Here is a 176,758-nt window from a genome sequence, read left to right as displayed (position 1 = left end):
GATGCGTTCGGCTTCGATGCGTTCGGCTTCGGCGCGCTCGATTTCGCTCCGTTCGGCCTCGAGGTCCACGTCGTCTGCAGCGGTGTCCGCATCGAGATCATCGACACCGGAGACGTACGCGGTGAGGTCGACCACCGACAGGCCCGCGGTGGGAGCGCTCGGCAGCGGCACTTCGATCTCGTCCGCCGGCAGCTGCACGCGCGCGGCAGGCAGGCTGTCACGCAACGCGGCGAGCCGTTCGGAGACGCCTGAAAACTCCGGGATCCGCGGGCGGCTGGATTGCAATGCGGCCAGGGTTCCGGCCACCGCCGTGCACACTTCGGCAATGCCGGCGACACCTTCCGTGCTGGCCGGCGTACCGGCCGCGAGCAGCCGCCTGACATACGCCTCGGCCGGGGTGGTGATCTCGGTGATCACCGGCACTTCGGTCATCGCGAAAGCGCCATTGAGCGTGTGGATTGCGCGCTGCAACTGGTCATCGGCCGGCTGCGGCTCATCCTGGCTGGCGGCGAGCCAGGCCCGGATCGTCGCCAGATGCCCGGTGACTTCGGATCCCAGGATCTCCAGCAGCACCGGGTCGACCGATGCCGGAACTCCGCCCTCTGCCAATGCCGCCTCGAGGGTGGCTTCCTCAACAGAAGCGGTCTCCGCGACGGGCTCCGGGTCGGCAACGACGGCCGTTTCAACTACGTTGTCGGCGGCATCGGCCTCGACCACGTCGGCCTCGAGCACGGGCGCCACGTAGAACGCTTCCTGTCCCTCGGCTACCCGGTCCGCGACCACGGCGATTCCTGCGAGGTCGGCGCTGATCGCCTGCGTGCCTTGCAACGCCGCGTGCAGCTGCGGCAACACGGCATGGGCGTGATCGACAACCGCCACCACCGCGGGACTGGCCAGTCGCGAGCCATCCAGCACGCGGTTGAGCATGTTCTCGATCTTCCAGCTGAACTCGCCCAGGGTCTTGGCGCCCACCAGACGGCCGCTGCCCTTCAGGGTGTGGAACACCCGGCGGATCGAGCGCAACTGCTCCATGTTTTCCGGTGCCTGGCGCCAGTTGCCCAGCATGCTGCCGAGATTGGCGATCTCCTCTTCCAGTTCTTCCAGGAACACCTCGCGGATCTCGTCATCGATATCCGCGCTTTGCTCGAACCCGTCGACACCCTGGTCGACCAGGGTGCTGGTGGCCTTGGCCGGCGCATCCTGGCTGACGGGAAGCGGTTCGGCTGCGGGCTCCACTTCCGCGGTTTTCTCCGCGAGCTCCGCGCCCACTGCCGGTTCCACCAGGTCGGCGGCGCGTGGCGGCGCATCCATCTCGCGCGCAGTGACGGCCCACTGGTCGAGCGCGGCGGCGGCGTTGTCCTCGTCCTCGTAGGACAGCGGCGAAGGAACGTGCTGCTGCTCCGGCTCGGCGTCGCTCGGCAGCGGCCAGTAGCCAAGCGCCTCCAGGCTGTGGCGGGCGATTTCCAGGATCCGGTCGCGATTGGGCCGCTGCTCGCGCAGCGCTTCCAGGTAGTACTCCACGCTGGCCAGCGCATCGGCCATGGTGTCCAGCTGCTTGCCGTTGGGCACGCGCTTGCGCTCGATCAGCTCGACTTCGGTGTAGCGCTTGACCCCCAGCAGGTAGTCGGCCGGCAGGTGCAGGTCGAGGATGCGCAGGGCACCGCCGACTTCCTCCAGCAGGCGGGGGATCTCCACCAGTTCGGCGTGATCCCAGTTGGTTTCCACGAACGCGACGAACGACTGCCGCGCATCGCCGAAGTTCGCGATCGCTTCGCGCACCACCACCTCGAGCACCTTGCGCGATTCGCTCGCCAGCATGTCCTCGTCGGCGCGGTCATCCGACAGGCCCAGCCGTGAGACCTGCTCGTCCAGCGAAGCCTCGACATACAGCAGCGCACCGGCGACATCGAGAAGCGCCGACTCGTCGGCGGCACGGTTGCCGGCGACGATTTCGTGCATCGCGTCGCGTTGCTGCATCACCACGCCCCGCGCGATGCCCAGGCCCATCATGCCGAGTGTGTCGCTGACCCGGCCCAAGGCCTCGACCTGCGGGCGCAGGTCCTCGACGCCGGTCTGGCCGGTCCGCAGGTGCAGGTCCAGCGCGTCCTTCACCCGCAGCAGGTCTTCCTTGATCGCGGCGGAGACGGTATCCAGCAAGGCCCGGTTGCGCCCGCTGAGGCTGCCGCGGGCGTGGTCGAGTTCCGACTCGCTGGGCAGCTCGGCATCCAGCTCGAACGTCCTGCGCAGGCTGTCCAGCGCCGGGTGGCCGCCTTCGCTGTGGGCCACGTGATACAGCAGTTGCCGGGTCGGCTCCGCGTTGGGCTCGATACCCGGCGCGTTGTAGCCGTTGTCATACAGGATCTGTCGCGCCTCGCGCTCGACCCCGCCGAATGCCAGGCGCAGTGCGCGGGTCGGCGGCAATGCGCCATCGCGCAACGCACCGGCCACCGACGACGCCACCCACAACATGCGTCGCAAGGGCTCGACCGCCACTTCAGCGAGCAGGCCGTCCACAACGGTCGCCAGATGCGCGGCATCCGCGGGCACCCCGCCTTCGGGCCACTGCGCCAGCGCGTCGCGCAGGGCGGTCAGGTTGCTGCTGACCGGCCGTACGCCGGTGCGGATCGACGTGCTGGCGACCTCGGGCGCCGGCAGGTCGCCGGGCAACGGGCGGTCCAGGTTGGGCGCAAACAGCACGCTTTCATTCAGGCCGGCCTCACCACGGGTCGCGCGCAACTCGTTGAGCAACGGCAGCAACACGATCGGGATGTCGCGATGCCCGCCCTGCAGCCGCTCCAGGTAATCGGGCAGCTGGACCGCACCGCGCATCAGCATCGCGCAGGCGTCATCCCGGTCGGTGATCTCGCCATGCAGCAATCCCAGCGCGAGACGCTCCATTTCCTCCGCCACCATCGCCGGTGCGTACAGCTCGACCATGCGCAGGGTGCCGTGCACCTGGTGCAGATGGCCGGCGCACACGCGCATGGCGCTGCCATCGCCCGGGGATTCGGCGTAGGCCTCGATTTCCTGGCGCGCCTGGCGCAGGGTCTCGTCCAGCTCCGGCTTGATCCAGCCCAGCGTGGTGGTGTCGATCGCGTCGCGCATCACCGTCATGGCGCGACACTCCGCTGTTCAGGGCAGTGGCGCAGCGGGTGCGGGCGGCCGGGGGTCAGGCTGTTCATCCTTCGATCCAATTCTTGCCTCAGGCCGGGAGCTTGAAGTCGGCGACCGAGCGGCGCAGGTCGGCGGCCAATTGCGCCAGATTTCCAATCGATTGCGCGGTCTGGTTGGCGCCTTCGGTGGTCTGCGAGGTGATCTGCTGGATCGTGTTCATCGTCAGGGTGATGTTGGCCGCCGCACCGGACTGCTGTTGCGCTGCGGTGGAGATGCCCTGGATCAGCCCGGACAGATCCGACGACACCTTCTCGATCTCGCCCAGCGCGGTACCCGCGTCCTCGGCCAGGCGCGCACCCGCGACCACCTCGGTGGTGGTCTGCTCCATCGAGCTGACCGCCTCGTTGGTATCGGCCTGAATCGTCTGCACCAGCGACTCGATGCGCTTGGTCGCGTTGGAGGAGCGTTCCGCGAGGCGCTGCACTTCGTCGGCCACCACCGCGAACCCGCGGCCGGCCTCACCGGCCGAGGCCGCCTGGATCGCCGCGTTCAGCGCCAGGATGTTGGTCTGCTCGGAGATGTCGTTGATCAGTTCAACGATCGAGCCGATCTCCTGCGAACTCTCGCCCAGGCGCTTGATGCGTTTGGAGGTTTCCTGGATCTGGTCGCGGATGCTGTCCATGCCCTGGATGGTCTGGCGCACCACGCCGGCACCGGCCGTCGCGATCTGCACCGAGCGCTGCGCCACGTCGGCGGACTCGGCGGAGTTCTTCGACACCTGGTCGATGCTGGCCGCGATTTCGCTGATGCGGCTGGAGGCCGAAGTGATCTCCTGCGCCTGGTGCTCGGCCGCCTCGGCCAGATGCATCGCGGTGGCCTGGGTTTCCTGCGCGCTGGAGGCGACCTGCACCGAGGTATCGGTAATGGTCTGCACCAGGCTGCGCAGCTGCTCGACGGCGAAGTTGATGGAGTCGGCAATCGCGCCGGTCATGTCCTCGGTCACGGTCGCCTTTACGGTCAGGTCGCCTTCCGCCAGCGAGCCCATCTCGTCCAGCAGGCGCATGATCGCCTCCTGGTTGCGGTCGTTGAGTTCCTTGGTGGTGTTGTAGCGGACCTGCTGCGCCTTGTTCAGCGAGATCAGCAAGCCGGCGATCGCCAGCAGGGCGATGAAGCCGGAAATGATCGAGACCCACAGGTTGCCCAGGATGCTGGTGTCCTTCAGCGAGCCGAACGCGTTGAACGCGCTGAACAGCGACTCACTGTCGGCCAGCAGCTTGTCCGAACCGGTGGTGATCGCGTCCGCCGCGGCCTGGGCGCGGAACAGGTCCTGCGAGCTGTTCAGGATCGCGTCCAGATCGGTCTTCATCGTCTCCCACAGCGCTTCGGCCTGGCCGAGCGCATTCACCGCGCCGGCGTTGCTCAACGCGGTGATGCCGGTCGTCTCGTCGCCCTTGCGCAGCCCGGCCAGCACGTTGCCGAATACCGCGGCGTCCCGCGCCAGGCCTTCGCCCGCCGCCTCGGCGGTACGGCCACCCGCGCGGATTTCGGTCACCCGGCGCGCCATGGTGCCCGACAGCACCACCTGGCGAAGTGCGTAGTAGACCTGCGAGGAAGGCGAACCGCTGCTCGACATCGCGCGCACCAGTTCGTCCAGCCGCGCCTGCAGGTCGGGAACCTGCTTGTCGAAGTTGTTGGCGTTCTTGGCCAGTCCCAGCACCGCCTTCTCACTGGCGATCACCTGCTCGGCGCTCTTGCCCAGCGGCGCCCAGGTCTTGCTGGTGGTGGCGATCGGGCCGGACACCCCCGGGGTGTCGCCGAAGTTGCTGTTGAGATCGCCGATGTCGGCCTCGATTTTCGCCTTGGTCGCCTTGAACGCGCCGAACGCGGCGCTGTCACCGCCGACCGCTTCGCGACCCTGCACCGCCAGGCGCTGCGAGAGCACCTGCAGACTGGATGCGGAGGAACTCGCGCCACCCAGGCGTGCGGTTTTCCAGGTGGCATATGCGGTATTCAGGCCGAAGATCAGCACCGACACGCCCAGCACGACCAACCAGGTATTGACCCCGATGTTGCGGGCCTTGCCGGCGACGGAATTCATCTCAGTGCTCATGTTCGACCTCAATTGCGTTGCTGGCGTGGTTTTCAGTGGCGCGGGTTTCGAGCCTGGGCGGCTCGAACGCGGCTTGTCGGAACTCGGGGGTGCGCGCCAGCCGGTCCAGGCTGAAGATTCCCCAGGTGTGGTCGTCCGGGCGATAGGCCCGGTCGATGAAATGCGAGTAGCGGCCATCGGCCAGGCCAGGCGTCTGGAGGCCATCGGATACGAGCTGGGATTCGTTGAAGCTGCGCTGGCCGAACAGCTCGTCGATCAGCACCGCGACATCGCCGCCGGGCTGACGGACCAGCAGCATGCGCTGGCCTTCGTGCAGGACCGTGCGCTCGCCTTCCAGGAACTGTTTCAGATCGACCACCGGCAACAGGTTGCCGCGTACGTTGGCCAGACCGAGCAGCCAGGCGCGCGCGCCCGGGACCGGCGTGACCTGCGGCAGCGGCAGGATCTCCAGCACCTCGTCGAAGCCCGAGGCCAGACGGCGGTTGCCGATCCGGTAACCCACCCCGCGCCACAGGCCCGGGGCATCCAGCTGCTCCGGCAGGCCGGCAACGTGGGCCAGGCTGCGACGTTCGTAGTCGACCAGGATCGCGAACGGGTCAAGCCCCGCGACTGGCGGATTCACGACTCCAGCAGCTCGTTGATGCGCGCGATCAGCTCGTCTTCGCGCGGTGGCTTGACGATGTAATCCCGGGCCCCCTGACGCAGCCCCCAGGCCTTGTCGGTCTCCATGCCCTTGGTGCTCACGATCAACACCGGGATGGCTTTGGTCTGCTCGTCGCGCGACAGCGCGCGGGTCGCTTGGAAACCGTTCATGCCCGGCAGGATCACGTCCATCAGGACCAGGTCCGGTTGCTCCCGACGGCAGATATCGATGCCGTCCTCGGCGTTGCCGGAAGCCAGTACGTCGTGCCCGTTGCGTTCCAGCAACTGGGTCAGGACCGCCGTATCGGTCGGCGAATCCTCGATCAGAAGAATACGTGCCATGTGGTGCCCTACCCCCCCGGTCAGGCGTTGTTGACGTGCGTTCGTATGGCGTCGAGGAGTTCCCCGCGCGTGAATGGTTTGGTGAGGTACTGCTCGGAACCCACGATACGGCCACGCGCCTTGTCGAACAGGCCGTCCTTGGAGGACAGCATGATGACCGGCGTGTTCTTGAAAACCTGGTTGTTCTTGATCAACGCGCAGGTCTGATAGCCATCCAGTCGCGGCATCATGATGTCCACGAAAATGATCTGCGGTTGTTGGTCGGCAATCTTTGCCAACGCTTCGAAGCCGTCGGTGGCGGTGACCACCTCGCAACCTTCGCGCTTGAGCAACGTTTCAGCGGTGCGGCGGATGGTCTTTGAGTCGTCGATCACCATGACTCGCAAACCATCGAGGCTGCCGTTGCGGACCTCGTCTTGCATTTTCCAGTATCCCCAGTGTTGCGAAGCGCTGACGCGAAACCCCGAGTCCGCGTCGCGTAGGCTCCCTTTATTCCAAGCCGGATGCAAGCTGTCAAGCACGCCATCCATGCACAGCGATGATGAATGCGCGCTGCCGGGCCAGGACGGCGGACCTGCCTGCTACCATCCGTCGCGCCCCCTATGACCTCCCACCACCATGCCACTTGACATCGTCGTCGTGATGGATCCGATCGAGTCCATCAAGATCGCCAAGGACTCCACCTTCGCGATGCTGCTCGAAGCACAGCGCCGCTCGCACCGGCTGTGGTACGTGGTCCCGGGAGGCCTGGGCCTGCGCGACGGCAACGCGGTCGCCACGATGGCGCGGCTGGCGGTCCGTGACGACCCCGACGGGTGGTTCGAGCTTCAATCGCCGTCGCAGTACGAGCTGGGTGCCGGCCATGTGCTGCTGATGCGCAGGGACCCGCCGGTCGACAGCGAATACGTCTACGACACCCAGATCCTCAGCCTGGCCCAGCAGGCCGGCGCGCTGGTGGTAAACGACCCGCAGGGCCTGCGCGACTACAACGAGAAGCTCGCCGCGCTGCTGTTCCCGCAGTGCTGTCCGCCCACCGTCGTCAGCCGCGACACGGTGGCGCTGAAGGCGTTCATCGCCGACCAGGGCGAGGCGGTGCTGAAGCCGCTTGACGGCATGGGCGGACGTTCGATCTTCCGCGTCGCCCACGGCGACCCGAACACCAACGTGATCCTGGAGACCCTGGTCGGCGATGGCCCCAACCTGGCGATGGCGCAGCGTTACCTGCCGGAAATCGCGACTGGCGACAAGCGCATCCTGCTGGTCGATGGCGTGCCGGTCGACTATTGCCTGGCGCGGATTCCGCAGGGCGACGAGTTCCGCGGCAACCTCGCCGCCGGCGGCCGCGGCGAGGGCCGTCCATTGAGCGAACGCGACCGCTGGATCGCCGCCCAGGTCGGTCCGGAAATGAAACGACGCGGGATGTTGTTCGTCGGCCTGGACGTGATCGGCGACTACCTGACCGAAGTCAACGTCACCAGCCCGACCTGCATCCGTGAACTCGACGCGCAGTTCGGCCTCAACATCTCCGCCGGCCTGTTCGACGCGATCGAGGCACGGGCCGCCAAGGCATGGGCCACCGCCGCGACATGAGCGCGGTAGCGGCACCCCCGGTCATCGACGAGCGGCAGCGCCTGGGCGCGACGATGGTGTTGTCGCTGCTGGTCCACGGCGTGCTGCTGCTCGGGGTCGGTTTCGCGCTGGAGAGCGCGGCACCGGTGATCCCGACCCTGGACGTGATCCTGACCCAGACCACCAGTGCGCTGACGCCGAAACAGGCCGACTTCCTCGCCCAGGCCAACAACGAGGGCGGCGGCGAGCACGACAAGAGCACGCGCCCGCGCGAAAACCAGTCCGGCCCGCTGCCGCAGGCCAACGATGGCGTCGCCCCGCGCGAATTGCGGGCGCAATCGCCGGCGCCGCAGCCACCGCCGCGGGCGCGGATCATCGCCAGCACGCGCGGCGATACTGCCGTCGCCACCGCGCAGGCTACCCCGGAGCCCGAAGAGCGCCCGTTGCCTCCGGGTCAGGAAAAGATCGATCGCGACATGGCGATGGCGCGGCTGGCGGCGGAAATCCACCTGCGCTCGGAACGCTACGCCAAGCGCCCCAAGCGCAAGTTCGTCTCCGCCAGCACGACCGAATACGCCTGGGCCGGCTACCTGCGTGACTGGGTCGACCGGGTCGAGCGGGTGGGTAACCTCAACTATCCCGACGAGGCGCGCCGTCGGCGGATGGCCGGGCAGGTGGTGATCAGCGTCGCGATCCGCCGCGACGGCAGCGTTGAGCGTTCCGAAATCGTGCTGACCAGCGGCATCCCGCTGCTCGACGCCTCCGCTCTGCGCATCGCCAAGCTGGCCGAGCCCTACCCGCCGCTGCCACAAACCGACGAGAACCCCGACGTGTTGCACGTGACCCGGACGTGGGCGTTCCTGCCGGGCGGGGAGTTGGTGGATCGCTGAGGGATCGGCCCTGCCGCGACTGCAGGGGGCAATCGATCGCGGAATACCCGCGTCGCAATGGCCCGGTCGATGGCGCCGCCGATGCGCTACTGGTCGCGCGAAGCACGCAGTGCTTTCTGCTCGGCAATCGTCAACGCGACGTTGTTGCGCAGGTAGGCCGGCTCGACCTGTTCCGGCGCGAGCGCCTCGCCACGGGCGAATGCGGTCGCCGCCAGGTGCGCCACGGCCGCCGCGTGCGGCAACGCGGCCGGATCGATCGACGCGAAGCGCGACTGCCAACGCGACGACAGCGCGCCGTCACACGCGGCGAAGCCGGTACCGATGCCGTGCCAGTCGTTGCGATCGTCCGGCAGTTCCGCCTGTTCGGGGGCGAGCACGGCTTCGGCGCTGACCGCGAAGACATCGTCGCCGTGCAACTCGAAGGCGCCGGTGTAGATCTCGCTCATGCGCGCGTCGATCGAGGCCAGCACCCGCCGGACGGGCGCATCCGGTCCGGACATCCGTGGATATTCGACCGCACACCCGACCAGCGGCCCGGCCGCGAGTGCGGCCAGCGTGGAGACCGGCACGATCGGCCGATCCAGCGCGAGGGCGACGCCCTGCCCGATCGCGATCGCCAGCCGCACGCCGGTGAACGCTCCGGGACCGCGACCGAGCGCGATCGCGTCGAGCTGGGATTTCTTCAGCCCGGCTTCGGCCAACAGCTGCCCGGCCCAGGGCAGAACCAGCTCGGCGTGCCGGCGCGGGGCGATCTCGAAGCGCTCGCGTACATCGCCGTCGATCCACAGCGCCACCGAACAGGCCTCGGTGGCGAGCTCCAAGGCGAGCAACTTCATGGCGCCACTCCATCGAACGCTTCCGGCGCGGGGGCCGGCTTGTCTGCCGGTTGCAGGTGCAACTGCGGTTGCGACGCCGTCAGTCCCGGCTCGGCTGCTGACCCGGCGATCGAAGCCGGGGCGAAGAACGCGACGGCATCCTCGATCCGGCGGGTTTTCGGCAACGGTGGCAGCGAATCCAGGAACACCTTTCCGTAGCTCTTGCCCACCAGCCGCGGATCGCACAGCACCAGCACGCCGCGATCGGTCTCGCTGCGGATCAGGCGGCCGGCGCCCTGCTTGAGCGCGATCACCGCCTGCGGCAACTGCTCGTCGCGGAACGGGTTGCCGCCGCCGCGCCGGATCGCCTCCAGCCGGGCTTCGAACACCGGATCATCCGGCGCGCCGAACGGTAGTTTGTCGATGATCACCACGCTGAGCGCGTCACCCGCCACGTCCACGCCTTCGCGGAAGCTCGCCGAGCCCAGCAGCACGCCGTTGCCGGATTCGCGGAAACGCTGCAGCAGCAACGAGCGCGGCGCCTCGCCCTGGACGAACAACGGCCACGGGCCGTCGCGCAGCAGGGTCGCCGCCTCGCGCAACGCGCGGTGCGAGGCGAACAGCACGAACGCACGCCCACCGGAGGCTTCCAGCACCGGCCTGATCGCGGCCACGACCGACTCGGTGTAATGGCGGGCGGACGGCTCGGGCAGGCCCGGCGGCAGGTAGCACAGCGCCTGCTGCGGCCAGTCGAACGGGCTGGGGGCGAGCAAAGTGGTCGGCTCCTTCAGGCCCAGCTTGATCGCGTAGTGCTCGAAGCGGCCGCCGATGGCGAGCGTCGCCGAGGTGAACACCCACGCTGCATGCGAGCGGGCGCGGTGCTGGGCCAGCGGGCCGGCCACATCGAGCGGGGTGCGGCTGAGGCGGAAGCCGCGCGCCGTGAGTTCATACCACAGCACGCTGGGCTCGCTGCCGGTCGTCAGCGGGCCGCGGTCGTCGGGGTCGGCAGGCGGCGTCTGGTCGAAATCCGGATCGTTGCCGGCATCGATGAAATCACCCGACTCGTCCGCTTCCTCGTTGTCTGCATCCTCACCGTCGCCATCACGCCAGCGGCGCAGGCGGTTCTCGAACTCCTTGGCGCGCGCGGTGCAACTGTCGAAACCCGGCGCCGCTTCGCGCAGTGGCAACAGCGCCGCGTGCAGGTCGCGTAGCCCCAGCAGCAAGGCATCCAGGCCGGCTTCGGCATTGGCGTCCTCCGCAGCGCGGCGACGGGTGCCGCGCACCGGCAATTCGTCCATCGCCGCGCGCAGGCCGCGCACGGCCTGCTCGAGGGCGCGGGCCGGTTCCTGCAGCACCGCCAGCGCACTGGGCACCTGCCTGCATTCGGCCAACGCATCGCGGGCCAGTTCGACCAGCGGCCGCGCACTCAGCGCCTCGCCGAAGAACTGCGCGGCCAGCTCGGGCAACTGGTGCGCCTCGTCGACCACGAACGCCTGTGCGCCCGGCAGGATCTCACCGAAGCCTTCCTGCTTCAGGGCCAGGTCGGCCAGCAGCAGGTGATGGTTGACCACCACCAGGTCGGCGGCCTGCGCGCGCTGGCGCGCCTGCACGACGAAGCATTCGGAGAAGAACGGGCACTCGCTGCCGAGGCAGTTGTCGGTGGTGGAGGTCACCATCGGCAGCAGCGGCGAGTCGTCCGGCAACGCTTCCAGTTCGGCCAGGTCGCCCATCCGGGTGCGCCCGGCCCAGGCGACGATGCGCTGGAACTGGGCGGCCATCTCGCGGCTGTGGAAGCGCGGCTCGCCCTTGGCCTGCTGCAGGCGGTAATGGCACAGGTAGTTCGCGCGGCCTTTCAGCAGCGCGGTCTTCAGGCCGATGCCGAGCGCATCGCGCACGCGCGGCAGGTCGCGGTGATAGAGCTGGTCCTGCAGCGCGCGGGTGCCGGTGGACACGATGGTCTTCAGGCCCGACAGGATCGCCGGCACCAGGTAGGCGAAGGTCTTGCCAGTGCCGGTGCCCGCTTCGGCCAGCAGCACGCCGCGGGAATCGAAGGCGTCGGCGACCGCGGCGGCGAGGTCCTGCTGGGCGGCGCGCGGCGCGAACGCGGCGATGTTGCGGGCCAGGTCCCCGCCTTCGCTCAAGGCGGCGCGACTGGCGTTGCCCAGGCGGCTTCCGGTTGCGTCCATGTCAGAACTTGTCGTCCATCTCAGTAGCGCGGCGGCGCGGTGACGGTGCAGGCATCGCGCTGGGCCCGGGCGGCGGCAAGCGCATCCGCAGCCTCGGTGTGGCCGGTTTCGGCTGCCGCCGGTGCGACCTCGACAGACGCGCGGACGGCCAGCACCTGGACGACGGTTTCCCAGTGCCGGCGGCATTGCGGGCCGACCTCGGTGCCGGCGGCGATCGCCTGGCGCGCCAGCCGCTCCGCCGCGTCGAGGTCGTGCAGCAGCAACGCGATCTCCGCACGCGCCTGCAGCAGGCCCGGATCGCCCGGCTGGATCGCCAGCGCCTGGTCGATCAGGCCGGCGGCCTCGTCGTACCGGCCCTGCGCTTCTTGCCGGGCGGCATCTTCCTGCAGATCGCCGACCTGCGGATCGCCCAGCGACCGGACCACCAGCTCGCGCTGGTCGGCGGCGCCCGCGGCGCGGATGGCGAGCACCATGGCGCTCGCGTCGAAGACCGGTTGCGGCGGTGGCGCCGGCGGCGCGGTGGTGCAGGCGACCAGCGCCGATGCCAATACGGCGGCGAAGGGAAGATGACGCCAGTTCATTGCATGTCCTGCGGCTGTGGTGCCGGTGCGGGGGCCGTCCCGGCGGCGGGCGCGGGCTCGGTGCGGGTGCGGCCGATGCCGAACCATTCGCGCCAGCCGCTGCGGCTTTCGCCCTCCGGATCAAGGGTCGGATCGAATGCCGGTTCCGGCGGCTGGCAGGGTTCGTACGCCGGTGCAAAGCCGGCCACAAAGGCGAACCGCGCCGCGCCGGGACAGCTCGCGTCGGTGGTGTTCGATCCGGTCACCCACTGCCAGTCCAGGCCTTCGTCGCCGACCTTCAGCGGCGCGCTGGGCAGGCGCTTGAACAGGTGCGACCACACCCGCATGCCGCCGGTGGAGCCGTACAGCCCGGTCGGCTGGTTCTGGTCGTTGCCGACCCACACCACCGCGAGGTGGTCGCCGGTGTAACCCGCAAACCAGCTGTCGCGGCTGTCGTTGCTGGTACCGGTCTTGCCGGCGGCGTTGAGGCGACCCAGGCCATCGGACACCAGTTGCCGTCCGGTGCCGCTGGAGACCGCATGTTGCAGCGCGATGGTCACCAGCCGCGCGGCCACCGCATCGCCGTCCTGCGCGGGCGCGGGCCGGGTGTCGTAGCGGTTGAGTGCCTGGCCGTTGGGGTCGAGCACGCCGCGGACCGCGTGCAGCGGCTGGATCTCGCCGCCCGACGCGAGGAACTGGTACAGCTGCGCCATCGCATACGGGCTCTGGTCGAGCGAACCCAGGATCAGCGCCGGGTTCGGTTCGGCCTTGATGCCGGCCAACGCCTGGGTCAGGTCGGCGATCCGGCGCGGATCGACCTGCATGCCGATCCGCACGGTGGCCTGGTTGTAGGAGCGCGCCAGCGCGTCGATCACCCGCACGCTGCCGTGGCTGCGGCCATCGGCGTTGCCGGGCGTCCAGCGCTTGCCGTTGCTGAGCGCGACGGTGACCGGGGAATCATCGACCCAGCTGGCCAGCGACCATTGCCCCGGCGTGGCGAGCGCGAGCAGGTACACGAACGGCTTGAGCAGCGAACCCACCGGACGGCGCGCCTCCACGGCACGGTTGAAGCCCGGCTGCGAGGGCGTGCCGCTGCCGACCACCGCCAGCACCTCGCCGTGGTGCACATCGGTCAGCACCAGCCCGGCTTCCAATGCGGGCCGGTTCTTGCCGGCCAGGCCCTTCAGCGTCGTGGTCACCGCGCTTTCGGCGTAGGCCTGCGCGGACGGCGCCATCCCGGTCATCACGCTCAGGCCCGCACCGGCCAGGGCGTCGGACGAGTAATCGCTTGCCAGTTGGCGACGGACCAGGTCGACATACGCCGGAAAGCGGTTGGCCGAGGTGCTGCCCGGATCCTGGGTGATGCCCAGCGGAGCCTTGCGCGCGCGCCGGTATTCGGCATCGTCGATCAGGCCGGTTTCAAGCATCTGCTCGAGCACGAAGTTGCGGCGCTCGGTCGCCCGTTCCGGATTCCGGCGCGGGTCGTAGTACGACGGACCGCGCACGATGCCGATCAGCAGCGCGATCTGCTCGGTGCCCAGATCGGACAGGTCGCGGCCGAACCAGAATTCCGACGCCGCCGCGACCCCGTGGATCGCCTGCGCGCCGCGCTGGCCCAGATAGACCTGGTTGAAGTAGGCCTCGAGGATGACCTTCTTGTCGTAACGCGCCTCGATCAGGAGCGCGTAGATGATCTCGTTGAACTTGCGGGTGAAGGTCTGCTCGCGCCCGATCCCGAGCAGGCCACTGCGCGCCAGTTGCTGGGTCAGCGTGCTGGCGCCCTGGCGCGCCTCGCCGGAACGCAGGTTGACCCAGGCCGCCCGCACGATGCCCGACAGGTCGATGCCGTGGTGGTGGGCGAAGTCGCGGTCCTCGACCGCCTGCAGACCGGTGACCAGCAGCTCGGGCACCTCGTCGAGCTGCACCAGCCGGCGCTCTTCCTGCTTCTGGCCGTACAGGGTGGCAATCCGCGCCGGATCCAGCCGGATCTCCCTGGAGGAGCCCTTGGCTCCGGTGGCGCGCAACGTGCCGACCCGGCCACCCGACAGGCTCAACTGCACCATCCGGGGGGCCACCGGACCATCGACATCGTCGAAGCCGCGACTGGAAATCTTCCAGTTCCCGCCCTCGTGTGCATAGGTGCCGGGGCGCTCGCCGTCACCGGGGTGGTAACCGGCAGCCTGCAGCTCGGTCTTCAAGGTGTTGGCGTCCATCGCCAGACCCGGGGCGAGCGCCAGCGGCCGGCCGTAGACCCGGGTCGGCAACTGCCAGCGCAGCTGGTCGAAACGCTGGCCGACCTCGTGGTTGAGGTAGAGCGAATACGGAATCAGGAAGCCCAGGCCCAGACCCACCGCCGCCAGGGCCCACGTGGCCAGGCGGCGTCGCCATCGCGGCGAGCGGGTGTCATCGGGGTTCACATCGTCTTCGTCGTAATCGATTCGGGCCACGGCATGGGACAATGACAGGGCTGTGCCCTCGCAGACCCGAGTTTAACGCAGCCGGCACGGGCTTCCCTGCGGGTGTGCCAGGCCCGGTTCGATACCAGTTCAGGCCCTTGCCGGAGCATGCTTGCCGAAGCGTGGCCGCGGGCCTTATCACCGTTGGAGTTGTAAAGCATGCCGATGTCGCGGGCCGACCTGCGGTTCCTGTTCGACCGCAGCACCGGGCTGATCCAGCGCGGCCTGACCAGCCTGCGTACGCGGGGGGTGCAGGCCTCGTGGCGGCGACTGATCAAGCACTTCCGGCGGGTCCCCGGGTCGCAGCGCGCGAGCTTGTACCTGCCCGAAGCGGAACCGTTCGCACCGTTCGCGGTACCGGCCAGCGGGGCACCGCGCGCCAGCATCGTGATCCCGGTCTACAACCAGTTCACGCACACCCTGGGCTGCCTGCGCGCGCTGGCCGCGCACCCGCCACACGCGGCGATCGAGATCATCGTCGTCGATGACGGCAGCAGCGACGAGACCGAAGCCGCGCTGTCGCAGGTGACCGGCCTGCGTTACCACCGTCGTGCCGGCAACGGCGGCTTCATCGCCGCCTGCAACGACGGCGCGGCACTGGCGCGTGGCGAGTTCGTGGTGTTCCTCAACAACGACACGCTGCCGCAACCGGGCTGGCTGGACGCGTTGTTGGCGACCTTCGAGCAGCATCCGGACACCGGGCTGGTGGGCGCGCAGCTGCTGTACCCCGATGGGCGGCTGCAGGAAGCCGGCGGGTTGGTGTTCGCCGATGGCAGCGGCTGGAACTACGGCCGGTTCGAATCGCCCGACGCCCCGCCCCATGCCTTCGTGCGCGACGCGGACTACTGCTCCGGCGCGGCCATCGCCATTCCGCGGGCACTGTTCATGCAATTGGGCGGCTTCGACACGCGGTATGCACCGGCGTACTACGAGGACACCGACCTCGCGTTCTCGGTCCGCGCTGCCGGGCTGACAGTGCGTTACCAGCCCGAATCCCGCGTGGTCCATCTGGAAGGCGCGACCTCGGGCACCGACATCACCCAGGGGCCGAAGGCTTACCAGGCACGCAACCAGTCGATTTTTGCCGACAAGTGGCGCGACGCGCTGGCCGGCCGGCCCAGTGTGGGCAGTTGCGCCGATACCGCGGCATTGAGCCGCTACCCGCGCAAGGTGCTGCTGATCGACGCACTCACGCCCAGGCCGGACCGGGACTCAGGCTCGCTGCGGCTGGTCAACCTGATGCGCATGCTGCGCGAGGAAGGCGCGCACGTGGTGTTCCTGCCGGCCGACCGCCGGCACGGCGGCGCCGATACCCGCGCGTTGCAGCAACTCGGGGTCGAGGTCTGGTACGCGCCGTTCGCGGCGCGACTGCCGGTGTGGTTGCGTGAGCATGGGTCACGCTTCGACACGGTGCTGGTATGCCGCCATTACGTCATGCGCGAGATGCTGCCGCTGCTGCGCCGGCATGCGCCGCAGGCCCGGATCGTGTTCGACACGGTCGACCTGCATTACCTGCGCGAGCGCCGGGGCGCCGAACTGGCCGACGACCCCGCGCTGACCCGTGCGGCCGGGCGCACCCGCGCCCTGGAACTCGACGTGATTGCCCGCAGCGATGCGACGCTGGTGGTCAGCGAGATCGAACTGGAACTGCTGTCGCAGGATGCACCGCAGGCACGCGTGGACGTGCTGTCCAACCTGCACCGCCTGGGTGGCGAGGGACTGCCGTTCGAGCAGCGCCGCGACCTGATGTTCGTCGGCGGCTTCCGCCATCCGCCCAACGTGGACGCTGTGTGCTGGTTCGTCGAAGCGGTCTGGCCTTTGCTGCGCGCGCGCGAACCCTCACTCCAGTTCCACTGCATCGGCGGCGACGTGACCGCGGAGGTCGGCGCCCTGGCCGCGCAGCCCGGCGTGATCGTGCACGGCCATGTGCCGGATCTCACACCCTGGCTGGCGGGGGTGCGGCTGTCGGTTGCGCCGCTGCGCTACGGCGCGGGCGTCAAGGGCAAGGTGAACCAACCGATGGCCCACGGCCAGCCGGTGGTGGCCACCACCTGCGCCATCGAGGGCATGCACCTGCGCCCCGGCCTGGATGTGCTGGTCGCCGACGATGCCGCGGGCTTCGCCGAGGCGGTATTGCGCGGCTACCACGACGCCGCGCTGTGGCAGCAGCTGGCCGACAACGGGCGGGCCAATGTCGAGCGCCACTTCTCGCTCGACGCCGGCCGCGCGGTGGTGCGTCGGGTACTGCTCGGGCGGGACTGAGCGCGCCAGCCCGGCGGATCCCTAATCCGCCGGTGCCGACAACGACGCCGCGCGTACCCGGTCGGCGAACGCCTGCAGGCCGTCGGCAGCGGGATCCAGCGCGCGTGCCGTGTCCAGCGCATGTCGGGCCGACTGCAGCTCACCCGCCCCGAGGCGCTCGTCGCCGACTGCGATCCATCGCAACGCCAGTTGCCGCCGGGCGTTGCGGATGATGGCGTCCTCGCCCTCCAGCAAGGCATAGGCGTCCAGGCAGCCCCCCGCGGTGGTCAGGCGGTTGCCGCGCAACGCGCGTTCGAAGCAGTCATGGGCCGCCGGCCGCAGCCGGGCCGCCATCGCGATCACCTCCGGGTCGTTCGGTGCGATCGCCCGTGCGGTGCGCAGCTTGTCGTAGGCGCTGTCACCCGGCGGCAGCAGAAAGTCGCCACGGGCCTCCGCCGAACTGGCGGCCTGCAGCAATTCGCGCACGCGCTGTTTCCGCTGGGCCGACGGCAGGTCCCTGTGCAACCGTTCCTGCGACAGGCGCGCCTCTGCCAGATGCCGGCGCGCGGCCAGTACCGCCGGCGCATCGGGTGCAATCGCCTGCGCTTCCAGCAATTCGCTCTGGGCCTGGCGGATCCGCAGGTCGGCCGCGTGGCGACGGCTCAGCGCCGCGTGCGCATTGGCCACCCGCACCTGCCCGCGCGCGGCTTCCGCATTGTCGGGATAGATGCCGCCCACCTGGCGGTACCCATCCAGTGCCCGGGCGAGACGGCCACGCCGCAGGTCGTCGTCGGCCTTGCGCAGGCGTTGCTCGATCCGCGCGCCCAACATCGCCAGCGTCTGCGGCAGATCCATGTGCCCGGGGTCGGCCACCTGCACCCGCTCCACCAGCGTGGCCGCACGCGCCAGATCACCGTCCTCCATCGCCCGGCGGGCTTGCTGCAGCAGATCCGCCAGGGTGTCCTCCCGGCCTTCCAGCGCGATCACGTTGTTGGGCTGCAATACCAGAACCCGTTCGAACAACGGCAGCGCGCTGTCGGCACCGCCGTCCAACTGCCCCGCCGCCCGTGCTGCGGCGGCGGCCGCCAGCAGCCGGTCCACTCCGGTCGCATCGCGTTCCAGCTCGCGCAGGCGCAGGTCCAGCGCATCGACGCGGGCCCGCGGCATGGTCAATTCCCGCGCCAGGTGCAGCGACTTGCGCGCATCGTCAAGCCGGTGTTGCTCAAGCGCCACCTGCGCCTGCACCAGCGCCGCATCGCCGACCCGGACCAGCCCGTCGCGTGCGCCGTCGCGATCGGGATCCAGTGCCAGCGCGGCTTCGTACAGTTCGCGGGCGCCAAGGCCGTCGGCACGGGTCAGCTCACCGGCCTGCAGCGCCTGCGCCGCGTCGGTCCGCAGTTGCTGGATCCGGGTATCGGGCCACAGCCACTCGGAGATCGGCCGCCGCAGCACCAGCAATCCCGTCAGGACTCCTACCACAAGGGCGGCGGCCAGCCAGCGCCGCCAGGCCGCAACGGGGACTGGTGACGAAGGCGGCGGCCGGCAAGGAACACCGCCAGCACCGCGCGCGGACGGGTCCAGCCACGGCTCCACCCGCGGGCGCGATGGCGCGCGGTCGTTGTGGCGTGTCATGGGAGAAGGCTGCCGCTGCGCATGCTTCAAGCATAGTCCGGGCGGTGAGCGACCTCGAGGCGGGCCACCCGTCGCAGCCACGCCACATCAGCTGCGCCGCGCGTGCTCCACGCCGGGCAGGGCGGCGAGCTTTCCGAGCAGCGACGACAACTGGTCGAAGTCGGCCACCTTCAGCCGCATCCGGATGCGCATCACGTTGCGCCGCGAGTCGCTGCGGATGCTGCCCATGTGCACGTTGGCCTGGGCGATCAGGTTGGTCACTTCCTTCAGCAGCCATTTGCGATCCACCGCCATGACTTCGACATCCACCTCGTAGCCGCCGCCCGCGCCCCACTCCACCGGCAACACGCGCTGGGGCTCTTTTTCGGCCAGGCGTTGGAAGGTCGCGCAGTCGGCGCGATGCACCGTGACGCCGCGTCCGCGCGTCAGGTAGCCGGCGATGGGTTCGCCCGGCAATGGCTGGCAGCAACGCCCCAGCTGCGCCAGCAGATTGTCGATGCCCTGCACGGTGAAATCGCGGGTCTTGTTGGCCGCCGGTCTGGGCAGCGGTGCCGATGGCAGCACCACCGGCGGCGGCGCGGTCAGTGCGCGCTGATGGTCCTGAAGCAGCCGGGCGACCTGGTGCGGGCCGACGTCGCCGAGCGCCACGAGAACCTGCAACTCGCCATCGCTGGCGAGGCTGAAACGCTCGCGCGCCGGCGTGAGGTCGGCGCCGAGCAGGCCCAGCTTGCGCAGCTCCTTGTCCAGCAGTTCCTTGCCGGCGGCCTCGTTGCGCTCGCGGTCCAGCCTGTGGAACCAGTTGCGCACCTTCTCGCGCGAACGGCTGCTGGCGAGGAAGCCGTTGGCCTCGATCAGCCAGTCGCGCCGCGGCTCGCCGGTCTTGGCGGTCATGATCTCGACCCGGTCGCCGCTGTGCAGGCGGTAGTCCAGCGGCACGATGCGGCCGTCGACCTTCGCGCCGCGGCAGCGGTGGCCGACCTCGGTGTGCACGCGGTAGGCGAAATCCAGCGGCGTGGAACCCGCCGGCAGGTCGATCACCTCGCCCTTCGGGGTCAGGACGTAGACGCGGTCCTCGACCAGCTCGGTATCCAGCTCGCGCGCCAGCGCGGCATCGTCGGCCACGCTGTCGTCGGCAGGCTCCAGCAGCTTGCGCATCCAGGCGATCTTGCGGTCGAACGCGGCATCGCCGCCGCCTTCCTTGTAGCGCCAGTGCGCGGCCACGCCGAGCTCCGCCTGCCGGTGCATCTCGAACGTACGGATCTGCACTTCCAGGGTCTTGCCTTCCGGACCGATCACCGCGGTGTGCAGCGATCGGTAGTCGTTGCGCTTGGGACGGGCAATGTAGTCGTCGAACTCGCTGGGAATCGGCGTCCAGGTGGCGTGCACCACGCCCAGCGCGGCGTAGCAGGCGGCCAGGTCGTCGACCAGGATGCGCACCGCGCGCAGGTCGTACAGCTCGCTGATCGGGGCCTGCTTGCGCTGCATCTTCTTCCAGATGCTGAAGATGTGCTTCGGCCGGCCGGCGATGTCGGCTTGCAGGCCTTGCGCGGCCAACGCCTGGCGCAGGGTCTGCTGGACCTCGTCGATGTAACGCTCGCGATCGATGCGCTTCTCGTCCAGCAGCTGGGCGATCTGGCGATAGGTGTCGGGCTGCAGGTAGCGGAACGCGAGGTCTTCCAGCTCCCATTTCAATTGCCAGATGCCGAGCCGGTTGGCCAGTGGTGCATGGATGTCGCGGGTCAGGGTCGCCAGGGCGACGCGGCGATCCTCGGGCAGCGTGGCGGCCTGCTGCATGCGCGCCAGTTGCCGGGCCAGCAGGATCGGCACCACGCGCATGTCGCGCACGATCGCCAGCAACAACCGGCGCAGGCCCTCGCTGCCGCTGCGCCCTTCCTGCTCGGCATGCAGCGCCCACACCTGGGCGGCGGCGCGCTGGCCATCCAGCAACGCGACCAGTGCGGGATGCTCACGCTCGAATTTCGGTCCCAGCGCCGCCTGCAGGCCCGGATAGGTGTGCAGGATCGCCGCGGCGAGGCTGTCGCTGTCGGCATCCAGCCGCTGCAGCGCGGCGAGCATCGCCTGCACGGCGGCGGGCGGATCGCGCGGGTCGTTGCCGACCCCGGCGTTGCCCGTCGCCGCTTGCACCATCTGCTCCAGCAAGGGCGCGGCGATCGTGTTCGCCGGCGCCTGCCGCAACATCGCCAGCAATGCCTCGGGCGATGCCGCGACCCCAGTGCCGCCGGCCGGCGCACCGTCGGATGCCGTAGCGGGGGAAGCAGTCGGGCTCATCGCAGCGGGCAATTCATTTCGACGCAGGGGAATGTCTACACTAGCGACCAACCGTCCGCAGGAACAGCCCATGCCTTCGACCAGCCACGCGCCCGCCAAGACCCCGCGCCGCTTTCGCCCGCTCATCCTCGTCAGCGCACTGTTGCTGGCGCCGTTCGCGCTGGCGCAGGACGCGAACCGGATCGAACAGCAGATGACCGCCGAGCAGTTCCGCAACGCCGGCCTGGACCAGCTCACACCCGGGCAACTGGCCAACCTCAACGCCTGGCTCAACCGCACCCTCGACACCGAGACGGCCAAGGCGGCGCGGATGGCCGAGGACAAGGTTCAGCATGAGAATCGCGGCTTCTTCGGTGCCGGTTCCAAGGAGCCGGTGACCGGGCGCCTGCAGGGGACGTTCGCGGGTTTTGCCAAAGGTCGCAGCTACACCCTCGACAACGGCCAGATCTGGCAGCAGACCGACAATGCCACGTTGTCCGGCGCGCAGATGGACAGCCCGCAGGTGCGTATCGCGCCGGGCCTGCTGGGCACCTGGTACCTGCAGATCGAGGGCTACAACACCCGCGCCAAGGTGCAGCGGGTCAAGTAGCGCAGGCATCGATTGCGCCGGCGGCTACCGGCGCAACTGCGACAAACGCGCGGCGAGTTTCTTCGGCGACACGCCGCGCGAGCCCAGTTCCTGGGCAAACAGCGACACCCGCAACTCCTCCAGCTCCCAGCGCAGCGCCTGCCACCCGGGCTCGGCGCTGGCGCCGCTGGCCTCGGCCTGGGCGAGCGCGGCGATGAAGGGTGTCAACTCCAGCATCCGGGCCTGGTCACGGACGGGATCGCGCAGGGCGCGCTCGCCACGCAGGGCCAGCGCCTTCAGGTAGCGCGGATAGTCGCGCAAGGCCGTGGCCGGCACGTCGCGCAGGAAGCCCGGCGGGGTCAGCGCCGCCAGTTGCGCACGCATGTCGTCCAGGTTGGCGCTGGCCCAGCCCATCAAGGGCGATTCCAGACTCGCGCGCGCCTGCGACACGGCGGCGAGGATGACCTCGGCCTGCTGCAGGCGCTCCATGGATTCGGCGAACAACCGTTTGGCCACGTCCTCACGGCGCGCGTCGAACGCGGCGGCATCGCGGATCCCGTCCAGCCCGTCGGCCACCAGCGCGGCGAACGCGCCGTCGACCAGATCGGCGCGCAAGCGATCGCCATCGCGGCTGCCCTGCGCGCGTGGCGCGGCCGACTCGATCGCCGCGTACAGCAGGCCGGTCTTCGGCGAGATCGGCAGTTGCCTGCGCGCCTGCTTGCGCGCATCAGACAGCGCCAGCCACAGCAGCCGCCGCACACCGCGCGGATGGTGGCGCCGGGCCGTCTCTTGTTCGGCATGCACCTGCAACGACACGCTGTCGCCATCGTCATGCAAGGCCGGATACGCCGGCATGCCGGCTGCGCCGGGCAGGCTGGCCGGAATGGGTTCCTCGGGGAAGGCCAGCAGTCCGCGCTGGCCCAGGCCATCGGCGGCGTGGGCCGCGAATGCCCGTGCCGCGCGCTCACCGAAGCGGGTCCGCAACTCGGCCAGGTCGCGCGATTCGGCCAGCACGTTGCGCTTGCCGTCACGGCCCGGGGCATCCAGCAGACGCAGGTTGGCGCGCAGGTGCGGCTCCAGTGCGGATTCGTCGAACTCGTCCGCCGCCACCGCGGCACCGGTGACCTGCTGCAGGAAGCGCGCCAGTACCTCGGCGAACGGCGCTTCCTCGGGGCCGGGATGCGCCTCGTGGAACGCACGCGCAAAGTCCGGTGCGGGAACGAAATTGCGGCGCTGCGCCTTCGGCAGGCTGCGGATCAGGGCCATCGCCTTGTCCTGCGCGAAGCCCGGCGCCAGCCAATCCAGCCGCACCGGGTCCAGCGCGTTGAGCAGGTGCAGCGGCACCGATACGGTCATGCCGTCATCGGGTGCGCCGGGCTCGAAGCGGTAGCTGACCGCCAGTCGCGCATCGCCCAACGCGATCTCGGGCGGGAAGCGGGCGGCGTCGGTCTCGTCGCCGACCAGCAGATCGTCCAGCGACCACTCCAGCGCGGCCTTCCGCGGCGCCGGCAACTTGCCGTACCAGGCGTCCAGCGCCTGCGCGTTGTGGACATCCGGTGGCAGCCGCTCCAGATACCAGGCGGCCATCCAGTCCTCGTCGACGACCAGGCCGGCGCGGCGCTGCTTGGCTTCCTCCTCGCGCGCCTTGTCGAGCATCGCCAGGTTGCGCTGCAGGAACCCGCTGCGGGTGTTGATCTCCCCGGTCACCAGCGCATCGCGGGCGAAGATCGCCCGGCTTTCTTCCGGATACAGGCCGCCGTAATGCACCGGCCGCTTCGGTGCCAGCACCAGCCCGAACAGGCTGATCTGCTCGCTGCCGACCACGCGGCCCTGCGAACGCGACCAGCGCGGGTCGTAGTGGCGCCGCGCCAGCAGTTGGCCGAGCTCGTCGATCGCCCATTGCGGCTCGATCGCGGCATTGGTCATCGCCCACACCTTTTCGGTGTCGAGCAGGGTCGCCGACAGCACCCACGGCGGCGGCTTGCGGATCAGCCAGGAGCCGGGAAACAGCTGGAAGCGGCGTCCGCGTGGGCCTTCGTAGCCGCCGCCGGTCTTCCTGTCTCCGGCCTTGCGCTCGCCCGCCTTCCTGTCGGCAGGCGGCTTGCTGTCGGCCGGCTGCACGCGGTGGCCGATCTGGGTCGGCAAACCGGTGAGCAGCGCGCGGTGGAGGTTGGCGTAGGCGGTCGCGTCAAGGCGCAGACCCGCGTCTTCGCCCACGCCCGCAACAGCCGCAGACTCCGCCCTGCGCCCGCGTGGGGGACGAGCAGTCACAGACCCGCGTTTGCGCGGGGAGGTTGCTGTCGCGGGCGATGATTCTCCGGTAGATGATTCCGCAGCCGTCATGGCCCAGCCCAGGTCGGCCGCCATCAGCTTGAGCTGGCGATGCAGCTCGCGCCATTCGCGCATGCGCAGGAAGCCGAGGAAGTGCTTCTCGCACCAGCGCCGCAGCTGCGACTGGGTCATCTCCTCGTGCGCGGTCTGGTAGGCGTCCCACAACTTCAGGATGCCGACGAACTCGGAGCGGTAGTCGACGAACTGCGCATGCGCGTTGTCGGCCGCGGCGCGCTGATCGGCGGGACGCTCGCGCGGGTCCTGGATGCCCAGGAACGAGGCGATCGCGAGCATCTCGCGCACGCAGCCGCGCGCGTTGGCCGCCACCAGCATCCGCGCCAGCTTGACGTCCACCGGCATCCGCGCCATCAGGCGGCCGGTCGCCGTGAGTTTGCGCTGACCCTGCTCGGCAGCTTCGACCGCGCCCAGCTCGGCCAGTTGCGCCCAGCCATCAGCAATCGCGCGCGGGTCGGGCGGTTCCAGGAACGGGAAACTTTCGATATCGCCCAGACCCAGCGACAGCATCCGCAGGATCACGCCGGCCAGCGCGGCGCGGCGGATTTCCGGATCGGTATACGCCGGCCGCGAGTCGAAATCAGCCTCGCTGTACAGCCGGTAGCAGGTGCCCTCCGACACCCGCCCGCAGCGGCCCTTGCGCTGGTTCGCGCTGGCCTGGCTGACCGGCTCGATGTGCAGCCGGTCCAGCTTGCTGCGCGGGCTGTAACGCTTGATCCGCGCCAGACCGGGATCGACGACGTAGCGGATGCGCGGCACCGTCAGCGAGGTTTCCGCGACGTTGGTCGCCAGCACGATGCGGCGCTGCGGGCCGGGGTTGAACACCCGGTCCTGGTCGCGCACCGACAGCCGCGCATACAGCGGCAGCACTTCGGTGTGGCGGTACTTGCGTCGCTCCAGCGCCTGGTGCGCATCACGGATCTCGCGCTCGCCGGGCAGGAAGATCAGCACGTCGCCCTGCGGGTCCTCGCGCGCGATCTCGTCGCAGGCGGCGACGATCGCATCATTGACCGTACGCTCGCCGTCGCGGCCTGCCGTGCCATCGCCGTCGTCGTCCTCGCCGCCACCTTCGAGCGGCCGGTAGCGCACCGACACCGGATGCCCGCGGCCCTCCACGTCCACCACCGGGGCGTTGTCGAAATGCCCGGAAAAGCGTGCGGTATCGATCGTCGCCGAGGTCACTATGACCTTCAGGTCGGGACGTTTCTTCAGCAGCTGTTTGAGGTAGCCGAGCAGGAAATCGATGTTGAGGCTGCGCTCGTGCGCCTCGTCGATCAGGATCGTGTCGTAGCGCGACAGCCAGCGGTCGGACTGGATCTCCGCCAGCAGGATGCCGTCGGTCATGAACTTGATCGCGGTCGAATCGCCGACGTTCTCGTTGAACCGGACCTGGTAGCCGACCAATCCGCCCAAGGGGGTGTTCAGCTCCTCCGCGACCCGTTTGGCGACCGCACGCGCGGCGATCCGGCGCGGCTGGGTGCAGCCGATCATGCCGGCGGCGCCGCGACCGGCGGCCAGGCACAGTTTCGGCAATTGCGTGGTCTTGCCCGAACCGGTCTCGCCGGCGATCACCACCACCGGATGCTGGCGGATCAGTTCGACGATGCGCTCGGCCTCGCTGGCGATCGGCAGCGACGGATCCGCCGGCACCTGCGGCAGGCTCGCGGCACGCGCCTCGCGCCGGGTCACCGACGTTGTCAGGGCCTGCTCGAATGCCGACCGGGCATCCGCATCGCCCGGCCGGCCGCGCCAACGCGACCACAAGCCGTGCAGGCGGCCGCGATCCCGGCTTAATCCGCCGTCGATCGCCCGACGCGCCTGCTCCAGGTCAATGCGCGAGGCGTCAACGGGTCGTAACGTGGCTTTGGCAACGGGGTTGGTAGGCTTCATCGACTCATTCAAGACAAACAACGCGTTTCACGCGGTAACCCACGGCGACCTATTGTCGCTGCAACATTCCAGAACAGGAGAGCACCATGGCCAAGCCAGCGCCTGCAAAGGCAAGCAAGACCAAGAGCAGCACCTCCGGCAAGAACACGTCCAGCAAGAGCATGAAGCCGGTTTCCACCGGTGCCGGCGCCCCCGCCATCGATATCGGGATGGGCGCCGGCGATCGCAAGAAGATCGCCGACGGCCTGTCGCGTTTTCTCGCCGACGCCTTCACGCTGTACCTGAAGACCCACAACTTCCACTGGAACGTCACCGGGCCGATGTTCAACAGCCTGCACCTGATGTTCGAAACCCAGTACACCGAGCAATGGGCAGCGCTGGATGAGATCGCCGAGCGCATCCGCGCGCTGGGCTTCAACGCCCCCGGCTCATACGCGGAGTTCACCAAGCTGTCGTCCATCCCCGAGGAGGCCGGCCGCACCGATGTCCCCGACTGGCACGAGATGGTGCGACAGCTGACCATCGGCAACGAAGCCGTCTGCCGCACCGCGCGCAACGTGCTGGAGACCGCCGACGACGCCAGCGACGACCCGACCGTCGACCTGCTGACCCAGCGCCTGCATACCCACGAGAAATACGCCTGGATGCTGCGCTCGTTGTTGCAGTAACCGGAGCTCTTTGGCTGACGAGGCGCCAGTGGATGCCCGGTGGCCAATGAGAAAAGCCGGCCATGGATGGCTGGCTGAGTTCGACTCTTTCTGGATCCGAAACAAAGACCGCTGTTTGCTGTTGCGCAGGCAGCGCCTGCCGGGCATCCCGATCAGTCGCTCCACGATATTCGCTTGGTGATCGGGACACCCGGCAGGCGCCACCAAACCTTCCCAGCGGCCGAAGGAAAATCAAAAACGGGTTGAGCCCGTGAAACGCCCCGACCGCGAAATGCGCCCAGTTTCGCGAGCAGCGCCCGCCCGTTACCCGATCAGGTACATCCGGATTACTCATGTAGCCGAAGGAAAGCCCCGCAACGCCATGTCGGTAAATGACCGATGTGGCGTCCTGGACGGGTGTTGCGTAGAGCGGGCATGGATGCCCGCGGCGGCGAGTCGGCCATGGATGGCCGACCGAGCCGAGGAGCAATCCCGCCCAGGGCGCTGCTCAATCCGAAGCCGGCGTCCCGCTGTTGCTACTACTTGACTTGCGCTGCCACTACGCACCCCGGTGAACAAAACCGCATCGTCCGCCCGGTCGCCGAGATCGCCGCTTGTTACCCTAGCGCGATGGAAAACGCCGCACTCGATCTGCTTCGCACCACCTTTGGACACCCCGAATTCCGCGGCGAACAAGCCGCCATCATCGACTGCGTGGTCAACGGCGGCGATGCCCTCGTACTGATGCCCACCGGCGGCGGCAAGTCGCTGTGCTATCAGCTGCCGGCCATGCTGCGTAAAGGCTGCGGCATTGTCGTCTCGCCGCTGATCGCCCTGATGCAGGACCAGGTCGAAGCCCTGCACCAGCTTGGCGTGCGCGCCGCCTTCCTCAATTCGACCCTGGATGCCGCCACCGCCGGCGACATCGAGCAACGGTTGCTGGCCGGCGAACTCGACCTGCTCTATGTCGCCCCCGAACGCCTGCTCAGCCCGCGCTGCCTGAATCTGATCGACCGCGCCCACGCGGGGCCGGGCATCGCCCTGTTCGCCATCGACGAAGCCCACTGCGTCTCCCAGTGGGGCCACGACTTCCGCCGCGAATACCGCGAACTGACCGTCCTGCACGAGCGCTGGCCCGACATCCCGCGGATCGCGTTGACCGCCACCGCCGACGAGCCGACCCGCCGCGAGATCGCCGAACGGCTGGCGCTGGAAGACGCACGCCAGTTCGTCAGTTCGTTCGACCGCCCCAACATCCGTTACCGGGTCGCCCAGAAGGACGGCAGCGGCCAGCGCGCGCTGCTCGACTTCCTTGCCGGCCATCGCGGCGACAGCGGCATCGTGTACGCGTTTTCCCGCAAACGGGTCGAGAAGACCGCCGAGCAGCTGCAGGCCGCCGGCATCAACGCCCTGCCCTACCACGCCGGCATGCCGGCGGAAGTGCGGGCCGCCAACCAGCGCCGCTTCCTGCAGGAGGACGGCGTGGTGATGGTCGCCACGATCGCTTTCGGCATGGGCATCGACAAGCCCGACGTGCGCTTCGTCGCCCACGTCGACCTGCCCAAGTCGATCGAGGGCTACTACCAGGAGACCGGTCGCGCCGGCCGCGATGGCGAGCCGGCCGAGGCCTGGCTCAACTACGGCCTGGGCGACGTGGTCAACCTGCGCATGCTGATCAACCAGGGCGAGGCCAGCGACGAGCGCAAACGGCTGGAACTGCGCAAGCTCGACGCCCTGCTGGGCTATTGTGAGTCCACCCGGTGCCGCCGACAGGCGCTGCTGGGATGGTTCGCCGAAAGCCATCCCGGCAACTGCGGCAACTGCGACAACTGCCTGAACCCGCCGGAAAGCTGGGACGGCACCGAGGTCGCCCGCAAGGCGCTGTCCTGCGTCTATCGCACCGGGCAGCGCTTCGGTGCCGGCCACGTCATCGACGTATTGCGCGGCACGCCCACCGACCGGGTGGTCCAGTTCGGCCACGACAAGCTCAGCACCTGGGCGATCGGCGACAACCTCGATGCGCGCCAGTGGAGCAGCGTGTTCCGGCAGCTGGTGGCCGCCGGCCTGCTGGAAGCCGACCACGAGCGCCATGGCGCCTTCCGCCTGACCAGCGACGCCGGTCCGGTGTTGCGAGGCGAGCGCCAGTTGCACTTCCGTCGCGATGCACCCAAACCGGCCAACACCCGCAAACGCAACGGTTCCGCCCCGCCGCCGATCGACCTGGCCCCGGAGGAAGCCGCCCGCTTCCGCGCCCTGCGCGGCTGGCGCGCGGAAACGGCCCGCGAACAGAACGTCCCCGCCTACGTGATCTTCCACGACGCGACCCTGCGCGCGATCGCCGAATCCGACCCGGGCGACCTCGACGAACTCGGCCAGATTCCCGGCATCGGCGCCAGCAAGCTGGAGCGCTACGGCGAAGCGGTGCTGCAGCAGTTGCTGGATTGCGACGTGGCGTGAGCGCGCGGCCACGACAAGACGGCGTGAGACTTCAGCCCCCATCGAGCACCTGCGGACGCAAATCGAGGCAGCACAGTTTCAATCAGGCGAACAAGCCGTGGGTGCAGCCGTGCGATCAAGGCAGTTCCGACAGCGAGCGCGAATGCAAGCCGGAGATGGTGGGCCGTGATGGATTCGAACCATCGACCAGCGGATTAAAAGTCCGATGCTCTACCGACTGAGCTAACGGCCCACACGCACCCGGCCTTGCGCCGGGGGCGTGAATTCTAACGCAAGTCCCCCGCCCCGTGCGAAACAGTGACGGACGATGCGTCATGCGTACCGTGTCGGGTCCGGGATGCCCGCGCCGGCAAAGCCTTCGGCTCGCAGGCGGCACGCGTCGCAGTGCCCGCAGGCGCGGCCTTCGTCATCGGCTTTGTAGCAGGACACGGTGTCGGCGAAGTCCACCCCCAGGCGCAGGCCTTCGCGCACGATGTCCGCCTTGCTCATGAATTGCAGCGGCGCGTGCACGCGGATGCCAGCGCCCTCCACGCCGGCCTTGGTGGCGAGGTTCGCCAGCTTCTCGAAGGCCGCGATGAATTCGGGGCGGCAATCGGGATAGCCGGAGTAATCCACCGCGTTGACGCCGCAGAACAGGTCGGCCGCACCCAGCACTTCGGCCCAGCCCAGCGCGACGGACAGCATGATCGTGTTGCGTGCCGGCACGTAGGTCACCGGGATCGCGTCGGCACCGGAGGCCTCGTCGAGCGGGACGTCGATCTCGTCGGTCAACGCGGAGCCTCCGATGCTGCGCAGGTCCACGCTGACGGTCTTGTGCGCGACCACACCGAGGGCCTTGGCGACCCGGTCGGCGGCCGCAAGCTCGGAGGTATGGCGCTGGCCGTAGTCCAGGCTCAGCGCATGGACGGCGAAGCCCTGCTCGCGCGCCATCGCGATGACGACGGCGGAATCCATGCCTCCGGAAACGAGAACGACGGCGTTTTTCATGAGCGGGTCAACTTTTTTGAGGAGTGCGGACGGGCCGCGGGCTCGGCATCAAGGGCCGCGATCCGACGCAGGCCGGAGGGACGGGCCGTGTAGCGCCCCGCGATGCCGTTCTGGGGAGTAACCCGCCACGTCTAGTTGTGGGCGGAACAGGCCTGACTTCGCCGAGGTCAGCGGCCGGGCTCGTCATCCCACAGGATCTTGTGCAGCTGCAACTGGAAGCGCACCGGCAGGTGGTCAGCGATGATCCAGTCGGCCAGTTCCCGCGGACGGATCTGGCTGAAGCTGGGGGAAAACATCACGTCGCAACGATCGGTCAGGCGGTGCTCCTCGACGATTCCACGCGCCCAGTCGTAGTCCTCGCGCGAGCAGATCACGAACTTGACCTGGTCGTGCGGGGTCAGCAACGCGATATTGCTCCACAGATTGCGCGCGACCTCGGCGGAGCCCGGCGTCTTGATATCCAGCACCCGCGATACCCGCGGATCGACCTCGCCGATGTCGAGCGCGCCGGAAGTCTCCAGCGACACCTCGTAACCCGCGTCGCACAGGCGTTCGAGCAGGCCGATGCAGCGCTTCTGCGCGAGCGGCTCGCCGCCGGTGACACAGACATGGCGGGCACCGTGGCGGGCGACCTCGGCCAGGATGCCGTCGACATCCCACCACTGGCCTCCGTGGAAGGCGTAGGCGGTATCGCAGTACTGGCAGCGCAGCGGACAGCCGGTCAGGCGGACGAAGACCGTCGGCCAGCCGATGCTGCGCGACTCGCCCTGCAACGACAGGAAGATCTCGGTCAGACGCAGGCGATCGGGCGACAACGGGGCCGCCTCGGGGAGTGCAACGTTCATCACGATATTTTAGCCGACCCGGTGGCCGGCGGGCGCTGCCGCTACTGCAGGCGACCCAGCTGGATCGCACCGAGGCGGTCGGTCGCGATGCGCGCCGCATCGGTTCCCGGATAGCGCGTGGTGACTTCGGTCAGGGTGCGTTCGGCCGCATTTTCCTGCTTCAACCCCTGCTGCGACAGGCCGACCTTGAGCAATGCGCCCGGGGCCTTGTCGTGGGTCGGGTAACGCTGCAGCAAGGCCTGGAACTGGTCCAGGGCAAGCTGGTAATTCTGGGTGACGTAATAACTCTCGCCCAGCCAGTACAAGGCGTTGGGCGCATAGACGCCGCCCGGGTAATGGCCGAGGAAGGAGTGGAAAAGACGTGCGGACTCCGCGTAGTCGCCACGCTTGAGTGCATCGAACGCGACATCGTAGGCGCTGCGTTCATCGGCGCTTTGCGCCAGCTTGCCCGCATCGCCGTACACACTGGGGGCCCGGTCTGCAGGGGCATTGACCGCGGTCGGCGGAGCTGCCGGGCGTTCCGGAGTCAGCCCATCCGGCGTGCCATCGCCCTCGATCCGGTTGATCCGACCGTCCAGATCCAGGTACTGGGCGCGCGTGGTGCCCTTGAGCTGCTCCTGCTCATGGCCGAGTTCCTCGATCTGGGCCCGCAGCGAAGTCACTTCCTCCTTGAGCAGGTTCACCTGCCGCAGGAGGTCGACGGTCGCCTGGTTGTTGCCCGCCTGCTGCTCCAGCAGACCGACCCGTTCGGCCAGGCTCATTCGCTGGGCGAAGGCCGGTGCGGCGGCCACGAGGGCCGCCGCTGCAACCAGCGATGTCGCAACTGCAATCGACAATTTGCGCATCATGGATTGCCTTTCTTACTTTTCGGTGTAGATGATCTCGACGCGACGGTTCTTGGCCCAGCAGTCCTCGTTGGACGCCGTGCACACCGGGCGCTCTTCACCGTAGCTGACCACGGTCTGCTGGCTGCCCGAGCCGCCGTTGGCCTGGATCGCCGAGGACACCGAGTTGCCGCGGCGCTCGCCGAGACCCAGGTTGTACTCGCGGCTGCCGCGCTCGTCGGCGTGGCCTTCCAGGGTCATGCGCGAGGTCGGACGGTCGCGCAGGTACTTGGCGTGGCAGCCGACCAGGGCCTGGAATTCCGGACGCAGGGCGTCACGGTCCAGGTCGAAGTAGACCACCCGCTGGCGCAGGCAGGCATCGCTGTCCAGATCGCCGGGGCCGTACACGCCCGAGGTGGCTGGAGCCGGCTGGGTGACCGGAGCGCTGGCACCGCTGTCGACCGGCGGCGCTTCCTTCACCTTCTTGGAGCAACCAATGGCCGCGGCACACAGCAGTGCGGCAATCAGGACACGTGTGGTGGTGTTCATAGTCATTTCCTCGTCTTGGCGGTGCAGATAAAACGGTGGGTGGGAAACGTTGATGGTACGAAAATACCCGGGTTTGAAGCCGCCGGGCTTGAGGCTGCCAGATTCTAGGCTGGCCGGTCTGGAACTACCGGGTTGAAGCTGGCTGTTTGCACAAAACGGGTCGAACGGCCGGTTCAGGCAAACAACCCGGGGAAATCATCCGGAACGAAACCCGGAAAACCCAATCCGGAAACCCGAAAACGGGCAGCACATCGCGGGAGAATGTCGGCTGATCAGGACGACTTTCACTGCGGTGTGCGGAATGGCCCCCAAGCCGGTTCACGGACATCGCCATCGGCCAGGACCAGACGCTGGCGTACCCGGCCGTCGGACGACACGGCATACAACACGCCACGCGTACCTTCCCTGGCAGCATAGATGATCATCGCGCCATTGGGTGCAAAGCTCGGGGACTCATCCAACGAACCCGGCGACAGCGTGCTCCACCGCGGCGACCCGAGGCTCGAATCCATAATCGCGATGCGATAGGTATTGCCCGCGCCCTGCGCCGTGGCGATCTTCTTGCCATCCTTCGACACCGAGGCGCTGGCGTTGTAACTGCCCTGGAACGTCGCCCGGCTGGCGCTGCCACCGGCGGCGGAAACCCGGTAGATCTGCGGTCCACCGCCGCGGTCGGAAGTGAAATAGATCGAACTCCCATCCGCACTCCATTCCGGCTCGGTATCGATGCCGAAATGGTTGGTGAGCTGGGTCAATGCCCGGCTGCCCAGATCCATCACGTAGATTTCCGGGTTGCCGCTGCGCGACAGGGTCAGGGCCAGCTTGCTGCCATCGGGCGAGAACGCCGGTGCGCCGTTGATACCGCGGAATTTGGATACCACCTCGCGGCTGCCGGTGCTGATGTTCTGGATGTAGATCGCCGAATTGCCGCTTTCAAAACTGACGTACGCCAGCTTGTTCCCGTCCGGACTCCAGGCCGGTGACAACAGCGGTTCGGGCGAGCTGACCACGGTCTGCGGGTTGTAACCGTCCGAGTCGGCCACCATCAGCGCGTAGCTGGCACTGGAGCCGACGCCCTTGGCGGTGATGTAGGCGATGCGGGTATAGAACGCGCCCGGCACGCCGAGGATCTTCTCGTAGATCGCGTCGGCGATCTGGTGGGCGACATCGCGCATGGCGTTGCTGCGCGCGGTCATCGCAAAGCCCAGCAGGCGCTGCTGGGTGGCAACGTCGAACAGTTCGTACTCGACCCGGTAACTGCCGCTGCCGCCGTCGGTCACCCGACCCACCACCAGGTAATCCTGGTTGAGCGCACGCCAGGTCGGGTAGTTGACCTCGCTGCCACGGGTGGGACGCTCGATCAGGTCGGATTCGCGCAGGCTGCGGAACTGCCCGGAGCGGTTGAGGTCGGCGGTGATGACCGAGGCGATGTCGGTCTGCGGCGCGGCACCATTGCCCTGGTACGGCATGGGCACCACCGCGATCGGCAGGGCCGATGCGTTGCCGCCCACGATGTCCAGCTCCAGCCCGCGTTGCTGGGCAAGCGCGGAGAGCGGGACGATCATCAGGAAGGCCAGCACCGCGAACAACGCGGCCAGTCTCGGGGTCAATCGGTTCATTGGTAGATCCTGGCGGAGAGGCTGAAGGTGTAACAGCATCCGTGTGAACGCTTTCTCAAAGCTGAACACGCGGATTGTAGAGACTCGGGACCGGTCAGCGGTCGCGCGCCTCGAAATTCAGGGTCAGGGTGCGCACGAACACCTTTTCAAAGCCGGCGTACGGCAGCGGTTGCGCCTTGAGCACGGCGGCCTCGATCGAGCGTCGACCCTGTTCATCGTAGGCGCAAGGGGAGGAAACTTCCGCGCTCATCACCTCGCCGCCCGGCAATTGCTTGATCACCAGCCGGCACCGCGCGCCCACCGGCACCGTTTCGGGACGGGTCCATTTCGACAGGATCGCTTCCTGCAGGGCGGCGGCGTAACGCGCTTCCAGCCCGGTATCGGTGCCGTTGTTTCCCGGCGGCGGGCTGGCGCTGGACGCCCCAGCCGCAGTCGACGCGGGGCCGGCCTGGGCAAGGGCACGCGCATCGGCGATCTGCTTGAGCCGCTGCTCCGCCAGTTCGATTTCACGCGCGGCGGCGGCGCGCTTGCGCTGGATTTCGGCCAGCTTGCGCTCACGTTCCGCGGTTTCCTGCGCCTCCTGGGCGAGCCGGCGCTTGCGCTCCGCTTCCTCCTGACGCTTCTGCTCGGTCAGGTCGACCTGGGCCTGGCGGCGTTTTTCCTCCTGCAGCTTCTGCTCGTCCGATGGCGTCGGCGTCGGGGTAGCCACGACTGCGGCCTGCTCGGTGGTGTCGGGTTTGGGGATGAAATCCTGCGGTTTCGACTGCGGCGGCGTCGGCGCGTCCTCGGGCACCGGTGCCGGCAACGGCTGCGGGGGTGGCGCCACCGGCTCCTCGACCGGCTCCGGCTCGGGTTGCGGCTCCGGCAACGGCGCCGCCGGCTCGGGGCGATCGCTGAGCACCTTGCGCATCGAGGCCGACAGCGCATTGGCGTCGACCAGTTCGGCCTCCACCGGCGCGCCGGCGGCCGACACGGTCACCGCCGTCCGGGTCCACCACAGGCCGGCGAACATCAGTGCAAACAGCACCACATGCAGGGCAATCGCCAGCAGGATGGCCTGCTGGGTATCGGCGCGGGTTTCCCTCACTTGCGCACGGTCTCCGCGGGCTTGGTCAGCAGCGACACGCGCGGCACCTTGGCGGCCTGCAGCAGCTCCATCGCATTCAGCACGACCTCGTAGTTGGCGGTGCGGTCACCGGCCACATACACCGGCACATCCGGATTGTTGTGCACGAACGCGGCGACCTTGGCCGACAGCTGCCCGGCATCCAGCGCCTCCTGCGGCGCGCCCTGCAAGGTCAGGAAGTAGTTGCCCTGGGCATCCACGGAGACGATCACCGGCTCCTGCTTCTGGGAAATGCTCTTGGCGTTGGAGCGGGGCAGCTCGACGTCGACGCCCAGGTTCATCAGCGGTGCGGTGACCATGAAGATGATCAGCAGCACCAGCATGACGTCGATGTAGGGGACGACGTTGATCTCGGCCTGGAGCTTGCGCTTGCGGCGACGACCGTTGGAGGCGGACATGGCGTGTTTCCGGATTGAAGGTTGCGGGATCGATTCGGGCCGGTTCGGCGACGGGGCCGATGGATCGCACGGCACTCAAGCGGCCGCGCGGCGCCGGATCATTCCTGCGGAACCTGGCGCTCGAGGATCGAGGAGAACTCCTCGGAGAAGGCGTCATAGCGCACCGCGATGCGCTCGACCTTGGTCGCGAACCGGTTGTACGCCCACACCGCCGGGATCGCCGCGAACAGGCCCATCGCGGTGGCGATCAGCGCCTCGGAGATGCCCGGCGCGACGCTGGCGATGGTCGCCTCGGTGACATTCGCCAGGCCCTGGAAGGAAATCATGATTCCCCACACGGTGCCGAACAGGCCGACATACGGCGCGATCGAGCCGACGTTGGCGAGGAATTCCAGGTTGCGCTCCAGGCCGTCCAGCTCGCGCGCAGTGGCGACCCGCATGCCGCGCTGGGCGGTTTCCAGCTGCATGCGCACGTCGGCGACGCGGCGCTGGCGCGAATACTCGCGGAAGCCGGCCTCGAAGATCGACTCCATGCCGCCGGTATCGCGGTTGCGGCTGGTCGCGCCGGTGTACAGCTTGGTCAGTTCGGTGCCGGACCAGAAGCGCTCCTCGAAGGTCTCCGCCTCGCGTTCGGCGCGATTGAGCACCTTGGTCTTGCGGAAGATGATCACCCACGAGGCGATCGACGCGAACAGCAGCAGCACCATCACCAGCTGCACCGGCAGCGAGGCATGCAGGACCAGTTGCAGCAGGTCCAGACCGCCATCGCCCGCCACCGCGGCGGGCAGACCCTGGACGGCGTTGGCAGCAACGTCCTCGGGCAGGGGTTCAACAACGGTGGCGGCCTGCATCAGGCTCAGCAATGGGGTCATGCCAGGGTCTCCGGTGCCCGTGGTGCGGGGCGAATGGTTCGTGGAAGTCGGTTGAAAGTCGGGAATGTGTCGGGGAGGTCAGCTGGTGGTCGCCTGCAGCGCGACGAGTTCATCGAGCAACGGTTGCGGGATCGCACGCGGCCGGAAATTTTCCGCATCCAACGCCGCCACGCGCACCGTCGCGGTCAACAGCAGCACGTCGCCGCAACGGACTTCCTGCACGAACACCGCGCTGGCGCGGCGGCACTCGTGCAGGACGACACCCACCTCCAGCGCATCGTCCAGTCGCGCGGGCCTGAGGAAATCGACCTGCATCGCCCGCACGGCGAATACCAGACCGTGCTCACGCCGCAACAGTTCCTGCCCGTAGCCCTGCTCGCGCATCCACTCACTGCGTGCGCGCTCCAGGAAGGCGACGTACTGTGCGTGGTAGACGACCCCGCCAGCGTCGGTATCTTCCCAGTAAATGCGGATCGGAAGGCTGAACGAAGACATAGCAGGAAGCTCCTGAGACAAGGATGGGCGAGCGGCGCGGGTCAGTCTTCGCCGGCCGGTCCCGTCGCGGCATCGAGCAGTTCGGCCGTCGTGCCGCGCGGCGTCAGGCCGATGTGCCGGTAGGCTTTCGGCGACGCCATCCGGCCGCGGGCGGTGCGGATCAGGTAGCCCTGCTGGATCAGGTAGGGCTCGATCACGTCCTCCAGGGTGCCGCGTTCCTCGCTCAGTGCGGCCGCCAGCGACTCGACCCCGACCGGGCCGCCATCGAAGGACTGGATGATGGTGCGCAGCAGACGGCGGTCGAGCTCGTCGAAACCCTCCGGATCGACCTTCAGCATCTCCATCGCCGCGTTGGCGGTAGCCAGGTCGATGACCCCGCCGGCGCGGACCTGGGCGAAGTCGCGCACCCGTCGCAGCAGGCGATTGGCGATACGCGGGGTGCCGCGCGAGCGCCGGGCGATCTCGGCCGCGCCTTCCGGTGCGCAGGCGATGCCGAGGATGCTGGCCGAGCGGCGCACGATCCGGGTCAGCTCCTCGGCGCTGTAGAACTCCAGCCGCTGGACGATGCCGAACCGGTCGCGCAGCGGCGCGGTCAGCAACCCCGCGCGGGTGGTCGCACCAATCAGGGTGAACGGCGGCAGGTCGAGCTTGATCGAGCGCGCGGCCGGACCCTCGCCGATCATGATGTCGAGCTGGTAATCCTCCATCGCCGGATACAGCACTTCCTCGATCGCCGGCGACAGGCGGTGGATCTCGTCGACGAACAGCACATCAAACGGCTGCAGGTTGGTCAGCAGCGCGGCCAGGTCGCCGGCCTTCTCGATCACCGGCCCGGAGGTCTGGCGCAGGCCGACCCCAAGCTCGTTGGCGATGACGTGGCTCAGGGTGGTCTTGCCCAGCCCGGGCGGGCCGAAGATCAGCACATGATCGAGCGCCTCGCCACGGCCCTTGGCGGCCTCGATGTAGATCTTCATCTGCTCGCGCACCGGTACCTGGCCGAGGTATTCGTCCAGCCGCCTGGGCCGGATCGACGCTTCCACCGCGTCGTCTTCAAAGGTCGCGTCAGCCGCGATGATGCGCTCGTTCATCGCGCTATGGTCGCATGGGCCACCGCACGCCGGCAGCCCGGACATGGCGGATGGGCGTGATCCGACGCGGCGTGAACCGGGCCGACCTAGATCTCCACCTGCGCGCCCAGTTCCACCAGCCGGTTGCCGGGGATCCGGAAAAAGCTGGTCGCCGGTGCGGCATTGCGGTGCATGAAGGCGAACAGCTTGTCCCGCCACACCGGCATCCCACGGCGGGCGCTGGCCACCACGGTTTCGTGGCTGGCGAAGTAGGTGGTTTCCATCGGATCGAAATAGATGCCGCCCTGGTCGCAGCTGCGCATCAGCGCCACCGGTACGTCCGGGGTCTCCATGAAGCCGAACCGGATCGATACCTGGTAGAAGTCATCGCCGATCGCATCGATCTTCAGACGCTGGTCCGCCGGCGCATGCGGCACCTCCAGCGTCTTCACGGTCAGGAACACATTGCGCTCGTGCAGCACCTTGTTGTGCTTGAGGTTGTGCAGCAGCGCGTGCGGCACCAGGCCAAGCTGCGCGGTCAGGAACACCGCCGTGCCCGGCACCCGCACCGGCGGCGCCAGCATCAGGCCGGGCAGGAAGCTGTCGAGCTGGATGCCCTCCTTGCGGATCTCGGCATTCAGCAGCTCACGGCCGCGGCGCCAGGTGCGCAGCATGGTGAATACGGCCAGGCCGAGCACGATCGGGAACCAGGCGCCATCGAAGAACTTGACCCCGTTGGCAACCAGGAAGCCGATGTCGATCACCAGGAACACCACGCACAGCGGCAACACCCACTTGCGCGCCTTCAGCCAGGTCGCCCGGGCCACCAGCGCCAGCAGCAGGGTGTCGATCAGCATCGTGCCCGACACCGACACGCCGTAGGCCGACGCCAGCGCGGTGGAGCTGCCGAAGGCCAGCACCAGCGAGATCACCGCGATCATCAGGGCCCAGTTGACCCATGGGATGTAGATCTGGCCGATGGTGTCGCGCGAGGTGTGCTTGATCGCCATGCGCGGGATGTAGCCCAGCTGGATGGCCTGGCGGGCCACCGAGAACGCCCCGGTGATGACCGCCTGCGAGGCGATCACCGCCGCCGCGGTGGCCAGCCCGATCATCGGCATGCGCCCCCATTCGGGCACCGCCAGGTAGAACGGGTTGCGCACCGCGCTGGGATCGCCGAGCACCAGTGCGCCCTGCCCCAGGTAATTGAGCATCAGCGCCGGCAGCACGAAGTAGTACCAGCCGTGGCGGATGGGCTTGGCGCCGAAATGGCCCATGTCGGCATACAGCGCCTCGCCGCCGGTCACCGCCAGCACCACCGCGCCGAGGATGAAGATGCCGCCCCAGCCGTGGTCGATGAAGAAACGCATGCCGTACCAGGGGCTCAGTGCCTTCAGCACTTCCGGGCCCTGGACGATGTTGGACAGGCCGATCGCCGCCAGGGCGACGAACCACACCACCATCACCGGGCCGAACAGCCGCCCCACCTTGTGGGTGCCGAAACGCTGGCTGGCAAACAGCACCACCAGCACCACGATGGTCAGCGGCACCACCCACGCATGCAGCTGCGGCGCGCCGACCTCCAGGCCCTCGATCGCCGACAGCACGGTCATGGCCGGGGTGATCACGCTGTCGCCAAAGAACAGCGACGCCCCGAACACCCCCAGGATGCCGACCGCATAGACCGACCGGCCGCCCTTGGGCAGCGTGCGCTGGGCCAGCGCCATCAAGGCCATGATGCCGCCCTCGCCGTCGTTGTCGGCGCGGATGATGATCGACACGTACTTCACCGTGACCACCATCATCAGCGCCCAGAACACCAGCGACAGGATGCCGAGCACGGTGTCGTGGTTGGCCACCAGGCCGTAGTGCGGACTGAAGGCCTCCTTCAGCGTATACAGCGGGCTGGTGCCGATGTCGCCGAACACGACGCCGACCGCGCCCACCACCAGCGCGGCCAAGCCGGGTTTGCCGTGGCCGTCGCGCGCGGAGGAGTGGGTCGGGGATTCGGGCACGGATGAAGGCATTGAAAAACTCGGATCGGAACCGGGAATGCCCGGCCGTACGTCAGCGAAGGGCGGACTGTAGCGCCTTGCGGATGATGGAGGCAGCATCGTCGTCGGCCGCCGGCGCGGCATCGCGGACCATGCGGGCCGCCTCGGCCGGCTTGTAGCCCAGTTGCTGCAACGCGATCACCGCCTCGCTCTGCGGGTCGCGCGGCACGCCCTCGGGGGCGAACAGCGCCACGCCGTCGCCGACCATGTCGCCGGCGCGGTCGCGCAGTTCCACCACCATCCGTTCGGCGGTCTTCTTGCCGATGCCGGGAATGCGGGTCAAGGCGGCCACGTCGCTGGCCTGGACGGTGCGCGCGAACTCGTCGACGCTGACGCCCGACAGCACGGCCAAGGCAATCTTCGCGCCGATCCCCTTGACCTTCTGCACCTCGCGGAACAGCCGCCGCTCGGAATCGCGCAGGAAACCGTACAGCGAGACGCTGTCCTCCTTCTGCGCGTAATGGGTGAACAACGACACCTCGCGGCCGAGTTCGGGCAGGTCGTAGAAGGTGCTCATCGGCGCCTCCAGCTCGTAACCCACGCCGTTGACGTCCACCACCAGCCACGGCGGCTGCTTGTGGATGACGATGCCCTTGAGCCTGCCAATCATGGCTGTCTGCCGATCATGTACCGCGTCTCCGTAAATCCGTCACCGCCAATCCGGTGCGGATCGCGGTGGCGCTCATGTGCGCGTGGGTCAGGGCGACCGCCAGTGCATCGGCGGCGTCGGCCTGCAGTTTCATCTCCGCCAGGTTCAGCAACAACCGCACCATGTGCTGCACCTGCAACTTGTCGGCCGCACCGCGCCCGACCAGCGACTGCTTGATGACGCGCGGAGCGTACTCGCTGATCACCAGCTTGCGCCGCACCACCGTCGCCAGCGCCGCGCCGCGCGCGTGGCCGAGCTTCAGCGCCGACATCGCCGACTTGTCCATGAACACGGTCTCGATCGCGACCTGGTGCGGCTGCCAGGCGTCCAGCACCCGCTCCAGACCCTCGCACAGCAAACCCAGCCGCGAAGGGAAGTCGGGCGCGTCGAGCAGCTTCAACGCCTCGCAATGGACGAACCGGCAGCGCCCGTCGGCGGCCACATCGATCACGCCGATGCCGGTGCGTTGTGAACCGGGGTCGATTCCAAGGATCCGGACCACCTTGCCCGGGATCGCCTTGCCGGGAGCCATCTTGTCCGGAATCGCCTCGTTGGGAACCACCTTGCCGGTCTGCTTACGCCGTCAGGCGTAGGCACCCTCGCCGAGCTCGGCGTTGGAGTAGACGTTCTGCACGTCGTCCAGGTCCTCCAGCCAGTCCAGCAGCTTGACCACCTGCTGCGCCACCTCGCCTTCGACGGCAATGTCGTTGTCGGCGCGGTAGGTGACCTCGGCGTGGCCCGGCGCGTGGCCGGCCGCGACCATCGCGTCCTTGACCGCCTCGAACGTCTCCTGGCTGGTGAAGACCTCGATCGCGCCATCCTCCGGATACACGACGACATCGTCCGCGCCCGCCTCGATGGCGGCCTCGGTGATGCCGTCCTCGTCGGCATTGGCCGCGTAGGTCAGCACGCCGACCTTGTTGAACATGAACGCGACCGAGCCGTCGGTGCCCAGGTTGCCGCCGAACTTGCCGAACGCATGGCGCACATCGGCGACGGTGCGGACCTTGTTGTCGGTCAGGCAGTCGACGATCACCGCCACGCCGCCGGGGGCATAGCCCTCGTAGCGGATCTCCTCGTAGTTGACGCCTTCCAGCTCGCCGGTGGCCTTCTTGACCGCGCGCTCGACCACGTCCTTGGTCATGTTGGCGCTGTAGGCCTTCTCGATCGCGGAGCGCAGGCGCGGGTTGCTCGTGGGGTCGCCACCGCCGGCCCGGGCCGCGACGGAGATCTCGCGGATGAGCTTGGTGAAGATCTTGCCGCGCTTGGCGTCCGAGGCGTTCTTGCGACCCTCGATCGACGGTCCCCTACCCATGAGAGTGTCCAATAAGTGAGCTGTGACAGCCGGCTACTTTACTCGAACCGGCGGTGTCCGGCGGAAACGCCGCCACCCGCCAGCCCGCGCCGATGCCCGCTGCAGGGCCCGCCCGGCAAGGATTCAGCGCCGGTGCGCAAAGTGGCCGTGGGCGAGGAAATGGATCGCCTGGGCGGACACGTCCGGCGACAGCAGCATGCCGCTGTGGCTGGTCGGCAACACGATGTGGTCGGACTCGCCCGGCAGCCGGGTTTCATCGACCGCAACGGTGCCGTCGTTGCCGCCCTGGAAATGGCCGAACACCCGCCCCAGCCCGAGGCCGAGATTGCCGGCCACCACGCCCAGTTGCGCCGGGCCGCGCCACGGCTCACACCCTTCGCGCAGCAGGCTGGCGGCGCGCCCCAGCGAGATGCTGCCCAGGCCGAACCGGGCCATCCCGCGGGCGGCCGCGCTGCCGCACAGCGGCGAGCCGAGGCAGACCACCCGCTGGACCGGCAATCCGGGGTCCTGCTCCAGCGTCCGCACCGCGATCAATCCGCCCAGGCTGTGGGCGAGGATGTCGGCCGGCTCGCGCAGCAGGGCCCGCAGCCCCGACATCGCCGCCTCGGGCCCTCCGGCGACGCCCGCGTAACCGAACACGACGGGGTGGAAGCCGGCCCGGCGCAACTGCCGGGCGTGCCAGCGCATCGACACCCGCGGCATCCACAGTCCGTGCAGGACCACCACCCGTCGGCCGGCGCCCGTCGTCGAGGCAGGCTGCGTGGTCGCGGGGCCCTCCGGCGCGGCATCCGCAGCGGGCCTCACGGCGTCTTGAACTCCCGGCGCAGCCAGTCATCGAGCAGCTGCTTCTCGTACCGCAGCGGATCGTCGCTGCGGGTCAGGGTCGAGCGCGACAGGTAGTCGCTGCCGACCAGGTGCCGCTCGCCCCCGGCCAGCACCTGCCCGCCCGCATCCAGGCGGCGGAACTCCAGCCGGATCCGCGGCGGGTAGATGTCGCGCATGATCCGCACATCGTCGTACCGCGGGCCGAGCCAGGGTTCGTACTCGCCGGCCCGGTCGATGTCGATGAACGTGACCTGCAACCGTTCGCCAGGCGGCAACCGGCGCTCGGCCTGGCTGCGCAGGTACTGCGCCAGTTGTCGCACCCAGCCCCCACGCAGGGTCTCGACCCGGTCCTGCCCGTAGGTGATTTCACGGAACCCGGCCGGATCCCGCCAGGCCACCTGCACCGTTCCCTCGTCCGCCAGTTGCCCCGGACCGCTGCCGACAAGCGGTGTGGTGGCGCAGCCGGCCAGGGCCAGCGACAGCGCAAAAGCCCAGGTCATGGCGATCGGGGATTTCATGGCGGATTCCTCGCAACGGCAGAGCCCGCATTCTGCCCTGATCCCGGTATCCGCGATGTCCGGCTCATCGCGCTGGCAGGCCACCCGTCAGGCCGAACCTGCATGCCGATCCGGCGTTGCCGGCTTCAGCCGGTCCAGTCCGCGCGTCGGCGCAGGATGAACTCGTGGTCGCGCACGCGGCCGACCGGAAACCCGTAATCGCCGACGTGCTCGAAACCGTGCCGCGCGTAGAAACGTTGCGCGCCGAAGTTCCGCGACCACACGCCGATCCACAGCGTGCGCGGGCCATCGCGCTGCAACCAGTCCAGCGCGGTCTGGAACAGCTTCCCGCCCCAGCCGCCGTTCTGCGCGTGCTGCAGCAGGTACAGGCGTTTGAGCTCTCCGTCCGTGCTGCCCACCTGCGGATGCGGCAGACCGCACGGGCCGGCCGCGGCGTGGCCGATCGCCACGCCGTCGCGCTCGAGCAGCCAGACCGCGTAATCGGGATGGGCCAGGATCGTCCGCTGGCGTTCGACCGCGTAGCTCTCGGCCAGAAACGCCTGCAGGTCCGCGTCCGGGTACAGGTGCCCGAAGGTTTCGACGAAGGTTCGCCTGGCCAGTTGCGACAGCACCCCGGCATCGGCCGGCGTGGCGCGGCGGATGACGGGGTCCGGCGCCACTTATTCCGCCGCGGGCTCGTCGACCTTGGCCGGCTTCGGCCGGACCGACACGTGCACCTCGGCCAACTGCGCGTCGGGAATCGGCGACGGCGCGCCGGTCATCGGGCACTGCGCGCCGGTGGTCTTCGGGAACGCGATCACGTCGCGGATCGACTCGGTGCCGGCCATCAGTGCGGCGATGCGGTCGATGCCGAACGCGATGCCGCCGTGCGGCGGTGCGCCGTATCTGAGCGCGTCGAGCAGGAAGCCGAACTTGGCCTGCGCCTCCCCGGCATCGATGCCCAGCAGTTCGAACACCGCCGACTGCATCGCCGGGCGGTGGATGCGGATCGAACCGCCGCCGATCTCGTTGCCGTTGAGCACCATGTCGTAGCCGCGCGAGACCGCGGTCTTCGCATTCGCCTGCAGTTCGGCGACGTCATCCACCGCCGGCGCGGTGAACGGGTGATGCAGGGCCACGTAGCGCTGCGCTTCGTCGTCCCACTCGAACATCGGGAAGTCCGTCACCCACAACGGTGCCCAGCCCTCGCGCACCAGTCCCAGATCCTTGCCCAGCTTGAGCCGCACCGCGCCCATGAATTCCGAGGCGGTGTTGTAGGCGGCCGCGCCGAACAGGACCAGATCGCCTCCCTGCGCGCCGGTCGCCTGCAGGATCGCGGCGAGGGTCGCGTCATCGAGGAACTTCGCGATCGGCGAGTTGACGCCCTCGCGGCCCTGCGCGGGGTCCTCGATCTTCATCCACGCCAGACCCTTCGCGCCGTACTTGGCGGCGTGCGCGCCGATGTCGTCGATCTGCTTGCGCGACAGGCTCGCCGCTCCGGGTGCGCGCAGCGCGATCACGCGGCCGTCCTCGGCGTTGGCCCAGTCGGTGAACACCTTGAATTCGCAGCCCTTGACCAGCTCGGCGATGTCGGTGAACTCCATCTCGATGCGCAGGTCCGGCTTGTCGGAACCGAAGCGGCGCATCGCCTCCGCCCAGGTGATGCGCGGGAACGGCTGGGCCAGTTCGACCTGCATCACGTCGCGGAATGCGTCGCGGATCATCGCCTCGGCGGTGTCCTGCACGTCGGACTCCTCGACCCAGGCGAACTCCATGTCGAGCTGGGTGAATTCGAGCTGGCGGTCGGCGCGCAGCGCCTCGTCACGGAAGCAGCGGGCGATCTGGTAGTAGCGGTCGAAGCCGGCCACCATCAGGATCTGCTTGAACAGCTGCGGACTCTGCGGCAACGCGTAGAACTCGCCCGGGTGCATCCGCGCCGGCACCAGGAAGTCGCGCGCACCCTCCGGCGTGGCCTTGGTCAGGATCGGGGTCTCGATGTCCTGGAACCCGCGCGCGTCCAGCCAGCGCCGCAGCGCCTGTACCAACTTCGTCCGGGTGCGCATCTTGCGCTGCATCTCCGGCGTGCGCAGGTCCAGATAGCGGTACTTCAGACGGATGTCCTCGCCCGGGTTCTCGTGGGCGTGGAACGGCAGCGGCTCGGCCTTGTTCAGCACCTCGATGTGCGTGGCCACCACTTCGACCTGGCCGGTCGGGACCCTGTTGTTGACCGCCTGGCGCTTGCGCACCGTGCCGGTGATCCGCAGGCAGTCCTCGTAGCCGACCTGGGCGGCGGTGGCGATGACCGCGGCATTGCCTTCGGCGGCGCTGTCGGGCTCGGCGACCACCTGGACGATGCCCTCGTGGTCACGCAGGTCGATGAAGCACAGGCCGCCGAGGTCGCGGGCGACGTCGGCCCAGCCGCACAGGGTGACGCTCTGGCCGATCATCGATTCGTCGATCAGGCCGCAGAAGTGGGTACGCATGAGGGCTCCGGGGTGCGATGACAGCCGGTCCAGGCCGGCTAGCCGGGTAGTTTAGCGGGGCTGCGGGTGTGCGCTTGTTTGAATGCAAGGGGAGCTTGTGGTCTTCGGATGGGCGCCGCCCGGTGTGGGGGTTGCTCCCCGGTTCGGTCAGGGCGTCCTGCCCTGACTCAACGCCGCAGGCCATCCATGGCCTGCTGTCCGCAACCCCCACATCAGACGCCGCGTCGGCGTGTGAGTGGCTTCGTCTTCGGTATTCACTTGAAAGCGCCCTGCAAGACCAATCGTGGCGGAACGTTGTTGCTGTTGCTTTAAGCGTCGGCAGCCGGAGAGAGGGCGTGGGCGGAGGGGCAGTGCCACTTCCTGACGCCGCTCAGGCAGCCGGTTTCGGCTCTGATTTGGCTTCGGCCGGCTTCGATGCGGCCGCCGCGTCACTCTTGGACTCCGACGGCTTCCCCGCACCATCACCGCCGACCAGGTTGCGCTTCTTCTCGCCGTCCTTCTTGAAATCGGTCTCGTACCAGCCCGTGCCGGCAAGGCGGAACTGCGGGGCGGTCAACTGGCGCTTCAACTGCGGCTGGGCGCAGGCCGGGCAATCGGTCGGATCGGCATCGGAGAGCTTCTGCAGACGGTCGAACTCGTGCCCGCAGGCGGCGCATTCAAAGGCATAGATCGGCATGGAGACGAAAATCCTGGTTGATCGAAGAGGCGACCAGATGCGCATCTGATCGACCCGGTTCGAGAGTGTGTCGGTGGCGGTGTCGCGGCCAGCGCGAAGGGTGGGGACGACCCGGGCCAAATCAAGGCCCCGGGGCCGCGTGGGGCTCGTCGATCCATGCCGCTCCCGCACTTTGCCGGTACGCTGGTGAGCCCGTCCCACCGGATCACCGCGATGCCCCTGCATACCGTCCGACCCGTCATCCTGATTGTCGCCGCCGCGCTGCTCGCGATCGGCGTTGCCGGTGCCGGCTGGTTCGCCGCCCAGGGCATGGCCCGGCTCAAGACCGCCGACCGCTACGTCACCGTCAAGGGCTCGGCGGAGAAGATCGTCGATGCCGACCTGGTGGTCTGGCCCTTGCCGCACAGCGTCGGCGGCAACGACCTGGCCGATGTGCAGCGCCGGCTCGATGCCAATACCGCGATCATCCGCGAGTTCTTCACCGAGGCCGGCTTCCAGCCCGGGGACATCGTGGTCGCCCCGCCCGGACTGGAAGACCGCTGGGCCTGGGCGTATGGCGACAACCGGCCGCCCGAGCGCTACCGCTACTCGACCACCGTGAGCCTGCGCACGGGCAACGTGCCGGCGGCGCTGGAGGCTCTGCGTCGCACCGGCGAGCTGGTCAGCCGCGGGGTGATGATCGGGGAAGGCAGCTCGCCCGAGTTCGACTACACCACGCTGAATGACATCAAGCCCGGCCTGATCGCCGAAGCCACGGCCGCCGCACGCGACTCCGCGGTCCAGTTCGCCAAGGATTCCGACTCCCGCCTGGGCGGCATCCGCAGCGCCAACCAGGGTGTGGTCAGCATCAGCAACCGCGACCAGAGCAGCCCGCAGATCAAGCGCGTGCGCGTGGTGACCACGGTGGAGTATTTTCTGCGTGATTGATGGCGATCGCCGCCGCGCGGCGCACGAACGCGTGGTACGAGCCAGCGGCGCGCGGCACGACCCCGAGGCAACCACCCAGTGGTAGGAGCGACGTCAGTCGCGACCCGGCAGGAACACGGCAGTCGACGCGGGCGGGGCGGCCAGTCCACCCACAAACCGATCTGTCCTCCGGCATGGATGGACGCGGATCGGTCAGCCGGGTGCACGATTTCCTGCGCGTTCGCGACTGACGTCGCTCCTGCCGGGGGGCGTGGCTACGTGTCGTGCGGGAACTTCCCTCGGCTGCAGGAGCGGCTTCAGCCGCGAACCTACGTATGTTGGCGATGGACAGGTCGCGGCTGAAGCCGCTCCTGCAATCGCTTTGGCCGAGGCAGGACAACGGAGTGCGAACGGCAGACACGCCCCTCTGGACTCAGGCGGCGTCGGCTTCGTACAGGGCCAGCAGTTCGGCCTCGGCCTGATCCAGCTCGGCACGCAATTCGGCTTGCTGGCGAGCCAGCTCCACGCCGCGGGCGCCGCCATCGGCGTAGGTCGCCGGGTCGGCGAGTTCAGCGTCCAGTGCGAGCAGTTGTGCTTCCAGCGCCGTCACGCGCTCTTCGGCCCTGGCTAGCTTGTACGGGTTGGCCTTGCCCTTGCGCGGCTTCGCGGGCGGTTCGGCGACCGCTGCGGGCTTGACGCTGCCCTTGCCGTCATTGGAACTGTCGCGTGAGCGCAACCAGCTCGCGTACTCGTCCAGGTCACCGTCAAACGGCTGCGCGACGCCATCGGCGACCCGCCAGAAGGTGTCGCAGACCAGGCCGATCAGATGCCGGTCGTGCGAGACCAGCACGATCGCGCCTTCGAACCCGTCCAGCGCCTCGGCCAATGCCTCGCGCATGTCCAGGTCCAGGTGGTTGGTGGGTTCATCGAGCAGCAGCACGTTCGGCTGCCGCCACGCGATCAGCGCCAGCGCCAGGCGCGCGCGTTCGCCGCCGGAGAACACATCGACCGACTCGAACGCGCGGTCGCCGGGGAAATTCCACTTGCCGAGGAAATCGCGCAGCTGCTGGGTCGCCACGCCGGGCGCGATGTCGGCCAGGTGGTCGATCGCGCTGGTGCCGGCACGCAGGGACTCCACGGTGTGCTGGGCGAAATAGCCGATCCGCAGGTCGGGATGGCCGCTGCGCTCACCGGCCAGCAGGGGCAGATCGCCGACCAGGCTCTTCACGAGGGTCGACTTGCCCGCACCGTTCGGGCCCAGCAACGCCACGCGGTCGCCGGCCTCGAGGATGAAACCGACGTCGTGGAGGATGAGGGCGTGCTGCTCGCGAGCCACCGGCTCGCGCACGCCCGAATGCCCTGCGCGCTGCGCAGGGCCGGTCGAGGCTCCCATTTTCGCAGGAGCGGCTTCAGCGGGCACCGGATCCGACGCCGGCGGATGATTCTGGTTCGCAGCTGATGCCGCTCCTCCGCCGCGCAGCAAGTCCCCTTGGGGGACAGCATCAGCAACGACATAGCCACAATCCGCATGCGCCAGCCGCAGCAGGGCATGCGGCAACTTGGCCGGGGCGGGGAACTCGATCCGCAACGCGCGCTCGATGCGCACCGCCTCGGTGCCGGCCATCTTCGCCAGCCGCTTGACCCGCGACTGCGCCTGTTTGGCCTTCGCCGCGCTGGCGCTGAAACGGTCGATGAAGCTCTGCAGGTGGGCACGCTCGGCCTGCGCCTTCTCGTGGGTGATCTGCTGCAGCCGCAGGTGCTCGGCGCGCTGGCGCTCGAAGGCCGTGTAGTTGCCGCTGTAAAGCTTGGCCTTGCCATCGTTCAGATGCAGCGTGTGGGTGGTGACCTCGTCGAGGAACTCGCGGTCGTGGCTGATCAGCAACAGGGTGCCGGGGTACTTCAGCAGCCATTGCTCCAGCCACAGCACGGCATCCAGATCCAGGTGGTTGGTCGGCTCGTCGAGCAGCAGCAGGTCGGACGGGGTCATCAGGGCGCGGGCGAGGTTGAGGCGTACGCGCCAGCCACCGGAAAACGTGCTGACCGCGCGCCCGTGGGTGTCGGCGGAAAACCCGAGCCCGTGAAGCAACTTGCCTGCGCGCGCACTGGCGTCGTAACCGTTGAGCTCCTCCAGCCGGTGATGGGCCGCGGCGACGCCTTCCCAGTCCTCGTTCGCAAACGCATTGGCCTCGGCCTGGATCGCCGCGTGCACGGCGGCATCGCCTGACAGCACGAAGTCCAGCGCAGGGTCCGGCAGCGACGGGGTTTCCTGGGCGACGGCGGCGATGCGCACCCGGCTGGGGATGCCCAAGTCGCCCTGGTCGGCTTCCAGCTGGCCCTGCATGGCGGCGAACAGCGAGGATTTGCCGGTGCCGTTGCGGCCGATCACGCCCACTCGCCAACCGGCCTGAAGGACCAGGTCGACTTTGGACAGCAGCAGGCGTTCGCCGCGACGAAGGGCGAAATCTTTGAAGGCGATCATGCCGTCATTGTACGGGTGCGGCCGGAAGCACCGGCTTTTTTGCTTGTACCGGCCGGCGCCGACCCACATGATTGGGCGGCTAAGCCGACCGGATCCCCGATGCCCCACGAAACCGACCTGATCAGCATCATCGCCGTGGGGCTGCTGCTGGCCTTCCTGTTCGGCGCGCTGGCCAATCGGTTGCGGCTCTCGCCGCTGGTGGGTTACCTGGTGGCGGGCATCGTCGCCGGCCCGTACACGCCCGGCTTCGTCGGCGACCAGGACCTGGCCAGCCAACTGGCCGAGATCGGCGTGATGCTGCTGATGTTCGGCGTCGGCCTGCATTTCTCGATCAAGGATCTGATGGCGGTCAAGTGGATCGCGATTCCCGGCGCGATGGTGCAGATCACCGTCGCCACCCTGCTGGGCTGGGGGCTGGCCTCGCTGATGGGCTGGTCGACCCTGCACGGCCTGGTGTTCGGGTTTTCGCTGGCCACCGCCAGCACCGTGGTGCTGCTGCGGGCAATGGAGGATCGCCGGCTGCTCGACACCAAGCGCGGCAAGATCGCGGTCGGCTGGCTGATCGTCGAGGACCTGGCCTGCGTGGTCGCGCTGGTGCTGATGCCGGTGCTGGGCTCGATCATGCATCCGGTCGCCGGCGGCGAGGTGCATACATTCGGGTCGATCGTGGTCGCCATCGCGCTGACGATGGTGCAGGTGGCGGCCTTCGTCGCGGTGATGCTGGTGGTCGGTCGGCGGGTGATCCCGTGGGTGCTGGAGCGCACCGCCGGCAGCGGCTCGCGCGAGCTGTTCACCCTGGCGGTGCTGTCGATCGCGCTGGGCGTGGCCTACGGCTCGGCCGAACTGTTCGGGGTGTCGTTCGCACTGGGCGCGTTCTTCGCCGGCCTGCTGCTCAACGAGTCCGAACTCAGCCACAAGGCCGCCAGCGACTCGCTGCCGTTGCGCGATGCGTTCGCGGTGCTGTTCTTCGTCTCGGTCGGCATGTTGTTCGACCCGCGGATCCTGGTCGAGCACCCCCTGCACGTGCTGGCGACCGTGCTGATCATCCTGTTCGGCAAGTCCGCGGCCGCGTATGTAATCGTGCGCGCGTTCGGCTACCCGAACATCACCGCCATCACCATTTCCGCCAGCCTGGCGCAGATCGGCGAGTTCGCGTTCATCATCGCCGGCCTCGGCGTGACGCTGCAGATCATGAACAAGGAGGCGCAGGACCTGGTCCTGGCCGGCGCGCTGATCACGATCATGCTCAACCCGCTGATCTTCGTGCTGGTCGACAAGTGGCAGGCGCGGCACGCACGGCTGGCCGAGGAGCAGGCCGACCTGGGTCCGCTGCCGGGGCCGTCGCTGGACGTGAGCAACCACGCCATCGTGATCGGCTACGGCCGCGTCGGCGCCGAACTGGTCAACCTGCTGCGCAGCCACGACGTGCCGGTGGTGGTCATCGACGACAGCGGCCATCACGTCGACCGCGCGCACGCCGCGGGCATCCCCGCGATCCGCGGCAGTGCCGCCGCCGACCGGGTACTGGTCGAGGCGCACCCGGAAAAAGCCACCATTGCGATCCTGGCGATCCCGCAGCCACTGGAAGCCGGCGAGGCGCTGGCCAAGCTGCGCGCGATCAACCCGTCGCTGACCCTGCTGGCCCGCGCGCACACCGATGCCGAGGTCCAGCACCTGCTGGAGCACGGCGCCGACGGGGTGGTGATGGCCGAGCGCGAACTCGCCCACAGCCTGGCCGAGATGGTGATCGCCACGCCGTCTTACCGCGGCGACCACCATTTGCCACGGCTCAGCCCCGGCTGACGCCAGGGGGCTGTCTTTCGGCTTTCCCTGCCAGCCACTGCCGCATCCGGAAGCGCCTGCCGGGTGTCCCGGACACCAAGCGAATTTCGTGGAGCGACTGGCCGGGATACCCGGCAGGCGCACTCGTGTCGCAGGCGAGAAGCGTCCTGAAAAATTGCCGGCCGACCGTCTCTGCCCGACTGCAAACACGCTCGTCGTCGACTACGCGACAGCATGCGATCGCCGCACTTCATTCCAGCTATGTCGTCCGACCATTCCACCAAGGTCTATTTGACGACCGCGCTATTTTTGCGTTAATCGGATGTCACGCCGTATACGCGGCCACTCCGGGGAACCACAATGACGCCAAGCCGCCTGCACCTGGCCATAGCTCTCGCACTCGCTGCACCGGTCGCCTTCGCACAGACCGCGCCGACGCCAAAAAGTGATGCCACCACGCTGGACCAGGTCATCGTCACCGGCACCAGGGTCAGCGACCGCACGGTCGCCGAGTCGACCTCACCGATCGACATCATCACGCCCGAGGTCCTGCAGTCGACCGGCACCACCGAGCTGGCCACCGCGCTGTCGCGTGCCCTGCCCTCGCTGAACTTCCCACGCCCCGCACTGACCGACGGCACCAGCGCGATCCGTCCAGCGCAGCTGCGCGGCCTCGCTCCCGACCAGGTGCTGGTGCTGGTCAACGGCAAGCGCCGCCACACCACCGCGCTGTTGAACGTCAACGGCAGCCAGGGCCGCGGCTCCTCGCCGGTCGACCTCAATGCGATTCCGGTTTCGGCGATCGAACGCGTCGAAGTGCTGCGTGACGGCGCCTCCGCGCAGTACGGTTCGGACGCGATCGCCGGCGTGGTCAACATCGTGCTCAAAGGTGCCGGCAGCGGCGGCAGCATCGATGCCACCTACGGCCAGTACTCCGCCGGCGACGGCAAGCAGTGGCAGCTCGCGGGCGATACCGGCATCGCGCTCGGCGATACCGGCGGCTTCCTGCATATCGCCGCGCAGGTCGGCGACCAGGATTCGACCAACCGCGCCCGCCCGTTTGCCGGCACGCCGAGTCCGACCCAGCCCGCGCTGGGCCAGAAGGCCTTCGTCTACGGCGATCCCGAGGTCGAAAGCTGGGCGCTGTCGCTGAATACCGTGGTGCCGCTGTCGGACACGATGGAGCTGTACGCATTCGGTATGGCGAGCGAGCGCGACATCACCTCGTTCGCGTTCTTCCGCGCGCCGCGCAACCCCAACCAGAACATTCCGTCGATCTACCCGGACGGCTTCCTGCCGCGCATCAACAACATCGCCGATGACCGCTCGCTGGTGGCCGGCCTGCGCGGCGACGCCGGCGACTGGAAGTGGGACCTGAGCTACAACTACGGCTACAACCACCTGGACTTCCATACCCGCAACACGCTCAACGCGAGCCTCGGGCCGAGCTCGCCGACCTCGTTCTACGACGGCGCGCTGGAGGTCACCCAGAACATCGTCAACTTCGATCTCAGCCGGCAGTTCGACTGGGGGCTGGCGTACCCGGTCAACCTCGCATTCGGTGGCGAATACCGCGAGGAAAAGTGGAACCAGTCGCCGGGTGAGCCCGACTCCTGGCGCCAGGGCCCGTTGCCGCCCCCGATCGCGTCGGGCGCGCAGGGCTTCCCGGGTTTCCGCGCCAGCGATGCCGGCCATTACTCGCGTGACAGCTACGCGCTGTACGCCGACCTGGAGGCCAGCTTCACCGAGCGCTTCTCCGGCGGCGCCGCCATCCGATTCGAGGACTACAGCGATTTCGGCAACCAGACCTCGGGCAAGCTGTCCGGCCGCTACGAGTTCACCGATGCGGTAGCCCTGCGTGGCACGATCTCCACCGGCTTCCGCGCACCGTCGCTGTCGCAGCAGAACTTCCAGACCACCAGCACCACCTTCATTGCCGGCATCACCGACCCGTTCGAGATCCGCACCTTCCCGGCCGCCGGCGAGATCGCGCGCGCCCTCGGCGCGGAACCGCTGCAGCCGGAGGAGGCGACTTCCTACAGCCTCGGCCTGGTGCTGCAGCCGGTCGACCGCCTGTACATCACCGCCGACGCCTACCAGGTCGACGTGGATGACCGCATCGTGCTGTCGTCCAACCTCACCGGTGATGCGGTGCGCCGGTTCCTGGAGGCGCGCGGCATCTTCGGCGTCACCGGCGGCCGCTACTTCACCAACGCGATCGACACCCGCACGCGCGGCATCGACATCGTCGGCAGCTACCGCTGGGATCTGGCCAACGGCAGCTTCAACCTGACCGGCGGCTACAACTATTCCAAGACCGAGATCACCCGGGTCGCGGCGAACCCGCCCGAGCTGGAGACCGGCGGCCTGAACCTGGAGCGCCTCGACCGCGCCGAGCGGGGCCGGATCGAGAAGGGCTTCCCGCGCGACAAGTTCGTCCTCAGCGGTACCTGGAAGGTGCAGGACTGGACGTTCCTTGCCGGCACCACCCGCTACGGCAGCTTCCAGACCACGCCCAACGCTTCGGCCAACGACCAGACCTACGGCGCCAAGTGGCTGGTCGACCTGGCTGCGACCTACCACCTCGACCGCTGGAGCTTCACCCTGGGTGGCGACAACGTGCTCAACGAGTACCCGGACGAGAACATCTTCGGCAACTCGACCAACGGCCAGTTCCCGTACAACTCGGCCTCGCCGTTCGGTTTCAACGGTGCGTACATGTACGCGAAGATCGGCTACCGCTGGTAAGCGCCGCCGCGGTGCCTGTGTGACACAAAGCCTCCCCGCCTTATTGGTGGGGAGGCTTTTTCATGCGTTCTCGAAAGTGCGCAGTTGGGGGCCAAGGGCTTCGGCAGCAGCGACGCCCTGCCGGGGGATTGCTCCTCGGCTCGATCGGGCATCCATGCCCGACTCGCCGCCGCGGACATCCATGTCCGCTCTACGCAACACCCCGGCAGGACGCCGCATCGGCAAGTAATTGACAACGTTCTGTAGAAGAAGAACGCAAGAAGCGAAGCCCACCAATCACATTTACCGTTGCAACCACCCTCACACCCCAAGGGTGCTTCCTTCGGGGCGTCCGCCCTTCGGCACCTTCTCAGCTCCGCATACCCTTCGGGCGCCACCGCGGGAGAAGGGGTGCCTGATCGAATCTCCCAACTCGGCACACGCCGGAAAAATCTCCGAAGTCCTGCTCGCCGAAGCCAGCTCAACTGTCCGCGGGTGTCGGGGTGCGGGGGTATTGCGTAAATCAAACCATGGATGGTTTGCGGCCCCGAGTCAGGGCAGGACGCCCTGACCGAGGGGTGAGCAATCGCCCCCGCGGCCCGGCACCCGCAGCGTGCAAATCATCGAAGCTGCTGTTTTGCTGTGTCGCCATTCAACTGCCCGATGCTTCACGGTTCGACAGGGCCCGCTTTTAACTCCGGCCCAGCCGACACCGCGCACCGGGCGTTCGCCCAGCCGCGCGGCAAAGCCGCGCAAGCCGCCTGATTCAGTCCGGCCCGGCCCGACGCAGCACGCCGGGCGTTCGCCCAAGCGCGCGGCAGTGCCGCGCAAGCCGCTTGATCCAGTCCAACCCGGCCCGGCGCGCTGCACCGGGCGTTCGCCCAAGCGCGCGGCACTGCCGCGCAAGCCGCCTGCGCTCACCCCTTCCGGAAGACCAGTGCGCCGCCTTCGGCATCGACATGGATCGTTTCGCCGCTGGCGAATTCGCCTGACAGGATCTTCGTCGCCAGCGGATTCTCCAGCTGCTGCTGGATTGCCCGCTTCAGCGGCCGCGCGCCATACACCGGGTCGAAGCCGACATCGGCCAACAGCGACAACGCACCGTCGGACAATTCCAGCGTCAAACCACGCTCGGCCAGGCGCTTGTCCAGACCGTGCAGCTGGATCCGGGCGATCTCGCGGATCTGCTGCTTGTCCAGCGAGTGGAACACCACGATGTCGTCGAGCCGGTTGATGAATTCCGGACGGAAGTGGCTCTGCACCACGCCCATCACCGCCGCCTTCATCTGGGTGTAGCCCTCCGGGCTGTCGTCAGCGTCCATCTCCTGGATCATCTGGCTGCCCAGGTTGCTGGTCATCACAATCACGGTGTTGCGGAAGTCGACCGTGCGGCCCTGGCCGTCGGTCAGGCGACCGTCGTCGAGCACCTGCAGCAGGATGTTGAACACGTCCGGGTGCGCCTTCTCGACCTCGTCGAGCAGGATCACGCTGTACGGCCGGCGGCGCACCGCCTCGGTGAGGTAACCGCCTTCCTCGTAGCCGACATAGCCCGGCGGCGCACCGACCAGCCGGCTGACCGCGTGCTTCTCCATGAACTCGCTCATGTCGATGCGGATCATCGCGTCGTCCGAATCGAACAGGAAATTCGCCAGCGCCTTGCACAGCTCGGTCTTGCCCACGCCGGTGGGGCCGAGGAACAGGAACGAGCCGGACGGCCGGTTCGGATCGGACAGCCCGGCGCGCGAACGCCGCACCGAGTCGGACACGACCTGGATCGCCTCCTGCTGGCCGATCACGCGCGCGTGCAGGTGCTGCTCCATCTGCAGCAGCTTCTCGCGCTCGCCTTCGAGCATTTTCGCCACCGGGATGCCGGTCCAGCGACTGACGACCTCGGCGATTTCCTCGTCGGTCACCTTGTCCTGCAGCAGGGTGAAACCGCGGGTCTCGGCCTCGTGCGCGGCCTGGGCCTGCTTCTCCAGCTCAGGCAGGCGGCCGTACTGGATCTCGCTCATCTTCGCGAAGTCCTGCTTGCGCTGGGCGGCCTCCAGTTCCAGCTTGGCGGCCTCGATCTGCTCCTTGATCCTCGTCGCGCCCTGCAACATCGCCTTCTCGGCCTTCCAGACCTCTTCCAGGTCGTTGAACTCGCGCTCCAGGGTGTCGATTTCCGCCTGCAGGTCGGCCAGGCGCTGCTTGCTCGCGTCGTCCTTTTCCTTCTTCAACGCCTCGCGCTGGATCTTCAGCTGGATCAGCCGGCGCTCCTTGCGGTCCAGTTCCTCGGGCTTGGAATCGATCTCCATGCGGATGCGGCTGGCGGCCTCGTCCATCAGGTCGATCGCCTTGTCGGGCAGCTGGCGGTCGGCGATGTAGCGGTGCGACAGCGTGGCGGCGGCGACGATCGCCGGGTCGGTGATCTCCACGCCGTGGTGCACCGCGTACTTCTCCTTCAGCCCGCGCAGGATCGCGATGGTGTCCTCCACGCTCGGCTCGCCGACCAGCACCTTCTGGAACCGGCGCTCCAGCGCGGCGTCCTTCTCGATGTACTGGCGGTACTCGTCGAGCGTGGTGGCGCCGATGCAATGCAGCTCACCACGCGCCAGCGCCGGCTTGAGCATGTTGCCGGCGTCCATCGAGCCTTCCGCCTTGCCGGCGCCGACCACCGTGTGCAGCTCGTCGATGAACAGGATCACCTGGCCTTCGTTCTTGGCCAGGTCGTTGAGCACGCCCTTCAGTCGCTCCTCGAACTCGCCGCGGAACTTCGCCCCGGCGATCAGTGCGCCCATGTCCAAACTGAGCACGCGCTTGCCGCGCAGGCCCTCGGGCACCTCGTTGTTGATGATGCGCTGGGCCAGCCCTTCGACGATCGCGGTCTTGCCCACGCCGGGCTCACCGATCAGCACCGGGTTGTTCTTGGTCCGGCGCTGCAGCACCTGGATGGTGCGGCGGATTTCCTCGTCGCGGCCGATCACCGGGTCGAGCTTGCCGGACTCCGAACGCGCGGTCAGGTCGATCGTGTATTTCTCCAGCGCCTGACGCTGGTCTTCGGCATTTTCGGATTGCACGGTCTCGCCTCCACGGACTTTCTCGATCGCCGCTTCGATGCGGGACTTGTCGCCACCGGCGGCCTTCAGGGCGCGGCCCGCCTCGCCGCCGTCCTCCAGCGCCGCGAGCACGAACAGCTCGGTGGCGATGAACGCATCGCCGCGCTGCTGGGCGTACTTGTCGGTCAGGTTGAGCAGCCGCGACAGGTCGTTGCCGACGCTGACACTGCCGGCCTGGCCGGACACGGTCGGCAGCCGGTCGAGCGCCTCGCCCAGCCGCTCGCGCAGCACCGGCACATTGACGCCGGCCTGCGACAGCAGCGGGCGGGTACTGCCGCCGGACTGGTCGAGCAGGGCGACCAGCAGGTGCGCCGGTTCGATGACGTTGTGGTCGCGCCCGACCGCCAGCGACTGTGCGTCGGCCAGCGCCTGCTGGAAGCGCGATGTGAGCTTGTCCATCCGCATGACGGGATTCCTCGTGAGGGCGGCCCCCGGGGCCGCGATACACCCCAGATGCGGTCCTTCGGCGCGGGTTCAAGCCAGACCGGGTCGCCCGCATCCGGGTGCCGTCGAGGCTGTCATGCGAAGGGGCAGGACGGCGTGTATGGACGGCGTGTACGGAAGACACTGCAAAATCAGCGCACGGAAGCCTGCATCCAGACCAGCGACGCCATGCGCCCGGCGCGTTGGTCGCGACGGTGCGAGTAGAACCGCTGCGGGTCGGCGATCGTGCACAGGCCGCCGCCATGGATGCGGTCGGGCGCGATGCCGGCCGCCGCCAGTCGCTGCCGCGCCAGCGCGTACAGATCGACCCGCCAATGGCCCGGCCGGGTGGCGGTGAAAGCACGGGCCGCGGCGGCGTCCTGCGATACGAAGGCCTCGTACACCTCGGTGCCGATCTCGTAGTGCTCCGGTCCGGCGGCCGGGCCCAGCCACGCCATCACCTGCGAAGGCGGCGTCCGCATCGCGCCGACGGTGGCTTCCAGCACGCCACCGGCCAGCCCGCGCCAGCCCGCGTGGGCGGCGGCGACCTCACGGCCGTCGTCGGCGCAGAACAGCACCGGCAGGCAGTCGGCGGTCAGGATTGCGAGCACGGCGCCGGGCGTGGACGTGACCGCGGCATCGGCTTCGGCCTCGGACGCATGGCCCCCGCCCGCCGCGTCTCCCGCCGCGTCGACGCGGAAGACACCCGCCCCGTGCACCTGCCGCAACCAGTGCGGGGCGGCGGGCAGGCCGGCCAGCGCGACCAGCTCGGCGCGGTTGTGCTCCACCCGCGCCGGGTCGTCGCCATCGGCGGCATAGCGGTTGCCCATGTTGAAGGTGTCGAACGGTGCGGGCGAGATCCCGGCGCCGTGACGCAAGGTCGTGAACGCATGGATGCCGCGCGGCGCGGGCCAGTCGGCTGGCAGCAGGGCACGGCTCATCGCTCAGCGCTCCCGCCCGGCCGCTTTGCGGGTGTCGTCCTGCAGCGCCTTCACCAGCGCCTGCATGTCGGCCGGCATCGGCGCACTGCAGCGCACCGGCTCGCCGCTGACCGGGTGCACGAACTCCAGCGTCTCCGCATGCAGCGCCTGGCGCTTGAATCCCTTCAACGCCGCGACCAGCGCGTCGTTGGCCCCGCGCGGCAGTTTCAGCGAGCCGCCATACAGCGAGTCGCCGATGATCGGATGCTTCAGGTGCGCCATGTGGACCCGGATCTGGTGGGTGCGGCCGGTCTCCAGCCGGCACTCCAGCAGGGTGTGGGCGCGGAAGCGCTCGCGCAGCCGGTAATGGGTGATCGCATCGCGGCCGTCCTCGCGCACCGCCATCCGGACGCGGTCGCGCGGGTGGCGGTCGATCGGCGCGATCGCGGTGCCGCCTGACACCAGCGCGCCCGACACCACGGCCAGGTACTGCCGGTGCACCTCGCGCGAGGACAGCTGGTCCACCAGCGCGGTGTGGGCGACCAGACTGCGCGCGACCACCATGACCCCGGAGGTGTCCTTGTCGAGCCGGTGGACGATGCCGGCGCGCGGCAGGGCGTTCAGGTCCGGGTGCCGGTGCAGCAGGGCGTTGACCAGCGTGCCGTCCGGATTGCCCGCGCCCGGATGCACCACCAGTCCGGCCGGCTTGTCGATCACGATCACGTGCTCGTCCTCGAACAGCACGTCCAGCGGGATGTCCTCCGGCTCCGAGTGCGTCTGCACGTCGGGGGTCGCGTGCAGGGCGACCGTCTCGCCACCGCGCACCGGATCGCGCGGACGCACCACGTTGCCGTCCAGCAGCACCTCGCCGGACTTGATCCAGCTTGCCAGGCGCGAGCGCGAATACGACGGAAACAACTCGGCCAGCACCGCGTCGAAACGACGTCCGGCGGCAGCGTCGGGCACGACGGCCTGGAGGGTGATGGCGGGCTGATTCATTGAAAGGACACGGTTAAGGGCACACGGCGCGGGACTGCTATTATCGGCGCTTCGTGCCTCCGGCGCCCGTGATCCCGACCATGACCGATCGTTCCGCCCCGCTGCGCTTGTTGTCGCTGATGCTGATTGTGCTGTTCGTCGGCTCCGGCTGCGCCATGTTCAAGAAAAAGGAAGCCCCGGAGACCGCGCCGGTGGAGCAGCTGTACGAGAAGGGCCACGCCTCGATGAAGCGCGGCAACTGGTCCGCCGGTGCGACCACCTTCAAGAACCTGGTCGCCCAGTACCCGTACGGCCCCTACACCGAGCAGGCGTTCATCGAGACCGCCTACGCGCAGTACAAGGCCGGCACCCACGAGGAGGCGATCAGCACCATCGACCGCTTCATCCGCACCTACCCGACCCATCGCAACATCGCCTACCTGTACTACCTGCGCGGGCTGGTGAACTCCAGCCGCGACACGGTGTTCCTGCAGAAGGTATGGAAGCTGGATTCCAGCCGTCGCGACCTGGCCACCCCGACCCAGGCCTACAACGACTTCTCGATCGTCGCCGACCGCTACCCCAACAGCCGCTACGCCGCCGACGCGCGCCTGCGCATGGCCGAGCTGCGCGACACGTTCGCCCGCCACGAGCTGGAAGTCGCCTTGTACAACCTGCGCCGCACCGCGTATGTCGCCGCCGCCGAACGGGCGACCTACCTGCTGGAAACCTACCCGCAGAGCGTCTACCAGAACGATGCCGTGGCCACCCTCGCCGCCGCCTACGTCGGCCTGGGCAACGACACCCTGGCGGCCGATGCCCGCCGCGTGCTGGAAAAGAACGACCCGAACCACCCGTACCTCAGCGGCAACTGGCCCCGGTTCCCGAGCGACTGGCGCAAGCTGAACCCGTTTGCCCGCGAGAAGTCCGCGCTCGACAATTGAGCCCGGCTGCGGGTGCCGGGAACGGCCAACGAATCCGCGCCACGCAATAACGACAACGCCGCCCGACCAGGCGGCGTTGTCGTTCGTGCCCTTCGGTGACACCGGCGCAGTACTTGCTGGCCCGCACGGTCCGCGATCAAAAGCCCGGCGCGGTGCGCTCGGTCGTGGCTTCAGCCGCGGGTGGCGGTCGCCACGTCATCGTCCGCGGCCACCTCACCAGCACCTTCCAGCGACTCCGGCAGCACCGTGCGGTAACCCAGCGCGTCCAGCCGTTGCAGCAATCGCTGCAAGGTGTCCACGTTGCGGCCGTGACGCGCGCCTTCGTGCATCAGCACGATCGTGCCGGGGGCCAGGGCGCGCTCGATCCGCGCGACCACGGTCGCCGGATCGGCTGCCACCGCGTCGTATCCGCGCGCGCTCCAGGCCACCCGCGCCAGACCGTGCCCGCGCAGCGCGGCGGCCAGGAACGGGTTCGCCATCCCGACCACCGCGCGGAACCAGCGCGGGACGACGCCACTGATATCGATCAGCTCCGCCTGCGCCGACCCGACCTCATCACGCATCCGCGCCGGACCCAGCGCCCAGAACACCGATTGCGGATGGCCGTGGCTGTGGTTGCCGATGCCATGCCCGCGCCGGACGATCTCGCGCACCAGTTGCGGCCGCGCGCGGGCGCGCTCGCCAACCAGAAAGAACGTCGCCTTCGCGGCATGCGCATCGAGCAGGTCGAGCATCGCCGCAGTATCGTCCGACGGGCCGTCGTCGATCGTCAGCCACACCACCGGTTCGGTGGTCGGCAGCCGCGTCAGCACCGGGCTGAACAGCCGCGACCCCGGCCTCAGCGTTCCCCACAGGAACGGCACATGGCTGGCCAGCATCAGCGGCAGGCCGAGTCGCCAACCCCACTGCCACCAGACCGCCGCGACCAGCGCCTGCGACAGTCCCAGCGCGATCCACCAGGCATGCGGATGGCGCGGAACGCGGTGCGGGCCAGGGGATGGACCCGGGTGCGGGGCGGGAGACGGCATGACCTGGATCATGCCAGCGTCAGCCGGCGCTCGGTACACTTGGGCCCTTCATCGGGCCCCGCTCGGGACACCAGCCCGTATTCCACCCGCCTTACGGAAACCTTGCCATGTCGCTCGACCCTGCCCTGCGTTCGCGCATCGAACACCTGCTCACCACCCACCGCGTCGTCCTGTTCATGAAGGGCGAACCGGGCGCGCCGCAATGCGGCTTCTCGGCCAAGGCGGTCGGCGTGCTGGGTTCCACCGGCGTGGCCTACCAGCACGTCGACGTGCTGTCGGATCCGGAGATCCGCGAGGGCATCAAGGTGTACGGCCAGTGGCCGACGATCCCGCAGCTGTACATCGGCGGCGAGCTGATCGGCGGCAGCGACATCATCGAGCAGATCGCCAATTCCGGCGAGCTGTACACCGCGCTCGGCGTGCCGGCCCCGGACCGCACCCCGCCGCCGATCACCATCACCCCGGCCGCGGCGAAGATGCTCGGCGACGCGGTCGCCAATGCCGGCGCCGGCTACGCGCTGCAGGTCGAGATCGACCCGCGCTTCAACGCCAAGCTGCAGCTGGCGCCGGTGGACGCCGGCGCGATCGCCAGCGAGGCGGAAGGCCTGCGGGTGCAGTTCGACCTGGCCAGCGCCCAGCGCGCACGCGGGCTGACGATCGACTGGGCCGATGATGCCCGCGGTCGCGGCCTGGTGATCGACAACCCGAACGCGCCGCCGAAGGTCGGCTCGCTCGACGTGACCGAAACCGCCGCCCGGGTCGCCGACGGCAGCCTGATGCTGGTGGACGTGCGGCCGGCGGCCGAGCGCGCGCAGGCATCGGTGAAGGTGCCCTTCAAGACCCTGGAGGACGGCGGCAGCGCCGCGCTGGAGGCCCTGCCCAAGGACACCGCGCTGGCATTCCTGTGCCACACCGGCGGGCGCAGCGCACAGGTCGCCGAGCACTTCCGCAGCCTGGGCTTCACCCGCCTGTTCAACGTGGCCGGCGGCATCGCCGACTGGAGCGCGACGGTCGATCCAAGCGTGCCGACCTACTGATCGGAGCGGTTGGTTGGAGCAGAAACTGATCGCAGCCTGGGTCTGGGGCCGGTAGTTCCGGAGCGGTCGATCCTGGAGCGGTCGATCCCGACCGTTCCGGGGCTGCCTCACCGCATCGCGCGGTCAGGCGTGCCCGCCCCGCCCGACCTGCTCAGCCGCTGAAACCGCCTTCGTCCAGCCACGCCTGTTCGCCGGGCGTGGTGGCGCGGCCGAGTACGCGGTTGCGATGCGGAAACCGGCCGAAGCGCTCGATGATCGCCTGATGGTGCAACGCCCACTTGTCGGGCTCCTCGCCCGGCATCGTGCGGTGCAGTTCCACCGAGCGCTGCTGCTCCATCGGGTTCTCGCTGTGGGTGAACGGCAGGTAGAAGAACCGGCGCAAGGCCGGATCGACCTGGGTGTCGAACCCGTGGCCGACCGCGCGCGTGGCGACCGCGCAGGCCAGCGGATCGGTCGCATAGGCATGCGCGCTGCCGCGGAACACGTTGCGCGGCACCTGATCGAGCAGCAGCACCAGCGCCATCGCACTGTCCGCCCACTCGCCCCAATGCTCCAGCTCGCCGCGCGAGGCCGCCATGTGCGCATCGAGCAGGCGCTCGCGGCATAGCGCATCGAAATCCGGCCCACCACGGAACCAGCGCTCCGGCCCGGCCTCCAGCCAGAAATCGAAGACATCGCGCGCAACAGCATCCATCACGTCACCTCATGACCGGTCGGGATGCCGACGGTAGCAGGAAGCCGGTGCAGGGCCGATGCATCGAGGCATGGGCCCGGGAATCTACGCGACTGCATCGCCGCTGCGAATCCAGTGCGTTCGCGACTGACGTCGCTCCTACGATGGCGTCTCCACGACTATCGCGGCCCAGGCATCTGTCCCACGGGGACTTCCTTCGGTCGTAGGAGCGGCTTCAGCCGCGACCTCTACATCGATGCCCAGGCCACTGAGCGGCCACTCGCAGTGAACGGCGGGTAACAAAAGGTGCGTCTCGGAGACTTCCAGGCCCACGGGAACGCGTCGTCGTTGCGGATTCCGTGCGTTCGCGACTGACGTCGCTCCTACCCTCACAGCGTGCCTTTGGGCGTTACGCCTCCTCCTCGTCATCGTCGCCATCGCCCAGCTGGGTCTCCAGTTCGGTGATCCACGCCGCGGTGATGCTTTCCAGGGTGACGGCGTGGATCAGCGGCTGGATCGCGCCGCCGGAATAGGCTTCGGCAATGAAGCGGGCGTAGCGTTCGCGGTAGCCGAGCCAGCCCAGATGCACGGCGTCGAACGCGGCCAGGCTGGTGCCGTCCAATGCCGCGCGCAGGCGCGTCACCAACCGGTCCAGGTGGTCATCGACCTGCTGGAACGAGGCGATCGCGCGCCGGTTCATCGCGGCCTCGTCCAGCACCGGCTCATCGCTTTCGCGTGCGACCTGCTCGGCCTGGCTGACATAGCGGTCGGCGATCCGTACCGCCGCCTCGGCCTTGCCGATCAGCCGGCGTTCGAACCGGCGCAACTCGTCCAGGCTGGTGCCAGCGCCTTCCAGCCCCTGCTTGAGCGTCAGCAGCTTCTGGTTGCGCTCGATCGTGTCGACCGTGTCGCGGCGCTCGATCCGGCGCTGGACGAAATAGAACGCCCAGGTCAGCGCGGCGCCCAACAGCAGGTACAGGGCTTGTTCCATCGTGGCTTTCCTCCGGTCGGATGCAGTGTGCCGATGCAGGATCGCAGGGGGTGCGACCGGGCCCCGTGTTTCCGTGCCGGCGGTCGCTCCGGCATGACCATCGTCAGGGTTGGCAGCGTCGCGGGACACGGCTACGGTCTGGACAGACTGCCACGCGACCGGCCACCTGCCGTCGCGTCCAACCGGGGAATCCCAATGCTTCGTCCACACACCGCCGCGCTTGCGGCTGCGCTCGGGCTGGTGCTCGCCGGCGCGGCCCACGCCCAGGGCGACCGACCCTCGTCGTTCGCCCACGACCCCTACCCCAGCACCTATGAGCGGATCGCCTCGCCGGCGGTGCTGATCCACGGCGCGACCGTGCTCACCGGCACCGGCGAGCGGCTGGAGGGCGCCGACGTGCTGATGGCCGATGGCCGCATCGTCCAGGTCGGCCGGGGCTTGAGCCTGCCGGCCGGCGCGACGCGCATCGACGGCAGCGGCAAGTGGGTCACGCCCGGCATCATCGACATCCACTCGCACCTGGGCGTGTACCCCAGTCCGGGCACGCGCTCGCACAGCGACGGCAACGAGATGACCGCACCGGTCACCGCCGCGGTCTGGGCCGAGCATTCGGTGTGGCCGCAGGACCCCGGCTTCGACGCCGCGCGCGCCGGCGGGGTGACCTCGCTGCAGATCCTGCCCGGCTCGGCCAACCTGATCGGCGGCCGCGGCGTGACGCTGAAGAACGTGCCGGCGGTCAGCTACCAGGGCATGAAATTCCCCGACGCGCCGTGGGGCCTGAAGATGGCCTGCGGCGAGAACCCCAAACGCGTGTATGGCGAGAAGGGCGGCCCGGCGACGCGGATGGGCAACGTCGCCGGCTACCGCGCGGCCTTCATCGACGCGGCCGAGTACCTGAAGAAGAACGGCCAGGGCGACGGTGACAAGACCGGCGCGTCGAGGAAGCGCGGCTGGTGGCAGTCCGCCGACAGTGCCGGCAACGGCGGCAAGGACAAGAACGGCAACGGCAAGCGCGACCTGAAACTGGACACCCTGGCCGGCGCGATCAACGGCGACATCCTCGTCCACATCCACTGCTACCGCGCCGACGAGATGACCACGATGCTCGACCTGGCCGACGAGTTCGGCTTCAAGGTCGCCGCGTTCCACCACGGCGTGGAGGCCTACAAGATCGCCGACCGGCTCGCCGCCTCGGGCACCTGCGCGGCGCTGTGGGCCGACTGGTGGGGCTTCAAGATGGAGGCCTTCGACGGCATCCAGGAAAACATCGCCATCGTCGACCGCCCCGCCAACAGCTGCGCGATCGTGCACAGCGATTCGGACGAGGGCATCCAGCGGCTCAACCAGGAGGCGGCCAAGGTCATGGCCCACGCCCGGCTGGCCGGCATCGAGATTGCCCCCGAGCGCGCGATCGGCTGGCTGACCGCCAACCCCGCCAGGGCCATGGGCATCGCCGCCCGCACCGGCACCCTGGAGGCCGGCAAGATGGCCGACGTGGTGCTGTGGAACGGCAACCCGTTCAGCGTCTATGCCAAGGCCGAGCAGGTCTATGTCGATGGCGCGCGGGTGTTCGATATCAACGATCCGTCGCGACAGGCCACGTCCGACTTCATGCTCGGCCAGTCGGCTCCGGGCCGCGCCGCTACCGGAGGTGTGTTGTGAACCGTCTTGCCATGAAATCGTTGGCGGTCGCCGCGCTGGCGCTGCTCGCCGTATCGGCCAACGCCCAGGACCCCGGATCCAGTCCGGGGCAGGCCCTGCTGATCCGCAACGCCACCGTGCACACCGGCGGCAGCCAGGGCACCTTGACCAATACCGACGTGCTGGTCAGCGGCGGGACCATCCGTGCGATCGGCGCCGCCCTGGCCGCACCGGCGGGCGCCGAGATCGTCGACGCGCAGGAGCGGCGCCTGACGCCGACGCTGTTCGGCGGCATCACCGGCATCGGCATCGAGGAGGTGTCCGGCGAGCGCTCCACGGTCGACAGCAGCCTGGCGCTGGGCGCGAAGGACGGCCCGATGATGGTGCGTCCGGAGTTCGACGTGAGCCTGGCCTACAACCCCGAGTCGCTGCTGGTGCCGGTGGCCCGCATCGAGGGCATCGGCTGGACCCTGCTGGGGGCCGGGAGCAGCGAGGGCGGCTCGATCATCGGCGGTCAGGGCGGCGTGATGCGGCTCGACGGCAGTGCCGATCCGGTCGGCCCGAAGGCGTTGTTTGTCGACCTGGGTTCGGACGCCGCCGGCCTCAGCGGTCGCTCGCGTGCCGGCCAATGGATGATCCTCGACCAGCTGGTCGATGAAGCGCGCGGCAGGATCGCGGCCGACGCCAGGGTCGCCCTGCTGACCCCGGCCGGACGCACCACGCTGGCGAAGTACCTCGACAACGGCGGCCGCGTGGTGGTAGGCGTCGACCGCGCCGCCGACATCCGCCAGCTGCTGCGCTGGTCGGCCCGGCACAAGGTCAGGATCGCGATCGCCGGCGGTGCGGAGGCCTGGAAGCTGGCCCCGCAACTGGCGGCGGCGAACGTGCCGGTGTTCGTCAATCCGCTGGACAACCTGCCGGCGGGCTTCGACCAGATCGGCGCGACGCTGGAAAACGCAGGGCGGCTGGCGGCCGCCGGCGTGGCGGTGGGTTTCAGCCAGGGCGGCGACGCCTCCCACAACGCGCGCAAGGTCCGCCAGCTGGCCGGCAATGCCGTCGCCAACGGCCTGTCGTGGGAGGCGGGGCTGGCCGCACTGACCTCGGTGCCGGCGCAGGCGTTCGGCGTGGCCGACACGCTGGGCAGCATCGCGGTCGGCAAACGCGCCGACCTGGTGCTGTGGAGCGGCGACCCGCTGGAAGTGAACGCGGTGGCGACCCAGGTCTGGTTCGACGGCAGGCCGATCGAGATGCGCAGCCGCCAGACCGAGCTGCGCGACCGCTACCTGCAGGCGCCGGTTCCACGCGCCAATGGCGGCCTGCCTGCGGCGTATCCGGCGGTCAGCCGCTAGGGAAGCTCCGAGCAACTGCGGCAGCAAAGGCTCTGGGTTCCCGCCCTCGCGGGAATGACGGGCAAAAGCCGGGTTGCTCAGGCCCTTCCCAGGCAACGAGCCACAATCGCTCGCACGCCCCTTCGATCCGGTTCGCAGAGGGCGCTTTTCCACGACGGCGGTGCCGTCGCGTTGCCGGGTAAGTTCGCCCAGCCCACCCCCTCACCCAACAACCAGGACACCGACCATGCCCGCCTTGCCGCAACTCGACCTCAACTGGTTTGCCGTACTCGCCGCCGCGCTGTCCGCGTTCGCCCTGGGCGGACTCTGGTACGGGCCGCTGTTCAAGAAAGCCTGGTGCCGCGAGGCCGGTGTCGACCCGGACGCGGCTCCCGCACATCCCGCCAGGATCTTCGCGACCGCCTTCGTCTGCAGCCTGCTCGCCGCGCTGGTGTTCGCCAGCATGCTGCCACCGGCGGCGAGCGTCGCCGACGGGTTCGGCATCGGCTTCGTGGTCGGCCTGTTCTTCGTGTCGATGAGCTTCGGCATCAACTACGCCTTCGCCGGCCGCAGCCTGAAGTTGTGGATGATCGACAGCGGCTACCACATCGTCCAGTTCATCGCCTACGGGGTGATCCTCGCGGCGTGGCGCTGACCGCGTAATCAAATGGGCCCGGAGGATATCCGGGCCCGTCGGGTCGATCGGATCACACGGCCGTCAACCGGCCTTTTTCCCGCTCGCGATCCACTGGTCGATGCGCCGCTCCAGCAGGGTCAGCGGCATCGCGCCGCCACCGAGCACGGCGTCGTGGAAGCCGCGGATGTCGAAGCCCTCACCGAGTTCGGCTTCGGCCTTCGCGCGCAGCTCCTGGATCTTCAGCATGCCGATCTTGTAGCCGGTCGCCTGGCCCGGCCAGGTGATGTAGCGGCGCACTTCGGCCTGGATCGCCGGCAGCGGGATCGAGCTGTTTTCGGAGAAGTACGCGACAGCCTGGTCCTCGGTCCAGCCCTTGGCGTGCAGGCCGGTATCGACCACCAGCCGGATCGCGCGCCACATCTCCGAGGTCAGGCGGCCGTACTCGGAATACGGGTCGGTGTAGGTGCCCGGCATCTCGCGTGCCAGCCACTCCGAGTACAGACCCCAGCCCTCGGCATAGGCGTTGAAGCCGGCCTGCTTGCGGAACTCCGGCACGCCCTCCAGCTCCTGCGCGATCGCGATCTGCATGTGGTGGCCGGGCAGACCCTCGTGGTAGGCGATGACCTCCAGCGTGGTTTTCGGCATCGCGCTCATGTCCGACAGGTGCGCGTAGTACACGCCCGGGCGCGAACCGTCCGGCGTGCTCGGGTAGTAGTGCTGCGCGGCGCCGTCCACCTCGCGGAACGCCTCGACCCGCTTGACCACCAGGTCGGCCTTCGGCAGCAGGCCGAAGTAGTCGGGCAACTGCTGCTTGATCGTGGCGATCGCCGCGGTGGCGTCGTCGATGTAGGCCTGCCGGCCGGCGTCGGTCTCCGGGTACTTGAACCGGGGGTCGGTATCGACGAAGCGGAAAAACGCCTTCAGGTCGCCGTCGAAACCGACCTTGTCCTTCAACGCCTCCATCTCGCCACGGATGCGCGCGACCTCGTCCAGACCGATCTGGTGGATCTGCCCGGCGCTCAGGTCGGTCGTGGTCGAGGCGCGCAGGCGCTCGGCGTAGTACGCGGCGCCGTCGGGATGCGTGCTGCCGACACCGCTGGGATTGACCGCGGCGTTGGGCAGGTCGGCGGTGTACCAGGCGATGACCCCGGCGAAGGCCGGCTGCACCGCCTCCACCAGCGCCGCGCGGGCGTCGTCCTTCAGTGCCTGGGCGCGCGCCGCATCGATCTTGCCTGCGGCCACGAGCGCATCCGCCTTGGCCTGCGCGTCGGCCCACAGCGCGCTGTCGGGGCCGTCGGTGAACGGCGCGCCGGTGACGACCTTGCCGGCCTGCTCGATCACACCCTCATGGGCGAAACGCGGCGGCCGGATGCCGAGCCCGGCGGACCGCTTGACCTGCTCCATCAGCTGCCCGAACGCCCGCGGCACCTCGCGCAGGCGCGCGACGTAGGCGGTGTAGTCGGCTTCGTCCTCGACCTTGTGGAAGTTGATCAGGAACGTCGGCAGGAACGACTGCGCGCCGCCCATCTGCTCGAACGGATAGCCGTGATCACTGAAACGGTCGGCGGCCTTGGCTGCTTCGGCCTGGTAGGCGAACAGGTCCCATGACAGCCTGGCGTCGGCGCCCAACGCGTCGTAGTCGAAGCTCGCCTTCATCTCCTCGACCGCCGCGACCCGCCACGCCAACTGCTTCGCCGCGCCCTCGCGCGACATGTCGTCGAGTTCGGAATAGCGGTCCTTGCGGCCCAGGAACGTCATGCTGACCGGACTGAACTGCAACTGCTCCTCGTACTTGCGCTCGAACCACGCATTGAGGCGCGCGTCCTCGGCGGCGGCTTGCGCAGAGGTGGCCGCGGGAGCCGTGGCGGTGGTCGGCGCGCCCGGCGAGCAGGCCACGCACAGGGCCAGGGACAACGCGGAGACGGCAAGGATGCGGCGCATGGGCACTCCGAAGGTGGATGGGAGCGTGGCTCCCGGGGAATTGATGATGCCGCAAGGATGGCGGGCGGCACACCGTGTCGAAAGACCCGACAGCCACGGCGTTGTCAGGCATCGGCGGCCGGTCGCCGGGCACACGCGCCATGCCACGCCAGCGGAGACCGCCTGCGAAGACCGGTACTGCAGATCCGCCCCACCAACGCTATGCTGCAGGCGTTTTGTGACGCCGTCTTCATTTCCTTTCCGGGGGGATTCATGCGCATTGGACTGGTTGTCGATTCGGCATGCGACTTGCCGCTGGAATACCTGCAGCGCCACGAGGTGACGATCCTGCCGATCACGGTGCGGATCGGCGAGGCGGTGCTGGCCGATCACCGCGACGAGCAGGCAACGCTGGAGTTCCTGCACGCGCACGTGGCCGAGCGCGGGGCGGAGGCGGAAACCATGCCGTACACGGTGCAGCAGATCCAGGAGCTGTTCATCAACCGGCTGGTGATCGATTACGACTACGTGTTCTGCATGACGATCACCAAATCGCGCAGTCCGATCTTCGACCATGCGCAGCAGGCCAGCTTCGCGATCCTCAACGAGTACAAGGCCGCGCGCTCCGCAGCCGGCAACCCGACCCCGTTCGCGCTGCGGGTGATCGACACCCAGAACCTGTTCGCCGCCCAGGGCATCGCCGCGGTGGAGGCGGTGCGCCTGCGCGATGCCGGCGAAGGCGCGCCGAAGATCCGCGCACGGCTGGAAAACCTCGCCCTGCACACGCATGGCTACATGATCCCGCGCGACCTGTACTACCTGCGCGCCCGCGCCCGCAGCAAGGGCGACCGCAGCGTCGGCCTGCTCAGCGCGGCACTGGGCAGCGCGCTGGACATCAAGCCGGTGCTGCATTGCAACCGCGGCGAGACCGGTGCGGTGGCGAAGATCAAGGGGTTCGAGCCGGCGGTGGAGAAGCTGTTCGCGTTCACCATCAAGCGCATCCACGCGGGCCTGATGACCCCGACCGTGTGCCTGAGCTACGGCGGCGAGCTGGACGAGATGCGCGCCCTGCCCGGCTACCCGGAGCTGCGTGCGGCCTGTGCGGCGAACAACATCGAGCTGTTCGAGAGCGTGATGAGCCTGACCGGCATGGTCAACGTCGGCAAAGGCGCGCTGGTGGTGGCGTTCGCGGCCGAAGGCCAGGCCAGGTTCGAGGAGTGATCCGGACCGGATGACGGCGCCGCCGCGGCGCCGGATCCGGTGCGTGGTCAATTGCGCGTCAGCGCCGACACCCGCTCGACGGGCGCGATACGAAGCGCCGCGAACACCGCAACCCAGACCAGCCTCACGGCCCGCCCAAGGCCAGCTTCAGCACCCATGCCGTCAGCGGATTGGCCGGATCCGACAGCAGCTTCGCGGTCAGCGCCAGCGCGATCACCACCAGCAGCGGGCGGATCATTTTCCCGCCGACCCGCAGCGTCAGATGGGCGCCGACCTGCCCGCCGGCCACGCTCGATATCGCCATCAACAATCCGATCGTCCACAGCACGTGGCCGCCGATCATCAGGGTGATCAGGGCGGCGATGTTGCTCGACAGGTTCAGCAGCTTGGTATGGGCGGTGGCCGACACCAGCCCCATGCCGAAAAACGCGACCAGGATCGTGGTCAGGAACGTGCCGACACCGGGGCCGAAGAAGCCGTCGTAGAAACCGGTGGCGATCACGATGCCGACCAGCACGCCGGGGCCGAAGCGGCTGTGGCGGTCTTCCTCGGAGGCCTTCGGCCCGAAGGTGAAGTAGATCACCATCAGGACCAGCAGCACCGGCACCAGCCCGGCGAGGAAGGCCGGGTCGACGCGCTGCAATGTCCAGGCCCCCAGCACCGAACCGACGAACGCGCCCATCGCCGGCCTGGCGAAACGGCGGAAGTCGATGCGTCCCTTGCGGGCGAAGGCGACGACCGCACTGGCGGTGCCGAAACTGCTCTGCAACTTGTTGGTGGCCAGCGCCTGGACTGGCGATACGCCGACCGCCATCAACGCGGGAATGGTCAGCAGCCCGCCGCCGCCGGCGATCGCGTCGATGATGCCTGCAACAAAAGCCACGCCCATGAGCAGGGCGATGGCCTCGATACCGAATTCCATGATGGGACGTGCCCCGCTGGGTGACGCGTGCAAAAAGCGGCCGAAGCCGCCGAAGTCCGCCATGGTAGGCGGGGCTGTCCGGCACTGACCAGAAATGCCGTCCAGCCAGCCGGCCAGCCAAGCCGGCCAACAATGACGGCAAGGAGCGCCAGCCACAGGCGGGCGCAGGACTTTGTGCCCACGACCGCGGGGCCGGCGGGACGATACCCTGCGCGACCCACTCCCGCGTGTGCCTTTCGATGACCCGTCGCCTGCTTGTCCTCGCGCTGTCCAGCGCCCTGTCCGCCTCCTTCGTGCTGCCGGCCTTCGCCCAGGACCCCGCGCCACCCGCGCCGCCGACGCCACAGCCGGCCCCGCCGGTGGATCGCGACGCCAGCGAAGACCCTGTCCAGCTCGAACAGGACGCGCTCGACCCGGTCGCCAACGATCCGGCCCAGGCCGCAGCCGAGGTCGCCAAGGGCATCTCGCGCCCATCGGCGGACGCCAGGGACGCGGAGAAGAAATGGGACGTCAACGCGCCCCACGGGCCGACCAAAACGGTCAGCTTCAGCACCGATGAAGGCACCTGGATGGACGTCGATGTCTCGCCCGACGGCCGCCAGCTGGTGTTCTCGCTGCTGGGCGACCTCTACCGCCTGCCGATCGCCGGCGGCACCGCGCAGCGCATCACCTCCGGCCCGGCCTGGGACGTGCAGCCGCGCTGGTCGCCCGATGGCCGCCAGATCGCCTTCACCTCCGACCGCCGCGGCGGCAACAACCTGTGGCGCGTCGACACCAGCGGCGGCAATCCGGTGCAGGTCACCAATGAGGATTTTCGCCTGCTCAACAACCCCGCGTGGACGCCGGACGGGCAGTTCATCATCGGTCGCAAGCACTTCACCTCCGGGCGTTCGCTGGGCGCCGGCGAGCTGTGGATGTACCACGCCAGCGGCGGCACGCAGGGCCTGCAGCTGACCGAGAAGAAGAACGAGCAGCAGGACCTCGGCGAGCCGGCGGTGTCGCCCGATGGCCACTACGTGTACTACTCCGAGGATGTCAGCAGCGGCGGCGCGTTCGACTACAACCGCGACCCGCACGGGGTGATCTACGCGATCAAGCGGCTGGATCGGCAGACCGGCAAGACCGACACCATCGTCGCCTCGCCTGGCGGCGCGGTGCGGCCGCAGCCGTCCCCGGACGGCAGGTCGCTGGCGTTCGTGAAGCGCGTGCGCGAGAAGTCGGTGCTGCACCGGCTCGATCTGGCCAGCGGCGAGGTGCGCCCGGTCTGGGACGGTCTCAGCCACGACCAGCAGGAAGCCTGGGCGATCTTCGGCCCGTACACCGGCTTCGACTGGACACCGGACTCGAAGGCGGTGGTGATCTGGGCCCAGGGCAAGCTGTGGCGGGTCGACATGGCCAGCGGCCAGCCGGCGGAAATCCCGTTCACCGCGCAGATCGAGCAGACCGTGGCCGAGCCGCTGCGGTTCAAGCAGCAGATCGACGAGGGCCGGTTCGCGCCGAAGATGATCCGCGACGTGGCGACCTCGGCCAACGGCGACGCGCTGGTGTTCCATGCGGTCGGCAAGCTATGGCGCAAGCGCCTGCCCGGCGGCGAGCCGCAGCGCCTGACCGCCAACGAAGGCCTGTACGAGTACGAGCCCAGCTTCAGCCCCGACGGCAGCAAGCTGCTGTACACGACCTGGTCGGACGAGGCGCTCGGCGCGATCTACGTGCGCGGCGCCAGTGGCGGCGGCAGCGGCACGCGGCTGACCCGCGACAAGGGCTTCTACTACCACCCGCGGTTCTCGCCCGACGGCAAGCGCATCGTCTACAGCAAGTCCGGCGGCAGCAGCCTGACCGGCAGCCTGTGGTCGGGCGACCGCGGCATCTACGTGATGCCGGCCGGCGGCGGAGCGGCGGTGCGCGTGGCCGAGCACGGCAGCGCCCCGCAGTTCAGCGCCGACGGCACGCGCGTCTACTACCTCACCGGCGGCGGGCTGGAGAAGAAGCTGATGTCGGTCGGCCTCAACGGCGAGGACCCGCGCGAGGTGTTCAACCTGAAGTACGTCGACTCGGTGCAGATCAGCCCGGACGGCCAGTGGGTCGCGTTCACCGAACTGTTCAACGCCTACGTCGCGCCGATGACCGCCACCGGCAAGCCGGTCGAGCTGGGCAAGGACAGCAAGGCGATCCCGGTCGGCCAGGTCAGCGCCGATGTCGGCAACTACCTGCACTGGGCGGCGGACTCCAAGTCGCTGCACTGGATGGTCGGCGACAGGTACCACTCGCGCGCGCTCGACCAGAGCCTGGCGTTCCTGCCCGGCGCCCCGGAGGAGATCGCCAAGCCGGTCGCCGGCGGCGGCATCGCGGTCGGCCTGAGCATCCCGGTGGACAAGCCGACCGCACTGGTCGCCTTCACCCACGCCCGCATCATCACCATGCGCGATGCGGAGAACAGCCAGGAAGTGATCGAGGACGGCACGATCGTGCTGCGCGGCGATCAGATCATCGCGGTTGGCCCCAGCGACTCGACCACGGTGCCGGCCGGCGCGAACGTGATCGATGCGACCGGCAAGACCATCCTGCCGGGCTACATCGACGTCCACGCGCACGCCTCGCACTTCGGCCAAGGGGTGATCCCGCAGCAGAACTGGGCGTACTACACCAACCTCGCGTTCGGCGTCACCACCCTGCACGACCCCTCGGCAACCACCGAGTTCGTGTTCTCCGAGTCGGAGCTGCAGAAGGCCGGCAAGATGGTCGGCCCGCGGGTGTTCTCCACCGGCTCGATCCTGTACGGCGCCGACGGCGACTTCAAGGTGGTGGTCAATTCGCTCGACGATGCCCGCAGCCACCTGCGCCGGCTGAAGGCGAACGGCGCGTTCAGCGTCAAGAGCTACAACCAGCCGCGCCGCGAGCAGCGCCAGCAGATCAACACCGCCGCGCGCGAGCTGGGCATGCTGGTGGTCGAGGAAGGCGGCAGCACCTTCCACCACAACATGACGATGATCCTCGACGGCGTCACCGGCATCGAGCACAACATCCCGGTCGCGCCGCTGTACAAGGACGTGGTCGGGCTGTGGTCGCAGACCGACGTGCGCAACACGCCGACGCTGGTGGTCAGCTACGGCGGCCTGTCCGGCGAGTACTGGTGGTACGCGCGCGACAACGTGTGGGAAGACCCGAAGCTCAACCGCTTCTTCCCGCGCGAGACGCTGGACGCACGCAGCATCCGTCGCGAGACCGCACCGGACTGGGACTACTGGCACATCGAGGTGTCGAAGGCCGCCAAGACCCTGCGCGACGCCGGGGTCAGGATCCAGGTCGGCGGCCACGGCCAGCTGCAGGGCCTGAGTCCGAACTGGGAAATCTGGATGCTGGCCCAGGGCGGTTTCAGCCACTTCGAGGCGCTGCGTGCGGCGACCATCGACGGGGCCGATTATCTCGGCCTGTCCGACCACATCGGCTCGCTGGAAGTCGGCAAGCAGGCCGACCTGGTGGTGCTCGACAGCAACCCGCTGGAGAACATCCGCGCCACCATCGACACCCGCTACGTGATGGTCGACGGCCGCCTGTTCGACGTCGCTGCCGACATGGCCGAGATCGGCAACCGCAGGGAAGCGGCGCCGAACTTCTACTGGCAGCGCCACCGCGAAGGCCAGACCTTCGGCAGCCAGTTCGGCCCGACCGCGGTCTGCCATTGCCCGAAAGGCGACGGCGCGCACGTGCATCTGGACTGAGCGCCGGAACGACGCACGCGGCCGCTGTGGGGCGGTCGCGCTCTGCCGGGGAATGTTCTACCGGGACCTCGGGGTCTTCCCGTAGGAGCGACGTGAGTCGCGACCTGTGCTTCCTGGCTGGGTTCGAAGGCTCGCGACTCACGTCGCTCCTACAAAACCCGGGCCACCCCGTTCACGAAACCCCCATGGAGCGCTGCCTACGCTGCAGCCATCTTCAGGAGAATTTTCAATGGCCACCCGCTACTACATCACCCTGCCCGACGGCGCGCTGGCCCGCGGCGCCGATCCGGACCTGTCCTTCACCGCCCTCAGCGGCGAAGGCTTCGCCAGCGAGCTGCAGGCCGCGCTGCGCGGCGACCGCCTGTTCGACAAGTGGCGCCGCAAGCAGCCCGAGCCCGACGAGGTCGACCTTTCCCTGGCCGCGACCGACCCCGACGCCACCGTCGAAGGCGCGCAGGACGACCTCCACATCGACCTGATCGTCACCACCAGCATTCCCGGCACGGTCCTGAAACAGCGCCTGCGCCTGCTCGCCGGCAGCGCCTGGGAGCTGCGCGACGTCAAGACGGCCTGAAGCGGCCCCTGCAACTGGACAGCGCGCCCCCCTGACCTCGTGCAGGAGCGACGCAAGTCGCGACCTGTACATCAATCCAACATTTGCAGGTTCACGACTCACTCAGCGGGCATGCCGCCGCCACTCCTGCGGTCGTAGGCGGGACAAGCGCGCAGCGCGCAGATCGTCCGAAAGGACGACCCGCAGGGCGAGCGCAGCGGGTCGTCCAAGGACATTGCCAATCAACGGCTCGAAGTCCATGGATCTCGCGATCCCCGGCCCGCGCGCATAGCGCTTGGGCGTTCGTTCGGACGCGAGCCAGTGGCTCGCAAACCTCCGACCTCACCCCCGCCTTCGCGGGGATGACGATAATTGTTCAGACCTTCCTTGACGAGACCCCAGATGACCAAAAACATCCTGCTCGCCTGGAGCGGCGGCAAGGACGCGGCCTGGACGCTGCACCGCCTGCGCCAGCGCGACGATGTCCACGTCGTCGGCCTGCTGACCACGCTCAACAGCGACTTCGACCGCGTCGCCATGCACGGCATCCGCCGCGACGTGCTGCTCGCGCAGGCGGCCGCGACAGGGCTGCCGCTGCTGGAGTCGGTGATCCCGCACGGCAGCGACAACGACACCTACGAAACCGCGTTCGCCGGCAGTCTGGCCACCGCGCGTGAACGCTGGCCCGGCATCGACACCATCGCCTTCGGCGACCTGCTGCTGGCCGATGTGCGCCAGTGGCGCGAGGCACTGTGCTCCCGCCACGGCTGGAAGATCCTGACGCCGCTGTTCGGCGCCGACACCGCGGCACTGGCGCGCGAGATGATCGCCGGCGGCCTGCGCACCCGACTGTGTTGCATCGATACCGGGCAGTTGGACGCAAGCTTCGCGGGAAGGCTGTTCGATGCCGACTTGTTGGCCGAGCTTCCGCAGAACTGCGACCCCTGCGGCGAGAACGGCGAGTTCCACACCCTGGTCGAAGCCGGTCCGATGTTCGCCGCGCCACTGCACCTGGAACAAGGGGACACCGTGCTGCGCGACGGCCGGTTCGCCTTCACCGATTTCCGCCTGGCCGGGTCGCCGCACGGCGTGGGCGACGCTCGCGCGTAACCCACCCGTACCTGTCGCGGAACGCCGCCGCTACGCAGCCACCTTCCCGCGCTCCCAGTCCGCAATCGGCCCGGGCACCGTCTCGAAACACGGATGGCAACGCGGGCCGGCGTGCGCCTGCTGGGCGTCATGCCAGTCCGGACTGCGACGGGACAACTTGCCCATCAGGTGCTGCCACTCGAAGTCGAGCTGCCCCTGGCTGACCTCGATCCGCGGCCGTTCATTCCCGGGCCCGGGCACTGGCCCGAGTTTGCTCCGGTCGTACCGGTAACCCCGCGCGTCGGCTTCGTCGACCACGGCCGCGAGGTAGGCGTCGAGTGCCGCGACCGGATCGGGCCGGGCCCGGAAGCGCTCCAGCTGCGGGTGGTGGACATAGCCGCGCGTGCGGCCGAGCAGGACCGCACGCGCGAGCAGGCCTTCGCGCCAGAGCGCGGTGAGTCCCTGCCGGTCCAGATGCTGCGGATGCAGCGACCACAGCCTCATGGTTCAGCCCTGCATCGCCTTCGCATGGTGGGCGATGTGCTCGCCGATGAAGCTGGCGATGAAGTAGTAGCTGTGGTCGTAGCCGCGCTGCATGCGCAGGGTCAGCGGGTGGCCGGCCGTTTCGCAGGCATCGCGCAGCAGGTGCGGCTTGAGCTGGGTTTCGAGGAAGTTGTCGGCATCGCCCTGGTCGACCAGCAACGGCAGCCGCTCGGTGGCCTTGGCGACCAGCGCGGTCGCGTCCCATTCCAGCCACGCCTCGCGGTCGTCGCCCAGGTAGGCGCTGAACGCCTTCTCGCCCCACGGCACCTGGCTGGGCGCGACGATCGGCGAGAACGCCGACACGCTGCGGAACATGCCCGGATTGCGCAGCGCGATCACCAGCGCGCCGTGGCCGCCCATCGAATGGCCGCTGATGCCGCGCGCGGTGGTGGTCGGGAAGTGCGCATCCACCAGTGCCGGCAGCTCCTGCACGATGTAGTCGTACATGCGGTAATGCGCCGCCCACGGCTCGCGCGTGGCATTGAGGTAGAAGCCCGCGCCCTGGCCGAGGTCGTAGGCCTCGTCGTTGGCGACACCCTCACCGCGCGGGCTGGTGTCGGGCGCGACCACGATGATGCCGTGCTGCGCCGCGTAGGCCTGGGCACCGGCCTTGGTGATGAAGTTCTGCTCGTTGCAGGTCAGCCCCGACAGCCAGTACAGCACCGGGCACGGGCCCTGCTTCGCCTGCGGCGGCAGGTAGACCGCGAAGTCCATGTCGCAGCCCAAGGTGCTGGACGCGTGTTGCCAGACTTCCTGACTGCCGCCGAAGCAGGCGTGTTGTTCGATCTGTTTCATGTGATCTCCTTTTCAGCCACGAGGACCGGCCTCAATACGTGATGACGGCCCGGATGGACTTGCCTTCGTGCATCAGGTCGAAGGCCTCGTTGATGCGCTCCAGCGGCAGGGTGTGGGTGACGAACGGGGCCAGGTCGATCTCGCCGGCCATCGCCTGCTCGACCATGCCCGGCAACTGGCTGCGGCCCTTGACTCCACCAAACGCGGTGCCCAGCCACTTGCGGCCGGTGACCAGCTGGAACGGCCGGGTGCTGATTTCCTGCCCCGCGCCGGCCACGCCGATGATCACGCTCTGGCCCCAGCCGCGGTGCGCGCATTCCAGCGCGGCGCGCATCACGTTGACGTTGCCGATGCACTCGAACGAGTGATCCACGCCCCAGCCGGTCATCTCGACGATCACCTGCTGGATCGGCGCCTCGAAGTCCTTCGGGTTGACGCAATCTGTCGCGCCCATCTGCCTGGCCAGCGCGAACTTGTCCGGGTTGGTGTCGATGGCGATGATGCGCCCGGCCTTCGCCTGCACCGCGCCCTGGATCACCGCCAGACCGATCGCGCCCAGACCGAACACAGCCACGCTGTCGCCTTCGGCCACCTTGGCGGTGTTGTGCACGGCGCCGATGCCGGTGGTCACGCCGCAGCCGAGCAGGCAGACCTGCTCCGGGTTGGCGTCGGGGTTGATCTTCGCCAGCGAGACCTCGGCCACCACGGTGTATTCGCTGAAGGTCGAGCAGCCCATGTAGTGGTAGATCGGCTCGCCGTTGTACGAGAACCGGGTGCTGCCGTCGGGCATCACGCCCTTGCCCTGGGTGGCGCGCACCGCGACGCACAGGTTGGTCTTGCCGGACTTGCAGAACAGGCACTCGCCGCACTCGGCGGTGTACAGCGGAATCACGTGGTCACCCGGCTTGACGCTGGTGACACCCTCGCCCACTTCCACCACGATGCCCGCGCCCTCGTGCCCGAGTACGGCCGGGAACACGCCTTCCGGATCGTCGCCCGACAGGGTGAACGCATCGGTGTGGCACAGCGCGGTGTGGGTGATCTTGACCAGCACCTCGCCCTTGCGCGGCGGCTCGACGTCGATCTCGACGATCTGCAGGGGCTTGCCGGCTTCAAAGGCAACAGCGGCGCGTGATTTCATGGCGTTCTCCAGGTCATTTCAGGTAGGCGCGCACCAGGGCCACGGCATCGTCGATGCCCGCCTGGCGGCGGGTGGGGTCGTCAACAGGGCTTCCCAGCTCTTCCCGCAGATGGCTTTCCAGCACCTGCGACATCAGCCCGTTGACCGCGCCGCGGACCGCGGCGATCTGCTGCAGTACCGGGCCACAATCGGCACCGGCCTCCAACGCGCGCTCGAGCGCTTCCAGCTGCCCCCGCACGCGGCGGACCCTGCCCAGGACGCGTTTTTTTTCCTCGGGGGAATGCGGCATGGCTCGGCGCCTCAGATACTGGGGGACAGTATACACCCAGGCATCGGACCGGCGCTGCGCTGCTGCTATTCGCGAAAGCCGTTGCTGATCGGATAGCGCCGCTCGCGGCCGAACGCGCGGCGCGACACCTTCGGCCCCGGCGCGGCCTGCTGGCGCTTCCATTCGCTGATGCGCACCAGATGCAGCATCCGGTCCACCATCGCCGCATCGAAACCGGCGGCAACGATTTCATCGCGCGATTGCTCCTGGTCGATATGGCGGGCCAGCACGGTGTCTAGCACGTCGTACGGCGGCAGCGAGTCCTGGTCCTTCTGGTCGGCCCGCAGCTCGGCCGACGGCGGGCGCTCGATCACACCGACCGGGATCACCGGGTCGCCCACCGTGTTGCGCCAGCGCGCCAGCTCGAACACCTCGGTCTTGTACAGATCCTTGATCGGTGCGTAGCCGCCGGCCATGTCGCCGTAGATGGTCGAATAGCCGACCGCGTATTCGCTCTTGTTGCCGGTGGCCAGCAGCAGGCCGCCGAACTTGTTGCTCAGCGCCATCAGGATCGCCCCGCGCGTGCGCGACTGCAGGTTCTCCTCGGTGGTATCGACCTGGTGGCCCTCGAACAACTCCGCCAGCGCATCCAGATAGCCCTGGAACGGCTTCTCGATCGGCACCTCCAGCAACCGCACGCCCTGCTCCGCGCATTGCTCGGCCGCCAGATCGTTGGACAGGCTGACGGTGTAGCGCGACGGCATCCGCACCGCGGTGACGTTGTCGGCGCCCAGCGCATCCACCGCGATCGCCAGCACCACCGCCGAGTCGAGTCCGCCCGACAATCCCACCCACGCCTTGCCAAAACCGTTCTTGCGGCAGTAGTCGCGCGTGCCGGTCACCACCGCGCGCCAGGCCAGCGCGTCGCGGCTCTCGTCGCCATCGCCCTGCCAGACCACCGGATGGAAGCGACGCGCGGCCGGATCGAAATCCACCACCAGCCACTGCTCGGTGAACGCCGCCGCGGCCGGATGCACGCAGCCGTCGCCATCGGCCACCAGCGACGCGCCATCGAACACCACCGCGTCCTGCCCGCCCACGCCGTTGACGTAGGCAACCGCCACCCCGCTGCCGCGGGTCGCATCCTCCAGCAACTGGTCCCGGCGGCCATGCTTGTCGCGCTCGAACGGCGAGGCGTTGATCGACAGCACCAGCTGCGCACCGGCGGCGACGGTCGACGCGAACGGCTCGTGGAACCACAGGTCTTCGCAGATCATCAGGCCCAGTTTGACCCCTTTGAGCTCGAACACGCAGTCGCCGCCATCGGGATCGACGACGAAATACCGGCGCTCGTCGAACACCCCGTAATTGGGCAGTTTACGTTTGCGATAGGTCTGCTCGATCCGGCCCTCACGCAGGATGCTGGCCGCGTTGTAGACCACCGAACCGGCCGTTTCCGGCCAGCCGACCACCGCCGTGATCCCGCTCGTCGCCTGCGCGATCCGCGCCATCGCCGCGTCGCAGGCATGCAGGAACTTCGGCCGCAGCAACAGATCCTCGGGCGGATAACCGGACAGCGCCAACTCGGGGAACAGCACCAGATCCGCGCCGTACTCATCGCGCGCCTGGGCGATGAGCTCGACGATGCGGCGCGCGTTGTCCTCGACCGCCCCGACCGGGAAGTCGAACTGGGCGAGCGCGATGCGGATGGGTGGGGTCATGTCAGTCTTCTGTCTGGGAAGTGGGAACCAGTGCGTGGCAGATACGGGCCAGCACGGATCCGATGTCGGCCAGGACGTCATTGTTCCAGAACCGCAGGACGGAAAATCCCTGCGCTCGAAGGAAACGGTCGCGCGCCGCGTCGGGGGAGGGAGTCATTGTGCTGGCCGCCATCGATCTCGACGATCAAGCGCGCATCGAGGCAGATGAAATCCACGACATATCGACCGATCGGGAGAAGTCGGGAAGACGGGCCGGGACGTGACCTGCAGGCCTTCGCGGCGAAAGTCCCCCGGCCCCCGCCTGCAGCGGGTGCCTCCTCCTTTACTTCGCCCCGAAGGCCTGCAGGTCACGTCGCTGCTGTCGAATCTCGGACCACCCGACAGCCGGGCCTGCGCATCCGGAACCACCGCACCCTGGAACGACGGGTGCGAATGCCCTTGGGTGTGAAATAAAGGAGGAGGCACCGGCTCCATCGGTGCCGGGGGACATTCGCACACAAGGGCATTCGCTCCCGGCGCCCTGCCCCCTCTGGAACCCCCGCCACGCTGCAACGAGGGGTGCGAATGCCTTGGGTGTGAAATAGAGGAGGAGGCACCGGCTCCATCGGTGCCGGGGGACATTCACACACAAGGGCATTCGCTCCCGGCACCCCGGCCCCCCGCAGATGTCGCGCTTTCCCCCTGGATGGGAGCGACACAAGAAAGGCCACCCGAAGGTGGCCTTTCTTGTGTCGCTCCCATCAATCACGTCAGCCAGCCTTGCCGCCGACGCAACCGACCGGGACGGTTTACTTCGCCAACCGCTTCGCGATCGCCGCGCCCAGGTCGCCCGGAGACTTGACCGTGGTGACGCCGGCCTTCTCCATCGCGGCGAACTTGCCTTCGGCCGTGCCCTGGCCACCAGAGGCAATCGCACCGGCGTGGCCCATGCGCTTGCCCGCCGGGGCACTGGCGCCGGCGATGAAACCCACCACCGGCTTGGTCACGTACTGGGCGATGAACTCGGCCGCCTCTTCCTCGGCGCTGCCGCCGATCTCGCCGACCATGATGATGCCTTCGGTCTGCTCATCGTCCTGGAACAGCTTCAGGCAATCGATGAAGTCCAGGCCGTGGATCGGGTCGCCGCCAATACCGATCACGGTCGACTGGCCCAGACCCACGTCGGTGGTCTGCTTGACCGCCTCGTAGGTCAGCGTGCCGGAGCGGCTGACGATGCCGATCTTGCCGACGGTGTGGATGTGGCCGGGCATGATGCCGATCTTGCACTCGCCGGGGGTGATCACGCCGGGGCAGTTCGGGCCGATCAGGACCACGTCGTCGTAGCCCTCCAGCACGTTCTTGACCCGCAGCATGTCCAGCACCGGAATGCCTTCGGTGATGCACACGATCACGGTGATGCCGGCATCGGCCGCTTCGAGGATCGCGTCGGCGGCGAATGCCGGCGGCACGTAGATGACCGAGGCGTTGGCGCCGGTCTGGTCGACGGCGTCGGCAACGGTGTTGAAGACCGGCAGGTTCAGGTGCGTGGTGCCGCCCTTGCCCGGGGTCACGCCACCGACGACCTGGGTGCCGTACTCGAGCATCTGCTCGGCGTGGAAGGTGCCCTGCGAGCCGGTGAAGCCCTGCACGATCACCTTGGTGTTCTTGTTGATCAAAACGCTCATGTGTATCGGATCCTGGTTTTCCGTAGGAGCGACGTGAGTCGCGACCTGTACGTCCTGGCTGGGTTCGGCGGGTCGCGACTCACGTCGCTCCTACAACGAAACCGTCAGGTAGCTGATTAAGGGATCAGGCGACGGCGGCGACAGCCTTGCGGGCGCCATCGTTGATGTCATCGGCGGAAGTGATCGCCAGGCCGGAGTTCTTCAGCAGCGCCTTGCCGGCTTCGACGTTGGTGCCTTCCAGGCGCACGATCACCGGCACCTTGACGTCGACTTCCTTGACCGCCTCGATGATGCCTTCGGCGATCATGTCGCAGCGCACGATGCCGCCGAAGATGTTGACGAAGATCGCCTTCACCTTGTCGCTCGACAGGATCAGCTTGAACGCCTCGGTCACGCGCTCCTTGGTGGCGCCGCCGCCCACGTCCAGGAAGTTCGCCGGCTCGCCGCCTTCCAGCTTGATCACGTCCATCGTCGCCATCGCCAGGCCCGCGCCGTTGACCATGCAGCCGATGTTGCCGTCCATGGTCACGTAGTTCAGGTCGTGCTGGCTTGCCTTGACCTCGGTCTCGTCCTCCTGGCGGATGTCGCGCATCGCGGCCAGGTCGGGGTGGCGGTAGGTCGCGTTGTCGTCGGAATCGACCTTGCCGTCGAGCACCGCCAGATCGCCGTTGGTCAGGATCGCCAGCGGGTTCAGTTCAACCAGCGCCAGGTCCTTCTCGTGGAACAGCTTGAACAGACCCATCATGATCTTGGTCAGCTGATTGGTCTGCTTCGCGGTCAGCCCCATCTCGAAGCCGAGTGCGCGGCACTGGTACGGCTGCAGGCCTTCCACGTAGTTGACGTGGACGGTCTTGATCGCCTCGGGCTTCTCGGCCGCGACCTGCTCGATGTCCATGCCGCCTTCGGCGGAGGCGATGAAGGTCACGCTGCGCGTGCTGCGGTCGACCAGCACCGACAGGTACAGCTCCTTGTCGATGTCGGTGCCTTCGCAGATCAGCACCGAGTCGATCGGCAGCTCGACGCCGGCGGTCTGGTAGGTCGCCATCGAGGTGCCCAGCATTGCCTGGGTGTACTGCTTGACCTCGTCGTACGACCGGGCGAGCTTCACGCCGCCGGCCTTGCCGCGGCCGCCCGCGTGGATCTGCGCCTTGACCACCCACAGATCGCCGGGGATGGACTTGGCGGCTTCGACCGCTTCTTCAGGAGTGCGCGCGAGGCGCCCGGCCGGCACCGCGATGCCGTAGTCGGCAAACAGCTGCTTTGCCTGATATTCGTGAAAATTCATGCGTCACCGAGGGGAGTGGAAGACATCCCATGCGGAGGCGACCGACAAGCGGCGCGGGCGCGATGGGGCCGGGCATTGTCGCCGATCGGGAGCGGTCCGGCAAAACCCGGGGTCGCCAGCCGTCCGGCAGGTGTCCCGGGGCCGTGCAATTTCGCCCGCGGCGACCCCGCCCCCCCTGTAGGAGCGACGTAAGTCGCGATCGCACGGCGAAATCGGGTTGCGTCGTGATCGCGACTTACGTCGCTCCTGCGTGTGCCTATACTCCGGCAGGGATCCATGGGGATACATGCTTTTGCCGCCAGCCAACGCCGCCAATATCGCCCCCGACGACGCCGACAGCGCCCTGCGACGCGAACTCTACTTCTACACGCTGTACCGCCTGCTTGAAGCATCGATGCTGATCCTGGTGCTGTTCGGCCCGGTCGCGGACATGATCGAGGGGCCGCGGCACGAGCTGGTCGCCCGCGCGGTCGCCATTTCCTACCTGTTCCTGGCCGCGCTGCTGTTCCTGTTCGGCCGCCGCGGCGAGCTCCGCGGGCAGGCGCTGGCCGGCATCGCGGGCGACCTGTTCTTCGGCATCCTGGCCATCCACACGATTCCCGCCGCCGGCACCGGCATCGCGCTGATGCTGATGTTCAACGTCGGCGCGGCGGCGCTGCTGCTGCCGACACGGCTGGGACTGGGTGTGGCGCTGGTGGCGGTGGCCGGCATCGTCGGCGAGCACCTGTGGAGCGTCGCGCTGGAGGGCAGCGACCGCACGATCGCCGAACCGCTGATGTTCGCCGTCGGCTACCTCGCCACCGCGACCATCACCAGCATCCTCGGCCGGCAGATGCGCGACAGCTACGACCTGGCCGAAACCCGCGGGGTCCAGACCGCGCACCTGACCGAGGTCAACGAGCTGATCATCCGCCGCCTGCGCACCGGCGTGCTGCTGGTCGACGGCCACAACCGGGTGCAGCTGGCCAACGAGGCCTCGACCCTGCTGCTGGGCGATGCCGGCGACGGCCACCGCGACCTGGGCGTGGCGCTGCCCGAGCTCGCCCGCCGCCTGACCGCCTGGCGCGAGCATGGCCAGGTCGACGAGACGCCGCTGCAGGTGGCCAGCGACCAGAACGACGTGGTGCCGCGCTTCACCCGCCTGCTCGCCGGCAGCGACCACACCCTGATCTTCCTCGACGACACCTCGCTGCTGTCGCGCCGCGCGGAGTCGATGACGCTGGCCACCCTGGGCCGGTTTTCCGCCAGCCTCGCCCACGAGATCCGCAACCCGCTGGCCGCGATCAACTACGCGGTCCAGTTGCTGGAAGAGTCCGACGACATCGCCACCGCCGACCGCCGCCTGCTGCAGATCATCCGCCAGCAGGGCCAGCGCATGAACGGCATCGTCGAAAACGTGCTCGGCCTGGCCCGGCGCGAACCGGCCAAGCCCGACTACGTCGACCTGGTCGCACTGACCCGGCATTTCGTCGACGACTACCGCGCCGGCCATCCGCTGGAGGAAGACAGCCTGCTGGCCAGCGCCACGCTCCCGCGCGTGCCCGCACTGGTCGACTCGCGCCAGCTGCACCAGATCCTCACCGTGCTCGTCCACAACGCACTCACCTACGGCCGCATCCCCGGCCAGCCCGCGCGGGTGACCCTGCACGTGCACCTGGATCACTACCAGCAGCCCAACATCGACGTGATCGACCACGGCCCCGGCATTCCCGAGCGCGTCGCCCAGCAGTTGTTCCGCCCGTTCTTCACCACCTCCGGCCACGGCACCGGACTGGGCCTGTACATCGCCCGCGAGCTGGCCCGCGCCAACCAGGCCTCGCTCGATTACGTCTCCCTGCCGGCCGGCGGCAGCTGTTTCCGCATCCGCCTGTCCTCCACCTCCGCCCGCAAGAGCGTGCCCATGCCGCGCGAAGCCCCTCTGCCTTGACCGGACCCGATCGCTTAAGCTAGCGCGATGAGTGGAGGATCGGATGGCTGAGACACGTAGTGCATTGGTGGTCGACGACGAGCGGGACATCCGCGAATTGCTGGTCATGACCCTTGGCCGCATGGGCCTGCGGTGCGATACCGCATCCAGCCTGTCCGACGCCCGGGCCCAGCTGGCACGCAACAGGTACGACCTGTGCCTGACCGACATGCGCCTGCCGGACGGCTCGGGCATCGACCTGATCGCCGAAATCAGCCAGCAGCACCCCCAGACCCCGGTCGCGATGATCACCGCGTTCGGCAACGTCGACGCCGCGGTGGAAGCCCTCAAGGCCGGCGCGTTCGACTTCGTCGCCAAGCCGGTCGAGCTGTCCGTGCTGCGCGACCTGGTCCGCCATGCGCTGGAGCTGAAGGAAAAGCCCGCCGTCGTCCACAGCCCGGACACGGTCGCCACCCGCCTGTACGGCGAGTCGCCCGCGATGGAGCAGCTGCGCCAGACCATCGCCAAGGTCGCCCGCAGCCAGGCCCCGGTCTATATCGCCGGCGAATCCGGCGTGGGCAAGGAACTGGTCGCCCGCACGATCCACTCCGAAGGCGGCCGCGCCACCGGCCCGTTCGTGCCGGTCAACTGCGGCGCGATTCCATCGGAGCTGATGGAAAGCGAGTTCTTCGGCCACAAGAAGGGCAGCTTCACCGGCGCCCATGCCGACAAGCCCGGCCTGTTCCAGAGCGCCGACGGCGGCACCCTGTTCCTGGACGAGGTCGCCGAACTGCCGCTGGCAATGCAGGTCAAGCTGCTGCGCGCGATCCAGGAAAAGTCGATCAAGCCGGTCGGCGCCAATGCCGAGATCGTGGTCGACGTGCGCATCCTGTCGGCCACCCACAAGAACCTCGCCGCGATGGTGGCCGATGGCCGCTTCCGGCAGGACCTCTACTACCGCATCAACGTCATCGAACTGCGCGTGCCGCCGCTGCGCGAGCGTCTGGAAGACCTGCCCGGCCTGTGCGCGAAGATCCTCCAGCGGCTGGCCGCCGACCTCGACCGCCCCGCTCCGAGCCTGTCCGGCGATGCGGTCGAGGCGCTCCGCCATTACGCCTTCCCGGGCAACGTGCGCGAGCTGGAAAACATCCTCGAGCGCGCCCTGGCCCTGGCCGACGGCGACCACCTCGACGCCCACGACCTGCGCCTGCCGAACCACCCGGCAATTGCCTCGTCGCATGGCACGCCGCCGCTGAGCACCGGCCCGTTCGCCACCACCACACACCACCCCGTACCCGGCAACAGCCCACAGCCGCCGCACACCCCCCAGGCCGCTGCCGCCGCGGCCGGCATCGACCCGCGCACGATCGACCCGCGCGACACCGCCACCAGCGCCCTGCCCTCCTACATCGAGGAGATCGAGCGCGCCGCCATCCAGCACGCCCTGCAGGAAAACCGCTACAACAAGACCCGCACCGCCGCCGCGCTGGGCATCACCTTCCGCGCGCTGCGCTACAAGCTGAAGAAGCTCGGAATCGACTGATCCCGCCCCGCGGCCGGGCATCTCGGCCGCCGTAGCAAGGTGCTAACCTGTCGCGGCCGTTGCCGGACCGCACCGGCAAAACCGGCCCGCCGGAGTCGCGGGCACGTGCCAACCAATGGAATGGGATGGACCCCATGGATACGGATATCCAGTCGCTCGCCTCGTCTACCCGGCACCTGCTGGCGGGGCTGCAACACCAACGCCTGATCCAGATCAGCACGCCTGGAATCGACACCGCACTGCCCGACGCGCTGGTGGTCGAGCGCTTCCGCGGTCGCGAAGCGGTCTGCGAGGATTTCCACTTCGAGATCGACTGCCTCTCGACCTCGGCCTTCCTCGACACGAAACCACTGCTCGGCCGGCCGCTCTCGCTGCGGCTGCAGCAGCCTGCCGATGCCAACGGGTTGCCGAGCACATCCGGCTCCCGCCGCCACTGGCACGGCCACTGCACCCGGGTCGCGGCCTTGGGCAGCGACGGCGGGCTGGCCCGCTACCGGCTGACGATGGAGCCGTGGACGGCATTCCTGAGACTGCGCCGCAATGCCCTGGTGTTCCAGGACCTGGATGCGCTGGGCGTGATCGAGCGGGTTCTCACCGACTACCCGCAAGCGGTCTGGCGGGTGGATGCAGCCCGGTCGCTGCCGAGCTTTCCGATCACCACCCAGTACCGCGAGAGCGACCACGCTTTCGTGTTCCGCCTGCTCGCCGATGCTGGCCTGGCCTGGCGTTTCGAGCACACCCTCAACAACGTGACAGAAGGGGCATCGGCGGGCGTGCACGCGCACACGCTGGTGATCTTCGACCGCGACGCCGAAGCTCCCGCATCCAGCCCGGATCGCGTGCGTTTCCACCGCATCGATGCCACCGAGTCGCGCGATGCGATCAGTCATTTCACCGAGCAGCGCCAGACGACCGCGAACGCCTTCACCACCGCCAGCTGGCAACCCGGACACGTCCAGGCGACCGCGGCGACCCTGACCGCCGACCCGGCCGGCCCGCACCTGCCCACACGCGAGGTCTACACCGTCCCGCGCGCCAGCCGCTTCGCCCGGCGCGAGCACGCCGAACGCACGACCGGACCGCAGCTCGACGCCCTGCGCCTGCCGCAACGCCTGCATGCCGGCGCGGGCAGCGCCCGCGGTCTCGCGCCGAGCCTGGCCTTCACCCTGACCCAGCACCCCGATCTGGACGGCCAGCGATTCATCCCCGTGGCGGTCGAACACGTGGCCGCCAACAACCTGGACAACGGCATCACCGCACTGCTCGACCCGGCCGGCTCCGTCGAGCGCGGCAGCTACCGCAACCGTTTCCTCGCCGTCGCCGCCGACACGCCCATCGTGCCGACCTCGCGTTTCAAACCCACCGCGCCGGGCCTGCAAACCGCCCGCGTCGTCGGCTTGCCGGACGCGGCCATCACGTCCACCCGCGACCACCAGGTCCGCATCCAGTTCCCGTGGCAACGCGGCGTACGGCCCAACCGCGGCGGCCTGCTCGACACCGGCTCCAGCGCCCACCCCGATGGCCACGCCCCCGGCGACCATACCTCCGGCACCTGGGTCCGCGTCGCCGAATGGCAGGCCGGCCCCAACTGGGGCAGCCATGCCCTGCCGCGGGTCGGCAGCGAAGTGCTGGTGGAGTTTTTGCATGGCGACATCGACCAGCCCGTGATCGTCGGGCAGCTCTACAACGGCGAAGTCTCACCGCCGTTCGCTCTCGCCGACGCCAGCAACCACCCCGGCACCGTCAGCGGCCTGCACAGCCAGAGCCTGGACGGCAGCGGCACCCAGCACTGGCTGCTCGACGATGCCCCCGGCCAGCTGCGCCAGCGCCTGCACACCAGCCTCGCCGACAGCCGGCTGGAGCTGGGCTACCTGATCGATCACGACAACCAGCGGCGCGGCGGCCTGCGCGGCCAGGGCTTCGACCTCGCGACCCTGGGCTGGGCCAATCTGCGTGCCGGACAGGGCGTGCTGCTATCCGCGACTGCGCGTAGCGGCGCCGCTTCGACTCAGTTCGACATCGCTGAGGCCGTCGCCCAACTCAAGGGCGCCGAACACACCGCCCAGGCTCTGAGCGACGCCGCCGACGCCAGCGAGGTCGCCGCGCTGTCCGCCAATGCAGCCCAGACCGATCTGATCAAGGCAATCGACCCCGGACAGGACGGCCGCCACGAGGGCCGGGGCAACGGCCAGCCAGCCACCACACCGCATGGCGACCAACGTCACGGCGGAGCGCCGGTCGAACGCTTCGCCAAACCACTGCTGCTGATGGAAAGCCCCGATGCCATCGCCCTGACCACCCCCAACAGCGCCCTCGCCTACGCCAGCGGCAACACCCACCTCACCAGCCAGCACGACGCCCACCTCGCCGCCGGCCACACCTTCGCCGGCGTCAGCGGCGGCCACCTCGCCCTGTTCGCCCGGAAAGGCCCGCTCAAAGCCATCGCCGCCAATGGCCCGCTGAGCCTGCAGGCCCACACCGGCCCGCTGGAGCTGCTCGCCGACCGGAGCGTGACCCTCACCGCCACCGACAACCGCATCGACGTGTTGGCAAAAGAGAAGATCGTCCTCCAGGCCGGCCAGACCCGGATCACCCTGGAAGGCGGCGACATCAGGTTCGCGTGCCCGGGGGAGTTCACGGTGAAGGCCGGCGAAATGCCGTTCAAGGGCGGGGAGAGCACCGCGGCGGAAATCGACCTGCTTCCCCACGGCACGACACGCGTCAAAAGGAAAGTCTCCTTCTCAAGGTAGAGAGCCCATGATCATCAGCCCACCTTTCCTTCCCGCTCGTGGCGCCACCGCGGACGATGCGGCGTATTTGAACGATGCGATGCGAGTCGGAGCGCATGGCCGCTACCCGGTCGGCGACAAGCTCGGATGGCATGGCGGTGTGCACTTGATCGCGCCTGCGGGCGCGAACAATACGCGTTTGCCGGTGCGCGCCATCGCCGACGGCACGGTGGTGTACGTCCGTCCACCCACGACGATGCCCGCCAACACCGACAGTCATGTGCTTGGCTACAACGGCTGGACCGACGATGGCTGCGTGGTGATCCGGCATGACACCGCGATCGGCGCTGCCGACATCACCGAAACCCAGGTGCGGTTCTTTTCCATCTATATGCACCTGAACCGCGTACTGCCTTCCGTTCGCCAGGGTCAGCCTATCCAGCGCAAGGCGGAAATCGGTCGCGCCGGCATGTTCGAAGGCGAAGCGGGCATGATCCATTTCGAAATCATCTGCGACGACGACAATCTCGAGCGCCTGCTCGGCCGCCGCAGCGGCGACCTCGACACCGGACACGATGGCCGTACCGATGCGGTCTTTGGTGATATGCACTTCAAGCTGTCCGCACAGACGCCGGTCTATCCTCAACGCCCGGCTTTGAACCACACCACCGGCACCGGAGGCAGCCCATCGGGTGAGGAGCTGTTTGTCGGCATCCGCTATCAACGCGGCAGTGCGTCCGTCACCACCTGTCGGTCCGACGCCACAACGCTGGGCACTCCGCTCATCGAAGCGGAGGCCGAATACCAGCTGTACCGAGATGCCGGACGGATCGTCGCAGCCTATCGAACCGCAGGAGCCGACCAGGTTCCTGCTCATAGCGCCGTCTACGAGCTACTGCGCTTCGGCCGAGTGCTGGGTCCGGATGCATTGAACCCCAGCGACGTGCCGCACTGGCGACAAATCCGGACCCCGACGGGGCTGGGCTGGGTCAACCTCAACGCCGATGGCGTGACCCGATTCAGCGATGCGGATGCCCCGCACTGGGCTGGCTGGTTCCTGTTGCAGGACTTTCAGGACGGCGACAGCCGTTGCAGCCTGAATGTCATCCGCAACCTGCTGGATACCAACAACGATCACGTCACCACCGAAGCTGAAGCGCGGTCGCGGATGGAACAAGACGCGGTTCAGCGATTCATGCGAGGCGTGGTAGCCAAGTTTCCGACCGAATGGCATCGGGGCAGCGTGGCACGGCGCTGGAACTGGCTGACCCGCGAGGGACCCGGTGGGACCGCGCAATCCAGCACCTATCTGACCCGGAACGATTTCCCGGACTTCCAGCGTTATGCCGAAGCACTGTGCTTCTGGGAAGACGCCAACACCGGCCTGCCCGAAGCCCATTGGCACTTCCATCCCGTTCGCTTCATAGAACACTTCAGGAAGTGCGGGTGGCTGAGTCGAGACGAACTCGCCAAGATATACCCGGATGCCAACTACCCGGTCACGGCTCTGGCAACCGAAGGTAGAGGGAGAACCCCGGATTCGATCCGGGAAACTTACAGGGTCGTCACGAACCGGGTTGCAAGGAAATATCTGATTGACACTCCAATCAGGATGACCCACTTCTATGGCCAAGGCGCAGTCGAATCGATGATGTTTGCCTTGATGGTGGAAGGCTCCGCAAACTTCAATCGAAATGCCAGGCACGCAAGCTTTCAGCCTGAAACCGACGGTTACTACGTTCCGGCGAATCAAAACGATTACTTGTACTATCTGGAAAACAGGCTGGGCAACATCGAAATCGGAGATGGCCCGAAATTCAGGGGCCGCGGCATGAAACAGCTGACCGGCCGCGAAAATTATTCGAAATACTGGTTGTATCGGGCCTGGCTAGATCCAGGCACATTCACATCGCCGTGGTGGAGCCCTCCACGCCCCGGTCGAGCACCGAGGATAGACACTCCTCAAGATCTCAGCACAAATGAATACAACTGCATCGATGCGGGCGGTTGGTATTGGGAAGCTGGAGCGGCAGGCAACAGGTTCCGCTCAATAAACTCCGCAATCATGACAAGCACTATTGACCGAGCCTCTGTTTTTGCGGTGTCTCGGGTCATAAACGGCATAAACAGGGCAACTGGCGAGCCAAATGGCCTGGCTCAAAGAATCACAGCTTCCCAGCGCGCCGGAAGCATACTCTTGGACACCCTATGAAAAACGGAATACTGACATTCGTACTCCTTCTGCCTGCTTGCGCCTTTTCGTGCGAAGTGGACAAGGCGAACGCAATCATTGCAGACAAGTCAGGACTTCACGGAATTACATTCCGTGAAGATGCAACCTTCCAAAGCAGGCGCCCAGCGACGAGATGCCTGAGCGTCATTGCACAAAACAATAAGAAAGCAGGCCTGATTTGCAGATCGCGAAGCAGCGACTTCCTCATAGAAAACGGAATTGACACACAAAATTCGCCTGACTCCGTCCAGTCGATCAAGTTTGTCACGATAAGTACGTCAATCTCGCTGTACCGGATGAAAAAGAGGATCGTAGGTGGGAAGACTCTCTACACCGCCGACATAGATTGCGATGAGGAAAATGGAACCATTTACAGACCAACCTCGACTTGCAGTGCCGCATATTGGCCATTAAGCGACGGGGGATTTATCTACACGAACATGACCATCGAGAATCACATTTCAAACCAACAAGTTCTTTCCAAGGAAGATATAGATCTAATCATCAGCAAGATTGGAGAGTAGATCGACAAGCCAGCTGATCAACCATCATATCTGTCGATCTGCAGATACGAACATTACCCGCACGATCAATGACCGCTCCAACCCCTTGAAGCAGAGAGCCTTTCACACACAACATGTCCGGCCGTTCCGAGCGCCTGCTTCTAAAGGCCGATTTGCGTCACGCGCCCCGCAATTAAAGGCCTGACAGCCCGCCCAAGCCAGCGCGCAACGGGATGGGGCGGCTTGATCGACGACACCCGAAGGGCAGTGGGGGGGCAAGGAGCAGGCCGCACGCCAATAACGGAGGCCAGGCCACGGACTCACGCCTTCCTGGCCGCGATCAACCCCGGCAGGGCGGCGCGAAATGTTCTCTGACCCTATTGCCCAGCTTCATGCTCTTGATCAACGCGCCCTGCGGGCGAATCGAGATCAGCTGCGGGCCAAATACGTCTGATATCCGGCTACGCCGCCTGCAGCCGCTGCACGGCCGGCTGCCCTCGCTGCTCGGCTCGCGACAGCTCGTAGTTGGTCTGCAGCGCCATCCAGAACCGGGCCGTGCTCACTCCAGCCCGCTCCAGCCGGATCGCCAGATCCGGGCTGATGCCGGCATGACCGTTGATGACACGCGACAACGCAGTGCGGGACATGCCAAGCCGCTGCGCGGCGTCGGTGACTTCGATTCCGAGCGGCAACAGCACGTCTTCGCGCAGCAGCTCGCCGGGGTGGGGGTGGCTCTTCATCATCATGATTGCGACCTCATTTCAGTGGTAGTCCTGATAATCCACCAACTCCACGTCGGCACCGACAAACCGGAACGTGACCCGCCAGTTGCCATTCACCCAGACCGACCAGTGGCCCTTCAGCCCTCCCTTGAGGGGATGGAGCTTGTAGCCGGGCTGGCTCAACTCCGCTGGAGATGCCGCCGCATCAAGCGCGGCCAGGATGCGTACCAGCTTGGCGACATGCGCCGCTTGCACCCCCCGGACAGACCCTGTGCGATACAGGGTTTCAAGCCCTTTGTGGCGGAAGCCGATTATCATGCCGCAAGTGTAGCGCGTAACGGTACGCGACGCGACGGGCCTGCCAACCCACTCACCACCCCGCCATCCCCGCCCTTCCCCCGTCATGCCCGCGAAGGCGGGCACCCAGGGACGTCGCTTTCCGACCATGAGCAGCCATGCGCGCCCGCCCTCGCGAACCCTGCCTCGATGCGGCGCGAGGGTGACCGCCTCGAAAAGTGACGCAATACGTCACTTAACCCGAAGAAAGCGACCATTACCGTCACCTTAACCGGTCACACGCACCGGCCAAACGTGATCCTCGCTTCAGTTTCGCAGAAAACTCCCCGCAAACCGCCCATTGGCACGCTAAATGCTTAGTCTTACAGGCACGTGCCAACCAGGCGCGGCAGCCCGAGGACCGGAAAGCCCGGCCCGGACGGCACGTGAACCACCATCACTCCTAGGGGAAACACCATGCAGAACCAGAAAGGCTTCACCCTGATCGAACTGATGATTGTTGTTGCGATCATCGCCATCCTGGCCGCGATTGCGCTGCCGGCTTATTCCGACTACACCAAGCGCGCAAAAATGACTGAGGTCATTGGCTTCGCTGCGGCCGCGAAAACATCAGTTGCCGAGTACCACCAATCCAAGGGCGCATTGCCGGCAACCAACACCGAAGCGGGAATTGACACGACTGCGACAAACATCAAGTCAACCTACGTAGAGAGTGTAACGGTGACAAACGGTGTGATTGCTGTCGCGGTTCAAGGTACTAATGATACGGCCCTGGACGGCGCATCGGCTACTTTCACCCCTTATGAGGACGACGGCGCGACGCCAGTTGCCGCAACCTATACCGGCGCGCTCGTGTGGAAGTGCACCGTTACCGCAGGTGTAGAGAAGTACTTCCCCGCTGAGTGCCGCGGCTAAGGCAGGAAAGGGGTCAGAGAACATTTCCACTTGAATCGGCAACCCTGAAGTAAAAGGCACCCGATTCACTCGACCTCGCCTTCCTGGCAACACAAAAACCCCGGCACCCGCCGGGGTTTTTTGTTGGCCGCACTCCCGCTTGCGTTCGGGATACCCTCGGTGCGGCCCACTCGCCCAGGAGAATCGACATGCCACCGCCCTATCCGGTCTTTGAACCCGGCATCACGCCGCATACCAAGGCAGCCGCCACCGCACAGTCCTGGCCAGGGGTGAAGAACGCGACGGTAATCTCGGGAAAGGTCGTGGACGATATCCGCGCATGAAAACCTCCGCCGTGATTTCCGCTTGCGGGCAATACCGCTATCAGCTGCGTCGCGTCTGGGACAATGCGCGCCGCTGGTACTGTTCATCGGCCTCAACCCATCGACGGCGGACGCTTCAAACGACGACAACACCTCGCGTGTGTGCATCAACTACGCAAAACGCTGGGGCTATGGCGGGCTATTTCTGGGCGACCTGTTCGCCTACCGCTCGAAGGATCCCGCCGCCCTCTACACGGCGCAGGACCCCGTCGGCCCCGACAACGACGTCCACCTCAGGATGCTCCAGTCGCAGGCCGAACTGGTCGTGTGCGCCTGGATCGATACCGGCGCGTACCTGGGCCGTGAGCTCGCGGTACTGCCATTCCTTGCAGCCCCGCATTGTTTGGTCAAGCTGAAAAGCGGCCGGCCCGGACACCCGCTGTACAAGCGCGCGGACCTGCGGCCCGTCCCGTTGTGAAGGCAATAAGTCGGTGGCAGGGAATGTCTCAGGCCATCGCGCTGTTCAGGCTGCGTGCTCGTAGGGCTCGATATGGGCCAGCACATCGGCCAGTTCATCCCTGGCCTGCGCAGCGTCGTGACCGACCTGCAGGTTCATCCAGAAGCTATCGGACATGCTGAAGAACCTGGCCAGGCGCAGGGCCGTATCCGCCGTGATGCTGCGACGGCCGGCGATGATCGCGCTGATGCGCGTCTGCGGCACATCAATGGCCTTGGCGAGCTTGTATTGGCTGATTCCAAGAGGAACCAGGAACTCTTCAAGCAGAATTTCGCCCGGATGGGGATAGGGAACAGAACGCATGACGTTGCCTCAGTGGTAGTCGCAGATTTCGACGTTGGTAGGGCCGGCATCGGCCCAGATGAAACACACACGAAACTGGTCATTGACCCGGATGCTGTGCTGGCCCTCCCGGTCACCCCGGAGAGGCTCCAGCCGATTGGCTGGCGGAACTCGCAGATCATTCAACGCCTTGGCGGCGTCGAGCATGGCGAGTTTTCGCATTGCAACCTTTTTAAAACCCTCAAATTTTTTGACCGTTCTTCCGTTGAAAAAACTTTCGGTCTCGGCGCACTGGAAGGACTGAATGGACATTGGCTTTCCTTGGCATTGCGAAAAACAATACCGCCCCCCATTACTGACGTCAAGCGTCACTAACGCAAATCGTCAGTAACGGAGCCGGGTGGAACAGGCTGCGCCCTTGAGGGGTGCTGCGTCGTCCTCGTCAGGGCCCCATCCGGGGTCGGCCAAAGACAAGGCATCTTTTTCTTGCGGCCACGACTACGCAAGGAACCTTGCAGGCAACCCTCTCGCCCGCCGGCCGTGCGCGTGTTTGCAGTAAAGTTGTCCGCACGGAACCACAGGGGATCACCATGAACGCTGTCGCCACTCCCAACCTGATGGGCATCACCGGTATCGCCCGCCGTCTGGTGCAGGACGGGGCGCTGACCGAGGCCTCTGCGCGCGAGGCGATGGCCGGGGCGACGGACGCGCGCAAGCCGTTGGCGACCTACCTCACCGAGAAGCGGTTGGTCGCGCCGGCGCATCTTGCCGCCGCCAATTCGATCGAGTTCGGGGTGCCGTTGTTCGATGCGGCGGCGATGGACCCGGAGCAGTCGGCGGTCAAGCTGGTCAACGAGGAGCTGCTGCGCAAGCACCGCGTGCTGCCGTTGTTCCGGCGCGGTAACCGGTTGTTTGTGGGCATTGCCGAGCCAACCAACACCCACGCGTTGTCGGAGATCAAGTTCCAGACCAACTTCACGGTCGAGGCGATCCTGGTCGACGAGGAGAGCATCAAGCGCCACCTGGACCGCTGGCTGGAAAACGCGGATGCTCTCGGCGATGCGATGGGCGGGGACGACGAGGGGCTGGAGAACCTCGATGTCGGCGGCGACGACGACCTGTCCTCCGACGATGGTGTCGAAGCCAAGACCGACGACACGCCGGTGGTCAAGTTCATCAACAAGGTGCTGGTCGACGCGATTCGCCGCGGTGCGTCGGACATCCACTTCGAGCCTTACGAGACCGAATACCGGGTGCGGCTGCGCATCGACGGTCTGCTGAAGCAGGCGGCACGGGTGCCGGTGAAGTTGCAGGCCCGTATTTCCGCGCGCTTGAAGGTGATGGCGCAGTTGGACATCGCCGAGAAACGGGTGCCGCAGGACGGCCGCATCAAGCTCAACCTGAGCAAGACCAAGCAGATCGACTTCCGCGTGAGCACCCTGCCGACGCTGTTCGGCGAGAAGATCGTGCTGCGTATCCTGGACGGCAGCGCGGCCAGGCTGGGCATCGAGAAGCTCGGTTACGAGGACGACCAGCGCGACCTGTTCCTGGCGGCGGTGAAGCGGCCCTACGGCATGGTGCTGGTGACCGGCCCGACCGGCTCGGGCAAGACGGTGTCGTTGTACACCGCGCTGAACATCCTCAACGACGAGACCCGCAACATCTCCACGGTCGAGGACCCGGTGGAAATCCGCGTGCCGGGCATCAACCAGGTGCAGATGAACCCCAAACGCGGCATGACGTTTGCCGCGGCGCTGCGCAGCTTCCTGCGCCAGGATCCGGACGTGATCATGGTCGGCGAGATCCGCGACCTGGAAACCGCCGAGATCGGCATCAAGGCCGCGCAGACCGGCCACATGGTGCTGTCGACCCTGCACACCAACGACGCGCCGCAGACCATCGCGCGCCTGATGAACATGGGCGTGGCGCCGTTCAACATCACCTCGTCGGTGTCACTGGTGATCGCCCAGCGCCTGGCGCGACGGCTGCACGACTGCAAGCGGCCGGTGGAGCTGCCGGAGCATGCGCTGCTGGCCGAAGGCTTCACCGCCGAGGAGATCGCGGCGCCGGAGTTCCGGATCTACGAAGCCGTGGGCTGCGCGGACTGCACCGAAGGCTACAAGGGCCGTACCGGCGTGTACCAGGTGATGCCGATGAGCGACGAGATCCAGGCCATCGTGCTGGCCGGCGGCAACGCGATGCAGATTGCCGAGGCCGCACAAGCCGCCGGCGTGCGCGACCTGCGCCAGTCCGCACTGATGAAGGTGCGCAACGGGGTGACCAGCCTGGCGGAGATCAACCGGGTGACGAAGGATTGATCGGGCTTCGGCGCAGGGCTCTGGGCCGGGACTCCATGTGACACCCGCGCGTTCGCGGCTTACGCCGCTCCTGCAGGGAGCATGGGCAACGCAGGAACGGTTTCAGCCGCGACCCGACCCGCGGCGCAGTTGTGACCGGCGTTGCTATCGCGACATGGAAGGTCAGGATATGCTGGCCAGCGGCATGTTCCGATGGTGAGCTGCGGAACGTGCCGGGCATCCGGTGCCGGGGAAGGCCACGGATGCCCGGGGATGGCGGGCCGGTGACGGCGCGCCGCATTGCTCGAACTTTCAAGTGTCACTGGGGACCCACGCTATGTCCGTTACCCGTTCTGCTGCCAAGAAGCCCGACGTCGCGGTGCGCCGCGCGGAAGCGACACCCTTGTTCGTCTGGGAAGGCACCGACAAGCGCGGCGTCACCATGAAGGGCGAGCAGACCGCGAAGAACGCGAACTTCGTGCGCGCCGATCTGCGCCGCCAGGGCATCACGCCCAAGGTGGTGAAGGTCAAGCCGAAGCCGTTGTTCGGCAGCGCCGGCAAGCGGGTCACGCCGCTGGACATCGCGATCTTCGCGCGCCAGATCGCCACGATGATGAAGGCCGGTGTGCCGATCGTCGGTGCGCTGGAGATCATCTCCAGCGGCAACAAGAATCCGAAGATGCAGAAGCTGGTCAATGCGATCCGCGCCGACGTGGAGAGCGGTTCGTCGCTGAGCGAGGCGCTGGGCAAGCATCCGGTGGAGTTCGACGAGCTGTTCCGCAACCTGGTCAGGGCGGGTGAGTCCGCCGGTGTGCTGGAGACGGTGCTCGACACCGTGGCGACCTACAAGGAAAACACCGAGGCGCTGAAGGGCAAGATCAAGAAGGCGATGTTCTACCCGGCCGCCGTGGTCGCGGTGGCGCTGATCGTCAGTGCGATCCTGCTGGTGTTCGTTGTGCCGATGTTCGAGGACGTGTTCGCCAGCTTCGGCGCCGAGCTGCCGGCGTTCACCATGCTCATCATCAAGCTGAGCCGGTTCATGGTGGCGTGGTGGTGGTTGCTGCTGCTCGCCAGCGTGGGCGCGGTGGTGGCCTTCATCATGGTCAGGAACCGCTCGATCGCGTTCCAGTACTTCCTCGACCGCCTGATCCTGAAGGTGCCGGTGGTCGGCCAGATCATCCACAACTCGGCGATCTCGCGTTTTGCCCGCACGCTGGCGGTGACCTTCAAGGCCGGCGTGCCGCTGGTCGAAGGCCTGACCACCGTGGCCGGCGCGACCGGCAACATCGTCTACGAGAAGGCCGTCAACCGCGTGCGCGACGACGTCGCCGTCGGCTATTCGGTCAACATGGCGATGAAGCAGACCAACCAGTTCCCGCACATGGTGGTGCAGATGGTCGGCATTGGCGAGGAGGCCGGCGCGCTGGACACGATGCTGTTCAAGGTCGCCGAGTTCTACGAGCAGGAGGTCAACAACGCGGTGGATGCGCTGTCGAGCCTGCTGGAGCCGATGATCATGGTGTTCCTGGGCGTGGTCGTCGGCGGCATGGTGATCGCGATGTACCTGCCGATCTTCAAGCTCGGCGCGGTGGTGGGTTGAGGGACTTTTCGCAGATGGCACGTTTCCCGACGACCCGCTTCCAGATGGCACGCTCCTAGATGGCATTCCTCGACCAGAACCCCGAAATCGGCTACCCGCTGGTGGCCGGTTTCGGCCTGCTGCTGGGCAGCTTCCTGAACGTGGTGATCCTGCGCCTGCCCAAGCGGATGGAGTGGCAGTGGCAGCGCGACAGCCGCGAAGTGCTGGGCCAGCCGGACGATTACGATCCGCCGCCGCCGGGCATCGTGGTGGAGCGATCGCACTGTCCGCACTGCAAGCACCAGTTGTCGTGGTACGAGAACATCCCGGTGTTCAGCTGGCTGGCCCTGCGCGGGCGCTGCCGCAACTGCAAGGCGCGGATCTCCGTGCAGTACCCGCTGGTGGAGCTGCTGACCGCGGTGCTGATGGTTGCCTGCGTGGCGCGCTTCGGCTTCGGCTGGCAGGGCTTCGGGGCGATGGTGTTCACCGGCTTCCTGATCTCGCTGTCGGGCATCGACCTGCGCACCCAGTTGCTGCCCGACCAGCTCACCCTGCCGTTGATGTGGCTGGGCCTGATCGCCGCGGTCGACAACCTGTACATGCCGGCCAAACCGGCGCTGATCGGCGCGGTGGTCGGCTACCTGAGCCTGTGGGTGGTGTGGTGGCTGTTCAAGCAGATCACCGGCAAGGAAGGCATGGGCCACGGCGACTTCAAGCTGCTGGCCGCAATCGGCGCCTGGACCGGGCTGTCGGGCATCCTGCCGACGGTGCTGCTGTCGTCGCTGGTCGGGGCGATCATCGGCTCGATCTGGCTGGCCGCGAAGGGCCGCGACAAGGCCACGCCGATCCCGTTCGGCCCCTACCTCGCCGTCGCTGGCTGGATCGTGTTCTTCTGGGGCGAGCAGATGGTGGACGGGTATCTGCGGCTTGCCGGACTGGGCTAAAGCCGTCGTCCCCGCGAAGGCGGATTGTCCAGCGCCGCCCGGGAAGGACCGCCCTTCCATCGTCAGGGATGCGATCTCCGGGCACGCTTTGCCGGACGCCTCTCTGCAACGCTTCTCCGGCATGGCATCCTGCGCGGCATGAGTGAATACATCGTTGCCGTCACCGGCGGAGTCGCATCCGGAAAGTCCGAGGTCACGCGCCGGTTCGAGACGCTGGGGGTCGTGGTCGCCGATGCCGACGTCGCCGCGCGCGAGGTGGTCGCGATCGGATCGGAAGGCCTGTCCGAAGTGGTCGCGGCATTCGGAGCCGGGGTGCTGGCCGCCGACGGCAGCCTGGACCGCGCGGCCATGCGGGCGCGGGTGTTCGCCGACGCCGGGGAACGCCGCCGCCTGGAGGCCATCGTGCACCCGCGCGTCCGCGCCCGGGTGGGGACCTTGTGCCGGCAGGCCGGCGGCGACTACGCGATGGCCGCGATCCCGCTGTTGGCCGAGGGCGGCGGGCGGGAAGTCTACCCGTGGCTGTCGCGGATCCTGGTCGTGGATGTTCCTGTCCAGGTGCAGCACGCGCGTTTGGTACGCCGCGACGGCGTCGATGCCACGCTGGCGGAAGCGATGATCGCCAGCCAGGCCACCCGCGCCGAACGGCTGGCCATCGCCGATGACGTGATCGTCAACGATGGACCGTTGGAGGGTTTGAGCAAGCAGGTGGCGGCGCTGGACCGGCAGTACCGTGCACTGGCGGCGGGCGGTGTCGCCGCCGGGTCCGATTCGCGATAGCGCGGGGAAGCAACTGGGCAACGGGCAACCTCCGCGCGTTCGCGACTCACGTCGCTCCTACAGAGCGGGCCGACCCGCCAAGGCGTCCTGCCGCGGCCGTAGGAGCGACGTGAGTCGCGACCTGTAGATCTTTTCCACCGTCCGGAACGCAACGACGAGCGCCGTATTTTTGATGCGCGGCGACGTACACGCAGGCAAGGGTGGGATGCGTCGATGTCACGACTCCGCGCGTTCGCAACTCACGTCGCTCCTACAAAACATCGCGATTTCTGGGCACGTGAGTCGCGACCTGTACTACCGCGGTCGTAGGAGCGACGTGAGTCGCGACCCGTACGTCACCTCCTGTCTCCATCTGCTCCCCGATTCACGGCGTCCGGCTTCGGATCTGGAACGGGGCAACGGCAATGCCTGCGCATTCGCGGCTGAAGCCGCTCCTACAGGAAACAACGGCGGCAGGCAGCTCAGTCCGTCGCGACCGGCCATAGCGCGCGGATGGCGGCGATTCCCTGCGCGCCGTGCTGCCGGGCCTGGGGGAGGTCGCCGGCGCCGAGGCCTCCGATCGCGTACAGCGGCAGGCTGATGTGTTCACGCAGGCGGGCGAAGTGGTCCCAGCCGATACCGGCGGCGCCAGGGTGGCTCGCGGTGGGCCGGATGCTGCCGACGACGGCGAAATCGCAGCCGAGGGATTCGGCGGCGCGCAACTCCTCGACGGTGTGGCAGGAAGCGGCCAGCGGCACGTCATCGGCCACCGGGCGGCGGTCATGGGATGCGAGTTGATCCGCGCGCAGGTGCAGGCCGACCCCCAGCGAACGCGCCAGCGTGGCATCGCCATTGACCAGCACCTCCACGTTCGCGGCGCTGCAACGGGCAGCCGCGGCGGCGGTCAGTAGCGGCCAGCGCGTGGGATCGGCCGTTGGAGCGCGCAGCTGCACCCGACGGATGCCTTGCGCCAGCGCGCGGTCGAGGGCATCCAGCCATCGGCGTTCGGCTGGGCTGAAACCATCGCCACCTGCGGGCATCTGCGGGGCTTCCGCCGAAGACGGCGCAGTCGCCTCCCCGGCAACCAGTCCGTTGACGTCCGGCGTCACCAGATAGAGCGCCGGCTGCTGCAGGGCCGCGACCACGGGACGGTCGGCCGGTGGCATCGGGTAGCGGGCGAGTTTATGCGGAGGAACCCACGCCAGCGCCTGGCCTTCGCGGCCCGTGGCGGTCCCGGCCCATTGGCCGATATGACGGACGTCCAGGGTCAGGCGCTTGTCGGGGTAGAGCTGCGGCACGGTGATCAACGGCACGCCGATGTCGGCCCGGATGCCGAGCTCCTCGTGCAGTTCACGCGCAAGTGCGGCCTCGGGCGACTCGCCCGGATCGATCTTGCCGCCGGGAAACTCCCACAGGCCGGCCAGATCCCGGCCCTCGGTGCGTCGGCTCAGCAGGATGCGGCCGCGCACGTCACGGATGACGCCGGCGACGACCTGGACGATGCGGGCGGGCGGGTGCTCAGTCATTTGGTGACAGCGGTGCCGGTGCGCATCCCAGAGGTCGAACAGCTTCCCTTCCTGCGGGCAGGAGTAGGTGCCCGCAGAGCCTGCCCCGGACTTGATCCGGGGGCGGGCGGGACGACGGATGCGTCGCAAGTTCCGTTTGGCGCGCCCTCACCCCGATCCTCTCCCGCAAGCGGGAGGGGGAGACGAGCTGCGGCAACACCACACCCCTTCCTTCTCCCGCGGGCGGGAGAAGGTGCCCGCAGAGCCTGCCCCGGGCTTGATCCGGGGGCGGATGAGGGTGCGCGCAAGCGCCTGGGTCAGGCCAGCTGTCCATGGCAGTGCTTGTACTTCTTGCCGCTGCCGCACGGGCACGGGTCGTTGCGGCCGACCTTCGGGAAGCCCTGTGCGCCGGCCTGGGTGGCCTGCGCCTGCGCGGCTTCCTCGTCGGCGCTGTAGCCGCCGGCGCTGGCGTGCTGGAACTGCATCTGCTGGGCCTTGGCGGCGGCCTGGGCGCGCTCCTGGGCTTCCAGCGCGGCGACTTCCTCTTCGCTGCGGATGCGCACGCGGGCAAGCAGCGAGATGACCTCGTGCTTCACCTTCTCCAGCATGGCCGAGAACAGGATGAACGCTTCCTGCTTGTACTCCTGCTTGGGCTGCTTCTGCGCGTAACCGCGCAGGTGGATGCCCTGGCGCAGGTAGTCCATCTGCGCGAGGTGCTCCTTCCAGTTCTGGTCGAGCACGTTGAGCATGAAGTGCTTTTCCAGCATGCGGGTCGTTTCCGGCCCGAGCTGCGCCTCGCGCTCGGCCACCTGCCTGGCAATCCCGTCGATGGCGAAGTCGGTGACGGCTTCGTAGTCGATCTCCTCGCGGCCGTTCACGAAGCCCTGCACGTCGAGCTGCAGGTTGAAGTCCTCGGCCAGCGCGGCCTCCAGCCCCGGCAGGTCCCACTGCTCGTGCATCGAGTTGAGCGGGACGAAGCGGGCCACCAGCTCGGCGACCACGTCCTCGCGGATGCCGTCGATGTTGTCCTTGACGTCCTCGGCCTCCAGCAACTCGTTGCGCTGGCCGTAGATGACCTTGCGCTGGTCGTTGTTGACGTCGTCGAAGTCGAGCAGGTTCTTGCGGATGTCGAAGTTGTGCGCCTCGACCTTGCGCTGCGCGTTGGCGATCTGCTTGCTCACCAGCGGGCTTTCGATGATGTCGTCTTCCTTCAGCCCCATGCGCTCCATCACCCGCTGCACCCAGTCGGCGGCGAAGATGCGCATCAGGTTGTCTTCCAGCGACAGGTAGAAGCGCGAGGAGCCCGGATCGCCCTGGCGACCGGCGCGGCCGCGCAGCTGGTTGTCGATGCGGCGCGACTCGTGGCGTTCGGTACCGACGATGTGCAGGCCGCCGGCGGCCTTGACGGCGTCGTGGCGGACCTGCCATTCGGCCTTCAGACGCGCCCTGGTGGCCTCGTCGACGGGCTCTCCGGTCTCCGCTTCCAGCACCGCGATCTCGTTCTCCACCGAGCCGCCGAGCACGATGTCGGTACCGCGGCCGGCCATGTTGGTGGCGATGGTGATCGCGCCCGGACGGCCGGCCTGGGCGACGATGGTCGCCTCGCGCTCGTGCTGCTTGGCGTTGAGCACCTCGTGGTGGATGCCGGCTTCGCGCAGCTGGTCGCTGAGCATTTCCGACACCTCGATCGAGGTGGTGCCGACCAGCACCGGCTGGCCCTTGGCGTGGGCGGCTTTGATCTCGGCCGCGACCGCGCGGTACTTGCCGGCGCGGTTGAGGAACACCGCGTCCGGGCTGTCGATGCGTTGCACCGGGCGATTGGGCGGGATCACCACCACTTCCAGTCCGTAGATGCTCTGGAACTCGAACGCCTCGGTGTCCGCCGTACCGGTCATGCCGGCCAGCTTCTTGTACATGCGGAACAGGTTCTGGAAGGTGATCGAGGCCAGCGTCTGGTTCTCGCGCTGGACCGGCACGCCCTCCTTCGCCTCCACCGCCTGGTGCAGGCCGTCGGACCAGCGGCGCCCGGCCAGGGTGCGGCCGGTGAACTCGTCGACGATCACCACCTCGCCATCACGGATGATGTAATCGACATCGCGCTGGTAGATCGCATGCGCGCGCAGGGCGGCGTTGAGGTGATGGACGACGGCGAGGTTCTGCGGCGAGTACAGGCCGTCCTCCTCGTCCGGGCCGAGGATGCCGGCGCCGCGCAGCAACTGCTCGGCGTGCTCCTGGCCTTCTTCGGACAGGTGGACCTGCTTGCCCTTCTCGTCGACCCAGTAGTCGCCCTCGCCGTCTTCTTCCTTCTGCCGGGTCAGCGACGGCACGATGCGGTTGACCTTGATGTACAGGTCGGGCGAGTCGTCGGCCGGACCGGAGATGATCAGCGGAGTGCGCGCCTCGTCGATCAGGATCGAGTCAACCTCGTCGATGATCGCGAAATTCAGGCCGCGCTGGTGGCGGTCCTCCTTCGACAGCGCCATGTTGTCGCGCAGGTAGTCGAAGCCGAACTCGTTGTTGGTGCCGTAGGTGATGTCGGCCGCATACGCCTCGGCCTTGTCGCCGTGCGGCATGCCGGGGTAGACCACGCCGACCGACAGCCCGAGCCAGTTGTACAGCTTGCCCATCCAGGCCGAGTCGCGCCGGGCCAGGTAGTCGTTGACGGTGACCAGGTGCACGCCGTCGCCGGTCAGGGCGTTGAGGTAGACCGGCAAGGTGCCGACCAGGGTCTTGCCCTCACCGGTGCGCATCTCGGCGATCTTGCCCAGGTGCAGCACCATGCCGCCGACCAGCTGGACGTCGTAGTGGCGCATCCCCAGCACGCGGCGCGAGGCTTCGCGGCAGACCGCAAAGGCCTCCGGGAGGATCTGGTCGAGGGTCGCGCCATCTCCCAGGCGCTGCTTGAACTCGGGAGTCTTGGCCTGCAGCTCGGCGTCGCTGAGCTTCTCCATCTCGGGCTCGAGCTCGTTGATCTTGACGACGGTGCGTTGCAGCTGGCGCAGCAGGCGTTCGTTGCGGCTGCCGAAGACACGGGTAAGCAGGTTGGTGAGCATTGATGGGTCCAGGACGGGTCAGGCGGTCAAGCCGGAGCAGGGTAAGAGGCAAAAACTGGCCACACACCTGCCAGGTTGCACGACCGACAGAAACGGGAACGACGGGCGCAAAGACAGGAGCGAAAACAACAACAGGACGCCGTGCGCCCTGTCTTGGCAAACACCCATTCTAGCGTGGGGGCGGACGAGCGCCTATCAAGGGCGGGCGCACGCCAGCATCGGATGTGGAAGATGGGCGGCATTGCCGGGCCGCGCCGATTTCAGGCGGGTCTCGCGCGCAACCGGCGGTTTCGCCGTGGGAACGACGCCAGCCGTGAGCCCGCGAATGCAGGATGCGCCGTAGGGGTCGCGACTGACGTCGCTCCTACGCGAAGCCAGGGCTGCGCTGTCCATCGCTGACTGCCCTTCGCGACATGCTTCGGTCGCAGGAGTGGCGGAGGCATGTCTCCGCCGGTGAGTCGCGAACGCGCAGGACCCACAGCATCGTTGTGCTCCCCTGTCTCCCGCGGCCCTGGCCACGCGGGCCGGCCCTCCGCCGCACGTCACGGGCGATCGTCCGGCCTCGGGCAACGATGCACAGGTCGCGACTGGGGTCGCTGCCGGAAACCGGTCCTCGCGAGGGAACCCGGTCGCCATGGTCCGCAGCCTCGCAGGCTCCTCGTGCCGGGCACCGCAGCGCCCCGATCAGCCGCGCAGGGGCGAGCGCTGGCTGAGGAACTTGTTCGGGTTGACCACGTTGCCGTTCTGCCACACCTCGAAGTGCACGTGGGCACCGGTGGAGCGGCCGCTGGAACCGGCCTTGGCGACTTCCTGCCCGGCCCGCACCAGACCGCCGACCTTGCGGGTCAGCCTGGAGTTGTGGGCGTAGCGGGTGACGTAACCGTTGCCGTGGTCGATCTCGATCGTGTTGCCGTAACCGGAGCGCACGCCGGAGAAACTGACCACGCCATCGGCCACCGCCATCACCGGATCGCCGACATTGGCCTTGAAGTCGATGCCCTTGTGGAACGCGCGACCGCCGCGGAAGGGATCGGCCCGGCCGCCGAAGTTCGACGTGATGTAGCTCTGGATCGGCTCGCGTGAAGGCACCGCGTTCATGTCGAGCTGGCGGTTGAACAGCAGCGATTCCAGCACCGACAGCTGCTCGCCGGAAGCACGGAACTGCGCGCCCAGCTCGGAAAGCCCTTCGTCCAGCTCGCTGCGCGGCATGTCCTCCACCGGGCCGACACCACCGACGCCGACCGGCTCGTTGAAGTCGAACTCGCCATCCTGCAGCTGGCCGATGCGGGTCAGGCGGTCCCCCAGTGCGTTGAGCCGGTTGGCCTCGGCCTGCAGTTCGCCCAGACGGGCTGCCAGCGCATTGATCTCGCGTTGCGCATCCGCCTGGGCGGATTCGATCAGGACCTGCTGGTCGGCCACCTGGTGGCGCAGACTGGCGTTGGCGGCAAACCCGCCACCCAGGCCCATGGCCAGGCCACCGCCGAGCAGCAACGCCGCGGCCAATACGGGCCGCTGCCCGCCGGCCTGCAGGACGCGGTGGCCCAGGGAAGCCCAGGTACCGCGCGATTTGTTTACGATGTCTTGATAGGTCATATGTCCGATGTCTGAATTCCGATCCCACCCGCCGCGTCGCCCTTCGACCCCCACCGCTGCGCTCGATGCGCTGCTGGCGGAGCCCGCTGGCGACCCGATTCGTCGCGCCCTCTGGCTCGACGAGCTGGACCGTCGGTTACGCCCACTCCTGCCGTTCCCGCTGGCCGCGCATGCGCGACTGGCGAATCACGAGCGCGGCAGGCTCGTATATCTGGTTGACTCCCCGGTGTGGCGGGCGAAATTGCGCCTGCTCGCTCCGGAACTGCTGGTTGGCGCCCGTTCCATGGGACTGGACGCGGCCGAGTTCGTCATCAAGACGAGCCTCGCTCCCGGCGCACCGCCCCAACCGGCACCCCGGAAACCCGTGACCATGTCTGCGGCTGCGAAAGAAGCATTGCAGTCCGCACTGGCGTCCCTGAAACCCGCCGACCCCCATGGGCCGGATGACGCCGGATGACTCGGTGGCCGGCTATTCACGCTTTTTACGTGAAGGCCGGGTGAGCATCGACGGGGAATCCTAAAGCCCCAAAACCCTCGATTTGTTAAAAATCCGGAAGGGTTCCGCATATCGGATGTCATATTCAGGTGAAACATCCATATCCGTGACGGGCCGCACGCTCGGGCGGAATGGCGATGACGGAGGCGCAAAAAGCACGGTGCTGGACGGCTGCAGGGCCGTCACGCCGGGGTATCAGGCCGTCGCAGGGCTGCCGAAAGCGGTATCGATGGCGACCGGGTGCTCGTCGTCGGTGTAGCTGACGATGTCCCAGGCGGACTGGTCGGCCAGCAGCGCGCGCACCAGCTTGTTGTTCAGTGCGTGGCCGGACTTGAAGCCCTCGTAGGCACCGATGACCGCATGGCCCGCCAGATAGAGGTCACCGATCGCATCGAGGATCTTGTGGCGGACGAACTCGTCGGCATAGCGCAGGCCGTCCTCGTTGAGCACGCGGAACTCGTCGAGCACGATCGCGTTGTCCATCGAGCCGCCCAGGCCGAGGTTGCGCTCGCGCATGTATTCCAGGTCGCGCATGAAACCGAAGGTGCGCGCGCGGCTGACTTCCTTGATGTAGTTGACGGTCGAGAACTCGACCTCGGCGCGCGACTGCGAATCGGGAATGGCCGGGTGCTTGAACACCACCGTGAAGCCGATCCGGAAGCCGTCGTAGGGTTCGAAACGGGCGACCTTGTCGCCGTCGGTCACTTCCACCGGATGCTTGATCCGGATGAAACGCTTGGGCGCGTCCTGCTCGGCGATGCCGGCGGACTGCAGCAGGAACACGAACGGTCCCGCCGAGCCGTCCATGATCGGCACTTCCGGCGCGGACAGGTCGATGATGGCGTTGTCGATGCCCAGCCCCGCCAGGGCGGACATCAGGTGTTCGACGGTCTGCACGTTGGCCGGGCCGAGGCTCAGGCCGGTACACAGGGTGGTCTCGGTGACCAGCTCGGCCTTCGCGGGGATCTCCACCACCGGGTCGAGGTCGATGCGACGGAACACGATGCCGGCGTTGACCGGGGCCGGACGCATGGTGAGAAAGACCTTTTCGCCGCTGTGCAGCCCCACGCCGGTGGCGCGGATCACGTTCTTGAGGGTGCGCTGACGCAGCATGGGTATGGAAAGACCTTGGAATTCGGAAAAAAGCGGGCCACGTTAACATGGGCGCGGTTCGGCCCGGATCAATCCGACCTGAACCGGCCTGGCCGGAAAATGACCGGCCACCCGCCGATCAGGCAGGCGACCGGTCCAAACGCCCCGCGCCACAAGGACGCGGGACCAAGACGAACCGGACGTTGGCGTTACTTCACTGGCGGCGGATCAATCCGCCTGCCGGCGCAGGAACGCCGGGATATCGAGGTAGCTGTTGTCGCTGCCGAAATCGGCGGCGGCGGGCGCCGACGACGGCATCTCGGACTGGCTCGCGCTGCCCCGCAGGCTGCCGCCGAAGCTCGGCTGCGACGGTGAGTACGCCTCGTCCAGCGGGAACTCGGGCTGGCCGGTGGTGGCGTTGCGGACCAGCTGGATCGGCGCGCGGTGGCTTTCCCCCGACTTGCCCTGGCGGGCGGGCGCCCGGTTCAGGCCGGTGGCGACCACGGTCACGCGGACCTCGTCCTGCATGTCCGGGTCCAGCACGGTGCCGATGACGATGGTGGCGTCCTCGGACGCGAACGCCTCGACGGTGCGGCCGACCTCGTCGAACTCGGCCATGGTGAAATCCGGACCGGCAGTGATGTTGACCAGGATGCCGTTGGCGCCCTGCAGGTTGACGTCGTCCAGCAGCGGGTTGAGCACCGCCGCCTCGGCCGCGGCTTGGGCCCGGTCGTCGCCGCGCGCCGCGCCGCTGCCCATCATCGCCAGACCCATCTCGGACATCACGGTACGCACGTCGGCGAAGTCGACGTTGATCAGGCCCGGACGCACGATCAGGTCGGCGATGCCCTGCACTGCGCCCAGCAGCACATCATTGGCGGCGCGGAACGCCTGCACCATCGTGGCGTTGCGGCCCAGCACGGTGATGAGTTTCTCGTTCGGGATGGTGATCAGCGAGTCGCAGTGGTGGCTCAGCTCCTCGATGCCCTTGAGCGCGACCTGCATGCGGCGACGGCCTTCGAACGGGAACGGCTTGGTGACCACGGCGACGGTCAGGATGCCCATCTCCTTGGCCAGCTGGGCCACGACCGGCGCCGCGCCGGTGCCGGTGCCGCCGCCCATGCCGGCGGTGATGAACACCATGTCCGCGCCTTCCAGCGCATCCATCAGGCGTTCGCGGTCTTCCAGTGCGGCCTGGCGACCGACTTCCGGGTTCGCGCCGGCGCCCAGGCCCTTGGTGACGTTGGTGCCCAGCTGCAGCTGCAGTTTCGCGCCGCAGTTCTTGATCGCCTGCGAGTCGGTGTTGGCGGTGATGAATTCCACCCCATCGACGTTGTTGCTGACCATGTGGGCGACGGCGTTGCCGCCACCGCCGCCGACCCCGATCACCTTGATGATCGCGTTGGGTGCCATGTTTTCTACCAGTTCAAAGTGCGCCATGTCCGTGTCCTCGTTGGTCTAGTTATGTGTTGCCGGGTGTCGCTGGTGCCGCGGGTTGTCGCTGTCTTGCGGGGGAACTCAGAAGTGGCTCCGGAACCAGCCACTGAGCTTGTTGAACATCGATCCGGCCCGTCCGGTGTTGATCACCGGACGGTGCGGGCTTTCCAGCTGGCTGCCCATCAGGAGCAGGCCGACGCCGGTGGCGTGGACCGGGTTGCCGACCACTTCGCCCAGGCCGGTGACGTGCTGCGGAATGCCCACGCGCACCGGCATCTGCAGCATTTCCTCGGCCAGTTCGACCACGCCTTCCATCTTTGCCGCGCCGCCGGTCAGGACCATGCCGGCGCGGACGTGCTGCTCGAAGCCGCTGCGCCGCAGCTCGGCCTGGACCATCTCGAAGATTTCCTCGTAGCGCGCCTGCACCGCCTGCGCGAGCGAGGCGCGCGGCATCCGGCGGGGCGGGCGGTCGCCGACCGACGGCACCTGGATGGACTCCTCGGCGGTGGCCATCTGCGCCAGCGCGCAGGCGTAGCGGACCTTGATCTGCTCGGCTTCCGGGGTCGGCGTGCGCAGCATGTGGGCGATGTCCTCGGTGACCTTGTCGCCGGCGATGCCGAGGCTGGCCGAATGGGCGATCGCGCCCTGCACGAACACCGCGATGTCGGTGGTGCCCGCGCCGATGTCGACCAGCACCACGCCCAGCTCGCGCTCATCGGAAGTCAGCACCGCGTTGCTGGAGGCCAACACGCCCAGGATCAGGCTGTCGACCTGCAGGCCGCAGCGCTGCACGCACTTGCTGACGTTGGCCGCGGCCGATTGCGCGCAGACCACCAGGTGGGCGTGGACTTCCAGCCGCACGCCGGTCATGCCGATCGGGTTGCGGATGCCTTCCTGCGAATGGTCGAGCACGTAGTCGCGCGGGATCGCATGCAGGATCTTCTGGTCGGCCGGGATGGCCACCGCCTTGGCCGCCTCGAGCACGCGGTCCAGGTCGGCCAGGCTGACCTCGCCGTCGCGGATCGGCGCGATGCCCTGCGAGTTGCGGCACTGCACGTGGCTGCCGGAGATGGAGGCGTAGACCGAGCGGATCTCGCAGCCGGCCATCAGCTCGGCCTCCTCGATCGCGCGCTGGATCGACTGCACGGTGGACTCGATATCGACCACCACACCCCGGCGCAGGCCGCGCGATTCGTGCGAACCGATGCCGATCACCTCGATCGGGTTGTCCGGCCCGCTGTGGCCGGGCGTGTACTCGCCCACCAGTGCGACGACCTTGGAGGTGCCGATGTCGAGGCCGACGATCAACGATTTGTCACCCTTGCGATTCATGTGTTTCCCTGCTTGTCCGCGGCCGGGCCCTGCGGTGTGGATGGAGTACTCGCGGCCCAGATCAGTGCGAAACCATTGGTGTAGCGAAGGTCGGCGCGGGTCAGCACCTGCGCCTGCTGGGACAGCAGTTGCGGCATCAGGCGCACGAACCGCCCGAGCCGGCTGCGGGCCTCGTTGCGGCCGACGATCACCTGCGCGCCGTTGTCCAGCCCGAGCGTCCAGCTGCCGCGCGGATCGAGTTCGACCGCCAGCACGTGCAGGCCGATCGGGACGAACAGGGCCTGCGATTCGTTGTAGAGCGCGACGATCTCGCTGACGCGCGACTCCGGCCCAGCCAGGTGCGGCAGTCCGGCCGGCACCTCGATGCCCGCGGCCGGGAACAGCTTTCCGTGCTCGGACAGCAACTGGTCCTCGCCCCAGCGCGCGAACGGCACGTGCTCGACCACCTGCACTTCCAGCACATCCGGCCAGCGCTTGCGCACGTCGGCGTGCTCGACCCACGGCAGCGCGGCAACCGCGGCGCGGGCGTCGTCCAGCTGCACCGCGAAGAAGCCCTGGCGCGCGTACGGCAGCAGGGTCTGGCGCAGCAGCGCCTCGTCCACACGCTCGAACTGCCCGGTCGCCCGCAGCCTGGTCAGCGGCCAATGGTCGGCGCCGACCCAGCCGTTGAGCAGGCCGACCACCGGCAGGACGACCAGCGCCACCGCAAGCAGCCAACCCAGCAGGCGCAGAAGGGCATTCACCGGTCGGCGACCTCCGGCATCGAGGATTCCAGCACGCGCCAGCACAGCGCCTCGAAGTCGATTCCGACCTGACCGGCGGCCTTGGGCACCAGCGAGTGGCTGGTCATGCCCGGCGCGGTGTTCACCTCCAGCAGATGGAACGCGCCGCTGGCACGGTCGCGCATCACGTCCACGCGGCCCCAGCCCCGGCAGCCGGCGGCTTCGAACGCCGCCAGTGAAATGCGCCGGATGTCCGCCTCAGCCTCGCCCGCCAGGCCGGGACACAGATACTGGGTGTCCTCGGCGATGTATTTGGCGTTGTAGTCGTACCACTCGCCCTTGGGCACGATGCGGATCGACGGCAGCGCGCGGTGGCCGGAACCATCGGCGAGGATGCCGACGGTGAGCTCGTCGCCGACCACCATCTGCTCCATCAGCAGTTCGCCGTCGTAACCGGCCGCGAAGGCCTCGGCCGCGGCGAGGTCGTCCTCGTGCAGGATGCGGAATGCACCGACGCTGGAACCCTCGCAGGAGGGCTTGACGAACACCGGCAGGCCGAGCGTCTTCGCCGCGGCGTGCATGTCGTCGCCGGCCGCCAGGCGCACGAAGCGCGGCGTCGGCAGGCCGAGGCTGAGCCAGACCTGCTTGGTGCGGATCTTGTCCATCGACAGCGCGGAACCGAGCACGCCGGAGCCGGTGTACGGCACGCCCAGCGCCTCCAGCAGGCCCTGCAGCACGCCGTCTTCGCCACCGCCCTTGTTGCCGTGGAGAATGTTGAACACCCGGTCCACGCGGCCGTCACGGATCAGGTCGACCAGCGCCGGAATGCCGTCGACCGCGAACGCGTCGACGCCGCGCGCCTGCAGCGCCTCCAGCACGTTGCGGCCGGAATCCAGCGACACCTCGCGCTCGGCGCTGGTGCCGCCCATCAGCACCGCGACGCGGCCGAAGGCGGCCGGATCGGCGATCCGTGGCGGAGCGAATCCGGCGGACAGCGGCGTGTTCATGCGTCACCTTCCTGCGGGGCCACAAACCCCTGGGTGGAAATCTGTTGCGCGGCCTGGCCGATGTCGCCGGCGCCCATCAGCAGCAGCAGGTCGCCGTCTTCCAGCACGTCGGCCAGCACCGCGGCCAGCTCGCCGGCGGGGCCGACCACGACCGGGTCGATCCGGCCGCGCGCGCGGATCGCCCGCGCCAGTGCCTTCTCGTCGGCGCCGGCCAGCGGCGCTTCACCGGCCGCATACACCTCGGTCAGCACCAGCGCATCGACGCTGGACAGCACCGCGGCGAACTCGTCGAACAGGTCGCGGGTGCGGCTGTAGCGGTGCGGCTGGAAGGCGACCACCAGCCGCTTGTCGGGCCAGCCGCCGCGGGCGGCGGCGAATACCGCCGCGAGCTCCTTGGGGTGATGGCCGTAGTCGTCGACCACGGTGACCGTGCCGCCCTCGCGCCCGTCCTTTGGCGGCAACGGCGTCTGCGAGAGCACGTTGAAGCGGCGACCGATGCCGGCGAAACGCTCCAGCGCGCGCGCGATCGCGGCCGGCTCCACCCCCAGCTGCCAGCCGACCGATGCGGCGGCCAGGGCGTTGAGCACGTTGTGCACGCCCGGCAGGGCGAGGGTCGCCGGGCAGCGCGCGCCGTCGGGCAGGCACAGGGTGAAATGCATCCGCTCGCCCTGCTGGCTGACATCCTCGGCGCGCACGTCGGCCTCGGGCGCCAGGCCATAGGTCATCACGTGGCGCGGGGTGCGCTCGGCCAGCGCGGCGACCTCGGGGTCGTCGATGCACAGCACCGCCAGGCCGTAGAACGGCAGGCGCAGCATGAATTCGCCGAACGCCGCCTGGACGTTGGCGAAATCGCCGCCGTAGTTCTCCAGATGGTCCGCATCGATGTTGGTCACCACGGCGATCTGCGGGCTCAGGCGCAGGAAGCTGCCATCGCTCTCGTCGGCCTCCGCCACCAGCCAGTCGCCGCTCCCCAGGCGGGCGTTGGCACCGGCGGCGAGCAGTTGGCCACCGATCACGAAGGTCGGGTCGATCCCGCCCTCGGCCAGCACGCTGGCGGTCAGCGACGTGGTCGTGGTCTTGCCGTGGGTGCCGGCCACCGCGATGCCGCGCTTGAAGCGCATCAGCTCGGCCAGCATTTCCGCCCGCGGCACCACCGGGATGCGCTGCGCGCGCGCCTCCAGCAGCTCCGGGTTGTCGGCCTTGATCGCGCTGGACACGACCACGCAATCGGTGCCCAGCACGTTGGCCGCGGCGTGGTCGCGATGCACGGCGATGCCCAGCCGCGCCAACCGGCGGGTCACCGCGTTGTCGGCCTTGTCCGAACCGGACACCTGGTAGCCCAGCGTGCACATGACCTCGGCGATACCGCTCATGCCGGTACCGCCGATGCCGATGAAGTGCACGCGCGGGAAGGCTTTGGCGAGATCGCCGCTGTGTTGCAGGCGACGGCGCACGGTACTGCTCATGCAGCGGGCTCCTGAGGGGAATGGGATGAGTCCGGGGTCGAGCCGGAAGCGCCGGACTGGCGCAGGACGATGTCCGCGACGCGTGCGGCGGCATCCGGCCGGGCCAGAGCGCGCGCGGCCTGGGCCAGGCGCAGCAGGTCGGCGCGGCCGGCGAGGCCTTCCAGCGCGGTCGACAGTCGCACGGCCAGGTCCGTCTCCGGCTCCTGCTGCAGCAGTTGCGCTGCGCCGCGATCGACCAGGTACTGCGCATTGCGGGTCTGGTGGTCGTCGACCGCCTGCGGGAACGGCACCAGCACGCTGCCGACGCCGGCCGCGCACAACTCGGCCAGGGTCAGTGCGCCGGCGCGGCACACCACCACGTCGGCCCAGCCGTAGGCGGCGGCCATGTCGGCGATGAAGGGCTCGATGCTGGCGCGCACACCGGCCTGCGCGTACAGCCGCTCGGTCTCTTCGACCTGTTGCTGGCCGCACTGGTGGCGCACCTCGACGCCGTCGATGCGCTGGCGCAAGCCGGCCAGCGCCTGCGGCACGGCGGCGTTCAACGCGCGCGCGCCCTGGCTGCCACCCAGCACCAGCAGCCGCAGCGGGCCGCGGCGACCGATGAAGCGCTGCTCCGGCGCGGCGATCTGGACGATCTCGTCGCGGACCGGATTGCCGACCACGGACTCGCGCGGAAAGGTGTCGGGAAATCCGGTCAGCACCCGCGCCGCGAAACGGGCCAGCACCCGGTTGGTCATGCCTGGCGCACGGTTCTGCTCGTGCACGATCAACGGCACCCGCGCCAGCCGCGCCGCCAGACCGCCGGGGCCGGCGGCATAGCCGCCAAAGCTGATCACCGCACGCGGCCGGCGCGCCCGCAGCACCCTGGCGGCCGCACGCACGGAACCGAGCAGCTTGAACGGCGCCGCCAGCAGCGTCGCCAGCCCCTTGCCGCGCACGCCGCGCACCGCGATGGTGTCGATAGCGATGCCGTACGGCGGCACCAGCCGGGTTTCCATGCCGCCCTCGGCGCCCAGCCAGGTCACCGGCACGCCGCGCTCGATCAGCGCCTTGGCCACGGCCAGGCCGGGGAAGATGTGCCCGCCGGTGCCGCCGGCAAGGATCATCACCGGACCGGAATCACGCACGGCGCTCATGCGATGCCTCCGAAGGTCGGCTCGACCCGCTGGCGCAGACGGCTGGTGCCGCGCGCCACCGCAGGCGGGACGGAGGCGGGATCGCGGGCAGGAGGCTGCGATGCGGACTCCGCCGGCCGGGACGACATGGAGGCCGGAGCCGACGCGACCTGCACCGGCGCCACCCGCTCCGGCCCGCGCCGGGCCGAGCTGGCGCGCACCGGACTGACACGGGCCGCCGGTTGGCGTCCGCTCGCAGCGGCCACCGGGTCCTGCACCTCGCCACGCAGACGCGCGACCTGCCGCCGGGCGCGGTCGAGCTCATAGGACACCCGCAACAGCAGCCCCATCGCCGCGCAGGTCATCAGCACGCTGGAACCACCGGAGGAGATCAACGGCAGGGTCAGGCCCTTGGTCGGCAACAGACCCAGGTTCACGCCGATGGAAACGAAGCTTTGCAGGCCGATCCACAGCGCGATGCCGAACGCGCAGTAGCCGGAAAAATGGCGGCGCATCTCCACGCACTGCAGCCCGAGCCACAGCGCGCGACCGACCAGCAGGCCATACAGGGCGATGATCGTGCAGACGCCGACAAAGCCGAGTTCCTCGGCGATCACCGCCATGATGAAGTCGGTGTGCGCCTCGGGCAGGTACGACAGTTTCTGCACCGAGCTGCCCAGTCCGACGCCCAGCCACTCGCCACGGCCGACCGCCATCAGCGCGTTGGTGAGCTGGTAACCGGAGTTGAACGGATCCGCCCACGGGTCCATGAACGAGGTCAGCCGGCGCATCCGGTAGGGCTCGGCGATCGCCAGCGCGGCCAGGCCGACGATGCCCAGCAGGACCGGCATGAACATCCGCGGCATGTTGACGCCGCCCAGCCACAGCATCCCGCAGGTGATCGCCAGGATCAGGGTCGCCGAGCCGAAGTCCGGCTGCGCCAGCAGCAGCACCACCAGCCCCAGCGCGACGCCCAGCGGCTTGAGCATCGCCGGCCAGGTCGCCGCGACCTCTTCGCTGTAGCGCTTGAGGTAGCTGCCCAGCCAGACGATGTAGAGCAGCTTGACCGCTTCCACCGCCTGGAAATTGGACACCACCAGGTTGATCCAGCGGCGCGCACCGTTGACCGACATCCCCAGCCCCGGCACGAACACCGCCAGCAGCAGCACGAAACAGCCCAGCAGCAGCCAGTGGTTGTGCTGTTCGACCGTCTTCAGGTCGGTGTGCATGAGGACCGCGCCCAGGATCCCGCCGACCACCAGGAACATCAGGTGCCGGGCGAGGTAGTGGAACGGTCCCACGCCGTAGTCGATCGCGATCGCGATCGAGCTGGAACCCACCATCACCACGCCTACGCACGCCAACGTCCCGATCGCCAGCAGCAGCCACGGATCGAACCGGCCGCCGATGGCGTCAAGACGTGTGGCCTGGCGCGTGGTGTCGGTCATCAGCGCACCTTCAACGTGGCCAGGCCGACCAGCACCAGCACCACCGAGATGATCCAGAAGCGCACGATCACGCGCGGCTCGGGCCAGCCCTTGAGCTCGAAGTGGTGGTGGATCGGCGCCATCCGGAACACGCGCTTGCCGGTCAATTTGAACGACGCGACCTGGATCATCACCGACAGGGTTTCGACCACGAACACGCCGCCCATGATCACCAGCACCAGCTCCTGGCGGACGATCACGGCAATGGTGCCCAGCACCGCGCCCAGCGCGAGCGCGCCGATGTCGCCCATGAACACCATCGCCGGGTAGGTGTTGAACCACAGGAAGCCCAGTCCAGCCCCGGCGATCGCCGCGCAGATGATCACCAGCTCGCCCGCCCCCGGCACCGGCGGGATCTGCAGGTACTCCGAGAACACCGCGTTGCCGGAGACGTACGCGAACACGCCCAGCGCGCAGGCGACCAGCACGGTCGGCATGATCGCCAGCCCGTCCAGGCCATCGGTCAGGTTGACCGCGTTGGAGAACCCGACGATCCAGAAGTAGGCCACCACGATCAGCCCCGCGCCCATCGGGAACGCGAGCGCCTTGAACATCGGGATGTAGAACGTGGTCGCCGCCGGCACGTCGGCGGTCATGTACAGATAGACGCCGGCGGCCAGGCCGAAGAGCGACTGCAGCAGGTACTTCCAGCGCGACTTCAGGCCGTTCGGGTCGCGGTGGACGATCTTGATCCAGTCGTCGTACCAGCCGATCGCGCCGAACGCGAGCATCACCGCCAGCACCACCCAGACGTACTTGTTGCGCAGGTCGCCCCACAGCAGCACCGCGGCGAGCACCGACAGCAGGATCAGGCCACCGCCCATGGTCGGCGTGCCGGCCTTGGAAAAGTGGCTCTGCGGACCGTCCTGGCGGATCGGCTGGCCGCCCTTGTACTGGGCCAGCTTGCGGATCGCCGCCGGTCCCCACCACAGCGACAGGCCCAGCGCGGTCAACGCGCTGAGGATGCCGCGGAAGGTCAGGTAATTGAACAGTCCAAACAGGCTGTCCAGCTGTTCCAGCCAGCGCGCCAGTTCAAGCAGCATCGGTACGGTCCCCCGGCCCTTGCGGGCGTTGGCGCGACAGCAAGGCCGTCACAATCTTGTCCATCGCGCTGCCGCGCGAGCCTTTCACCAGGATCCGGATGCCAGCGCCCGTTTTTTCGGGGTGCATTGCATCCGCGTCCGGATCGCGGTCACCCGCACATGCCTTTTGCAGGGCTTCGACCAGTGCGGCGTGGCTGTCATACACGCTGCCGCCTTCGCCGAACGCCTCGGCCGCCGCCGCGCTGAGTTCACCAAGCGCGAACAGCCGCCGGATCCCGGCCGCCTTCGCGTGGCGTCCGGCCTGCGCGTGCATCGCGCGCGCGTCGTCGCCCAGTTCGCGCATGTCGCCGAGCACCAGCCAGCCCTCGCCCGCTGGCGCTGCAAGCGATTCGGCCAGGGTGTCGATCGCCGCGGCCAGCGAACCCGGATTGGCGTTGTAGCTGTCGTCGATCAGCACCGCGCCGTTGTCCAGTTCGTGGGCGACCAGCCGGCCGGCGACCGGCCGGGCCGCGTTCAACCCCTGCGCGATGGCATCCAGCGACACGCTCAGCGCCAACGCCAGCGAAGCCGCGGCGAGCGCGTTGCGCACGTTGTGGCGTCCGCGCAGGGCCAGCTCGATCGCGACCTCGCCCGCCGGCGTGACCAGGCCGAACCGCGACCCGGCAGCGGTCGCCACGATGTCGCGCGCGCGGATGTCGGCGGTCGCCTCCAGCCCGAAGCGGATCAACCGGCGCCCGTGCGCACGCTCGGCGAAATACGGCGCGAACGCATCGTCGGCGTTGATCACCGCCACGCCCTGCGGCGGCAGGGCGTCGTAGATAGCGGCCTTGGTGTCGGCGACGCCCAGCAGGCTGCCCATCCGCTCCAGATGCGCGGGCGCGATGTTGTTCACCAGCGCCACGTCGGGACGCGCGATCGCAGTCAGGTAGGCGATGTCGCCGGGCTTGCCGGCGCCCATTTCGTAGACCGCGTAACGGGCGTCTTCCGGCGCGTCCAGCACCGCCAGCGGCAGGCCGATCTCGTTGTTGCGGTTGCCCGGATTGGCATACGTCGAGCCGGCGCGGACGAGGATTTCCAGCAGCAGCGCCTTGACGCTGGTCTTGCCGTTGCTGCCGGTGATCGCGGCCACCGCGGTGTGGCGATCGCGCTGCACGGCCGCGGCCAGGTCGCCCAGCGCGCGCTCGGTATCGGCCACCAGCACCTGCGGAATATCGACCTCGACCAGCCGCGACACCAGGGCCGCGGCTACACCGCCCCTGGCGGCTGCGGCCACATGGTCATGGCCGTCGAAGTTCCCGCCCTTCAGGGCGACGAACAAGGCCGCGCCGGCGCCCGGCAACGCACGGGTATCGGTGGCCAGCGCATCCACCGGCAGGTCCCCGCCTTGCAGGCGGCCACCGGTCATGCGGGCGATGTCGGACAACGACAGACGTTTCATGATCGCTCCTGCGCATCCGTGCACGGTGCGCGCCGTCCCAGTGCCGTGCGCGCGACTTCGGTGTCATCAAAGGGGTGTTGCACGCCGGCGATGTCCTGCCAGGCCTCGTGGCCCTTGCCGGCGATCAGCACGATGTCGTCCGCACCGGCCTCGCCCACCGCGCGGGCGATCGCCGCGGCGCGGTCGCGCTGCACGGTCACCGCGGCGGTGTCGATGAAGCCGGCGAGGATGTCGGCCACGATCGCGTCGCCGTCTTCGTGGCGCGGGTTGTCGTCGGTGACGATCACCACGTCGGCGTGGGTCTGGGCAATGGAGGCCATCTGTGGCCGTTTGCCGCGGTCGCGCTCGCCGCCGCAGCCGAACACACAGAACAGCCGTGCCGCGGCATGCGCGCGCAACGAGGTCAGCGCCTGCTCCAGCGCATCGGGGGTGTGGGCATAGTCGATCACCACCAGCGGCTGGCCATCGCGGCCGCCGAGGCGGTTCATCCGGCCGTGGATCGGCTGCAACCGCGACAGCGTTGCGGCGATCTGCACCGGCGCGGCGCCCAGGCCCAGCAGGGCACCGGCGACCGCGACCAGGTTGTCGACATTGAAACGGCCCAGCAACGGCGAACGCACCGCATGGTGCTGGTCCCCGGCCGGCAGCCGGAAGACCAGCTCGAAAGCGATGCCGGCGTTGTCCAGCTGCAGTGCCTGCGCGCGCACCACCGCCTCCGGATGGCCACGCGAACTCAGCCCGATCATGCGCACGCCGGACGGCAGCGCCGCCTGCATTACGCGACCGTGGGCGTCATCGAGATTGATCGCCGCCGCCTTCAGGCCGGGCCAGGCGAACAGCCGCGCCTTGGCCGCGCCGTAGCTGGTCATGTCGCCGTGGTAATCGAGATGGTCGCGGGTGAGGTTGGTGAACACCGCGACATCGAAATGCACGCCGTCCACGCGACCCTGGTCGAGCGCGTGGGAGCTGACTTCCATCGCCACCGCCTGCGCACCCGCGTCGCGCAGGCCGGCCAGCAGCGCATGCACTTTCAGCACCAGCGGCGTGGTGAAGCCGGTCGGCACCAGCGCGCCGCCGATGCCCACGCCGAGCGTGCCGATGCTCGCACCGTGCACGCCCTGCAGCTGCCAGGCCTGCGCCAGCAGTTGCACGATGGACGTCTTGCCGTTGGTGCCGGTGACGCCGACCATCTGCATCGCCGCACTGGGCCGGTCGTGGAAGCGGTCGGCCATCCCGCCCATCCGCGCGCGCAGATGCGGAACGGCAATCGCATCGGCCGGCGCGGGAATGTCGGCCGATGCCGGCGGCTCATACAGGATCGCGCTGGCCTGGGCCGCATGCGCCTGCTCGACGAACTTCAGGCCGTGGGTGCCGAAGCCGCCGATGGCGACGAACGCATCCCCCGGCCGGATCTCGCGACTGTCCTGGACCAGCCCGCTGATGACCAGATCCGGCGGGATTCCGGCGACATCCGGCAACAGGTCGCCCAGCCGCATGTGGCGCGGCCGGGCGCTGTCGATCACGCTGGTCACGGCACCCGTCATGGCGCGCCTCCGATCGGTACCGGGGCCGGCAGGCTGTGGGAGTGCACCGGCGCCGCAGCGACTTCCGGCAGCACCGGGACGTTCCGGGCCGGGCTGCCGCCATTGGCGCGGATGCGCTTGCTGCGGGCTTCCGCCTGTGCCGCGAGCCAGGTCTCGATGTCGTCCGGCGGCACGTCCATCAGACGCAGCGTGCCTTCCATGACGCTCTTGAACACCGGTGCCGCGACCGCGCCGCCGCCATAGCCGAAGCCTGCGCTCGCGTCGGGCTCGTCGATCACCACCACCATCGAAAACCGCGGGTTCTCCACCGGCACCACGCCGGCGAACAGCGCCACGTATTGCTTGGAATAGCCGCCCGTGCCGCTGAACTTGCGCGAAGTGCCGGTCTTGCCGGCCACGTGGTAGCCCAGGATCGCCGCGCTGGTGGCGGTGCCGCCGGTCTCGGTCACGGTCTGCATCGCGTGCAGGACCTGGCGCGAGACCACCGGATCGATCGCCTGCCGCGCCTCGTTGCGCTGGCCCTTGACGAAGGTCGGCGCGATCACCCGCCCGCCGTTGGCGATCGCCGCGTAGGCCACCGCGATCTGCAGCGGCGTGGCCGACAGTCCGTAGCCGTACGACATCGTGGCCTTGGTGGTGCCGCTCCACTGGCGCGGCGCGGCGAGCAGGCCCGAAGCTTCGCCCGGGAACCCGCTGCCGGGCTTGCTGCCGTAGCCGAAGCCGTGGATGAAGTCGTAGAAGTACTGGTCCGGCAATGCCAGCGCGAGCTTGGCGGCGCCGACGTTGGAGCTCTTGGTGAGTACGCCGGTGACCGTCAGCGCGCCGTAGTTGCGGAAGTCGCTGATGGTGTAGCGGCCGTTGCGCATCGTGCCGGGCGAGGTGTCGACGATGGTGGCCGGGGTGACCGTGCCGGCGGTCAGCGCGGCCGCCATGGTGATCGGCTTCATCGTCGAACCCGGCTCGACCACGTCGGTGACCGCGCGGTTGCGGCGCGTGTCGCTGCGGCCGCCGTCGAGCTGGTTGGGGTTGTAGCTGGGCAGGTTCGCCATCGCCAGCACCTCGCCGGTGTCGATGTCGAGCACGACCACCGAACCGGCCGAGGCACCGGCCTCGTGCAGCGCGCGGCGCAGCTCACGGAACGCCAGGTACTGCACCCGGCGGTCGAGGGTCAGGGTCAGGTCGTGGCCCGGCTCGGCCGGCCGGATCAGGTCGACGTTCTCGATGATCCGGCCCTGGCCGTCGCGGATCACCCGCTTCGCGCCGGGCGTGCCGCTGAGCCAGTCGTCGAAGGCCAGCTCCAGCCCTTCCTGGCCGCGGTCGTCGATGTTGGTGAAACCCAGCACGTGCGCGATCGCATCGCCCTGCGGATAGAAGCGGCGGAACTCGCGCTGCGAAAACACACCGGGAATGGCGTGGTCGATGACCTCTTTCGCCCGGCTGGGATTGATCCGCCGCAGCAGGTACATGAACTCCTTGTCCGCGCGCTGGCTCAGCTTGCGTGCCAGTTCGTCGGCCGGCACGCCGAGCACCTGCGCCAGCTCGGGAATGCGGTCGGGGTGCTTCAACAGTTCTTGCGGGTTTGCCCACAGCGACTCGACCGGCGTCGACACGGCCAGCGGCTCGCCATTGCGGTCGGTGATCATGCCGCGCGAAGTCGCGATCGGGATCTCGCGCAACGAGCGCGCATCGCCCTGGCGGACGTAGAAATCGCTGTTCAGCACCTGCACGTCGAACGCCCGCCCGACCAGCGCCAGCGAGCACGCCACCAGGGCGCCGCCGACCAGCACCATGCGTTTGCGGACGTTGTAGCGTGCGCGACCCCGCGCCGCCTGGCGGTCGGTGTTGCGGCCCAGCACGGACTGCAGCCACGCCCGGTACGAGCGCGCCGGGCTGCCGCCACCCCGTGTCTGGCCGGCACGCCCCCTCATGGCCGGATCACCACGATTTCCTCGCCTTCGGGAAACTTCATCCCCAGACGGTCACGCGCGACCTGGTCGATGCGGTTGCTCTCCGACCAGGTCGCCTGCTCCAGCTGCAGCCGGCCGAAATCGATGTCCAGCTCGTCGCGCGCCTTCTCCAGCCGGCTGATCTCGACGAACAGCACGCGATGGCGATGGCGCGCATGCACCACCGCCAACGCCGTCGCCAGGTTCGCGACCACCAGCAAAGTGAGCAGCAGGCGCAGGGTCATGCGGCCTCCTGCACGGGAAGCTTCTCGGCCACGCGCAGCACGGCGGAACGCGCGCGCGGGTTGACCGAGGTCTCGTCGAAGTCGGCCTTCTGCGCCCCACCGATCGCCAGCAGCTGCGGATCGAACGGGATCTCGATCGGCATCCGGCGGTTCGCCGGCGGCGCCTTCGCGTGCCGGTTGATGAACTGCTTGACGATGCGGTCTTCCAGCGAATGGAAGCTGATCACCACCAGCCGGCCGCCGGGCTTCAGGCGCGACAGCGCCGCATCCAGCCCGGCTTCCAGATCCGCCAGCTCGCGGTTGATGAAGATGCGGATCGCCTGGAAGCTGCGGGTGGCGGGATGGATTTTGTCCTTGCCGCGCGGCATCACCGCGGCGATCAGCTCGGCCAGCTGGGCCGTGCGGGTGATCGGCTGCTCCTCCCGACGCGCAACGAGGGTGCGCGCGATCTTGCGCGACTGGCGCTCCTCGCCGTAGGTCCACAGCACGTCGGCGATCTCACGCTCATCGGCCGTGGCCAGCCATTGCGCGGCGCTCTGGCCCACGTCGGGGTCCATGCGCATGTCCAGCGGGCCGTCCTTGCTGAAACTGAAACCGCGCTCGGCGACATCCAGCTGCGGCGAGGACACGCCCAGGTCCAGCAGGACGCCGTCCAGGCCGGCCCCGGTCGCACCCCAGCGCGCCATGTCGGCGAAGCTGCCGCGGAAGATCGCCACCCGCGCGTCGCCACCGAAATCACGCTCGGCCACCGCGATCGCCTCGGGATCCTTGTCCATCAGCAGCAGGCGGCCGTTCTCGCCCAACAGATCGAGCACGCCGCGCGCGTGACCGCCTCGACCGAAGGTGCCGTCCAGATAGGTGCCATCCCCGCGCACCTGCAAACCGTCCAGGGATTGCCGGTACATCACGGGGAGGTGGCCGGAGGTCGCTGTGCGCTCCACGCCACCGCCCGTCATAGGTTCAGGCCGAGCAGTTCGTCGCCCAGATCGTCGACCAGGGTCTGACGGATCTGTTCGTGGTGAGCCTGCTCGCTCCACAGTTCGAACTTGTCGCCCATGCCCAGCAGCACGGCCTTCTTTTCGATGCCGATGGCCGCGCGATGGCTGGCGGGAACGGTGATGCGGCCGTTGCCATCGAGCTCGACGATGCTGGCGGCACCCACCAGCTTCAACTGCAGGGCCCGGTTGATGCGCTTGCCCTTGGGCAGCTTGTTGACCTGGTCGCGGATCTCCTGCCACTTCTGCAGCGGATACAGATAGAGGGAGCCGGCCTCGAACGGGTTGTAGGTAATGACCAGGTGGTTGCCGCAATCACGCACGACCTGATCGCGGTAGGCGGTGGGCACCGCCATCCGGCCCTTGTCGTCGATCGTGATGGCGGTCTCGCCCTGGAACATTGCGCACCTTTGCGTGGGCCCGCCTCTCTGGGCGGTTCTGCCTGTCGGGCAACCGGGAAAATCCGATTGCAGCCATTGAAAACCACAAAAAACCCGGTTTTCCCTCCGAACACCACCTTAGGGACGGCTCCAGGTGATGTCAACGAATTTCAAAAGGAAATTCATCAACGGGATCAATAGCTTGCGTAACACTTCAGAGTCTTATTCAAGACTTGTCGGCTAAGCCTTGTTTCGTCTCATATTTTGAGACGCAGCTCACTGCGGTGGCGGGCCCGGAAGCAACGCCAGCCTTCACGCAGCCTTCATGCTGCGACGCAGCAATTGCGCGGTTCGAGCACGCCCCCGGCAATCCTGCGCGGGTCGAACCGGGCGAATGCGCCCTGGGCGGGTCTCGGTGCGGAAAAAAGTGGCGGAGCCGGCCGATAAGCCGGGTTCTGTCGTGGACAGTCATTCCTCTAGGCGCATCGTCACCGATACGCTCAAGCAACCTACCCGGACCCGACGCGGGCAGCGCCATGAGGTCCCTATTTGGTCTTGCTCCCGGTGGGGTTTGCCGTGCCGGTCTGTTGCCAGACTCGCGGTGCGCTCTTACCGCACCGTTTCACCCTTGCCACGCGCCCGGCATTCTTTCGAACACCGGACCGTTCGGCGGTCTACTCTCTGTTGCACTTTCCGTCGGCTCGCGCCGCCCAGGCGTTACCTGGCACCGTGCCCTGTGGAGCCCGGACTTTCCTCGGCACCGTCGCGGGCGAACCCGCTGCGATGACGCGACTGTCTGGCCGACTCCGCCGCGCGCAGTCTACCGGTTGCCGGAAGGTCGCGGGGGCTTGTCTCGCCCTCGACGGGTGCTGGAATTCAGCTGGAGGGCAGACCGGCGGCGCAGCTTATCTCTGCTTGCGGTGGCGTAGCGCCCTATCCGGAGCCAGATCATCCGTTTGATGCGCCTGTCAGTTTCACGGGCAGCGCCTGCCGGGCATCCCGATCAGTCGCTCCACGATATTCGCTTGGTGATCGGGACGCCCGACAGGCGCCATCGAATTGTCTCGGTGGCCGATGGAACAGAAGACTCACAACACGCGACGTCAACGAAGCGCCGATGCGGCGTCTTGGCGGGGTGTTGCGGACAGCAGGCCATGGATGGCCTGCGGCGGTGAGTGCGGCCATGGATGGCCGCCCGAACCGGGCAGCAAGCACCCCGACAGGGCGACGCTCCTGCCGGAGTCGACGAACTCGCCCCATGTGGCAGCCCGCCAGGCGCCTGCTTCGTCTTCTACGGCTCAACGTAACTACTTGCCATTTGCCGACGAGCAAGCGTCCATGGATTCCCGTCTTCGCGGAAATGACAGACAAAAATGAGTCGCTCAGACCGTCCCTGACGAACTCCGCCGATGTGGCCGTTACGCCTCAGCGCCATCCCGGTCGCCACTGCCATACAGCGTTTTGCGGGGGGCGCCGCTCAGTTCGGCGGCGAGTTTCGCCGCGGTCGAGGGTGGCAGGTGCGCGGACAGCATCAGATACAGCCGGCGGCCTTCGACCAGCTTCGCCTCGGTGTCATCGCCGATGCCTTCCACCACCAGCACGAACTCGCCCTTGCGCTGGTTGGGGTCGGCCTGCACGTGCGTCAGCAGTGTTGCCAGATCGCCATCGAGCACGGTCTCGAACAGCTTGGTAAGTTCGCGCGCGAGCACGGCGCGGCGGTCGGGGCCGAATGCGGCGACGAAATCGGCCAGGGACTCTTCGATGCGGTGCGCGGACTCGTAGAAGATCAGCGTGCGCGTTTCCGCCGCCAGTCGCGCCAGCCGCTCGCGCCGCGCGCCGGATTTCGCTGGCAAGAAGCCCTCGAACGCAAACCGGTCGGACGCGATGCCCGCCACGCTCAGAGCGGCGATCGCCGCGCAGGCACCGGGCACGGGCGATACCCGCACGCCGGCCTCGCGGGCGGCGCGTACCAGCCGGAATCCGGGGTCGCTGACCAGCGGGGTGCCGGCATCCGATACCAATGCCAGCGAATCGCCGGCCTGCAACCGGGCCACCAGTTGCGCGGCCTGGGCGTCCTCGTTGTGCTGGTGCAGGGCCAGCAGCGGACGCTCCATGCCGAAGTGCGACAGCAGTTGGCGGGTGTGGCGGGTGTCCTCGGCGCAGATGGCATCGACGCGGGCGAGCACCTCCAGCGCGCGGGCGGAGATGTCGCCGAGGTTACCGATCGGGGTCGCGATGATGTGCAGGGTGCCGGGCTTGTGCATCGTGACGATGGTAGGGATGCGGCCGGCGGAAGTCTTGCGCCGATCCGCGTGCGCGGCTCATTCAGCCCGCCGGACCCGCTGCAGCGCGTCGACGCGGTCGGCGGCGGTGCCGGTAGAATCGACGGCGGTCCCCACTGGAACGCCGCCCCGCGGCGAGCGCATGCCGATGAGCTTTCACATTCCACGTCCCCGGCGCAGCTGGTTGTTCGCCCTCGCCATGGCTGTCGTGCTGCTGGGCGGCTGCGCCTCCCTGTCCAGCCCGTCATCGACACACCTCGGCCCGCACCCCGTCGTCGCCGAAGCCGGCGAGCTGGTGCGCAGCGGCGCCGGCAACAGCCCGATCGATGCGCTGTTGGCGCAACTGGACAACGCCACCCTCGCCCGCGAGGCGGCGGCGTTGCCGGTCGGCGATCCGGTCTACAACCATCTGGCGCGTGCGCTGCTGGCGCGCGGCCTGCCGTTGCCGCGCCCGCTGGATCGCACGCCGTGGCGGTTCGATGCCGGCAACCGGCCGACTGCCGACCGGGACGGCTATCGCCCGCCGGTGAAACTCGGCGTGTTGCTGCCGCTGTCAGGCGAGCTGGCCGTCGCGGCGGCCTCGGTGCGCGACGGATTCCTCGCCGCGTATTACGCCGAGTCGCGGCGCCGGCCGGAGGTGGCGTTCTACGACACCGAGGGCGGCGGCGGTGCGGTGGCCGCGTACGACCGCGCGGTCGCGGCCGGCAACGATTTCGTGATCGGCCCGCTGTCGCGCGAGGGCGTGGATGCCCTGTTCCGCCGCGGCGCGCTGCCGGTCCCGGTGCTGGCGCTCAACCACGGCACGGTGCCACCGCCGGCCGGCAACGCGAGCTTCTCGCTGTCGCCGGAGGACGAAGGCATCGCCGCCGCCGATCTGCTCATCCAGCGCGGCGCGCGGCGGGTACTGGTGGTGGCTGCCGGCGATGACAACGCGCGGCGCTCGGTGGATGCCCTGCGCACCCAGTTGGCGGCGCAAGGCGCGGTGGTGACCGACGTGGTCCACCCCGGCATCGTCGATCTCGCTCCGTTCGCGCAGAAGGAAGGCGGCATTGATGCGGTCTTCCTTGCCGTGCGCGGCACGGCCGCCCGCGAACTGATGCCGAAGCTCGCCATGGCCGGCCTGGCGGGCAAGCCGCTGGTCGCCACCTCGCAACTGCTTTCCGGCACCGGCGATGCCGGCGAGGACCGCGTGCTGGACGGCATCGCCTTCCCCGGCGAGACCTGGACCAGCGGCCGCCACGTGCCGGGCCTGCCTCCGGCCGCGAGCGCCGCAAAAACCACGCCCACCGCGCGCGGTCCGGCCGCCCGCCTGTTCGCGTTCGGGTACGACGCCTGGCTGCTGAGCGCCTACATGGAGCGGCTGGCGCAATCGCCCGATGCCCATGTGGCCGGCGCCACCGGCATGCTCGGCATCGACTCGTCCGGCAACGTCCGGCGTGTGCCCGCCTGGTCGACGTTCCAGGGCGGCGTGACGGCCGCACTGCCCAGTGCCGCCGGTCGCTGACCGCCGCAGCCGGGGCACGGCGGTCGAGGCCGCCGCGCGCGGGTACCTGGTCGAAGCCGGCCTGAGTCCGGTCGCGACCAACGCCAGCTACCGCCTGGGCGAGATCGACCTGGTGATGCTCGACGGCGACACGCTGGTGTTCGTCGAGGTGCGCTACCGGCGCGACGCCCGCTTCGGCGGCGGCGCGGTTTCGGTCGATGTCCACAAGCGACGCAAACTGGTGCGCGCCGCGCAGATGTTCCTGCAGCGCCACCGCCGCTACGCCGACGGCGCGTGCCGGTTCGACGTCGTCGAAGCCGACGGCGACCCCGAAGCGCCGCGCCTGAACTGGCTGCGCGACGCGTTCCGGGCAGACGACTGCTGAGCGCCGGCCGCGCGATTTCCCGATCATGACCACGCCCCTGCCCTCGTCTTTGCATCGCGACATGACCGACCTGCTCGGTGCGGGCTGGCTGGTCGATGACAGCGAGCGGCTGGCCTACGCCTACGACAACTCGCGGCGGCTGGCGCTGCCCGACGCGGTGGCGCTGCCGACCTCGACCGCGCAGGTGATCGCGCTGGTCCGCGCCTGCCGCGCGCACCGCATCCCGCTGGTCGCGCGGGGCCGCGGCACCAACACCACCGGCGCGGCCGTGCCCGTCCAGGGCGGCGTGGTGGTGTCGTTCGAGCGCATGGACGCGATCCTCGACATCCGTCCCGGCGACCGCTGCGCGGTGGTCCAGCCCGGCGTGCTCAACGGCGACCTGCAGACCGCACTCGCGCCGCACGGCCTGTTCTGGCCACCGGACCCGACCAGTGCCGCGTTCAGCACCGTCGGCGGCAACCTGGCCTGCAACGCCGGCGGCCCGCGCGCGGTGAAGTACGGTGCCAGCCGCGACAACGTCCTTGCCCTGACCGCGGTCACCGGCGCGGGCGAGCTGATCCACTGCGGCACCGCGACCACCAAGGGCTCGACCGGTTACGACCTGCAACGGCTGCTGGTCGGCAGCGAGGGCACGTTGGCGCTGATCGTCGAGGCCTCGCTGCGCCTGACGCCGTTGCCCTCCGCCCGGCGCGCGCTGCGGGCGATCTACCGCGACGTGTCCAGCGCCGCGCGGGCGGTCGCGCGGCTGATGGCGCAGCCGGTGACCCCATCGATGCTGGAGTTCATGGACGCCCAGGCGGTGCGCCTGGCCCGCGATGTCGGCGGCGCCGAACTGCCGCACGATGCCGGCGCGTTGCTGATGATCGAGGCCGATGGCGATGCCGATCGCCTGCCACACGACATCGAGGCCCTGATGCGCGCGGCCGAAGGCGACGGTCTGGTCGCCCTCGACGATGCCGCCGATGAAGCCGCACGCGCGCAGCTGTGGGCGGCGCGCAAATCGCTGTCGCCGGCGCTGCGCACCCTCGCCCCGGGCAAGATCAACGAGGACGTGGTGGTGCCGGTATCGCGCATTCCCGAACTGGTCGATGGCGTGCAGCGGCTGTCGCGCGAGTGCGGCCTGCCGATTGTCTGCTTCGGACACGCCGGCAACGGCAACCTGCACGTCAACCTGATGTACGACCCGGCCGACGGGGATCAATCCGCGCGCGCCAACGCCACCATGGCCGAGGTGTTCACGCTGGCCATTTCGCTCGGTGGCACGCTGTCGGGCGAACACGGGATCGGTCTGGCCAAGCGCGACTTCATGCCCCGGGCCGTCACCCCGCCGACGCTCGCCCTGATGCGACAGATCAAGACCGCCTTCGATCCCGACGGCATCCTCAACCCGGGAAAACTGCTGCCGCCGTGAGCCGCGAACTCGACGAGCTGCTGGTCCGCATCCGCGCCTGCCGGATCTGCGAAGCCCACCTGCCGTTGGGGCCGCGCCCGGTACTGGCCGCCAGCGCCAGCGCCCGCCTGCTGATCGCCAGCCAGGCGCCCGGCCGCAAGGTGCACCTCAGCGGCGTGCCCTGGGACGATGCCAGCGGCAAGCGCCTGCGCGAATGGCTGGGGATCGATAGCCAGACCTTCTACGACGAGCGCCAGGTCGCGATCGTGCCGATGGGCTTCTGCTACCCCGGCAAGGCCGGTTCCGGCGACGCCCCGCCGCGTCCCGAATGCCGCGCCACCTGGCACCCGCAATTGCTGCCGCTGCTGCCGGACATCGGCCTGACCCTGCTGATCGGCCAGTACGCCCAGGCCTGGTTCCTCGGCCCCCGGCGCGGCGACAGCCTGACCGCGACCATGCGTGCGTGGCGCGACTACCTGCCGCACTACCTGCCCCTGCCCCATCCCAGTCCGCGCAATGTGGCCTGGTTCAAGGCCAACCCGTGGTTCGAAGGCGAGGTGCTGCCGGTGCTGCGACAGCGCGTGCACGAGGTGTTGTCGTCACCGCCGCCGAAGGGCGCGCCAACGCAGTAACCGCGGGCTGGCGTGCGCCCGGTTTGCTGGACGCCGCCTTTTCATCAATCGCCCTTTCCCGCGCGCCCGTGACGGAATCGCTTGCCGGTCGCCGGCAGGAAGCCTCGCAAGGATGGCAAACCGAACGGGCGACGGTCCATTTGGCACCACCGGGTCGCAACGTGCTCCGGTACGGTCACTCCGCAAAGTGCGTGTAGCCGGGACGCGGCGGATGCCACTGCCCGCCACCGGCGTCCCGTGCCCGCACGCCTTCGCCAGCGATCACCCGGCCGATGCGGGTGATCGCGGTGGCGGTCTGTACCGCCAGGGCATCGATCGATTCGCGTGCGCGCACCGGGGCGCTGAAGCACAGCTCGTAATCGTCGCCGCCGGTCGCCTGCAACACGCGGCGCTGCCGCAGCTCGAATGCGCGCGCCAAGGCGGGCGAACACGGCAGGGCATCCAGCTCGATCTCGGCCGCAACGCCGCTGGCGCGACAGATGTGGGCGAGATCGGCGAGCAGGCCGTCGGAAATATCGATCCCGGCATGGGCGAGGCCACCCAACCGCCGACCCACGGCGACGCGCGGCGTCGGCCGGTCCAGGCGCGGACGCAGGAGCTCGATCGCCTCGGCGCGCGCACTTTCCAGCGGCGATGGCGGATCAGATGCCGGGTGCGAAGCTCGACCGCGTTCATCCTCGTCGCGCTTCAATGCCGGAAGACCCGCGCCGGGCAGCAGCAGTGCCAGCGCCGCCGCCGCATCACCCAGCGTGCCGGTCACCCAGAGGTCGTCGCCCACCTGCGCACCGTCGCGACACAATGCGCCGCCCGGCTCGACCAGACCGTGCGCGGTCACGCTGATCGACAACGGCCCGCGGGTGGTATCGCCGCCGATCAGGGCCACGGCGTGCTGCGCCGCCAGGCCAAGGAAGCCGTCCAGAAAGCCGTCCAGCCAGGCCGGATCGTCGGCCGGCATCGACAACGACAAGATGCACCATGCCGGCTCGGCGGCCATCGCCGCCAGGTCGGACAGGTTGACCGCCAGCGCCTTCCAGCCAATGTCGGCCGCCGCCGTGTCGAGCGGGAAATGCACGCCGGCGTTGAGCGTGTCGGTGCAGACCACCAGCTGCCGACCGGCAGGCACCTGCACGATCGCAGCGTCATCGCCGATGCCGAGCACCACGTCCCCGCGCGTCGCGGCGCGCGAACGGATGCGATCGATGAGGTCGAACTCGGCCAATGGGGTTACCTGCAGATTGGGCGCGGCGTGCTGAAGCCCGCATCGCGCAATGTGATCCGGAACACCGGCCTGGCCGGCCTCACCCTGCCGCAACCACCGGACTGTCCCATGGCGCCGGTCGGGAGGCCCGTCCACCAAGCGAATTTCGTGGAGCGACTGGACGGGCCTCCCGGCCGGTGCCCCACGGGTCCCGCCCCTGCTCTTTCGCCCTACCGCTTCCGCGACGCACTCACCTCGACCGCGCGCCACTGCGCTGCGGCATGGTCGAGCACCCCGTTGACATACGTATGCCCGTGCTCCGCACCGAAACGCTTGACCGACTCGATCGCCTCGTTGATCACCACCCGGTACGGCACGTCCGGCCGGTGGTGCAACTCGTAGGCGGCGATGCGCAGCACCGCCAGCTCGATCGGATCGACCTGCTCGATATCGCGGTCCAGGAACGGCGCCAGCGCCTTGTCCAGCTCGACCCGCTGCTTGGCGACCCCGCGGACGAGCTCCTCGAAGTACGCCAGATCGGCGACTTCCCGCGCCTGCTCGTGGGCGAACTGCTCCACCACGTCGCTCACGCCGGAACCCGACAGCTGCCAGGCGTAGACGGCCTGCAACGCACGCCGGCGCGCGCGCGAACGCATGACCGGATCGATCCCGCCCGGACGACGACGCTGGTTCATGCCAGCTTCTCCATCAGGTTCGCCATCTCCAGTGCGGCCAGCGCGACCTCCTCGCCCTTGTTGCCGTGGCTGCCATCGGCGCGCTTCTCGGCATCCTCGTGCAGTTCGACCGCGAGCACGCCGTTGCAGACCGGCACGCCGGAATCCAGCGCGACCCGCATCAGCCCTTCCGAGCAGCCATCGGCGACCTGCTCGTAATGGCGCGTGTCGCCGCGCACCACGCAGCCCAGCGCGACGATCGCGGCGTGCGCGCCGGCGGTCGCGATACGCGCGGCGGCGACCGGGATCTCCCAGGCACCGGGCACCCGGATCACGTCGATCGCCGTTTCGGCCACGCCATGCTCGGCAAAGGTCTTGCGCGCACCGGCGACCAGGGTGTCGGTGATGCGCGGGTTCCAGCGGCTGGCGATGATCGCGAAACGCGCGCCGTCCGGGCTGCGCAGGTCGCCTTCGATATGGGGCATGTAAGGAAAAGCCTTGAAAGGGAAGGATTCGCGAACGACGCGACGGCGCAGTTTACCGTGCGGCCGCGCGCGCCATGTGCATGGGCTCAGACATACTCCACCACTTCCAGCCCGAACCCGGCCAAGCCGACCTGCTTGCGCGGCGTGCCCAGCACCCGCAGCTTGCCCAGGCCCAGGTCGGCGAGGATCTGGCTGCCGGCGCCGTTGCGCCGCCATTCGGCCAGGCCCTGTCCGGCGCCGGGACTGATCTCGTGCGCCGTGGTTTCCGCGGCCTGCGGCTCGGTCCGGATCCGCGCCAGCAAGGTGGCGGCATCGACGTGCTCGGCCAGCAGCACCAGCGCACCGCGGCCCTGCGCGGCGATCGCGGCCAGCACGTCGCCCACCGCCGGGCCGAAGTCCTGCCGTCGCCAATGCAGGCCATCCGCCAGCGGGTTCTGCATCTGCACCCGGACCAGGGTCGGCACGTCCGGATCCGGCTCGCCGAGCAACAGGGCGAAATGCAGCGCGTGGCTGAGACGGTCGCGGTAGGTCACCAGCTGGAACGGCCCGTGGTCGGTCCGGATCACCCGGCTGTCGACCCGTTCGACGGTGTGCTCGGTCTCCAGCCGGTAGCGGATCAACTGCTCGATCGAGCCGATCTTGAGGCCATGCTCGACCGCGAACCGCTCCAGCTCCGGCCGCCGCGCCATGGTGCCGTCGGCATTGAGCACCTCGACCAGCACGCCGGCCGGCTCCAGCCCGGCCAGCAGCGCCAGGTCGGCCGCCGCTTCGGTATGGCCGGCGCGGTTGAGCACGCCGCCGGGCTGGGCCTGCAACGGAAAGATGTGGCCGGGCTGGTTGAGGTCGGCCGGCGCCGCGTCCGGCCGCACCGCGGTGCGCACCGTGTGGGCGCGGTCGTAGGCGCTGATGCCGGTGGTGACGCCCTCGGCGGCCTCGATGCTGACGGTGAAGTTGGTGTGGTGCTGGGAGGTGTTGTCGCGCACCATCGGCGGCAGGCCGAGCTGGTGGCAGCGCTCGCGGGTCAGCGACAGACACACCAGGCCACGCGCGTGGGTGACCATGAAGTTGATGTCGGACGGCTTGACCAGCTCGGCGGCCATGATCAGGTCGCCTTCGTTCTCGCGGTCCTCGTCATCGACGATCACGACCATGCGGCCGGCGCGGATCTCTTCCAGCAGTTCGGGGACAGTGGCAAAGCTCATCGGAGTGGTTCCTGTGGTGTGGGCCGGCGGCAGGGACGCGCCGCGGGCCCGTGATCGTCGTTTCCGCACGGACGGAAACCGGTGGTGGAGGCAAGCGCGGACGGAAGGCCCGCGACGTCAGCCTTCCGCACGGCCCTGCAGCAGGCGTTCGACATAGCGCGCGACCAGATCGACCTCCAGATTGACCGCATCGCCCGGCCCGGTGTCCGCGAAGGCGGTATGGGCCACCGTGTGCGGCACCAGCGCGACCTCGAAGCCGTCCGCATCGACCTCGTTGACGGTCAGGCTGACGCCGTCGACGCAGATCGAGCCCTTTTTGGCGACATAGCGCAGCACGGCGTCCGGCGCGGTGAAGCGCCAGCGCTGCGCGCGCGCATCCTGCGCGATCGCCGCGACCGCACCGACGCCATCGACGTGCCCGCTGACCAGGTGGCCGCCAAGGCGGTCGGTCGGGCGCATCGCGCGCTCCAGGTTGACCGCCGCGCCGACCGGCAATTGGCCGAGCGTGGTGAGCGCGAGCGTCTCGTTGGATGCATCGGCCTGGAACGAGGCCGCATCGAATCCGACCACGGTCAGGCAGGTGCCATTGACCGCGATGCTCTCGCCCAGCGCGACCTGCTCGAACGGCAGCGAGCCGACCTCGATGATGAGCCGGGCGTCACCGCCCAGCGACTCGCGCGCGGCCAGCCGGCCGACGCCCTCGATGATGCCGGTGAACATCAGCGCGGCTCCCGGGGAAGGGAATTGACAGGGGTTTTCATGGCATTGGACATGGATCGTTTCCCGCATGGATGGTCAGCGAAAAACGCCACAAGGCAATGGCGGGCAGCCGGCAAAATGCCAGCTGCCGCCGTCTTCTTTCATCCGGACTATGACCGTCGGCTCCGGCATCGGACCGGATCTGCTGACCCTCCACGGCCACGCCGAAGCATGCCGCCGGAGGCGCTCGCGGGCTTGTCGCGCTGGCTGGTTGCCACCGAAACCTACCGCCGGTGGGGAGTTGCACCCCGCCCTGAAGACGTTACGTGTGCCACCGCTCGGCGGCAGCCCGGCGATTCTAGCAGCCGCAAAAGCCGCCACCATTCCGGCTTGTGGAACGCTGTGGCACGGTTGACGGCCTTGGGGACGGTTGTGGAACGGGCGGAACGGTTGTGGAACGGGCGGATTTGCATGGCGGGGCAATGCCGCCCAGCCAGGAATTGAAAAACAACGGCAACAGCAGCTCAATAGCTTCGGTTGCAGCGTCGCCCTGCCGGGGTGCTTGCTGCCCGGTTCCGGCGGGCCGCTCCGCGGTCCGGCCCGGCGCAGCACGCCGGCCGTTCGCACAGGCGCGCGGCAGTGCCGCGCAAGCCGCCTGCACTCACCCATGCCCCACTCACCGCCGCAGGCCGCTCCGCGGTCCGGCCCGGCGCAGCGCGCCGGGCGTTCACGTGACCCGCGCGACAATGCTGCGCAAGCGGGTCACGCTCACCCATGGCCTGCTGTCCGCAACACCCCGCCCGGACGCCGCATCGGCCATTCATTGGCATCGCATGCGGTGCCATGCCATCAAGTCGCGTGAACCTGCTTTTCCCGTCGGCCACCGAAAGATCCGGGTGGCGTCTGCCGGGTATCCCGATCGCCAAGCGAATATCGTGGAGCGACTGAGCGGGATACCCGGCAGGCGCTGCCCGTGCAGTTAAACGTACTTCGCTGTTGGAACTGCCCTCGACAGTCGCCGAACCCTCATCCGCCCTTCGGGCACCTTCTCCCGGGGGAGAAGGAAAAGTCCGCTGAATGCCGTCGCCGGTCGGCTTTATTCCTTTGATTTCCCACGGCCACCGGACAGTCCGGTAGCGCCTGCCGGGTGTCCCGATCACCAAGCGAATTTCGTGGAGCGACTGAGCGGGGTGCCCGGCAGGCGCACCCGCGCTACCGCAGCTTTTCAATCCCAACCGAACAGAAAAAGCCTACTCACCATCGAATCCGAAGCTCAGATCCGACCCGTAAGCCACGGCACCGCCTTTGATTTCCCACGACCACCAGACAGTCCGGTAGTGCCTGCCGGGTGTCCCGATCACCAAGCGAATTTCGTGGAGCGACTGAGCGGGATACCCGGCAGGCACACTCGCGTCGCCCCGGCCCTTGATAACCGACCTCAGGTCACCGGCCGCCGGACGCTACGACCGCATCGTCGCGGCGTGGCTGCAGCAGCACCCGCATGTCATCGCCCAGACGGCGCGTCTCGATGATGTCCAGCTGCAGCTTGTCGGTCATGTGCTCGATGTTCAGCCCATCGAACAACGGCCGTGCCTGAGATCCCATCAGCACCGGCGCGATGTAGAGCAGCAGCTCGTCCACCAACCCGGCCTCCAGGAACGCCGCGGCGAGGGTCGCGCCGGCCTCCACCTGGACCTCGTTGATGCCGCGCCCGGCCAGCAACGCCAGCACCTCGTGCAGATCGAAGCGCCCGCCCTTCACCGCCACCGTCGCCAGTTGTGCACTGATGCCGCGGCTGAGCTTGGTGTCGGGAGCATGGATGTACAGCGTCGGCGCATCGCCCTCGCGCACGCGGCCGCGCGTGATCGTCGCCAGGCCGGCGTCAAGCACGACCCGCAACGGCGGCTCGAACGGGGTGTCGTCGCCCAGCCGCACGGTCAACGAAGGGTCGTCGGCCAGCACGGTGCCGGCCCCGGTGATGATCGCCCCGGCGCGCGCGCGCCAGTGCTGCACGTCGTGGCGCGAAGCCTCGCCGCTGATCCACTTGGACTCGCCATTGGCCAGCGCGCTGCGCCCGTCCAGGCTGGTCGCCAGCTTGACCCGCACCCACGGCCGGCCGCGCACGAGCCGCGACAGATAACCGCGATTGAGCTCGCGCGCCTGGGCTTCCATGAGGCCGTGGGTGACCCGGATGCCGGCCGCTTCCAGCGTGTCGAAACCGGCCCCGTCGACCTGCGGGAACGGGTCGCGCATCGCCGCGACCACCCGCGCCACTCCGGCGGCCACCAGCGCATCCGCACACGGCCCGGTGCGGCCCGTGTGCGCGCACGGTTCCAGGGTCACGTAGGCGGTCGCGCCCCGGGCCCGCTCGCCGGCGGCCTGCAGCGCCAGCACTTCGGCGTGGGCTTCACCGGCGCGCTGGTGGTAGCCCTCCCCGACCACTTCGTCGCCGTGCGCGATCACGCAACCGACCATCGGGTTCGGCCGGGTCGTGTAGGCGCCGCGCTCGGCCAGGCGCAACGCGCGGGCCATCAGCAAGTGGTCGGTGGCGGTGAATTCGGACATCGGCCAAGGCTCCTCGTCGTATTGGTTTCCGGCCGAAAGCGGTATCAACCGTCGGCCTGGCGAAAAAATCGGGGCGACAGAGACTGCCGCATCCCTCAGCGTTTGCGCCCCTTGTCGAACGCTGGCGTCTTGTCGGACAGCGGGAATGCCCCGCCCAGCAGCGGCAGCTGGTCCTCGCCGGAGCTGTCGCTCTCCAGCCGGTCGAGTTCGTCGCGGAAATCCGCCACGTCCTGGAACGCGCGATAGACCGAGGCGAAGCGGACGTAGCCGACGTGGTCGAGCTTGCGCAGCTCGCCCATCACGAACTCGCCGACCCGCATCGACGACAGCTCGCGCTCGGTGGTACGGCGCAACTGGTGCACCACCGCGCGTACCGCCGCCTCGATCTGCTCCTCCGCCACCGGCCGCTTCTGCAGCGCGCGGTCGAAGCCGGCGCGCAGCTTGCGCGCATCGAACGCCTCGCGGCGGCCGTCGGACTTGATGATCACCGGCAGCTTGAGCTCGATGGTTTCCAGGGTCGAGAACCGCTCGCCGCAGGCCTCGCACACGCGGCGGCGGCGGATGGTCGCGCCATCGTCGGACACCCGCGAATCAATGACGCGGGTGTCGACGTGCTGGCAGAAGGGACAGTGCAAGGCGCAGGGCGGGTTCTAACCCGCCGCCCCCCCGACTTGGACCTGGCGGGTCGAGACCCGCGCTGCGGACACGGGCTCAACCATAGACCGGGAATTCCGCGCACTGCCGGGTCACGTTCCCGCGCACGCCGGCGATGACGGCCTCGTCGTTCGGGTTGTCGAGCACGTCGCAGATCCAGTGCGCCAGCGCGACGCAGTCGGGCTCGCGGTAGCCGCGCGTGGTCACTGCCGGGGTGCCGATGCGCAGGCCGGAGGTCACGAACGGCGAGCGCGGATCATTCGGCACCGCGTTCTTGTTGACGGTGATGTGCGCCTGGCCGAGCGCGGCTTCCGCGTCCTTGCCGGTGAGGTCCTTGCCGATCAGGTCGATCAGCATCAGGTGGTTCTTCGTACCGCCGGAAACAATCCGGTAGCCGCGCGAGATCAGGGTCTCGGCCATCGCCTGCGCGTTCTTCACCACCTGCGTCTGGTAGGCCTTGAACTCCGGCTCCAGCGCTTCCTTGAACGCGACCGCCTTGGCTGCGATGACGTGCATCAGCGGGCCGCCCTGCAGGCCCGGGAACACGATGCTCTGCAGCTTCTTGACCAGCTCCTCGCTCGGATCCTTGGCCAGGATGATGCCGCCGCGCGGGCCGCGCAGGGTCTTGTGGGTGGTCGAGGTCACCACGTGCGCGTGCGGCACCGGGTTCGGGTACACGCCGGCGGCGATCAGGCCGGCGACGTGGGCCATGTCGACGAAGAACACCGCACCCACCGCATCGGCGATCTGGCGCATCCGCGCCCAGTCGACCACCTGCGAGTAGGCGCTGAAGCCACCGATCAGCATCTTCGGCTTGTGCTCGTGCGCCACGCGCTCCATCTCGTCGTAGTCGATCATGCCGCTGTCGTCGACGCCGTACTGGACGATGTTGAATAGCTTGCCGCTGATGTTGACCTTGGCGCCGTGGGTCAGGTGGCCGCCGTGGGCCAGGTTCATGCCCATCACGGTGTCGCCGGGCTGCAGCAGCGCGAAGTACACCGCCTGGTTGGCCTGCGAGCCCGAATGCGGCTGGACGTTGGCGTAGTCGGCGCCAAACAGTTGCTTGAGGCGGTCGATCGCGAGCCGTTCGGCGACGTCGACGTATTCGCAGCCGCCGTAGTAGCGCTTGCCCGGGTAGCCTTCGGCGTACTTGTTGGTCAGCACCGAACCTTGTGCCTCCATCACCCGCGGGCTGGCGTAGTTTTCCGACGCGATCAGCTCGACGTGGTCTTCCTGGCGCCGCGCCTCGTTGGCGATGGCCTGGGCAAGTTCGGGATCAAAACCTTCGATACGTGCGTCGCGCGGGAACATTGCCACTCCGGGATCAGATGGGGGAAAGAGACCCGGAGTTTAGCCCCGCGGGAGGGTACCGGGCCACGTCGGGGAATCCGGCTGTTGTCGCAGTCAAAGGCGCTGAGAGCATGAAGTAGTGCCTTCCGGGCATCCCGAACAGTCGCTCCACGATATTCGCCTGGTGTTCGGGACGCCGGAAGGCACCACCGGAAGGTCTCGGTGGCCGATGGGAAAGCGGGTTCGCGACACGTCAATTAATGAGCGGGCAATGCAGCGTTTTGGCGGGATGGCAGACAGCAGGTGATGGCCGGCTGGTCGACGAGACCCTGTTTCCGAGCCGAAAGATCAAGTCGTTGCTTGCCATTGCGCGGCCAGCGCCTGCCGGGTATCCCGATCAGTCGCTCCACGATATTCGCTTGGTGATCGGGACACCCGGCAGGCGCACCCGAACTTCTCGGTAGTCGAGGAAAAGCGGGCCCACGCAAACCGGAAGCCGTTGTCCCGCAGAACCAAGTCAACGAATCGCCGATGCGGCGTCCTGGCGGGGTGTTGCGGACAGCGGACCATGGGTGAGCGTGACCCGCTTGCGCGGCATTGCCGCGCGGGTCACGTGAACGCCCGGCGCGCTGCGCCGGGCCGGACCGCGGAGCGGGCCCGCGGCGGTGAGTGCGGGCAGGAAGCCCGCCCGAACCGGGCAGCAAGCACCCCGACAGGGCGTCGCTGCAGCCGAAGCCGTGAAGCCGCTGTTGCTTCTATCGCCACGCCCAGCGAACCCCAACCCTCCCTGACCCGCCCCCATGCAGGAATCTCCGGTATCCGGGATAATGGCCGGCTATCGAATCTTCCCGGCCCCTGCCTGCACGCAGGGCGTCGCCGTCTGCCTGCGGAGCCCCCGAATGTCGCAATACATCTACACCATGAACGGTGTCAGCAAGACCGTTCCGCCGAAGCGCGAAATCATCAAGGACATCTCGCTGTCGTTCTTCCCCGGCGCCAAGATCGGCCTGCTGGGCCTCAACGGCGCCGGCAAGTCGACCGTGCTGAAGATCATGGCCGGCGTCGACCAGGACTTCACCGGCGAGGCGCGGCCGGCCAAGGGCATCAAGGTCGGCTACCTGGCCCAGGAGCCGCAGCTCAACCCCGAGCACACCGTGCGCGAGGCGGTCGAGGAAGGCCTGGGCGAGGTCATCAACGCGCAAGCCGCGCTGGACAAGGTCTACGAGGCCTACGCCGACGAGAACGCCGATTTCGACAAGCTCGCCGCCGAGCAGCAGCGCCTGGAGGCGATCCTCGCCACCGGTGACGCGCATACGCTGGAGCACCAGCTGGAAGTCGCCGCCGACGCGCTGCGCCTGCCGCCGTGGGACGCGGTCGTCGACAAGCTGTCGGGTGGCGAGAAGCGCCGCGTCGCGCTGTGCCAGCTGTTGCTGCAGAAGCCCGACATGCTGCTGCTGGACGAGCCGACCAACCACCTGGACGCCGAATCGGTCGAGTGGCTGGAGCAGTTCCTGGCCCGCTACACCGGCACCGTCGTGGCCGTCACCCATGACCGCTACTTCCTCGAGAACGCGGCCGAGTGGATCCTCGAGCTTGACCGCGGCCGCGGGATTCCGTGGAAGGGCAACTACACCGCGTGGCTGGAGCAGAAGGGCGAGCGCCTGAAGCAGGAAGAGTCCGGCGAGAAGGCGCGTCAGAAGGCGCTGGCCAAGGAACTGGAGTGGGTGCGCAGCAACGCCAAGGGCGGCCGCACCAAGGGCAAGGCGCGCATGGCGCGGTTCGAGGAGCTCAACTCGGTCGAGTACCAGAAGCGCAACGAGACCAACGAGATCTTCATTCCGCCCGGCGAGCGGCTGGGCAACTCGGTCATCGAGTTCAAGAACGTGTCCAAGTCGTTCGGCGACCGCCTGCTGATCGACGACCTGAGCTTCATCATCCCGCCCGGCGCGATAGTCGGCATCATCGGCCCCAACGGCGCCGGCAAGTCGACCCTGTTCAAGATGATCACGGGCCAGGAAACACCGGACAGCGGCGAGATCATCAAGGGGCCGAGCACCAAGATCGCCTATGTCGACCAGAGCCGCGACAAGCTGGAGGGCAACCACAACGTCTTCCAGGAAATCTCCGGCGGCGCCGACATCCTCAACATCAACGGCATCGAGATCCAGTCGCGTGCCTACCTGGGCCGGTTCAACTTCAAGGGCCAGGACCAGCAGAAGCTGGTCGGCACGCTGTCGGGCGGTGAGCGCGGACGCCTGCACCTGGCCAAGACCCTGCTGCAGGGCGGCAATGTGCTGCTGCTCGACGAACCGTCCAACGACCTCGACGTGGAAACCCTGCGTGCGCTGGAAGACGCGCTGCTGGAGTTCCCCGGCTGCGCGGTGGTGATCAGCCATGACCGCTGGTTCCTGGACCGCATCGCAACCCACATCCTCGCCTTCGAGGGCGACTCGCACGTGGAGTACTTCCAGGGCAACTACCGCGAATACGAGGAAGACAAGAAGCGTCGCCTCGGCGAGGAAGGCGCCCAGCCCAAGCGCCTGCGGTTCAAGGCGCTGAAGTGACGGATCGGCCCGCACCGCAGGTGCGGCTTTGCCGATCCGTCATCCTCGCGAAAGCGGGGATCCGGGGACGTTTGCGATTCGTTGGCTCGCCACCGGCTCGCGCCCGATCGAGCGCCTGAGCGCCATGCGCGGGGGCCGGGGATCGCAGGATCCAGGGACGTCGCCTTTGCTGTTGCGTTGCTGTTGCTGCCGTACGGATTCTGCAAATGAATGAAGCCGAAGGCGCGATCCCCGCGCGCTCGAGGAATGCACCGGTCGCGACTGACGTCGCTCCTACGCTCCAAGCCAGTGACACGTTGGTGATCGTTTGATCCCGGAGAAACGAACATGACCTTCATGCAGGCCCTGAAACAACGCTGGTCCGATGCCGACTCGCTGGTCTGCGTCGGCCTCGATCCGGAGCCGGCGAAGTTTCCGGCGCAGTTCGCCGACGATCCCGAGGCGGTGTTCCACTTCTGCCGCGACATTGTCGACGCGACCGCCGAGCACGCCTGCGCGTTCAAGCCGCAGATCGCCCATTTCGCCGCGCTGGGCGCGGAGGACGCGCTGGCGCGGCTGATCGCGCACATCCACGCCACCCACCCCGGCATCCCGGTGATCCTGGACGCCAAGCGCGGCGACATCGGCAGCACCGCGCAGCATTACGCCAGCGAGGCGTTCGACCGCTACCGCGCCGATGCGGTGACCGCGAACCCGTATCTGGGCCGCGACTCGATGCAGCCGTTCCTGGACCGCGCCGACCGCGGCGTGGTGATCCTGTGCCGCACGTCCAACCCCGGCGCGAGCGACCTGCAGGACCTGCTCGTGACCGGCGGCGGTATCGAACGACCGTTGGAGCGCCCGCTGTACCAGCACGTCGCCGAAACCGTCGCGCGCGACTGGAACGGCCACGGCAACTGCGCGCTGGTGGTCGGCGCGACCTGGCCGGAGCAACTGCGCGAAGTGCGCGCGATCGTCGGCGACCTGCCCTTCCTGGTGCCCGGCGTCGGCGCCCAGGGCGGCGATGTCGAGGCGGTCGTGAAGAACGCGAAGACCAATGATGGCACCGGCCTGATGGTCAGCTCCTCGCGCGCCGTGCTGTATGCCTCGGCTGGCGGGGACTTCGCCGAAGCGGCCGCGGACGTGGCCCGCAAACTGCGCGGGCAGATCAACCGCTACCGCTGATCCTGCGTCGACCGCCTTTACACCGGTCGATCTGGTTCAGACCCTGGCCGGTCCCATCATGCTGTCCGCACGTTGCGCGGGACGCACATTCGTTTGTCCCGCCTGATCTGGCTTGGTCGTTTTACTTGTCCGCTGCCTGTCGCTACGACCGGTTCCGCAGCAACGCCCGCGTCACCGCAAACGGGAAGCGCGACCAGATCGCGGTGAACACGGCGGCGCGCAGGAGTGGACCGCGCCGGTCGGCCTCGAATTTGCTGAAGTAGCGCCACAGGCCGCGGTGCTTGTGCCACTCCACGAACCACGGGTTCGAGCGGCTGGACACGCCGCGGACGTGGACCACCCGCACCTGGTTGGCCACCGCAACCACGGCGCCGGCGGCGGATGCGCGTCGGCACAGGTCGAGATCCTCGGCGTGCAGGCGGTAGCCCTCGTCGAAGCCGCCGATCCGCTCGAACAGGTCGCGCGACAGGAACATCAGCGCGCCGGATACCGCATCGACCCGCTGCAGCAACTGCGTGTCGTCGGGTGCGATCGCCAGCGGGCGGTCGCCGCGACGAGGTGCGCCATTTGCCGATCTGTCAGGAGAGATAGCGCGGCCACCACGCAACGCGTCGGGGAACCGCCGCAGCAGCGCACCGGGCATTCCGGCGAACATCGCCACGAAATCGGGATTGCGCCGACGCGCGGCCGGATCGCGCAGGCCGTCTTCATCGACCAGATCGGCGCCGAGCAGGATCCCATTCGCCACATCGGCGCGCGCTATCGCCAGTGCCCGCAGCCGGATGAGGGTGTCGGTTTCCACCAGCGCATCGGGATTGACGAAAGCCAGCCAGCGGCATGCGCCTGCCCCCGAACATGCCCCCAAACCAGCCACATCCGCTGCGCCCTGGTTGCAGGCGAGCGCGAAACCGGGGTTGTCGGGATTGGCGATGAAGCGCACGCGCGGGTCGGCGGTGGCGTGGCGCTGGACGATCGCCAGGCTGCCGTCGCTGGACAGGTTGTCCACCACCCGGATCGCGGCCACGCCATGCGCGGCACGCAGGCGCTGCAGGCAGTCGTCGATGGTGGAGGCACTCTGGTAGGTGACGACGACGACGGCGATGTCGGCTTCGCCGGGCAGTGCGAAGAAAGGGTCGGTCATGGAAGCGGAAGGGCGGGCGTCGCTCGATGGTCGGCGCCAAGGCGCGATTCGTCCACCGCGGATTGCTCCACGGGGGATTGCTCCACGGGGGATTGCTTCACGGGCGATTGCTCCAGCGGGGAGTGCTCCGGATCCGGATTCGGCGAGGTCAGCGGCCTTTTCCCGCCATCGCCGGACACCCGATCGCCAGCCACCGGCTCGGCCGGCTCCAGCGGGTCGGGGAACAGGTCCGCCTGCGGCACGGGCGGGCCGACCGTAGCCAGCCGGTGCTCCAGCTGGCGGCGCGCGGCCTGCAACGGGTCGCGCATCAGGAAGCCGGCCAGGCGCGGATGCCAGTCGGGCCAACGGACGGCCAGGCGGTCCATGTCGCCGTCGAACGGCGCGCCCTCCGCCGCCCGGGCCACGAACGCCGACTCGCACAGCACGTTGCGCCAGCCCAGTCCCGACAACCGCAGCGACAGGTCGATCAGGGCCGCATACCACGACCCGTAACTGGCGCTGTCCAGACCCCGTGCACGCTGGCGCGCGGTGCCGCGCAGCAGCACTGCGTGGCCGACCGCGGCAGGCAATTCGGGATGGGTCGCCGGCATCCGGGCGGCGGCACGCGCGAGGCGTTCCGGGTCGGCGGGCACCGGGTCGACTTCTCCCATGCGTGGCCAGCCGGCGGCTTCACCGGCGTTGCACCACGGAGTCACGGTGGCAATCGCACCGTCTCCGGCCAGGCAGGCGGCCATGCGCTCCAGCCAGCCCGGCAGCGGTACGGCGTCGGCCGCGAGCACCGCGACGTCCGCATCACCGCAGGCGGTAAGCACCTCGTCGAGGTGGGCGAGCTCGCCGATGCTGCGCTGGCGACGCGTGTAATCGGCCTTCAGTGAGGTACGCCCCATCCAGCGTTCGATGATCGCGTAACCGCGCGGGCCAGTCTGGGCGTCATCGGCGAGCCAGACCCGAGTACCGGCCGGGGTGCCGGCACCCAGCGCGGCCAGGCAGGCATCCAGCGCATCGTCATCGCTGCCGACCGGCACCACCACGATCGGCAACTCAGTCATGCCGCCGATCCCATGCCGGTGGAAAAGCCCCGCCTCGCACGGGCAATGCCGGATTCACGGTTTCGACGGGCGGTGCAGCGGCTCCAGCGCACGGAAACGCCGGCCGTATTCGTCGGTCAGGTCGCGCGCGTCCTGCGGGTTGCGCACGATGGTGGGCGTCAGCAGCACGATGGTTTCCTCACGCCGGGTTGCGGACGTCTGGGTGCCGAACAGGCCGCCGATCACCGGGATCCGGTTCAGCCCCGGGAAACCCTTGGAGCCGCGGACCACGCTGTCGCGGATCAGGCCGGCCAGCATTACCGTGTCGCCGCTCTGGATCGCCGCCTCGGTCTTGAGCTTGCGGGTGTCGATGCGCACGTTGCCGAAGCGGTCTTCATCGCCGCCGGGCGCGCTGACCTCCTGCACGATCTCCAGGAACACCATGCCGTCCTTGCTCACCCGCGGGCGCACCTTGAGGATCACGCCGGTATCGAGGTACTGCACCTGGCTGTAGCTGGTGTCGTTGCCCAGGCCGGGGTTGACCGTCACCGAGGACACCGGAATCCGGCTGCCGACGTTGAAGGTCGCCTCGGCGTTGTTGCGCACCACCACCGACGGCGTCTGCAGCATGTTCACGTCGGTCACCGAATCCAGTGCCTTGATCACCGCGGCAGCGTTGCGGCCCAGGAAGGTCCAGGCCACGCCGCCGGGATTGCCGACCGCCTGGCCGACGCTGCCCGACAGCGTGCTCCAGGTGTCGCGCCCCACGGCGTCGGGCAGGCCGTTGTCGGTCACCGCGTTCTCGAAGAACCAGTTGACGCCGTATTCGAGCGCGCCGCTGAGCTGCACCTCGACCACCTGGGCCTCGATGTGGACCTGCATCGGCATCACGTCAAGCTGGACGATCACGTCCTTGATCGATTTCCAGGCCTGCGGGCTGGAGCGGACGAGCAGCGCATTGGTCTCCTCCACCGCCGACACGCCGACCTTGTCGCCCTCGACCTCCAGCGCGACGCTGGCGTTGCCGCTCTGCTTGGCGCCCAGTGACAGCTCGCCTTCGCCGCCACCCTGACCGCTTCCGCCCTGGCTGCCGAAGCCCATGCTGGAGCCGGAATCGCCGGAGGTGATCTCGGCCGACTCCAGGCCCGGCATCAGGCTGGGTGCGCCGCGATCCGCGTTGCCGCCATTGCTGCCCGAGCCGCCAAACACTTCCGCCAGCCGGTCGGCCAGGTCGCGCGCCTTGATGTACTTGAGCGGGTAGGAAAACAGCTGCACCGAGCCGCCGGCGTTGTCGATGCGCTCCAGCCACTGCTGGATGTCGCCGAGGTAATCGGGTTGGGAGGTGATCACCATCACCGCGTTGGCGCCTTCCAGCGGCATGAAACGGAACATGCCCGCCACCGGCGACTTGCTGCCCTCGCCGAACACCTTCTCCAGATCGGCCACCACCTGCGGGGCCTTGCCCGACTGCAGCGGGTACACCCCGACCGACATGCCCGACAGCCAGTCGACGTCGAAGATCTCGATCGTGCGCAGGTAGTTCTGCAGCTCCGCGCGGGTGCCGCCGACACTGATCACGTTGCGTGCGCTGTCGGTGCCGACGATCGCGTTGGGGCGCGCGTAGGGTTCGAGGATCTTCTTCATCTCCTCGGCCGAGATGTAGCGCAGCGGCACCGTGCGCACCTCGAAGCCGCGCGCATTGGCGGCGCTGCCGGTGCGCGGCGCGACGGTGCCCGCCAGCGCCTGGTCGGCCGGCACGATGGTGTAGCGCCCGCCGCTGTAGGTCATGCGCGCGTTGTTCCAGCCCAGCACCTGGTCCAGCAGGCTGATCGCCTCGGCCGGACTGACCGGCTTGGGCGTGGCCAGGGTCACCGTGCCCTGCACGCCCGGCGCGATCACATAGTTCTGCCCGAGCATGTCGCCCAGGATCGCCTTGACCACCGCCTGCAGCGATTCGCCCTCGAAATTGAAGGTCGCCTCGCCGGTGGTCGCGCCAAACCCCGGCGGCGGCGCGGCGGCAGCGGCGCGGTTGATGAACTGCCCGGTGCCGCGACGGACCTGCGGCTGCGGGCCGGTCTCATCAGCCGGCAAAACCTGCGTTTCCACGCGGTCCGGCGTATTGAGCGCCGCGGTGCCGTCGGTGCGGATCTGCACCCCGGCCGAGCCCGGCGGATGCAGCGATCCCTTGCGCTGCACGCTGGCGACCGGCGTGCTGGCGCACGCGACCAGAGTCGCCACAGCCAGGCCCGCAACGAGCTGGCGCGCGACACGCAGCATCCGGCTTCTCACGGGCACAGGGTGAGGCGATGAATGGGGGCGATCGAGGGAGGATGGCTTCATTCCGGACTCTATCGGCCGTTGGCCGGTGGTTGCGGTGGCGGTGGGGGCGGCGAGGATTGCTCGCGTAATTGGGCACGACGCGCTTCGATGCGCTGGCGGATCGCGTCCATCTGCTCGCGTTCTGTCGCCGGCGTCGCTGGCGCGGCATCGGTTACGGGCGGCGTCGCGGGCGATGGCGCCGGTTTTGCTGTCTCCCCTGCGGCAGGCCCACGGGGCGCGAGCGGAGTGGCGGATTGCACCTTGCCATTGGCTGTCGGGGTTGCCGCCGGGGCATCGCCCGGCGGCTCGCCGCCCATCCCGTCAAACACCCGCAACGGCAGTGTCCGCCGGCCCTCCGGCCCTTCGAAGACCGCGCTGCGCACGTCCAGCTCGACCAGGCGCCAGGCGGATTGCGGATTGACCGGCTGGTCCAGCTTGACCCGCAGGGACTCGCTTCCGTCCGGCGGCTGGACGATCGCCAGTTTCAGGCCCGGAGTGATCAGCACGCTGGTCAGGACGTAGTCGAAGCCCTCGGTCCGCGCTTCGCCATCGCCACCCTCCAGAAAGAACGGGTGCGGGCGCCGGTCGGCCGCAAACAACGGACGCGCGGCGATCTCCGCATACTGCTCCGCGGGACCGAGCACCAGCGCCGGGGTCGCGACCTGTGAGGGCAATGGGGTCAGCAAGGCGGGATCGGCGGCCGGCGAACCGAGCCGGCTGCCCATGCCTGCCAGCGCCAGCAACCAGCCCAGCACGGCCCACGCGGCCAGGCCGGCGAGCAACCAGGTGCGCGGGCCGACATCCTCAACGCGCACGCGGCACCTCCGTCGGCGACGGCTGGCCGGAGGGGGTCAGGTACCCGTACAGATCGAAGGACACATCCAGCCCGCCGCTGTCGGCCGACTCGCCGCGACCGAGGTAGCTGCGCTGGGTCAGCAGGTTGAGGTTGTCCACGAACAATCGGGGCGCACCGCTTTCCAGCAGGTACAGCACCCGAGCCGTTTCCGGGGTACCGCAACGCAGGCGCACCTGGACCACCACGCGGGCATAGGCCTCGCGGTTGTCCGGCTCCAGCGGCGAGCGGTTGACGATCGCACAGCTGCGGTTGCCCGGGCTGGCTTCGGCGACCACGGTTTCCAGGCGCTGGATCAGGCTGGCGATCGCCAGTTCGGGATTGTCCTCGGGCAGGAAGCCCGGGCGCTGGTCCTGCAGCGCACGCACCTGCTGCAAGCGCTCGGCCACCTGCGGCGCCTGCCGCAGCTGCGTGCGCAGGCGCAGTTCGCGCTCCTGCAGCGATACGATGCGGTCGCCCGCCTCCCGCATCGGCACCGTCCACCACGGATGGATCAGCACGGCGTAGGCGAGGCCCAGCACGACCAGCAACAGCCCCAGTGCGAGCCAGCGGTCCCGGTACTGCGCGGCGTCAGCGGGCCGGCGGGGCAGGCGCATCGGTCGTCTCCGTGGCAGCCGGCGGATTCGCCGCCGGTTGATTGGCCGCGGCGGTGACCGCGAGGTTGGCCGTCAGGGTGAAACGGTCGCGCCCGCTGTCGGGATCCGGTTGCAGGGCGCCTGCCAGCGCGGGCGACCGCCACTGCCGGGCACCCTGCAACTGGCTGATCAGGCCCGCCGCCTTGCTGCTCAGGCCGATCAGCATGAGCTGGTCGTCGGTGATCGAGAGCTTTTCCAGATACGTATGGTCGGGCAGGCGGCGGGTCAGCTCATCGATGACCTCGACCGTGGGCGGCCGCTGGGCACGCTTGCGATCGAGGAACGCCTGGCCTTCGACGAGCCGGGTCAGTTGCTGGCGTTGCGCGGCCGCACGCCGGCCCGCATCGGCCTGGGCGGCGATGGCCTGCTCCAGCGTGGCCGCGGCGGCGCGCCGGTTGTCGAGCAACTGCCACAGCAGCGCCGTGACGGCGACCACGGCGAGCAGCACCAGGGCGACATTCCAGACCGTCGCTGGATCGCGCTGGCGGCGTCGTTGCGAGGGCGGCAGCAGGTTGACGCCGAGCGCCGTGCCATCGGCCGCGGCGACGTCGATCCCCGCCAACCCGGAGGCCAGCGGCCCCAGCGCGGCCAGTTGCGGATCCAGCACCTGGCGCGGCACCGCGACCAGTTCGACATCGAGCTGGCCGTCGCTCTCGCGACGTCCCAGCACCCGCGCATCGAACGCGACCGCGTCGGCCGCAAACGGCGTCTGCCGGTCGATCTCGAAGCCGACCACATCGCGCAGGCGCTCGGCGGCGGCGGCGGGCAGACCCATGCGGCGACGCAAGCCGCTGGCGGCCGGCAGCAGCAGCCAGCGCGGCAGATCCTCCAGCCCGTTCGCCAGTACCGGCGCCAGCGGATCGTCGGACCGCGCGGACTCGCCGGCAAGCGCCCCCCCGAGCAGACCCGCCAGTGGCAGCCGGGCAAGATCCTGCACTTCATCCGCGCGCTCGCGGCGCAACTGCAGGTCATCGCCGTCCACCTGCAGCAGCAGGCGGCCGCGGCCGAAACCCAGGGTCCGCCGCATGCCGGGCGGCAGCCAGGTCGCCAACGCATGGCCCCACCACGAGACAAAGCCGCCCGCACCCGGCTGCAGGCGGGCGCCGAGGTGACTCAGGCGACCGCCGACGCGTTCGCCCAGGCTGGGACCCCTTTGACTCATCGTGGCGAAGCTCCTTCTTCCCATTGCAACGCGATGTACGCCGTGGCCGGGCCAGCGTAGCCGTCCGCGCGTACGACGGCGCGCAGCAGCGACTGCCGCCCGTCGGCCAGCCGGGCCAGGCTGTCGATACTATACGTACCGCTGCGGCTGGCCCCGGATCCGCCGAGGCCTGGCGCGACAAGCCCGCTGCCACTGGCCGGACGACCGGTCAGCGGATCGACGCCGCGCTGGGCAACGATCGCCGCCCCGTCCATGCCCAGCGCATCCAGCACCGCCGCCGAGGCAGACGCCGGGTCCGGGCGCGGCAGGCCGCTGTGGACGGTCACGTGCGGGGCCAGCCGGGCATACAGCGCCGGGGTGAAACCCAATACCTGCTCCAGCTCGGCGATGCTTTCGAAATCCGCATCCTTGGCCCCGTAGGCGCGACCGGCCGCGGCGTAGTCGGCGTCCTCCGCGCCACCGACGGGCTGGGTGAGGGAGTCGAGGTCGCGCCAGTCGATGATCGCCGCCGCCAGTTGCGCGGCCTCGGCCCGGTCACTGCCGAGCACACGCACCAACTCTGACAGCAGGGTCGCGTCGGCCTGGTTCAGATCGACCTTGCCGTTCTCGTCGACGATCCGGATCTCCAGCTGCGCGCCCTGGTACTGCCATGCGTACGGCCGGCCGTCGGGTTGCCACTGCAGCTGCGGATCGGTCATTCCGACCCGGTGGATCGCGTACTCCAGCCCCGCACGCGCGGCGCTGTCGGCCGCGAGCCCGCGCACCAGCACCTGCCCCTGCATGTGCTCGACGCGGGCGACCAGCGCGAAGCTGCCGACCAGCGCCGTCAACAGCACGATCAGCCACAGCACCAGCAGCAAGGCCGCGCCGCGTCCGCGGCCGGAACCCGGTCTCCGCGTCCGTGCCGTCATCGCCGGCCACCCACAATGCCGCGGCCGTTCTCGATGCCCAGCGCCTGCGGCAGCGCAACCACCAGCGTCGGCCAGGTACCGCCGCCCACGTCGGTGAATGTCACCTCCACCAGCAGCGGCAACCGGTCGGAGGTCTCCCAGCGGTCCTGCCATGCCCCCAGCCCACCGGACACGGCGTCCAGCCCGCGGTAGCGGAACCGCGCCGACGCCAGTCCTTCCACCAGCAGCTCGGGGGCGCGCTGCCGGGGGTCTTCGATGGTTTCCCCGGCGGACACGATGTCGAGCACAAGTTCGATCCGGGTCGTCCCGTTGCTGCGCTGGATCCGGACATCGTGCGAATACGGACCGCCGCGGCCGAGATAGTCCGGCAGATCGGCGACGAACCGCATCCGCTCGGGCTCGCCGAGGAACCGTTGCGGCAGTGCATTGCCCTGGCCGGTACTGAACGCGATCGGCCGCGCGGCCGCCAGCCGTTTGCGCAGGAATCCCTCGACCGCGCGCACCCGTTCGCTGCGCGCGGCCAGCGATTCGCCGCGGGTCGCGGTCTGGCTGGCGGCCGACAGGGTCGCGAACGCCAGCGCCAGGCCCGCCGCCAGCAACACCGTCGCCAGCAGCACCTCGACCAGGGTGAAGCCGCTCGCTTTGGCGGCACTGCCGCCAGAGCGGCTGAACGCCACGCAGCTGTGCTGCGTGGCCGGATCGAAACTGTTCGCTTGGGCAGCACTGCCGCCAGAGCGGCTGAACGCCGCGCAGCTGTGCTGCGTGGCCGGATCCAAACTCTTCGCTTGGGCGGCACTGCCGCCAGAGCGGCTGAACGCCGTGCAGCTGTGCGGCGTGGCCGGATCGAAACTCTTCGCTTTGGCGGCACTGCCGCCAGAGCGGCTGAACGCCACGCAGCTGTGCTGCGTGGCCGGAATGCCAACCTTCTCCGTCCCCACCCAAAGGATGCCGCCGCAACGGTTCGCAGTCGCCCATCGCCGGTGCCCGCCGTTCCCCTCGCCCACGGGGCGGGAAACCGGCCCGCATCGGCCCGCGGCGTCCGCACGGCGCGTCACGGTGCAGCTCCCGCCGAATCCGCCGATCCCAACCGCAGGCTTTGCAGTTGCAGGTGCTCGCGCGGACCGCCGTCGCCCCAGCGCACGTCGAGGTCCAGCTCGTACAGGATCGGACCCACCGGTTCGCGCAACCGGTTGGCCAGCGCCGCGTCCTCCCAGGGGCTGACCCGCAGCGACCAACGATAGCGCCCGTCATCGAAGTCGCCTTGGCGCTCGCCGGCCTTCAGCGGTTCGGTGATGCCCACCGTGTCCAGCAGCGACTGCGCGTGCAGCGCCGCGCGGCCCGCATCGCCGGACCAGCGCACCTGCCGGGTCGCGCCCGACAGGGTTCCCAGCAACAAGGTCAGCGCCGCCGCGAGCAGGGCGAACGCGACGATCACCTCGATCAGGGTGTAGCCCCGTTGTGAGCGCGCAGGCCGAAGACCGACGGGCGGCGGGCCGTCATGTCGCGAGTCGCGCGGCGAATCCATGCGGTCGGCGCGCGCGCGCATCAGCGTCCAGCTCCGGTCCGCTGCAGGGTGACCTGCCCGGTCAGCCAGGCCACGTCGACCTCCCAGCCGGCGTCGCCGCGGCTGAGCTGCACCCGCCCGCCGGTCGCCGCGCCGTCGGCGAAGAACATCACCGCGCCCTCGTTGGCGTTGGGCTGCAGCTCACGCGCACCGGTGAAGCGGACCTGCAGCTCAGGCGGGATCGTTCCGTGGTGGCCGTTCGGCGCCTGCCAGGTGCGGCCCTGCGGGTCGATCGTGAAACGCTGCGGCTGCCCGGTCGCGATCGCGTGGGTGCGGGTGTAGCGCAGCTCGGCGGCGACCTGCTTGGCCGCCGCGCGCAATTGCGTTCCCTTCATGCCACCACTGAACGCGGCCACCGCCAGCAGACTCGCGGCGGCGATCAGGGCGACCACCAGCAGCATCTCCAGCAGCGAAACGCCTGCCTGCCGCCGCAGATCCGGGACTGCGGAAGGCATCACCACGCCGGCCTCCGGGCATTCATGGTTCCGACTTCGTCACTCGTAGCGGATATCGCTGTCGACACTGGTGCCGCCGACTTTGCCGTCCTTGCCCAGGATGACCAGATCGAACGGCCCGTTCTCGCCGGGCGCGCGGTATTCCACCGGATGGCCCCAGGGATCGCTGAGTTCGGCGGCCTTGGCGTACGGGCCGAGCCAGCCGGCGGCATTGCCGGGTTCGACGACCAGCTCGTTCAACGTGGTCGGCAGGCGGCCGGTGTCCATCTGGAACGCGTCGACCTTCTGCGCCAGCGTCATCACCTGCGACTTGGCCAGGTTGGCCTTGGCGCGGTCGGCACCGCCGAGCACGCGCGAGCCGACGAAGGTCAGCACCGCGCCGATCAGCACGATCACGATGATGATCTCGATCAGGCTCATGCCGGCCTGTTGCGCGGCGGACGGCGAGCGGGTGATGGAGCGGTTGTTTCGCATGGGGAAATCCTCTTTTCTGGTGTGTCTGCAGGGGCAAAGGGTGGTTGTAGGAGTGGTCGTAGGATCGACGTTAGTCGCGAATGCACTGACATCCGGTTTCGACGTGCTGTCGCGACTCACGTCGCTCCTACGACCAGAGGAAGGCCAGTCGGACAAAAAAAGCGCGCCGTTTGAAAAGACAGTTGCTCCTGCAGGTACCGGGGTTGTCGTGCACCTCTCATCCAATCGAACTGGTCAGGTCGTACAGCGGCGTCAGCACCGCCATCACCACCATCCCGACCAGACCGGCCAGCACCACGGTGACGATCGGTACCAGTGCCGCCAGCATCCGGTCCAGCGCCAGCGCGGTCTGGTGCTCGAAGGTTTCCGCGGTCTTGACCAGCATCGTGTCCAACGCGCCGGACTCCTCGCCGACCTGGATCATCTGCAGCGCCAGCCGCGGGAAACGCTTGCCACGCGCCAATGCGGTCGACAGCGCCACGCCGTTCTTGACCTCCTCGGCCGCCGCGGCGACATCGGCGGCCAGCACCCGGTTGTCCATCACCTTCTGCGCGATGCCCAGCGCCGCCATCAACGGCACGCCGTTTTTCACCAGCGTGCCCAGGGTGCGCGCCAACCGCGCCGTCTCGATCTTCGCCACCAGCCCGCCGAAGAACCGGCGCCGCAGCAGCCAGCCATCCAGCGCCTCGCGGAACACCGGGTCGCGACGCTTGCGGTCAAACCACAGCAACAGCAACGCGGGCACCACCAGCAACACGATCCACCAGTCGCGCACGAACAGGCCGACCCCGAGCACGACCCGGGTGAACGCCGGCAGCGGCGCATCCAGGCTTTCGTACATCTGCGCAAACTGCGGCACCACGTAGCCGAGCAGGAACAACAGGCTCAGGCCGACCATCACCAGCAGGATCGCCGGATAGATCAGCGCATTGATCACCCGCCCCTGCATCGCGCGCGAGCGCTCCAGGTAATCGGCCAGCCGCGACAGCGTCTCGTGCAGGCTGCCGCCCACCTCGCCGGCGCGGACCATGTTCACGTACAGCCGCGAGAACGTGCCGTGCTGGCGCTCCAGCGCGGTCGACAGCGAGGTGCCACCGCGCACCGCATCGCGCACATCGCTGACCACCCGCCGCGCGGTCTCGTCCTCGGGCAGTTCCAGCAGGATCGTCAGCGCGCGGTCCAGCGGCTGCCCTGCACCGAGCAGGGTCGCCAGTTGCTGGGTGAACTGGACCAGCCGCTCGCCCGCAAACGGCCGCGGCTTGAACAGCCGCCGCCACACCGGCATCCCGCCACCCTCGCTGGCCAAGCGTGCTTCGACCGGCAGGTGCCCCTGCTCCTGCAGGCGCACCGCGACCTCGGCATTGCTGGCGGCTTCCATCTGACCGTCCAGCATCTCGCCACGCGCGTTGATCGCTTTGTAGGTGTAGAGGGGCATGGGTAAACGCGTTCTGCCTCGGTTTGTCTGGTTTGGTTCGTCATCCCCGCGAAGGCGGGGATCCATGGACGTTCGCCGTGGGTACCGCGCCGATGATCTCAGGCCACAGGTCCCGCCACGAGGGATTGGAGGAATCGATCAAACGGAGCTTCCATTCACGGTTCCACTTCTTGATGCGCTTCTCCCGCTGGATGGCCGATTCCATGGCGTCATGCTGCTCGTACCAAACCAGCCGCGTAACGTCGTGGCGTGCGCTGAAGCCTCCGGCGACATGCTCGCGGTGCTGCCAGATACGCGTAACCAGGTCGCTGGTGACACCGACGTAGATCGTTCCGTTGCGAGCACTGGCGAGCAGATAAACGCAGGGTTGTCTCTCCATTGCATTCCTTCCCTGGAATAAAAAAAGCAGCGTCCATGGATTCCCGCCTTCGCGGGAATGACGATGTTGGCTGATGTCGCAGGGATTCCCGCCTTCGCGGGGGATGACGGTAAGGGGGACCTCACGCATCCTCGGTCACCCGCAGCACTTCCTCGATCGTGGTCAGTCCGGCCATCGCCTTGAGGATGCCGTCCTCGTACATCGTGCGCATGCCGGCGTCGCGGGCGATCTGCTCGATCTCGCCCATGCCGGCGTGGCGCATCACGGCGCGGCGCAGGTCGTCGTTGATGACCATGAATTCCATGATCGTGGTGCGGCCCTGGTAGCCGGTCGGGGCCAGTGCCGAGGCACGCGGGCGATACAGGAAGATCTCGCCGTCGGGCTGGTAGCGGCGCAGCGAGAAGCGCTCGATCTCCTCCGGCGACGCCGGGTATTTCTCCGCATGGGTCGGCTCCAGCCGGCGCACCAGGCGCTGGGCGAGGATGCCGTTGACGGTCGAGGTCAGCAGGTAGTCCTCCACCCCCATGTCGAGCAGGCGGGTGATGCCGCCGGCGGCGTTGTTGGTGTGCAGCGTGGACAGCACCAGGTGGCCGGTCAGCGCGGACTGGATCGCGATGCGCGCGGTTTCCAGGTCGCGCATCTCGCCGATCATGATGATGTCCGGGTCCTGGCGCACGATGCTGCGCAGGGCGTTGGCGAAATCCAGCCCGATCTGCGGCTTGGCCTGGATCTGGTTGATGCCCTCGATCTGGTACTCGACCGGGTCCTCGACGGTGATGATCTTGACGTCGGGCGTATTGAGCCTGCTCAGCGCGGTGTACAGCGTGGTGGTCTTGCCCGAACCGGTCGGGCCGGTCACCAGCAGGATGCCGTGCGGCTGCTGCAGCACGTGCTCGAACTGCGGCAGGAACTCGTCGGTGAAGCCCAACTGGTGGAAGTCCAGCACGACCGATTCGCGGTCCAGCAGGCGCATCACCACCGATTCGCCGTGGGCGGTCGGCACCGTGCTCACGCGCAGGTCCAGCTCCTTGCCCTGCACCCGCAGCATGATCCGGCCGTCCTGCGGCAACCGGCGCTCGGCGATGTTGAGCTTGGCCATGATCTTGATGCGGCTGATCACCGCCGCGGTCAGGTTGACCGGCGGGCTCTCGCCGTCGATCAGCACGCCGTCGACGCGGTAGCGCACCTTCAGCCGGTTCTCGAACGGCTCGATGTGGATGTCGGAAGCGCGCAGCTCGACCGCGCGCTGGATCACCAGGTTGACCAGCCGGATCACCGGCGCCTCGGAGGCGAGGTCGCGCAGGTGCTCGACGTCGTCCAGATCGCCGGTGGCCTCGCCTTCGGCGGTCTCGACGATGGTGCCCATCGCGCTGCGGCCCTGGCCGTGCCAGCGCTCGATCAACTCGTCGATTTCCGAGCGCAGGCCGACGCTGGCGTGGACCTCGCGTCCCGTCGCCAACCGCACCGCATCCAGGGTGTAGGCGTCCTGCGGATCAGCCACCAGCACCTCGACCGCCGGGTCGGTTTCGGCCACCGCCACGACCGCGAACTGCTTCATGAACTTGATCGTGAGCGCCACGCCTTCGGGCGGCAGCTCCGGCATGGCCTTGGCGCTGACCAGCGGCAGATCGAGCACCTCGGCGACGGTCTCGGCGTGGTCGCGCTCGGACACCAGCCCGAGCCGGGTCAGCAGCGCGAGCAGGCTGCCGCCGGTCTCGGCCTGCAAGCGGCGCGCGCGGCCGAGGTCGGCTTCCTTGAGCCGGCCTTTCGCGAGCAGGGCGTCGACGATCCGCTCTTCCACGGGATTGCCCTCGACCCGATTGCTGTCGATGCCGCGGTCATCCGTGCCGCCCGCGAGTGTGCCTGCTGTTGCGTTCACATCGCTCTCCGAGTCCTTCAACGGCCGACTTTAACAGGTCGGCGGAGGTGTCTATTCGCTCGCGGTTCAGCCGGTTTTCGCGGGCTCGAAACGTGGTGCCGATAGGGGTGGAAGGCACTGCAGCAAGAGCGGGGAGCAAAGGCCGGCGTCGGGTGGGAGCGGCGCCCTGTCGGGGTCGGGCTGCCCGGCTCGGTCAGGCCATCCATGGCCTGACTCGCCGCCGTGCGCCATCCATGGCGCACTGCTCGCCCGACCCCGGCAGGACGCCGCGCCGGTGGTTGGCTCCAAAGGCTGCTTGTAGGAGCGGCGTCAGCCGCGATCGGAAACCGCGCGCACCGACTCCGGATCGCGGCTGACGCCGCTCCTACACATAGCCGGTCACGCAAGCCAACGAAAGATGGGGCGGGAGGCGGCCGGCGGGGGTATGGCGGAAAGTCGGCCATGGACGACCGGCGGCCCCGAGTCAGGGCGGGAAGCCCTGACCGCGGGAGCAGCCATACCCCCGTCGGCCGCCTCCCGCGGCGCGCCAATCACCAGCGCGCGTCTACGCCAATCAGCCCACGAACACCCGCGCGTTGCGGAACATCCGCAGCCACGGGGAATCCACGCCCCAGTCGGCCGGCGCCCAGCTCAGGTTGGCCGTGCGCAGGGTGCGCTCGGGGTGCGGCATCAGGATGGTGGCGCGTCCGTCGGCGCTGGTGACGGCGGCGATCGCATCGGCGGAGCCGTTCGGGTTGGCCGGGTACAGGCTTGCGGGAGAACCGTCGCCGTCCACGTAGCGGGCCGCAGCCTCAATGGCCGAACGGTCGAGCGGGTTGTCGAAGGCCGCGCGGCCCTCGCCGTGCGACACCACCACCGGAATCCGCGAGCCGGCCATGCCGCGCAGGAAGATCGACGGGGACTCGACCACTTCCAGCAGGCTCAGCCGGGCCTCGAACTGCTCGCTGCGGTTGCGCAGGAAACGCGGCCAATGGCCGGCGCCGGGGATGATCGGCTTGAGCTGGCTGAGCATCTGGCAGCCGTTGCAGATCCCGAGCGCGAACGTGTCGTCGCGCTGGAAGAATGCGGCGAATGCATCGCGCAACGCCGGACGCTCCAGGATCGAGGTCGCCCAGCCACGGCCGGCGCCCAGCACGTCGCCGTAACTGAAGCCGCCACCGGCGGCGAGGCCCTTGAAGCCGGCCAGATCGCTGCGGCCCGCGATCAGGTCGCTCATGTGGACATCCACCGCCTCGAAGCCGGCGCGGTCGAATGCGGCGGCCATCTCGATCTGGCCGTTGACGCCCTGCTCGCGCAGGATCGCGACCTTCGGGCGATGGCCCAGGTGGATGTACGCCGCCTCGATCTCTTCGGCCGGGTCGAAACCCAGCTTCGGCTGCAGCCCCGGCGCGTTGAAGTCGCGCATGGCCGCACGCTCCTCGTCGGCGCATTCGGGGTTGTCGCGCAGTTTCTGCATCGCATGGCTGGTCGACCACCACGCGTCGAACAGCGCTTCCCAGCGCCACTCGGCCAGCACGTTGCCGTCCTCGTGGACACGGATGGTCGGCGCGGTGGTCGTGCGCGCGATGCGCTGGGCGCAATCGATCAAGCCATGCAGCTCGACCAGGTCGGCGAACTCGACCCGGTCCTCGGCCGCCACCTGCACGACCGCGCCGAGCTCCTCGTTGAACAGGGTGCGCAGCGCGTCCTCGCCCCAGCCGTCCAGACTGATCTCCAGCCCGAGGTGCGAGCAGAACGCCATCTCGCACAGGGTCGCGAACGCACCGCCGTCGGAACGGTCGTGATACGCCTGCAGCAGACCGGCCTGGCGCGCATCGCGGATCAGGTTGAAGAAATCCCGCAGGCGCTTGGGGTCGTCCAGATCCGGCACGCCGGCATTGCGGCGGCCGTCTTCGGAGCGCTGTCCCGCGAACGCAGGCAGTTGGCTCTGCGTACCGTCGGCCACCGCGTCCGGGTACACCTGCGCCAGCACCGAGCCGCCCAGCCGCTGCTTGCCGGCGCCCAGACCGATCAGCCACAGCTCGGAATCGTCATCGCGGCTCAGCAGCGGGGTCAGCTGCGCGCGCACGTCGATCACCGGTGCGAACGCGCTGACGATCAGCGAGACCGGCGATACCGATTTCTGCGCCTCGCCATCGGCCTCCCATTGCGCCTGCATCGACAGCGAGTCCTTGCCGACCGGGATGCTGAGTTCGAGTTCCGGGCACAGCTCCATGCCGACCGCCTTGACCGCATCGAACAGCAACGCGTCCTCGCCGTCGTGCCCGGCCGCGGCCATCCAGTTGGCCGACAGCTTGATCCGGTCGAGCGATTCGACCGGCGCGGCACACAGGTTGGTGATCGCCTCGCCGACCGCCATGCGCGCGGCGGCGGCGGCGTCCAGCAGGGCCAGCGGGGTGCGCTCGCCGAGCGCCATCGCCTCGCCGGTGAAGCCCTGGAAATCGGCGAACGTGATCGCGCAGTCGGCCACCGGCACCTGCCACGGACCGACCATCTGGTCGCGCGCGGTCAGGCCGCCGACGCTGCGGTCGCCGATGGTGATCAGGAACTGCTTGGCCGCGACGGTCGGATGGGACAGCACGCGCAGCGCGGCGTCGTGCAGGTCCAGCCCGCTCCAGTCCAGCGACGGCCACGCCGGCCCGGCCGGACGACGGGTGTCGCGATGCATCTTCGGCGCCTTGCCGAACAGCACGTCCATCGGCAGGTCGATTGCCCAATCGGAAGATCGGGCTTCCTGCCCGACTTCCGAGGACGAATCGAAAAGCGTGGTTTTCGATTCGTCCCGTGGATCGGCTGCGCCACTCCCCGCTCGGCCATCCATGGCCTCGTTCGATGCTTCGCCGTATACGGTCTCGATGGTCGCGCCGTACCCCACCACCAGCCGCTCCTCGGCCGTGGCGTAACCCACCACCGCGAACGGGCAGCGCTCGCGCTCGCAGATCGCGGCGAACTCGGCCAACCGGTCCGGCGGCAGGCCCAGCACGTAGCGTTCCTGCGACTCGTTGCACCACAGCTGCATCGGCGACAGCGAGGGGTCGTCGCTGGGGACTTTCGCCAGGTCGATCACGCCGCCCAGGCCGGAGTCGTGCAGCAACTCGGGGATTGCGTTCGACAGGCCGCCGGCCCCGACGTCGTGCGCGCTGTCGATCGGGTTGTCCGCGCCGAGCGCGACACAACGGTCGATGACTTCCTGGCAACGGCGCTCCATCTCCGGGTTGTCGCGCTGCACGCTGGCGAAATCCAGCGCCTCGTGGCTGTCGCCGGACGCCACCGAACTGGCCGCGCCGCCGCCCAGGCCGATCAGCATCGACGGGCCGCCAAGCACGATCACGGCGTGGCCGGGCTTCAGGCCGAGTTTCTCGACCTGCACCCGGTCGATCGCACCCAGGCCGCCGGCGAGCATGATCGGCTTGTCATAGGCGCGGGTGAGCGTGCCGGTCAAAAGCCGGCCTTCATCCAGTTCGAAACTGCGGAAATAGCCGGTCAGGTTGGGCCGGCCGAACTCGTTGTTGAACGCCGCTGCGCCGAGCGGGCCGTCGAGCATGATCTCCAGCGCGGTGGCCATGCGCGGATTCAGCGCGCGCCCGCCTTCCCACGGCTGCGGCAGGGTCGGGATGCGCAGGTGCGAGACCGAGAACCCGCACAGGCCGGCCTTCGGCTTGCCGCCACGGCCGGTCGCGCCCTCGTCGCGGATCTCGCCGCCGTTGCCTGTGGAAGCACCGGCAAACGGGGAAATCGCGGTCGGGTGGTTGTGGGTCTCGACCTTGATGCAGAACGCCGACTCGACCGGCGCTTCGGTCCGGTAGCGGCCGCTCAGCGGGTCGGGGCGGAAACGCTGGCCGGTGTAGCCGGCGACCACCGCGGCGTTGTCGCTGTAGGCCGACAAGGTGTGCTGCGGCGTGGTCGCGTGGGTGTGCTTGATCATCTTGAACAGCGACATCGGCTGCTCGATACCGTCGATGGTCCAGCTGGCGTTGAAGATCTTGTGCCGGCAATGCTCCGAGTTGGCCTGCGCGAACATCATCAGCTCGACGTCCGACGGCGCACGTCCCAGCTCGCCGTAGCGCTCGCGCAGGTAGGCGATCTCGTCCTCGGCCAGGGCGAGTCCGAGCCGGCTGTTGGCGGCTTCCAGATCGGCCAGCGCGATGCGCTCCAGCGCGACCTGGGCGGGCACCTGGAACAGCGCGGCCGCATCCTCGCTCGCGGCGAGCAGCGACTGGGTCATCGGGTCGTGCAGCACGCCGGCCAACGCAGCCTGGCTGGCGGCATCGGACGGCCAGCCGGCCAGGTCGTAGCGGATACCCCGCTCCACCCGCTTCACCGACAGCCCGGCACCGCGCAGCAGCTCGGTGGCCTTGCTCGCCCACGGCGACAGGGTGCCCAGACGCGGCGTGGCGAAGCGCGAGACCGCGCCATCGGCGCGCGCGGCGATCTGCGCGTCGGCCTGCAGGATGCGCCCCAGCGCAACCGTGTCCACCTGCGCCCCGGCATCGGGCTCGGCCCAGTACACCGGCCACGCGCCGATCAGGCGCACATCGGGATGAAGCAGCTGGAGACGGGCTTGCAGGCGTTCGCGACGGAACGCAGACAGGGCGGAAGCGCCCTCGAGGACGATCATGTCCGGGTACCACAGGTCGACGGGCCGGCTATTGTAAGCCAGCCGAGGTACCCGCATGCAGGCGTGGGAAGCTTGGTGGGCAGCCCGTTTATCCGACCGGATTTTCCGCCCGATATCCCGTCGACGTGCCGCTGGGGGGCGACCGGCGGAACGCTTTTCGTTACTGCGTCTGGCCAGCCGCGGCGGTACAGTGGACCTTGATCGCGGCTTCGGCCAGCTGCTTTTGCGCGCCGCGCTGGTCGGCACTCATCTCGTTGTCGGGCTTGCCGTCGCCATCGTTGTCGATACCGACCGGGCCGTCGCCTTCCAGCAGGGCGAGGTTGGCGCGCGCGGTGGTGCACTGGCTGCTTTCGACCGGCGCCTTTCCGCTCGCCTCGTTGGCGCTCCCGGCACTGCCGCCATCATGGATGCGGCGGTTCTTGTAGTCGCCGCTGGGTGGCGGCGCGTCGGAGTAATGGGTGACGCCGTTGGCATCCTTCCACTGGTACAGCTCTCCGGCTGCGAGCGGCAGCGCCACCAGCAATGCGGCAGCGGCGAGGCAGGGAAGAAAACGGGCAAGGAGGAACGCACGCGAAGAGGACATGAGGGCTTCCGATGCAGTGATGACGACGTCAATGGCCCGATTGCAGCACCGCGTCGCCGTGCAAGCAAGCGTTAGACTGCGGAAATGGAACCCACGCACCCGCTTTCGACCCCGCCACGCCCGCGCCCGCGCGGTATTTATCTGTTGCCCAACCTGTTCACCACCGGCGGCCTGTTCGCCGGTTTCTACGCGATCATCGCCGCCACCCAGGGTCATTTCGACGATGCCTGCATCGCGATTTTCGTGGCTGCCATCCTCGACGGGCTGGACGGCCGGGTGGCGCGGCTGACCAATACCCAGAGCGAGTTCGGCGTGCAGTACGACTCGCTGGCCGACCTGATCAGCTTCGGCCTGGCCCCGGCGCTGGTGATGTACCACTGGTCGCTGGCGTTCATGGCGCTCGATGGCGTCACCGCGCGCAAGATCGGCTGGGTCGCGGCCTTCCTGTATGCCGCGTGCGCGGCGCTGCGGTTGGCGCGGTTCAACTCGCAGGTCGGCCAGGTCGACAAGCGCTGGTTCATCGGCCTGGCCAGCCCGGCGGCGGCGGGACTGGTCGCCAGCCTGGTCTGGACCTGCTACGTGCTGGGCTACCAGGGCGACCAGCTGCGTTACCTGGCGCTGGCGGCGACCGTCGCGGCGGCCCTGCTGATGGTCCTGCCGGTGCGCTATTTCAGCTTCAAGGGCGGCGGTCCGCAACACGACCGGATGCCGTTCCTGACGGTGCTGGTGGTGGTCGCGGTCGTGGCCGCCATCGCGATCGATCCGCCGCGCGTGCTGCTGGCGATCACCGCGCTGTATGCCGTGTCCGGCCCAGTGCATGCGGCGTTCCGGCGTCTGCGGAGGACGCCGGCGGACTCCACGCCATGAGCCTGTGGACCACGCAGCAGCACGAATGGCTGCAGGCGCTGGGCCATCCGGTGCTGTTGCTGGCCGGCGATCCGGCCCTGGTCGAACCGGCGGCGGCCCCAACTGCCGAGCCCGACCCGGCGCAGACGCCGTCCGCGGCGCACTCCGCGCGCGACGCAGCACCGCGTGCCGGGTCGCCCCCCGCGTCGCCCGACCCCGCAGCGCCCCGGCGTGCCGACGAGCAGACCGCATCGGTTTCCCCGGCACGGCCGCCGCGTCAGGCACCGGTGGCCAATCCGGTCGAAGTCGCGCCATCGACCGGCGCGGCAGTTCCGCGCCCGCCAACCGATGTGGCGGCCAAGAAGGCGGCACTGGAGGAGGCCCGTCGCGCCGGCCAACGCGCCCGTCCGCCGGAACCCGTCCCGGTTGACCCCCTGCTCGCTGCGGTTCTGCGCGTGTCCGGACGCGATGCCGATCAGGCCGAGGAGGCATTGGCGATGCTCGACATCGATCTGGACCGTCTGCGGAGCGATCCGCTCGCCAAGCGCGCCTTGTGGGTTCGCCTGCGGGCGCTGCGACGGGGCCGCGACGGGTGAGCGCGCAGGCGGCCGATGCTGCTCTGCCGGAACTCCATCGCCGGCCGATGCGCGCCGACGACCTCGTCGCCGTGCACGCGCTGGAAATACGCGCGTATGAATTCCCGTGGACACTCGGCATTTTCCGCGACTGCCTGAACGCGGGCTACCCGGCCTGGGTGCTGGAGGACGAGGGGCGGATCGTCGGCTACTTCCTGATGAGCCTGGCGGTCGGCGAAGCGCACATCCTGAACATCTGCATCGCCCCGGAACTGCAGGGCCGCGGCCACGGTCGCGCGCTGTTGCGCGTGCTGCTGCAACTCGCCCGCGCGCGCCGTGTGCAGCGGGTGTTCCTGGAAGTGCGGCCGAGCAACACCCACGCGATCGCGCTGTACCACGACGAAGGTTTCAACGAGATCGGCCGTCGCCCGCGCTACTACCCCGCCCACCAGGGCCGTGAGGACGGGCTGGTGATGGCGCTGGAGCTGCTGCCGGAAATGTAGGAGCGACGTCAGTCGCGAATGCACGACGCACCGCACCGACATGACCTGACACCGTACCGGATGCCATGGGTTGCGATCTGATGCTTGCGTCGCCAGGGGCTGCCAGCGTCCCGGACCCGGTTGCGGATTTCGCGACCTGCGTTGCTCCTGTATTGGGGCAGTTATCGGGTCGGGGGCAGTCCAACTTCAGGCAGGGACGTCAGCCCAGCTTGGCGCGTTGTACCGCCAGCGCGTCGCGCTGCAGGTTCCAGTCGAGCAGGCGTTTGCGCTCCTGCTCGACCACGGCCGGCGGCGCGTTGTTGACGAAGGTGTCGCTGGCCAGCTTGCCGTTGCACTTGCCGATCTCGACCTCCACCCGCTTGAGTTCCTTGTCCAGCCGGGCGCGCTCGGCGCCCAGGTCGACCAGGCCTTCCAGCGGCACCAGCAGTTTGAGCTCGCCGACCACGGCGGTGGCGGCAGCCGGCGCGGTGGACGCGTCGTCGATGAATTCGATCCGCTCCAGCTTGGTCAGGAAACGCAGCGAGCCGTCAAAGCGTGCGGTGCGCTCGCGGTCACGGTCGGTGGCACCGGCGAGCAGCAGCGTGACCTGCCGGGACGGCGCCACGTTGAGCTCGCTGCGCACCCGGCGCAATGCGGACACCATCGCCTTCAGCCATTCCACATCGGCCTCGGCAGCGGCATAACCCGCGGTCGCGATGTCGCCAGCCTGCGGGTAGGGCTGCAACATGATGGTGTCGCCGTCGATGCCCAGACGCGGGGCGACTTGCTGCCACAACTCCTCGGTGACGAACGGAATCAGCGGATGCAGCAGGCTGAGCAGGCGCTCCAGCACGTACAGCAGGGTGTGGCGGGTGCTGCCCGCGGCTGCCTCGTCGTCGCCGTGCAGGGCCGGTTTGGCCAGCTCGACGAACCAGTCGCAGAAGTCGTTCCAGGCGAACTCGTACAGCGACTGGGCGAGCAGGTCGAAGCGGTAGCCGGCGAAGTGCTGCGCGGCCTGCGCGGCGGTCTTGTCGAGCTGGGCGAGGATCCAGCGCTCGGCATCGGTCTTCGGCTCGGGCGCGCCCGAGAAACCCGTGTTCCGGCCCGCCGGCGCAGCCGTCGGGCGTTCGTCGGGGCGCGAGCCAGTGGCTCGCGAGCGCCCCGCCTCACCCTCGGTGTTCATCAGCACGAAGCGGCTGGCGTTCCACAGCTTGTTGCAGAAGTTCTTGTAGCCCTCGGCGCGGCCCATGTCGAAGCGGATGTCGCGGCCGTGGGTGGCCAGCGCGGCGATGGTGAAGCGCAGCGCGTCGGCGCCGAACGCCGGGATGCCGTCGGGGAATTCGCGCCGGGTCGCCTTCTCGATCTTCGGCGCGTCCGTGGGCTTCATCAGGCCGGTGGTGCGCTTGACGACCAGGTCCTCCAGCGAGATGCCGTCGATCAGGTCGATCGGGTCGATGATGTTGCCCTTCGACTTGGACATCTTCTGGCCGTGGGCATCGCGGATCAGGCCGGTGATGTAGACGTCCTTGAACGGCACCTCGCCGGTGAAGTGGTCGGTCATCATGATCATCCGGGCGACCCAGAAGAAAATGATGTCGAAGCCGGTGACCAGCACGGAGGACGGCACGAACCGGTCGAAGCCGCGCTCGGCCATCCGGGCCGGGTCGGGCCAGCCCATGGTGCTGAACGGCCACAGCGCCGAGGAGAACCAGGTCTCGAGCACGTCGTCGTCCTGCCGTAGGGTGGGTCGCGACCCACCGCTTTTCGTCGCGGCCTGGGTGAACGCTTCCTCTTCGCTGCGCGCGACGTAGATGTTGCCGGCCTCGTCGTACCACGCCGGAATCCGGTGGCCCCACCACAGCTGGCGGCTGATGCACCAGTCCTGGATGTTCTCCATCCAGTGGCGGTAGGTGTTGATCCAGTTGCCCGGGACGAACCTGACGTCGCCCTTCTCCGCGAGTTCGAGGCCACGCGCGCCGAGGGTGTCCATCTTCACGAACCACTGGTCGGTCAGGTACGGCTCGATCGCCACCCCGCTGCGGTCGCCGCGCGGCACCTGCAGCTCGTGCGGGACGGTTTCCACCAGCAGGCCGGCGGCTTCCAGATCGGCCAACACGGCCTTGCGCGCGTCGTAACGGTCGAGGCCGCGGTATGACGCGGGCACGACATCGTTGGTCGTCGCCTCGTCGGTGAAGATGTTGATCAACGGCAGCGAGTGCCGCTGGCCAACCGCGTAATCGTTGAAGTCGTGCGCCGGGGTGACCTTGACCACGCCGGTGCCGAACTCGCGGTCGACGTAGGCGTCGGCGATCACCGGGATCTCGCGGCCGGTCAACGGCAGGGTGACCTTTTTCCCGATCAGACCGATGTAACGCTCGTCGTCCGGATGCACCATCACCGCGGTGTCGCCGAGCATGGTTTCCGGGCGCGTGGTCGCAACCACCAGCGAGCCGCTGCCGTCACTGAGCGGGTAGCGGATCGACCACAGGAAGCCGTCTTCCTCCTCGTTGACGACTTCCAGATCGGAGATCGCGGTCTTCAGCACCGGGTCCCAGTTGACCAGCCGTTGGCCGCGGTAGATCAGGCCTTCCTCGTGCAGCTTCACGAACGCCTCGATCACCGCCTCGGCGGCCATCGGGTCCATCGTGAACACGCTGCGCGACCAGTCGCCGGAGGTGCCAATGCGGCGCATCTGGCGCTCGATGGTGTCGCCGGAATGCTGCTTCCAGTCCCAGACCTTGTTGATGAAGCCCTCGCGGCCGAGCGAGTCGCGGGTCTCGCCGTTGCCTTCCAGTGCCAGGTTGCGGGCAACCACCATCTCGGTGGCGATGCCGGCGTGGTCGCTGCCCATCTGCCACAACGTGTCGTAGCCACGCATGCGGTGGTAGCGCACCAGCGCGTCCTGCAGCGTGTGCTGGAACGCATGCCCCATGTGCAGGGTGCCGGTGACGTTCGGCGGCGGCAGCAGGATGGTGTAGGGCTCGCCCTCACCACGGGGCTGGAACACGCCGCTGGCCTCCCACTGCTGGTACAGCCGGGTTTCGAACTGGGTCGGGTCGTAGCTGGAGGCGAGGGTGTCGGTCATGGTCTTGGCTGGCTGATTGCTCCCTCTCCCGCTTGCGGGGCTGTCCGACTCGTTTGCGAACCGCAGGTTCGCGAGGCGGGCAGCGCCCGAGCGGAGCGAGGGCCGGGGGCTGCTTGGCGAGGCGGAGCCGAGCTTAGCAGCGGGCTGGGGTGAGGGTCTGCGGAACGGGCTTGCGTCGGTTGTCATGATGTCGCGCGCCCCCACACCCCAAGGGTGCTTCGTTCGGGGCGTCCGCCCTTCGGGCACCCACGACTGAAGCACTCGGGGGCAGGCTCTTCCCCCGCGGGCGGGGGAAGGGAGTCCGTTACATGTCGTGCTTGTTCAACTCGAGCCCGCGCGCCTTGTACTGCTTCCAGCGCTCGCGCAACGGGCCACGGGCCGAGTCGTCGGCGGGCACCACTTCCAGCACGCGGTCGAAAGCCCCCTCGACCGCGCCGTCGCGCAGGTTGATCACCAGCGGCCGCAGCGCGATGTCGTGCTCCGGCGCGGCGATCAGCACCGCGGCCTCTTCCTCGTCCATGTCCTCATCGACGATCTGGTGCGGCACGAAGGCTTCCGGGTCGAACGACCACAGCAGGTCGTCCAGTTGCTCGGCCTGGGCCATGTCGCGCGCCAGGATCACGCACGGCAGGCCCGCGTCGCTGGCCTTGCGGGCCAGTTCGCACACCAGCAGCAGCGGCTCGTTGCGGAACCGCGGCTTCTGGATCAGGTAGAAATCGGCGCGCATGGCGGCAGGCGGCTACTTCGCCGCCCGGTCCAGCAGCCACTGGCTCAGCAGGCCGACCGGCCGGCCGGTGGCCATGCCGCGCTTGCCTTCGTCGCTGGCGCTGCCGGCGATGTCCAGGTGCGCCCAGCGCTGGCCCTCGGTGAAACGCGACAGGAAGCAGCCGGCGGTGACCGCACCGGCCCAGCGGCCGCCGATGTTGTAGACGTCGGCGAAGCTGGATTCCAGCATCGTCTGGTACTCGTCCCACAGCGGCAGGCGCCAGGCGCGGTCGAAGGCATGCTCGCCAGCGGCCAGCAGCTCATCGGCCAGGTCGTCGTGCTTGCTCATCAGGCCCGAGGCGTACTTGCCCAGCGCGACCATGCAGGCACCGGTCAGGGTGGCGACGTCGATCAGCGCGGCCGGCTCGAACTTGCGCGACCAGGTCAGCGCGTCGCACAGCACCAGGCGGCCCTCGGCATCGGTGTTGCCGACCTCGATGGTGATGCCGGCCATGCTGGTGAGCACGTCGGAGGGGCGGTAGGCGTCCGCGTCGGGCATGTTCTCGACGGCGGCGACGACGACCACCAGGTTGACCGGCAGCTTCATGCCGACGGCGGCGACGAAGGTGCCCATGACGGTGGCGCCACCGCACATGTCGAACTTCATCTCCTCGATCCCGCCCTGCACCTTCAGGTTGATGCCGCCGGTGTCGAAGGTCAGGCCCTTGCCGACCAGCACGTAGGGCTTGCTGTCGTCGCCGGCGCCGTTGTACTTCATCGCGATCAGGCGCGGGCGGTTGGCCGAGCCGCGGGCCACGGCCAGCAGCGAGCCCATGCCCAGCTTCTCCATCTCCGCGTCCTGCAGCACTTCGCAGCTGGTGACGTCGGAGCGGCCGGTGAACTCGACCGCCCGGTCCGCCAGGTAGGCGGGGTTGCAGACGTTCGGCGGCAGGTTGCCCAGCTCGCGGGCGAACGCGACACCGGCGGCGATCGCGCGGCCTTGGTCCAGCGCCGTCTGCGCATCGCCCATGCCGGCCGGCACGTGGACCGAAACCTTGCGCAGGCCCGGCTCGCCCGCCTTGGCCTTGTTCTTCTCGCCCAGCGTGGCGGTGTAGGTGTAGCTGGCGTGGTTGGCGGCCACCGCGGCCTGGCGGATCGCCCAGGCACTGTCGTGGCCCTTGATGGCGACATCGGCCATGGCGAACACCGCGTGCGTGACAGGACCGGTCTTCAGCGCGCGGGCGGCATCCTCAATGGCCTTGAGGTACTGCGCCGCGCCGAACTTGTCGGCCTCGCCCAACCCGACCACCAGCACCCGCGGCGCGGTCACGCCGGCGAGGTCGTGCAGCAGTGCGGTCCTGCCTGCCTTGCCGCTGATGTCGCCGCGCTCGACCAGGGCGGCCAGGCGGCCACCGCTGGCGGCGTCCAGCGCCTTCGCGGCGTCGGTCAGTGCGTTGTCAAGAAACACGCCAACGACGATGCAGTCCGCCTTGGCAGTGGCGAGCGCGTCATGATTCAGGTCGAATTCGAGGGCCATGCAACAGATTCCGGGAAGTGAAGGAGCGTTCGTGATGGTTTCCGGCGGCGAAAATGACCGATCCGGGCGACAATACCGGCCGGATCGCGCCTGGCGCGGCGGGCACGATGTCGTGCGAACGAACCTGCAAGTCTAAAGCAAGCCCCTGTTTTATTGAAAAATGCGCGTTCATATCGCGCCATCACCAAGGCCGCCGATGCCCAAGCTCGACCGTTACCTGCTGAGCGAACTCGCCCAGACGACCTTCGCCACCCTGGTGGTGCTGCTGATTGTCAGCGTCGGCGGCGTCATCACCGACGTGCTCAAGGACATCGCCTCCGGTCGCCTGCCGGCCGGCCTGATGCTGGCCCAGCTCGGCCTGGTGCTGCTCAGCTGGCTGCCGCTGATCCTGCCGCTGGCCCTGATGCTGGGACTGATGCTCGGCGTCGGCCGGCTGTACCGCGATTCGGAAATGCCGGTCATCGCCGCCATGGGTATCGGCCCGCCACACCTGCTGCGGCCGCTGATGGCGCTGGTGCTGCCGGTGGTGGTGGTGGTCGGGCTGTGCTCGCTGTGGCTGGGGCCGATGGCCGAGCGCACGTCGCGGCTGATGATCAACGAGGCCAACCGCAACCTGGTCATTTCCGGTCTGTCGCCGGGCAGCTTCACCGAGATTCCGGGCGGCGGCGGCGTGGTGTACGTCGGCGCGATGCCGGGCGACGGCAGCCGATTCGAGCGCATCTTCATCTACCGCCATTCCGGCGACCGGCTCGACATCACCACCGCCAACACCGGTTCACTCAGTGTCGATGACGGCGGCGAGCGCTATCTGACCCTCGACAACGGCTTCCAGGTCGAGGGGCCGATGGACGCGGGACTGGATTACCGGTTGATGCGCTACGCCAGCAACGAGGTGCGCCTGCCTGCCGGCAAGGAGCGTTATGACCCGAACGACCCGAAGGTATTGCCGACCACGCAGCTGGTGGGCGACCCGCGCCGGGCCGCCGGTGCGGAGCTGCACGCGCGTCTCGCGCCGCCGCTGCTGACCCTGGCGTTCGCGCTGATGGCAATACCGCTGGCACGCAGCACCCCGCGCCAGGCGCGTTACGGCGGCGCGATGATGGGCTTCTTCGCCTACCTGATCGGCATGAACCTGGTGCAGGTCGGCCAGGGCTGGCTGGCCAGCGGCCGCATCGCCCCCGGACTGGGCCTGTGGTGGCTGGTGCTGCCGCTGCTGGCTGGCGCGGTCTGGCTGTATTTCCGTGATGGCCGCATGCGCCGCAGCCGCACGCCGACGCTGCAGGAGGCAGGCCGATGATGCCGTTCCCGAAGATCCACGACCTCTACCTGGGCCGGACCGTGCTCGGCACCGTGCTGCTGACCTGGGCCGTGCTGCTGGGCCTGGACATGATGCTGGCGATGGTGTCGGAGTTCGGCAACGTCGGCGAAGGCAACTACGGCATCGTGGAAGCGCTGGTCCACGTGCTCTATACAGTGCCGCGCCACGCCTACACCTTGTTTCCGACCGCGGCGGTGATCGGTGCGCTGATGGCGCTGGGCCAGCTGGCCGCGACCTCCGAGCTGACCGCGCTGCGCGCCATCGGCCTGTCGCGCCGGCGCATGACCATCACCGTCGGCGTGGCGCTGTCGCTGCTGACGGCGCTGATGGTGGTCAATGGCGAGACGCTCGCGCCCTGGGGCCAACGGCGCGCGGATGCGTTGAAGGCCTCGTCCCGGTCCAACGACCTGATCGTCGCCCGCTACTCCGGCGTCTGGGCCCGCGAGGGCGCGATCATCCTCAATGCCGAGGGCGGCGAGGAGCGCGGTGAAGGCGGCGATCGCTGGCTGGAGCTCAACGACGTCCGCCTGTACGAGTTCGAGGACGACGGCCGCCTGAAGTCGCTGGCACTGGCGAAGATCGCCGAGCACCGCCCGGGCGGCTGGTTGCTGCGCGACGTGACACGCACCACCTTCCAGCCCAATGCGGTGACCCAGGCCCGGGTCGCCGAGGAGCGCTGGGAGTCGCAACTGGACGCAACCGCGTTGAGCGCCGACATCGACCGGCCGCGTTATCTGAGTGCCCGTGAACTGGACAATGCGGTGGAGTACCGGCAGCGCAACGGACTGGATGCGAGCGATTTCCAGGAGCATTACTGGGGCCGCTGGTTCTACCCGATCAACGTGCTGGCGCTGTGCCTGGCGGCGATCCCGTTCGCCTTCGGCAGCCTGCGCAGCGGCGGCCTGGGCAAGCGGTTGTTCATCGGCATCGTGTTCGCACTGGGCTTCTGGTTGCTGCAGACCCAGTTCGTGAAAATGGCCAGCGCATTCAAATTCGACTTCCGCCTCGCCTACGCCCTGCCGACCGCGATCATGGTGGGCGTGTCGATGCTGCTGTTCAAAAAGCGTTCCGGGTGAGCTTCAGCGCGCCGGCTTTGGCTCCCGCCGCAGCCGGGTGCCGCTGGTGCGGTCGTGCCAGGTGAGGCGGTCGCGGTCGACCCAGGCCCACCAGAAACCCAGCCCGCCCAGCAACAGCGACGCATTGCCGACGGCATAACGGATCAGCAACGCGCGCCATGTCGGCACCCCGCCATCGACCGCGACCACCCGCAACCGCCACGGCCGCATGCCCAGGGTCTGGCCGCCGCGACGCCAACTGGCCATCGCGTACGCGCCGGTGACGCTCCACAGCACGATGAATTCGAGCAGGCCGAGCACGCCGCCGATGACCGCGTCGTGGTGCAGGGCCACGAAGATCGCCGCCACCAGCAACCACAGCCCGAGCGCGGCGAAGAAGTCGTACATCAGCGACAGCAGCCGCCAGCCGACCAGGGGCGCAGCCATCGGCACCGTAGCGCTTGATCGCCGGGGCGGGACAGCAGTCGGGTTTCGGCTCATGCAGGCAGGTGGCAGGACGGCGGGCCAGTTTATGGCACGCGTACGTCCAGGTTCCCGGGTCTGCGGCCGCCCCGCTTCTCCGCAGCGCCGCCGTTTGTGAAACGACATCAGTCGCACCTGACCATCGCCTCCCGCATTCGCAGGATGACAAGTCACAGCGCTGCATCGGAACTGCCGATTTCCCTGCCGCGTATGGCTGACAGCAGGGATCGGCCAGAGGCCCCGCTCGGCTAAGCTGCGACGATGATCTCGCCCACTCCCGCCGACCGCCGTCGCCAGGCCATGGCCCTGCCGCCGGTTCCCGACGCGGACGCCGCCGCCATCAACCGCTTCCTGGATGCGATCTGGGCCGAAAACGGGCTCGCGCAGGCCACCCTGGCAGGCTATCGGCGCGACCTGGAAGGCTACGCGCGCTGGCGCAATGACCGAGCTGGCGGACTGGCCGGAGCCGATCGGGCCGGCCTGTTCGACTACCTGGCCTGGCGTACCGCACAACGGTATTCGCCGCGCAGCAACGCCCGCCTGCTGTCGGCGCTGCGCGCATTCTTCGCCTGGCAGGTACGCCGCGGCGAGCGTCGGGACGACCCCACCGCCCTGCTCGACCCGCCCCGGCTGCCGCGCTCGCTGCCCAAAGCGCTGGCCGAAAGCCAGATCGAGGCCCTGTTGGCCACGCCGGACGTGGAGACCGACACCGGCCTGCGTGACCGCGCGATGCTGGAGTTGATGTACGCCTGCGGCCTGCGCGTGAGCGAGCTGGCGAACCTGCCATCGACCGCGATCAACCTGCGCCAGGGCGTGTTGCGGGTGACCGGCAAGGGCAGCAGGGAGCGGCTGGTGCCGCTGGGCGAGGAGGCTCAGCACTGGCTCGAACGCTATCTCGCCCGCGCCCGGCCGCGGCTGGCCGCGGGTCGCAGCCTGGCCCCGCTGTTTCTCGAACCCGACGGCGACGCACCCAGTCGCCAGCAACTGTGGCAACGGGTCAAACGCTACGCCGCCGCGGCCGGCATCGACCCGGCCCGGATCAGCCCGCACGGCCTGCGCCACAGTTTCGCCACCCACCTGCTCAACCACGGCGCCGACCTGCGCGCGCTGCAGATGCTGCTCGGCCACAGCTCGCTGTCGACCACCCAGATCTACACCCTGGTCGCGCGCGAACAGCTCAAGAAGCTGCATGCGAAACACCACCCCCGGGGATAGCCAGCCCGGATGGCCCGGACGGTCTGCCCGGTCCGCACCGGCCCCAGGTGCGTTCCCCGGTCCGAACGGGTGCATCGCGGCTGAAGCGCGGGCGGACCCGAAACCCGGGCGACCGGCCGCACATGCAACAATCCGCGCTTCCTTCCCGGGGCGGCGTGCCCGCCGTCCCAACCGTCAGGACCGTCCATGAAGCGTTTTCTCCTTGTCGCCGCGCTCGGCGCGATCAGCCTGTCCGCCTGCGCGCAGACACCCCAGCCGGCCAGCCAGGCGACCGTCTCTCCCGCTGCCCCCGCCCCGACCGCCTCCACCGCCGGCACCGCGGATGCACGTGCGATCGCCGCGATCGCAGGCCTCAATCCGGATGTGAAAGTGGAGCATGTCGGTGCCGCGCCGATGCCGGGCTTCCGCGAGGCGATCGTCGGCGGGCAGGTGATCTATGTCAGTGACGATGGCCGCTACCTGTTCCTGGCCGGCGCCGGCGGCGCGCTGCTGGACACCCGGACCCAGAAGAACCTCAGCGAAGGCGCATTGGGCAAGATGCGCATCAAGCTGCTGGCCACCATTCCGGCCAGCGAGCGGATCGTGTTCGCGCCGCCCAACCCCACCCATACCGTCACCGTCTTCACCGACGTGGAGTGCGGCTACTGCCGCAAGATGCACAGCGAGATCAAGGAATACAACGCGCAGGGCATCGCGGTGGAATACCTCGCGTTCCCGCGGATGGGCATCGGCAGCGAAGACTTCAACAAGATGGTCTCGGTCTGGTGCGCGCCGGACCGCAAGGCGGCGCTGACCCTGGCCAAGAGCAACGGCCAGGTCGCCAGCAAGAGCTGCAAGAACACCGTGACCATGCAGTACAACGTCGGCCAGCGGGCCGGCCTGACCGGTACCCCGATGATCCTCGCCGCGGACGGCACCCAACTGGGCGGCTACGTGCCGCCCAAGGCCCTGCGCATCGCGCTGGACAAGCTGGATGCCGACCGTACGGCCGTCAGCGGCAGCTGAGCCACGCTGTAGCGAAAGCGGGGTGAGGAGGTTTGTGAATCGCGCCGCCTGCAGGCGATGAGCGCACGGCATTTCGCCGGCGCCCCTTCCACAGGCCGCTTTGGCTCCGCCTGCAACCGGCATCGCGGGGCATTGGCCATCGCGATGAGCTCGCAACCACCGGAATCCCGCTTTCCAGAAAAGTCGGCCGCGCGGTCATGTGTGCGGTCATGTGTGTTCCGGTCGCATGCGGCCAGTGGCCAAACGTACGCTTCGGTCGGACGGGAGGCGCGCGGTAGACTGGCGGCATCTCGTGCAAGGAGTTGTCCCATGGCCCAGGCCAGTGCCGCGTCGCCGCGTGTCGGCGGTGCAAAGAGCAAGCTCTATCCCGATGCGAAGACCGCGCTGGAAGGCGTGGTCGCCGATGGCCAGACCCTCGCGGTCGGCGGTTTCGGCCTGTGCGGCATTCCCGAGGCGCTGA

The 176,758-nt window shown here is 68.4% G+C and carries 140 protein-coding genes, 1 tRNA gene, 1 other RNA gene, 4 pseudogenes and 1 riboswitch (1 of these 147 cut by a window edge); of the genes and pseudogenes, 44 read left to right on the top strand and 102 right to left on the bottom strand.

The genetic code is table 11. The features are described 5' to 3' along the window. The 5 genes and pseudogenes from N792_RS02380 to pilG form a co-directional block, all read right to left on the bottom strand. The coding region (locus tag N792_RS02380; RefSeq protein WP_198025563.1) for an Hpt domain-containing protein at positions 1-3,114 on the bottom strand (3,114 nt) is incomplete at its 3' end. Between the two features lie 88 nt (positions 3,115-3,202). Next, positions 3,203-5,224 carry a methyl-accepting chemotaxis protein gene (locus N792_RS02375; RefSeq protein WP_036192139.1) on the bottom strand — a complete coding sequence of 674 codons (2,022 nt, stop codon included), beginning with the start codon at positions 5,222-5,224 and terminating at the stop codon, positions 3,203-3,205. Between the two features lie 67 nt (positions 5,225-5,291). Beyond that, positions 5,292-5,846, bottom strand: a pseudogene (locus N792_RS02370) (chemotaxis protein CheW); the annotation flags it as partial. Further along, positions 5,843-6,208, bottom strand: a complete 366-nt coding sequence (locus N792_RS02365; protein WP_036192137.1) for a response regulator — start codon at positions 6,206-6,208, stop codon at positions 5,843-5,845. The pseudogene N792_RS02370 and the gene N792_RS02365, both read right to left, overlap by 4 nt. Positions 6,209-6,228: 20 nt before the next feature. Beyond that, complete coding sequence (gene pilG / locus N792_RS02360) at positions 6,229-6,630, bottom strand: twitching motility response regulator PilG (RefSeq protein WP_036192136.1); 402 nt, start codon at positions 6,628-6,630, stop codon at positions 6,229-6,231. Positions 6,631-6,826: 196 nt separating this feature from the next. Between pilG and gshB the strand changes: the two genes are divergently transcribed. Together gshB and N792_RS02350 are read left to right on the top strand one after the other, a co-directional pair. Continuing rightward, on the top strand, positions 6,827-7,798 hold the full coding sequence (gene gshB, locus N792_RS02355) for a glutathione synthase (RefSeq protein WP_036192135.1): 972 nt from the start codon (positions 6,827-6,829) through the stop codon (positions 7,796-7,798). Further along, a complete protein-coding gene (locus N792_RS02350) occupies positions 7,795-8,667 on the top strand; it encodes an energy transducer TonB (RefSeq protein WP_036192458.1) in 873 nt (290 codons plus the stop codon). The genes gshB and N792_RS02350 overlap by 4 nt, the downstream gene beginning before the upstream one ends. An 86-nt stretch (positions 8,668-8,753) precedes the next feature. On the opposite strand, the gene tsaB is transcribed toward N792_RS02350, so the two are convergent. Genes tsaB through mrcB form a run of 4 tightly spaced genes read right to left on the bottom strand, consistent with a single transcriptional unit; the run spans position 8,754 to position 14,675 of the window. Continuing rightward, positions 8,754-9,503 (bottom strand): tRNA (adenosine(37)-N6)-threonylcarbamoyltransferase complex dimerization subunit type 1 TsaB, encoded by a 750-nt coding sequence (gene tsaB, locus N792_RS02345; protein ID WP_036192134.1) that lies wholly within the window; start codon positions 9,501-9,503, stop codon positions 8,754-8,756. Further along, positions 9,500-11,668, bottom strand: a complete 2,169-nt coding sequence (gene yoaA / locus N792_RS02340; RefSeq protein ID WP_084105308.1) for a DNA repair helicase YoaA — start codon at positions 11,666-11,668, stop codon at positions 9,500-9,502. Before yoaA ends, tsaB begins: the two co-directional genes overlap by 4 nt. A gap of 20 nt (positions 11,669-11,688) precedes the next feature. Further along, the gene (locus N792_RS13915; RefSeq protein WP_052103276.1) at positions 11,689-12,249 is read right to left on the bottom strand and encodes a tetratricopeptide repeat protein; all 561 of its coding nucleotides are present in this window, start codon (positions 12,247-12,249) and stop codon (positions 11,689-11,691) included. Beyond that, positions 12,246-14,675 carry a penicillin-binding protein 1B gene (mrcB, locus tag N792_RS02330; RefSeq protein ID WP_036192133.1) on the bottom strand — a complete coding sequence of 810 codons (2,430 nt, stop codon included), beginning with the start codon at positions 14,673-14,675 and terminating at the stop codon, positions 12,246-12,248. Before mrcB ends, N792_RS13915 begins: the two co-directional genes overlap by 4 nt. 168 nt (positions 14,676-14,843) lie before the next feature. Here mrcB and N792_RS02325 point away from each other — a divergent pair, with 168 nt between their 5' ends. Beyond that, positions 14,844-16,946 (top strand): glycosyltransferase, encoded by a 2,103-nt coding sequence (locus tag N792_RS02325; RefSeq protein WP_036192132.1) that lies wholly within the window; start codon positions 14,844-14,846, stop codon positions 16,944-16,946. Positions 16,947-16,967: 21 nt separating this feature from the next. Here N792_RS02325 and N792_RS02320 read toward each other — a convergent pair whose 3' ends face one another. Both N792_RS02320 and N792_RS02315 read right to left on the bottom strand, forming a co-directional pair. Then, a complete protein-coding gene (locus N792_RS02320; RefSeq protein ID WP_156969257.1) occupies positions 16,968-18,557 on the bottom strand; it encodes a hypothetical protein in 1,590 nt (529 codons plus the stop codon). Positions 18,558-18,644: 87 nt separating this feature from the next. Then, positions 18,645-20,756, bottom strand: a complete 2,112-nt coding sequence (locus N792_RS02315; protein WP_036192446.1) for a RelA/SpoT family protein — start codon at positions 20,754-20,756, stop codon at positions 18,645-18,647. Between the two features lie 160 nt (positions 20,757-20,916). Between N792_RS02315 and N792_RS02310 the strand changes: the two genes are divergently transcribed. Beyond that, positions 20,917-21,435: a hypothetical protein gene (locus tag N792_RS02310; protein ID WP_052103273.1), complete on the top strand. Its 519-nt coding sequence runs from the start codon at positions 20,917-20,919 to the stop codon at positions 21,433-21,435. 24 nt (positions 21,436-21,459) lie between these two features. Here N792_RS02310 and hrpA read toward each other — a convergent pair whose 3' ends face one another. Next, a complete protein-coding gene (hrpA, locus tag N792_RS02305) occupies positions 21,460-25,650 on the bottom strand; it encodes an ATP-dependent RNA helicase HrpA (protein ID WP_052103271.1) in 4,191 nt (1,396 codons plus the stop codon). 161 nt (positions 25,651-25,811) lie between these two features. On the opposite strand from hrpA, the gene N792_RS02300 reads away from it, so the two are divergent. Beyond that, positions 25,812-26,318, top strand: a complete 507-nt coding sequence (locus N792_RS02300; protein ID WP_052103323.1) for a Dps family protein — start codon at positions 25,812-25,814, stop codon at positions 26,316-26,318. Between the two features lie 609 nt (positions 26,319-26,927). Continuing rightward, entirely contained in the window at positions 26,928-28,754 is a 1,827-nt protein-coding gene (gene recQ / locus N792_RS02295) for a DNA helicase RecQ (protein ID WP_036192128.1), read from the top strand. Between the two features lie 156 nt (positions 28,755-28,910). Here the strand turns inward: recQ and N792_RS02290 are convergent. The 20 genes from N792_RS02290 to N792_RS02195 form a co-directional block, all read right to left on the bottom strand. Continuing rightward, a tRNA-Lys gene (locus tag N792_RS02290) sits at positions 28,911-28,986 on the bottom strand. A gap of 80 nt (positions 28,987-29,066) precedes the next feature. Beyond that, positions 29,067-29,741: a 7-cyano-7-deazaguanine synthase QueC gene (queC, locus tag N792_RS02285; RefSeq protein WP_036192125.1), complete on the bottom strand. Its 675-nt coding sequence runs from the start codon at positions 29,739-29,741 to the stop codon at positions 29,067-29,069. A gap of 167 nt (positions 29,742-29,908) precedes the next feature. After that, complete coding sequence (gene queE / locus N792_RS02280) at positions 29,909-30,586, bottom strand: 7-carboxy-7-deazaguanine synthase QueE (protein ID WP_036192112.1); 678 nt, start codon at positions 30,584-30,586, stop codon at positions 29,909-29,911. Between the two features lie 41 nt (positions 30,587-30,627). Next, positions 30,628-31,347 carry a tol-pal system protein YbgF gene (ybgF, locus tag N792_RS02275; RefSeq protein ID WP_224743938.1) on the bottom strand — a complete coding sequence of 240 codons (720 nt, stop codon included), beginning with the start codon at positions 31,345-31,347 and terminating at the stop codon, positions 30,628-30,630. A gap of 99 nt (positions 31,348-31,446) precedes the next feature. Continuing rightward, on the bottom strand, positions 31,447-31,959 hold the full coding sequence (gene pal, locus N792_RS02270) for a peptidoglycan-associated lipoprotein Pal (protein ID WP_036192109.1): 513 nt from the start codon (positions 31,957-31,959) through the stop codon (positions 31,447-31,449). Positions 31,960-32,243: 284 nt separating this feature from the next. Next, the gene (gene tolB, locus N792_RS02265) at positions 32,244-33,578 is read right to left on the bottom strand and encodes a Tol-Pal system beta propeller repeat protein TolB (RefSeq protein ID WP_036192106.1); all 1,335 of its coding nucleotides are present in this window, start codon (positions 33,576-33,578) and stop codon (positions 32,244-32,246) included. A gap of 94 nt (positions 33,579-33,672) precedes the next feature. Beyond that, positions 33,673-34,665 (bottom strand): cell envelope integrity protein TolA, encoded by a 993-nt coding sequence (gene tolA, locus N792_RS02260; RefSeq protein ID WP_036192103.1) that lies wholly within the window; start codon positions 34,663-34,665, stop codon positions 33,673-33,675. Next, positions 34,662-35,102: a protein TolR gene (gene tolR / locus N792_RS02255; protein ID WP_036192100.1), complete on the bottom strand. Its 441-nt coding sequence runs from the start codon at positions 35,100-35,102 to the stop codon at positions 34,662-34,664. Before tolR ends, tolA begins: the two co-directional genes overlap by 4 nt. Before the next feature lie 98 nt (positions 35,103-35,200). Further along, positions 35,201-35,974, bottom strand: a complete 774-nt coding sequence (tolQ, locus tag N792_RS02250; RefSeq protein WP_036192097.1) for a protein TolQ — start codon at positions 35,972-35,974, stop codon at positions 35,201-35,203. Between the two features lie 78 nt (positions 35,975-36,052). Further along, positions 36,053-36,469 (bottom strand): tol-pal system-associated acyl-CoA thioesterase, encoded by a 417-nt coding sequence (ybgC, locus tag N792_RS02245; protein ID WP_052103269.1) that lies wholly within the window; start codon positions 36,467-36,469, stop codon positions 36,053-36,055. A 41-nt stretch (positions 36,470-36,510) separates the two neighbouring features. After that, the gene (gene ruvB, locus N792_RS02240; protein ID WP_036192092.1) at positions 36,511-37,557 is read right to left on the bottom strand and encodes a Holliday junction branch migration DNA helicase RuvB; all 1,047 of its coding nucleotides are present in this window, start codon (positions 37,555-37,557) and stop codon (positions 36,511-36,513) included. 86 nt (positions 37,558-37,643) lie between these two features. Continuing rightward, entirely contained in the window at positions 37,644-39,563 is a 1,920-nt protein-coding gene (locus N792_RS02235; RefSeq protein WP_036192089.1) for a potassium transporter Kup, read from the bottom strand. Positions 39,564-39,603: 40 nt separating this feature from the next. After that, positions 39,604-40,200, bottom strand: coding sequence for a Holliday junction branch migration protein RuvA (ruvA, locus tag N792_RS02230; RefSeq protein WP_036192086.1), 597 nt, complete (start codon positions 40,198-40,200; stop codon positions 39,604-39,606). Positions 40,201-40,213: 13 nt separating this feature from the next. Next, on the bottom strand, positions 40,214-40,741 hold the full coding sequence (gene ruvC, locus N792_RS02225) for a crossover junction endodeoxyribonuclease RuvC (protein WP_036192435.1): 528 nt from the start codon (positions 40,739-40,741) through the stop codon (positions 40,214-40,216). An 81-nt stretch (positions 40,742-40,822) separates the two neighbouring features. Further along, positions 40,823-41,554, bottom strand: coding sequence for a YebC/PmpR family DNA-binding transcriptional regulator (locus tag N792_RS02220; protein WP_036192083.1), 732 nt, complete (start codon positions 41,552-41,554; stop codon positions 40,823-40,825). Between the two features lie 123 nt (positions 41,555-41,677). Beyond that, positions 41,678-42,358, bottom strand: coding sequence for an esterase/lipase family protein (locus N792_RS02215; protein ID WP_224743904.1), 681 nt, complete (start codon positions 42,356-42,358; stop codon positions 41,678-41,680). Further along, entirely contained in the window at positions 42,355-42,897 is a 543-nt protein-coding gene (locus N792_RS02210) for a DUF3016 domain-containing protein (RefSeq protein ID WP_052103266.1), read from the bottom strand. The genes N792_RS02215 and N792_RS02210 overlap by 4 nt, the downstream gene beginning before the upstream one ends. Positions 42,898-43,022: 125 nt before the next feature. Further along, positions 43,023-43,556, bottom strand: coding sequence for a GNAT family N-acetyltransferase (locus N792_RS02205; protein ID WP_156969256.1), 534 nt, complete (start codon positions 43,554-43,556; stop codon positions 43,023-43,025). Continuing rightward, complete coding sequence (gene aspS, locus N792_RS02200) at positions 43,557-45,359, bottom strand: aspartate--tRNA ligase (RefSeq protein WP_036192080.1); 1,803 nt, start codon at positions 45,357-45,359, stop codon at positions 43,557-43,559. A gap of 370 nt (positions 45,360-45,729) precedes the next feature. Beyond that, positions 45,730-46,035, bottom strand: coding sequence for an FmdB family zinc ribbon protein (locus N792_RS02195; RefSeq protein WP_036192077.1), 306 nt, complete (start codon positions 46,033-46,035; stop codon positions 45,730-45,732). A gap of 213 nt (positions 46,036-46,248) precedes the next feature. Between N792_RS02195 and N792_RS02190 the strand changes: the two genes are divergently transcribed. Continuing rightward, positions 46,249-46,962 carry an SIMPL domain-containing protein gene (locus N792_RS02190; protein ID WP_036192425.1) on the top strand — a complete coding sequence of 238 codons (714 nt, stop codon included), beginning with the start codon at positions 46,249-46,251 and terminating at the stop codon, positions 46,960-46,962. A gap of 412 nt (positions 46,963-47,374) precedes the next feature. Here N792_RS02190 and N792_RS02185 read toward each other — a convergent pair whose 3' ends face one another. Next, a complete protein-coding gene (locus tag N792_RS02185; protein WP_036192422.1) occupies positions 47,375-49,420 on the bottom strand; it encodes an ABC-F family ATP-binding cassette domain-containing protein in 2,046 nt (681 codons plus the stop codon). Between the two features lie 99 nt (positions 49,421-49,519). On the opposite strand from N792_RS02185, the gene ybaL reads away from it, so the two are divergent. Further along, complete coding sequence (gene ybaL / locus N792_RS02180; protein WP_036192074.1) at positions 49,520-51,223, top strand: YbaL family putative K(+) efflux transporter; 1,704 nt, start codon at positions 49,520-49,522, stop codon at positions 51,221-51,223. 339 nt (positions 51,224-51,562) lie between these two features. After that, positions 51,563-53,950 (top strand): TonB-dependent receptor plug domain-containing protein, encoded by a 2,388-nt coding sequence (locus tag N792_RS02175; protein ID WP_036192071.1) that lies wholly within the window; start codon positions 51,563-51,565, stop codon positions 53,948-53,950. Positions 53,951-54,846: 896 nt separating this feature from the next. Here the strand turns inward: N792_RS02175 and clpB are convergent. The 3 genes from clpB to rluD all read right to left on the bottom strand — a co-directional run bounded on the left by clpB (position 54,847) and on the right by rluD (position 59,369). Beyond that, positions 54,847-57,432, bottom strand: a complete 2,586-nt coding sequence (gene clpB, locus N792_RS02170) for an ATP-dependent chaperone ClpB (protein ID WP_036192069.1) — start codon at positions 57,430-57,432, stop codon at positions 54,847-54,849. Positions 57,433-57,602: 170 nt separating this feature from the next. Next, positions 57,603-58,391 (bottom strand): peptidoglycan editing factor PgeF, encoded by a 789-nt coding sequence (gene pgeF / locus N792_RS02165; protein WP_036192067.1) that lies wholly within the window; start codon positions 58,389-58,391, stop codon positions 57,603-57,605. Between the two features lie 3 nt (positions 58,392-58,394). Next, entirely contained in the window at positions 58,395-59,369 is a 975-nt protein-coding gene (gene rluD / locus N792_RS02160; protein WP_036192065.1) for a 23S rRNA pseudouridine(1911/1915/1917) synthase RluD, read from the bottom strand. Positions 59,370-59,449: 80 nt separating this feature from the next. Between rluD and N792_RS02155 the strand changes: the two genes are divergently transcribed. Further along, positions 59,450-60,292 (top strand): outer membrane protein assembly factor BamD, encoded by an 843-nt coding sequence (locus N792_RS02155; RefSeq protein WP_036192063.1) that lies wholly within the window; start codon positions 59,450-59,452, stop codon positions 60,290-60,292. 170 nt (positions 60,293-60,462) lie between these two features. Here N792_RS02155 and N792_RS02150 read toward each other — a convergent pair whose 3' ends face one another. After that, positions 60,463-61,320 (bottom strand): polysaccharide deacetylase family protein, encoded by an 858-nt coding sequence (locus tag N792_RS02150; RefSeq protein ID WP_084105306.1) that lies wholly within the window; start codon positions 61,318-61,320, stop codon positions 60,463-60,465. A 107-nt stretch (positions 61,321-61,427) separates the two neighbouring features. On the opposite strand from N792_RS02150, the gene grxD reads away from it, so the two are divergent. Then, positions 61,428-62,357 (top strand): Grx4 family monothiol glutaredoxin, encoded by a 930-nt coding sequence (gene grxD / locus N792_RS02145; RefSeq protein ID WP_036192061.1) that lies wholly within the window; start codon positions 61,428-61,430, stop codon positions 62,355-62,357. A 151-nt stretch (positions 62,358-62,508) separates the two neighbouring features. Here the strand turns inward: grxD and N792_RS02140 are convergent, their stop codons facing one another. Then, positions 62,509-63,051 carry a DUF924 family protein gene (locus N792_RS02140; protein WP_036192059.1) on the bottom strand — a complete coding sequence of 181 codons (543 nt, stop codon included), beginning with the start codon at positions 63,049-63,051 and terminating at the stop codon, positions 62,509-62,511. A 388-nt stretch (positions 63,052-63,439) separates the two neighbouring features. Further along, entirely contained in the window at positions 63,440-64,021 is a 582-nt protein-coding gene (locus N792_RS02135; RefSeq protein ID WP_036192057.1) for a lysozyme inhibitor LprI family protein, read from the bottom strand. A gap of 195 nt (positions 64,022-64,216) precedes the next feature. On the opposite strand from N792_RS02135, the gene N792_RS02130 reads away from it, so the two are divergent. From N792_RS02130 to N792_RS02120, 3 genes are all read left to right on the top strand, one after another. Then, on the top strand, positions 64,217-65,683 hold the full coding sequence (locus N792_RS02130; RefSeq protein WP_036192053.1) for an amidohydrolase: 1,467 nt from the start codon (positions 64,217-64,219) through the stop codon (positions 65,681-65,683). Positions 65,684-65,694: 11 nt separating this feature from the next. Then, complete coding sequence (locus N792_RS02125; protein ID WP_036192050.1) at positions 65,695-67,011, top strand: amidohydrolase family protein; 1,317 nt, start codon at positions 65,695-65,697, stop codon at positions 67,009-67,011. Positions 67,012-67,237: 226 nt separating this feature from the next. Beyond that, a complete protein-coding gene (locus N792_RS02120) occupies positions 67,238-67,645 on the top strand; it encodes a DUF1761 domain-containing protein (protein WP_036192047.1) in 408 nt (135 codons plus the stop codon). A 63-nt stretch (positions 67,646-67,708) separates the two neighbouring features. Here the strand turns inward: N792_RS02120 and N792_RS02115 are convergent, their stop codons facing one another. Continuing rightward, on the bottom strand, positions 67,709-69,568 hold the full coding sequence (locus tag N792_RS02115; RefSeq protein ID WP_036192044.1) for a DUF885 domain-containing protein: 1,860 nt from the start codon (positions 69,566-69,568) through the stop codon (positions 67,709-67,711). A 252-nt stretch (positions 69,569-69,820) separates the two neighbouring features. Here N792_RS02115 and N792_RS02110 point away from each other — a divergent pair, with 252 nt between their 5' ends. Continuing rightward, a complete protein-coding gene (locus N792_RS02110) occupies positions 69,821-70,768 on the top strand; it encodes a DegV family protein (RefSeq protein ID WP_036192041.1) in 948 nt (315 codons plus the stop codon). A 124-nt stretch (positions 70,769-70,892) separates the two neighbouring features. Here the strand turns inward: N792_RS02110 and N792_RS02105 are convergent, their stop codons facing one another. Then, positions 70,893-71,690: a TSUP family transporter gene (locus N792_RS02105; protein WP_036192418.1), complete on the bottom strand. Its 798-nt coding sequence runs from the start codon at positions 71,688-71,690 to the stop codon at positions 70,893-70,895. 239 nt (positions 71,691-71,929) lie between these two features. Between N792_RS02105 and N792_RS02100 the strand changes: the two genes are divergently transcribed. The 3 genes from N792_RS02100 (at position 71,930) to N792_RS02090 (ending at position 77,072) form a co-directional block, all read left to right on the top strand. Continuing rightward, on the top strand, positions 71,930-75,409 hold the full coding sequence (locus N792_RS02100; RefSeq protein ID WP_224743903.1) for an amidohydrolase family protein: 3,480 nt from the start codon (positions 71,930-71,932) through the stop codon (positions 75,407-75,409). Positions 75,410-75,638: 229 nt separating this feature from the next. Then, positions 75,639-75,983: a hypothetical protein gene (locus N792_RS02095; RefSeq protein WP_036192038.1), complete on the top strand. Its 345-nt coding sequence runs from the start codon at positions 75,639-75,641 to the stop codon at positions 75,981-75,983. Between the two features lie 381 nt (positions 75,984-76,364). Then, positions 76,365-77,072, top strand: coding sequence for an adenine nucleotide alpha hydrolase (locus N792_RS02090; RefSeq protein WP_191150491.1), 708 nt, complete (start codon positions 76,365-76,367; stop codon positions 77,070-77,072). A 30-nt stretch (positions 77,073-77,102) separates the two neighbouring features. Here N792_RS02090 and N792_RS02085 read toward each other — a convergent pair whose 3' ends face one another. The 9 genes and pseudogenes from N792_RS02085 to sucC all read right to left on the bottom strand — a co-directional run bounded on the left by N792_RS02085 (position 77,103) and on the right by sucC (position 84,468). Then, positions 77,103-77,555: a pyrimidine dimer DNA glycosylase/endonuclease V gene (locus N792_RS02085; RefSeq protein WP_036192035.1), complete on the bottom strand. Its 453-nt coding sequence runs from the start codon at positions 77,553-77,555 to the stop codon at positions 77,103-77,105. Between the two features lie 3 nt (positions 77,556-77,558). Then, complete coding sequence (gene fghA, locus N792_RS02080; protein WP_036192032.1) at positions 77,559-78,389, bottom strand: S-formylglutathione hydrolase; 831 nt, start codon at positions 78,387-78,389, stop codon at positions 77,559-77,561. Positions 78,390-78,420: 31 nt separating this feature from the next. Next, positions 78,421-79,530, bottom strand: a complete 1,110-nt coding sequence (locus N792_RS02075) for an S-(hydroxymethyl)glutathione dehydrogenase/class III alcohol dehydrogenase (RefSeq protein WP_036192029.1) — start codon at positions 79,528-79,530, stop codon at positions 78,421-78,423. 13 nt (positions 79,531-79,543) lie between these two features. Further along, positions 79,544-79,819 (bottom strand): formaldehyde-responsive transcriptional repressor FrmR, encoded by a 276-nt coding sequence (frmR, locus tag N792_RS02070; protein ID WP_036192027.1) that lies wholly within the window; start codon positions 79,817-79,819, stop codon positions 79,544-79,546. A 65-nt stretch (positions 79,820-79,884) separates the two neighbouring features. Then, on the bottom strand, positions 79,885-81,519 hold the full coding sequence (locus N792_RS02065) for an NAD+ synthase (RefSeq protein ID WP_036192024.1): 1,635 nt from the start codon (positions 81,517-81,519) through the stop codon (positions 79,885-79,887). Between the two features lies 1 nt (position 81,520). Further along, positions 81,521-81,652, bottom strand: a pseudogene (locus N792_RS14345) (DUF559 domain-containing protein); the annotation flags it as partial. Beyond that, a complete protein-coding gene (locus N792_RS14340) occupies positions 81,597-81,725 on the bottom strand; it encodes a hypothetical protein (protein WP_425478835.1) in 129 nt (42 codons plus the stop codon). The pseudogene N792_RS14345 and the gene N792_RS14340, both read right to left, overlap by 56 nt. A gap of 582 nt (positions 81,726-82,307) precedes the next feature. Continuing rightward, positions 82,308-83,183, bottom strand: coding sequence for a succinate--CoA ligase subunit alpha (gene sucD, locus N792_RS02055; protein ID WP_036192023.1), 876 nt, complete (start codon positions 83,181-83,183; stop codon positions 82,308-82,310). Positions 83,184-83,307: 124 nt separating this feature from the next. Next, the gene (sucC, locus tag N792_RS02050; protein WP_036192021.1) at positions 83,308-84,468 is read right to left on the bottom strand and encodes an ADP-forming succinate--CoA ligase subunit beta; all 1,161 of its coding nucleotides are present in this window, start codon (positions 84,466-84,468) and stop codon (positions 83,308-83,310) included. 286 nt (positions 84,469-84,754) lie between these two features. Here sucC and N792_RS02045 point away from each other — a divergent pair, with 286 nt between their 5' ends. From N792_RS02045 to N792_RS02030, 4 genes are all read left to right on the top strand, one after another. Further along, positions 84,755-86,395 (top strand): sensor histidine kinase, encoded by a 1,641-nt coding sequence (locus N792_RS02045; protein ID WP_052103263.1) that lies wholly within the window; start codon positions 84,755-84,757, stop codon positions 86,393-86,395. 43 nt (positions 86,396-86,438) lie between these two features. Then, complete coding sequence (locus tag N792_RS02040; RefSeq protein ID WP_036192019.1) at positions 86,439-87,917, top strand: sigma-54-dependent transcriptional regulator; 1,479 nt, start codon at positions 86,439-86,441, stop codon at positions 87,915-87,917. 134 nt (positions 87,918-88,051) lie between these two features. Next, positions 88,052-90,667: a type VI secretion system Vgr family protein gene (locus N792_RS02035; RefSeq protein ID WP_036192017.1), complete on the top strand. Its 2,616-nt coding sequence runs from the start codon at positions 88,052-88,054 to the stop codon at positions 90,665-90,667. A 7-nt stretch (positions 90,668-90,674) separates the two neighbouring features. Beyond that, complete coding sequence (locus N792_RS02030) at positions 90,675-92,858, top strand: peptidoglycan DD-metalloendopeptidase family protein (RefSeq protein WP_052103262.1); 2,184 nt, start codon at positions 90,675-90,677, stop codon at positions 92,856-92,858. A 985-nt stretch (positions 92,859-93,843) separates the two neighbouring features. Here the strand turns inward: N792_RS02030 and N792_RS02025 are convergent. Beyond that, entirely contained in the window at positions 93,844-94,122 is a 279-nt protein-coding gene (locus tag N792_RS02025; RefSeq protein ID WP_425478830.1) for a HigA family addiction module antitoxin, read from the bottom strand. A 21-nt stretch (positions 94,123-94,143) separates the two neighbouring features. Next, positions 94,144-94,422, bottom strand: coding sequence for a type II toxin-antitoxin system RelE/ParE family toxin (locus tag N792_RS02020; protein ID WP_036192015.1), 279 nt, complete (start codon positions 94,420-94,422; stop codon positions 94,144-94,146). 435 nt (positions 94,423-94,857) lie between these two features. Between N792_RS02020 and N792_RS14255 the strand changes: the two genes are divergently transcribed. The 3 genes from N792_RS14255 to N792_RS02010 all read left to right on the top strand — a co-directional run bounded on the left by N792_RS14255 (position 94,858) and on the right by N792_RS02010 (position 96,096). Next, a complete protein-coding gene (locus tag N792_RS14255) occupies positions 94,858-95,316 on the top strand; it encodes a pilin (protein WP_036192005.1) in 459 nt (152 codons plus the stop codon). A 188-nt stretch (positions 95,317-95,504) separates the two neighbouring features. Further along, positions 95,505-95,639, top strand: a complete 135-nt coding sequence (locus tag N792_RS14250; RefSeq protein WP_255516726.1) for a hypothetical protein — start codon at positions 95,505-95,507, stop codon at positions 95,637-95,639. 22 nt (positions 95,640-95,661) lie between these two features. Then, positions 95,662-96,096, top strand: a complete 435-nt coding sequence (locus tag N792_RS02010) for a DUF1643 domain-containing protein (RefSeq protein WP_224743902.1) — start codon at positions 95,662-95,664, stop codon at positions 96,094-96,096. A 45-nt stretch (positions 96,097-96,141) separates the two neighbouring features. Here the strand turns inward: N792_RS02010 and N792_RS02005 are convergent, their stop codons facing one another. Both N792_RS02005 and N792_RS02000 read right to left on the bottom strand, forming a co-directional pair. Then, positions 96,142-96,438 (bottom strand): HigA family addiction module antitoxin, encoded by a 297-nt coding sequence (locus N792_RS02005; protein WP_036192002.1) that lies wholly within the window; start codon positions 96,436-96,438, stop codon positions 96,142-96,144. A gap of 9 nt (positions 96,439-96,447) precedes the next feature. Next, entirely contained in the window at positions 96,448-96,729 is a 282-nt protein-coding gene (locus N792_RS02000) for a type II toxin-antitoxin system RelE/ParE family toxin (protein ID WP_036192000.1), read from the bottom strand. A gap of 278 nt (positions 96,730-97,007) precedes the next feature. On the opposite strand from N792_RS02000, the gene pilB reads away from it, so the two are divergent. From pilB to coaE, 4 genes are all read left to right on the top strand, one after another. Next, entirely contained in the window at positions 97,008-98,735 is a 1,728-nt protein-coding gene (gene pilB / locus N792_RS01995; protein ID WP_036191997.1) for a type IV-A pilus assembly ATPase PilB, read from the top strand. Positions 98,736-99,051: 316 nt separating this feature from the next. After that, positions 99,052-100,314: a type II secretion system F family protein gene (locus N792_RS01990; protein ID WP_036191993.1), complete on the top strand. Its 1,263-nt coding sequence runs from the start codon at positions 99,052-99,054 to the stop codon at positions 100,312-100,314. A gap of 59 nt (positions 100,315-100,373) precedes the next feature. After that, entirely contained in the window at positions 100,374-101,237 is an 864-nt protein-coding gene (locus tag N792_RS01985; RefSeq protein WP_036191991.1) for a prepilin peptidase, read from the top strand. A gap of 138 nt (positions 101,238-101,375) precedes the next feature. Then, complete coding sequence (coaE, locus tag N792_RS01980; protein WP_036191989.1) at positions 101,376-102,014, top strand: dephospho-CoA kinase; 639 nt, start codon at positions 101,376-101,378, stop codon at positions 102,012-102,014. Positions 102,015-102,475: 461 nt separating this feature from the next. On the opposite strand, the gene mutT is transcribed toward coaE, so the two are convergent. The 3 genes from mutT to N792_RS01965 all read right to left on the bottom strand — a co-directional run bounded on the left by mutT (position 102,476) and on the right by N792_RS01965 (position 108,144). Then, on the bottom strand, positions 102,476-103,519 hold the full coding sequence (gene mutT, locus N792_RS01975) for an 8-oxo-dGTP diphosphatase MutT (protein WP_036191987.1): 1,044 nt from the start codon (positions 103,517-103,519) through the stop codon (positions 102,476-102,478). 296 nt (positions 103,520-103,815) lie between these two features. Further along, positions 103,816-106,551 (bottom strand): preprotein translocase subunit SecA, encoded by a 2,736-nt coding sequence (gene secA / locus N792_RS01970; protein WP_036191984.1) that lies wholly within the window; start codon positions 106,549-106,551, stop codon positions 103,816-103,818. Between the two features lie 684 nt (positions 106,552-107,235). Next, positions 107,236-108,144, bottom strand: coding sequence for a M23 family metallopeptidase (locus tag N792_RS01965; protein ID WP_036191981.1), 909 nt, complete (start codon positions 108,142-108,144; stop codon positions 107,236-107,238). A gap of 7 nt (positions 108,145-108,151) precedes the next feature. Between N792_RS01965 and N792_RS13660 the strand changes: the two genes are divergently transcribed. Continuing rightward, a complete protein-coding gene (locus tag N792_RS13660; RefSeq protein WP_084105283.1) occupies positions 108,152-108,601 on the top strand; it encodes a DciA family protein in 450 nt (149 codons plus the stop codon). A gap of 234 nt (positions 108,602-108,835) precedes the next feature. Here the strand turns inward: N792_RS13660 and lpxC are convergent, their stop codons facing one another. The 17 genes and pseudogenes from lpxC to rsmI all read right to left on the bottom strand — a co-directional run bounded on the left by lpxC (position 108,836) and on the right by rsmI (position 128,153). Further along, the gene (gene lpxC / locus N792_RS01955) at positions 108,836-109,753 is read right to left on the bottom strand and encodes a UDP-3-O-acyl-N-acetylglucosamine deacetylase (RefSeq protein ID WP_036191975.1); all 918 of its coding nucleotides are present in this window, start codon (positions 109,751-109,753) and stop codon (positions 108,836-108,838) included. A 207-nt stretch (positions 109,754-109,960) separates the two neighbouring features. Further along, positions 109,961-111,172 carry a cell division protein FtsZ gene (ftsZ, locus tag N792_RS01950; RefSeq protein WP_036191973.1) on the bottom strand — a complete coding sequence of 404 codons (1,212 nt, stop codon included), beginning with the start codon at positions 111,170-111,172 and terminating at the stop codon, positions 109,961-109,963. Positions 111,173-111,250: 78 nt separating this feature from the next. Then, the gene (gene ftsA, locus N792_RS01945; protein WP_036191970.1) at positions 111,251-112,501 is read right to left on the bottom strand and encodes a cell division protein FtsA; all 1,251 of its coding nucleotides are present in this window, start codon (positions 112,499-112,501) and stop codon (positions 111,251-111,253) included. After that, a complete protein-coding gene (locus tag N792_RS01940) occupies positions 112,498-113,244 on the bottom strand; it encodes a cell division protein FtsQ/DivIB (RefSeq protein ID WP_036191968.1) in 747 nt (248 codons plus the stop codon). The genes ftsA and N792_RS01940 overlap by 4 nt, the downstream gene beginning before the upstream one ends. Next, on the bottom strand, positions 113,241-114,230 hold the full coding sequence (locus N792_RS01935; protein ID WP_084105281.1) for a D-alanine--D-alanine ligase: 990 nt from the start codon (positions 114,228-114,230) through the stop codon (positions 113,241-113,243). The genes N792_RS01940 and N792_RS01935 overlap by 4 nt, the downstream gene beginning before the upstream one ends. Next, entirely contained in the window at positions 114,227-115,684 is a 1,458-nt protein-coding gene (murC, locus tag N792_RS01930) for a UDP-N-acetylmuramate--L-alanine ligase (RefSeq protein WP_036192403.1), read from the bottom strand. The genes N792_RS01935 and murC overlap by 4 nt, the downstream gene beginning before the upstream one ends. A 20-nt stretch (positions 115,685-115,704) precedes the next feature. Further along, positions 115,705-116,832, bottom strand: a pseudogene (murG, locus tag N792_RS01925) (undecaprenyldiphospho-muramoylpentapeptide beta-N-acetylglucosaminyltransferase); the annotation flags it as partial. Continuing rightward, positions 116,829-118,259 carry a putative lipid II flippase FtsW gene (gene ftsW, locus N792_RS01920; protein WP_036191966.1) on the bottom strand — a complete coding sequence of 477 codons (1,431 nt, stop codon included), beginning with the start codon at positions 118,257-118,259 and terminating at the stop codon, positions 116,829-116,831. The pseudogene murG and the gene ftsW, both read right to left, overlap by 4 nt. Continuing rightward, positions 118,259-119,341, bottom strand: coding sequence for a phospho-N-acetylmuramoyl-pentapeptide-transferase (gene mraY / locus N792_RS01915; RefSeq protein ID WP_036191964.1), 1,083 nt, complete (start codon positions 119,339-119,341; stop codon positions 118,259-118,261). The genes ftsW and mraY overlap by 1 nt, the downstream gene beginning before the upstream one ends. Then, a complete protein-coding gene (locus N792_RS01910) occupies positions 119,331-120,779 on the bottom strand; it encodes a UDP-N-acetylmuramoyl-tripeptide--D-alanyl-D-alanine ligase (protein ID WP_036191962.1) in 1,449 nt (482 codons plus the stop codon). Before N792_RS01910 ends, mraY begins: the two co-directional genes overlap by 11 nt. Beyond that, positions 120,776-122,275 carry a UDP-N-acetylmuramoyl-L-alanyl-D-glutamate--2,6-diaminopimelate ligase gene (locus N792_RS01905; protein WP_036192398.1) on the bottom strand — a complete coding sequence of 500 codons (1,500 nt, stop codon included), beginning with the start codon at positions 122,273-122,275 and terminating at the stop codon, positions 120,776-120,778. Before N792_RS01905 ends, N792_RS01910 begins: the two co-directional genes overlap by 4 nt. A 44-nt stretch (positions 122,276-122,319) precedes the next feature. Then, positions 122,320-124,113, bottom strand: a complete 1,794-nt coding sequence (locus N792_RS01900) for a peptidoglycan D,D-transpeptidase FtsI family protein (protein WP_224743936.1) — start codon at positions 124,111-124,113, stop codon at positions 122,320-122,322. A 134-nt stretch (positions 124,114-124,247) separates the two neighbouring features. Then, the gene (gene ftsL, locus N792_RS01895; RefSeq protein ID WP_036191960.1) at positions 124,248-124,514 is read right to left on the bottom strand and encodes a cell division protein FtsL; all 267 of its coding nucleotides are present in this window, start codon (positions 124,512-124,514) and stop codon (positions 124,248-124,250) included. Then, the gene (rsmH, locus tag N792_RS01890) at positions 124,511-125,470 is read right to left on the bottom strand and encodes a 16S rRNA (cytosine(1402)-N(4))-methyltransferase RsmH (RefSeq protein ID WP_036191958.1); all 960 of its coding nucleotides are present in this window, start codon (positions 125,468-125,470) and stop codon (positions 124,511-124,513) included. The genes ftsL and rsmH overlap by 4 nt, the downstream gene beginning before the upstream one ends. Next, positions 125,467-125,910: a division/cell wall cluster transcriptional repressor MraZ gene (mraZ, locus tag N792_RS01885; RefSeq protein ID WP_036191956.1), complete on the bottom strand. Its 444-nt coding sequence runs from the start codon at positions 125,908-125,910 to the stop codon at positions 125,467-125,469. The genes rsmH and mraZ overlap by 4 nt, the downstream gene beginning before the upstream one ends. A gap of 407 nt (positions 125,911-126,317) precedes the next feature. Then, positions 126,318-126,697, bottom strand: an RNA gene (gene rnpB, locus N792_RS13325) — RNase P RNA component class A. Positions 126,698-127,307: 610 nt separating this feature from the next. After that, a complete protein-coding gene (gene rsmI, locus N792_RS01880) occupies positions 127,308-128,153 on the bottom strand; it encodes a 16S rRNA (cytidine(1402)-2'-O)-methyltransferase (RefSeq protein WP_036191954.1) in 846 nt (281 codons plus the stop codon). Positions 128,154-128,319: 166 nt separating this feature from the next. On the opposite strand from rsmI, the gene N792_RS13655 reads away from it, so the two are divergent. Genes N792_RS13655 through N792_RS01860 form a run of 4 tightly spaced genes read left to right on the top strand, consistent with a single transcriptional unit; the run spans position 128,320 to position 132,061 of the window. After that, a complete protein-coding gene (locus N792_RS13655; RefSeq protein ID WP_036191952.1) occupies positions 128,320-129,675 on the top strand; it encodes a penicillin-binding protein activator in 1,356 nt (451 codons plus the stop codon). Further along, positions 129,659-130,039 (top strand): YraN family protein, encoded by a 381-nt coding sequence (locus N792_RS01870; RefSeq protein WP_036191950.1) that lies wholly within the window; start codon positions 129,659-129,661, stop codon positions 130,037-130,039. The genes N792_RS13655 and N792_RS01870 overlap by 17 nt, the downstream gene beginning before the upstream one ends. 25 nt (positions 130,040-130,064) lie before the next feature. Further along, positions 130,065-131,450 carry an FAD-binding oxidoreductase gene (locus tag N792_RS01865; RefSeq protein ID WP_036191948.1) on the top strand — a complete coding sequence of 462 codons (1,386 nt, stop codon included), beginning with the start codon at positions 130,065-130,067 and terminating at the stop codon, positions 131,448-131,450. Further along, a complete protein-coding gene (locus N792_RS01860; protein WP_036191946.1) occupies positions 131,447-132,061 on the top strand; it encodes a uracil-DNA glycosylase family protein in 615 nt (204 codons plus the stop codon). The genes N792_RS01865 and N792_RS01860 overlap by 4 nt, the downstream gene beginning before the upstream one ends. A gap of 175 nt (positions 132,062-132,236) precedes the next feature. On the opposite strand, the gene thiL is transcribed toward N792_RS01860, so the two are convergent. The 8 genes from thiL to glyA form a co-directional block, all read right to left on the bottom strand. Next, positions 132,237-133,280 (bottom strand): thiamine-phosphate kinase, encoded by a 1,044-nt coding sequence (gene thiL, locus N792_RS01855; protein ID WP_036191944.1) that lies wholly within the window; start codon positions 133,278-133,280, stop codon positions 132,237-132,239. Positions 133,281-133,489: 209 nt separating this feature from the next. Further along, positions 133,490-133,954: a transcription antitermination factor NusB gene (gene nusB, locus N792_RS01850; RefSeq protein ID WP_036191941.1), complete on the bottom strand. Its 465-nt coding sequence runs from the start codon at positions 133,952-133,954 to the stop codon at positions 133,490-133,492. Next, complete coding sequence (gene ribH / locus N792_RS01845) at positions 133,951-134,418, bottom strand: 6,7-dimethyl-8-ribityllumazine synthase (RefSeq protein WP_036191939.1); 468 nt, start codon at positions 134,416-134,418, stop codon at positions 133,951-133,953. The genes nusB and ribH overlap by 4 nt, the downstream gene beginning before the upstream one ends. Before the next feature lie 86 nt (positions 134,419-134,504). Continuing rightward, positions 134,505-135,620 (bottom strand): 3,4-dihydroxy-2-butanone-4-phosphate synthase, encoded by a 1,116-nt coding sequence (gene ribB / locus N792_RS01840; RefSeq protein WP_036191937.1) that lies wholly within the window; start codon positions 135,618-135,620, stop codon positions 134,505-134,507. Between the two features lie 117 nt (positions 135,621-135,737). Further along, complete coding sequence (locus N792_RS01835; protein WP_036191935.1) at positions 135,738-136,340, bottom strand: riboflavin synthase; 603 nt, start codon at positions 136,338-136,340, stop codon at positions 135,738-135,740. Positions 136,341-136,468: 128 nt separating this feature from the next. Next, positions 136,469-136,644: riboswitch (FMN riboswitch) on the bottom strand. A 1,118-nt stretch (positions 136,645-137,762) separates the two neighbouring features. Further along, complete coding sequence (gene ribD / locus N792_RS01830) at positions 137,763-138,884, bottom strand: bifunctional diaminohydroxyphosphoribosylaminopyrimidine deaminase/5-amino-6-(5-phosphoribosylamino)uracil reductase RibD (protein WP_036191933.1); 1,122 nt, start codon at positions 138,882-138,884, stop codon at positions 137,763-137,765. 95 nt (positions 138,885-138,979) lie between these two features. Beyond that, on the bottom strand, positions 138,980-139,519 hold the full coding sequence (gene nrdR / locus N792_RS01825; protein ID WP_036191931.1) for a transcriptional regulator NrdR: 540 nt from the start codon (positions 139,517-139,519) through the stop codon (positions 138,980-138,982). Positions 139,520-139,595: 76 nt separating this feature from the next. Further along, complete coding sequence (gene glyA, locus N792_RS01820; RefSeq protein ID WP_036191929.1) at positions 139,596-140,849, bottom strand: serine hydroxymethyltransferase; 1,254 nt, start codon at positions 140,847-140,849, stop codon at positions 139,596-139,598. Between the two features lie 878 nt (positions 140,850-141,727). Between glyA and ettA the strand changes: the two genes are divergently transcribed. Both ettA and pyrF read left to right on the top strand, forming a co-directional pair. Further along, positions 141,728-143,392, top strand: coding sequence for an energy-dependent translational throttle protein EttA (gene ettA / locus N792_RS01815; protein ID WP_036191927.1), 1,665 nt, complete (start codon positions 141,728-141,730; stop codon positions 143,390-143,392). A 327-nt stretch (positions 143,393-143,719) separates the two neighbouring features. Continuing rightward, positions 143,720-144,556: an orotidine-5'-phosphate decarboxylase gene (pyrF, locus tag N792_RS01810; RefSeq protein ID WP_036191925.1), complete on the top strand. Its 837-nt coding sequence runs from the start codon at positions 143,720-143,722 to the stop codon at positions 144,554-144,556. 142 nt (positions 144,557-144,698) lie between these two features. On the opposite strand, the gene N792_RS01805 is transcribed toward pyrF, so the two are convergent. From N792_RS01805 to N792_RS01730, 16 genes and pseudogenes are all read right to left on the bottom strand, one after another. Next, a complete protein-coding gene (locus N792_RS01805) occupies positions 144,699-145,697 on the bottom strand; it encodes a glycosyltransferase (RefSeq protein ID WP_052103259.1) in 999 nt (332 codons plus the stop codon). Between the two features lie 221 nt (positions 145,698-145,918). Then, positions 145,919-146,746, bottom strand: a pseudogene (locus N792_RS01800) (glycosyltransferase); the annotation flags it as partial. 54 nt (positions 146,747-146,800) lie between these two features. Then, complete coding sequence (gspD, locus tag N792_RS01795) at positions 146,801-149,002, bottom strand: type II secretion system secretin GspD (protein WP_036191923.1); 2,202 nt, start codon at positions 149,000-149,002, stop codon at positions 146,801-146,803. 71 nt (positions 149,003-149,073) lie between these two features. Then, positions 149,074-149,859, bottom strand: a complete 786-nt coding sequence (locus tag N792_RS01790) for a dihydrolipoyllysine-residue succinyltransferase component of 2-oxoglutarate dehydrogenase complex (RefSeq protein ID WP_052103258.1) — start codon at positions 149,857-149,859, stop codon at positions 149,074-149,076. Continuing rightward, on the bottom strand, positions 149,849-150,493 hold the full coding sequence (gene gspM / locus N792_RS01785; RefSeq protein ID WP_052103257.1) for a type II secretion system protein GspM: 645 nt from the start codon (positions 150,491-150,493) through the stop codon (positions 149,849-149,851). Before gspM ends, N792_RS01790 begins: the two co-directional genes overlap by 11 nt. Then, on the bottom strand, positions 150,468-151,694 hold the full coding sequence (locus N792_RS01780) for a PilN domain-containing protein (RefSeq protein WP_052103256.1): 1,227 nt from the start codon (positions 151,692-151,694) through the stop codon (positions 150,468-150,470). Before N792_RS01780 ends, gspM begins: the two co-directional genes overlap by 26 nt. Continuing rightward, positions 151,691-152,605, bottom strand: coding sequence for a type II secretion system minor pseudopilin (locus N792_RS01775; protein ID WP_036191920.1), 915 nt, complete (start codon positions 152,603-152,605; stop codon positions 151,691-151,693). Before N792_RS01775 ends, N792_RS01780 begins: the two co-directional genes overlap by 4 nt. Continuing rightward, positions 152,602-153,282, bottom strand: a complete 681-nt coding sequence (locus N792_RS01770; RefSeq protein WP_036192378.1) for a prepilin-type N-terminal cleavage/methylation domain-containing protein — start codon at positions 153,280-153,282, stop codon at positions 152,602-152,604. Before N792_RS01770 ends, N792_RS01775 begins: the two co-directional genes overlap by 4 nt. A gap of 374 nt (positions 153,283-153,656) precedes the next feature. Next, positions 153,657-154,130, bottom strand: coding sequence for a type II secretion system protein XpsI (xpsI, locus tag N792_RS01765; protein WP_052103318.1), 474 nt, complete (start codon positions 154,128-154,130; stop codon positions 153,657-153,659). A gap of 20 nt (positions 154,131-154,150) precedes the next feature. Beyond that, complete coding sequence (gene xpsH / locus N792_RS01760) at positions 154,151-154,624, bottom strand: type II secretion system protein XpsH (RefSeq protein ID WP_052103255.1); 474 nt, start codon at positions 154,622-154,624, stop codon at positions 154,151-154,153. A gap of 39 nt (positions 154,625-154,663) precedes the next feature. Next, positions 154,664-155,098 (bottom strand): type II secretion system major pseudopilin GspG, encoded by a 435-nt coding sequence (gene gspG, locus N792_RS01755; RefSeq protein WP_036191916.1) that lies wholly within the window; start codon positions 155,096-155,098, stop codon positions 154,664-154,666. A gap of 217 nt (positions 155,099-155,315) precedes the next feature. Then, the gene (gene xpsF / locus N792_RS01750; RefSeq protein ID WP_036191913.1) at positions 155,316-156,533 is read right to left on the bottom strand and encodes a type II secretion system protein XpsF; all 1,218 of its coding nucleotides are present in this window, start codon (positions 156,531-156,533) and stop codon (positions 155,316-155,318) included. Positions 156,534-156,573: 40 nt separating this feature from the next. Continuing rightward, a complete protein-coding gene (locus tag N792_RS01745; protein ID WP_332248765.1) occupies positions 156,574-157,041 on the bottom strand; it encodes a GIY-YIG nuclease family protein in 468 nt (155 codons plus the stop codon). Beyond that, positions 157,034-158,743, bottom strand: a complete 1,710-nt coding sequence (gspE, locus tag N792_RS01740) for a type II secretion system ATPase GspE (protein ID WP_036192369.1) — start codon at positions 158,741-158,743, stop codon at positions 157,034-157,036. Before gspE ends, N792_RS01745 begins: the two co-directional genes overlap by 8 nt. 601 nt (positions 158,744-159,344) lie before the next feature. Next, on the bottom strand, positions 159,345-163,409 hold the full coding sequence (gene purL / locus N792_RS01735; protein ID WP_036191906.1) for a phosphoribosylformylglycinamidine synthase: 4,065 nt from the start codon (positions 163,407-163,409) through the stop codon (positions 159,345-159,347). Between the two features lie 160 nt (positions 163,410-163,569). Continuing rightward, on the bottom strand, positions 163,570-163,992 hold the full coding sequence (locus N792_RS01730) for a DUF4124 domain-containing protein (protein ID WP_052103254.1): 423 nt from the start codon (positions 163,990-163,992) through the stop codon (positions 163,570-163,572). 84 nt (positions 163,993-164,076) lie between these two features. Between N792_RS01730 and pssA the strand changes: the two genes are divergently transcribed. Genes pssA through rimI form a run of 3 tightly spaced genes read left to right on the top strand, consistent with a single transcriptional unit; the run spans position 164,077 to position 165,916 of the window. Further along, positions 164,077-164,859 (top strand): CDP-diacylglycerol--serine O-phosphatidyltransferase, encoded by a 783-nt coding sequence (pssA, locus tag N792_RS01725; RefSeq protein ID WP_036191899.1) that lies wholly within the window; start codon positions 164,077-164,079, stop codon positions 164,857-164,859. Then, on the top strand, positions 164,856-165,434 hold the full coding sequence (locus N792_RS01720) for a hypothetical protein (RefSeq protein WP_036191896.1): 579 nt from the start codon (positions 164,856-164,858) through the stop codon (positions 165,432-165,434). The genes pssA and N792_RS01720 overlap by 4 nt, the downstream gene beginning before the upstream one ends. A 47-nt stretch (positions 165,435-165,481) precedes the next feature. After that, positions 165,482-165,916, top strand: a complete 435-nt coding sequence (gene rimI, locus N792_RS01715) for a ribosomal protein S18-alanine N-acetyltransferase (protein ID WP_052103316.1) — start codon at positions 165,482-165,484, stop codon at positions 165,914-165,916. A 199-nt stretch (positions 165,917-166,115) separates the two neighbouring features. Here the strand turns inward: rimI and N792_RS01710 are convergent, their stop codons facing one another. From N792_RS01710 to N792_RS01700, 3 genes are all read right to left on the bottom strand, one after another. Further along, positions 166,116-168,980, bottom strand: a complete 2,865-nt coding sequence (locus N792_RS01710; protein ID WP_036191893.1) for a valine--tRNA ligase — start codon at positions 168,978-168,980, stop codon at positions 166,116-166,118. A 304-nt stretch (positions 168,981-169,284) separates the two neighbouring features. Further along, positions 169,285-169,707: a DNA polymerase III subunit chi gene (locus N792_RS01705; RefSeq protein WP_036191890.1), complete on the bottom strand. Its 423-nt coding sequence runs from the start codon at positions 169,705-169,707 to the stop codon at positions 169,285-169,287. A gap of 12 nt (positions 169,708-169,719) precedes the next feature. Next, positions 169,720-171,222 (bottom strand): leucyl aminopeptidase, encoded by a 1,503-nt coding sequence (locus N792_RS01700; protein ID WP_036191887.1) that lies wholly within the window; start codon positions 171,220-171,222, stop codon positions 169,720-169,722. Positions 171,223-171,418: 196 nt separating this feature from the next. On the opposite strand from N792_RS01700, the gene lptF reads away from it, so the two are divergent. Both lptF and lptG read left to right on the top strand, forming a co-directional pair. Further along, positions 171,419-172,519 (top strand): LPS export ABC transporter permease LptF, encoded by a 1,101-nt coding sequence (gene lptF, locus N792_RS01695; protein WP_036191884.1) that lies wholly within the window; start codon positions 171,419-171,421, stop codon positions 172,517-172,519. After that, the gene (lptG, locus tag N792_RS01690; RefSeq protein ID WP_036191881.1) at positions 172,516-173,616 is read left to right on the top strand and encodes an LPS export ABC transporter permease LptG; all 1,101 of its coding nucleotides are present in this window, start codon (positions 172,516-172,518) and stop codon (positions 173,614-173,616) included. Before lptF ends, lptG begins: the two co-directional genes overlap by 4 nt. A gap of 3 nt (positions 173,617-173,619) precedes the next feature. Here the strand turns inward: lptG and N792_RS01685 are convergent, their stop codons facing one another. Further along, positions 173,620-174,042 carry an RDD family protein gene (locus tag N792_RS01685; protein WP_156969252.1) on the bottom strand — a complete coding sequence of 141 codons (423 nt, stop codon included), beginning with the start codon at positions 174,040-174,042 and terminating at the stop codon, positions 173,620-173,622. A gap of 297 nt (positions 174,043-174,339) precedes the next feature. Here N792_RS01685 and xerD point away from each other — a divergent pair, with 297 nt between their 5' ends. From xerD to N792_RS01670, 3 genes are all read left to right on the top strand, one after another. Continuing rightward, positions 174,340-175,293: a site-specific tyrosine recombinase XerD gene (xerD, locus tag N792_RS01680; RefSeq protein ID WP_036191875.1), complete on the top strand. Its 954-nt coding sequence runs from the start codon at positions 174,340-174,342 to the stop codon at positions 175,291-175,293. A gap of 186 nt (positions 175,294-175,479) precedes the next feature. Further along, positions 175,480-176,298, top strand: a complete 819-nt coding sequence (locus tag N792_RS01675) for a DsbC family protein (protein WP_036191873.1) — start codon at positions 175,480-175,482, stop codon at positions 176,296-176,298. Between the two features lie 309 nt (positions 176,299-176,607). Beyond that, a protein-coding gene (locus N792_RS01670) for a CoA transferase subunit A (protein ID WP_036191870.1) crosses the window boundary here: on the top strand, positions 176,608-176,758 show its beginning. 599 nt of this gene lie beyond the right edge of the window; 151 of the gene's 750 nt are visible here — the first part of the coding sequence; it begins with the start codon at positions 176,608-176,610; the stop codon falls past the right edge of the window.

Origin of the sequence: Lysobacter concretionis Ko07 = DSM 16239 (assembly GCF_000768345.1) — a bacterium.
Taxonomy (GTDB): domain Bacteria; phylum Pseudomonadota; class Gammaproteobacteria; order Xanthomonadales; family Xanthomonadaceae; genus Novilysobacter; species Novilysobacter concretionis.
The sequence above is the reverse complement of the archived record's forward strand: the minus strand, read 5'-3'. Positions and strand labels throughout refer to the sequence as shown.

Excerpts from the sequence above, each read along its gene's own strand:
- N792_RS02375 (WP_036192139.1), bottom strand. The coding sequence starts at position 5,224 with ATGAGCACTGAGATGAATTCCGTCGCCGGCAAGGCCCGCAACATCGGG.
- N792_RS02365 (WP_036192137.1), bottom strand. The coding sequence starts at position 6,208 with ATGGCACGTATTCTTCTGATCGAGGATTCGCCGACCGATACGGCGGTC.
- pilG (WP_036192136.1), bottom strand. The coding sequence starts at position 6,630 with ATGCAAGACGAGGTCCGCAACGGCAGCCTCGATGGTTTGCGAGTCATG.
- gshB (WP_036192135.1), top strand. The coding sequence starts at position 6,827 with ATGCCACTTGACATCGTCGTCGTGATGGATCCGATCGAGTCCATCAAG.
- N792_RS02350 (WP_036192458.1), top strand. The coding sequence starts at position 7,795 with ATGAGCGCGGTAGCGGCACCCCCGGTCATCGACGAGCGGCAGCGCCTG.
- tsaB (WP_036192134.1), bottom strand. The coding sequence starts at position 9,503 with ATGAAGTTGCTCGCCTTGGAGCTCGCCACCGAGGCCTGTTCGGTGGCG.
- yoaA (WP_084105308.1), bottom strand. The coding sequence starts at position 11,668 with ATGGACGCAACCGGAAGCCGCCTGGGCAACGCCAGTCGCGCCGCCTTG.
- N792_RS13915 (WP_052103276.1), bottom strand. The coding sequence starts at position 12,249 with ATGAACTGGCGTCATCTTCCCTTCGCCGCCGTATTGGCATCGGCGCTG.
- N792_RS02325 (WP_036192132.1), top strand. The coding sequence starts at position 14,844 with ATGCCGATGTCGCGGGCCGACCTGCGGTTCCTGTTCGACCGCAGCACC.
- N792_RS02320 (WP_156969257.1), bottom strand. The coding sequence starts at position 18,557 with ATGACACGCCACAACGACCGCGCGCCATCGCGCCCGCGGGTGGAGCCG.
- N792_RS02315 (WP_036192446.1), bottom strand. The coding sequence starts at position 20,756 with ATGTTGCGGCAGGCGCCGGCGAACACGATCGCCGCGCCCTTGCTGGAG.
- N792_RS02310 (WP_052103273.1), top strand. The coding sequence starts at position 20,917 with ATGCCTTCGACCAGCCACGCGCCCGCCAAGACCCCGCGCCGCTTTCGC.
- hrpA (WP_052103271.1), bottom strand. The coding sequence starts at position 25,650 with ATGAAGCCTACCAACCCCGTTGCCAAAGCCACGTTACGACCCGTTGAC.
- N792_RS02300 (WP_052103323.1), top strand. The coding sequence starts at position 25,812 with ATGAAGCCGGTTTCCACCGGTGCCGGCGCCCCCGCCATCGATATCGGG.
- recQ (WP_036192128.1), top strand. The coding sequence starts at position 26,928 with ATGGAAAACGCCGCACTCGATCTGCTTCGCACCACCTTTGGACACCCC.
- queC (WP_036192125.1), bottom strand. The coding sequence starts at position 29,741 with ATGAAAAACGCCGTCGTTCTCGTTTCCGGAGGCATGGATTCCGCCGTC.
- queE (WP_036192112.1), bottom strand. The coding sequence starts at position 30,586 with ATGAACGTTGCACTCCCCGAGGCGGCCCCGTTGTCGCCCGATCGCCTG.
- ybgF (WP_224743938.1), bottom strand. The coding sequence starts at position 31,347 with ATGAGCCTGGCCGAACGGGTCGGTCTGCTGGAGCAGCAGGCGGGCAAC.
- pal (WP_036192109.1), bottom strand. The coding sequence starts at position 31,959 with ATGAACACCACCACACGTGTCCTGATTGCCGCACTGCTGTGTGCCGCG.
- tolB (WP_036192106.1), bottom strand. The coding sequence starts at position 33,578 with ATGAACCGATTGACCCCGAGACTGGCCGCGTTGTTCGCGGTGCTGGCC.
- tolR (WP_036192100.1), bottom strand. The coding sequence starts at position 35,102 with ATGTCCGCCTCCAACGGTCGTCGCCGCAAGCGCAAGCTCCAGGCCGAG.
- tolQ (WP_036192097.1), bottom strand. The coding sequence starts at position 35,974 with ATGACCCCATTGCTGAGCCTGATGCAGGCCGCCACCGTTGTTGAACCC.
- ybgC (WP_052103269.1), bottom strand. The coding sequence starts at position 36,469 with ATGTCTTCGTTCAGCCTTCCGATCCGCATTTACTGGGAAGATACCGAC.
- ruvB (WP_036192092.1), bottom strand. The coding sequence starts at position 37,557 with ATGAACGAGCGCATCATCGCGGCTGACGCGACCTTTGAAGACGACGCG.
- N792_RS02235 (WP_036192089.1), bottom strand. The coding sequence starts at position 39,563 with ATGCCTTCATCCGTGCCCGAATCCCCGACCCACTCCTCCGCGCGCGAC.
- ruvA (WP_036192086.1), bottom strand. The coding sequence starts at position 40,200 with ATGATTGGCAGGCTCAAGGGCATCGTCATCCACAAGCAGCCGCCGTGG.
- N792_RS02220 (WP_036192083.1), bottom strand. The coding sequence starts at position 41,554 with ATGGGTAGGGGACCGTCGATCGAGGGTCGCAAGAACGCCTCGGACGCC.
- N792_RS02210 (WP_052103266.1), bottom strand. The coding sequence starts at position 42,897 with ATGAAATCCCCGATCGCCATGACCTGGGCTTTTGCGCTGTCGCTGGCC.
- aspS (WP_036192080.1), bottom strand. The coding sequence starts at position 45,359 with ATGCGTACCCACTTCTGCGGCCTGATCGACGAATCGATGATCGGCCAG.
- N792_RS02195 (WP_036192077.1), bottom strand. The coding sequence starts at position 46,035 with ATGCCGATCTATGCCTTTGAATGCGCCGCCTGCGGGCACGAGTTCGAC.
- N792_RS02190 (WP_036192425.1), top strand. The coding sequence starts at position 46,249 with ATGCCCCTGCATACCGTCCGACCCGTCATCCTGATTGTCGCCGCCGCG.
- N792_RS02185 (WP_036192422.1), bottom strand. The coding sequence starts at position 49,420 with ATGATCGCCTTCAAAGATTTCGCCCTTCGTCGCGGCGAACGCCTGCTG.
- ybaL (WP_036192074.1), top strand. The coding sequence starts at position 49,520 with ATGCCCCACGAAACCGACCTGATCAGCATCATCGCCGTGGGGCTGCTG.
- N792_RS02175 (WP_036192071.1), top strand. The coding sequence starts at position 51,563 with ATGACGCCAAGCCGCCTGCACCTGGCCATAGCTCTCGCACTCGCTGCA.
- clpB (WP_036192069.1), bottom strand. The coding sequence starts at position 57,432 with ATGCGGATGGACAAGCTCACATCGCGCTTCCAGCAGGCGCTGGCCGAC.
- pgeF (WP_036192067.1), bottom strand. The coding sequence starts at position 58,391 with ATGAGCCGTGCCCTGCTGCCAGCCGACTGGCCCGCGCCGCGCGGCATC.
- rluD (WP_036192065.1), bottom strand. The coding sequence starts at position 59,369 with ATGAATCAGCCCGCCATCACCCTCCAGGCCGTCGTGCCCGACGCTGCC.
- N792_RS02155 (WP_036192063.1), top strand. The coding sequence starts at position 59,450 with ATGACCGATCGTTCCGCCCCGCTGCGCTTGTTGTCGCTGATGCTGATT.
- N792_RS02150 (WP_084105306.1), bottom strand. The coding sequence starts at position 61,320 with ATGCCGTCTCCCGCCCCGCACCCGGGTCCATCCCCTGGCCCGCACCGC.
- grxD (WP_036192061.1), top strand. The coding sequence starts at position 61,428 with ATGTCGCTCGACCCTGCCCTGCGTTCGCGCATCGAACACCTGCTCACC.
- N792_RS02140 (WP_036192059.1), bottom strand. The coding sequence starts at position 63,051 with ATGGATGCTGTTGCGCGCGATGTCTTCGATTTCTGGCTGGAGGCCGGG.
- N792_RS02135 (WP_036192057.1), bottom strand. The coding sequence starts at position 64,021 with ATGGAACAAGCCCTGTACCTGCTGTTGGGCGCCGCGCTGACCTGGGCG.
- N792_RS02130 (WP_036192053.1), top strand. The coding sequence starts at position 64,217 with ATGCTTCGTCCACACACCGCCGCGCTTGCGGCTGCGCTCGGGCTGGTG.
- N792_RS02125 (WP_036192050.1), top strand. The coding sequence starts at position 65,695 with ATGAAATCGTTGGCGGTCGCCGCGCTGGCGCTGCTCGCCGTATCGGCC.
- N792_RS02120 (WP_036192047.1), top strand. The coding sequence starts at position 67,238 with ATGCCCGCCTTGCCGCAACTCGACCTCAACTGGTTTGCCGTACTCGCC.
- N792_RS02115 (WP_036192044.1), bottom strand. The coding sequence starts at position 69,568 with ATGCGCCGCATCCTTGCCGTCTCCGCGTTGTCCCTGGCCCTGTGCGTG.
- N792_RS02110 (WP_036192041.1), top strand. The coding sequence starts at position 69,821 with ATGCGCATTGGACTGGTTGTCGATTCGGCATGCGACTTGCCGCTGGAA.
- N792_RS02105 (WP_036192418.1), bottom strand. The coding sequence starts at position 71,690 with ATGGAATTCGGTATCGAGGCCATCGCCCTGCTCATGGGCGTGGCTTTT.
- N792_RS02100 (WP_224743903.1), top strand. The coding sequence starts at position 71,930 with ATGACCCGTCGCCTGCTTGTCCTCGCGCTGTCCAGCGCCCTGTCCGCC.
- N792_RS02095 (WP_036192038.1), top strand. The coding sequence starts at position 75,639 with ATGGCCACCCGCTACTACATCACCCTGCCCGACGGCGCGCTGGCCCGC.
- N792_RS02090 (WP_191150491.1), top strand. The coding sequence starts at position 76,365 with ATGACCAAAAACATCCTGCTCGCCTGGAGCGGCGGCAAGGACGCGGCC.
- N792_RS02085 (WP_036192035.1), bottom strand. The coding sequence starts at position 77,555 with ATGAGGCTGTGGTCGCTGCATCCGCAGCATCTGGACCGGCAGGGACTC.
- fghA (WP_036192032.1), bottom strand. The coding sequence starts at position 78,389 with ATGAAACAGATCGAACAACACGCCTGCTTCGGCGGCAGTCAGGAAGTC.
- N792_RS02075 (WP_036192029.1), bottom strand. The coding sequence starts at position 79,530 with ATGAAATCACGCGCCGCTGTTGCCTTTGAAGCCGGCAAGCCCCTGCAG.
- frmR (WP_036192027.1), bottom strand. The coding sequence starts at position 79,819 with ATGCCGCATTCCCCCGAGGAAAAAAAACGCGTCCTGGGCAGGGTCCGC.
- N792_RS02065 (WP_036192024.1), bottom strand. The coding sequence starts at position 81,519 with ATGACCCCACCCATCCGCATCGCGCTCGCCCAGTTCGACTTCCCGGTC.
- sucD (WP_036192023.1), bottom strand. The coding sequence starts at position 83,183 with ATGAGCGTTTTGATCAACAAGAACACCAAGGTGATCGTGCAGGGCTTC.
- sucC (WP_036192021.1), bottom strand. The coding sequence starts at position 84,468 with ATGAATTTTCACGAATATCAGGCAAAGCAGCTGTTTGCCGACTACGGC.
- N792_RS02045 (WP_052103263.1), top strand. The coding sequence starts at position 84,755 with ATGCTTTTGCCGCCAGCCAACGCCGCCAATATCGCCCCCGACGACGCC.
- N792_RS02040 (WP_036192019.1), top strand. The coding sequence starts at position 86,439 with ATGGCTGAGACACGTAGTGCATTGGTGGTCGACGACGAGCGGGACATC.
- N792_RS02035 (WP_036192017.1), top strand. The coding sequence starts at position 88,052 with ATGGATACGGATATCCAGTCGCTCGCCTCGTCTACCCGGCACCTGCTG.
- N792_RS02030 (WP_052103262.1), top strand. The coding sequence starts at position 90,675 with ATGATCATCAGCCCACCTTTCCTTCCCGCTCGTGGCGCCACCGCGGAC.
- N792_RS02025 (WP_425478830.1), bottom strand. The coding sequence starts at position 94,122 with ATGAAGAGCCACCCCCACCCCGGCGAGCTGCTGCGCGAAGACGTGCTG.
- N792_RS02020 (WP_036192015.1), bottom strand. The coding sequence starts at position 94,422 with ATGATAATCGGCTTCCGCCACAAAGGGCTTGAAACCCTGTATCGCACA.
- N792_RS14255 (WP_036192005.1), top strand. The coding sequence starts at position 94,858 with ATGCAGAACCAGAAAGGCTTCACCCTGATCGAACTGATGATTGTTGTT.
- N792_RS14250 (WP_255516726.1), top strand. The coding sequence starts at position 95,505 with ATGCCACCGCCCTATCCGGTCTTTGAACCCGGCATCACGCCGCATACC.
- N792_RS02005 (WP_036192002.1), bottom strand. The coding sequence starts at position 96,438 with ATGCGTTCTGTTCCCTATCCCCATCCGGGCGAAATTCTGCTTGAAGAG.
- N792_RS02000 (WP_036192000.1), bottom strand. The coding sequence starts at position 96,729 with ATGTCCATTCAGTCCTTCCAGTGCGCCGAGACCGAAAGTTTTTTCAAC.
- pilB (WP_036191997.1), top strand. The coding sequence starts at position 97,008 with ATGAACGCTGTCGCCACTCCCAACCTGATGGGCATCACCGGTATCGCC.
- N792_RS01990 (WP_036191993.1), top strand. The coding sequence starts at position 99,052 with ATGTCCGTTACCCGTTCTGCTGCCAAGAAGCCCGACGTCGCGGTGCGC.
- N792_RS01985 (WP_036191991.1), top strand. The coding sequence starts at position 100,374 with ATGGCATTCCTCGACCAGAACCCCGAAATCGGCTACCCGCTGGTGGCC.
- coaE (WP_036191989.1), top strand. The coding sequence starts at position 101,376 with ATGAGTGAATACATCGTTGCCGTCACCGGCGGAGTCGCATCCGGAAAG.
- mutT (WP_036191987.1), bottom strand. The coding sequence starts at position 103,519 with ATGACTGAGCACCCGCCCGCCCGCATCGTCCAGGTCGTCGCCGGCGTC.
- secA (WP_036191984.1), bottom strand. The coding sequence starts at position 106,551 with ATGCTCACCAACCTGCTTACCCGTGTCTTCGGCAGCCGCAACGAACGC.
- N792_RS01965 (WP_036191981.1), bottom strand. The coding sequence starts at position 108,144 with ATGACCTATCAAGACATCGTAAACAAATCGCGCGGTACCTGGGCTTCC.
- N792_RS13660 (WP_084105283.1), top strand. The coding sequence starts at position 108,152 with ATGTCTGAATTCCGATCCCACCCGCCGCGTCGCCCTTCGACCCCCACC.
- lpxC (WP_036191975.1), bottom strand. The coding sequence starts at position 109,753 with ATGCTGCGTCAGCGCACCCTCAAGAACGTGATCCGCGCCACCGGCGTG.
- ftsZ (WP_036191973.1), bottom strand. The coding sequence starts at position 111,172 with ATGGCGCACTTTGAACTGGTAGAAAACATGGCACCCAACGCGATCATC.
- ftsA (WP_036191970.1), bottom strand. The coding sequence starts at position 112,501 with ATGAATCGCAAGGGTGACAAATCGTTGATCGTCGGCCTCGACATCGGC.
- N792_RS01935 (WP_084105281.1), bottom strand. The coding sequence starts at position 114,230 with ATGAACACGCCGCTGTCCGCCGGATTCGCTCCGCCACGGATCGCCGAT.
- ftsW (WP_036191966.1), bottom strand. The coding sequence starts at position 118,259 with ATGACCGACACCACGCGCCAGGCCACACGTCTTGACGCCATCGGCGGC.
- mraY (WP_036191964.1), bottom strand. The coding sequence starts at position 119,341 with ATGCTGCTTGAACTGGCGCGCTGGCTGGAACAGCTGGACAGCCTGTTT.
- N792_RS01910 (WP_036191962.1), bottom strand. The coding sequence starts at position 120,779 with ATGAAACGTCTGTCGTTGTCCGACATCGCCCGCATGACCGGTGGCCGC.
- N792_RS01905 (WP_036192398.1), bottom strand. The coding sequence starts at position 122,275 with ATGCGGCTGGGCGACCTGTTGCCGGATGTCGCCGGAATCCCGCCGGAT.
- N792_RS01900 (WP_224743936.1), bottom strand. The coding sequence starts at position 124,113 with ATGGTGCTGGTCGGCGGCGCCCTGGTGGCGTGCTCGCTGGCGCTGGTC.
- ftsL (WP_036191960.1), bottom strand. The coding sequence starts at position 124,514 with ATGACCCTGCGCCTGCTGCTCACTTTGCTGGTGGTCGCGAACCTGGCG.
- rsmH (WP_036191958.1), bottom strand. The coding sequence starts at position 125,470 with ATGACGGGCGGTGGCGTGGAGCGCACAGCGACCTCCGGCCACCTCCCC.
- mraZ (WP_036191956.1), bottom strand. The coding sequence starts at position 125,910 with ATGTTCCAGGGCGAGACCGCCATCACGATCGACGACAAGGGCCGGATG.
- rsmI (WP_036191954.1), bottom strand. The coding sequence starts at position 128,153 with ATGCACAAGCCCGGCACCCTGCACATCATCGCGACCCCGATCGGTAAC.
- N792_RS13655 (WP_036191952.1), top strand. The coding sequence starts at position 128,320 with ATGAGCTTTCACATTCCACGTCCCCGGCGCAGCTGGTTGTTCGCCCTC.
- N792_RS01865 (WP_036191948.1), top strand. The coding sequence starts at position 130,065 with ATGACCACGCCCCTGCCCTCGTCTTTGCATCGCGACATGACCGACCTG.
- nusB (WP_036191941.1), bottom strand. The coding sequence starts at position 133,954 with ATGAACCAGCGTCGTCGTCCGGGCGGGATCGATCCGGTCATGCGTTCG.
- ribH (WP_036191939.1), bottom strand. The coding sequence starts at position 134,418 with ATGCCCCATATCGAAGGCGACCTGCGCAGCCCGGACGGCGCGCGTTTC.
- ribB (WP_036191937.1), bottom strand. The coding sequence starts at position 135,620 with ATGAGCTTTGCCACTGTCCCCGAACTGCTGGAAGAGATCCGCGCCGGC.
- N792_RS01835 (WP_036191935.1), bottom strand. The coding sequence starts at position 136,340 with ATGTTCACCGGCATCATCGAGGGCGTCGGCCGGCTGGCCGCGCGCGAG.
- ribD (WP_036191933.1), bottom strand. The coding sequence starts at position 138,884 with ATGTCCGAATTCACCGCCACCGACCACTTGCTGATGGCCCGCGCGTTG.
- glyA (WP_036191929.1), bottom strand. The coding sequence starts at position 140,849 with ATGTTCCCGCGCGACGCACGTATCGAAGGTTTTGATCCCGAACTTGCC.
- ettA (WP_036191927.1), top strand. The coding sequence starts at position 141,728 with ATGTCGCAATACATCTACACCATGAACGGTGTCAGCAAGACCGTTCCG.
- pyrF (WP_036191925.1), top strand. The coding sequence starts at position 143,720 with ATGACCTTCATGCAGGCCCTGAAACAACGCTGGTCCGATGCCGACTCG.
- N792_RS01805 (WP_052103259.1), bottom strand. The coding sequence starts at position 145,697 with ATGACCGACCCTTTCTTCGCACTGCCCGGCGAAGCCGACATCGCCGTC.
- gspD (WP_036191923.1), bottom strand. The coding sequence starts at position 149,002 with ATGCTGCGTGTCGCGCGCCAGCTCGTTGCGGGCCTGGCTGTGGCGACT.
- gspM (WP_052103257.1), bottom strand. The coding sequence starts at position 150,493 with ATGCGCCTGCCCCGCCGGCCCGCTGACGCCGCGCAGTACCGGGACCGC.
- N792_RS01780 (WP_052103256.1), bottom strand. The coding sequence starts at position 151,694 with ATGAGTCAAAGGGGTCCCAGCCTGGGCGAACGCGTCGGCGGTCGCCTG.
- N792_RS01775 (WP_036191920.1), bottom strand. The coding sequence starts at position 152,605 with ATGACGGCACGGACGCGGAGACCGGGTTCCGGCCGCGGACGCGGCGCG.
- xpsI (WP_052103318.1), bottom strand. The coding sequence starts at position 154,130 with ATGGATTCGCCGCGCGACTCGCGACATGACGGCCCGCCGCCCGTCGGT.
- xpsH (WP_052103255.1), bottom strand. The coding sequence starts at position 154,624 with ATGCCTTCCGCAGTCCCGGATCTGCGGCGGCAGGCAGGCGTTTCGCTG.
- gspG (WP_036191916.1), bottom strand. The coding sequence starts at position 155,098 with ATGCGAAACAACCGCTCCATCACCCGCTCGCCGTCCGCCGCGCAACAG.
- xpsF (WP_036191913.1), bottom strand. The coding sequence starts at position 156,533 with ATGCCCCTCTACACCTACAAAGCGATCAACGCGCGTGGCGAGATGCTG.
- N792_RS01745 (WP_332248765.1), bottom strand. The coding sequence starts at position 157,041 with ATGCGTGAGGTCCCCCTTACCGTCATCCCCCGCGAAGGCGGGAATCCC.
- purL (WP_036191906.1), bottom strand. The coding sequence starts at position 163,409 with ATGATCGTCCTCGAGGGCGCTTCCGCCCTGTCTGCGTTCCGTCGCGAA.
- N792_RS01730 (WP_052103254.1), bottom strand. The coding sequence starts at position 163,992 with ATGTCCTCTTCGCGTGCGTTCCTCCTTGCCCGTTTTCTTCCCTGCCTC.
- pssA (WP_036191899.1), top strand. The coding sequence starts at position 164,077 with ATGGAACCCACGCACCCGCTTTCGACCCCGCCACGCCCGCGCCCGCGC.
- N792_RS01720 (WP_036191896.1), top strand. The coding sequence starts at position 164,856 with ATGAGCCTGTGGACCACGCAGCAGCACGAATGGCTGCAGGCGCTGGGC.
- rimI (WP_052103316.1), top strand. The coding sequence starts at position 165,482 with ATGCGCGCCGACGACCTCGTCGCCGTGCACGCGCTGGAAATACGCGCG.
- N792_RS01710 (WP_036191893.1), bottom strand. The coding sequence starts at position 168,980 with ATGACCGACACCCTCGCCTCCAGCTACGACCCGACCCAGTTCGAAACC.
- N792_RS01705 (WP_036191890.1), bottom strand. The coding sequence starts at position 169,707 with ATGCGCGCCGATTTCTACCTGATCCAGAAGCCGCGGTTCCGCAACGAG.
- N792_RS01700 (WP_036191887.1), bottom strand. The coding sequence starts at position 171,222 with ATGGCCCTCGAATTCGACCTGAATCATGACGCGCTCGCCACTGCCAAG.
- lptF (WP_036191884.1), top strand. The coding sequence starts at position 171,419 with ATGCCCAAGCTCGACCGTTACCTGCTGAGCGAACTCGCCCAGACGACC.
- lptG (WP_036191881.1), top strand. The coding sequence starts at position 172,516 with ATGATGCCGTTCCCGAAGATCCACGACCTCTACCTGGGCCGGACCGTG.
- N792_RS01685 (WP_156969252.1), bottom strand. The coding sequence starts at position 174,042 with ATGGCTGCGCCCCTGGTCGGCTGGCGGCTGCTGTCGCTGATGTACGAC.
- xerD (WP_036191875.1), top strand. The coding sequence starts at position 174,340 with ATGATCTCGCCCACTCCCGCCGACCGCCGTCGCCAGGCCATGGCCCTG.
- N792_RS01675 (WP_036191873.1), top strand. The coding sequence starts at position 175,480 with ATGAAGCGTTTTCTCCTTGTCGCCGCGCTCGGCGCGATCAGCCTGTCC.